Consider the following 174,429-nt stretch of genomic DNA (forward strand, 5'->3'; position numbering starts at 1 on the left):
AATTACAAATGTAAATTAGGCAATTTTTCTCAATGTTAAATAGGACAAAACCGATGAAATGGAATTCAGTAAAGTAATTCGTTATCCGAGAGGTTACAATTTTAGAATATAGATTTTGTTGCCCTGTCAGGATTCGAACCCGAAACAAAGGTTCCAGAGACCTCTGTGTTACCGTTACACCACAGGGCAATAATTTTTTATTGTTTGATTTAAATTACGGAATTTTTAAAAATTATTATAGGACAATTTCTTATAGGAATGAATAATTCTAATTTTCTCAAGATTTGAGGAAATTATTAAACGTAGAAAATGTTGTAAATTTTTATAAAAATAGTGTTATCGAAAAAAACAAAAGTGCCGCAAAATATACAAATCCAAGATAAATTTTAACTTGTTCAACATCAGCAGTTTTTAATCTTTCTATATAATTAGAAATAGATCTGGTTGGATTTTCAACTTCAAATTCATTTAAAATTAAACTGGAAGATTTTAATTCTTGAACAGTTGAATTTGATTCTACCATTTTCTCTCCATAAAGTTTTCTATAGATTATTCCATAATTATGCCAATATTAAAACTTTGAATTTAAGCTAATTTTTGTGATTTGTATCAAAATGAAATAGATTTTTTTAAAAAATGCGTATCAATTTGAAACAATATGAATGTAGGTTTTTGATTTGAAACACATTATTACGTGTAAGATTTTCTTTTCTGCAAACTTACTAAGATGAAATTTATTTTTACTTAATCTTGTTAATTTTTAACGAAACTTTTAAAGTCGATAAATAACTTCCTAAAAACCCTAAAATAATTCCGAGGACAATAATTAAAACAACAATATAATAAGTTTCATTTTTAATAAATTGTGCAGCATAAATTTGAGCTAAAAAATTCTCAATTACAAAATAAAATGCAATACAAATTATTGATGAAAAAATTCCCATAACAATTCCGTTTAAAATTATTGGAATTTTTATTGTAGCTAATTTTGCACCGACTAATTTCATTGTGTTATATTGAGTTAAACGAGAGGAAAGTAATAATCTATTATTTGAATAAACCAAATAAATTGACAACAAAACTAAAACTATTGAAACCGTATAAATTACTTTTTTTGATTCGTTAATATAATTTAGAACTTTTAAGGTCAGCGAATAATCATAAATAACATCATCAATTCCCTTAATTTTTTTTAAAGTTTTGATAATTGGTTCAATTGTGGAAGCGTTTATACTATCTGCTGTTAATTTTACTTGAAACATTGCGGGAAGCGGATTTGAATCTAAAACTGTAGAAAAATCTTGTCCGGTTTTTTCTTTCATAATTTTTAAAGCTTCTTTTTTGCTTACAAATTTTTGCGAAGCTACATATACATTTTTATTCAGTTCCTTTTCTATTCTATTTATAACGGCTGTATTTGAGCTGTCACTTACAAATAAACTTATTTGAATATTGTCTTTTAAGTGTGAATTTATAACTTTTGAAAAAACGACTAATCCAATTGAAAAAGTAACAAAAATAATTGCTATTGCAGTTGTTGAAATAATTAACAATGATGCCAGTTTTGATTTTAATAGCGAACTGAAAGTTTCTTTAAGATAGTAGAAAAACATAATTATTTTTACCGTAAAATTTTCTTGTAAAATTACTAAAAATTTGATTCATCAATCCAAGTAATTATTTGCCATTTATTTTCCTTAGATTTTTCAAGCTGCAAATTTACTTTTCCTTCAACATATTCAATATCGGTAGGATTAAAAGTAATTGTTAAATTGAAACTTCTTGTAACATTTGTAGAATCCGCAGTAATTGCAACAATTCTATTCCAAATTAAATCAAGCCGTTCTGCGTTATTGAATAATCCGTAAGTAACAATCATTTCCAATTCTCTTCCCCAAGCTTCGTCAATTCCGGTTTCATAATTTCTGTATGTAAAAGTAAAATTCGGATTTAATAATTCGCCGTAAATTGTTGTGTCTTTGAATGTATATGCATATTGAAGATTGTTAAAAACGCCGTCAATTGTTTTTAAATCACTAATTAAAGATGATTCATTTCCGATATTTTCATCAAGTTCCGGAGCAAATGGATTTATACAGCTAATTGCAAATAACTGCAAAGTAAGAATAAAAAAAATAATATTTGGGATTTTCAATTTCATAAATTAGAAAATGTAAAATCTGCCTTTCAGCTCGCTCCAGCTTGGATAATCTTCTGTTTTATTATCAATCCACTCAACAATTACCCACTGATTATTCTCATCTATTTGAATAGTAAATGTTGCATTTCCTTTATAAGTATTCGGAAAATCTTCACTTTCGATAGGTAAAATAATAGAATAATTATAGTTTCTTTTTTGCAAATTTGCTTCAACTGAAGTTTCAACCAAATTTAAACCAACAATAATTTGCTTATTCTCGCCAATATTATTTATCAAATTTCTAAAGTAAGATTTTTCAGCTTCCAAATCCCAATCGGAAAGAATATTATATTTTACTATTGCTTCCGATGAAGGTGTAAAAGTATAATCAATATTTAGAAAAGAACTATCAACAAAATTGCTGATGTAATCTTTTTCAATTTTTTCCGCAAATGAATTTTGAAGATTGATAAATAGCTGATCTGGCGTAGTTGCCGCAATATAACTTGATCTTCCGGATTCCGGATCTTCGGCATCTCTTGTTGTTAGCAGATCGCAAGTAGTAAAAATAAATATCAATATTATTGATAAAATTATTTTTGAAAAATTATTATGCATCTTTGAGATTCTTTTTCATTGAATTCTTGACCTAAATAATTTCCAAAAGTTTTGAAAACTTTAAATCCAATTTGAGAAAAATTTTGCACTAATTCACCATAAGAATATAGTCTCACAGATTCTGAAAAATTAATTTCTTCATTATTATTTTTAATTTTAATCTCTTTAATTACTCTGCCAAATTCAATTTTTCGATATTCATAAATTACTTTTCCATCAATATTTTTTTCTGAATACGGAACTAAATTTTTTATCAAAAATTCTTTATTTAAAAAGTCTAAAACATAATATCCATTTGAGTTTAGCATTTTATACGAATTTTCAACAAATTTAAAATTATCATCATCTGTTTCAAAATATCCAAAACTTGTAAATAAGTTTGCAACCAAATCAAATTTTTTATTGATGTAAAAATTTCTTAAATCACTGACTAAAAAATTAATATTTAGATTTTTTTCTTTTGCACAATTTATACCAATATTCAACAAGTTTGTGCTTAAATCGAATGCGGTTACGCTAAACTTTTTTTCGGCAAATTTTACAGCGTGTCTTCCAACTCCGCAAGCGGCATCAAGAATTTCTGAATTTTCTTTCAGATTAATTTGGGAGAGAATTAGATTAACAATTTCATCGGCATCTTTATCATTTCTGTGATTGTAAACATCAAGATAATATTTTGATGAAAACCAATCTTTAAACCATTCGTTCTGCATTTACATTTCAATTCTATTTAAAACTGCGCGACCAATTGTTGCTTCGTCTGTAAATTCCAAATCGCCGCCGATTGGTAAACCTCTTGCCAATCTTGTAATTTTTATGTTTAGCGGTTTTAATAATTTAGCCAAATAAAGTGAAGTGGTTTCACCTTCAGTATCGGGATTTAACGCAAGAATAATTTCTTTTACATGATCACTTTTTAATCGTTCAATCAGTTCTTTAATTTTTAAATTTTCAACGCCAATTCCGGAAAGCGGAGAAAGTACTCCGCCCAAAACATGGTAAATTCCGCTGAATTCATTAGTGTTTTCAATTGCAATAATATCGCTTGCATCTTCAACAATACAAATTGTACTTTTATCTCTTTTGGGATTTTGACAAACCGAGCAATATTCCTCGGCAGAAAGATTAAAACAATTTTTGCAAAATTTAATTTTATCTTTTAAATCAATTAGAGCTTTAATTAAATCTTCAATTTCTTTTTTGTCTTTTTTCACCAAATGAAGCGCAAGTCGTTGCGCACTTTTTTTCCCAATTGAAGGAAGTTTGTTTAATTCCTCAATAACAACTCTAAGTGGTTCTGCAATTTCCAAATTAGAAACCCGGAATATTTAAACCTGGAGGAATCATACCTTTTGTAACACTTGCCAAATCTTCTTCTGCCATTTTACCGGCAGATTCTAAAGCTTTATTTACTGCGGCAACAATTAAATCTTCCATCATTTCTTTATCACCGGATTTTGCAATTTCATCATCAATCTGCAACGAAATTAATTCTTTTTGTCCGTTTGCAGTTGCTTTAACCATTCCGCCGCCGCTTTCTGCAGTAACTGTTTTATTAGCTAAATTTTCTTGAGCTTTCTGCATTTCAGCTTGCATTTTCTGGATTTGCTTCATCATTCCAGCCATATTTCCCTTCATTTTTCCTCCAAAAATTTATTTTTCGTTTTCAAAGTTCTATTTTGTAAAATTAAATTTAATGAAATTATTGTATTAATATATTACTTTTGTTCTTTCAATAATATTCAATATTGTTATGCTTACTAAATACGGTTACTCAACAATTGGAATTGCAGCATTTATTTCTTTTCTGCTGATTTTATTTTCAATATTTATTGAAACCAGTTATATACGTTTTCCTTTTTTTATTTTAGGAGTTTTACTTCTCATTTTTACTCTAAACTTTTTTAGAGATCCGGAAAGAAATACTCCTAAAATTGAAAATATTGTTGTTTCGCCTGCTGATGGGAAAGTTTTAATTATTAAAAATGTATTTGAAGAAAGATTTTTAAATGAAGACGCAACTCAAATTTCTATTTTTATGTCGCCTTTAAATGTTCACGTTAATAGAATTCCGATTGATGGAAAAGTAGATTTTTTGAAATATATAAAAGGTGAATATTTAGTTGCATATCATGATAAAGCAGATAAACGAAATGAAAGATCTGAAATTGGAATAACATCAAAATTTGGGAAAGTTTTATTTACTCAAGTTGCGGGAATGGTTGCGCGTAGAATTGTTTATGATTTGAATTTAAGCGATAGCGTAAAAATTGGAGAAAGATTCGGAATGATAAAATTCGGCAGCAGAGTTGATGTAATTGTTCCAAAAAGTTGGAAAATTTTAGTTGAAGAAGGTGATTTAACAACCGCCGGTGAAACAATTTTGTTTGAGATAAATAAATAATGAAGAAATCTTATATTCCCAACACAATTACTTCGTTTAGTTTATTAAGCGGATTTTTATCAATAATTTTTACAAGCAAAGGTGATTTTCAACTTGCCGCTGTTATGATTTTTGCCGCAGCAATTTTTGATTTGATTGACGGAATTGTTGCCCGACTTTTAAAAACTTCAAGCCAATTTGGAGTTGAATTAGATTCGCTTGCAGATATTGTAAGTTTTGGCGCGGCTCCGGCATTTTTAATTTTCAGTTTTCACTTTTATAAATTAGATGGAATTGGAATTGGAATCAGCGCATTGTTATTAATTTTCGGAGCTTTAAGATTAGCGCGTTTTAATTCGCAAATAGAAGATTTGGAAACTAAAAGTGATTTTAAAGGATTGCCTATTCCCCTTTCTGCAATAACAGTTGCAATGTTTGTTTATTATGTTTACAATAACGGAGAATTTGTTCAGCCGTTATTTTTTGTATCAATTCCACTTGTAATTATTTTATCAATTTTAATGGTAAGCAGTATTAAATATTCCGCATTTCCAAAATTGAATAAAAGCACTTTGCGCGGAAAACCATATTATTTGGGGCTTACAATCATTGGATTAATCTTAACATTTTTAACAGACGGAACCGCATTGTTTTTCATAATTTTAGGTATTGTATTATTCGGTATAATTAGGCATTTTGTAAAAAAAATAATTGCATAAAATTTTAAAAAATTTTTATAAATAAATTTTGAGTGAAAATTGTACAAAGCAACAGTAATAATTAGAACAAGAAAAGATATTCTTGATCCTCAAGGAAAAGCCGCCGAACAAGGCGCAAAACTTTTGGGATTTTCAAATGTATCTAACACAAGAATTGGCAAATATGTAGAATTTTTTGTGAATGCAAATGATAAAAATTTTGCCGAAAAAGAGATCAAAGAATATTCAGAAAAATTATTAAGCAATCCTATTATGGAAGATTTTGAATTTAAAATTGAAGAAGTAAATGAAGCCTAAATTTGGAGTCGTAGAATTTCCCGGATCTAATTGTGATCACGATGCATATTTTGCAGTTAAAAAAGTTTTAGGTTATGATGCCGAATTTCTTTGGCATAAAGAAACAGATTTAAAAAATTGCGATGCTATAATTCTTCCCGGCGGATTTTCTTACGGAGATTATCTAAGAACCGGAGCTATTGCAAGATTTTCGCCAATTATGGAATACGTAATTTCGTTTGCAAATAAAGGCGGAATTGTAATCGGAATTTGTAACGGATTTCAAGTTTTGCTTGAAGCTGGTTTATTGCCCGGAGTTATGATAAAAAATGAATCGCTAAAATTTGTTTGTAAAGATGTTTTCTTAAAAGTTGCAAATAAGAATTCTACTTTTACAAATCAAATTGATAAAGATGTAATTAAAATTCCAATTGCACATGGTGAAGGAAATTATTTTGCAGATGATGAAACTTTAAATACACTGAAAGAAAATAATCAGATAATTTTTGAATATGTAAACGAAAATGGATTTGTAGATGAAAAATCAAATCCAAATGGTTCAAAACTTAATATTGCCGGAATATCAAATAAAAATGGAAATGTTCTTGGAATGATGCCGCATCCGGAAAGAGCTTGCGAATCAATTTTAAATAATACAGACGGACAATTAATTTTCAAATCAATAGTCAATAAATTAAAATAATAAATTGAGGTAATTATGTTTGGAAGTTTAGGCGCAACAGAAATAATTTTAATTATCGTTGCAATAATTCTTCTTTTCGGCGCAAAGAAAATTCCCGAACTTGCTCAAGGCGTTGGCAAAGGTATGAAGGAATTTAAAAAAGCCATCAAAGAAGTTGAAGAAGATATTACCGATGTTAAAGATGATATAAAATCTAAAAAATAATTCGGATTTCTGATATTGCTAACGTATAAAAATCACTCGGAAAAATTAGATTTAATCAAATCCGAAAAATTATCGCTTGTAGAAAATGTTCAAAACTTTTTAGAAAGAATTGAACAAAATAAAAGTTTAAATGCGTTCAATTTTGTTTTTGAAGATTCTTTAAATTCTGTTGAAATTATTCAAGAAAAAATTAAAAACAGAACTGCCGGAAAACTTGCGGGAATGGTAATTGCTGTTAAAGATGTTTTGGCAATTAAAAATAAACCGCTTACTTGCTCATCAAAAATTTTAGAAAATTTTGAATCATTATATACTGCAACAGCAATTCAAAAATTAATTGATGAAGATGCAATAATTATTGGCAAAACCAATTGCGATGAATTTGCAATGGGTTCATCAAATGAAAACTCATATTTTGGTCCGGTAAAAAATCCAATTAATCAAGAATATGTAACCGGCGGATCAAGCGGCGGTTCGGCAGCGGCAGTCGCAGCAGATTTATGCGATGCTGCAATCGGAACGGATACGGGTGGATCAATTCGCCAACCAGCAGCATTTTGCGGAATTTTTGGTATGAAACCAAGTTACGGCAGAGTTTCAAGATTTGGATTAAATGCTTTCGCTTCATCTTTTGATTCGATTGGAAGTTTCGCAAAAAATATATATGATATTTCTATAGTTCAAGAAGTACTTTCGGGTTTTGATCAAAATGATTCGACATCGGAAAATAAATCTGTTCCAAATTATTCATCTTTTTCCAATAAAATTGAAAAAGTAAAAATTGGAATTCCTAAAGAATATTTTGCAGAAGGTTTGGATTCAGAAATAAAATCTGCAATTGATAAACAGTTGGAATTAATCAAATCTAAAGGTTTTGAAATTGTAGAAATTAATTTACCAATGACTGAATTTTCGATCGCAACATATTACATTCTAACAACAGCTGAAGCTTCATCAAATTTAGCAAGATTTGACGGAGCTCGTTATGGTTACAGAACAAATCAAAAAGTTGGATTGCGTGAAATGTACACAAAATCCCGATCGGAAGGATTTGGCAAAGAAGTTAAACGCAGAATTATGCTTGGCACATATGTTTTATCTGCCGGATATTACGATGCTTATTACAGAAAAGCTCAAAAAGTTAGAAGATTAATAAAAGAAGATTTTGATAATGCATTCAAAAAAGTTGATATAATTTTAACTCCGACTTCTCCAACAACTGCGTTTAAAATTGGCGAGAAATCAAGCGATCCTCTTCAAATGTATTTGAGCGATATTTACACAACTTCGGCCAATTTAGCCGGAATTCCCGGTTTAAATATTCCAATCGGATTCGATAATAAAGGGCTTCCAATTGGAATGCAATTAATGGCAAATCAGTTTGAAGAAGATTTGTTATTGAGTTTTACAATCGAAATTCTGAAATAAAAAAAATCAAGTTTAAAGTAATTATTAGTAAAATTTTATATTATTTCCAACTATTTATTCAAAAATCAAAAAGGAAGTAAAATGTCTGAAATACATAAATGCATTAGCTGTGAAAGAGAAGAAATAATTGTTCCTTTGGTTTCAATAAGATTTTCACAAATCCCAACTTGGATTTGCACACAATGTTTGCCAACTTTAATTCACAATCCCGCAAAATTGGAATCTAAGTTTAGAGATATGGATGTTGAAAATCCGGTGAAACCAAAAATCAATTAATTTATAAATTTAGCTTTCGTCACTAAATTTTTTGGTGACGAAAATTTATTTTAAATCATCATAATAACACTTCCAAATTCTTCAAATATTTTACGCAAAATTTTATTAAGTTTTGAATCAAGTTTAATAATAAAAATATTCAAGGAATTTCTAATGAGCATTTTACTTGATAAGAAAACAAAAGTTGTTGTGCAAGGAATTACCGGAAGTGAAGGTTCGTTTCACGCCGGACAAATGATTGAATATGGAACAAACGTTGTTGCCGGAGTTACACCAGGTAAAGGCGGAACCGAACATCTTGGCTTACCGGTTTTTAACACTGTTGCCGATGCAGTTACAAAAACAAAAGCTGAAGCTTCTGTAATATTTGTACCGCCGGCTTTTGCAGCAGACGCAATTCTTGAAGCTGCCAATGCCGGAATAAAATTAGTTATTTGTATTACTGAAGGAATTCCCGCAAAAGATATGGTTCAAGTTTACAATGTAATTAAAAATAAAGATGTTAGATTAATTGGTCCAAATTGCCCCGGAATAATTTCTCCCGGAAAAGCAAAAATTGGAATTATGCCTGGATTTATTCATAAAAAAGGGAAAGTTGGTGTAGTTTCTAGAAGTGGAACTTTAACTTACGAAGCAGTAAAACAATTAAGCGATTTAAATATCGGTCAATCAACTTGCGTTGGAATTGGCGGTGATCCGGTTGTAGGTTCACAATTTATTGATATTATAAAATTATTTAATGATGATCCGAATACTGAAGGAATTGTAATGATCGGAGAAATTGGCGGAACTGCTGAAGAAACCGCTGCAGAATTCATTAAGAAAAATGTTAAGAAACCGGTTGTTGGATTTATTGCCGGACAAACAGCTCCTCCCGGAAGAAGAATGGGTCATGCGGGTGCAATAATTTCCGGTGGAAAAGGAACTGCTTCAGAAAAAATGAAAGTAATGAAGAAAGCCGGAATTCATGTTGTGGAAAGTCCCGCTGAAATTGGAATTAATATGCAAAAAGCATTGGCAATGAAAAAATAATTGTTGAACAATTTGTCATTTCGAATTCCAACATTTTTGTTGGGTGAGAAATCTTTTACAAAAATATTTTTTAGAGATTATCACGTCGTCTGTCATCAGTTAACAAACGGAGACGGACTCTTTAGAATGACATCACTTGAAGAATTTAGTATTTTTTAATTTATAATTACGGAGAACCATTTTGAGCAACAGAACTTTAGCAATTCTTAAACCGGATTGCGTTGAAAAAAAATTAATTGGACAAGTAATTCAAAAAATAAATGAGGCCGGATTTAAAATTTTAGCAATGAAAATGGTAAAATTAACAAATGATTCTGCCGGCGGATTTTATGCAATTCATAAAGAACGACCATTCTTTAATGATTTATTAGTTTATATGACTTCTGGTCCTTGTGTTCCAATTGCTTTAGAGAAAGAAAATGCAGTTGCAGATTTTAGAAAATTAATTGGAGCAACAAATCCGGCAAATGCAGAAGAAGGAACAATCAGAAAACTTTTCGCAGAAAGTATAGAAAAAAATATTGTTCACGGTTCGGATTCCGATGAAAATGCTGCAATAGAAATTTCTCATTTCTTCTCAAGAAAAGAATTATTAGAAAATAACGGATTTTAATGAGTCTGAAAAAATGGATGAAACTTTCCGAAAAAGTTTTATTCACAAATAAACATTGGACTTACAAATTAGATCAATTTGAAATTGAAGGAGTTACAAGGAGTGAATATCATTATGTTCACTCCCCCGGCTCCACAATGGTTATTCCAAAATTAAGTAATTCAAAAATTCTGCTCACAAATCAATTCAGATATTTAAATCAAAAAGAAAGTTTGGAATTTCCTTGCGGTTCAATTGATGGTAATTTATCAAAAGAAGTGAATGCTTTAAAAGAATTAAGAGAGGAAACCGGATTTACCGGAAATCTAAAATTCATTGGAGAGTTTTCTCCATACACCGGAGTTTCAAATGAAATGTGTTCCGTTTTTATTGCAACAGATTTAATCAAATCTCCGCTCCCTTCAGATTTGACCGAAGAATTCGAACTTTTAGAATTTACTATTCAAGATTTTGAAAATAAAATTTCGCAAAATATAATTTGGGATGGGTTAACTTTATCAGCATGGCAATTGGCAAAAAAATATTTTATCTAATTTTTTTCAGTTTTATTGTAATCAACTTTTCATGCAAAGAAAAAATTGAAAACAAAATTGAAGTTTATACCGGCGCTGATGTTTTGGTTTCCGAGAATTTAAATTTAATTGAAAATAAAAATCTCGGAATAATTACAAATCATACTGCAATTTTAAAAAGTGGAATTCATCTTGTTGATACTTTATCAAAATTAAATAACATTAATATTGCTTGCTTATTTGGACCAGAACATGGAATTCGCGGAAATGCTTCTGATGGCACAATTATAAATGATAGTGTCGATTCAAAAACCGGAATTCCAATTCGCTCACTTTACGGAAATATTCGAAAACCTACACAAGAATATTTGCAAAATATTGATCTGTTGATTTTTGATATTCAAGATGTTGGCGCAAGATTTTACACTTATATTTCAACAATGTATTATGCCATTCAAGCTGCTTCGGAAAATAATATTCCAATATTAATTTTGGATAGACCAAATCCGATAAATGGAATAAATGTAAATGGACCAATGCTGGATTCAAATTTTACATCATTTGTTGGAATTACGGAATTACCAATTCAACATGGAATGACAATTGGTGAATTGGCTAATTATTTTAATCAACCAAAAATTTTAAAGACAAAAATTCCGGCAGAATTAAAAATCATAAAAATGAAAAATTGGAAACGTGAATTTTATTTTGGTGATTGCAATTTAAAATGGATAAATCCAAGTCCGAATATTCCAATTTTAGAAACGGCAATTGTTTATCCCGGTTTATGTTTAATTGAAGGAATTAATATTTCGGAAGGACGAGGAACTAATTCACCTTTTACATTAATTGGAAGTCCATATATAAATTCTGAAAATGTAATTGATGAAATGAATAAATATAATTCGGCTGGAGTAAAATTAAAAGATTCAAATTTTACGCCGATTGAAATTCCCAACATGGCTTCTAATCCAAAATATAAAAATGAAAAGTGTAACGGAATTTTAATAAAAGTTACAAACAGAAATATATTCAATCCGATTGAATTTTCTGTAAAATTGATTCATACATTTCATAAATTGTATCCGGAAAATTTTTCTTTTAGGGAAAATTCTATTGATAGACTTTGGGGTAGTGATAATTTTAGGAAAGATATACTTTCCGGAAAAACACCGAATGAAATTATTGAATCATATCAATCAAAATTAAATGAGTTTAAAAAAATTAGAAAACAATTTTTATTGTATTAGAATTAAGGAATAAAATGAGCTTAAAAATTTTTATTTTTTCAATAGTAATTGCATTAGCGGCTTGCGGTGATAAAAAAGAAGAAAAAAGTGATTTGGGAAAAAAAGATGGAATTGAAAAATCCGAACAAATTGCCAAAGAAGAAGTTGTTGGACCAAAAATACAGCTTCAGTACAAATTTAAAAAAGGCGATAAATTCAGTTACATGTTAAATACATCTTCAGTAAATTCTGAATCAATTGCCGCCGATACAACACTTACAAATGTTATCAAGCAAAATGTAACATACGTTTTTAATTTTGTTGTTAACAACATTTCGGAAATTGAAGGAACAGAACTAACTGCATCAATTTCTTCAATTGTTGCTGAATCAAATTTTAATAAACAATCAATTAAATATGATTCAAAATATATTTACAGCACAAGAGAAAAAATTCAATTTGTTGATTATGAAGCTGTAAAAAAAGTTCCATTCAAGGTTTATGTAAATACAATTGGTCAAGTTACAAAAGTTGATAAAATTGAGAAAATTATAAATAACATTTTATCAATTCAGCAAGTTCCAGATACATTATCAAAGCAAACCAAAGAAAAAATGAAGTATAATATTGCAAACGGAACTTTGATGCCGTTAGTTCAACAAGTTTTTAAAGTAATTTCTGAGGATGAAGTTGGAGTAAATTCAACTTGGGAATTAAAATTTAATACTCCGCTTGCAGTTTTTGAGGTAGAAAATACGGCAATATTTAAAGTTAATAATTTGAATTTTGATGATGATACAATTGCAAATATTTCTTCAACATTATTAATGAGTGTTAATGGAAATAATGTGGTTACTGAAAATAAAATTAAATATACTTTTGATAATCCCAAATTAGATGGAAGCGGAAGAGTTAAATTTAATAACACAAAAGGTTTGGTTGAATTTTCCGAATCGAAAACAAACTTGCAAATGTCAATGTTAATGGAAGGAATGGATAATCAAAATAATTTAAAACAAAATAGAAAAACAGATAATTCAACAAATATTAATACCGTGAAATTACTGTAAATTTTGGTGTATTAATTTTTACATTTTTTTGAATTTTAATGTTAATCAATTTTACTAAGAAGTAATCTGTTCCTTAATTTGATTTGCAGTATTTGCGGAATTTCTTTTAATGAGTAATATCAAAAATTATTTCAATATTATTATTTTATTTCTTTTAATTTCTTCTCAAATAAAATTAGAAGCTCAGAATGTTGGAACAATAAGAGGACATGTTACAGATATTAATTCCGGCGAATCTCTTCTTTATGCAAATGTTTTAATCAAAGAATTGCAACTTGGAGCTTCAACAAATGAAAATGGGTATTTCATTTTCACTTCAATTCCTCCTAATAATAATTACACAATACTTGCAAGTTATGTTGGATATGAAAACAAAGAAATTCAATTTGTTGTTCAAGCTAACCGTGTAACTAAAGTAGATATATCATTAAAACCTACAAGTTTTGAATTACAGACAGTGGAAAAAGTAGGACAAAAAAAAATTGAAACAAATGCAACTGATGTTGGTCTTCAAGTAATTTCTATGAAGGAATTGGAATCCTTACCTCAAGGAGTTGAAACAGATTTATTTAGATCTTTGCAATACGTACCTGGTGTAAAAACTACCGGAGATATTTCATCAAGATATTATGTTAGAGGCGGTTCATCTGATCAAAATTTAGTTTTGCTGAATGGCTCACCGGTTTATAATCCCTTTCATGCGCTTGGCATTTTCAGCATTTTTGATCCTGAAATTGTAAATAGTATGGAATTATATAAGGGAGGATTTCCGGCAGAATTTGGAGGAAAGGTTTCTTCCGTTTTAAATATTATTACAAAAGATGGAAATAAAAATAATTTTAATGCTAACGGATCAATAAGTTTATTAACTGGTAAAGTTTTATTAGAAGGACCAATTCCTTCAGGCTCGTATATTATCTCCGCAAGAAAAACTTATTCAAACAGTATCTTTAAAAAATTTTTAAATAATCAAGATGTTCCTTTGGATTTTTATGATTTCTCTTTTAAAGTAAATTATTCCGATCAAGAAATAAGTGAAGGCACAAAAATAATTCTTCACGGATTTTCAAGTCAAGATAAAATCAATAGAGACAGTGAACTTTCGGAAGATTATTTATGGAAGAATAATTTGTTTGGAATAAAATGGATGCAAGTTGCAAATAATAGTCCTGTTTTTTGGGATATGGGTATTACACTTAGTACTTATCAAGGTGAAATTATTCCAAAACTCAGTAATGTAAAACCTCAATTAAATGATGTTAGAGATGTTTCATTCAAAGCAAATTTTAATTACGTTTTTGATAGCAGAGATGAAGCGATACTTGGATTTGATATAAAAGATATTCAAACGAAATTGAAGTTGGAAAATAGCAGAGGTGCAGTTTCGGATATTATTTCTAAAGGAAGTCAAATAGCGGCTTATGCTAAATATAAATTTTTGAGATTTGATAATCTGGGAATTGATCTTGGAGCTAGATTAAATATCGCACAATTATCAAATAACAATGGAAGCACAATTGATCCAAGAATTAATATTACATACAGTTTTATTCCGCAAGTATCTATAAAATTAGCTTGGGGAAAATATCAGCAGGATTTAATAACACTTACAAAAGAAGACCAAATTTTAACTTTATTTGAACCTTGGTTAATTACTCCGGATTATCTTCAACCGACAAGTTCAACACATTATATTGGTGGAATAACTTTACGATTAATTGAAAACTTATCCTTTAGTTTGGAAGGTTATTATAAATTAACTGAAAATCTTCCCGCAGTAAATGAAAATAAAATTTATGATTCCGACCGTGATTTCATTGCCGGAGAAGGCGAAGCTTATGGTTGGGAAACTTCTATAGGATATAATGATGAAGTTATAAATATTACCGCATCATATTCAAATTCATGGTCATATAAAACTGTTGATGGCTGGATTTATTATCCAAAGTATGATATAAGGCATAGTTTAAATACCGGCTTTGCATTAAATATTGGTGCCGGCTGGTTATTCTCTGCAATGTGGATTTATAATTCTGGTTTGCCGTTTACTCAGTTAACCGGCTATTATGATAAATATTATGTGAACGACATATATTTTAATGAAGATTATTTTGATTCAACTCTTCCATATACGCTTTTAGGCGATAAAAATATTGCAAGATTACCGGATTATCATAGACTTGATTTAACATTATCAAAAAAAATAAGTATCTCAAAATTGAATATGACATTTAACTTTAGTGTGCTAAATGTTTATGATAGAAAAAATATTTTGTACTTCAATCGCGAAACCGGAGAAAGAGTAAATATGCTTCCATTTTTACCAACAGCAACATTAAAGGTAGAATTGTGAAAATATTATTAAAATATTTTTCGTTGTTTATTTTTATAATTCTTAATATAAGCTGCGAAGATGATCTTAATCCTTTTGTAAAGGGAGAAGACGTTTTTATTTTAAATTGTGTTTTGAAAAATGATAGAGCTTTTCAATCAGCATATTTATCCAAAAATTATTTTGTAGAAAATTTTAATCCAAATTCTGACACAAATAATCATTCAATTGATAATGCTTATGTCAGAATTTTCTTTGATGATTCAGTAAAGATTTTTTCAGATACAGTTATGCAATCCAGTAATTCGGAAAATTCTTTAACATCATATTTCAATAATAATTTTATTACAAAACCTGATACGGAATACGAATTAGAAGCAATTTTGAATGATGGAAGAAAATTAAGAGCATTTACAAAAACACCAAAAAAAGTTTCTTTTAATGGAGACAGCGATAAAATAATTCCCCCTGAAGAAAAAAATAATGTGACAATTTTTTGGGATGATGAACAGCAATTATATACTGCTTCTAGATTTTTAATTATTTATTTTAAAAATGAAAATGGGAAATCAATTAGATATCAAAAGGAAGTACCAAGAAAATATGTTTTCGAAAATTCTGAATATGTTCCATATTATCCTGAACCATCCAATTCAGATAAAATTAATGTCGAAATGGATGCTTTTAACAGAGCTATGCAAGAAATTTCTTTAGGTGACGAAAATAAAGAAAATTATACTGTGTATTCTTTTATATTAGAAATTTTAATTTATGACCAAAATCTTACAGCATATTATGCTTCCAAAGCTGAATTAGATGAAGATTTTTCGGTAACTACGAGTGAAAGTGATTATACAAATATTATTGGCGGAAGAGGTATTTTTGGTTCGTTTATTAAGCAAAAATTTGCAATTAAGTTTACTCAAGATTATATAAAATCATTTGGTTACAAACCTGGTTTAACGGAGAATTTAAATTGAATAATTTTTTTAAAATCATAAGTTCTCTTATTGTTTTGTTACTTAGTATTTCTTGCGATAAAAAAGTTTCAGTAAGTGAACCTTATGATTATGAAATTTCAAATTTAAATTTTTATATTAAAACAATTCCTGCTGGCGCATCAATATTTGTTGATGACAGAAATATAAGTCAAACAGCGCCCGATACAATAAAATACCTAACAAAAGGCTCGCATAAGTTCACTCTTAAACTTGATAAATTTTTAGATTATACTTTTAACGCTTACGTTTCAGATAGTTTAGTGAAAACTTATGAATATAATTTTTACGAAGATTCAACAAATTTTGGCTCACTTAAATTTGAATCCTTTCCCCCAAATTGTGATATTTATTTAAATAATATTTTACAAGATTATAAAACTCCATATTTATTAAAATATCAAGTTCCTGATAAATACAAAGTTAAATATACATATGATGGGTATGCTTCGGATAGCACATATGTATTTGTTTATCCTGGCAGAGAAACCCTTGTTAATATAGCATTGGCTGATACATCATTATGGGTAAATTACAATTCTGAAAATTCTGTTTTATCCGATAATTATATAAAAGATATTTTAGTTGATAATTATAATAAAGTTTGGATTGCCACTTCCCATAATGGAATTTTTATTTTAAATGGCAATAGTTGGAAAAATATAACATCGGAAAATTCTGAACTTCCATCAAATGTTATTAATAAAATCAGCAAACAAAATCTAAACATTTGGATTGCGACTAATAATGGATTAGTAAACATCATCGGTGATATTATGACTGTTTACACTTCAGAAAATTCCGAACTTTTAAGCAATTATATTACCGATGTTGAATTTGATTCCAAAGGAAATATTTGGGTTGGGACACAAAATGGTTTATCAAAATTTAATGGTGAAAGTTGGCAAACTTATAGAACAAGTAATTCCTCAATCCCAGGTAATTTTATTACATGTGTAGAAGTTGATAAAACAAATAATATTTGGGTTGGAACAAATGCATTTAGTACTGGAAAGATGAATAATTCCGGAAATTGGCAAGTCTTTCAATCTGATACGAATAGCAAAGTTGGCGATAGTGTGAAAGATATAATTTCTGATTCAGAAGGTAATTTATGGATTGGATTAGCAACAATACTAATGGAAGGAAAACTTGGCGGAATATTTAAGATTAATGATAATATAATGGAAGAAGTAGATTTTTCCTTACCTGAAAAACATACTAATAATTTTTATCAAGATATAAACAACACACTTTGGATTGCAACAAAATCCGGATTATTGTTAGTAAATTCTCAAACCGATTTTAATTTATTTACAACAAATAACTCGGGTTTACCAACAAATGATATTAGTAGTATCGGCAAAGATTTAAACGGAAATATCTGGATCGGCACAAATGGCGGAGGTGTTGTAAAATATAAAAAACATTAATGAATTCTATATAATTTCTACAACAACCTTTGAACCTTCTTCGCTAATTACGGTAATTTTAGTATCCTTTGAAATGTAATTGCCGCTTGTAACTACATCCACCCTTTTATTTTCAATTAATGCAATTCCGCTGGGTCTTAAGTCAGTTAATGCAATTCCATTTTTACCAACTAAATCTTTTACTCTAATATCAGCAGCATATCCTGATTTTTCATCAATGTTTTTATTCAAAATTAAATTTCCCCACATTTCCGATTTTGGTAAAAATTTTAAAATTGAAAATATTACAAATATTGTTAGAAGCAGTGTTGCCGCAAATTGAATAATTGCTAATGAAATTATACCCCAATCTAATAAAGGGAAATCCGATATTAATCCCAAAAATAAACTACCAAACATTAATATTATTCCAATTATTCCCGTAATTCCAAAACCTGGAATTACAAAAATTTCAATAAGAAGTAAAACTAATCCTACAATAAAAATTATAATTTCAATTATTGATGCAAGTTCAAGAATATATCCTGAACCGAAAAATAATGCCAATGCAATAAGCGCGGCAGTTCCCGGCAAACCCCAGCCCGGAGTTTTAATTTCAGTAAACAAACCAACCATCGCAATCATTAAGAGTATTGAAGTCATAATTGGATTATTCAAAAATCTTATAAAATCTTCTGCCCAGTTACTTTTTAAATTTATTACTTCAGCATTTTCAAGATTCATTGATTCTAAAACTTCATCCATATCATCTAAAACAGAATCTGCAATTCCATATTTTAATGCTTCTTCGGAAGTAAGCGTTATTAATTTTGTACTATCATCATTTAATTCTTGAACTACAACTCTTTCATCAACCATTCCCTCTGCTATATCTGTTCTTCTGCCGGTTTTCTCTGCTGTTGAACGCATTTCCGCACGCATATAACTTTGTGCTTTTTCCGATTGTTTTGTTCCACCTTCGTCAACTACTGTTGTTGCGCCGATTGAAGCTCCCGGAACCATTATTATTTTTTCACATGATAATGAAATTAACGCACCAGCAGAAATTGCGCGTTTATCAATAAATGCAATTGTTTTAACTTTACTGTTTATAATTGCGTCTTTAATTTGCGTTGCTGCGTCAACTCTTCCGCCAAAAGTATTTATTTTAAATACAATTGCCGAAGCTGAATTTTTCTCCGCTTCATCAACTACCCGTTTAACAAACGGCGCCAAACCTAAATCAATAGTTCCATCAATTTCAGCTACATACACTTTTTTTTGAGCTTGATTTTCAATTGCTAAAACTGCTAAAACAAAAAGAATAAATAATATTCTCTTCAATTTATTATCTCCGGAAAAAATTTAATGAAATATATAAAAAAGTTTGGAATGAATTTCAATGAGTGAATAATGATATGAAACTAAACAAATGTTTGAAAAGAACCCCAACTCTTCAAAAAAGTTGGGATTCCAAAATTAATTTTAGCTTTCTTTGGAAGCAACTACTTGTCCTATTGCACTTCTTTCCATTTTAATTTTGATGTTATTTCCTACATCAACTAAAACTGTTGTATCTTCCAAACCGGCTACAGTTCCGTGAATTCCACTTCCGGTAATTATTTTATCACCTTTTTTCAAACTGTTTAATAACGCATCACGTTCTTTAGCTTTTTTCTGTTGAGGTCTTATAATCATAAAATAGAAAATTGCAAAGATTGCACCAAACATTATTAAAGTACTAATCATACTTCCGCCGCCGTCTGCACCTTGCGGAGCCATTGCTAAAAGTAAATTCATTTAATCCTCCAAATTAGAATTTATATTTGTTGTTAATTTACTAATTATTTTTTCTTTCCATTGTAAAAAAGTTCCGTCTATAATTTTTTCTCTTGCAGTATTTGTTAAATTTAAATAAAAAGTTAAGTTGTGAATTGAAGCAAGTTCCAAAGCAAGAATTTCTTTCGAAATAAATAAATGACGCAAATATGCTTTAGTAAAATTTTGGCAAGTATAACAATTGCATTCCGGATCAATAGATGAAAAATTATTTTTATGAGAAGCATTCCGCATACTTAAAATTCCTTGACTTGTAAAAAGATACGCATTCCGTGCATTTCTGGTTGGCATAACACAATCAAACATATCAATTCCCCGTTCAATAGATTCGAGAATATTTTCCGGTCGCCCAACTCCCATTAAATATCTTGGTTTGTTTTCCGGTAAAAAATCTGTTGTAAAATTTGTGATATCATACATTTGTTCTGCCGGTTCACCTACCGCTAATCCACCAATTGCATATCCGTCAAAATTTATGTTCACTAAATCTTTTGCAGATTTTTCTCGCAAATCTTTGTAAACACTTCCTTGAACAATTCCGAATAAAAATTGTTTATGACCATATTTTGAGATTGAATTTTCAAAAGCTTCTTTATTTTTTATTGCCCAATCAGAAGTAAGCTGGCAAGATTTTTTTGCATAATCATATTCGCAAGGATAAGGAGTGCATTCATCTAGAACCATCATAATATCTGAGCCTATTATTCTCTGAATTTCGATAACTTTTTGCGGAGTAAAAAAATGCTTTGATCCATCCAGATGAGATTTGAATTCAACTCCATCACTTTTTAATTTTCGTAATTCCGATAAACTGAAAATTTGAAATCCGCCGCTATCTGTAAGCAATGCGTTTTTCCAATTCATAAATTTATGAAGTCCCCCGGCATTTTCCAGAATTTCAGTTCCGGGTCTTAAATAAAGATGATAAGTATTTCCTAAAATTATTGAAGCTTTTATTTCGTCGCTTAAAATTCTTTGAGAAACAGCTTTCACGGTTCCTTGAGTTCCAACCGGCATAAATCGCGGAGTTTCAATAGTTCCATGATCAGTTTCAAAAAATCCGGCGCGGGCTTTGGAGTTTGAATCTTTCTTAACAATATTAAATTTCATTTATCACTTAAATTAAAGCTTCAAAAATACAGTTACTTACTGCTATTATCAAATTTTAGTTAAGATTATTAGGAAAGTTGTTTTTAATAAATTTTGTTGAAAACTAATTTTAAGCGAATTTTAAAATCTCAAATCTTATATCTATTTTTCTCATATCTAAAAAAGTAGCGCGTACGGGATTCGAACCCGTGATCTCCGCCTTGAGAGGGCGGCGTCCTAAGCCAACTAGACGAACGCGCCAAAATTTTACAGCTGAAAATAAATATAATTTCAACATTTAACAAAATACGAAAATATTTTTACGCATATTTATTTTTTGCTTAAAAATTTACATCCCATTTTACAAACTTATCGGTTATATTAAATTATGAATTCACTGCCTTTAAGTTGGACAATAAATAAATCAAACGAATTTTCTTCCAAGTCTATAAATAAAAATAATATTTGTTGGATTTATACTTCAAATATGAATGATGAAAATATTTTTAAAAAAGTAATTTCAGAATATTCATTTAACAAAGAATCAAATTTGTTAATTAGAGGTTGTAATTTTGAAATTAGAAATGAGCTTTCAAGACTAAACTTTTATTCGTTAAAAGTTGGAATGGAGGCAATTTTAGATACTTCTAAAAACTGCTTCAGAAAAAAATCATTAATTCATTTAGTTAAACGTGGATTAAGAAAAGGACAAATTTGCAAGTTAGATTATTCAATTGTGAATAGAAATAAGTTAAGGGATTTCTATAAAATTTCAACTCATGCTAAAGAGCCGAAATTAAAAAATTTATTTATCACCGATTTTTTGCCACATTGCAAATTATATGTCCTAAGTAACAAAAATGAATGGTTGGGGGCAATTTTAATTTCTCAAAATAGCAGAAATAAAATTCACACAGAATCTATAATTAGAACAAAATATTCACCAATTGGAACACTTGAAGCAATTATTCATCAAATTTATGAAGATGCTAAAGCAGAAAATATTAAATTCGTTAGTTTAGGAGAAGTTCCGTTTTCTGCCTCATTAAATATTTTTAAAGACGGTTTTTATTCAGCACTTATTAATTTTATTGGACAAATGTTAAATATTGCATATAAAAATAAAGGTTTATTTCAGTTTAAAAATAAGTTTAATCCCATGTGGGAACCAATATTTATTTGCAGTTCAAACAAAATATCAATAAAAGAATTATATTTTTTAATGATGCAAACTAATTTTTATAATTTGATTAAATATAAACTATTAAAATTATTGCAATTGAAATACTGTAATAAAAAAAGATTCTTTTCCCGAATTTTTATTTTTCCCAAACTTGACTTTAATAAGACCTAGTTGTAATTTTTACTTCAAAATTTCTAAGTGTTATGCTAACTGAATTTGGTAAAGTTTTTGTCTTTTTAATATTAGCTGGTGCATTTGTTGGTATTGCAATTTTTGCCGCAATGTTAATCCGTCCCAAAAGACCTTCATTTGAAAAAAGTCAAATTTATGAATGTGGTGAAAATCCGGAAGGTTCTCCTTGGGTTAAATTTAATATTCGTTTTTATGTTGTTGCTCTAATTTTTTTAATTTTTGATGTTGAAATTGTTCTGCTCTTCCCGTGGGCATTAACTTATAAAGAATTTGGATTTATTGGATTTTTAGTTGGCGCAATATTTTTACTGATTTTATTTTTGGGAATGGCTTATGAATGGCGAAAAGGTGATTTGGAATGGGCACGACCAAAAATTGAAAAACTTGAACTAAGTAAATTATTAGAAAAGAAAGTACAAAATCATTCTACTATAGAAAGTTAATTATGAGTTTTTTAGACCAAGAATTTACTGATAATAATATTGTAATTACAAAATCTGAAGATTTGTTAAATTGGGCAAGACTTTCATCCCTTTGGCAATTGAGTTTTGGCTTAGCTTGCTGCGCAATTGAAATGATGGCAACTTCAGCTTCCCACTACGATTTTGATAGATTTGGAGTAATTCCTCGACCTTCGCCAAGACAAGCCGATGTTATTTTAATTTCCGGAACAGTAACTTTAAAAATGGCAACAAGAATTAAAAGATTATATGAGCAAATGCCCGATCCAAAATATATAATTTCTATGGGAAGCTGTGCAAATTGCGGCGGACCATATTGGGAACACGGTTATCACGTTTTAAAAGGAATTGATAGAGTAATTCCAGTTGATGTTTATGTTCCGGGATGTCCTCCAAGACCGGAAGCACTTTTAGAAGGATTGCTAAAACTTCAAGAAAAAATTAGAAACGAAAGATTGAGAAAGACCGCATGAGTGTTGAAGAAATTCTTGAAATATTAAAAAATAAATTTCCAAATTTTTCTTTCAATTTTGATAATTCTCTTCCCGTAGACTCTTATATAATAATAGACCCAATTCAATTACCAGAAATTTGTACATTTTTACGAGATGACGAAAAACTTCAATTTGATAATTTGATGAATCTTTCCGGTGTTGATGATAATAATGCTAAAAAAGAAAAAGATGAAAATGGAAATGAAAAGTTAGTCGGAAGAACTCTAAGCGTTTATTATCATTTAGAATCAATGAAATTAAATCATAAATTGAATTTAAAAGTTTCTGCACCAATTGAAAAACCGGAAGTTGAATCGGTTGAATCAATTTGGAAATGTGCAGATTGGCACGAAAGAGAAGCTTTTGATATGTTTGGAATTAAATTTCTTAATCACCCTAATTTAATTAGAATATTAATGCCTTACGATTGGGAAGAAGGAAGTTATCCTTTAAGAAAAGATTTTGAAACTCCAGAATATTATAACGGAATGAAAATTCCTTATTAGATATGAGTATCAAGATAATAGATATGAGAAGAATCAGATTAGAAAAAAGGGTTGATGCATAATTTCAAAGAATTAATAGTTTGGCAAAAAGCTAGATTTTTAGTTAAAGATATTTACAATTTGGTTTCAAATTTTCCGATTGATGAAAAATTTGGTTTAACATCTCAAATTAAAAGAGCTGTAATTTCAATTTCATCAAATATTGCTGAAGGTGCTGGTAGGGATTCTGATAAAGATTTTATTAGATTTTTAGATATGGCTAATGGATCAGCATTTGAATTAGAAACTCAACTTTATTTAGCTTTTGATTTGAATTTTATAAATAAAACTGATTTAGAAAACATTTTAGGACAAGTTATTGAGATAGAAAAATTGATTTATGGATTTAGGAATAAATTAAAGCAATGTTAATTCTCATATCTAAAATCTAATATCTCAAATCTTCAAAAACATGGCGCTACGAACCGAAGAAATGGTATTAAATATGGGACCTCAACATCCATCTACACATGGAGTTTTGAGGTTAGAAGTTGAACTAGAAGGTGAACTTGTTAAAAATGTAAAACCTCACATTGGATATTTACATAGATGTTTTGAAAAACACTGCGAAGCAATGACTTATCCCCAAATAGTTCCTTATACAGACAGAATGGATTATCTTGCATCAATGTATAATAATTTTGGTTACGCTGTTGCAGTTGAAAGATTATTAGGAATAACTGTTCCGGAAAGAGTAGAATATATTAGAATAATTGTATCGGAACTTCAAAGAATTGCTTCTCATATGGTGGCTTTGGGAACTTACGGAGTTGACATAGGTGCTTTTACTCCCTTCTTATTTTTATTTGCCGAACGAGAAAAAGTTCTTACTATTTTTGAAGAAACTTGCGGCGCAAGACTTTTATACAATTATATTTGGGTCGGTGGACTTTCGCATGATATTCATCCAGATTTTGTAAGAAAGACAAAAGATTTTGTCCGTGATTTCAAACCTAGAATTACTGAATTAAACAATTTACTTTCTTACAATAAAATTTTTGTTGAAAGAACCGCAAATATTGGAATTCTTCCGGCTGATGTTGCAATTAATTATGGTGTAACCGGTCCAAATTTAAGAGCAAGCGGAGTAAAGTGGGATTTAAGAAGAAATGATCCATATTCAATTTATAATAGATTTGATTTTGAAATTCCGGTTGGCGAAGGCTTAAAAGGAACACTCGGAGATTGCTGGGATAGATATTATGTTAGAGTTTTGGAAATGGAACAAAGTATAAAAATTATTGAGCAAGCTATTGATAATATCCCGGAAGGTAATGTTCAAGAAGCAATTCCAAAAAGAATTAAACCTCCGAAAGGTACAATTTATTCAAGAGTGGAAAATCCAAAAGGTGAACTTGGTTATTTTATAATTAGTGATGGAAATGTAAATCCATTTAGAGTAAAAGTCCGCGCTCCATCTTTTGTAAATATGGAAGTTTTCGGCGAATTGTGTAAAGGTCATTTTGTTGCGGATGTAATTGCAATTCTTGGAAGTATTGATGTAGTTTTAGGAGAAATTGATAGATAATGTACGAATTTTTAATTGACGTATTCGGAAATCAAATTGTAGCATTTTTTGTTGCTGCTGCTCTTCCTTTATTTCTGTTTATTTTACCTTACGCGCTTTTTGCAGTTTTGGCAGAAAGAAAAGTTTCTGCTCATATGCAAGATAGACTTGGACCAATGCGTACCGGATATCACGGAATTTTTCAAACTGTTGCAGATATTTTAAAGTTAATTCAAAAAGAAGATATTGTTGCTAATTCTATCGATAAAAAATTATTCAACTTTGCACCTTTCTTAGTTTTTATGGGAAGTTTTGCGGCATTTGCAGTAATACCCTTTTCAAGCTTTTTTATGGGAAGTTCAATCGATATAGGATTATTTTTCTTTTTGGCAATTTCAAGTTTTATGGTTGCGGGAATTTTAATGGGTGGTTGGTCATCAAACAATAAATATTCTTTACTTGGTGCAATGCGTTCGGTATCTCAAATTATTAGTTATGAAATTCCTACTGCAATTGTTGTTATAACAATGGTTATGCTAACAAGTACTTTAAACTTAGATACAATCACAAATCAACAAACTGCATTCTTTTGGAATTGGAATATTCTTGGCGGAACCGCACCTGGTATTGCAAAATTTTTATTGATTCCTTTAATGATTGGCTCATTTATAATTATTTTCATTAGTACTTTGGCTGAAGTTAATAGAACACCATTTGATATTCCGGAAGCAGAATCAGAACTTGTATCCGGATTTTTCACAGAATATTCCGGAATGAAATTCGCAATGTTTTTCCTTGCAGAATATGCGAATATGCTTGCAGTTTCATTTTTAATTTCTGTTCTTTTCTTCGGAGGATATCATTCACCAATTGGTTATCTTGGAAATACTTTAGGAATTGAATGGTTGATTCCTATTGAACAAGCAATTTGGTTTGCATCAAAAGGCATAACATTTGTAATTGTTCAAATGTGGTTACGTTGGACTTTACCAAGATTAAGAGTTGATCAGCTTATGACAGTTTGCTGGAAATATTTAATTCCCTATTCAATTGCAATTTTATTACTCGTTGGTCTTATAACTTTAATTTGATTATGAAAGAATATTTCAAAAATACATACGAAGCACTTTACACTGTTTTAGTTGGAATGAAAATTACTTTTAAACATCTTTTCGTTCCTTCGGTAACAATCCAATATCCAGAAGTAAAACCAAAAATGCCGGAGCGCGCACGAAACAGACTATTTGTAAATATGGATGATTGTATCGGTTGCGACCAATGTTCAAGAGCTTGTCCTGTAAATTGCATATCAATTGAAACTTTAAAAGCAACTCCAGATGATAGTCCGGGTGAAACTTCGCAAGGTAAAAAGAAAGCTTTATGGGTTACAAAATTTGATATTGATATTGCGAAATGCTGCTTCTGCTCACTTTGTGTTTATCCTTGTCCGACCGAATGTATAAAAATGACTCAAGTTTATGAATTCTCAGAATTCGAAAGAGAAGATTTGCTTTATAGATTTGCAACATTAACACCTTCGGAAATTTCAGAAAAACAAAAGAAGTTTGAAGAATTTACAGCCGCAAAAGAAGCTGAAAAATTGGCTGCAGCAAAAGCAAAAGTAGAAAAACCAAAACCGGTTATTGAAAAAAAAGTTGATCCAAATACTGATAAAAAAGCAGAGTAATTTTTAATGGAATTGTACGATATCATATTTTATTTATTTGCAGCAATAACAATTGTTTCTGCGGTAATTGTGGTAAATGCAAGAAACATTGTTCATGCGGCATTTAGTCTTTTACTTACTTTTTTTGGTGTTTCCGGAATTTATGTTTTACTTGGTGCTGATTTTCTTGCAGTCGTTCAAATTATGGTTTACGTTGGTGGAATTTTAATTCTACTATTATTTGGTGTTATGTTAACAAATAAAATTACAGATGTTGAAATTCGTTCCGGTTCTTTTCAAGTTCTTCCGGCAATAATTGGATTGGCCGCATTTGCCGCAATTTTATTCGGTGTAATGACTTCAACAAATTGGAAATCGCAAAGTTTTGTAATTCCAAATACAACATCTTTTGAATTAGGTAAATTACTTATAAGTGAATATGTTCTGGTTTTTGAGCTCTTGGGAATTCTATTATTAATTGCTTTAATCGGTGCTGCATCAATTGCAAGAAGAGATAAGGAATAATTAAAGTGGAAGTTGGATTAAATCATTTTTTAGTTGTTAGCGTTGCACTTTTCTCACTTGGATTATATGGAGTTGTAACCAGAAAAAATGCTGTTATGGTTTTAATGGGAGTTGAATTAATTCTAAATTCGGCAAATATAAATTTTGTTGCATTTTCCAAATTCGGAAATTTTGGTATCGATGGACAGCTTTATGCTTTATTTGTTATAATTTTAGCAGCCGCAGAAGCCGCAATTGCTTTGGCTATTGTATTAAATATTTATAAAAGATTTGCAAATGTTAATGTTGATGAAATAAATAATCTCAAAGAATAGTTTATGACAGAATTTACAAATATCAATCTTTCATTAGTTGTACTTTTACTTCCGTTGTTTGGATTTTTCATTGTGCTATTCTTTGGAAAAAAATTCCCAAAATTATATTTGGCAGAAGTTGGAATTATAACTCTTGCATTTATTTTATCGCTTGTTATTGGTTACTCAAAATTAACTTCATTTTCGCATCAAGATATTTTATTTTCTTTCACTTGGATTGATTTTGGAAATGTTCCAAATCTTGGAAATCTTCATGTTGATTTGGGAATTAAAATAGATAATCTTACGGTAATAATGTTGTTTGTCGTAAATCTAATTAGCATGCTTGTTCATATTTATTCTATTGCTTATTTGAAAGGTGATAAAAGATATTCAAGATATTTTGCATACTTAGGAATTTTCACATTTTCGATGTTAGGAATTGTTCTTACAGATAATTTGTTGATGATGTATATTTTCTGGGAACTTGTTGGATTATCGTCATATTTATTGATTGGCTTCTGGTACGAAAAACAATCAGCTTCCGATGCCGGTAAAAAAGCATTCCTCACAAATAGAGTTGGTGATATTGGAATGTTTATCGGAATTCTAATTTTATTTACTAACTATAAATCTTTCTCATTCGATTTTATATATTCACAAATTGCAAGCGGAAATTTACCTTTTGGAAGTGAAGCTTGGTTAACCGCTACTGGAATATTGGTTTTTATGGGCGCAGTTGGAAAATCTGCTCAATTCCCTCTTCATGTTTGGCTGCCGGATGCAATGGAAGGTCCAACTCCGGTTAGCGCTTTAATTCATGCTGCAACTATGGTTGCCGCCGGTGTTTATTTAGTTGCAAGAATATTCGTAATGTTAACTGCAGATGCAATGCTCGTAATTGCTGTTGTTGGTGCAGTTACTTCATTATTTTCTGCAACAATTGCATTAACTCAAAATGATATTAAAAAAGTTTTAGCATACTCAACAGTTAGCCAGCTCGGTTATATGGTTATGGCTCTTGGTGTTGGCGCATATACTTTCGCATTTTTCCATTTAGTAACTCATGCATTTTTTAAAGCTTGTTTATTTTTGGGTTCCGGTTCTGTAATTCATGCAATGCATAATGAACAAGATATAAGAGAAATGGGCGGATTGAAGAAAAAAATGCCGATTACTTACTATACATTTTTAATTTCAACTTTAGCTATTTCCGGCGTCCCGTTATTTTCCGGATTTTTAAGTAAAGATGGAATTCTTGCCGGAACTTTGGCATTTGGCCATTTAACCGGTCATTGGTTAATTCCAATAATGGGATTTTTAGTTGCGTTCCTAACGGCTTTTTATATGTTCAGATTAGTAATTTTAACATTCCACGGTGAACCAAGAAATCATCATAAATATGATCACGCACATGAATCACCTTTTGTAATGGTTATGCCGTTAGTTGTGCTAAGTACTTTGTCAATATTTTTCTGGTACACTCCAAATCCAATTTCTCCGGATGCCGGATGGTTTACTACAAGTTGGGTAACTACTCCGCAAACTGTCGTTCCTAAAACTGCAGCATATGATTTTATGATAAATGATTTATCTGAACATTCTGTGCAAAATTCACACGGAGAAATAGTTCATTCAGAAAAATATACTCATGCTATGCATTGGGCACATTATCCGGCAATGATAATTTCATTAATTGTTGCGGGACTTGGAATTCTACTTGCTTTCACAATGTATCAGTGGAAGAAAATTTCTCCGGATAAAATTGCTGATAGTGTTAAAGGACTTTACAAAGGTTCACTTAATAAATGGTATGTTGATGAATTTTATGCAAAATCATTTATCGGCGGAACTTTAAAACTTGGTGATTTATTAGCTTGGTTTGATAAGTGGGTTGTTGACGGAATTGTAAATGGATCAGCTTATGTTACAAAAATAATTTCAAAAATAAGTGGATTGTTTGATACCTATATTGTTGATGGATTGGTTAATGGTACAGCTTTGTTCAGCGGATTTGTTGGATTTAATTTTAAGAAATTACAAACCGGAAAGGTTCAGACATATATTGTTTTAGTTGTTTTTTCCGTAATTATTTTATTTTTCATAATTGGACCTTTTTAGAAAAGTTTAAAAATATAAGGTAACACATTATAATGAATGGAATTCCTATTTTATCATTAATTACTTTTCTGCCAGTTATTGGTATGATTTTAATTCTTTTCATGCCAAGCAAAATGGCAAGAGAAATTAAGATTACATCGCTAATAATAACATTTCTGCAAATTATTCTTGCTGGTGTTTTATTAGCAAATTTTAATTTTTCCGCTGGTGGAATTTATGAAGCAAGTTCATTTCAATTTGTTGAAAAATTTCAATGGATAAAAATTGCCGGTCTTTCTTGGATTGGAACCGTAAAAGTTGATTACTTTTTAGGTGCTGATGGTCTTAGTTTACCTATGTTACTTTTAACAGCTTTGGTTTCGTTTATTGCAGTAATTTCATCATGGAGTATTAACAAATCCGTAAAAGGATTTTTTGCACTTTTCTTATTGTTAGATACCGGAATGATGGGTGTTTTTGTCTCTTTAGATTTCTTTTTATTCTACATTTTCTGGGAATTAATGTTACTTCCTATGTATTTCTTAATTGGAATTTGGGGCGGACCAAGAAAAGAATATGCAGCAATTAAGTTCTTTATTTATACTTTGTTCGGAAGCGTTTTTATGCTTTTAGTTATGATTGCATTATATTTTAGCGCTAGTGAAACTTTAGCAGATGGCACTACAGTTTTTACGTTTAATTTATTAGCATTGATGGATCCGACAAATTATACAACTAATGGTATTTTATCTCCTTTAAATCCTAATAATTATAGACTTGCAGCATATATTGCCTTGTTTGTTGGTTTTGCTATAAAAATTCCAATGTTCCCTTTCCATACATGGTTGCCGGATGCACACGTTGAAGCTCCAACTCCAATCAGCGTAATATTAGCTGGCGTTTTACTTAAAATGGGAACTTACGGAATTCTAAGAATCAGCTACCCAATTTTCCCAGAAATCACACAAGAGTTATCATTTTATATTGCTCTTTTTGGAGTAATAAATATTATTTACGGTGCATTAGTTGCGCTGGCTCAAAAAGATTTTAAAAAATTAATTGCTTATTCATCAGTTTCTCATATGGGCTACGTGTTGCTTGGAATGGCTTCAATGTCAACAACCGGAATTACCGGAGCGATTTTCCAAATGTTTAATCATGGAACAATTACCGCAATGTTATTCTTAATTGTTGGTGTAATTTACGATAGAGCTCATACTCGTGATATAAATAGTTTTGGCGGTTTAGCCAACAAAATGCCGGTTTATACATTTTTTGTAACCATTGCTTTTTTTGCCGCAATTGGTTTACCAAGTTTATCCGGATTTATTTCCGAAGCATTGGTTTTTGTCGGAGCTTTTGGTGTTGCCGAAATTAGAGTTTTAACAATGGTTGGTACTTTGGGAATTTTACTTGGCGCTGCTTATATGTTGTGGACTTTACAAAGAATTTTCTTCGGCGAATTTAATAAAAAGTGGGAAGATGTTTTAACTGATATCACATTTAGAGAATATGCAATGTTTATTCCTTTAACAATTATAATTGTGTTTTTAGGAATCTATCCATCGGCAATGTTGGATATAATGAATACATCTGTTAATACACTTGTACAATTTTTAAGCGATAAAGCTCAAGGTTTTTCCTTAAGCGGAATGTAATTTATAATAAATTTTTACTCAGAATTCTGATAATAAAATGTTTGAAAATCTTTTAACCGATATCTCTTTAATAATTCCGGAAGTAATAATTTCGGGAACATTGCTTCTATTAGTTTTGGTTGATTTAATTTATAACAAAGATAAATCAATAATTCCTTTTATTGGATTGATTGGATTATTTATTGCATTATATTTTGCGATAAATGGTTTGAGCATAAATTCAACTGCATTTGTTGTAAGTTCCACAAATAATGATTATGGATTATTAACTATTGATTCATTCGGTTCATATTTTAAGATTATAATTTTAATTACTTCTATTCTAATAATTTTATTCGCAAAAAATTCAGCGGAAATAAAAAATGTATCAGAGCGTTCCGGCGAATTTTATACTTTAATTTTCGGAATGATTTTGGGAATGCTTTTTATGGTTTCCGCTTCTGATTTGATAATGATTTATTTATCCGTAGAATTACTTTCACTTTCCTCTTACGTTTTAGCCGGATTTACAAAATTAAGAGATAGAGATACTGAGGCTTCGTTAAAATATTTAGTTTACGGCGCTGCTTCATCGGGAATTATGCTTTTCGGAATTTCAATAATTTATGGCTTAACTGGTAATACAAATTTATTTGTAATTAATGATGTTTTTAAATCGACAAGTCTAAATCTATTAGCATATTCCTTTTCAATAATTTTATTTTTTACCGGAATTGGATTTAAAATTTCAGCAGTTCCATTTCATTTCTGGACTCCGGATGTTTATGAAGGTGCTCCAATTTCTGTTACTGCATTTTTATCTGTCGCAAGTAAAGCCGCCGGTTTTGCTCTTCTAATCCGATTTATTAAAACAACATTTTTGTTGAAAGAAGTTAGCGGAAGCTGGATTCTTTTAGAAGGATTTGACTGGCAAAGTTTTATTATAGTTATTTCGATTTTAACAATGACACTTGGAAATTTTGCTGCATTGTGGCAAGATAATGTTAAAAGAATGCTTGCATATTCAAGTATTGCACACGCGGGATATATGCTTTTGGGAATTGCTGTTTTAAGCGATCAAGGTTTATTAGCGGTAATGATTTATTTCTTAGTTTATTTACTTATGAATATTGGCGCTTTCTATATTGTTATGATTATTGCTAATCAAATAAATTCCGAAAATTTAAATGATTATAATAAACTTGGATATGCTTCCCCATTTCTCGGCGTTTCACTTACAGTATTTTTAATTTCTTTAACCGGTTTACCGCCAACAGCCGGATTTATTTCAAAACTTTATATTTTCATTTCTTTAATTGATGCAAAAATGATTTTTGTTGCAGTTGTTGCAGTTTTAAACAGTGTTGTTTCACTATATTATTATATCAGAATTCTCAAACACATGTTTATTAGCGAAGCTGAGCAAGAAGTTCCGCAATTAAAACTTTCGGCTAACGAAATTGTTTTCATTCTTATTTTGTTAATTCCAACGTTACTTTTTGGAATTTACTTTTCACCGCTTGTTGATTTTGCCCAAAATTGTTTGGCAATTTTAATTAATTAATTTTAACTCTTGTAAATCTGTAAATACTTTTTTATTTTATATACGACAATTTTAGTCGTGTTTATGATAAAAATTTCTAAATCCGTTGAATATTCAATTCTTGCACTAAAATATATTTCTGATAATAAAGAAGTTAAATTAAGCAGCTCAACTATTTCCGGCGAGCTAAATATTCCTTACGATTTATTAGCCAAATTGCTGCAAAAATTAGTGCGAAAAGGAATTATAAAATCAGAGCAAGGAAAATATGGAGGTTATACTCTTATTGTTCCATCTGAAAAACTTACAATTCTGCAAATTATTAATGCCTTGGATGAAAATATTCAACTAACAAATTGTAGTTTTGAAAATGCTACAACGGAAAATTGCGGGCGGCTAAATAATTGTTTTATAAGAACTCCTTTTTTGAATTTACAAAATAAAATTAATGATATTTTTGAATCAATTACATTGCACGAAATTTCAAATTAATATATTAGAGACATTATGAATCAGCTTGAACATTTAAAATCAAACAAAAACATTTTTTTCAACTTTATGAAAGAAGATTATCCGTTATTTAGATATTCAAATTTATTTTTGCGCGATCTTCAATATGCAATTAAATCATATTTTGATATGAAAGAAAATCCAATTAGTTATTCTCAAGCAGAAATAATTGCAAGAAATTTTATTGATGAATTATTAAAATCAAATGATATTTTGCAAATTGATAAAAAATCTTGGAAAGTAAATTTTGATATTGGAATTAAACACAAAGTTTCAGAACCGGAAGGAGTTTCAAATGAACAGCTCAATTGATACAAGTTCAACAATTACAATTTCGGAAAAAGCTATAAAACAAGTTAAACAAATTATGAGTGAAAATAATATTCCAGAAAATTATTCGCTGCGAATAAGTGTAAAAGGCGGAGGATGTTCCGGTTTCACATATAATTTAGGCTTTGACGGTGACGAAAAAGACGGAGATACTTTTTTCGAAAATGATAATTTTAAAATCGTTGTTGATGGAAAAAGTTTATTTTATTTACTTGGAACCGAGCTTGATTTTAGTGATGGTTTAAATGGAAGAGGTTTTATTTTTAATAATCCAAACGCAACCAAAACTTGCGGCTGCGGTGAATCTTTCGGAGTTTAGATGAAAAGAAATCAATTTTTAATGTCGCTTGGAATTTTACCATTTGTAACATTTAGTTCAAAGATTAATTTATTATCGAATAAAAACAAAAGGAGTAATAATATGAGTAAGTTTGAATTGCCAGCTTTACCATATGATTTTAATGCACTTGAACCATACATTGACGCAAAAACAATGGAAATTCATCACGGAAAACATCATGCTGCATATGTAAATAATTTAAATACTGCAATTGCCGGAACCGAGATGGAAGGAAAAACTTTAGAAGAATTATTAGCTAATATTTCAAAATTTCCGGCAGCGGTTAGAAATAATGGCGGCGGACATTTTAATCATTCACTTTTCTGGACAATTATGGGAAAAGGAAAAGGTGGAGTTCCAACCGGTAAATTAGCTGAAGAAATTAATTCAACATTCGGATCATTTGAAAGTTTTAAAGAAACATTTTCTAAAGCTGGTGCAACAAGATTTGGATCGGGCTGGGCTTGGTTAGTTGTTTCCGGAAGAAAATTAGTTGTTTCATCCACACCAAATCAAGATAATCCTTTAATGGATGTTGCTGAAGTACAAGGAACTCCAATTTTAGGATTGGATGTTTGGGAACATGCTTATTATTTACATTACCAAAATAGAAGACCTGATTATATTACAGCTTTTTGGAATGTTATTGATTGGGATGCTGTTTCAAAACGTTTTAATGATGCAAAATAATTTGATGTAATTTAACAAAAGGGTTTAAATATATTTTTAAACCCTTTTTATTATAAATCCAAGTTTATAAAGAAGAATATTTGTGTACTGTCTTTAATCTATTTATAGCTCTTTTCAAAGCAAGTTCGGCACGCATTTCATCAACATTCTCATTTCGCTTATTTTTCAATCTATTTTCTGCGCGTATTTTTGCTTCTTCTGCTCTCTTTATATCGATAGAATCTGCTCGTTCAAAAGATTCAGCCAAAATAATAATTTTATTGTTTGATAATTCTAAAGTTCCGCCGCTTGTTGAATATATTAATTTAGAATTTTCAGTTTCTTCAATTTTAATTTCTCCAATTTCTAAAGAACTTATTATTGGCGCATGATTAAAAAGTATTTGAAAATTTCCGTTAGTTCCAGGAACAGTTACAGAAATTACTTTTCCTTCATATCCAATTTTACTTGGAGTAATTATTTCTAAGTCCAACTTTTTCATGTTAAGCCATTTTTTTAGCTTTTTCTACAGCTTCTTCAATTGTACCAACATACATAAAAGCCATTTCTGGTAAATTATCATGTTTGCCTTCAAGAATTTCCTTGAAGCTTCTTATAGTATCTTCTAATTTTACATACTTACCCGGAATTCCCGTAAATTGTTCAGCAACATGAAACGGCTGACTTAAAAATCTTTGAATTCTTCTAGCTCTTCTAACTACAACTTTATCATCTTCTGAAAGTTCATCCATGCCCAAAATATTAATAATGTCTTGTAAATCTTTATATGCTTGCAAAATTTCTTTAACTTGACTTGCAACTTTATAATGTTCTTGTCCTAAAATTCCCGGTTCAAGAATTCTAGATGTTGAATCTAAAGGATCAACAGCCGGATAAATTCCTAATTCAGAAATTTGTCTACTTAAAACCGTGGTAGCATCCAAATGAGAAAAAGCAGTTGCCGGTGCCGGATCAGTTAAGTCATCAGCCGGAACATAAATTGCTTGAACAGATGTAATTGAACCTTTATCAGTTGATGTAATTCTTTCTTGCAACTCACCCATTTCCGAAGCTAAGTTTGGCTGATATCCAACCGCAGAAGGCATTCTTCCTAACAAAGCACTTACTTCTGAACCAGCTTGCGTAAAACGGAAAATATTATCAATAAACAATAAAACATCTCTTTCTTCAACATCTCTAAAATATTCTGCCATTGTTAAACCGGTAAGACCAACTCTTAATCTTGCGCCTGGAGGTTCATTCATTTGTCCAAATACTAAAGCAGTTTTATCCAAAACTCCGGATTCTTTCATTTCTCGCCAAAGATCATTCCCTTCTCTTGTTCTTTCACCAACTCCGGTAAATACTGAGTAACCACCGTGCTGTGAAGCAATATTATGAATGAGTTCTTGAATAATTACAGTTTTACCAACTCCGGCCCCACCGAATAAACCAGTTTTACCGCCTTTAGAATATGGCTCTAACAAATCTATAACTTTAATTCCGGTTTCAAACATTTCCTGCGAAGTAGAAAGTTTATTAAATGCCGGTGCATGATGATGAATCGGAGCTTTTCGTTCAGTTTTAATTTCACCTAATTCATCAATTCCTTCGCCTAAAACATTTATTAAACGTCCTAAAGTTTCTGGTCCAACCGGAACAGAAATTGGTTCGCCGGTATCTATCGCTTTCATTCCTCTAACTAATCCATCAGTAATATCCATCGCAATAGATCTTATTCTGTTTTCGCCAAGATGCTGTTGAACTTCTAAAGTTAAAACTGATTTTACTCCATCATCTTCGCGTGGAATATGAATTGCGTTATAAATTTCCGGAAGTTTTCCACCTGAAAAATCAATATCCACAACTGGACCAATTACTCTGACAATTGTTCCTTCGTTAATAGCCATTTTTCTCCTTTATGTAATAAAACAATTTGTAAAGTTAGGGATTATTGAATTATTTTTCAATTTATTACTTTTAAACTATTTTAATAATGTCATTTTTTTTACAGAAATTTTGTTATTTATTTGCATAACGCAAAAATAAATCCCCGTTGTTAGATTTTCTGCATTAAAATTAATTTCATAATTTCCGGGCAATTGAATTTTATTGACTAAAGTTTTTATTTCCCTTCCAAGAACATCATAAACCCTTAGTTGTAGAGACGCAAAATTTTGGGTCTCTACGGTACCAATTGAATATTTAATTGTTGTACTCGCATTAAACGGATTTGGATAATTCTGAATTAACACAAATTGATTTACAATTTTAATATCAGATTTAATTGAAGTAAGAGGTTCAACTTTAAAATCGGCAAAAACCGGAAGATGATCCGATGAATAATAAAGTGCTGTGGCAATTTCATCTGAAACCGAGGCATTAGGCAATTCGCTGATTGCTTTGTTAAAATGATTTCCGTCATTTCCAAAAGATATGTAAGTGTTAGGAATGTATGTAATTCCCCCAGTATCAATAATTGATTGTGAAGCAAGAATCATATCAAATCTATCATCAATTCCACCGGTTGAGCCTTCATCTGAAAGATTTGCTAATCTTGTTGATTGCGTATGAATTCCTCTGTAAGTTGAATTATTATGCCAATAACCAATTTGATTTATCGGATCTAAAAAATATCCGGAATTTGTTTTTTCAATTAATTCTTGAAATGCTGGCTCTGTAGAATAATAAATATTCAAATCCCCGACTAACAAATAATTTTTACCTGGAGAAAATTTATCTGTAACTTCTCTTAAAATTTTCACTTCTTCCAATCGTTTTTGTCGATCTGTTTCCGAATCACTTGCTTTTAAGTGGGCAGAAAAAATAATTAATGTATCATTCGTATTTTTATGAACAAAAATAAGTTTGGAAATATTTCTTAAAGCGGTGGAAATTGGTTCATTATCAATAAAATTAAAAACTGAATCTTTATAAAAAAGTGCATTATCGGTATCGTAACCGTTGACAAATTCTCCGGCTGTATAATTCGAATCTAAAACTTCATTTAGAAATAATTCAACACCGGCAGCACTTTCCATTTCTTGTACGACTAAAATATCCGGCTTTATTTCATTAATAATTTTCTTGAAATACGGATTTCGTGTTGAAGAAATTTTGCTTGGATAATTTAAAATATTATATGTCATTACTCGGAAAGTATCTTGAGCGAAAATAATAGAATGCGAAAAAAATACAAAAAGTAAAATGTTAAATTTATTTTTTTTCATTTAATCAATTTCAGTTGAAAGAATAAATCGTAAAATTCTGTTATTACCCGTATCCAATATGTATAAAGTTCTATCATAATGTGCAACGGCATGCGGCGATGACATAATTTCAGTTCCGCCAAAAGATTCTAATTCATCACCAAATGTATTGAATTTGAAAACACTATCTTTTTCTGCATCAGCAACATAAATATTATTTGATTCATCCAAAGCAATATCTTCCGGTTTACCAAATTTATTTACACTCATTAAATCGCAAGAAAACGCACTCAGTTTTGAAAGATATCCTTCAAAATCTGAATTAGAAATAAATTCCAGCCACTGAACTTTAAAACTATTATTTCCGACTAAAGTTAGAATAACATCCGCACTTTTTGAATTAAATGAAGTAAGTGAACTAATTTGATTTGCAGATAAAATTCCGGTTCCTTCCGGTTCCAAGCCCGGAATTTTAAATAATGAAATTGTACCGTTATTTAGAAATCTTACTCTAATTATTGTATTGTCTCTATCAACTGGATTTGAATTTGACGGACCTTTCCTTGAAACATAAACTGAGTTATCATAAAAAGTGCAAACTCCGGTGTAAAATCTATCACTTCTGTTAAATGCAAAAGGATCAATACTTGGATTTTGAGGAAGAATTCTTTCCAATTTTGTGTTTGATAAAATATGACCGGTTTCAACCAAATCAATTTTATATAATGCGCTAAAAGTCAAATTTTGATTATTAATTAAAGTATCAAACTCTGCAACAACAAATAAATTAAGTTTGTAATCTTGCGCAATTGCAATTGGTTTTTTAATATTTATTTCACCCAAAATTTGTCCGGAAATATCAAGCATAACAATTTTATTATTATCAGTATCGGCGACATAAATGAATAAATCTTTTCCAATAATCATGTCTTGCGGATTATTAAAACCGATCCAATTTGGAAATTGCTGAATATAAAGTGTATCTCCAAAATTGCCGCCATTATCAGTTTTGGAAATATTTAAATCGTTAATATCAAATTTATCTGTGCAAGAAAATGCAAAGATTATCAATCCAATAATTGCAGAAAATTTTAATATCGATATGATTTTTTTATTTAACATTTTGTTTTACAAACCAAGAATAATTGAAAATCTGTGAGCTGAACCAAGTCGTTCAAAATTTACAAATGAATAATCCAGAGTAAAATCAGCAAAATCATTATTCATATTTACGCCCGCACCAAATGAAAGATCTTGTTCATCAACATTAATTTTATAACCACCACGTATAAAAAACATTTCATGCCACGAATACTCAATTCCGGTTGATACATTTTCACTATTGTCATTTGGATGATTAAGCTGAATTGAAGTTGTAATTCTATGATTTTCATTTTGATAAGGTTCTAAAGCAAAACCAATTCTAAACATTGTAGGAGGAGAAAACGACTGCCATTGCTCTTTTTTTCTTCCGCCGAATAAAATTACTTTTCCATCCGGAGCTAATTCATTTCCAAAATTTGTAATTGTAACTGCAAATCTTGTTGAACCTAAACCAGTGTAATAAAAAGTTCCTAAATCTACTAAAACTCCGCGCATTTTTAATTTATCTAAAGTTTCTTCAAAATACCTAATTGTTGCACCAAAGCTGAATTGTTCGGTCATCTTTCTTGAATAAGTTGCAGAAACTGCAAAGTCACCAAAAGAAAAATATTCGCCGGTTCCAAACGGATTAACTTCCGTTGTAACTTTCATATCTTCCATATGAAGAGATGTTAACGAAATTCCTACTGCATCATTTGTTGATAAATGATAATTTGCGCCAAGAAATTCATGTCCAATATCTACAATCCAATTATTGTGAGAAAACATTATTTCATTTTTTTCTGATAAAACCAATCCCGCTGGATTCCAATAAAGCGAAGAAACATCATTTGCAATTGCTACAAATGCATCGCCCATTGCCGTAGCTCTTCCGCCAACTCCAATTTTAAGAAATTGCGCTGTAGAAATTCCGGCTCGCTGTCCACCCAAAGTTGGGAAAAGTTGAGCATTCAATTCTACAACTGAGAGAAATATTAGTAAAAATATTGTAAATATTTTATTCATAAATTTTTTTATAAAACTCAAAAAACAAAAGTCAAATTACAAACAAACGACAAATAACAAATTTTAGAACTCAAATTTCAAATTCAAAAAAAAGCAAAAACCAAATTTCAAATAATTTTCAAACTCAAAAACACAAAATTTAAAATACATTTATTGAGACTTTTCAATAATTGCAGAAAATATTTTTGTTAATTCAACTGATTCTTGAATAAGTTTTTTAATTTCATTTTTATTTTCCAACTCATTTGTTTCATCAATTAAACGCAGCCAATAACCACTTTCTTTTGCTTCTTTTCTGCTTATTTGAACTTTCAGTAAAAAATCTTTCTTACCTAATGATTCATTTGCTTCAATATAATTTGCACCAACAGAACCGGAAGATCTAATAACTTGCTTAGAATCTTCGCCATTCGCAATTGTCTTTGGAAGAGTTTTAATTAAAATTCTTACAGATTTCGCAAACTCAAATGTTCTTTCTTCAAGATCATATTTTGGTTTTATATTTTGAATATTGTTCATTGAAATTTATTTGTTATTTGTCTTTTGTTTTTTGTTATTTAAAACTTTAGACTAACTCCAAACTTTATATTTCTTCTTGTTAAATATCTTGCCGGATTATACGGATATGGATTTAACGGTGCTTGCAAATCCGGATAATTGGGATCATTCCAAGTTGACGGAGTTGCATCACCAATTTCATAAGCTTTTCCGGTTACTGGATTTACAATTGCAGAATTTTCAATATCAAATAAATTATTTACTTCTGTAAATACTGAAAAATTTAATCCATAAAATTTAAAATATTTTTCTATATTCATATCGACCCAAAACCAATTATCACCTACTGATTCTAAAATATTTGTTCTGTCATAAGCATATTCCGGTCTGCTATCAGTATCATAATTTCCGGTAAAAATATATTCGGTATATCGTTTCCCGGATTGATAAAATAATCTGAAATAAATATTTATATCATCTAAAATTCCAGAAGCAAAACCAAATAACGGTTCATCCTTTTCTATGTAAAAATTCATACTTCCGTTGAAAGTAAAAGGTCTATCCCAAGACATAAATTGTTCTTTAATTGATTCATCCAAATCGCCGCGTAAAATTAAAACTCCTTCTTCAGCCGATGAACTTTTGCCGGTAATAATTGCGTAAGACAATGACAACATTCCGTTAAACCATTTCCCAATTCTTTTTTTATACTCTAATTCAACGCCGCGCGATTTTGCATAATCCAAATTTGCATAAGTTGTAAAGGATTGAGTTGCAAATCTAGGCGATGTAATTTTTGCAGTTCGCGTTCTCACATAATCAAAAATATCTTTGTAGTAAGCTGTAACTGTTAAAACGTCATCTGTAGAAAATTGATTTTTTAATCCAAGCTCATATGCAACAGTCGTTTCCGGATTTAAATTTGGATTTCCAAAAGTTTGAAATGATGACTGCGCATTTGTTGGACTAAGTTTTGCATAAATATATTTTGGATTCGGCCATTTGCTGAAATGTCCGTATGAAAAAAATAAAACTTGATTATCAGTTACCGGATGTGAAATTCCCAAGCGCGGACTTAGCCTTGCTTTGAATCTATTTCCGTTAAACCACTTAAAAGTATCTTCTTTATATTTTATTCTTGTTTCATCTGGAATTGTAATAACATCCGGATTTTCAATTGCATCATCAACATATTTTCCAGGGAACCAATAATCTAATCGCATTCCGAAATTTAAAATCATTCCGCTGAAATTTATATTATCTTGAGCATAGAATGATCCTTTTGCCGGATGAACTTTGTAAATATCATTGTTTAATCCAAGTTCGCCGATCCAAGGTTTGTAAATATCAATCACTTGCATTTCTTGAAAAATTAAATCGAAGCCGGCTTTAAATTTATTTTTCTCATCAAAAAAACTTGTAACATCACCTTTAAAAGAAAATTCATCAATGTAATGATCACGCCAAGTATAAGGATTTCCTACATCCCAAAATCCATCACCGGGAATTACGCCAATCGTATCAGTATCCAAATTATAATATTCAATCGGAAAAGTTACGATATCTTTCGGCTCAATATATACACTCCAATTCTTACCGTTTGCATCTGCTCTTAAGTTGGAGAAAAATTTATTAATCTTCATAGTATAGAAAGTACTTGAGTTTAATGTGTGAGTCCAAGTAACAGAGTTGAAAGTATTATTGTGAGTAAAAACATTTGCATTATCTAAATTATATTGAAACTCATATTGATAACCCGGGCTTGGTTCAACATACTCTAAATTGGATTGCAACGATTGAGAATTTTGATTTATACTTACCGATTGATTATACGAATAATCTAATTTCATAGTTGGCGAAATTGCATAAGTTAATTTGCCGAGCCAGAACCAATTATTTTCCGCACGCGGAGAAAATTTTGTTCCGTGAAATGTTGAAGAATAAATTTGTGATGCTGTTGGTTTATAATAACCTTGAGTAATTCCATCGCTAATTCCCATATAAAAATTTGCGAAGAAAGAAAGTTTTCCAGGAATTTGCAATCCTAATTGTGGAAGTAAAAAAGTTGTTATTGGTTCAGGTCCGCTAAAATTTGCTTCTGCTACATCCAAGTTAAAAACATGAGAAGATGATTTATTTCCAAAATTATCACGCTTATATGAAATTGTTCCAGAATATTTTTCTCCGCCTTCACGAGTCTTAACATTTATAACTCCGGAAGTCGCTTGACCAAATTCTGCATTAAATCCGCCGGTAATAACTTCAACTTCTTCAATTGCATTGGCGCTTAATTGCAAACCAAATCCGGTTCCAGCTAATGGGTCTTGAATGGAAACACCATCCAACAAAAATGCATTTTCATAAGATCTACCTCCGCGGATATGAATTGCATTATCAGATTGAACAACACCAGCTTGCTGAGTAACAATATCTTTAACATTTTCAATTACTGCAACTTCAATTTCATCTCTTCCTATTGATTTTACACTTTGTGTTTCTTCCGCATCAACCAAAGGTTTTTCTCCAACTACAACAACATCTTGTTCCATTGTTAAAACAGTTTCTTCCATATTGATATCAAGCAATGTTGTTTTATTTGATAGAACTTCAATTCCGGTAAAAACCATTTGCTTAAAACCAATTAATGTTGCTTTAACTGTATATTTTCCGGGAGTGATTTTTTCAATTACAAAATTTCCATTGTAATCAGTTGCTGCGCCGTAATATGTTCCTTCAATTATAATATTTACGCCGGGCAAAGCATCTTTTAAATTTTTATCAATTACTTTCCCTTGAATCTTTCCGGTGTTTTGAGCAGAAATTATTGATTGAAATAATAAAAATATTATTAAAATTTTCTTCATTAATTCAATCCAAACTCATTTACAAAAATATGATTGAGTAAATTTCCAACATTTCCATTTGCATCACATTGATGAAGTGGAAGTCCGATAAAAAATAAATTTTTGGTATGATTTATCAAACCAATACTTCCGTTAATTTGACTGCTTGTCAAATCATAAACTTTGGATGCAGTAATTTCACTTACTTTAAAAGTTCTTACAAAGCCAATTGTGGATTGGGTTTTTAAGGTTGGATAATTTTCAAATTCCGTTGAAGGTAAAATATTTGCACCAGCAAACATAAAAGATAAAGTTTTTTTACTATCAAAACTTTCTATTGGTAAAAACGTTTGAGCAATTTGTGTTGAAAATTCAAAATTATCCGATGAATCTTGAAACGTCATTGAGAAGGCAATTTTTCCACCATTCTGTAAATAATTTTGCGTTACTAAATTTGCTAAATCAATTCTCGGATTTGAACCGGAATACCAAAATATATATTTGAAAAGATTTAAAGTATTTTTGAATGTTATTGCTTCATAAGGAAACGAAATATTTTCCAAATCAAGTTCGTTAAATTTTCCATCTGCAAAAATGTTAAAATTGTTTCTATAGAATTCTGCAGCTTGAGTTCCGCCAATAAAATCATCAAGAATTAATAAATCCCCTTTTGGTTTTGAAACAAACCAAGTTCTGCTTGTATCTGGCAAAGGTAAAAATTTGGATTTTGATCCGCTTACATCAACACCGCGAATGTACAATCTATTAAAATTATCCAATTGCAAATTTTGAAGTTTTTGCGATTGCAATTTATTTTCATCGGCATTTATAAAAATATTCATTTTGGGAATTGTGGAATTTATATCATCAACAATTAGAGAGATTAATCGCGTTGAACCATTTAACGAAACAAAATTGTTTGTATCATTTAGTGCAAGATGAATTTCAGTAATTGTCTCATTTCCGTCAAGATCAAATGCGTTCCATCCAATTGTCATAGCTGGAAACGAAATTTCCGGAAGAACACTTAAATCATTCCATGTAATTTCCGGCGGTGAATTTTTAATTGGGAATTTTTGCGCTGCGGGAGTTTCATCAATTAATCCAAAATCAATAAACGGTTCGCCATTATCATAAATATTATTTCCATTTAAATCTGTAAAAGGTTCTGAGCCAATATTAGAATTGTTAAAAATAATTTCATTATCATAAATTCCATTGCCGGAATTATCAATTGCGGAAATATAAAATACATAAAATGTATCTACGGTACCGATTGGGAGCGCAAATGTAGAATCATTGGAAGTTGTAAAATTCCAAGTTTGATTTATTCCTTCCCATTTAAAAATATAACCAATTATTAATCCGTCTTTATCATCGCCCCACCAATGAACTTGGAGTTTACTTTTTTGCTGACTTATTTCTGAATTTGTGTAAATAAATAAATGAGTTTCCGGCGATTGATTTTCAACCGGATTATCATTTAGTGTTTCATTACAACTTGAAATTGCAACAATAAGAAACAATATAAAATATTTTAGTAATTTTTTTTTCAATTTCGTTTTTTTTGTAGAGACGCAAAATGTTACGTCTCTACATATTCAATTATTTTATTAACATCATTTTTTTTGTTTGATAAAAATCACCGGATTTTAAAGTATAGAAATAAATCCCGGTTGATAAATATCCGGCATCAAATTTAACTTCATAATTTCCGGGAGTATGAACTTTGTTAATTAACGTTTTTATTTCTCTGCCAAGCACATCGTAAATTTTCAAAGTTACCCTCGAGCTAAAACTCGAAGCAACATTTGGAATTGAATAATTAATTATGGTGCTAGGGTTAAACGGATTTGGATAATTTTGTGATAAACTATAAACTTCTGGTACAACTTTTTCTTGACTAATATTTGTTACGTGTCCTACGAAATCATCATTTTTCCTTGGAACAAGTTTATAATTGCTAAATGAATAAAATAAAATTCCGGTAATGCTTTCAAACGTATGTCCGGCTTCAATTTTAATTCCTTTTCCTTCCAATGCTGAATCCCACATATTATGATAGTCATGTGTTCCGTCTTGAAGCTCTAATCTCATTTGAACATTTGATGTATCTGTAATATAAATTTCGCCAAAATTTCTGCTGCCGCCGCTTCCTTCATCCGGTCCATCAGTAATGCCATCGGCGTTTGCATCAACAACAGTTACATTATTAATTTTCACCAAAACTCCTTCATAAGATTCTGCCGGTAGTGAACCATCACTTGATGAGCCAATATTCGCTGTTGAAATTAATTCTACTTCCGGATAAATTGGTGGAAACCAATCTGCTAATGAATATCCCACTTTTGCACCAATATCCAAAGTACCGATTCTTGTAACTCCGAAACTTTCATTTACAATTCCAGTTACAAATACATGTTCATTTCTTGGTGCTTCTTCAGCTTCAACTCCAAAAATTTGAATTCCGCTCCATGGTCCATTTTCATATCCTTGTATATAAACTTGCCGGCCTATATTTGCACCATCACCTTGAATATCAGTCGTGTCAGCAGATACTTGTCCGCTAACTGTAACTTCATATCCATTATAACCACTATATCCGCTTCCGAATGGTGAATACTGAATATCACTAACCGTAAGTGGTCTATCTAAAACCATATAAAAATAACTTCTATCAATATTAAATGGGTTAGTCGAAACTGCATTATCCATATCTGTTGCTTTTATATAAAACTTTACTAATGAAGAGTCATTCTGTGAAGGGATAGTTGCCTCCCAAATTGAATCAGTTGGACTAACAATATTCATTTCAAGAGAATCAAAAGGGGATTCATTTACACTGTAGAAAAGTTTAACTACTTTTACATCTGCTGTAAAGTCTGAATCAATAACTTTTGCTGAAATATTAACATTGTCACCATATTTGACTTCAACTTTATTTCGGATAATATCACTAATGTTAGGAGGACTAACATCACCATATTTAATATCATCTGAGTAAATTGGATTAATCATAAACCAACCTCCAGTAATATTATTTCTTGTTTCAATAAAACCTCGAATAAAATCTACTTTTGTTCCAGAAATTGGAGCCGGTGTGCGTCTAAAAAAATCTGAGTTATTTCCAACAACAATAATAGAGTTATGTTCATCAAAAATACCAAATGAATTATATCCAATACTTATAGCATCAGTTGTAAGAAGGTCTCTAAATTCAACGTATACACCCTCCCATTTTTCTGCAGCATATTTGGGATATCCAGTTCCAATTTGAACAAGAGAGTCTAGCGTTAATAATACTGGTTTTGGTCTTTCTACTTGTCCAACAATATTTGATGCTTCAAATCCAAAAATGTTTAACTGAGTTGTAGTATTAAATTCTCCAACAACACCTGTTAAATTAACTACTAAACCTGAATCTAATAATGCAAAACTTGATGAACCTTCAACATCTCTAACCAGAATTCCTCCCCATTCCGGATTACTTTCATCTTGAAAATAAAATGAAGGAGCACCTGAATGTAATGTAGCAATACTATCTGGATTTACACCTTCATAAGGAGGGTGCATCACTACTCCAGTAACTATAACTGTATCACCTATATATTGTGGTAAAGGTTCTCTATTTGAATCTCCATATAAATTAAGAGAGTCAATAGAGGCAAATTGAATATCTCTAATGGTCACATTTGGATAACTCTGCGAAAATAAATGCTGAGATATTAGTATTAGAAAAAAAAGTATGTTTCTAATTTTCATTTCGTTCCTCTATTTTATTATTAAAAATTTTCCGCGTTTTATATTTCCGTTTTTTTCATTTTTCACAGTAAAAATATATAATCCAGTTGCAATTGCTTGATCGTTTTCTGTTATTAAATCCCAAGCATGTTCCCCACCCGACATTTGCTGTTTTCCATCTTTTGAAAAAGTTTCAAACCATCTCAAATCCGAACCATTACATTGCTGATTATGATATATTTTTTTTACAATATCACCGGAAAGTGTATAAATAATTATTTCACATTCTTGAGGTAAATTATAAAAATAAATTTTTCTTAATCTTTCTGAATTTCCATCCCAGTAAGCTTCACCATAATATGGATTCGGGTAAACACCAATTTCAACATTTTCATCTTCTGTTGATGGTGTTCCCGGAATAACTTTCTGCATATTTGCCAAAGGTCCGCTTTCCAAACTTTCCAAATTATTTTCTTTATCACCTTGATCAAATGCCGTAACAGAATAAATATATTGCCAGCCGTTTAACTGATTTTCGATTTCAAATTTATACCAATATTCCGTATTATCACCTTCAAATGTAATTGGAGATTCTAATTCAATAAAATCAAATCCGGAGTTGAAACCGATTTCATTAATAGAACTATCAAATTCAGCAACCATAATTAACGAGGAATTAATATCTTGAGATTCGGTTAAATCATAACCAGGATTTGTTCTATAAATTCTGTATCCTTCAAAATCTTTTTTTGCAGAGATCGGATCAATTGATTGCTCTGATCTTTTATCCCAATAAATTGTTACAGATTGATTCTGCGGAATTACTTTTACTTTAGGTGGGGTTGGCGGAGCTGGTAAAATATATCTTGTGATTTTTCCATTGCCGTCTAAATCTTCATCGGGATCCAAAACTCCATTAGCATTTTTATCTTCACCGTTATAAGCACGCAAAGCCCAGCTTGCATTTAAATAAAAATCTGATTTCTGTTCATCGGTATCGAAAGAAGGCAAATCATTGCCGGTTTTTTTTGCCGCAACAATTGCAAAAGTTACGTTTACAGAATCTTTTGGAGCAAGTGAATTTTTAATTCCGGTTGCAATTAACATTGATCTATTACTTGCAGATTTTATAGCATCCGGTTTTATTGCTTCATTTTCGCCGAATCTATTTAAACCGCCGTAATAACCCAACATTTTTTGAAATCGTTGAACATCATTTTGTGGTGCAAAATAATTTGGATCTGTTGTATTTCTGAATTGCCAGTTTACAAAATTTACTCTATCAATTTCTTTATCAGCTCCAAGAAATTGTATTCCAACATAACTATCTGTAAATCCAACATCCCCGGTTGCGTCAAATTCGTAAGCAATTTTTAACGAATCACTATATCCGTTTCCGCCTTTATTAAAAAAAGCGCTTCCGGTTCTTGGCGAAGTGATATTTGTATTTCTTACAACTGTGTCTGTCCAAAGTCCAACATGTAAACTATCCAAATATTTATTTGATGTATTTTTTATCCAATAATTTAGAATTACAAAAAAATCTGCAAATGGGAAATTCCATGCATAAGTTTCTTGGTGAATGCTAATTCCCAACGGACGATGATCAACAATTAATTCTCCATTGCTTAAGTTTGTGTTTGTATCGACAAAATCCATAACAAAATCTTGATGAGAAATAGCTTTTGGATCGAAGAATTTTGAATCCAACAATGATGATCTTTCTCTTACAACACTTCCTTGATTGTTTGTAAATTCAAAACCGCCACCGCGTGCAGAAACTGATGACGCATCAACTGCACCGGTTGTAACAAAAGGACCTAATTTATTATTTCCATTTTCATCACTTAAAAATCCGCCGATCCAAAGCCCGCCGTCAAAAATATGTTCAATTCCGCTTCCTATTGGGTATTCGCAAGAAGGCTGTTCTGGCCAAAGACTAAAACCGTGACCGTAAGTTCCAAAGTTTGTTATAGTTAAGCCAATATTCCCAACATTTGTAAATTTGGAATTATCATCATCGGCAACTTTATTTAAGATTTGCTGATTTGATTGGGGATAAATAATCGACGTAAATAAAATAAATAACAATAGTAAAACTTTTTTCATAACAAATTTAAAGTAAGGGATTTTTTATCAGTAATTTAGAATTGATAATTTGATCGTGATTTAAATCTTCAGTGAAAAGTAAATTACATTCATTTTCAATAGCAGAAGCAATAATTAAAGAATCCCAATAAGAAAATTTATACTTATTCTTAATATTTAAAGCAACAACTATTGTACCTAAATCCAAAGATACAATTTCAAATAATTCATTTAGAAAATCTATTTTATCTAAAGCTTTTTTTTCCGTTAAAGAATTTTCAACATATTTAAGTGAAACATTTAAAAATTCGTTTACGACTTGAGTACTTATTATGAGTCTTGCTTTTCCAAAAAACTGATTTAATAAATCCTTTACTTTTTCTCTCTTTACAGATTCACTTTTATCAAACATATAAACAATAAGATTCGTATCAAAAAATATTTTATCTATCATGCAGATTTTCACGATAATTATATTTCTTTTCACCCATCTCCCAACTAAGTTTATCTATTTTTTTTAAAATGTATTTTTTTAATTCACTTTTAGATAAACTATTCTTCGATATTGTTTTTTTTATTTTTTTTTCTTTTTCCATTGTAAATATTATAAAGATTAAGTTATCAATTTCAGATTTCAAAATACAATCAAACTATTTGAATTTCAAATCAATAATAAAAAACCCGTACATTTTGTACGGGCTTAAATTTAAATTTTAGAAATATTTTTATATTGTTACCGAGCTTTCTTCCACCATTTCCATTCCTCTTCTAAGTGCTTGTTCATTGAGCGGAATTAAGTTATGATATCTTTCGGGAAGAACTTTTTTCAATCCTTCTAATATATTTGTAATTTCTATTATTGGTCTTTTTTTCAAAAAACCTCCAAGCATAATCATATTCATAATTTTAATATTTTTCATTTTCGCAGCTTCTTTCGTTGCATCAATTCCAATAATTTCAATATCGTTTCTTGTCGGAGGATGAATAACATTATTTGCTTCATAGAGCAATAAACCATTAGGTTTTACGGCTTTTTCAAATTTATCAACAGATGGTTGATTAAGCGCAATTACAGTATCATATTTTGAAACAATTGGCGAGCTGATTTTTGTATCACTAATTATTGCAATGCAATTTGCAGTTCCGCCGCGCATTTCCGGTCCGTAAGATGGCATCCAACTCACTTCTTTATTTTCAATCATTCCGGAATAACATAAAATCATTCCCATTGATAAAACACCTTGACCGCCAAATCCGGCAATAATAATTTCTTCAGTCATAATTAATTCCTCCCATTTGGTAACTTAATATCGCCGAGCGGATAATACGGAAGCATATTTTCTTCAAGCCAGTGATTTGATTCGATCGGCGTCATCTTCCAATTTGATGGGCAGTTTGAAACAATTTCTATAAAGCAAGTTCCCTTTTTGTCTTTTTGTAATTCAAATGCTTTCTGAATTGCTTTTTTCGTTTTGCGCACATTATTCGGTTTGTGAACTGATTGACGAGTTACGTAATAAGTTCCGGGCAGCATCGCAACTAACTCAGTAATTTTTAAAGGATTTCCCATTGTTGCAACGTCTCTTCCAAATGGAGAAGTTGTTGATTTCATTCCCGGCAAAGTGGTTGGAGCCATTTGTCCGCCGGTCATTCCGTAAATTCCATTATTGATAAATAGAATTAAAATATTTTCACCACGATTGCATGTGTGAATTGTTTCGCCGGTTCCGATTGCAGCTAAATCGCCATCGCCTTGATAGGAAAAAACATATTTTTCCGGAAGAACTCTTTTAATTCCGGTTGCTGCAGCAGAAGCTCTTCCATGAGCTGCTTCTGAAAAATCAATATTTAAATAATTATATGCCAGAACTGAACATCCCACTGGTGCAACACCAATTACCTCAGACTGTATTCCCATTTCATCAATAACTTCCGCTAAAATTCTATGAACTACACCATGACCGCAGCCCGGACAATAATGCATATCTACATCTAACAAAGTGCCCGGTTTTTCATAAACTATATTTTCCGGTGAAATAATTTCAGCGTGTTCACATCTTAATGTATGTTCAAAATGTTCATCATCAATTAATGCTTTTTCATTCATGCGGCACCTCCAACTAATTTTTCTTCAATTGCCTTTAAAATTTCTTCTGGACCCGGAACAACTCCGCCCATTCTTCCATAAAACTTAACCGGAATTTTTCCGTTTACGGCAAGCCTAACATCTTCAACCATTTGCCCAGCACTCATTTCAACATCTAAAATACCTTTTACTTGATCGGCAAGTTTGTTGATAATTTCATAAGGATAAGGGAATAATGAAATTGGTCGAAGTACACCGACTTTAATTCCTTTTTCTCTGGCAAGATGTGCAGCTTTTGTACAAATTCGGGCAACCAATCCATAAGCAACAATTAAATATTCAGCATCATCACAATCAATAGCTTCATATCTAATTTCATTCTTCTCAATTTCTTTATACTTTTTTTGAAGATGGATATTAATAATTTCCATTTCTTCTGCTTTAAGATTTAACGAAGTTATAATATTATGATTTCTTTCTTTTACTTTTCCGGTTAATGCCCAATCTAATATTTCAAATTTTCTTTCTTGCTGAGGAAATAATTCAACTTTTTCCATCATTTGACCAAGAGCGCCATCCGTTAAAATCAATACCGGATTTCGATATTGAAATGCTAACTCAAATCCTAATTTTACAAAATCTGCCATTTCTTGAACTGTTGCCGGAGCTAAAACAATTAATCTATAATCACCGTGTCCGCCGCCTTTTACACTTTGAAAATAATCACTTTGTCCCGGCTGGATTGTTCCTAATCCCGGTCCGCCGCGATTAACATTTACCAACAAACAAGGAAGTTCTGCGCAAGCAATGTAAGAAATTCCTTCTTGCATTAAACTCATCCCGGGACTTGAAGAAGAAGTCATAACTTTCTTTCCGGTTCCGGCGGCGCCATAAACCATATTTATTGAAGCAATTTCACTTTCTGCTTGAAGAACAACCATTCCAGTTCTACTTTCAGCTTCACGACTCAAATATTCCAAAACTTCTGATTGAGGAGTAATTGGATATCCAAAATATGCATCGCAGCCGGCACGAATTGCTGCTTCTGCCAATGCTTCATTACCTTTCATTAATTGTAAATCTTTCATTCGTTCACCTCAATTGAAATGTCGGAAGAAATATTTTTAACTTCTGCAATTTGTTTATTGCCGCTTTCGGTTTTTCTGTAAACCGTAATTGCACCTTCGGGACAAACCAATGCACAATTTGTGCAACCGGTACAATTATCAATAACTTTTACAATGTACAAATAACCTTTGTTGTTTACTTGGCGGGCTCTTTGAAGTGAATCTTGCGGACAAGCTTCAACGCAAAGTTCGCAGCCTTTGCATTTTTCGATATCGATAATAATATCGCCTTTAACTTTTGCCATAAAAAACTCCAATAATTTCTTTCAATGTTATTTAGAGTATAATATTTATGCCAAAATATTTATAAAAATTCATAAAAAGAAGTAAAACAAAAAATTTGTTTAAGTTGAATAGGCTCAATTTAGATTTAGACTTTAGGTCTGATTATTAAATAAAATATATATTTCTTTTCAAATTTGAGAATGATTGAATTTAAATGAGAAAGGGAAAACGTTAAAACGTATAAACGTTGAAATGTAAAGGCGAATAAACGTAGAAATAAAAAACGTTAAAAGTGAAATGTGAAAAGAAAAACGAAAGACAAATTTGTCATTCTGAGGAGTAGAGTAACGTGAGAATCTCTTAAAAAAAGAACACAGAACTCAGAATGAAAGACGATGAGAAGTTAAAAATATATGTTTTTATGCAGATATTTTTTGATTTTCAAAAGGTAATTTTGTTAAAATCAGTTCTTTCAAATCCATTTTTTTTGAGGCGTTATCAATATCTATTCCAACTAAATTTCCGTTGGCATCATAATCTAAAACAATTCCTTCAGCAATTTCATCACTTCTCTCGCTGGTTCTTGATGATAAATCTATGTAAAGTGAATCCGTTTCTTCATAATAATTTATTTTCATTCTTCAAATCTCCTATCTGGAAAAGCATTGTGTATTGTAGTTTTATCTTCTAATGTTACAACTCTTAAAAATTTACCGTTTAGTTCTTCAATTTTAGCCCAAAATCTATATCTATTATCTTCTTGTTTTTCTACTTTTACCGGATTTTCAATTACATAAATGCACCATTCAATTTTTATATAGGGTCTTTTTACAATAACCTCTTTTAGAAAATAATTTGTAAACGAATATTTATCCATGCAGTTAACATAAAAAAGTTATTGTTAAATAAACAATATTTTTGTAATTATTCAAGCCATTACCAAGATACGCAAAAATCTTTCTTGATTACCATAAACTTATTTAATTAGTTTAACAATATAATTTAATGGATTTTTATGAAATTCATTTACCGCAGAAGAAAAACCGAACTTGGCAATTACGCTAAACAAAACATTGAACACAAACTAATACCAATAACTTTCCAAGATTATTTAGTAGAGGTACTAAAACAAATAGGTAAGCGTGAAGATTCAAAAATACTGAGACAAATATTTAGTTTTCAGAAAGAGAGAAAAAAAGAACAGTGGAAAAAGTTCTTATCAGAAAAACAAACATTTGCACCATGGATGCTGGTATTAGATTCCGTTAATAGATCAACCGTTATTTCTGATACTTTTATTTCAAAAATCTTAAATTCTTTTATCTCAAATTTCACATCTAATATCTTCCGATTTGCCTTTTCATTTTTCACATTATTCTTTGCCAACAAAGCATTTTCTCAATCCGTTCCAGTTACTGGAAGAGTAGTAGATGAAACTACACAAACTCCATTATCTAATGTTACAGTTGAAGTCCACACTTCATATAATAATTCTGATCAAAGAGTTGAAACCGGAATTACAGATAACAATGGAAGATTTTCAATAAATGCATCGCTAACAGATATAAAAAATGAAAAAATAATATATGACAATTATTCAATATCAGAAGCATATCCCAATCCAACTTCGGGTATTTCAAATGTAGAATTTGGTGTTCCCAAACAATCAAATATTACACTAAAAGTTTTTAATGTTTTGGGTGAAGAGTGTTTTTCTGACGCTTTTGATGTTTCTCGTGGTGTTTGGCGTTCTGGTTTTGATTTGCGTAATTATGCTGCGGGTTTTTATGTTGTTGGATTGTTTTCTGAAGGTCGTCGTGTTAAGACTTCTAAATTGGTTGTTGATAAGCATGTGTCTTCTGGTGAGTTGTTTTCTTTGTCTCGTGTTTCTGATTATTCTTCTCTTGGTAAGTCTTCTGATGGTTCTAGGTTTATTGATTCTCTCGTGTTTTCTTTTCCTGATTATCGTTGTCTGGTTTTGCGTGATGTCGGTTTTTTAGATGGTCATTTGGATGTTTCTGATGTGTTTTTGCATAAGGTTTTGCGTGATGTTCCTGTGTTTGTTTATGATTTGTTGCGTTGGCGTGAGAAGGAACTTTATGGTGTTGCTAACGCTATGGTTCGTATTGGTAAGGATTCTGTCTTGACTGATTTGAGTGGTCGTGCAATAATGCAGTTAAAGGAGTCTGATATTCCTTATGATGTGCGTATTACTTCTCCGCTTATGCGTCAGCGTGATACTAAAATAAAAATTTTGGATGATCGTTTGCAGGAGTTTGATGTTTTGACTTATGATAGTTATCCTGATAGTATTTATAATTTTATGGTTAAGAATTTTGGTGTTAATGAAGGTATTTCCGGTTTGCCTTTTAGGAGTGCTAAGTGGGGTGTTGTTCCGGAGTTTGTTTTTGCTACTGACACTACTCTCTCCCCTCCTAATTCTCAGGTTGAGTCTTGGAGTCAGTTAATTGATTATAATTTGTTTAAGATTGATTCTGTTATGGTTCCTGCTTCGCAGATTCTTAAGTTTCCTGATGGTAGTCTTAAGGGTTATTCTTGGAATATTGATAGGGATGTATTATTTTATGATCCTGTTTCTGGTGTGTATAATAATGGTAAATATATTATTTATTGGGATGATTCTGTAAGAATTAACTATGGTGGTTTGGCTTTTACCGGTACTTATCTTGATTATTCTACTGGTGAGATTTTGGCTGCTGAGACTATGTATGATTCTTTTAAGGATGCTTCTCCTACTTATCCTGTTTGGCGTAATATTGATAGTGGTACTCTTCATGAGTTGGATACTGGTATTTATAAGACTGGTCGTATGACTGATATTCGTTCTGTTTCTAATCGTGGTCCTCCTTTTTCTACACGTAATTATACTTCTAATGATTATCCTATTAGATTATATCTTAATCAGCGTCCTATGGGTACTGTTGCTCCTGATAGGGATGATGGTGGTTTTGGTGGTTCTTTAAGTAAGTCTAATCCTAATATTGTTGCTTGTTATTCGTTCACGATGCTTGATGGTTCTACTAGGTATTTTGAGAAGAGGATTTCTGGTTTTGAAAAGATTGTTCCTTTGAATAAGATTCCACAAAAAGAGTTGTCTGATATGATAAAGAACTCAAAGGTAAATAAATGATTTTTAGAACTCTTTTCAGAATACTTAAGAATGTTGGTAGAGTTTTGTTATTTACTTCAGTAATGTTTTATGGTTCTGATATTCGTTTTTCTGGTCGTGTTGCTGATAAGGGTGGTGTTGGTTTGTCTGGTAAGTCTGTTGAAATTTTTATTAATGGTGAATATAGTCCTTCTTCTGTTGTTTCTGGAGTTAATGGTTCATTTGGCTTAACTATTACAGGAATTAGTAGCGGAGAGATAATACCTTCGAAATATTCATTAACGGAAGCGTATCCAAATCCAACAAGCGGAATATCAAATGTAGAATTAACAATTCCGATGGAGACGAAAATACGAGTTGGAGTATATGATATTTTAGGTCGTGAGTGTCTTTCTGTTGTTGATGATGTTTTTAGTTCTGGTGTTTGGAGGACTAGTTTTGATTTGGATAAGTTTGCTTCTGGTGTATATTTTGTTCGTATGTCTTCTGATGATGGTGTTTTTACTCGTAAGGTTTCTTTGGTTTCTGATGTTGGAAGTTCTGGTGTTTTGTTGTCTTCTCCTGTGCGTATTTCTGATGTTTCTCCTGTTTTTTCTAAGTCTTCTTCTTTTGGTGTTGTTGATTCTGTTAGGATTTTTGGTCGTTCTATTTTGCCTGTTACTTATGTTTTGAATCAGGAGATTGATGGTTCTTCTGTTGATTTGGGCGATTTAGTTGTTTCTCCTGCGTTAATGTTGATGGACAGGTTATCTCGACGATGAGGTATGATTCTTTGGATAATTTTGTTCCTAATGTTAATGTGTTAATTGATGGTTATAAAACTGTTGCTGATGATTTAGGTAAGTTTTCACTTCAAATTCCTGTTGGTGATTCTTTGCGTAAACTCGATATTTTTGGTGATGATATCTGGACTAGAAAGAAGCATTTATATGTTCGTAGTGATACTTCTAATGTTGTTGAAGACGTCTTGACTTTAGAAGAATTTCCAGACAGTGTAATGACATTTATGAATTATACTTCTGCTAGGGATGCGACTGTAGGTGAATATTCTATGCGTTTTATTAATCCTCCTACGTTTTATATTGTTGCTGATACACTTAATAATTCTTGGAATAAGGAATTTGCATCTACGTTGAAGACTTTTATTCGTGGAGAGTTGAATGATGTTACGAAGGGTAAGTTATTTCCTGAAGGTTTTTTGAAAGGTGTAAATATTGAAGTTGGTTTGATACCTCCTCCTGTCAGAACGTTGAACTATTATATAATTAAAACTAGTGCTGAATATGGAAATGCTGTTGCATTGACTAATCCTTATGCCGATCTTACTTTTAATCCTCCATCTATTGAGTATTGTGAAACAATTTTTGGTATGTATCCTGAGCCAGATATGTCTCAAATTAAAAGATTAATGGGACATGAATTAGCTTCTGGTCTTGTTTATATGCCTTTCCGTTCTAATGATTTACAGAGTTGGTATAATTGGGGTCCGCCAATAGAGGTCTCCCGCGCTACAGACACTGATAAGAAGATTCTTCGCGCAGTATTTTCTCGTGATACTGGTTGGAGAACTTATGATACAGATTATTATAGGTTTGACTAAAATAATTTATAATGCTCTCTTGCCAAAATTTCTTTCTTACTATCTTTTTTATACTTGGATAAATTTCGGCACATTTTTAAAGAAGCATACTTAAGATAACTTAATATTCAAACCTCCGAGGTTTCTGAAACCTCGGAGGTTTATTTTCTTCCAATCTCATATCTCAAATCTATGAATTATCACATTCCAAAAATTGGTTTATTGCTCATCCATCTTCCTCTTGTAAAATCCGGGAAATATTGTGGTGTACTATTATTTTGAATTGATGCTTCGGATAAAGGAGTTATCACACTCCATGCTGCTGCATCATATACATCAATCGGTGGATTTTTTTCTTCTTTCACTGAATCAACAAATTGTTTAATTGTGAAATAATCAATTCCACCATGACCAGCATTTGCCGCATTTTTTTCTTCTTCTGCCCAAAGTGGATGATCAAATTGTTTCATGTATTTATCAAAATTTTCATTTACTTCCCATTCATGCTGAGGAGATTTTCCTTCAAGATAAATTCGTCTTCCTTCAAAATCACCGCACCAAACTCCTTTTGATCCATGTAATGTAAATCCCCAAGAATATGGGCGCGGAAGGCTTGTATCATGATTTAAAATAATTGTTTCATCATTTGCAGTTTTAATTACGGAAGTTATTATATCTCCCATTTTCCATTTTAATTTTGCATTCGGATGATCTTCTCCGCCTTTTGGATGATTAACAATATAATCTTTTAATCCAACTGCTTTTGTGGCTGTAGATGTTAAAGTTACAAATCTATTTCCACGATTTATATCAAACCATGTAGCAACGGGACCAAGTCCGTGCGTAGGATAAACATCTGAGTTTTGATTTAAATAATATTGAGTTCGCCATCTTGCTTCTCCTAAAGCTTTTTCACCAAATTCAACACCGCCGCCGTAAGTTTGATTGCCGCCATTAAAAAGTACTTCTCTTAAATCATGTCGATATCCGCAAGTTGCATGAACTAATTCACCAAATATTACTTCTCTAATCATTTTTAAAACTGCCATTGATTCTCTTGCGTAGCATACATTTTCTAAAATCATTAATGGAATTCCGGTTTCTTCGTAAGTGTTTACCAAATCCCAGCATTCTTCTAAAGTATTTGCGGCGGAAACTTCAACGCCGGTAAACTTTCCGGCTTTCATTGATGCAACCGACATTCTTGAATGCCAAACCCAAGGAGTTGCAATAATTACACCATCAACATCATCCCTTTCTAAAAGTTTCATAAATGAATATTCATCACCGGTATAAACCGTAGCTTCTTTACGATTATTATCTCTTAGTAATTTTTGAGTTTTGGTAACTGCATCGGGATCAATATCACAAATTGCGGTAATTTCTGTATCTGTTCTTTGTGCAACTAATTCTACATGTGAACGACCTCTTCCTCCAACACCAATAAATGCAATATTTGTTTTACCTGATGTTTTAGATCTTTTAAATTTATTTTTCAATTCAGATTTAATTAATGATGGTGAAACCGCAATGCCCAAACCAGCTATTGCTGCAGTTTTAATAAAATCTCTTCTTTTGAAATTGTTCATATAATTTCCTTCAATCTATTAAGAAATAAAAAATCATATTTTGAAAAATATTTTTTTCATATATAACCAATAACATAAATATAACTCAATTGAAAAAACTACAAGCGAATTTATAATATTTGAAATCTCTTGATGTACGGATAAATATTGAGCGAAATCACCAACAAAAATATTTACAAATCCATTGAACCATTGTCCACCGAGAGTTTGGCTAAACATATAAATAAATATTGGATTCATTCCTACAACAACAAAAATTGTTAATCCTTTATTGAAGCCTTTCAAATCAACCAAATAATAAAATATTGCTAACGTTAATAAACTCCATCCGCCAGAAACAATTACAAATGAACTTGTGCAAATCCTTTTAATTATTGGAGTGATTCCAAGAAAATCTAAACTATAACCGGCAACAATTCCAATAAATCCGGCAATGGCAATAATTTTAAATTTATCAAAATTTTCTTTTTTGCTAAATAATATTTTTCCTGCAATTACTCCCCAAATTGTGTGAGCCGAAGTTGGAAGAAAATTAATTACAACCCAGCCACCATCATTGATTTTATTCATTAGAATTAAATCCATCCAAGAACCAAAATTCTTTCCTATTTCAAATGGTTGATTAAATCCATCAATATTTGTATATCGGTACAAAATTTCTGTAAGTACTAAAATTAAAATTGTAATTATAAATTGATAGCGAATTCTCAAATTAAAAATTGCATATGATATCAGAATTGTAAATCCCAATTGAGTTAAAACATTCCAAAGTTCCCAAACTAATTTATGGGAATAACCACAATGTAAAATTACACCAAATAAAAAAAGTAAAATGCTGCGAATAATTATATGTTTTGTAATTTCACTTTTGGCAACGCCTTTGCTTAATCTTTTATTGATTGAAAAGACCATTGCTACACCAACAATGAACATAAAGTACGGCTGAATTAAATCCCAAAATCTTAATCCATTCCAAGTATGATGATGAAATTGAAGAATTAGATTATTGAAAAAACTTCCTTCACTTGTTGCTTCCCTAACGTAACCATAAAATTCAGTTCCTTCCAAAACAAGAAAGAACATTGTAAGTCCGCGGAAAAGATCAAGTGACATAAGTCGATCATTATTTTGAAGATTATTAGTCGTCATATTCATCGAAGTATTTTAATTATTAAACATATGCAGATGGATTAAGGTGTTCAATCTCAAATAATTCTTTTGCCACAAGCATTGCAACTCCAAGAGCGCCGGCTTTAAATCCAAGATTGGAAACTACAAATTCTAAATTTCTATTTAACTGTGAATGAGAATATTTTTGTGTATTTGATTTTATGGTCTCAACAAAATTTTGCGGTGCCGTTGAAGCAATATTTCCGCCAAGAATAATACAAGAAGGATTAAAAATATTAACCAACATTGCTGATGCAAAACCTAAATATTTAGCAACATCTTCAATTATTTCAAGCGAAAATTGGTCGCCTTCAATAGCGGCTTTGATTATTGCACGCGCATCAATTGAGTCAATATCATTTTTATAGAGTTCACTTAAAAGCGATGTTTCACCTTTCTTTAATCTTTCGATTGTATTTATTATTATTGAACGACCGGAAGCAACTGTTTCTAAGCATCCTCTTTTTCCACAATAGCAGAGCGCACCATTTTTGGGAACAACTTGAATGTGTCCAAATTCACCGGCGAAGGAATCATTTCCGTAATAAACTTTTCCATCAATAATAATTCCTAAACCAACGCCCCAATCAACTTTAAGACATAATGCATTCTTTTGATTTTTTGCACTTCCAAACCAAAGTTCTCCCAAAGCAAGCGCTTTAACATCATGTTCAATATGCACGGGCTTTTTAAAATAATCTTGCAAAATATCACGTATTGGTTTTTCATTAAAATTTAAATATGTTTTTGTAGTTCCTTTAAATGTATCGACAAAACCTGGAATTGAAATTCCAATACCTAAAAGTGTTTCCCATTTAATTTTATTTTGTGTTAAAATATCATCAATTTCTTTTTTCAATTTTTCTAACACCGAAAAATCATTTGATAAAAAACTTTGCTTTTTATCAACATCGGCAATTATGTTATGTTCAAGATCAAGTAAAATAAATTTAGAATAAATTCTATCTAAATCAATTCCTAAAACATAACCGGCTTTTCCATTTAATTTTATTAGGGATGGCGGCCTTCCAACACCAACATTCCCTTCTTGAATTATATCAACAACTAAATCTTTTTTCTTAATAGATTTTACTAATGATGAAACTACCGGAAGTGTGATTCCGGTTTTTTCTTTTAATTCAGATAATGACATTGGTCCATTATCTAAAAGCGCACGCAAAATTAAATTTCTTCTTATTTTATTTTTCTTAAGTACTTTACTCATTTTCAAAATTCAATTTTTCAAATTCTTTCATTAAATATTTTTTTACTGGAATTATATCTTTTTTGCTTGTTAAATCCGGCACGTGCTCTTTCATTTTAAATGTTTTTAAACTTTGTGGAAATTTATCAATCATATTCTTAATTGCAGTTGGTAGTTCCTTCTCATTTCTTTCGGGATGAAATTTAACATTTTCTAAAAATGAATATATCATATTAAAATTTAATTTGAAAATATTCATACTAACACCGACAAATCCATCTTGTGTTTTTATTTGTTCAATTATTTCAGCGGAAGGTTTTTCAATAATATCGAGAAGAAATTCTTCATCATCAATTTTTGTGACAGCAAATTTTTCAACGCGCTCTTTTTCAAACTCAAAGCCATCTCTATCATAATTTATCATTGCATTCTTGAATTCTGTATTTAACATTAAATTTAAAGCTTTTACAGAATACAGATTATCACTATTACAAACTGTAAACTCATCATCTTTTAGCCAAGGAGAAACTTTTAAAGCAGAAAATAAAGCATCCGCGGTTCCCAAAGGTTTAATTCTGTTTGATGGAATAAATTGTGTAGCGTAAGATATTTTTAAACCGAGAAAATCATTAATATCGTTTGAACCGTAATACTGCTTTATGGAATTATCTTTTTCCCCGATTACAATTATCACATTTTCATAACCAGATTTTTTTACATTGAATAATAAATAATCAAGGAAAGGTCGATATCCATTTCCAACGCCAATCATAGCTTTAGATTTTTTATCTGCATCTTCCAACAATTTATTTTCAACCGATAAGTTTTCATCGGTGGGATTTTTCATTCGCGAACTAATTCCACCGGCGAGAATAATTACTGTTTTACTTTTCAAGAAACTTCCTCATAAATTTCTTCAACTGTTCCTTTATCTACTTCAACAATAAAAGTATCTGAGCTAATTTTTTTTACAGCTTCAAAAACTTGTTCAGTATTTTCCGGAGCGTAAGCAAACATACAACCGCCGCCACCGGAACCGTTTATTTTAGCGCCATAAGCTCCGGCTTCCAATGCAGCATAAATCATTTCTTCAATTTTGGGAGTTGAGATTTTTAAAACATCCCTTAAAATATTATGATGCTGAGTCATCAGTTTGCCTAAATGCTTATGATCAATATTATCAGATTGTAAAACCTTTTCGGCTTCAAAAGTGATATTTCTATTTTGTATTGTTCCTAAAAGAAGTTCATACTGATTACTGCTAAGCTCAGATTTGTATTTTTCAATTTCATTAATATTTACGTATTGTAATGAAAAATCCGGATGATTTGATTTCAGCAATTTTGTTAATTCCAAAACTCTATTTTTAACATTTGCTAAAATAAATTTTGTGTCTTTTGGTTCGTTAGAATTTCCTAAAACAAACGAGCCTAATTTTGCATTTACAATTTTCAAATCAATTTTTGGAAAAGAACTTAAATAAATTATTCCACCGACCGAAGTTGAATAATGATCCATCATTCCGCCCGGTTCAGAAAACTCAAGAACTTCGGCTTCGTATGCAAGACGAGCAATTTCGTTTGCAGATATAATTTTTGTTTGATCACTAAATCTTGCTAGAAAATTTATCCAGCTAACCATTAACGCTGAAGAGCTTGATGTCCCCGCATTTATTGGGATACTGCTATTTATTGTACAGTCAAAACCTTGAGAAAAAGTAAACCCTTTTCGCTGTAAAACATTTATTGCACTTTTAAAATAATCTCTTTCAACTTCATATCTAAGTTCGCCATTAAGTAAAAATTTTTCTTCCGAATTAATATCCGGCATTTGAATATTTATCAATTTGTCATTTCGATGTTTACCTTGAATTACAATTCTTCTTGAAATTGCGCTTGCAATAATCGGCAAATGTAAATAATCCTGATGCTCACCGAATAAACATACTCTGCCCGGAGTAGATATTTTAAGTATGTCATTTTCTAAATTCAATTTTAACCTCTATATTAATTCGTATATGTTCTTGCTAATCCACCGATAAAATAAATCACCATTCCGGCAATTGCAATATGTGAAGCATACTCGTATGCGCTGCTTCCCGAAATTACGCCAATTAAAAATATTAATAATCCAGCGAATAAAATTCCTAAACTAATTTTACCTTTAAATGTTTTGGGAAAAATATGATAAACATCATTTGCTTTAATTTCTTCATCACTTGTTGATCTAGCTTTCCAAATTGCCGACAAATTTGGATTTTCAACATTAGTTTTAAAAATAAAACTAAATAAAGGAGTTGCAATAATTGTAACGCCGGCGCTAATAAAAGTGGTTAAATTAAAATCGTAATTTAAAATAAATTGTCCAACAGCTCCAGAAATTGCACCGAAACTATATCCCAAAATTGCACCTTTCCAATGAATTTTTTTCCACAATAATCCATAGAAAACTGCAATGATAAAAAGCGGCATATCCATAATTGCTATAATTGTTAAATAAGCATTTACTGCTCCGCCCAACATCGGAACCAAATATGTGAACAGCATCATTGCAATTCCAGTAATTATTGTAACAACTCTTGCTACAAATAAAAAATCTTTTTCGGTTGCATTCCGCTTCAAAATATTTGCATAAATATCACTTGTAAAAATTGTTGCAACTCCGTTTAGATTTCCGGAAATTGTAGAAAGTTGTGATGATAATAATCCAACTACAATTACTCCTAAAACAATATTAGGAATATGATTTGCAATAAGTATTGGAACTGCCGAATCAGAATTTTCTAAAGCCGGATATAAAACCCTTGCTGCTAATCCCGGTAAATTCCACAAAAGTGCAAATGGCGTTGTAACAATTCCCGCAAGCACTAAACCTTTTGCAACTGATCTTGTACTTTCCGCACCGAATGCTCTTTGCAGTAAACCTTGATCAACGCTTGCCCATTGAATTCCAAGAAGAAATATTGCTAAAATAAATTTCCAATTATATGTTCCTTCTTGCTGAACAAATGTTAAAGATCCTTGTGGAAGTTTCTCAACTAAACCGGGCCACCAACCAACTAAGTTCATAACAATTGGTAATAGAATTAAAGCACCGGCAAGCATTAAAACAAATTGGATAACATCTGTTAAAGCAACAGACCACATTCCGCCCAACATTGTATAAAGAATTACCACAACCGAAAATATTAAAATCCAACCGGTAAAAGATTCAAATCCGGTAATGGTTTGAGCGGCTATAACCGCAGTATATAGAACTACACCAAGCCAAAATGATAATCTAAAAATCCATATAAACGCAACAAACGTTCTAACACCTTTGCTGTATCTCATTTCTAAAAATTCGGGAATAGTTCTAATTCGTAATCGTCTAAAAATTGGAATTATAAAAAGTCCGGAAATTACCATTGCCATGTTGCCGGTCCAAGTTTGCCATATTATTGAAATACCTTCTTTGTATGCAATACCGGCTTGACCAACAAAACTATAAAGATTAACATTTGTTGCGGCTAAAACTGCTGCAAGTATGAATGGAGTTAATTGTCTTCCGGCTAAATAGAAATCATCAGAATCTCCAACCCATTTATAAAAAATTGAGCCGACATAAAACATTGCGCCAAGAAATGTAAAAACAATAATGTAATCAATTGTATTCAAGAATTACTCCACACTTTTATTTTTAATTTCACTGCGTTTTTTTTGAATTAGTACTTTAAATTCTTTTACGGGTACCATAATCCAAATTACCAATATTATAAATCCGGTAAGCCAAATACTCCAAGTTACCCAATCAAAATACATTTTTGCTCCTTAAATATTTTTTACTTCATTATTAACATTTTACTACACTTCATTTCATCTCCAGTTGAAAGACTGAAAAGATAAATCCCGCTTGATAATTTATTTGCATCAAAATTTTTCTCATACCAACCAGCACTCAAATAATCATTTACAATTGTATCAATTTCTTCACCAATTGAATTGAATAATTTGAGATTTACATTCGCCGGTTCTTTAATAAAAAATTTTATCCTTGTCGATGAATTGAAAGGATTAGGATAATTCGTAATAAAATTTTCGGATTGCTTGCCATCTTCAAAAATATTTTCTATTGAAGTTGGATTATTAACCTCACTAAAAATAAAATCTCCATTGTAAATATTTCCACTAGATGTATCATTAATATTTACAATTGAATTAAGATTGTTATATCCGGTTGTTGATTCCCAAATATTTTGATTTGCAAATCTTATTGAATATTCAACTCTATCATGCAATTGGTCAATTGGATCGGGCATATTCAAATAAATTTTGTAATCACCCATTTCCATATTTTCCGGAACACCAATGATTTCTTCAATTGTAATTATTGAATCCGGCTGCCAAAATCTTGGATCAATAGGAAGCTTAGAAAAATATTTTTTTTGAGTTTGATTATTCTCAAGAACAATTTCAACATTTCTCGGATTATATAAAGATGCAAATCCAATATTTTGCAAAATTAATTTTAGCTCAAAAGTATTTCCTAATTTTACATTCTGCTTAAACTCACCTTGTAGTAATTGAAATCGATAACCCAATTTTAATTTAATTTCCGGCAAACATCCATCTGATTGCCATCCGCTAATTACAGAAGGATGATAACCATCATTCAAATAAGTCCAACGTAATCTTTTCAATTCTGAAAGAGAATTTCCGCATTCAGAAAATTCACTTGGATTACAAGTTTCGCCACCCATTGGTGTAAACAAACATTCATCATTTAAATATTTTTTTTCTTCAGTTGTATCTTGATAAGTACTATAATCATCATAGTTTGCTAAGAAGCAATCATTATGATGTCCGGTTCTTGAAAAATTAGATTCATTAAATGCTTCACTATATTCAATCGAAGTTTGTCTTTCAAATATTTCTCTTTTGAATAAAGGAGTTCTCAGCTGAATCATTCTTTCCGAAGGAAGAACAGAAAGTATTTTATTTACTATTTCTCTTCTTGAATTTACATTATCCAAATTATTTGTTGATGAATGCCACTCACCCCAAGCTCCTATAAATCCGGCTTGAAAGAAAGCAATTACATCATAATTATCTTCTAAAATTTCTTTTAGCTGATCTAAATGAGATAGAACGATATTTAATGGAGCATCTGTTTGTCCAATATCTTGACTATAAGCAAAACGCAGAATACATTTAATTCCGGCATCGCGCATAATTTTAAAATCATTTTTAATTAAGTTTAGCTGTTTATCACTTAGCAATTTATCTTTAAAATTTTTGAGATAATAAATTCTTAAAATTAGTGATTGCTTATCACTTCTAACATTTTGCAATTGACTAATTGATAATGAACTTCCTTCAGATTGAACTTCAAAATGCGAGTAAAATCCTCTTTCGGGATTTGCAAAATCTTCATTTGAATAATCATAATTAACTAAATTATATTGTGCAAATAAAATTTTATTTGAAATCAATAAAACAATTAAAATGAATTTTTTCACATTTACCTTTTAACATTATAGAATAATTACAAACTTCCCTTGAGCTGAGCCAATTGAAGAATCAACATAAAAGAAATATAATCCGGAAGCCACTAATTGCTGGTCTTCATTTTTTAAATCCCACTGAGCAATACTTTCCGCAATTGAATTATTTGCTTCATGATTTATAGTTTTAACTAATTCTCCAGCCGTATTGAAAATTTTTATTGTTGCATTGCTCGGTAATCCGGTAATTTGAATTTGATTTTCATTTCCGATCTCCCAGCCGCTTGCAACAAAATAAGGATTAGGAACAACTCTAACATTTTTTAATTCTGATAATGCAGCCGGAGCTGAAGGAACAACTTCAACTGTATTTGATCCAACTTTTGGAATGCTTGCGGCAGTATTTTCTAAAGGACCAGTAATAGCATTTCCGGTATCATATGCTGCGACATAATATCTGTACTTAGCGCCATTAACAACATTATCATCAACAAAATATCTTACAGAATCTCCGGAATTAAAAAAAGATAAATTTTCTATTAGCATTGTTTCATTTGGCAAACCCGATTCTTCACCTAAATTAAACCAAGCAAATTCCGGCAGTGTTTTATAATAGCCTTCAATTCCATCAATTTTATCAAATTGTGCTAAAGGAATATATTTTGTTGCTCCGTTAAAATCTTTAAACGATTCACTTCCCCAAGTTACGCCGCCATCTAAAGATCTGTAAATTTTATAACCTTCAAATTGTTCGTCTTGCTCACTAATTTTATTCCAATAAATTGTATTTTTTCCATCTCCGGCAACAACTTCAACTTGAGGTTCTTGCGGAGCTTTTACAACTTCCCATTTATTTTGATAAAGTGTAATTACATTTTTTGTGTTTTTAATTAATTCTTTTTCATTCATTGCAAATACAGTTGCAAAAATTAAAGTATCAGATTCACCCGGCGCTAAATCAAATGCACCAGAACCAATTACTTGCAATCCATCAGAACCAAATCCTAAAAAATATCCGGGTCCGCCGTCTAATTCATCTGGAACTCCATTTTCATCAAAGTCATCATCAATTCCATCATTATCACTATCATGCTGATCTTCTAAATTTGCAAGATTATATTTATAATATAATTCTTTACTTGCACCATTTCCTCTTGGAGTAACTGCTTCCATCCAAAAATGAAACGCATCATAAGTTTCAACTTTTTTAGAAGCCCCGGGCATTCTTAATGCAACTGTTCCGGAATGCGCTATTTCATTGGCAGCTAATGATCCGCCATTGGGATGATCTTCGTAACCATTATCATCAGTACCATAAGCCAATTGTAAATCTTTTCTATAGTAATGTCTATCGTCATCTCCGGTTGAAGTTGGTGAATTAAATAATGGTAAATATCCAAAATCAGAATGAATACCGGCACGCATATCTTTTATTGTTGCATCACCATTATTTCTTATAATAAAAATCCACACAATAAAATCTTGATACAATTCTCCGGTCCAAGCCAATCCTCGCATTTCCATACTGGTACGAAGCCATCTTCTATCCGTATCACCCAAATCAGTTCCTTGCCAAGAATACATTACTGAATAAGTTTCTTGATCTGCAAGTCTCTCACCATTTGAACCCATTCCCGGCCAGCCTTCACTTCCAACTAATAAGTTTTGATTTGTTCCGGGAATAATTGAAGGCCATCCATTTGTTGGCCAAGTAGTTGGATCTGAACTTAACGCCGCTTTATCATTTCCAGTTACTTCTGGATATGGAGCAAAATGTTCTTCATCCCAAAATGCAGCGGGACCTTCATCCAAAGTTGCATCAAGATAAGCTAAATTTTCCAGGTTAACTCCGCCAACAACTCCGGCATCTTGATTTCCAGGCGCTCCAATAACAATGCCTACAGCAGTTCCATAACTTATTCCGCTTCCATTTGGATATTCAAATGCCGGCGGTCTTGCAAGTGGAATGTTTTGTTCATTACCGTCACATAATAATCCGGTATTGTTAAAAATTGTTCTTACTCTATTTATATCCAATGTATTATATCTTTGATACAACATCGGATCGGATAAATTTGGTTGTCCGATTAAATTAAAAAATATAAGAAAATTTAGAAGTATTAGAATGATTTTAAATTGTTTCATTTTTATCTCATCAAAATTAATTTTTAACTGGGCTTGATATTATTGACTCAAGTCCGGAAACGCCCAAATCAATTACCTTTAAAATTGTAAATGTATTTAAATCTAAAATTACTACTGATGTTGTAAGCGTAATATATACAAGCTCCTTAGTCGGAATAACAGTTAAGGATTGAACATTATTTTCAAATTCAATATTATTTAAAATTTCTTTTGAAGATTTTGAAAGTTGGTAAACTTTGTTTCCAGCAGCCAAAATTAAATTTTCTTTAGAAATCACAATTTGACGAGGTTCTTTTCCATCTGACATAGAATAGAAATCATTTATGGAATTTCCATCCTTATCAACAACTTTTACTTTTTTACCTTTTGTATCACAAATAAATAATTGCTGGTCTTGATCATCAAAAGTAATTTCTCCCGCAACTAAATTTGCAATACTTTTATTTAGTCGTTTAATTACTTGTCCGTTTTCTGGATTTAACAAAACCAAATCTAATGTAACCTGATCAAAAGTATAAAGTGTTGAACCATCGGTTGACATTGCAAGTTTTCCGGGGAAAAAAGATAAATTATTTTGACTTAGAATACTTATTGAGTTTAGATCAATACTGGTAAGCTGCTTTCCATTAACACTAATTACATGTGCAATATTATTTTTGATTACAATATTTGCCGGAAAAGCATTTGTTGAAAACGTTGCAACATTTTGATTTGTAGAAATTTCGTAAACTACAACTTGATTTTTTGAAGTGTTTGAAATAACTGCATATTTTCCATCTTCAGAAATTGCAAAACCCTCGGGTGCGGAAAGTGAAGATATTTCATTTCCTAATTCATATAAGTTTTTGAAAGAATATATTTTCCCTTGTTTTCTATCGCGAAGAAAAATATTATAAAATCCTCCTTCAGAATAATCACCTTCTGTAAAAAACCAAGTATTAGCTATTTCAATTGTATCAGAAAAAATTCCCTCGCCGTTTACACCAATAGTATTATTATTAATATCTTTTACGCTTCCTTTTAAAGAAGCAAAATAAAGTGTTGATTTTTCTAATTGCGTTTTTGGAGTAAAAGTTACAATGCTATCATTTTGTGCAAATGCTCCACTAACAATATTATTATTTTTATCTTTTAGAGAAAATTTATTTTCAAAACTTCCGATATCCATTGGTTCATCGAAAATAAAATTAATTATGCCGTTTTTTGAATAAGCTAAATCTCCGGAGTTTGGAGAAATTGATAGATACATTGGTCTAGTAATTTCAACCGGAGCAGTTGGCTCACGATCTGAACAAGAACTAAATTGCAGCCAATAAATAATTGAAATTATAAAAATTATTTTTTCACGAAATAAAAATTTGAATTTCATATTTCATTCACTCTTATTAAAAATTAATTGCCAAAGATATTTGATGAATATCACTAAAACTTCCAAAGTCTGTATAGGCATAATCAAACTGAATTTGCCCGAGGTTTTCTAAATTAACTTTTGCACCGGCACCGGCAGAAAATGTAACCTCATCATAATTAAATCTATATCCGCCGCGGATTGTGAAATTATCTAGGAATTTTAGACTTGTTCCAATATTATGTCTTGGCTGAAAATCTCTTGCATCTGTTAATGTATAGCTGGACTGCATTGCAAAATTATCAACTTTAAATATTTCTGTCGATAAACCAATTTTAAAGAATAATGGTATATCCCAACTTTTTGTTTCAAGCACTGCCGGAATTTCTTTATTTGTTGGACTTCCGGGAACTACATGCGAAACAAGTAAATCTTGACCATTAAATTTCATCGAACCGCCAAAGTTTGATAAAGCAATTCCGATTTTCATATCGTTCAAAAAAGAAGTAACAAAAACGCTTCCTACATCGAATGCAATTGCACTTGCCGATACAGATGATAAATTTTCATTTATATATTTTATTTTCACACCAACAGAAAATCTATCCGTTAAATTTCTCGCAACTCCAAGTCCTATTGAAAAATCATTTGTACTAAAATATCTGCCAGTTCCTTTTTGTTCTAAAAGAGTTGTTTCTTCAATATCTCCGGAGCTGAAATAAGAAACTTCTAATCCGGCAGTTACATAATCTAAATCAATTGCAACTCCGGCATATGCAACGCTTGTTTCAACTAACCAATTGACATAAGAAATTGCAAGACTGTTTGAGCCAATTCGACTAATAGTTGCGGGGTTCCAATAAAACGATGAAGCATCTTCCGCTAAAGTTAAATCTGATTCGGCAATGCCAACTGTTTTTGCACCCAATCCAATTTTCAAAAAATTTGCTGATGATGTTCCAACGTAATTTACTCCTTGCCCGTATTTAAAATTAGCAGTTAGTAATCCCGCAATTAAAAAATAAATTCTAAAATTCTTAATCATTTATTTCTCCAAAGAATTAGCAATGAGAGCTAAAACAAATTTAAATTAAACCCAATTTGAATTCTTCTTCCCGGTCCCCACATTGATGGATTATTTGTATAATCATCTGAGGTTGCCGGATTTGTATCAACGCCGGGTTTACCGGAATCGGCATAAACCCACCAAACATTTTTTCGGTTTAGTAAGTTTGAAATCTGAACATATAATTTTGCATTCAATTTCCAAAAATCAAATTCCTTAGAAAGAATTGCATCTAACGAACTTATGAACGGAGCCCTTTCTGCATTGGGTTGAAAGACATTATAAGTATATGGTAATCCGCTGCTGATTCCTCCTAGAATTGAAAATCCCCATTTATCAAGAAATTCAAATGTTGCGCCAAAAGATAAAGTATGTGTTTGATCCCAATCAGCCGGAAAAGTTCTTGATAAATCTTGAGGTTTTGAAAAAAGCAATGAACTAGTAACTAATGCTTCTGAATATGAGTAATTTAAAAACCCGGAAAAATGATTTGTTAATTTTTTATATAGTGATAGCTCAAGCCCTTGAACAGTTGCAAAATTAATATTATCAAAGATTGGATATTTTTGAGTTTTTATAACATCTCCGGAAACAATTTTTCCTTCCGTAATTACAATTCCAATTAAGTTAGAAGTTTTTCTATAAAAACCGGTTACATCCAGAGAAATATCTTCAGAAACTTGAAGCTGTAAACCTACTTCATAATTTACTGTTTTCTCTTCCTCAATATCTCCGCTTGCAATTGCACCTTGAACTGAACTTACATTTGGCTGCGGGTACAAAGGATAAGTTTGATTCATCCCTTGAAATGCTTTGTAAAAATCCGGATATTGATAATAATGTCCATAGCCAAACCTAAACGCAGCTTTATCAGAAATTGGATAGCTTACTCCAACTCTTGGACTAATATATTGCGATTTTGGAACTTTGCCAATTTCACCATCGGGAGAATTAATATCTACAACAAATTCTCTATTTGGATCTGTATAATCATAACGCAATCCTAAATTTATCACCATGCCGATGTCATTGAATTCCATTTTATCGTTTACATAAAAATGAAATTTTCGTGGTTTGTAATCATAATCTTCTAATATTTGCCAGCCGTTTGGATTAAGCCTTTGAAGCTTTGTCTGCAATAACGAAAATGAAAAACCGGTATTTAAATAGTGTTGATTTGTAAGCTGACTTGAAAAACTTCCTTGAAATTCGTACTTATCAAAAAAACTATCGAAGTAAACAAAATTCTCTCCGGCAACAGAAAATTCTGCAATTAAAAGTTCCGGTCTAATTTCGTAAAATGCCGGATCTTCAAAAACTCTTGATAAAAATTTTCTCGAATATTTCGAAATTGTTAAATCATAAAATGTATTATTGCTGAGAACATGAGTAAATTTTGTATAAAATAAATTATCATCTAAATTTACATGCGGAGTTCCGTATGGATTATACTTAAAGAAATGATCATAAACTCCATAATCAGTTTTCGAATTATAATAACCAAATCTTAATTTCACATCGTTTGAAATTTGCCAAATAAGTTTTCCAAAAAGAAATTCATTATCACGATAATTTAATGGAACAACTTCCGGATCTCCGGTTTTGTCTGCACCTCTTGAGTCAACCCAATTCGGCGGAATATAGCCATTGATATAACCATCGGAAGTGTAATTTCTATAATTTGCAAAAAATGATAAATTGTTTAATCCGGGAACCGGACCCATTAATGATATTTCACCATTGTAAACATTTTGACTTCCGCTTTTCTTACCTAAATCATCGGAGTATCCGGTCAATCTAATTTTATAATCTTGCGCAACATTATCAAATGTATTCATTTGAATTACACCGGACATTGCTTCACCAAACTGCGGAACAAAAGTTCCGGTTAAAGTTTGAATTGATTGAAGCGTAAATTCACCAATTACATCTAAATTATAACCGCCCCACAAAGCATCATTTACATTTATTCCGTCGAACAAATAAAGAGTTTCGTTTGTTCTTCCGCCCCTAAAGTGGAAACCATCATTTGGAATTGTAGCAAATTGCCCAAACACCGGCTGCGAGTTTATTGGAATAGTTTGAATATCCGCGGTAATTCCGGCTTGAGTTGTAATTAAACTTTTTATAGTTCCTTTAACCGGTAAATTTTCTATTTGACTTGCATCAATACTTTGTACTTTTGCAGTTAAATCTTTTTGAACTCCAGTTCTACCTTGACTAACAACAACTTCTTCAAGTTCAACAGATGAAGTAGTTAACTTAAAATTTAACTCCGTAGTTAATCCGGCAATTACCTCAACATTTTCAATAGTTCTTGATGTGTAACCAACGGAACTAGCTCTAATTTTATATTTTCCCGAGTTGAGATTTATTATGTAATAAAAACCATCAGCACCAACTACGGCTCCGTTATTTGTGCCTAACACAAGAACATTAGCTCCAATAACCGGTTCGGAATTTTCATCTAAAATTTTACCAGAAATTTTTCCGGTATTTTGCGAAAATGTTATTGTAGCTGAAAATAAAATCATTGAAAAAATTATTAATGATTTCACCGTTTTTTCCTCTTTTTCGGTTATAAAAAATCCCCCAATAAATTATTGAGGGATTTATAAAACTATTACTTCATTACAAGCATTTTTTTAGAAATAACATTTGATCCAACTTCTAATGAATAAACATAAATTCCGCTTGCCAAATTTTCGGCTGAGAAATTTGTTGTATAATTTCCTGCTGAAAGATTTTGATTTACTAATGTTGCAATTTCTTGTCCTAACAAATTATAAACTTTTATTTTTACAAAATTTGAAGATGGAATAGAAAATTGAATATTCGTAGTTGGATTAAATGGATTCGGATAATTTTGCATCAAAGTATATTCAGTTGGAATTTGAGTTGCCTCATTTTCTTTAACATCTGTAGTATTATCAATTTTGACTTTATAACCGGCAACTCCGGTTTCTGAAGCATAATCTGCACGCCATGGACCTAAATTTTCGCCAGCATAAATCATTACGGCAATTTCCGTAGGTGTAACAAAATTTGTTAAATATTTTGGATTTAGCAAAATTGATTTTGGAATAGAAAATTCAACATCATTATTTGAAAAATTCCAAGCAACATTTGAACCTTGCGTATTACTTGCAACTTCATAATCCCAAGAATTTCCGGTTTGTTTATGTTCCCAAATTGCCTGAGCAAAACCTGTACTATCTTGAAATGTTGTATCAGCGGGATAAACTTGAACAAAATAATCATAACCATTTCCCCACCATCCCCAAGTTAAACCAGTTGTATCTCCTTCACCCGGATCAACTGAAATGTAAGCAGCAATTGCTGCTCCGCCATGATATGAAGTATCGCTTGCTATATTCATTACATTTGCAATTGAATTCATTTTTACTCTAACATATACATTGTTATCATCAGAAGTTGCAAAAACATCCTCAACATCTAAATCTGCAAAGTATGAAGTATTTGATGGATTTGGAGTATCCGGATCACCGTTTTCAAAAGTCATTTCTTCAACATTTGGAGCAACATCTAATTGTGTTGTCGTTTCCCAATCGAAGAATACACCGTCAACAGTAATCGGTCCAGGTTCAGTAAGAGTAAATTCATAACCAGCAACGCCCGGCATAGAAGCATAATCTGCACGCCAAGGTCCTAAATTTTCACCAGCATAAATCATAATTTCAATTTTTTCCGGAGTAGTAAAATTAGCCAAATGTTTAGGATTTAAAAGTAGTGATTTGGGAATTGCCATTTCAACATCATTGTTTGAACCATTCCAAGCTGCCTTAACTCCAACAAGAGAATCTTTTACTTCAAAATCCCAAGAAGTGCCAGTTTGTTTATGTTCCCAAATAAATTGTTCATAGCGAGTATTTGCTTCTGCAACAGTATCAACGGGATAAACTTGAACAAAATAATCATATCCGCTTCCCCACCATCCCCAAGTCAATCCCGTTGTATCCGCATCTCCGGGATCAACGGAAATGTAAGCTGCTATTGCGGCACCTCCATGATATGATGTATCATTCGCAATATTCATAATATTCGAAATGGAATTCATTTTAATTCTGATGTAAACAAAATCCGCATCATCAGTTGCATATAAGTCATCAACATCTAAATCAGCAAAGTATGAAGGATTAGATGGATTCGGAGTATCGGGATCACCATTTTCAAATGTTAATTCTGCAGTTGTATCAATATCCAATTGATGAGCAGTATCCCAATCAAAGAAAACCCCATCAATTTTTATTTGTGCATTTGTTGTAGCACTAAATGCTAAGAATAAAAGTATCACAAAAGTAAAAAATATTTTTTTCATATTACCTCTCTTTTGGTTTTTGATAATTATTTTTATCTACTTAAGATGAATAATTTTTTTAGAAATTGAGTTATTCTCAAAATCAAGTTTACAGAAATAAACTCCGGATGTTAAGTTTTCGGAATTTAGAAATTTGGAATAAATACCTTTCGCAAAAAATCCTTTCTCTATAACTTTAACTAATTCTCCAAGATTGTTAAATAGTCGTAATTCAACATTTCCATTTTGTGGAATTGAAAAAGTTATTTGTGTGCTTGAGTTAAAAGGATTAGGATAGTTTTGAAATAACTGAATTAATTTGGGAATTTCCGAAAATTGTTTTTCAATTTTTGTAATTCCGGACAAATCAAATTTGAAATACTCGCTTGCAAAATTATTTGGTGAAATATCTAATAAAGAATACGGCTCAACACTTTCATTATTTTGAAGCAATATGCGAATATTGTTTTTAACATTTTCCGGATCAATTAAATTTAAAGGAATACTTAACTCTAATTGATTTGGATTATTTTTTTTTATCATTCCCAAAGCTGCACTCCAGCTCCAAGCAGAACCACCTTGACCAGTATATTTCCATAATGTTTCATTTTCAATCATGTATTCAGCGCCGGTTAGAGATGAATCTTGGTATCTGTAACCAGTGTTTTCATTATCATCAATATCAATAAAAATATGATAGAAATAATTTGACCATTCTCCCAAAATTTTATAACTCAAATAAAAATTTTCTTCGTCAACAGTCGCCCATAAATCTTCAATGTCTGCATTGGGAAAATCGATATCGAGAATATTTTCTATTGGATTTGAATTTGTATCTAATTTTGAAATATTATTCCAATCACTGAAATTTCCATCAATAGTAATTGATGATGTTGAAAGATTTGGCGGTGTTGCCTTAATAATTTTAAAATTTTGATCTTCATTTCCAATATTATCAACAGCTCTAAGTAGAAAATAATAATCTTGATAGTTTTCTAAATTTTCTACAGAAAATGAATGATAATTTTGCTCTTGATTAAATACTGTGTTTACATTACTTATTTTAACTGAATTGTTAAAATTAAATTCTGAATTTTTCGTGTAGTAGACATTATAATTTATTGGTAAAGTCTGATCAGAAGCAATTCCCCATTGTAATTCAACTTTTTGATTTCCAGCAATTGCATTAGCTAAACCAATACCGGAATTCCAAGTCGGAGGATTTAAATCATTTGTATGTTTGTGAAAAACATCATATCTAATTTGATCTAATTCTCTTCTTGTTATATAACTTGCCCAATTGTATGCAGCAGTTTCATTTAATTGTTGTTGAATTTTAGTACTTTCAGAAGAATCAAAATAATCAAGAGCAATAATTTTAAAACCATCCGGTTTAGAACCTTCCGTGTTTAATTTATCAGCCCAGTATGCTCTATCTCCCTCAATAAAATATGATTCAAACATAATTCCATCAATGTAAGGACGAATATTATGTGAATATGCAGATGGAATTTCCGGATCGAAATAAAATAGACCTCTGTTTACAATTAAATATTTTTCCGGATATTGATTTCTCAACCACTCAATTAAATTTGACATTCCGCTAACCATCCATCGATATGGCCAAGGCGACCATGGAGAAGCTGAATCAACCGTATCAAGAAAAAGTCCATCACAATTTTTTATTACTAAAGTATTATCAGCCCCGGAAGGATTTGATTTAATATAATTCCACCATAAAGTATCTCCGGCATTAACATAGTAACTTCCCCAATTGGAATTTTGATCCGGCTCACCATTTTTGTCGGCATCGTCTAAATACCAAGAAGCAACACCTTTATTTGTATAAACTAAAGATTGAGTTCCCCAATCGTAATAACAAGGACCTCGTCCATCGCCAATAACAGAATTTGTATGATCTTCGCCGATTGATAAATAACCTATTACAACAACATCATCACTTGTTCCATAAATTTTATCGTGACCTTTTTTCAATTCGGTAATCTGTTCAGTAGTTATATTCGATGGTTCAAGAATTACCAAATTAAAATCCTTTGCACGAATTATTTTTTCATCATTCCAGCTTCCGTAATAACATAAATAATCTGTGGAACTATCAATTGGCAGTTGAACTAACTTTGAGGAATTATCTTCAGAATGCAAAATTGGCATATTTATAAAAAAAGATAAAACAAAAAGCGGCAAAATTAGTTTTAAAAATATTTTAGAAATTTTAATCATTTTTAACAATTCGGTTTTATGAAAACTTTTTCTAAAGTTAATTTCTAAAATATTTTAATAATAGGCAAGTAATTTTTTAAATTTTTTAATAATTATTTCAAAAAAAGGTTCTGAATTGTGAGGAAATTCTTTGATTTTTTTTTTGAATGAATTATTTTTTTTTAGGTAAGAACTGTAATAATTTATTTTACATGTTTTTCTGCGTGATAAGAGCTTCTAACTAACGGACCGGATTCAACTGCTTGAAAACCTAATTTTTTACCTTCTTCTTTATACATTGCAAATTCTTCTAATGTAACATATCTATCAACCGGTAAATGATTTTTTGTCGGTTGTAAATATTGTCCAATTGTCATTATATCACAATTATGATTCTTCAAATCCTTCATTATTTCTAAAACTTCTTCGGTTTTTTCACCAATTCCAACCATAATTCCGCTTTTGGTTTTTAACCCTTTTGATTTAAACCATTTTATCAAATTTAAACTTCGCTGGTAATTTGCTTGAGGTCTTACGGCGTGATATAATCTCTGCACAGTTTCTAAATTATGATTTAAAATATCCGGTGGATTTTGCATAATAATTTCAAACGCTTCTTCATCGCCTTGAAAATCCGGAATTAAAATTTCAACCGTACATTGAGAAGCTTTCTCTCTAATTAATTCAACTGTTTTAGAAAATATTGCTGCGCCGCCGTCTTTTAATTCATCACGATTTACGGAAGTAATTACAACGTGTTTTAAACCTAAATCTATTACAGATTGCACAACACGGTTTGGTTCATCCCAATCTAAAAAAGTTGGTCTTCCAGATTTTACATCACAAAATCCGCAAGTTCTTGTACACGTATCTCCCAAAATCATATATGTTGCGGTTCGACTGTTCCAACATTCAGCTAAATTCGGACATTTCGCTTCTTCGCAAACAGTGTTGAGTTTTGATCTTCGCATCATTGAAAGAACTTCACGATAATTATCACCGGAAGGCAATCTCACTTTTAACCAATCCGGCCTTCTTCCCAATTCAGCTTTTTCATGTTCAACATTATCTTTGTATTCTCTTTGATGCTTATTTAATTTCATTATCTAAACTTTCTAATTTTATGATGTATAAAATAATCAAAACATTTCTTTTATATTCATATTTACGAAAATTACATAATTACTTTTTATCTTAACTTACTTTAAATCTTTATGAACTTTAGGCACTTTCTTTTAATTATTTATTATATTTACTAATAGTTGAATTGAGAAAATTATGTTTTGCCCAAGCTGTAAAAATCCAATGATTGTTTTAGAATTTGAAGGAATTGAAACCGATTATTGCCCAAACTGTGAAGGCATTTGGTTAGATTCCGGCGAACTTGAATTATTTCTTGAAGATTCAAAAGATAAACAAGAACTGTTAAATTCTTTTAAACCAGCGAAAGAAGAAAAAGAAAATAAACGAAGATGCCCGATCTGCAACAGAAAAATGGGTAAAACAAGAGTTAGCGATGATAAAGATATTGTTCTCGATGAATGTAAAAATGGTCACGGATTATGGTTTGATAAGGGTGAAATCCTTGAAGTAATCAAAGAAGGTTCGATAAATAAAAACAATAAAATCATTAATGTTTTAGAAGATATGTATAAAATGAAAATTGAAAAAGTAGTTAGTAGTTAGAATTTAGAATAAAAAAAATGGAGGATAAATGAGTGCATTTTTAATTTTTGTAATAGCAATTGCTGTAATTGCAATGTATGCAGTTTCAATTTATAATGCATTAGTTCGCTTGCGAAATCAAGTAAAAAATGCTTGGTCGCAGATTGATGTGCAGTTAAAAAGAAGACATGATTTAATTCCTAATTTGATAGAAACTGTTAAAGGATATATGAATCATGAAAGAGCAACTTTAGAAAATATTACCAAAGCCAGAAGTGCCGCAGTTGACGCAACTTCAGTTGCAGATAAATCCAAAGCAGAATCTGAATTAAGCGGAGCTTTGCAGAAATTTAATTTAGTTGTTGAAAATTATCCCGATTTAAAAGCAAACCAGAATTTTCTTGCACTACAAGAAGAATTGACAGCAACGGAAAATAAAATTTCTTTTTCACGACAAAATTATAACGATCAAGTTTTATTCTATAATAATAAAATTGAAATGTTTCCATCTAATATTGTTGCCGGAATGTTCAAATTTATTAAAGAAGAATTTTTTGAAATTGAAGTTGCAGCAGAACGCGAAGTACCGAAAGTACAATTTTAAGAAAATAAATCTCAAATAATAAAAAACATATTACAAATAAATAACAAAGTGCAAATTCTAAATTGAAATTTTAGTTTAGTACATTTTATAAAGAATGATATCAATAAATTTCTTTTTGATATTTTAATTTGAATTTTGCTATTTGTTTTTTTTATTATTTGAATTTTGAGATTTTATATTTTTTGACTTTTCACTTTTTGACTAATAACTTTTAACTTATTTTATGTGGGAATTAATCCAAGCAAATAGACGAAAGTCAATTATACTTTTTTTTGCAATGGGAATTATCCTTCTGCTTCTAGGATATTTTGTTGGAGAAACTTTTCTTGGTTATGGAAGAGGTTCATTTGGAATTTTAATTGCATTTGTAATTTGGGTAGTACTTTCGGCAATAAGTTATTTTGCGGGGAGTTCAATAATTCTTTCAATTAGCAATGCAAAAGAAGTTACAAAGGAAGTACATCCGCAACTATTTAATATTGTGGAAGAAATGTCTATAGCCGCAAATCTTCCAAAAATTCCTAAAATATTTATTGTAAATGAGCAAGCCCCTAACGCTTTTGCGACGGGAAGAAAACCCGAAGACAGCGTTGTTGCAGTAACTGCGGGATTGCTAAGCCAATTAAATAGAAACGAACTTCAAGGAGTAATTGCTCATGAAATTTCGCACATTATAAATAGAGATGTTTTATTTATGACATTTGCCGGAATTATGCTGGGCATAATTGTTATTATTTCAGAAGTTTTTACTCGTGGTTATTTTTTCGGCGGCGGCTCATTAAATAGATACAAAAATAAATCATCCAATGGTGGAAACGAGCAAATTATTCTTTTACTATTTTCTATAATATTTATGATAACCGCTCCGTTCTTAGCTCAACTTTTATATTTTGCAATTTCAAGAAAACGTGAATACCTTGCAGACGCAAGCGCAGTAAGGTTAACTCGTTATCCGGAAGGATTGGCAAATGCATTGGAAAAATTATCTCTAAACAGATTTAATTTAAATTCTGCTAATAAGGCAACAGCGGGAATGTATATTGTAAATCCACTTAAAAAAACTGGAATGCAGATTGAAGATTTGTCTTCCACACATCCGCCGATTTCTGAACGAATAAAAATATTACGCGGAATGATGCATGGTGCTGATTTTGCTGACTATCAAACGGTTTACAATAAAATTAAAAATAATTCAGAACAAATAATTCCAGCTTCCGGACTTAAAACAAAAGTAGATATTCCAATATTATCGCAAATAAAAAATGTTACAAATATTGGGAAGAAAGAAGAACAAAGAAAACTTGGTGATATTGTAATGAATGTAAATGGATATAATTTTTACAATTGCAAATGCGGAGTTACAATTAAAGTTCCCCCAACTTTTAAAGGAAATTCTGTAAAATGTCCAAGATGCGGGGAAGTTAATATTACAAATTAAACTAAGTTCACGTCAAAATTTTCTAAAATATCTTCAAAAATATTCTGCTGACTATGTAATTAGCTTATAGAAAATCATGAGCAGGGTTTAGTCAAATTATTTGTTTTATTTCTACGTATTTACGTATCCAAACTGGAATTGAATATAAAATTTTATAATTGCTACTATACTTGTTTTTTATCATATTGCCATAAAAAGAGTTTCGATATGCCTCAATTATCTTTATACGTTGATGATGATACATTAAAAAAAGTTGCGAAAGCAGCAAAGCTTGAAAATAAATCTATTTCAAAGTGGGTTTCATCAAAAATAAAATCTTCTCTTAGTAATTCTTGGCCAGAAGATTGGTTTAGTTTATTCGGATCAATATATGATGAATCATTTGGTTCTATCATAAAATTAGAATTCAAAAATGATTCTGAAAGAGAATTCTTATGAAGTATTTTATAGATACGAATATCTGTATTAATTTTTAAAAGGAACATCAAGTAAGTTGCATGAAAATTTTCAAAAGATAAATCCAAGTGATATTAAAATTCCTTCAATTTTAAAAGCTGAACTTCTTTATGGTGTTAATAAAAGTAAAAAGAAGAAGGAAAATTTGGAAATAGTAAATAAATTCTTATTCCCTTTTGAAATTGTGCCATTTGATTCAGAAGCTGCTGAATTTTATTCACAAATAAGATATCAACTTGAGAGTTCTGGAAATGTTATAGGTCCAAACGATTTGATAATAGCATCAACCGTTCTCGCAAACAAAGCAATTTTAATCACGAATAATGAAAGAGAGTTTAAAAGAGTACAAAATCTAAAAGTTAAAAACTGGATTTAACTAAACACTGCTCACATCAAAATTTTCTAATGTATCTTTAACAAATTTTAAAAACTTTCCGCCCAACATTCCATCGACTAATCTATGATCATGACTTAAAGTTAAATACATCATTGGTCTTATTCCTATTGTATCATTTCCATCAATATCAATTATTACCGGTTTTTTAACAACCGCACCAACACCAAGAATTGCAACTTCCGGCTGATTTATAATCGGCGTGCCAAACAACGCACCAAAAACTCCGTAATTCGTAATTGAAAAAGTTCCGTCAATAACATCATCCGCTGAAAGCCCTTTATTTCTTGCTTTTGTACTGATTTCAGAAATTGCTTTTGCTAAACCAATAATATTTTTTTCTTCCGAATTTTTAATATTGGGTACAATTAATCCATTTGGCTCAAGTGCAACGGCAATTCCCAAATTAATATTTTTCTTAACAACAATATTTTCTCCTTCAATTGAAGCATTAACCAAAGGAAATTCTTTTAACGCTCTAATTGATGCATAAGATATAAAAGCCATATATGTTAGTTTTATATTTTCTTCTTTAAGAAAACGGTCTCTATTTTTTTCAATGAAGTTGTAAATTTTTGTCATATCAACTTCCATAATTTCGGATACATGAACGGAAGTATCACGACTTTTAATCATATGACCCATTATTTTTTTACGGATATTATCCATTGGAATTACTTCATCTTTTCCTTCCGAAAATTTAAATTCCTTTTCTGTGGCTTTTGTTAAACTTGATTTAGCTGCACCTTTAGTTTTAATATAATTCTGAATATCACTTTTTGTAACTCTTCCATTAATTCCGGTACCTTCAATAAATTCCAATTCAGATTGTGAAATTCCTTCCTTGCTTGCAATATTCATAACCAATGGCGAATAAAATTTGTTTGAATGAATTTTTGGAAGATTAGTTTTTTTTATCGGTTCAATTTTTTGCTTATCTATAATTTCTATTTCATTTGCCGGATCATTTTCTTTTACTTTTGTTATTCCGGTTTTTGTAGAAATTCGCGCAACAATTTTCCCAACTTCAACAACATCATTTACGTTAAATAAAATTTCGGAAATAATTCCATCAACCGGTGATGGAACTTCCGTGTCAACTTTATCTGTACTAATTTCATAAATTATTTCATCAACCTTTACAGAATCACCGACATTTTTATGCCATTTAATAATTGTACCTTCTGTAATTGATTCTCCCATTTTAGGCATTGGCAATTCAACAATTGAGCCTAATTGATTTGTTGAAGGAATTTCTTCATTCTTTTCTTCAACATGAGTTTCATTTTCACCGTTGGTTTCAATAATTGCAACAACTTCATTTATTGGAATTGTTTCATTTTCGTAAGCTTTAATTTCAATTAAAATTCCATCTGCCGGCGAAGGAATTTCGGTATCAACTTTATCAGTTGTAATTTCATAAATTATTTCATCTTTCTTAACAGCATCGCCAATTTTTTTATGCCATTTTATAATTGTACCTTCATTTATACTTTCACCCATTTTCGGCATAATAATATTTACTTTCATTTTTTCTCCAAAATCTGCAATTGTTAATTCAAATTACTTTGAAAAAATTTTAATCTTAATTTTGTGACTTTAAATTTCTAAAAATAATTAATTGATTCTTATGTCTCCCAAAACGGACTCCTCAGAATAATTAAATATTATAAATTAATATTCTAAAAGTTTTTTTAACTCATTATAAATTTTATTTCTGGATGGAAGAATTTCTCTTTCCAATTTTGGATGAAAAGCAATCGGCGTATCCAATGCTGCATAACGTTTAACCGGACCATCCAAATGTTCAAAACATTCATCAGAAATTCGAGAAGCAATTTCGGCTCCAAATCCACCGGTTAAAGTATCTTCATGAATTACCATTACTTTTCCGGTTTTCTTTACCGAGTTAAAAATTGTTTCATTATCCAAAGGGAAAATAGTTCTTATGTCAATTATTTCCACAGAATATCCTTCATCGGCTAAAATTCGTGAAGCAAATTCAGTTTCATGAACCATCGCTCCGTAAGTTACAACAGTTATATCATTTCCTTCTTTCACAATATTTGCTTTACCGAATGGAACAAGATAATCAGCATCGGGCTCCGGACGTGTTGCATAACTTTGTCTGTACAAACCTTTATGTTCAAGAAATAAAACCGGATCATTTAAACGAAGCGCAGTTTTTAGTAAACCTTTCGCATCAGCCGCATTTGATGGATAAGCAATTAGCAAGCCGGGCATGTGTGCAAAAAACGCTTCAATATTTTGGCTGTGATATAATCCGCCATTTATATATCCGCCAATTGCAACTCTAATTACAACGGGTGCTTCAAAAGTATTATTTGATCGATATCTAAGCATAACAAGTTCATCTCTAATCTGCATAAACGCGGGCCAAATATAATCACCAAATTGAATTTCGACACAAGGCTTTTTTCCATAAATTGCCATTCCGATTGCAACACCTAAAATACTTGCTTCTGCTAACGGCGAATTAAATACTCTTTCATTTCCAAATTTAGTTGATAAACCTTTTGTTGCTGTAAAAACTCCGCCTTTGCCATCGGCAACATCTTCACCAAAAACATAAATTTTATTGTTACGTTCCATCTCTTCACGCAATGCATGATTGATTGCATCAACCATTACAATTGGAATTCCCTCGGATTTGCATTCATTATATTTAAGTATGTTCTTTTTTCCGCTTTCATCCAAAACATATTTTTTTACATTTTTAACATCCGGTTCCGGTCTTGAATATGCCCAATCTGCCGCTGAATTTACTTGATCATTAATTTCTTTTTTCAATTGAACGAAAGAATTTTGTGTTATAATTTCTTCTTTGATTAAATACTCAGAAAATATATTTAGCGGATCTTTCTTCAAATCTTCTTCAAGTGAAATTTTTGATCTATATTTTGCTTGATCATCGGAAGTGGAATGCGAGAATAATCTTATTGTTTTTGCTTCAACTAAAACTGGTCCGTTACCTTTTCTCGCATATTCAAAAGCGTCTTGCGCAGTTTGTTGCATTGTAAAAAAATCAGTACCATCGACAGAAAATCTTAACAAATTTTCATATCCGCTCATCATTTCAGAAACGGATGCATTTTTTCCGGCAGTTTGATTTTCAACCGGAACGGAAATTGCCCACTTATTATTTTGTATAACAAAAATTACCGGAATTTTTTCTCTGCTCGCCCAATTTACAGCTTCATGAAATTCACCTTCGCTAGTTGTTCCTTCGCCACCGCTTACATAAGTTACAGATTTTTCTCCCGATTTTTTACTTGCAAGTGCGGTTCCAACAGCTTGTAAAAATTGCGTTCCAGTTGGACTTGATTGTGTTGGGACATTAAATTCTTTCGAAGCCCAGTGGCAAGACATTTGTCTTCCGCCGGTCATTGGGTCATCTTCTTTTGCTAATTGATGCAAAAATATATCTTCAATTTTGGTTCCAAGTCCAAGCATAAAACCCATATCTCTGTAATATGGATAAGCCCAATCAACACCTTTGTTCATTTGTAAACCAAATGCTAATTGAGTTGCTTCATGTCCGGCAGAGGGTAAATGAAAATAAGATTTACCTTGCTTCAGCATATTCATAATTTTTACATCCATTGTGCGCGATGTAATCATTAATCTTAAAACTTGAAGCAATTCATCTTTTTTCAAATTATTAAATTTATTTTTACCGGTTCCATTTCCATTATCATTTGAATGATCGCTTACAAGATTTTTTACTTTTGCCCCATTTTGCATTTTGTACCTTTCAATTTTTAATTGAAATTTCCAATTCACTAAATGATTTTTCTTCAACAGTAGAATAAGAAAATACTTCCTTAAAATTATTTACAATATTCATTTTTGCATCATAAAAATTTATTTCTCTACTTAATTCTTTACTTAAGGATGTTACTTCTTTATCTGTAATTCCGCATGGAATAATTCCATCAAACATTTTTAAATCTGTGTTAACATTAAACGCAAAGCCATGCATTGTAATCCATCTGCTTACTTTAACGCCAATCGCACATATTTTCCTATTGTCGATCCAAACACCGGTATATTTATCAATACGTTTCGAAGTTATTCCGTAATCAGCACAAGTATCAATTATAACTTCTTCCAACGATCTTAAATACAAATGTGTATCTTTTTTCCAATCAGATAAATTTAAAACTGCATAACCAACTATTTGTCCCGGTCCGTGATAAGTAATATCACCGCCTCTATCTATTTCAAAAACTTCAATACCATTTTCATCAAGTTTATTTTGGTCAAATAATAAATTAGATTTATCAGCAACTTTTCCTAAAGTATAAGTATGAGTATGTTCACAAAAAAATAGAATATCATTTACATTTCCTAAAGTTCTTTGATTAAAATATTTTTTTTGAATATCCCAAGCTTGCTGATATTTTATTTTACCTAAATCACAAACCAATAATTTTCTTTTTGTGTGTTGATTTTCCATTAACATTTACAGCGGTTTAAGATAGTTGTAATCAAAATATCAATAAATATAATGAAGAATATCTTCAAAACAAATTAGATGAAAAGACGTTTTAATCCCTTAAATATTGTCTAAAAGCATGAAATCTTTTTGTGTTGAATTTTCATTTTTGCTAAAATCCTTCTGATTAAATTCACAAAATTTTTCTATAGGACAAATAGAACACTTATAATTTTTCGGCTTACAAATTTCCCTTCCCAATCTTATTAAATTTGTGTGAAGTGAATGTGCGATGCCTTGCGGTAAATTTCTATTTATCTCAAAAAATGTTTTATCCGGCGAAGTAGTTTTTACAATTCCAATTCTATTTATAGTTCTGTGAACATGAGTATCAACCGGACAAATATTTTTATCAAGTGAAAAAAGCATTACGCAGCTTGCGGTTTTAACTCCAACTCCCTTAAAATTTGTTAAATATTTTATTGATTCATTTTCATCCAAATTTTCCAAAACTTCCAAATTAAAATTTCCGGTGTGATTAAAAAGTTCTTCAAGTAAATTTTTTATTGCTGTTGCTTTCTGAAATCCTAAGCCCGCAATTTTTATTTCATTTTCAATTTTTGAAATATCAGATTTTCTTACATCATCCCAGTTTTCAAAATTAAATTTTAGATTTTGAAATGCTTTATATGAATTTTTATCATTTGTATTTTGTGAAAGAATTGTTGCAATCAATAAATCAATTGGCTTAGGAAGCTTATCGGCTCTTGCTGGAATTCCAAATCTTTTAATTAAATTTTTATTTATTACAATAATTTTATTCATACTATTTGCGTTGATAAAAAAAATCCCCACTACATAAAAATGTAATGAGGAAAATTTTTCCGAAAAAATTTATTTTAGAAAATTAATCCAATATCAAAATATTGAATATTTTTTAATCGATTATAATCTGCGTAGGCATAATTAAAAGTAAATTCTAATTCGGGCGTTAGACTATAGTTTACGCCAAAACCTAATGTAAGACCTTGCTCGCTATTTGGTAAAAATAATGATTTATATCCGCCACGCAAAAACACCATACTGTTATACGAAAATTCCAAACCGGTATTTAGATATTCTTTATTATCATTTGGATGAACTGCATCAACTGCGGCTTTTACTCTAAAAAATCTTGTGTCCAAAACATTCATTGCTAAGCCGACTCTAAAATTCAATGGCAAATCATTTTTTTCCGCCGCATAATTTCCGGGAATATTATTTGGTCCAGATTCTGAAGTTTCATTCGGATCAATATTAATTTGCAAATCTCTACCAGCTAACTGCATTTTAGATCCAAAGTTTGAGAAGCTTGCGCCAATTACCAAATCATTAAACGGAGTTACATAATAAGTGCCAACGTCAATAGCAACGGCAGTTGCAGAAGAATTCCAAATTGATTCTTGAACATATTTAAGTTGAAACCCGATTGAAAATCTATCGGTTAAACTTTTTGCAAATCCTACTCCAAGAACTAAAGAATTTGCATCCCAAGTTCTACCATCGCCTTCGGGATATTCAATTGTTCTAACTTCATCTTTAGGAACTTGTAACGATGAAAAAGTTGCAAAGATTGTTCCGAGTCCATCAACATTTATTGATCCGGCGGCAAAATCATAATTAACATCAGCAAGCCATTCCGAATGATTAAATGCGACTTGGCTATTTCCTTTTGCTCTTGTAATTCCGGCAGGATTAAAATAAACAGAATAAATATCATCGCTAACGCCTACATAAGCGTTGCCCATACCAAGCGAGCGTGCACCGGGAGCAATTTTAAGTACAGCCGCAGCAGTAGTTCCAACTCTTGTAATTTCCTGATCAACTTGAGAAAATATTAAATTTGCGCTCATAAGTAATATTACAAGAATTAAAAATTTTTTATTTATTGTCATTGTTTTCTCCAACAATTCACCAATATTTATCAATTTAACCAACTTAAATTTTAAGTAATAATTTTATTTAATAACTCCAAATCTTCCAATTTTTTCGCCAACACCAGGTGCATCAACATGGAAAATATATACTCCGTAAGATATTCTCATTCCTTCCGAGCTTAACAAATCCCAATATGCAATGCTGCCATTATCATTCTTTTCTATTGTATCAACTAATTCACCGGTTAAAGTATATATTCTAATTGTGCAAACCGGCGGCAAATTACGGAATTGTAATTCTCTTTCTCCGCGTTTGGTTTGTGTTCTTCCGGGATTTTCAGAATCACTGAAAGCCACATACGGATTTGGAACTACATAAACTTCATTCAATAATTTATCAGATGTTGAAGCTACAAATTCAGCTTTCTTTGTATTGAAAGTATATTCATCTCCGGTTTCAAATGGTTTATCCGTTACGAGTTTATAAATATCCCCAGCTTTCGGAAGAATTTGTTCTGAAACCTCGGGATCTAATCTTAAGTCAATTTGATATGAGGTTGTAGCATCAGTCGCACCTTGAGGCTGCAAAGTTATTGCTTCTCCCCAATCCCATCTGCCATTAAAGTTTTCTTGATCTGTTACAAAAGTTGCCGGTTCTTCAAAATGATAATTTGGAGCTTTATCAATTATGTAGAATATTTTAAATGGAGCTAAAACTGGTCCTAATAAAGTTTGAATTGTATCTGCATTTGCCCAAGCACCGGTCTCTGTTGTATCCGTATTATTCCATCTAATTTCCCAATCAGCTTTTATTTTAACTTTATCACCGCCAATTAAAGGAGGATAAATTATTCTATCATTTACTGTAATTGCAGAATTTGTTGTAAACCTTGATTCAACACTATTTGCATTTAACTCATCTTCCTGAACAAAAACACGCATTCCATCAAAAACATCATTTCCATCTTCACTATCAATATACTTGCTTTGAAAAATCGGATAATATTTGTAACTAATATTATAAACGTTTCCTTCGGGTAAACTTTCGGCGGTGTTTCCCGCAATTTGTCCGCGCTCCGTATTTACTGCATAATTTGAAGCTGGAATAACAGTTCCACTTTGATCTTTTACAACAATTGATTCGCCAACAATATTTTTATGTCTAAGCGCAACTAAAACCGTACCTTTTGATGTAAACGAATAAGCTACTCCAGTTTCATCCAAAACATTATAAATATTTGTTGAATCAAAATTAATTTTATAAGTTTTATCTAAAACTGATAAATTATCTAAAGTTTCAATACTAATTTCACCTGTAGCGTTTCCAACTAATTGAGTTGGTTTTCCGCCGATTCCAACTTCCGAAGTTTTCACTCCACTAGCAATCGGACCCGGAATTACTGATAAAGTATTTACGTCAAAAATTAATTCTCCGGTTGTTGGATCCTGCTGAATTACAGATTGTGTTTCCGTCGGCGGAAGATCAATAGAACCTCTATCGTAAGCAACAACGGCATAATAATATTGAACTCCGTTTTGTACAGTTGAATCAACATATTCATGAACTAAGCCTGTGTTGCTTCCTAAATTGTATCTAATTCCTCTTCCAACGTATTCAATTCCGGCAAGACCGGAATATTCATTTACTAAATCAAATTGTGCAGGAAGTCCGGAATTTACATCAAATAATGCTTGTCCTAAAAATGGAATTCCATTTGCATCTGTAATTGTGTAAACATCAGAAAAATTAAAATCGCGGCTTCTATAAATTTTGTAACCTTCAAAATCTTGTTCGCCGGTTAAAGGATCAATTGAAACTTCTGATTTTGCGTCCCAATATAGAGTTACTTTTCCATCACCGGGAACTGCAGTAACAATCGGCTTATCCGGCGGTTGTGCAAATTGATAATCAGCTTCAAGAATTCTAACCGAAGTTGTTGCATTTAATAAAAGATCATTTAAATCTTCACCAAGTAAAATTACCATGGAAAATCTTTGCGATTCTCCTTTTTCTAAAATCATTGGTCCCGTAGAAAATGCGAAAATATTATCCCCAGCAGATTGTAAAAATTCTTGATTGGGATCAATTTCCGGCTTTGTTAACCAGCTCCAAATTATTTCATCATCTTTTGGATCAACAAGTCCCCATCCGTTTACCGTAAATCCGGTTAAACCTAATTGGTCAGATTCCGAAATATCTCTAAATCCGAAATTGGGTTCCGAACCAGCCCATTTTTTTCCAACACTCCAATCATCTGTTAAAGTTCCAATTTCATCGTCATCGAATAAACCATTATTATTTAAATCATTATACCAAGCTTGAGATGGAGCTCCGTCTCCTTCGCCGTAATCTTTTCCGGGATAATTTGTAGATTCCGGTCCAATTCCATCAATACCAACATCATTTTTTTCCGGATCCCAGTCTCCGTCTTCATCACCTGACCATCTAGCTTTTGGTGCACCGTAAGTTCTTGTATATTGTACAACATCTAAAATTCCAGTATTAAGCGGCACAATTGTTCCATCGATATATTCGCCTTTATTTAGAAAAGGTGATTCATCAGCAATACCATCGTCATCATTATCATTTTGGTCATCATCTAAAGATGGAGATTCAAGAAATTTCCATCCAAAATAACCGGGACGTTTTCCCCCTCTTCCTTTGAAATCCTGATCCCAGCCATAAACCATGCTTCTTTGTCTTTGTTCAAATTTCTCTGCTAATTCACCTTTAGGAGGAATAAAAAATGCCATATCATCACCAGTATCTCCAACACCTCCAATATGCGGGTCACCAAACATTCCCATATAAAAATTGCCAAGATCTTTATCACTCGCATTTGTTACTTGATATACACTAAAAATCAAATCTTCAGCAAGTGGATTATTAAATTGAAGGATTCTTACATCGGCGTCAATTCCCAATCCACCTTTTGTAACATCGGCTTCAAAGGGATGATATCTAGAAATAAATTCATGATTCGAATAATCGTCAATAGCAAAATAAACTTCTTCATCGGGAGAAGTAGATGCATCACCTAAAAACGCTGGCCATAAATATTTACCGGCTCCGGCAGAATACCAACTTTCTGGCCAAGAATCTGGTTTTCCGTCACCATCCAAATCTGATGCATTTAACGAAGCAACGGAATTTTGATTTGGATCACTGTATCCAGATTTCGGAAGATATCCCCATTTTTCTTTACCGGATTCATCATAATCACCTTCTGAAGGTGATACATGTGAATCGCTGATAATGCTTACAGAATCACCTTGAATTGTTGGAACTCTTGCTCCGGCAATTAATCCAAATTCATATCCGTAACCAAGTCCGTTCCAAACTAAATCTTCAATATCGGCAAGTCCACCGGGACGACAAACTGATCCATAATTAAAAAGTTGCGTCTGTATTTTATTCCCTTTTATAATTATTGATTTTATATCTACTTCTTCGCCGGTAATTTTATTTAACCTTGGACCAAACAAATTTCCATACAATCTTTCAAATTCTTCCGGTGAAGTTATTTTAGTTCTTTTTTCTTTTATTTTTTCATCAGACTGCGCAAATGAAATGCTCACCATTAAAAGTGTAAAAATGATAACTGAAATTCTTACTTTCATCATTGTTCCTAATTAAATTCTTTTGTTGAGTAATTCAATTTATTTCTAATTAAATATTATTGAAAATCCTAATCTAATTTCTCTCGGCAAACTAACTCTTTCTTCTCTGCTGTAATAATTATCTAAATATGAAACATTAAATAAACCCGGATCTTCCAAAAGTCTTCTTCTTAAATCAGCAAACTGACTTGCATTAATTTTTTCTTCGGCACTTTCCAAAGCTTCGCCGGAACTTGCCCAAACATATCTTTGATTCTGAACATCAAATACATTTTTAACTTGAATAAAAACAGAAAGATCAATTGGTTCAATTGTGAAAAATTTCTCCAATTTAAAATCCACATTCCATTGAAATGGTTTGTTTGCCGATGTTTGCTCATAAGTTATTGTTGATAAAGTCGGCGGAAGCGCAGGTGTATATGGAGTTCCGGTTTGCAAAGTATAAACAATTCCAGCCGACCAATCTCTTGGTTCCGAAATTGTAACAGTTCCGTTTATTAAATGTGAACGATCAAAACTTAATGGAACTAAAAAAGTTTCGGTTTGTTTTCCGGCAGATTCACTGAAGAAAAGATCTTCCGTTGGCTCAGTTCTATTTCCTTCGGCAACTTGATATGTATAGTCAAGTGTAGCTGAAAATAAACTTCCCGGGGCTTGTCTTTTTATAAAGGATAAAGTTAAACCCTTTACGTTTGCATAAGAAAGATTTGTTAAAACTTGATACTCTCTTGCATTTTGTGAATAAACTGTTTGAGTATAAATATAGTCCCTTACGTCTTTGTAGAAACCCGTTAAATCAAATTTGAAATCATCAGTTAATTGCTGCTGCAAACCTACTTCATATTGAATTGATCTTTCCGGATTTACATTTGCATTTCCAAATCTTGCAACTGTAGAAACATTTTCAACTTCCCAAATTAAATTTCTGTACAAACTTGATAATGAACCGATTTGATAAAAGTGTCCATATGAAAATCTAATTACTCCTCTATCGGTTATTGGATAAGAAACACTCAATCGCGGTGAAAACATATGTTTAACTTCTGCATCGGTTACGTATTGTGTTAAGTTCCCACTTTTTTCATCGTCAATTTCTTGTGATAAATTGTAATTATATTTTTCTGCGGGATCAAAATATTCATATCTCAATCCGGCATTAAGAATAAGTGTTTTTGCTAATTCAATTTTATCTTGAATATAAGCAGCAAATTGAGTTGGACTTACTTCAAAATTATCAACTTCCGGATCTAAAACATTTTTATATTGAACATTATCGCCGTATAATAAATCACTTGGACTTAACACACTGTTATCAGCTTTAACAAAATCCAAAGTATAAGCTTCTCTAACTAAATCATGTTTTCTAAACTCAAATCCGGCTTTAACTTCATGAATATTAAAAAGCTGTGAAACAATATCGCCTTTTAAACTGTAAGTTTTTGTTGTTCTATCTGATCTATAATTATCCGTTCCGCCGGAATAATAAAGTGTTGTACCAATTGTCTGGCTGAAAAAGTTTGGTAAATATCTTTTATCATTATAATCTTCATACAAATAATATTTTGCATTATTCCATGAAAACGAGCCTTTAATTGTATAGAATGTTGAGTTACTTATCGTATGAGTTAGATCAAGTGATTGAACAATACCAGTACTGTAATCTGTACCTAAACCATCCGGATTAAATAAATATTGTCTTCCTCTTGTTAAATCATATCCGGGTCCAAATGCACTTGACTGAGACTTATCATAAACAAATTCATATTTCAATTTAATTAAAGATCCAAAATTATGACTAATATTTGCTTGAATATTCCAATCTTGAGAAGGATCCATTGCAACTAAAGAATTATCTCCGGTCGGTAAACCATTACTTGTTTTTGAATAGGGATTAAAATAATACGGCTGACTTGCATCGCCGTTTCTTGGATCTGTGCTTTCAAAAGCTTCTGCAGTTAAATAAGAATCTGTTGTATTATATAATCTCTGTCCGTAATAAACTCCTTTATCATCTTCAAAAATTCCGGATATAAAAAATTTTGTATCATTTGAATAAGGAATTTTTCCGCCAAATGTAAATTCAACACGTTTTCTATTTAACGGATCAAAATCTTCTATGTTTTTAAATAATTCTTTATTTGATGAAAGATATTCACCAGTATAACCTCTTAAACTAAAACTATATTTATCTCCGCCTTCTTTTGTTACATAATTAACAACACCGCTTAGTGCATTGCCAAATTCAGCACCAAAAGTTCCGGTTGAAACAGAAACTTCTTGAACAGCATTTGTTGCAACGCCAACGGCTTTAGAATTTCCGTACGGATCATTTATTGAAAGTCCATTAATTTGATAAGCAACTTCATTATCTCTTCCGCCTCTAACGTGTAAAGTTCCATCATCATTTTGAACAACACCGGCTTGAAGTTTAATTACGTCTGCAATATTATCAACCGGTAGAATATCCAAAGTTTCGGAATTTATTGCAACAGTAGGATTTGTTAAATCCTGGCGAATTAAAGGATTTCGCTCACCTTGAACAATTACTGCATCCATTTCAATTGCACCGGAAGGAAGCGAAAAATCAATTGCGGTTGTAAATCCAACATTAACTCTTACATTGGTTCTTGTTACTTTTTGATAACCTATATAAGATGCCGTAACTGTGTAAACTGCCGGCGGAACATTTAGAATTACAAAATTTCCGTCAATATCTGTTGCGGATCCAATTGAAGCATCCTCGATAAAGACATTTGCAAACGGAATTCCTTCACCGGTTGCGGCATCAAGAACTTTGCCCATTATTTTTCCGGTGGATTGCGCAAAATTTACCGAATAAGTTAAAGTGAAAAGTGAAATTAAAAAAAGTAAAAATTTGTTTTTCATAAAATCTCCGGCTCAACTGTAGTTGAATTGAAGTTTGAGTCTTGAAGAAACATATACTCTAAAATATTTCACAACCAAGAATTATTTCCCGGTTGTGAAAATTGAAATTTATTTTAAAACCGTCATTTTAATTGATTTGGAAAAATTACCAAACTTCAATTCTGCTAAATAATTTCCGCTTGTAACTTTGCTTCCGTTGTTATTAGTTCCATCCCAAATAATTTGATGATTTCCGTTTTTGTAATTTTGAAAATCAATTAAAGATTTAATTTCTTGACCAAGCATATTATATATTTTTAACGAAATTTGTTTGTCAATTGGCAATGAAAAATTAATTGTCGTAGATGGATTAAACGGATTTGGATAATTTTGCTGCAATTTGTAATCATCCGGAGTAACTATTCCATAAAGATTTTCTTTCAATCCAACTGCCGTTCCGTCATATTCCAAAACTCTAATTGTTTGTCTATAATTATTAAAAATTTTATAACTTTCATCATTATTTAGAATCCACTGTCCAATACCTGTAGTATCAATCCAATCATAAATATTTATTTCTATTGAATCATAGACACTTTGTTCTGCTAAAACTATTTCTAAATTTCCGTCTTTATCAAGATCAACGTTATCCGCAAAAATATAGGATGTAAAAGGTGTTTCTTTTTTTATTGTATCAATAACGGTTGGATCAAATCCAATAGGAGTTTCAACAACTTCCATTGAGTCTGTTCCCGCATATAACGTATCAAGTCTATAAGTTACTTTTCCGTTATGAATATCCCAAGTTGCAAAAACATCTCCACCTTCACCATTATAAACCAAATTCAAATCATAAGAATTGCGTTCTAACAAACTTCCTTCACCTTTATATTGAATTGCAACTAAATTTAATCCTGTTCCGCCGCCAGTATAAAGTTCATCTTTCCCATCTTTATTTAAATCACCTTTAACAATAGGCCAAAGTTCAACTGCAGTTTTTTCCGCTAAAGCGGCAATTTCTGAACTTTTTATAATTTCTGCATAATTTTGAGTTTGAGAATCATTTGTCCAAATGTTTTCACCGGAAGCTGTACTTGGAAAACTTAAAACTGCAACTGCGTGAGCATTTCCGTATTGAGTACCATAAATTTCATCTTTACCATCGCCATCCACATCGGCAGCGCGAGCACCAAAATAACTAACGCCATCAACTGCACAATATTCATGATATACGCCTTTAGCTTTAGCATCAGCATTATCTGTTGCAGTTGGATAAGAATATGAATTTGGTCCATTTACTCCTATTGACCAAAAACCATAATTACTCCAGGTATGATTTAAAATTTCTAATTTTCCGTCTCCGTTTATATCACATGGTTCTGCATTCCAAAAAGAACCTCCTGCACCCCAATCACCGCCATTAGTTTGTTCCCCTGGCTTTCCACCTTCAATCTTAATAGTCGCAAATCCGGGGTTTCCTGGTGCATAAGTACCAGTAACAGATAAAATAAGAACATCTTGTCTTGGATCTTCACCGTGAGGAATAATCTCAGTTTTTCCATCACCATCAAAATCATAAACAGTTAATACTTCTCTATAAGATCTAAAACCTTCACGTCCTCCAGCACCAGCAATTTTGGCTGGTGTAATACCAAATGCTGGTTGGGTTCCCCAACTAGTTCCATCCCATTCAAAAATAACAATTCTTCCAATTGAACCATCATCATTTTTATAGTAAGCTTGTTCAAAAATTATTTCCTTTTTACCATCTCCGTCACAATCACCAACTTGAATAAACCGAGGTGTTGATTGAAATCTTGTATGCCCAACATCTGCAGGTTCTGCCATTTTATCTTTTGTAATTACAGGAGATGACCAAATTATCTCTAATAAAGAATCTTGAACAACCTTTAATACATGTACTCTCCCACCATTAGAATAATCAGTTGCCAAAATTTCTTGATCATCATCGCCATTTATATCAGCTACGATAACTCTTCTTACACCCAAATCTGCTGCATATGGGAATAGTGAATCTGCCGGATCTCCCGTACCTGGAACTGTAAAAACTGCCATATTTTTTGTAGCTATCGGAGTTGTTTGTGCTTGATAAGTTATTGTAGCGGTCAACAAAATAATGTTAAGTAGAAAAAATTTCTTCATAAAGCCCCCAAAATGACTTTGTTTATTATTATTTTTATAAAATAAGAAAATACAATCATTTATTTTCTTTTGCAATATTAAAAACCAGAATTGATTTACAACATAAAACATTTTGAATTTTATTCGATATTCTCTTAATTATTATTCAACTTAAATAAAATTTGTGGAGAAAGAATGTCAACATTGATGGTAAGTGTTTCCGGAATTCGCGGATTAGTTGGTGATGGTTTGGATCCGAACACAATTGTAAAATATGCATCAGCATATGCCGATTTTTGCGGTGCCGGAAAAATAGTAATTGGTTCAGATGGAAGAATTTCCGGTAATATGGTTAAACATACATTAATTGGAACTTTAATTGCAAAAGGCAATGATGTTATAGATATTGGAATTTGTCCAACACCAACAGTTTTATATAATGTTACAAAACTTGGCGCAGTCGGCGGAATTCAAATTTCCGCAAGTCACAATCCAAATGAATGGAATGCTTTAAAATTGTTGAATTCTAAAGGAGAATTTATGACTCCCGAAGAAAATAAAATTATGTTGGAAAATTTGGAATCTTCAAACAAGTTTAAGAGATGGAATGAACTTGGGATATTAACTCAATATGATGAAGGATTAAAAAATCATTATGAAAATGTTTTAAAATTAGTTGATGTTGATTTAATAAAATCCAAAAAGTTTAAAGTTGTTTTGGATTGTGTAAATGGTGCCGGAAGTTTTATTATGCCAAAATTTTTAAAAGATTTGGGATGTGAAGTAATAAATATAAATTGTGAGCAAACCGGAATTTTCCCTCGTTTGCCGGAACCAATTCCAGAAAATTTAACTGAAACAATGGAATTTGTAAAAGAACAAAATGCGGATTTGGCAATTGTTGTTGATCCGGATGTTGATAGATTAGTTTTAATTACAGATAAAGGCGAACCGTTTATTGAGGAAAATACAATTACACTTTCTGCAAAACACGTTCTATCAAAAACAAAAGGAAATGTTGTAGTAAATTTATCAACAACTAGAGCAATTGATGACGTTGCTTCTGTGCAAGGTTGCAAAGTTTTTAGATCTCCGGTCGGCGAAGCTAATGTTGTAAAACTTATGAAAGAAGTTAATGCAGTAATCGGCGGTGAAGGAAGCGGCGGAGTAATTTATCCCGAACTTCATTATGGAAGAGATGCTTTGGTTGGAACTGTTTTAACTCTTGAACATTTGGCGGAACAAAACAAAAAACTTTCTCAAATAAAAGATGAATTACCAAAATATTTTATTGCGAAGAAAAAAATAGAATTGGGAAATGTTAATCCGGATAAAGTTGTTGAGCAGATAAAAGAAAAATATAAAAACGAAAAAATAAATACGGATGACGGTTTGAGAATTGATTTTGAAAGTCACTGGGTTCATTTTAGAAAATCAAATACGGAACCGATTATTAGATGTATTGCGGAAGCAAAAACTGAGGAAGAAGCTAATTTATTTATCGATAAATATTTTAGTGAAATTAAAGAATTGATGAAATAAAACTTTGTGTTTTTTGTGAAGAATTTCTCTGTGATCTTTGTGGTAAATTTTCCTTTAACCACAAAGAACACTAAGTAAATACACAGAGGACACAAAACTAATTTAATCTTTGCCGCTTCTTAAAAAAACTCATTAATGAATTATCATACGAAGAAGTTGTATCAATCAAATTATAATCATAACCAAGTTTTGTACAACCGTTTTTTATTTCATTCAAATAATTCTGCATTGAATCATAATAAGATTTTTGAATTTGAATAGGCTGAGTTGTAAGTTCTTCTTTCGTTTCAATATCAACAAATATTGAATCATTCCTAAAATTAAAATTTATTTCAGTCGGATCTAAAACGTGAAAAATTATAACTTCATTTTTTTTGAAATAAAATTTCTTCAGCGAATTTAATATTTCTTTCGGATCATCTAAAAAATCCGAAATTAAAATTACTAATCCCCGTTTTGTAATTTTTTCCGCAATAGAATTTATTGAATCGGAAGTTTTAGTTTCACTATTCGGAGAAAATTTTTCAATCTCAGTTAAAAGTTGTGTTAAATAAGTTCTTTTAGATTTTGGAGATAAATAACTTTTCAACTCGCTTGAATATAAAGCCAATCCAACTGCATCTTGCTGTTTAAGAAGAAGATAAATAAAACTTGCGGCTAAAACTTTTGCATATTCAAATTTGGAAATCTCACTTTCATTTTTGTAATCCATTGATTTACTTGTATCAAGAATTACATGAGCTAAAAGATTTGTTTCTTCTTCATATTGTTTGATAAAATATTTTTCACTTTTTGCAAAAACTTTCCAATCTAAATTTTTGATTGAATCGCCTTGCATATAAGGTCGGTGCTGACTAAACTCAACACTAAAACCGTGGTAGGGACTTTTATGATAACCAACCATAAAACCTTCCACCACAGTTCGTGCTTTTAGTTCAAGAGTTTTTAATTTTGCAATTACGGAAGGATTTAAAAGTTTAGAAAAATCATTCTGCTTTTTCATTAATTTTTACAAAACATTATTATTTCTTAAAACATCTTCCGGCGATTTGCCTAAATTTTTTAATTCCATTTGTGCATCATCTGCTAAATCACCATTTGGATATTTTTCCAAATACATTTTGTAATTTTTTTCTGCTTTGGGAAAATTTTTAATTTCGTTGGCAAGAATAAACGCCGACATAAAAATTGAACTTTCCGCTAAAGGTGAATTGGGATACTTTTCAAAAATTATTTGATACGTGTCAACCGCTTTATTTAACGATTCCATAGGTTTTACATTTTTTATAACTTGACCTTGGTAAAGTTTTGCAATTTCAAATAATGAAGAATCTGCAACTCCGCTTTCCGGAAATTTATTTACAACTTCTTCAAATTTAACAACCGCTTCATCATACTTTGCGGAAGCAATTAAACTTTTCGCTTCGTTAAAAATTTGTTTTTCATTTTCACTGCTGCAAAATGTAAATGCAAATAATAAAAATAAAATAATTACACTTTTTATAGATTTCATAAATATTTCCCTAAATGAATTTGTTAACCAAAAAAAAATTATGGATTGAATGTTATTAAAGTTTTGAATTTTATAAAAGGAAAATCAATTTGCAATTTTATCTTTTGCTGAAGTGTTTTTAGAATTATGATTTAAATTATTTTTCAATTTTTCATCAGAATTTCCGGCAAATTCTATTAACAGCATATTTGCGCCGACTTCAAATAATTGTTTTTTTTCATTTCTATCAAAAAAATCGATTGAATCTGAAATTATAATTTCTGATTTTCTTAGAATAATTCTGGTAATTGCAATAAATTTTAACATCAAAGAAATTTCAACTTTAGAAATATTTTGAAATTTTGAATAATATTGCGGAACAAAAGGAGTGTTAAAAACCAATTCCGGCTCAATAGATTTAAGCAAAAGTAAATCGTTTACCAAATCTGCTTTTGTTTGATTTGGAAGCCCGACAATATTTCCCGTGCAAATTTTGTAGCCTAATCTTTTCAAATATTTTAAATGATTTAATCTATCTTCAAGCTTGTTGTTTTTGTTAAAGAAAGAAAAACTATTTGTGTTTGATGAATTAAATTTGAGCAAATAAAAATCGGCTCCGGCAAATTTCCAAGCTCTGTATTCATCAAAACATCTTTGCAATAAATGCAGCGTAATTTGAACATCGTGATCTTTTTTAATCTTATAAATTAAATACGAAATCATATCCGAATCGTAATAACTATCAGAACCGGATTGTAAAATTATATTTGTTACATCTTTGCTTATTATTTCTTTTATTTTTACAAGAATTTCATCTGGAGAAAGTCTAAATCGCGGAGTTGAAATATTGTCTTCCCTTAACTCGCAATAAAGACAATTATTTTCGCAATTGTTTGAAAACTGAATTGATGCAATTTTATTTTTGAATCTTCCTAAATAAAGTTCTTTTACTGCGCGAGATTTTTCAAAAAGAATGGAAAAATCTTCTTTTTCTTCCAAATTTAGGAGAAAGAAAATTTCTTCTTGCGAAATTTCATTTTTATTTAAGATTTCTAATAAATTCATTTTTATTTAGCAAATTTTATGCTTAGTAAAAACATCAAGAAATATACCACATAATTGATTTGTCTGATTTAGTTTATCAAACTTTTTAGATTATGAATTTTGTGCAAATTATTTTTCCGATGAAAATATTTCCAGAAACGTTTTTAAAAATTAAAAATTTAATTGATTTCTGTTTTTCGATAAGAATATTTCGTTTTCGGCTAAAAATAATATTCTTTTTCTGTGGATTAATGAATTGAAAATATTACTCTAAAGTTTTACAAAATTTTTATTAATTGAAATGAAAATAATTTTTGTGTGAAATTTGAGATTTGGCTTGTGAAAATTATTTGTTTATTTCCTAAAAGAGAGAATTTTAGATAGTTAATCTTTTTTAATTAAGAAAATTAGGACAAACTTATACTAAAACATTTTTTAAATAACTGCGTTTTCGGTTAATTCAACAAAACATTTTGTTGCATTTAAATTGCAATTTACGCCAAACGGAATTGTTAAATTTTCTTTAATATGTCCGTGATTAAAACTATAAATTACCGGAATTTTTAATTTTGCAAAATAATTTTCAATAACTTCGTTTAAAGAAATTGCGTTTTCTTCGGATTTTTTTTCATAACAATCAACAAATCTGCCTAAAATAATTCCTTTAACTTCTTTAAAAATATTTGCCAATTTGAGCTGATTTAACATTCTATCAACTCTGTAAGGTTCTTCGCCGATTTCTTCAATCAGCAAAATTGAATCTTTAAAACTTGGTAAATATTCGGTTCCCATTAACGAAATTAAAAGAGATAAATTTCCGCCGATAATTTTTCCTTCGCCTCTTCCGGAATTTAGAACAAAGAATTTTTCATCCCTTGGATTGTGAAGTTTACCAATTTTTTTTGTCGATGTTAAAACTTTCCAAAAATTTTCTTCGGCAAATTCATTTATTTCACCGGAAAAATCACTTGCAACCATTGGTCCGGCAAAAGTTACAAGTCCGGTTTTCTTAAAAATTGATAATTGCAAAGCTGTAATATCGCTGTAACCAACAAATATTTTGGGATTTTTTTTAATAATATCAAAATTGATTTTGTTAAGTAATCTTCCGGAACCATAACCTCCACGAACGGAAAAAATTGCCTTTACTTCTTTATCTTCAAACATTTCATGAAAATCACTCAATCTTTCTTCATCGGTTCCGGCTAAATATCCGTGTTTTTTACCAACATTTTTACCGATTTTAGTTCTGTAACCAATTTTTTCTAAATAATTTATTCCTCGATTTATTGCTTCAAGATCATTTGGAGTTGATGCGGGAGAAATTATTCCGATTAAGTCGTTTTTCTGTAATTTTTTTGGTTTTATAGTTTTCATACATTTCTTTTAAAAAATTTGTTGAATATATAAAAACTTAAACCTTTTTGCAAAATTTGATTTCAGTTATCAAATTAAAAAATATGAAAACCTCTAAAATTCCAAATGGCAAAAAACAAATTTTAAATAAACCTTAAATAACAAAATTCAAAGAAAATACATGAATTTTCATAGAATTTGGTTTTTGATTTTTAGAATTTATTTGTTATTTGGAACTTGTTGTTTGAGATTTTAGTGATGTCTAAATTTTGGTTTTTCACAAAATTAAATCTGTTCTTCCCCAATCCGTAAATTTCTGAGTAATAAAATTCAGAACAAATTCATGCTGTTCGTTTCCGTTTCCTTCAACATTAATTGGTTTTCCAAACTCAAAATGTACTTTTTTGGCGGGATCAATTTTACCGAATTCTTTAACCAATTTTCCATTTCCCCAAGCATCCGTAATTAAAGCCAAGGGAATAACGGGAACATTATTTTTCTTAGCCAATTTTACTCCGAGCGAGTTGAACGAAGATTTATCAAAATATGAAGTTCTTGTTTTTTGAGGGAAAATAATTACTGATCTTCCCTTTTGAAGATTTTCCGAGCCTTCATCCATTACAATTTTTAAATCTTCACGCGGATTTGTTCTTCCAACAATTATTGGATGTCGCGCAGCTGCAACCGGTCCGAATAATGGAAAATCTACAAGTTCTTTTTTTATTACGTAAACAACACTTTTTACCGGCTGAATAAATGAAGGCAAAAGTAAAGTTTCCAGCGTGCTCATATGATTTCCAATAATTACAGCCGGACCATCAAAACTTGTTATATTTTTCATCCCTTTTACACTTACTTTTATTCCGACACTTTCTGCGGCGCGCAAAACTGCTATAGAAGATGCAACCCAATTATATCTATCGTAAATTTTCTTTTTTGTCTGCCCGTTTGAAAATTTTACAACTTTTATAAGTCGGAAATAAAACAATAATGATGAAAACAACGGAATCTTGATTTGGGGATCAGTTTGATATATATCTGAATTTGGAAGAATTTCCGGATAATATGAATAGTTTTTCATTTTTTATTCCATCTAAAAATTGAAGTGTAATTTTATAAAAAATTTTGAAAATGAAAAGAATAAATGTTAGAGACTTCTGAAATATTCAAAATATCATTCTCGTGATCCGTTAGCTAACGGACGGGAATTTATTGAATTCTCTCTGGATTCCTACTTTCGTGGGAATGACAAGTACCTTTAATTTAATTTTTTAGAAGTTTCTGACAGTAAGAATTTTGGATTTGTAGAAAATAAAAAAGCCTTGAAAAATTCAAGGCTTTTAAGTGACCCCAAGGGGATTCGAACCCCTATTACCGCCGTGAAAGGGCGAGGTCCTAACCATTAGACGATGGGGCCAAAAAACTTTTTTTGGGTGAACGATGGGATTTGAACCCATGACCTTCTGGGCCACAACCAGACGCTCTAACCAGCTGAGCTACGCCCACCATGAAAATGCTCATTTAATTAGAACCAAAATACAAAATTAAATTTTGAATTCTAATTTTTTCATGTACGCCCGAGTGGAATCGAACCACTAACCTACAGCTTAGAAGGCTGTTGCTCTATCCGATTGAGCTACGGGCGCATACAGTAAACTAAGCATGTTGCTCGATTGTCGGGGCGGCGGGATTCGAACCTGCGACCTCCTGCTCCCAAAGCAGGCGCGCTAACCGGACTACGCTACGCCCCGATTATTGCCCATAAAAATTTTTTGCAATATTTAAAGAACACCAAAAAATTAAGAAGCTAAATTTATATGTTTATAACTTTAATGTCAATTCAAGAAATAAATTTTTACAATTATAATTTTATCTTCATATCTTTGATTTACTAATTATTCTGTAACTTTTTTTAGATTTTTACTAAACTCTATAATCTAAAATTAAAATCGAACAATTTTTCAGATAAATTTAATGAAATTTTCACTTCAAATTGCAAACAGATATATTAAATCCAAAAAGGGAGCAAAATTTCTATCATTAATTTCTGTAATTACAATTGCCGGAATTGCTCTTGGAATTACTGTTTTAATTATGGCAATTTCAATTTTAAACGGATTTGATAAAACCGTTAGCGAAAATATTATAAAATTTAACTCACATATAAATATCAGCGGATTTGGTTCAAAAAATCTTGAGAATTTCTCAGCAATTTCTGATAAAATAAAATCAGAATTGGGGAAAAAATATTCCACATTTTCTCCTTATATCTCACAAAAAGTTTTGATCTCAAAAAAAGAATTTACGGATGGAATTATTTTAACCGGAATTGATTCAATTTTTGCCGAGCAATCCTTAAGAAAAATTCTGATAAACGGAAATTTGAATTTATCCGAAAATGATTTCAACATAATTATTGGAAAAAAACTTGCCTCAAATTTTAAATTAAAAGTCGGAGATTTCATCAACATTATTGCTTTAAAAAATGATGAAATTCCTTCTTTAACAAATATGCCAACAATTGAGCAATTTAAAATTTCCGGAATTTACGAAAGCGGAATGGCAGAATATGATGATATTTACGCTTATATAAATTTCAGTACTTCAAAATCTTTGTTTGAGATTAAAGATGAAATCAGCGGCTACAATATTAATCTCAAAAACATTTCCGAAATTGATTCCGTAAAGGAAAAACTGCAAAGTGTTTTGCCTTATCCGCATTATGTTAGAACTTACAGAGATATTAATAAACATATTTTTACTTGGCTTGAGCTTCAGCAAAAACCAATTCCAATTGTGCTTGGATTGATAATTATTGTTGCTGTTTTTAATATTGTTGGAGCTTTGCTAATGCTGATAATTCAAAAAACCGAAGCAATCGGCGTGTTAAAATCAATGGGCGCAAAGAGAAAACAAATAATTCAAATTTTTGTTTTTCAAGGATTATTTTTAGCCGGAGTTGGAATTATTTTGGGAAATTTATTTGCTTTTGTTTTAAGCTGGCTGCAGAATAATTATAAAATAATTTCTCTGCCAGAACAGATTTATTATTTATCAAGCGTACCAATTTTTATAGATTTTAAAATTTACATTTTGATTTCTGTTCTTGGAATAATTTTAGCATTTTTTGCTTCGCTTATACCAAGTTTTATAGCATCAAGAATTCAACCAATTACAGCAATTAAATTTAATTAACATGATTGAATATTTTATAGCAAAAAAATATTTGCGATCGAAACACAACTTAAATTTTATTTCGGTTATATCATTAATTTCTACAATCGGAGTTACAATCGGCGTTGCGGCTTTAATAATCGTGCTTTCCGTATTTAACGGATTTGGTTCACTCGTTACAAAAATGCTCGTAAACTTTGATCCTCATTTACGAATTACTTCCCTTTCGGAAAATCAAAATAATTTAAATGAAGTACAAACTTTTCTTTCAAATTCAGAAATTGTTAAATCATTTGCGCCTTATGCAGAAGGCAAAGTTATTTTGATGAAAAAAAAATCCATGGAGATTTTAAATTTAAAAGGAATTGAAACTTCAGATTCCGGAAGCATTGAAAGAATAAATCAGCAGCTTTCACTCGGGCAATTCGATTTATCCAAAGAAAATAATTTTGATAAAATTATTATTAGCCTACCGATTGCACTTAGATTATCGGCGCAAATTGGCGATACAATTTTTGTAACTTCGGCAAACCAAATAAAAAAAACAATTACGCGAATGACAATTCCACAGACAAAAAGATTAATTGTAAGCGGAATTTATGAAATCAATAATAAGCAATATGCTCTGGAATATGCTTTTACAAATTTGGAATTTGCACAACAAATTTTAAATATGAAAAAAAATATTTCCGGAGTTGAAATTCTTCTTCATGATTTGGATAAATCGGAAAATCTGAAAGAAGAAATTCTAACAAAATTTAAAAATGATAAAATAGATATTTCCACTTGGTATGATTTGCACAAAGATTTGTATCGTGTAATGCTTTTGGAAAGATGGGCGGCGTATATTTTACTTTCATTAATAATTGCGGTTGCAGTTTTTAATATTTTAAGTACACTTACAATGTCTGTTTACGAAAAGAAAAAAGATATCGGAGTTTTGCGCTCAATGGGAGTTACAAGCAATTCAATAAAAAAAATATTTATGTTCGAGGGAATTTTAATCGGCGTTTTAGGAACAACACTTGGATTATTTTTAGGAATATTAGTTTGCTATCTTCAAATAAATTTTAATCTTTATTCACTTGATGCAAGCAAATTTATAATTGATACTTTACCGGTTGAAGTTAGAATAAGTGATTTTATTGCTGTTTCTATTATGTCTCTTGTACTTACATTTTTCGCGTCAAAATATCCGGCAAATAAAGCATTGAAAACTAAAATTATCGATGCGTTAAAATGGGAATAAAATTTAATGGAAATTTTAAAAGCTTCAAATCTTTTTAAAGTTTTTCAAAAAGGTAATGAAAAAATTACTGTGTTGAATGATGTTACATTAGCAATAAATCAAAATGAAATTACAATGATTGTTGGCGCTTCCGGAGCCGGCAAAAGTACTTTGCTTCATATTTTAAGCGGCTTGGATAATCCGGATAGCGGTGAAGTAATTATTGATTCAAAAAATATTTTTAAATTTTCCGAAAATGAAGTTTCGAATTTTAGAAATAAATCAATCGGATTTATTTATCAATTTCATCATCTTTTACCGGAATTTACAGCTGCTGAAAATGTTGCAATTGCACAAATGATAAACGGAACATCAAAAAAAGAAGCTTTAGAAAAAAGTTTAGAATTCTTAAAATTAGTCGGATTAGAAAATAGAAGTAATCATCAGCCGGCAGAATTAAGCGGCGGCGAACAGCAAAGAGTTGCAATTGCACGAGCTTTGGTAAATAATCCAAAAATAATTTTTGCAGATGAACCAACCGGAAATCTTGATTCAAAAAATAGCGAGATGATTCACCAACTTTTTCTTGAATTAAAAAATAAACTAAATATCACTTTGCTGATTGTAACTCATAATCCGGAATTAGTTAAACTTGCCGATCGAGTTTTGGAAATGAAAGACGGAAATGTAATTGGGTAATTTTTTAAAAGAAACCCAACTTTTCAGAAAAGTTAGGTTTCTTAAAATTCTAATTTTAAATTTTATTTAAGTAAAGTCATTTTCTTAATTTCAGAAAATTCACCAACTTGTAATTTGTAAAAATAAATTCCGCTTGGAAGATTTGCTGCATTAAAATTAACTTCATAATTTCCGGCTGATTTTTGTTCGTTTACCAATGTTGAAATTTCTTTTCCTAAAATATCATAAACCGAAATTTTAACAATTGACATTTCGCCTTTTGCATTTACCGGAATTGAATAATTTATTTTTGTATTCGGATTAAATGGATTTGGATAATTTTGTTCTAAAACATAATTATCAGAAATAACATTTTTAGGATTTTCAACTCCTACTACAACATCACTTTCAATTATCCACAAATATTTATCTTCAGCCCAAACTGAAAAATCTGCACTATAATTTGTAAATACATATTCATGTTTTCCATCTTTATCCATATCATTTGCCGGCATTCCATAAAACATTCTTGGCGTTAAAACTGCTGTGTCTGTTGGAGAAAGTCCACTTTCTTCCCAAATATCAAAGAGTATATTTAAACTCCAGCTTGATGAATCTGCGGGATCACCAGTTCCATTATATTCCAAATCAAAAATTTGTCCGTTTCTTTCGCCGCCAATCATTAAGTCCAAATTATTATCATTGTCGGGATCAGCAATATACATTGATTTTAATCCGCCTTCCGCAGTTACCGGAATACGGTAAAATGGTTTAATATCTTCCGGAGTAATTTGACTAACATCGGTAATTCCAGTAATGATAAACATTGTGTTTGTTGGTTCAGAACCAGCCCAATATAATTCGTTTACACCGTCACTATTTACATCGGCAACGCGTAATCCATCAACAGCACCGTAATCAGTTGTTGATATACTATCCAATGAAGTTACTAAATCGTATTGGCTATCACCGTTACATTCAAAAAATCTCAAAGTCATGTTTGCCCAAACCGAAGCATAAATTTCATTTTTTCCATCGTTATCTAAATCACCGGTTGTAACACTGTAAAGTGAGCCATCGAAAAATTCTTGATGATTAAATTCGATTTTAAAACTTCCGAATCCCGATAAAGCTCCGGTTGCAGAAACAACAAAAATTTCTCTTCCTCTATCGCCCATTCTTACACCGCAAATTAATTCATTCTTTCCATCTTTATCAATATCTTCAATCGTTAATCCAAAAGGACGAAAATCCAATCCATTATCTAAATTAAAATTCCAAGTTTTATGCGCAGTAACAGAACCCAAATCACCTTTTCCATATTTATTTTCACCTACAACTCCGCTCCATTCAAAAAACCAAAGTCTGGGCGGACTGTCATCAGCGGCAACGGTAGGCAACGTAATAACGATATCAACCTTGCCGGTATTATCCAAATCACCTACCGCAATTCCCGGAAAAGTATTTACGGAAACCGGAAATTCCCAATACCAAACTAAATCATAAGTATTATCAGCTGAAGCTTCATACATTAAAACAAAGTTTCGTTCAAGATCTGTCCAGCCGCACATAAATTCTCCCCAACCGTCTTGATCAGTATCAAACCCAGCTTTGATAATAGAGATTTCCGAAGCTGCACCGGAACCTAAAAATGGTTTTTCCGCAAGCGACCAAGCAACATCCCAATTGTTTTGAGCGCTCAAAGTTGCAGCGAATAAAATTATAAAAAGGGAAAAATATTTTTTCATGATTCCTCACTTTGTTAAATTGTTAAAATTAGTTCACCAAATTTATAAATGAAACTTTTTAGAATTATTGTAGAAGTTATAAAAAGAATTATACTAAATCAAAAACATAAACAGAAAGTATTGAACAAAAAATAAATGAATGTATAAAAATTACTTTTTTGTAATATCTTTTATATATTCATAAATCAACCGAACACCAAATCCGGTGCAGTAATCTTTTGTGTAGTTTGTCAAATCATTACTTAATGCCGGTCCGGCAATATCAATGTGGGCATAAGGAATTTTTTCATCTACAAATTTTTCTAAAAATTTTCCGGCTGTAATTGCTCCGCCCCAACGCGGACCAAGATTGCTTACATCCGCAATTTTACTTTCTATCAAATTGTTAAATTCATCCCAAAATGGTAAACGCCAAGTTTGTTCATAAGTTTCTTTGGATGCAATTTGAATGCGATTTGCAATTTCATCATTTTTTGTAAACACACCGGCGGTAAATAATCCAAGTGCAACAGCAACTGCTCCGGTTAATGTCGCAAAATCAATTATTTCATCTGGATTTAATTTTGAAGCATATTCTAAAGCATCAGCAAGAATTATTCTTCCTTCCGCATCTGTGTCTTTCACTTCAATAGTTTTACCAGAAGATGTAGAAATTATATCTCCGGGTTTGTATGAATTTCCCGAAATCGAATTTTCAACTGCTGGAACTATTCCAATAATTTCAATCGGTAAATTATTTTTTTCAGCGGCTTTAATAATACCAAATACAGTCGCACCGCCAGCCATATCTGCTTTCATTTGAAGCATTCCGGCTGTTGGTTTTATTGATAATCCGCCGGTATCGTAAGTTACACCTTTACCGACTAGACAAATTTTATACTTTGATTTTACTTTTGGTTTATACTCAGCAATTATCATTACCGGTTTATTTGCACTTCCTTTTCCAACGGATAGAATTGCATTCATCTTTTGTTTTTTGAGTTGAGCTTCGGTAAGAATTTTAACTTTCACCAAAGTTTTCTTAAACTCATTTTTAACTCTTTCTGCAAACTCAATTGGGGTAAGAATATTAGCGGGTTCGTTAACTAAATCTCTGGTAAAGTAAACCGATTGCGAAATGTTTGATGATAACTCAATAATATTTTTTGCGAATATTTTTTCTTTAATTTCTATAAAAACATTTAACTTTTTAAGCTTCTCGGTTTTAGAAAAATATTTTCTAAAATTATAATTGCCTAAATAAATTCCCTCTAAAATTGATTGATAAAAATATTGTTCGGATTTGAAAAATTCTTTGTAATTCTCAAATTCTATATTCGGAATAAATAAATTTTCCAAATTTTGATTTTCTAAAAATTGAATCAATCCGGCAAAATAATTTCTAAAAAAATCATTATTAAATTTTTTATCAATTTTAATTCTTTTTATGAATGTTAATTCCGGACTGCATGAATTCCAAATTTTTATTTCAGAAATTTTATGGTCAAGCAGTTGCAGCTTTTGAGCTTCACTAATTTCAATTTTTTGATTTGTTAAAATTTTATCAAGATTTTCATTTTCGCGGATAAAGAAAATTTTTGCGGAATTATATTTATAATTTTTAATTCTATCAAGAGCTTGTATTTTTAAATCAAATATCATTTTGCTGCCAAATATTTTTTTCATAAATCTTAATTATTTCTTCTGCTTCATAAATTACTTGAGGAATTATTTCATCTAAATTTACATTATGAAGTCTGGAGCCCGCCGCATTTAAGTGTCCGCCGCCTTTAAACTTTTCCGCCAAAATATTAACCGGAATTTTTTCTTTCGACCTATAGCTAATTTTAATTCCATTTCCCAATTCAAAAAATAAAATTCCAATTTTAACACCTTTTGTATTTAACGCAAAGTTTACAAATCCATCAACATCAGCTTCAATTCCATTTACTTCTTTAAGTATTTTCTGTGTGATAATCATATACGAAACTTTTCCGGAATCGGAAATTTTAATTGTTGATAAAGAATAACCCAACATTTTATTTCTGCTGAAATCATATTGCGAATAAATTTTATCGTAAACTTCTTCTGTACTAATTCCAAAGTCTAAAAGCTTAGCGATTTTGCGATGAAGTTCTGAACTTGTTTTGGAATATCTGAATGATCCGGTATCCGTCATTATTGCTGAATAAAGTGCAAGTGAAATTTTTTGATTCAATTTTAGTTTATCATTTGACTGAATAAAATCAAAAATTATTTCTCCGGTTGAAGATTTAAATTCATCAATAAAATTATATTCCGTAAAATTTTCCGGATTTGTATGATGATCAATACAAATAATTTTTCCTTTAAAATTTCTAAATGAATTTTCCATTATGGAAGTTCTATCGAGATGATTTAAATCCAAAATAATTGCGGCTTCAAATTCTTCAAATACTGATTTATGTTTTGTTTCATCGAAAACTTCAACAGAATTTTCTTCATCCAAAAATTTAATATTGTAAGGTGTTTCAGATTTATTTATAATTCGAAATTTTTTATTTAATTGTTTAAGAATTTCTGCAAAGGCAATCTCAGAACCAATAGCGTCCGGATCCGGATTAACATGAGTTGAAATTATAAATGAAGAAAATTTGTTGAGTAACTCAAATAAGTACGAATTATTTAACATATTTAAGCTGCCAAAGAATTGTATTTTTGCAAAGAAAAACTGGCGGGAAAAATTCCCGCCAAGAATATTTTAGTTTTCAGAAACTTCCCAAGTGTTAGTAGCAAAAAGTAATTTTTCCAAATCACCTTTTCCTTTTTTCTTCTGTACTTGTTCAATTTGTTCAACCATAGCTTCATCGTAAGTCGGTTTGAATACTTGTCTAAATACACCAATTGGAGTTGGTAAATTAGGATCATCAGTTAAGTGAGAAAGAATAAAAGCTCTGACCATTCCATGATCTTTTTCATCGTGTACAATTACATCATTAATTGAATGCTTTCCGTCGTTTAGATCAACAATAACCGGAGTAAATCCTTCAAGCTTAATTCCCTTATCTTTATTTTTACCAAATAGCATTGGTTTGCCATGTTCTAATACAACAACATGATCATCTTTGGTTTCTTTCTCGGTAAGAAGTTCAAATGCGCCGTCATTAAAAATATTACAGTTTTGATAAACTTCAACAAATGCCAAACCTTTATGAGCAGCTGCTCTATCAACCATTTCGGCAAGATGTTTTGGTTCGCGATCAATAGATCTTGCAACAAATGTTGCGTTTGAACCCAATGCAAGTGACAGTGCATTAAAAGGATAATCAACACTTCCGTAGGGAGAAGTTTTTGTAACTTTCCCTTTTTCTGATGTTGGAGAGTATTGACCTTTGGTTAATCCGTAAATTCTATTATTAAACAGAATCATTTTCAAATCAATATTTTTTCTGCATGCGTGAATAAAATGATTTCCGCCGATACTTAATAAATCTCCATCACCGGTTGCAACCCAAACAGTTAAATCGGGTCGTGCAATTTTTAATCCGGTTGCAATTGCAGGAGCTCTTCCGTGAATTCCATGAAATCCATAAGTTCCCATATAGTATGGAAATCTACTTGAACATCCAATTCCAGAAACCCAAACAACTTTTTCCTTTTCGATATTTTCTATATTTGGTAAAGTTCTTTGAACTTGCGCAAGTATTGAATAATCTCCGCAGCCCGGACACCATCTTACATCTTGCCCGCTTGAAAAATCTTTTGATGTATATTTTTGTGTCTTTATTTCTGTGTTACTCATTTTTTCCTCCTAAAACTTCTACTATCTTTGCTTCAATATCTCCAACCCTAAAAGGCAATCCGCGTACAACATTAAATTGTATTATAGGAATAAGAAATTCACTTTTTAAAACTTTTGCCATTTGCCCCATATTAATTTCTGGTAAAAAAACATATTTAAAACTTCGTAAAACTTCTTCCGTGTTTTTAGGCATCGGATTAATATACCTAAAATGAGCTTGAGCAACTTTATAACCTTTTTTGCGCGAATGCATTACTGCTTCTTTAATAGCGCCATAAGTTCCACCCCAGCCAATTACTAAAATATCGGCATCATTATCACCTTCTATTTCCAAATTTGGAATAGAATTGGCCATATTTCTTATTTTTTGGTCCCTAATTTTTATCATTTCAAAATGATTATCCGAATCATAACTAACATTTCCGGAAATATTTGCTTTTTCAAGTCCGCCGATTCTATGTTCTAATCCGGGAGTTCCGGGAATAGCCCAAGGTCTTACCAAATTTTCATCTCTTGAGTATGGTTGATAAGAATCTATATCTGTATGAAATTTAACCGGAATTTCAGGTATTGAATCCACACTTGGAATTTGCCACGGTTCTGTTCCGTTTGCTAGATATCCATCGGTTAATAAAATAACCGGACTCATATAAGTTAACGCTAATCTTGATGCTTCAATTGACATATCGAAACAATCACTTGGTGTAGCTGCAGCAACTACTGCAACAGGAGATTCACCATTTCTTCCATATAAAGCTTGAAGTAAATCAGCTTGTTCAGTTTTTGTTGGTAAACCGGTACTTGGTCCGCCGCGTTGAACATTTACAATTACTAAAGGCAATTCAGTCATAACAGCTAAACCGGTTGCTTCTGTTTTTAAAGCTAAACCGGGACCGCTTGTAGTTGTAATTGCTAAACTTCCGCCAAAAGCAGCACCAATTGCAGATGCAATTCCGGAGATTTCATCTTCAGCTTGAAATGTTTTAACTCCAAACTCTTTATATTTACTTAAATATTGTAAAATATCCGAAGCTGGAGTAATGGGATAAGAACCTAAGAATAATTGTAAGCCAGCTTTTTCGGCGGCAACTACAAATCCCAAAGCAGTGGCTTCGTTTCCGGAAATATTTCTATAAACTCCGGATTTTAATTTTGCAGGATCAATAGTATATCGAGTCGTAAATCTTTCCGTAATATCGCCAAAATTATAACCGGCTTTCAATGCTTTTTCATTTGCATCAATAATATCAGGTTTATTTTTAAATTTTGATTCAATCCAATTTACTGTTTGATCAATTGGTCTATTATATAACCAATACATTAAGCCTAAAGCAAAAAAGTTTTTACATCTTGATTTTTCCTTTTGACTTAGCGGACTTTCTTCCAATGCAGTAAAAGTTAAAGACGTTATTGGAATATCCATAATTTCATAACCATCTAAAGTTCCGTCTTCCAAAGGATTGCTTTCGTATTCAGCTAATTTCAGATTTTTTTTATCAAACGCATCTGAGTTTACAATTATTAAACCATTTCTTTTAAGTTCGGGTAAATTTTTCTTTAATGCTGCCGGATTCATTGCAACTAAAACATCCGGAACATCACCGGGAGTGTGAATATCTTCGCTGCTAAAATGTAATTGAAATCCGCTAACACCGTATAAAGTTCCGGCAGGAGCTCTAATTTCTGCTGGATAATCCGGTAAAGTACTTAAATCATTTCCAAGAACTGCTGTTGTATCACTAAATTGAGTTCCGGTCAACTGCATTCCATCACCGGAATCTCCGGCAAAACGAACTGTAACTTCATCAATATGCTTTTCTACTTTTTCTCTTACTTCTGACATTTGATTACCAATCAATTTATTTATAATATTTTATAAATTAAAAAATATGAAAGCTCTTAAGATTAACCAAGGGAATTATTATTATTTTACGGTCTCAATTATTTTAAGAAATTCTTTTGCATTTAGAAAGCCGGTAATTCTTTCCACTTCATTGCCTTTGGAATCAATAATTAAAACCGTGGGCATACCTCTAATTTCAAATTTCTTTCTTATAATTTCCGTTTCTTCAGAAAGTGTTTTGGTCATATCAACTTTGAAACTTTTGAAGTTTTGCGATGCTTTAATTACTTCTTCATTAGAAAAAGTTAGCGCATCTAATTCTTTACATGGAATACACCAATCAGCGTAAAAATCAATAATCATTTTTTCTTTGTTTGATAAAGCTGATTCATAATTTTGTTCAGAATAATATTCCCAATCCAAAGATTTCTTTTCTGTTGGATAAAGCAAATATACTGCACCGATGATAAGTAATGAGCTAAAAACTATTTTAAATATTTTGAATCCGAAAATTTTATTTGCCTCTTTATCCATAATGAATAAAAGAATTCCGGAAATTATCATAAAAATTGGAAGAATATATTTTGAAATTGATTTTGGTAAAAGCGGTTCCGCAAAATAAATTGCCATTCCAAGCAGTATAAATCCGAAAATATGTTTAACTGCATCCATCCAAAAACCGGCACGCGGGAGATTTTTAATTTTCCCGGAAAATAAAGCTAAAACCAAATACGGCAAACCTAAACCAATTGCCATCACAAAGAAAAGTAAAAACCCATAAAAGGGATCTCCCTTTGCCGCAACATAAGTTACCAATCCAATTACAAAAGGACCAATACAAGGAGCAGCGACAATGCCCATTGTTAATCCCATAAAAAATGCACCGAACATTCCCGATTTTGAACCTCCGGCTTTTGCCACAAGCGAATCCGGCAATTTAAATTCATAAACTCCAAACATGCTCAACGAAAGTGCAATAAAAATTAGCACAATAAATAAAATTATAATTGGATTTTGCAGAAGTGTTCCAAAGACTGCTCCGCTAAGTGCGGTAACAACACCAACAACAGAATAAGTTAGCGCCATTCCTAAAACATAAAAAAGTCCCATTAAAAATAATTTAGAACTTTTTCCTTCACTTTGTCCGCCGAAATAACCAATCGTAATAGGAATTAATGGATAAACGCAAGGTGTTAGATTTAATGCCAATCCGCCTAAAAATACAATTAGTAGAGTTAGAAATAATCCGCTTTTTTCAAGCTGATTAGTTAAGGAATCATCATCACTTTTTTCTGAAGAAGAATATTGCAAATTTAGATTGCTAAAAATTTCTGAATTAATTTCTTGAATCTGTTCTGATTTATCAACAACACTTAAATTTATTGTATCAATTATTGAACTTGGCGCCATACAAGTTGCGTTGTTACATCCTTGATATGAAAGCTCAACAACAATTTGTTTTTCACCCAAATGAATGTTTTGAGGAACTTTTAAAATTGTTCCGATAAAAATTTCTCCTTCAAAAACTGAAACTGGATTATCAGAAAAATCAAATTTAATTTCTTTGGATTTAGGATAAACAATTTTTCCAATTTCAAAATTATCGGAATTTGTAATTTTCAATTCGGTAGGAATTAAAAAATCTTCTTTTGGTTTATCTGAATTTATATGCCATTCTTTATCAACATTTATTTTTACGGCAAGTTTTACTTCGCCGCCTTGCTGAATTTTATTGAATGATGTATAAACTTCTGATTTAAGAATTTCAACTTTCTCAAATCCAAATTGTGAAAAAGTATTAATTGTAAAAGTTAGAAAAAGTAGAATTGTAAATAATTTTATTTGTTTCATAAATTTCCTTTTAAACTAAATTCGCCAGCCTTGAACAATCGGGAATCTTCTTCCGTAACCAAAAGATTTTTTTGTAACACGCAAAGCCGGAGCCGATTGATTTCGCTTAAATTCATTTCTATCAACTAAGTTTAAAATTTTCTTTACCAATTTTTCATCGCCGATAATTTCTGAAATTTCTTTGTACTCTTTGTATTCTTCCAAATATAATTCCAAAATTTTATCCAATAAATCATACGGTGGAAGTGAATCAACGTCTTTTTGATTGGGACTCAATTCTGCAGAAGGAGCTTTTTGAATTATTTCTTGCGGAATTATTTCTTCATTTCTATTTATAAAATTTGCAATTTCATAAACTTCGGTTTTGTAAATATCTGCAATTACACCAACTGCTCCGTTCATATCTCCGTAGAGAGTTGCGTAACCAACTGCCATTTCCGATTTATTTCCGGTTGTGCATAACAAATAACCAAATTTATTTGATAAAGCCATTAATAAAATTCCGCGAATTCTTGATTGAAGATTTTCTTCGGTAACATCCGGCTTTTTATTTTGAAACGATGGTTCAAGAACTTTTTTAAACTCATTAAATAAAGAACTGATAGAAATTTTTTCTGATGTGATGCCAAGATTTTGAATAAGTTTCTCTGAATCTTTAACACTTCCTTCACTGGAAAATTCAGAAGGCATCATAACAACATGAACATTTTCTTTGCCAAAAGCTTGAACAGCCAAATATGTTACAACTGCTGAATCGATTCCGCCGCTTAATCCAACTAAAGCTTTTTTAAATCCGGATTTTGATGCATAATCTTTTAATCCCAAAACCAAAGCGTTAATAACTTCTTCTCCGTAAGTTCCTTCAATATTTTTTATTTCGGAATAATTTTCATTCGTATCAAAAACAATAAAATCCTCTTCAAAAGTTTTACCGATTTTTACTAAACTTCCATCTTTATCCAAACATAAACTTGCGCCGTCAAATATTAAATCAGTTTGGGCTCCAACACAAGAAACATAAGCCAACGGAAGCTTATTTGTTTTTGTTAATACGGAAAGCATTTCGCGGCGTTCTTCTCTTCTTCCGTAATGATAAGGACTTGCAGAAATATTAACCAAAATTGTTGAACCTTTATCAACCAACCTTTGAACCGGATCTTTTTCATAAAGTCTGTGTTTCCAATAATCCGCATCATTCCAAATATCCTCGCAGATTGAGATTCCTAACTTTTCTTCTTTAAATTTGAAAACGTGAACATCTTTGGCAGATTCAAAATATCTAACTTCGTCAAAAACATCATAATTAGGAAGAAGAGTTTTATTCTGCACAAATTGAATTTTTCCATCAAAACATAAAACCGCTGAGTTATACAAACCGGTTCCCACAAAATCAAATTCTTCTGTAATTGCTCCAAAAATTAATCCAACTTCATTTGTCTGTTCGGCAATTTCATTTGCGGCTTTCATAACTGCATTTCTAAATTCAACTTTTTCAATCAAATCTTGCGGAGGATAACCGCACAAAGATAATTCGGGACAAATTACCAAATCAACGCCGGCTTCAATTCCTTTTTTGTATCCATCTAAAATTTTGGATTTGTTATAATCAATTTTTCCTATAATAGAATTTATTTGGCACAAACCAATTTTCATAAAATCGCATTTCCTAATTTGTGAAGTTGAAAAATATGCAACAAAGTTTTTTTATACAATCGGTTTTATAATAAGTTTTGATTTTCAAAAGAAAGTATTTTAGGAATGTTTCGGAAATTTCACACAATCCAAAATTACGTTTTATAAATTTTCATTCGGTAAAATTGATAAATTTCGGTGAACATACAATTTTAATCGGTGAACGACTTAAGATTTAAAGTATTTTATAAAACTTTTGATTAAATATTTCCGTCTAAAATTTTAGAAATTCAGAGAGACTAATATGGAAAAGAAATTATATCGTTCCCGAACAAAAAAAGTAATTGCCGGAATTGGCGGCGGATTAGGAGATTATATTGGCGTTGATCCAGTAATAATTAGAATTCTTCTTATTCTATTTACAATTTTAAGCGGATTTGGAATTTTAGTTTATATCATTTTGTGGGTTGTAATTCAAGAAGAACCTTATGATAATTCAATAATAAACGGCACACAAAATAATTCACAAAATATTTCTTCAAATAATCCGGAAATTAATTCAACCGGAATTTCGCAAGAAAATAATGCAAATCAGCAGAATAAAATTATTCCGGAATCTTCCAACAAAGGCAGAGTTATTTTTGGCGCAATTTTAATTGGCGTTGGATTAATGTTTTTATCAGATAGATTTATTCCATCTTTTGATTTTGAAGTTTTGTTTATGACAGCAATAATTTTGTTGGGACTATTTTTAATATTTAACTCTACAAATAAAACAGAGAAAAAATTATGAAATCATCAAATTTATTTTGGGGCTTCTTTTTTATAACATTCGGCTCACTTTATTTATTGGGCAGATACACATCAATAGACATTGATTGGTACGTTATTTGGGATTTGTGGCCGGTAGTTATTATTCTTATTGGAATTTCAATAATTCTAAAAGGAACATTTGTTAAGCCAATAATTAGTTTAATTATGGGAATCATTTTAGCGGTTTTTGTTTTCGGAATGGTGAATGATGCATTTGATTTTATTGATGATAGAGATTTTCACAGAAACCATTTTAGAGAATATTCCGAAAATACTTATCGATTAGATTATAATGACAGCATTTCTCAAGTAAATTTAAAAATTGCCGCCGGTGCCGGAAAGTTCAATATTGAACGGACTACCGAAGATTTGATAAAAGGTACTTCAGCCGGAAATGTCGGGAAATATATTTTTGATAAAAGTCAAAGTGATAGTGTTGTTAATGTAAATGTTTCAATGAATGAGGTTGGGACAAAATTTTTCAGCGGAAAATATACTAATGATTTTCAGATTAGTTTGAATGAAAATCCAATTTATAATCTGGATATACAAATTGGTGCGGCAAAATCCTATTTTAATTTAATTCCTTTTAAACTAAATAATATTTCCCTTAAAACCGGTGCAACTGAAACAAAAATAAAATTGGGAAATAAATCGCCATTAGTTGATCTTAACGTTGAGATGGGTGCTGCTTCGCTAGTAATTTATATTCCGCAAACTTCCGGATGTAGAATTACCGGCGAAATGGCATTAGTATCAAAAAATTTAGATGGATTTATTGTTAACGGTTCAGAATATGAAACTGATAATTTTCAAACTGCTTCGGAAAAGATTTTCATAAATGTGAACGGAGGATTAGCATCATTAGAAGTTAGTAAATATTAGGATTTTTTTTTAGCAGTGTTTTCACTTTTGATTTTTCACTTTTGATTTTTCACTTTTCACTTTTTTGGTTTCCACAAATGCTTTTCCATATTCACATTTCCGGATTTGGTAAATTCAATTCCCTCAAATTGTAACAACTCTTCCATTAAATTCGGATCACCAAAATGAAGTTTACCGGTTAACTCACCGTTTCTATTTACAACTCTATGACATGGCAATCCGGAATCTTTTGCCCCATTTATTGCCCAGCCAACTGTTCTTGCCGAGGATTTAATTCCGCAAACTTCTGCAATTGTACCATAAGTTGTAACTTTTCCAAAAGGTATTTTTGCTACAACTTTATACACTCTATCAAAAAAATCTAATTTTCTTTTACTTCTTTTTTGTTTATCTAATTTTGTTTTCTCAGCCATTTTTTTTCTTTTTTTATCTTTTTCTTACTCTTATTCTTAATCTTATTCTTAATCTATCTTTTAATCAGTTTCATAACAATATAGATAATTTATAAGCAGAGTAAGTTTAAGAGTATGATTAAGATTAAGAAATTTTTATTAAATATTCTGGGAAAATTCCAATAAAAATGCTTTCATAAACATATTGATATCACCATCCATTACAGCTTGCGTATTTGAAGTTTCAACATTTGTGCGATGATCTTTAACCATATTATAAGGATGAAAAACATAAGATCTAATTTGACTTCCCCACTCAATTTTCATTTTTGTTTTTTCTGTTTCGTCATTAGCGGCTTCCTGTTTTGCCAACTCCAATTGATAAAGTTTTGCTTTCAATAATTTAAAAGCATTGATTTTATTACTCGATTGAGATCTTTCCGATTGGCATGCCGCAACTGTATTAGTTGGAATATGAGTAATTCTTACTGCCGTTTCAACTTTGTTAACATTTTGTCCACCTTTGCCACCGGAACGATAAGTATCAATTCTTAAATCAGCTGGATTTATTTCAATTTCTATAGAATCATCAACTTCGGGGATTACAAAAACGGAGGCAAAAGATGTGTGTCTTCTTTTATTTGAATCAAACGGAGAAATTCTTACTAAACGATGAACTCCATTTTCTGCTTTTGCATAACCGTAAGCAAATTCTCCGGTAATTTCTAAGGTTGCACTTTTTATTCCGGCACCTTCACCTTCAAGAATATCAATTAGTTTAGTTTGAAAATTATTTTGCTCTGCCCAACGTAAATACATTCTAAATAACATCTCCGCCCAATCTTGAGATTCAGTGCCGCCGGCTCCGGAGTGAATCGTCATAATGCAATTTTTATCATCATCTTTTCCACTTAACATACTTTTAAATTCTAAGCTGGAAATATTTTCATCCAATTCCGAAATGTCTTTTTGAACTTCATCAAATAAAGATTCATCACTTTCTAACTCAGCAAGTTCAATAAATTCGAAAATATTTTTTTGCTTTTCAACAAGTTCATCAAATTGATCAATCCAAATTTCTAATTTTTTAATTTCCTGTAAAATATTTTGGGCATTCTTTTGATCGTTCCAAAATCCGTCTTTCTCTGATTCTTGTTTTAATTCAAGAATTCTATTTTCTTTGTTGGAAATGTCAAAGATAACCTCGTAGTTTTTCCAATTTTTGTTTTTGTTCATTAACTAATTTCAATTGTTCTTCGTACATAATTTCCTCAAAATAATATTTATAAATTATTCAATTTCTAATTCGATTTTTAATAAAGCTGCAGCAAGAGTCTTTCCTTGAGCATCATGTTTTAATGAAACAGTTCCGCCGCCGCCAAGTGTATTATGTAGTAAAAAATTTAATGCAAGAATATTCGGCAACTCGAATCTTTCAACTTCTCCAAGACAAATTCCTCTAAAATGTTCTTTTACTTTTTCTTTTGTTAAATATTTTTTAATAATTTCAAATCCATTTTCATCAAAAGCAATAATTCCAATATTTGCGGCATCACCTTTATCACCGCTTCTTCCGTGTGCAATATCAATTAATTTTACTTTCATTTATATCTCAAATATTTTTACTTCTGGTTTTATATTTTTTTTTGAAATTAATGCAGGCCAATAGGCAACTACTTCGCTTGGCTTTGGTCTTCCACCGGCAAAACCGGTAACACTTGGAGGTCCGGTTAAAATTAGCGGTGCAATTTCTTTTCCAAATCTATCAACTGAATTATAATCTTTTGAACGAACCGAAACTTTTAAAACAATTTCATTTATATCATCTTCATCTAGAATTTTCGCTAAAGGTCCGTGACAAGCATTATAACCTAAAAATTCCGTATTGATTTCTTCAAATTGCAAACCAAGATTTTGAAGTCTTTCTCTTAAGATTTTATCGGCTGCTTTAGCTTTGGTTAATGCTTGAGGCCAAGAATAAGTTAATGTTGCGTTTGATGAAAATCCATCGGCGTAAGAACATGAAACCTTATAAGTATCAGTTTCTTTTTCTCCTTTTACATCATAAACTTTTACTTGATCATTTCCTAAATCTGCTAATTTAATAGATGTAAAATCAGCTATGCAATCCGGAGTAATATATTTTTTTGGATCACCAATTTCATAAACTAATTGTTCAGCAACTGTTTCAAAGGAAACTTTCCCTCCGGTATTTTTATGTTTTGTGATTATTACTTCACCATTCGGATACGCTTCGGCAATTGGAAATCCAATATTAGCCAAATCTGGAATTGACTGCCAATCACCTAAAAAATTTCCCCCGGATGCTTGACCGCCGCATTCTAAAATATGTCCGGCAACAGTTCCGGCAGCCATCAAATTATAATTTTCTTTTTCCCATCCAAATTCGTAAATCATTGGAGCTAAAGTTAATCCGGTATCTGTTGTTCTCCCGGTAATTACAATATCTGCACCTTTCTGCAAAGCTTCTACAATTGGGAATGCACCAAGATAAACGTTTGCACTTAACAATTTATCTTTCACCAGATGAATATTTTCTCCGGTTTCCATATTTTTTAAATCTTCACCACTCGAAATTATTTCATCCATTTTATCAATAATATTATCACCAATTACGATTGCAACTTTTAAATTATTAATTCCTAATTCTTTTGCGACAATTAATACAGCTTCAGCACAGCTTTCCGGATTAACTCCGCCGCCGTTTGTAATAACTTTAATTCCTTTCGATTTACAAATTGGGAGAATTCTTTTCATTAATTCCGGAATATCTTTTGCATAACCAAAATTGGGATTTTTATTTTTTTGTTTTTGCAAAATTGACATTGTAACTTCGGCAAGATAATCCATAACTAAATAATCAATTTCGCCTTTTGTAACTTGATTAAACGGAGCTTCAATTAAATCGCCCCAAAAACCTTGACCGGAAGCAATTCTTATTTTCTCATTCATTTTATTCTTTATTTCAATTAGATAGTTTTGAATATATTCAAACTAAATTAATTCTACAAATTAGTTTAGTGATTTAATAATTTTTTCACTTAAATCTTCAATTTCATTTTCTGAATTAATCTTAACCCAATTTATTCTTTCATCTTTTCTAAACCAAGTAAGCTGACGTTTTGCATATCTTCGAGTATTTCTTTTTATCAATTCAATTGCTCTTTCTAAAGATTGTTTGTTTTCTAAATAATCAATAATTTCTTTATATCCAACTGTATTTAAGGAATTGAGACTTTTTCCAAATCCCAAATTTAAAATTGATTTTACTTCATTTACTAAACCGTTTTCGATCATTGAATCAACTCTTGCTTCAATATTTTTGTATAGAATTTCTCTTTCCCAATCCAATCCAAATTGTAGAAAATTTATATTTTTTACTCTATTCTGATTTTCGTGAAATTCCCAAATTGGTTTTCCGGTTAGATGAAAAACTTCCAGCGCGCGTATTATTCTTTTCCAATTTTGAGGCAACAAAGTTGAAGATGTTTTTGGATCAATTTTTTGTAGTAAATTATAAAGATATTCATTCCCAAAAATTTTGCGTTTTTCTAATAACTCCAACCTATAATTTTCATCAATATCAACTTCATCAAAGATTCCATCAATAATTGCTTTAATGTATAATCCGCTTCCTCCAACTACAATTGGAATTTTATTTTGTTTGTGCAAATTATTAATTACTTCAAAACTGTCTTTTTCAAATTTGCTAACGTTATAAATTTCATCCGGATTTAACTTATTTATTAAATGATGTTTAATCAAATTTAATTCAGTCTCTGTTGGCTTTGCTGTTCCGATATTTAATAATTTAAAAATTTGTCTGCTGTCCGCAGAAATAATTTCACTCTTTAATTTTTGAGCAAGATCAATTCCCAAATCAGTTTTTCCGCTGCAAGTTGGACCAACAATAACTAAAACTTTTAGTTCCAACCTTCTCTTCCAATTAAAGGAACAAAAGCAAAATTAGGAATTTCATCAGTTATAAAATTTTCATCTGAAATTTTTTGTAGAATTTTTAATGATTGAGAAGTTTTATCACCAATCGGAATTACTAATCTTCCGCCAATTGCTAATTGTTTTTTAAGATTTTCGGGAATTATCGGACTTCCGGCGGTAACAATAATTCCGTTAAACGGCGAATGTTCATTCCAGCCGATTGTTCCATCTCCGCATTTGCAATGAACACGGATTGATTTTTCATCAAATAATTTCTGAACTCTTTTATAAATTTGTTCATTTCGTTCAATACTGAAAACTTGCATACTCATTTGTTTTAAAATTGCAGCTTGATATCCGGAACCGGTTCCAATTTCCAAGACTTTATCGTTAGGTTTTAATTTTAAAGCTTCGGTCATTACGGCAACTGTGTATGGTTGAGAAATTGTTTGACCATAACCAATTGGTAAAGCAACATCTTTATATGAATGTGAAAGCATAAGCTGTTGAACAAATTCATGTCTCTGCACATTTAAAATTGCTGAAAGAACATTTTCATCCTTTACACCTTTTCGCCTTAAATTTTCAACAAGTTCATTTCGCTCAATTTCGAACATAACTTCCTAAATTTTTGAGTTCAAAATTACAAAAAAATAAGTTGCATTAATGTTTTTTCAAATTAAATCTATACATTTCAGAACACAAAAACTTACTTTTTAAAAATGGATTGAAATATGCTGGAAAATATTCTTGGCGCACTTTTTATCATGGTTTTACGAATGATGGATGTATCTTTTGGAACTTTTAGGACAATTACAGTTGTTCAAGGGAAAAAATATTTAGCTGGATTAGTGGGATTTTGCGAAGTGTTAATTTGGATTTTTGGAATGCGATATATTTTTCAGCATTTGGATAATACTTATAATATGCTGGGTTACGCATTAGGATTTGCTTTTGGAAATGTTATAGGAATTACACTTGAAGAAAAAGTTGCAATGGGTTATGTTCAAGTTAATATTATTTCAATGCATTTTGCAGAAAATATTGCTAACGAATTGAGAAAAGCAAAATTTGGAGTTACGATTCTTCCGGCTGAAGGCGGTTCCGGTGGAATGTCTTTACTAATAATTTTAATCAGAAGACGTGATTTAACAAAGGCTAGAAAAATTGTTGAAGAAATTGATAAAAATTGTTTTATTTCGGTTCAACCTTCAAGACCATATCGCGGATTTATTCATGGTTCAAGAAAGTGATTTTTCTATTGATTAAGAAAGTAAACAATATTATATTTTGACCTCAGTTTTTTGATATAATTTGCGGGAGTAGCTCAGTTGGTAGAGCGCAACCTTGCCAAGGTTGATGTCGCGAGTTCGAGTCTCGTCTCCCGCTCCAATCCACTTAGGTGGATTTTCTTTTTTGTAGATGTTCTTTTTTTTAGTTATTTTGATAAAAAATTATTGCTGGCGGCGTGGCCAAGTGGCTAAGGCGAAGGTCTGCAAAACCTTTATTCATCGGTTCGAATCCGATCGCCGCCTCTAAAAAGTGTGATTATTGTTTGTAATTACACTTTTTTGTTTTAAAGGATTTTGAAAAATCAATAAATTTGAGCTAATAGTCACCAATTTAGTCACTACTTTTTTTAAAATAATCTAAGTGTTTTATTAAATGAAAAAGCCCATCTGGAACAACTGGTTCACCACAAACCAATAAACCAAATAGGCTTAATCATTATTAAAAAAACTTATTTTATATATGGTGATTTAGTTGTTTTTGTACATTCAAAATAAAATTCTCTAATCAATAAATCAAGATTTAATAGCGGTATGTAATAAATAAATTATTTTAATTTCATGCAACGCTATTAACTTTCAATTCTTTATTAGATTTGTTTAACTCAACAATGGATTTTCAAAATAACTAGAGTAAGGAATATTAAGTGCTAATGATTAGAGTAAAAATGAGAATCAGGTTCGTAAGTTAGCAAATTAAATATTAACTACTATTCTACGATATAATAAATTATATCAAATAAAACTCTATACAATTAAAAACAAATGGTTGTTTAAATAAATCTATATTGAATCAATTTTTTAAGGAGATAAAATTATTATAAAGTGTGCAAACAAGAAATTAAAAAGATTTGGTTTCCCTTAAAATTCTTTCTGTTAATTCAGTTCGTATTTTTGGTTTTTCAAATTGAAAAATTATAACTCCATTTCTACTTTTATTTTTCTCAACATTTTCAGAAGTAAATTTAAAATTGAATTGATTTTTTTTATTTTCTTGTTGGACTTTATTTTGTTTTTTTTCCATTTAGATTAACCCATGTTCTTCTAATGAATGAACTGCTTGTTCTTCAAGTTTTGGTATTGCTTGTAGTGATAAACGTGTTTTGGGATAAATTTTGTCTAACTCATAATCGATCATAATTCCTTCTTTATTTTTTCTTTTTAAATTATTTACAGAATAGAAATCCAAAAATCTTCTAGGTGCAACACCATCATATAGCATTATTCTAATTTTTGAAAGTTCAGATTCATCCTCTGTTAATGCATCATTATGAAGATCAATACTCAGACTTTTTTTATAGGGTTCAATATAGTAAATATTTTTAATTCATGCTAAAATTATATGCCTTGCACAGTTATGTCGAATTGACTCACAATTAAAGTAACCGAAGTTAATTAGGAAAACAATACGTTGCCTCATAATATAAGTAACCGAAAAAAGCGGAAATATTATGAGCAAAAAGTCGAAACAAGAGTATATTGCAGCTATACGAGCAAGATATTTAAGTTCAAATAAGGCAGAAAAACAGAAACTTCTTTATGAAATATGCACTACTTGTGGATATAATAGAAAATATATAATAAGGGTATTGAATAAAAAAGAAATAAAAGGAACCCCAAAGAAAAAAGCCGGCAGAAAGAAAAAATTTGCTCACAATGAGATAATAGCAGCATTAAAGAATATTTGGAAATCAACTAATCTTATTTGCTCAAAAAGATTAAAATATGCAATACCACTATGGCTTCCATTTTATGAGGGAGAACTAACAGAAGAAAATAGAAAACTTCTTCTCAGAATTTCACCAGCAACAATAGACCGACTCTTAAAACCGATTAGGAATAAATTTAAGAAAAAGGATTATCAACAACCAAACCGGGTTCTTTAATCAAAAACAAATTCCAATAAAAACAAACCAGTGGGATGAGAGTTCCCCGGGATTTATTGAAGCAGATACCGTAGCTCATTGTGGAGACTCGATTACTGGTAGTTTTGTCTATACAGTTAACACTGTTGATATTGCCTCCGGATGGACTGAAGCACGTGCTATATGGGGCAAAGGACAACAAGGAACTTTTAAGGCTATTGAATCTATTGAGAATTCTCTCCCTTTCAAAGTTCTTGGTTTTGATTCTGATAACGGTGGTGAATTTCTTAACTGGCATCTATTGGCTTACTTCACGAAACGTAAACAACCGGTTGACTATACTCGTTCACGAGCTTATATGAAAAACGATAATGTACATATTGAAGGTAAAAATTGGACTCACATCAGGCAATATTTTGGTTATCATCGCTTCGATAATATTAAAATTGTTGAGCTGATGAATGATATTTTTACTAATGAATGGTCTTTGTTTTTAACTTCTTTATTCCTTCTTCTAAAATTATTTCCAAAGTTCGCGATGGCTCTCAAGTTATCAAAAAACACGATCAGCCTAAAACCCCTTTTCAAAGAATTTTAGACTCTACGGTTGTCTCTAAGAAAACTAAAATCCTCTTGACAAATAAACACACAAAATTAAATCCCTTTTTGCTACAAAACTCAATCTCTCGTAAAATAAATGAAATCTTGAAGTTGATTTGACGTTATCAACATATTAACAAAGAAAGAAAAAAGTAGCAAAAAAGAAAGAAACAATTATTATTACTTTTTATTATCTATTTGGAATTTTTATGAACTCTTTTTTCAACATTTTTTCTTTACCATAGTTACCTTTTATTTTGAGGCAACTGGTTATGACAAATAACCCGACGCCAATAACAACAATTTTATTAAATAACGAATGGTTTATTTTAAAGAGCAGTTTTTATTTTTTATTTACAAAAACTGCGACTCACTTTTCTGAATTGCACTTCACTTTTACAAATAACTAAAATTGAAAACTAAATTTTCTGTTTACAAACCAAACCGGAATTGAGCGAAGCGGTCGGGTTGATTTGTTTGTTAGGCAACTTTATTACTCAAAGTATTCTATCTGCCCATTTTTCGTTATTTTCAAACGTAGTATTTCTTTTACATTATATGTTTTATAAAAATAATTGACTTTTACTTTGTATCCCGCTTCCGTACTATTCATATCAATATTAAGTATCTCCTTACTATAATAATTAAATCTATGAACAGTATTTAAATAAAACTGAGTTAAAATCTCTATTTGAGAATCCTTTATTGGTATCCCAATATAATTTTTAATTAATTCATTAAAATTGTTTTCATCATCAAGGATATAAAATCTTCCAATATAATCTACTGCGAGATAGAAATTAGGAGAATTAGAGGATAATAATCTTTGTTCTTTAAATTCATTTGTTGAATCAGGTGGAATTACGATATTTCCTTCAAAACAATGAAAAAGAACAAATTTATTTTTTAATGGATTCAGTTCTTGATTTATGTGAATATTTACTTCTATTTTTGAATTTGAATACCCAATGTACTGCAATTTATTAATAACTAACTCTTTGTGTAAATCTTTCTCAATTTCTTCTTCAGCATACCTTGAAATATTTATCTTTGCCCATTCTAAATTTTCTCGAATGAACACAGCTTCACTAACATTTTTAGCTATTTTAATTAGTTCTTTTTCGCAAAAAAAATCTAATGAATCTTGTGTTTGCCCATAAGAAATATTTAAAATATTGCCTACTACGAAAAAGAGAAAAAGATATTTAAATGTTTTCATTTTTATGTTGCCTAACGGCGGTGTGCCTAAGCTGCTGCCAAGCACAACAATGATTTATAAAAACGATTAACTAAAAATTTTAGAAACATTTTATTAATAGAACAATGACAAATAAAAAACTAAACACGGGACGACAAACCCGAAAAGCCCAAAATGCCGAATGCGAAAACGCAGTCAGCTTGAGGCACGGGTTATATGCGTTTCCTAATTTCTACCAAACTAAGCGCCTTGCCATTTTCATCGGTTGCCTCAATTTCTTTCTCACATTTTGTGCAATAAAAAAGTGGGCTTTTATAACCCTTATATTCAGAATAAAACGTTACTGGAGATTTACAAGAATTACAATATGGATTCTTTTTCTTGTCCCAATACAAATTATAAAAAACTTTCAAGCGATGTTTATATTTTTCAAGGAAGAACAATGCCATCAATATTAGAATTAACCATAGCAACGCAAGTATTACTTGTGCAACCTCTGGCGGAGAAATTTTTAGCTGCTCTCCAAGAGACAACAATAGATTTGTTAAGCTGGTATATAAGATTCCCGTTAATAATGTTATTGTACTCAATGTTATCAATAATATATGATCTGACAAAATCTTTTTCACTGTTTTCATTTGGTTTTCCTCAGATATTAACTTGCATTTTAGCAATCACTATTGTAACAATGTATAGGGCTAAAGATAAAGCATATAACGGCGCACGCTGCTAAGCAGATTGGCTGCTTAATTCTGCTTGAGCAGTTAGTTATCCATAAGCCTCTGGCGATGGATAGTTTATAACTGCTGTACGGTTAGCAAAAGTATCGAAAATTTGAATGCGTAAAGTCGTTAATTATTTAGCTTCATATAAATTTTATAAAATAGATTATTTAAGTGGAAACAGAATAGTGGATATTAAAAAACTTTCAACAAATCAATTTAGGCAAAAAGCATTTAAATTTTTTAGCAGCGTGCGCCGTTATCCACAGGCTCAGACACGGTCAGCTTTATGCCTAAGCGTTATTTAAAAACCATAGGAGCAAAGCAATGAAAATCAATCAATCTTTGAAACAATTGGAAGAAATATTGTCCCCGATTAAACCGGAAAACCAAAATATAAAAATATCTTCAGTGAAAATTGAAGATGCCATGTTGGGAAAAATAAAAGTCAGTGTGGATTATATCGTTTCTCCACTCGAGACAGAATTTGAAAATAAAGATTATAAATAAAATCAACTCGTTCATTTAAAAGGGCAGAATTATTCTGATCCTTAATTTCAGAAAACGAGAATTCTTTTAATAATGATTCAAATGCAATAGCAGTTATTTCTTTGGCAATTAAATGTTCGTAATATTCATTCATAAAAATGTTCCAATAATGTTTATAAATAAAAATATTTTCATTGCTTTGCTCTGCCAATGCGTAACGATAACGGCAGAGGCTGTGGATAACGGCGGTGCAAATTACCCGTCCGACCAGAACAACAATATTTTTTTATTTATAAAAATGTTTAGAACTGTAGCCTTGTTTAACTTTCGTAATAAACAAGGCGGTACTAACTTTACAACATATACTAATTTAAAGAGCAACTTTTATAAAACACAAAACTTCAGAACAATACATAACCCGTTCGACCTCGCGGTCGGGTTGATTTGCTGGTTATATGCGTTTATTCATATAAGCCAATATCAACACTCTCTTTTATAACAGTATCAGCTAATTCCCATAAAGCTGGAGCGAATTCTTTTATATAGATTTTCTTAGCTATTACCTTTTCAACCGGAATCTTTAATTTTTCCGATTTCGTATCTCCCGTTAATAAATGATTTAATAACGGGTGAAGCCCATCAATAGCAGCTGCATATTTTGCTTCTTCTGTTTCTCTAGCTTCAAATTCATACCATAAACTCATGAACTCATTTGCTTGATCTTCTGGTAACATATTAAAAAGGCGTTGAGCACATAATTGTTCATCTCTAAATTTTGTTTTTTGATTCTCTAAATAAAGAAAAGTATCGCCTACATCTATTTCAACAAGGTCATGAATTAAAAGCATTTTTATAACTTTAAGTATATCTAAAAAATTAGATGAGGAATGCTCAATAAAAAGAATTGCCATAAGTGAAATATGCCAAGAATGTTCAGCAGAGTTTTCAGGTCTTTCTGGATCCAAAGTTCCATTAGAGCGTAAGACTAACTTTAACTTTTCTATTTCATTAATAAATTTAGCTTGTTTAATTAGCCTTTCCGATATCATCAAAACCCTCAGGATTTATTGTTAGCATATAACGGCGGCGCAAATAACTTGTCCGCCCAAATCCGTCAGCTGACGGAACAATTTTATTTAATAACGATTAATTCATTTTAAAGAGCAGTTTTTAATTTGCCTTTAGCAAAAACTGCGACTTACTTTTATAAATTGTACTTCACTGTTACAAAAACTAAAATTTACTTTCTAACTTTTATTTTGCACAAAACCCAAACGAGCGAAGCGGTCGGGTTGATTTGCGTGTTATACCGTTTTTTTCTTAAGTAGATTTTAATTCACCTTTATTGTATTTATGAATTAAACTTGAGATTAATGTTTGATATGGAATACCTTCTTCAATGGCTTTAATCTGAATATCGTTATAATCTTTAGTTGTTAAACGAATATTAATACGTTTATTTTTTGCTAAACTTGCTTTGGCTGATTCAACATAAGCTTTTTGATCTTTCTTTTTAATTGATTTCCATTCACCTTTTTCAAAAGATTCAACCAATTCTTTTTCTTCTTTATCTAAATATTTCATTTTATTCCTCATTACTTAAGTAAATTTTTGTTGCCTCTCTGCTTGGATAAATTGTTTTTAGAAAATATTTTTCATCATCTTCAACAAATGGAACGATATAGGCATAATTATTAATTTCAACAATAAAGATTTTTTGATTTGGATATTTCTCTTTATTAGGATGTTAAAAAATATCTAATATTTTTCATTTGAGATAGCAAAAACAATTTCTTCAAACGAAATATTTCTTTTCTCTTTTAAGATATTATTTTTATCTTCGTCCCAATCAAAGTATTTCATAAATATCCGAAATGTGTGCCTTATAGGTATACAATTTACAAAAGTGTGATTAATTTGTCAATATTATGTTTGATTTTTTTGAACGGTATAACGGCGTGGCAAATAACCCGTCCGCCCAAAACTACAATTTTACTAAATAACGATTGGTTTATTTTAATGAGCAGTTTTTATTTTTCTTTAGCAAAAACTGCGACTAACTTTTCTAAATTGCACTTCACTTTAAAAAAAACTTAAATTTACTTTCAAACTTTCTGTTTACAAACCAAACCGGAATTGAGCGAAGCAGTCGGGTTGATTTGTTTGTTATACTGTTTTAAACTTAAATTTATTTATCTAATTCTTTGACAATTTTTGCAAGTAATTTTTTTAAGGTAGGTAAATCTTTTTTAGCAGTTTTCCAAACAACATCAACGTTTACACCAAAATAATCGTGAATAAGTTTATCTCGCATTCCACTTATTTCTCGCCATGGAATTTCTGAAAAATTATTCTTTATTTCTTTCGGTACTTTTTTGCTTGCTTCCCCAACAATTTCAATTGCGCGAATTACTGCAAATTGTGTTTTTTCATCTTTCCTAAATTCGTTTATTGTTAATCCTTTTATAAATAGAATTCCTTTACTTGTTGATTCAAGCATATCATTTAGATATTGTATGAAATCTCTATCGATACTCATATTGGGATTGAATTATTAAGAATTGAATGTCTAAGTCTTGGTTTCAAAGAATTTTTCATAACCAAATCGACTTTGATTTCTAATTCATCTGAAAGATAATTTTCAAGTTCAATAAATTTTAATAAACTTGGCGTCTTTAAAAATGTCACCAAAATATCAACGTCGCTTTTTTGATTTTGTTTATTTCTTATATAAGAACCAAAAACTTCAATTTTATTAACATTGAATTTTTCTTTTATAATTGGTTCAACATTTTTTAAAATACTAAGTATATATTGAATGTCTTTTTTCATAGTTAGAAAAATGTATTAATTATCTCAATAATTCAACATTTATTTAACAGTATAACGGCGTAGCAAATAACCCGACGCCAAACACAACAATTTTATATAATAATGAATGATTTATTTTAAAGAGCAGTTTTTAATTTTCCATAACAAAAACAGCGACTCTCCGTTAGCTAACGGATTTCTAAATTGCACTTCACTTTAACAAAAAACTTAAATGAACTTTCCAAACTTTCTGTTTACAAACCAAACCGGAAATGAGCGAAGCAGTCGGGTTGATTTGTTTGTTATATAGCATTTACTTTTATCTTAACAACAACATTTTTTTTGTCTCTAAATATTTATCACATTGAATTCTATAAAAATAAATACCACTTGAATATCCATTCCCATCCCATATTACATTATAAATACCAGGCATTTCAATTTTATCAACAAGTGTTTTAATTTTATTTCCTAAAATATCATAAATTGTTAAAGTAACTTTTGATTGTTTAGGAATAGTATAACTTATTTTTGTTGTTGGATTGAACGGATTTGGATAATTCTGGTCAAGTCTATAAGTTAATGGAATTACTCCCGTAACTTCAACAACAGAGCTATATGTTATAGTGCCGTCAATATTAATTTCTTTTAAACGGTATGAAATTGTGTTTGACATTATTTTGCTAATATCATCAGTATATTCATATTGATTTCTGTTGTTTAAAATGTTATTTATTTTCTGCCATGCTCCTGCATTTAGCATCCTTTCAATTTCAAATTCCTTAATGTTATTTCCTACCTTAGTATACCAATTAAGTTTTATTATTTTATTCTGCTGATTTACCGTAAAAGTTGTAGTATAATCCACAGAGGTAACAACATTGCCAAAAATAAAAAATGGCGTTGCATTGTATTCGACTGTATTACCAGTTTTATCTATCGCAAATAGTTTTAAATTATATATACCCTCTTTTAAAGTATCTGGAATAACAAAACTACCCACAAAATTTTGACTATTTACATTCTTTTTAACTGAATAAAATGAAGAGTCTGAAATAAGTTCTATATTAATACTATCTATTTCATAATCATCATTTATATTCATTATAATTTTATTTTCAATACCTCTTTGCAAATGTGCATTTATTTGACCATCACTATATAAACCAAATGTCAAAAAATACGGTGGATTTTTATCTTCTTTTTGAGTGTCAAAAATGCTATTAACTGAAACATTTCCTTGAATATTATCAATCTGATAGTCAGTATTTTCAAAATTTATCATATGTTTTCCTGGTGAGATATTAATTGGATCATGGTAAAGATCAGAATTATTATAGGAACCATTTTTCACTAAAATATTATCTTTATAAAGTGAATAATTATAACTTTCTAGACAACCATCGCCATATTGTGATTTAAAAAAGAATCCGTCGAAACCAATGCCAGGAGTAGGATTATAAGCAGTAAGATAAATTTTGTTCGATTCATTAAAAAAGTTTCCAAGCCAAATATAGGCTTGGCCATTATGTATTACATCAATGTTTGTTTTATCTGTTTTATACGTACGGTATGTATCGAAAGGATTGCGGATATAAATAGAATCTTTATATGAATCACCTCCAGACAGATAAGTAAGCCATCCGTTTATACTTCTAAGATACCCATATTCATTAATTCTATATTTATCTGTTTCATTGAATAAATAAGAATACCATTCATTATTAAATTGTTTTAATTCCATAAATACACTGTTTGATGGTTGATCTGACACCCACTGCAACCTTAAATTAGCGAAAACAGGTTCTAATAAACTATTAGATTTAATTATATGATGTATCGTCTTTAAATTATTTGCAGTACTTGTAAAATTTAATTTATCATTTATAGGAATATCTGAATTGAATTTATAACAATAGTAATTAAGTTTGTTGTTTTTGCTTAATTGTGTTGACGCTGATACAATAATTTCATATCCATCCGGAAATGAACTTAGGTTAATACTGTTTGCTAAAGTCTCATATTCTAGTCCAAAGTCAGTAGATTTATTCTTAATAATAATCCCAGCATTTATTGAACTATTGTCAATAATGTTACTTTGAGTTTCATCATAACAAGTTAAATTAACTGGAAACAACGTTACATTTTTGTTGACCTCAATTTTTGCAAAATCAGAAAAGGAAAAATTATTATAGATAACTGAACCATCATTAAATTGAGTGATTAAATCATAATTACCATTTTCTAATGGCAATTGCGTTGGATTATTAACCGTCCATGTTTCGCTCCATGCCTTATCTTTCATGTTTGTGATAAGATAACTTCCTGGTGTTTCACTAAAATTTATTATTAAGAGTCTATCCTTAAAAAATGCAAAAGGAATATTAACAGTATCTGAGTAACTAGTAATATTAGCTTCCCAATCATAAGATGGTATTTTTGTACTTGGGTATGGAATAAGATTATTGTCTACTTTAATGCTAAAGGGTATTGTTATATACGAATTTGCATTTATGTTTGTACTAGAGCTTTCAAATGTTGAAGTAATACCATTTATCGAAGTTGGTTTAATTTTTACTGAAACATTTAGATTTTTTTTGTTATAAATTATTAAGGTGTCTCTATAAATCCATTCTTGTTTTGATGCATCATCATAACCAATACAATAACTTGCTTTTTCTAAGTACAAGTCTGCTTTTAAAGCTTTATAGGCGTCCACACGCCCACATCCTTGTGACCAAATATCATAACCAATATCTTTTGCTGAATTTAATAGCCGACTTCTAATTTCATTTACACTCATATTGGGGTTGTGTTCAATCATTAAAGCAATAATTCCTGCAAGAAATGGTGCAGAAATTGAGGTTCCGTCAGCTATATAAAAACTACTATCAGGGGATGCTACATAAACTCCCGCAGGTGCAACAATATCAGGTTTAATAAATTTAGAATAATAATTTGGACCACGAGAACTATAACTAGCAATTTCGTCATCTACTGTTGAGGCACCAACTGCAATTGCATCATTGAAAGCTGCTGGACTAACAATATTCATTTTTTCATTGTCTCCTTTATTGCCAGCTGAAGCAATTGTAATTACCCCAAGTTTAGCTAGATTCTCAACTGCTTTACTTAAAACTGACATAAAAGGATGAATAGTAGCGGCTGATGTTACAACAATTATTTTTGCACTGTCATTGTATGCTTTTTCCATTGCTTGTAATTCTATGTATTCCTCAACAAATCCACCAACATAAATATTATATGCTAAAAGTAATGCATCAGGAGCAACACCTTGATAATCTGCTGAATTACCTGCTAAAATACTGGCCACAGCAGTACCATGCCCTTCTTTATCCATTGGATCATCATCATTGTCATTAAAATCGTAACCTCCTATAACTTTATTACCAAATCCACCTCCTAAACAATCCAGATTATAATCAATTCCAGTATCTAAAACTGCCACTTTTACTTTTTTACCACTTAAACCATATAAATTTTTAATTTTTGTTATACCAGTTTTTGAATAAGCAGTTTGGTTAATATCAGAATTCTCAAGTTTAGCCCCTCTGTTAATTTCATTTATTCTATTTTTACTGAGATAGTAGATACTTTTTACGGCTGGTAAATTTCTAATTTGGTTTATTTGGGATTTAGGAATTGTTAAGGCAACACCGTTTATTATTATTTTGTTTACACCTAATATTGAAATTGAATTATCAAATTTTTCATTAATTAAAGTCTCCATAATTTTATTAACACTTTCAATAAAAATAGAATGCTCTGTATTAATATCTTGATAATTGAAATTAGAAATACTGTTTGGGACTAAGTTATTCTCTTTATTTAACTTGTTTTGTAATGCTAATGGAGGGGTTTTTAATTCAACAAAAATTTCAATGTTAGGATCTTCTTTGTTAAGTATATCATTAACCCTAGAATTATTGTTTCCTTGTCCAAATAAAATATTGATTGGAATCAATATCCAAAGTGCTATTATAGTAAAAATTTTCATAAGCTCTCCAAAGTTTAAAGTGGAACAAAAATTTATGTCTAGAATTTAAACTCAAAAATCTAATAAACTCATTTAATCCCAAAATAATATAAAATCATTTTTAAAATGTTTTGCTATATAACGGCGTGGCAAATAACCCGTCCGCCAAAAACTACAATTTTATTAAATAACGAATGGTTTATTTTAAAAGCAGTTTTTAATTTTGTTCTACAAAAAACTGCGACTCACTTTACTTAATTCCACTACACTTTTATAAAAAACTAAATTAAACTTTCAGACTTTAATTTTGCACAAACCCCAAACGAGCGAAGCGGTCGGGTTGATTTGTTGGTTAGCTGTATATTTAAAATATTATTTATAAAACTCTTTAAAGAAAGTTTTTTCCATGAAATCTACAAATTCTGGAAATGTAAGATAATCTTCGCGTATGCCCCATTTATCCCAAAATTCCCATAAACCCTTATTATCTGTAGTTACTTCACTAAGTTCTATACCTCCAACTTCATTTTGAATATTTTCTTCCAATTTAAAACTTCTGAAATATGTACCAATTATTATAGCTGAAAATGCCCTTCTTTTTAGAAAATCTATTAATGTATTCTTTTCTGAGAATTGTTTTTTAATATATGAAAAAGTTTCTGGTTCAATCCATAATTCACTCATTTCAGGATGTTGCAACATATACTCATCAATTTTTAACCAAATCATTGCGAAGTCATTTTTTGTTTTAATATTTCTTTCTTCTCTCATTAGCGTTATTTGTTTATTTACTTGTTTGATGCTTTTGTTTAAAAAATAAACAGTAATCACTATTAATACTAAATTTAAAGAAGTCATTATTATACTTATTAAGTCCATACTAACACCTTATATTATATTATTTTATATATTTATTTATAATGTTGTATACAGCTAACGGCGTGGCAAATAACCCGTCCGCCAAAAACTACAATTTTATTAAAAAACAAATGAATTATTTTAAAGAGCAAAGTTTAATTTTTCTTTAGCAAACTTTGCGACTTACTTTTCTAAATTGAACTTCACTTTAACAAAAAACTTATAATTACTTTCAAACTTAATTTTTACAAATTCAGCCCAAATTAGCGAAGCGGTCGGGTTGATTTGTTGGTTATGCAACTATCTTAAAACTCTTGGTGAGAAATCATCACAATCTCTATTTGAAATATTCTTCAAATTTGTACCATCAATATTTATAGAAAATATATTTGAAGAACCTTTACTTTCAGCTGTAAATATTATTTTTTCACCAGTTGAATTAAAAATAGGATTAGCTGCTTTTTCAAGCTCTACTAAATTTATTGAAGTATTTCCATCTATGGTGATAATTTTGATTATTCTTTTACCAGGCAAATTTGTATGCCCGGATAAGTCATATACAATCTTAGAATTATCTCTAGAAAATTTAGGATTACTTTGATAGTAAATATCATTTGTCAAATTTTTTATTTCTGACCCATCAGAATTCATAATATACAAATCCATTATTGATGAATAATTATCATATGCAATAAAAGCTATTTTTTTCCCATCTTCAGAAATTGTAAAGTCATCTTCAAAAATAGTAACGTCCAATGTGCTATCAGTTAACAATTTTTTATTTTTTCCATAAACATCAATCCTATTTAAATGGTTGGAACCAGAAATACGTGAAATGTAATATATATATTCACCTTTGAAGTCAATTTTTGGATTTTCATTGGGATAAATGTCATTTGTTAAATTAACTTGACTTCCTCCATCAATTGTCATTTTATAAATTTGCGGATTTTGCATAATTCCATTATTAAAATCAAATCTTTCAAAAACTATTAAATTATTAGATGATATTTGCGGTTCAAAATCAAATGAATAACTATTCGTTAAATTTTTTATTTCAGAACCATCTAAAGTCATTGAAAATATATTTGGATAATTTTCACGATTGCTTTCATAAATTATATATTTGTTATCAAAAGTTATGATTGGATTTGTTGAATAATAGCTATCACTATTTGTTAATTGTTTCAAATTGCTTCCATCACCATTTATTACAAATATATTAGAAGTCGAGCCAATATTATTTAAATTGTCAACTGATACAAATACAATTTTTTCAATAGGTTCATTCGGTCCATTTATGGTATCTTGACATTTAAAGACAAATAATAAAATGGTGAATGATAAAATTATTTTTAAGTATTTCATAATAATATTTCTTTGTTGCCTAACGGCGTGGCAAATAACCCGTCCGCCTAAAACTACAATTTTATTAAATAATGAATTTCTAATTTTAAAAAACAATGTTTAACTTTTTTTTTTACAAACATTGTTTTTAACTTTACTGAATTGCACTTCACTTTAACAAAAAACTTATAATTACTTTCAAACTTAATTTTTACAAATTCAGCCCAAATTAGCGAAGCGGTCGGGTTGATTTGTTGGTTATGCAATTTTTAATTATATAATCCGTTAGCTGCCGGTAATGATTTGTATTCTGGTTTTTTATATATTATTTCTTCAATGGTATTTGTTAACTCAATTATTTTATTATGTTCTTCTGGATAACTATTTACTAAATACCAATATATATTTTTCTCTTTGTTTTCATAATTTATTTTTAATATTTGTTTTCCAGGATCTGGATCAAATTCTAGTTTTGTTGAATCTGATTCAGTCCATGTTAATGAATCTGGCAAATTAAAAAAATTTATTTCTTCTACTTTTTGAATTATTTTTTCTTGTTCTTCCTTAGTAAGCCAAAAGTCTGTTGTGATTGTTCCATCTAAAACTAAATCTTTTGTATATTTGAGTTTATATGTATCAAGTTCATTTTTAAATGAATATTTATAAAATATTTGTATTTCTTGAACTGGAGCAATTTTATTTTGGGATTCATTTATTGATTCTGAACAAGAATTTATTAATGTTACAGTTATTATAAAAACTAATATCTGAAAATACTTTTTCATATTTACCTCCTTTTAAATTACATAACGGCGGCACAAATAACCCGTCCGCCCAAATCCGTCAGCTGACGGAACAATTTTATTTAATAACGAATGATTAATTTTACAAAGCAAAGTTTAACTTATCTTTAGCAAACTTTGCGACTCACTTTTCTAAATTGCACTTCACTTTAACAAATGACTAAAATTGAAAACTAAACTTTTTGCTTACAAATCAAACCAGTATTGAGCGAAGCGGTCGGGTTGATTTGCTTGTTATACCACTTTTTATTCTATGTCTTTTTCTGGTAGAAGTTGTTTGAAATTTCTAATTGTTAAAATGAAAATATTTTTTTCTTCTATTCGATAAATTATTCTATACTCACCTTCAAATAATTCTCGAATATTTTCTCTGCTTACTTCTGGAACTTTTCTTCCTCGTTCTGAATTTTCCAATAAAGTTTCAATTTTATTTAAAATATTTTCCATCAAATTTTGTGCAGCAGAAATATTTTCTTTTGCGATAAAATCATAAATACTTTCTAATCGTTCGACAGCTAATGGAGACCAAAATATTTTCATATTTATGCTCTCGAAGTAAATCTTTTTCTTACATCTTTATGCGAAATTGCTAAACCTTGATTGATTTGTGATTCAGCTAATCTTACATCTTCCAATACTTCTATTTTATCAAGCATTTGCTGATATTCAGAAACATCTAATAAAATTGCAGAGCTTTTCCCATTTTGTGTAATTACTAAAGGTCTTCTTGTTTTTTTTACTTGATCGAAATAAAAAGCAACTTTTGATCTAAACTTTGAAAGTGGTTGAATATCTTGATCAAATTGTATTTTGTGCATATTTTCTCCAAAACTTTTATTGTACATCTTAAAGTACAATATACTGCACATATTTACAAGAGAAGAATTTATCTTTTAAGTGGTATAACGGCGTGGCAAATAACCCGTCCGCCAAAAACTACAATTTTATTTAATAACGATTGATTTATTTTAAAGAGCAGTTTTTAATTTTGTTTTACAAAAAACTGCGACTTACTTTTCTGAATTGCACTTTACTTTAACAAAAAACTAAAATAAACTTTTAAACTTTTAATTTGCATAAAACCCAAACGAGCGAAGCGGTCAAGTTGATTTGCTGGTTATAAACTTTATTTACTAATTTTGGAGAAAACTGTAAAACTCTCCTTTCCTACTTATTAATGTTTTATAATCGCCTTGTTCCACTATTTTTCCATTTTTCAAAAAAGAAACATTATCGGCTAATTTCATTACACTTACCCTATGAGTAACAAATAGGATGGTAATACCTGTTTTAGAAAACTCTTTTAGAGCTGATATTACTTTTATTTCTGAATTACCATCCATTGCGGATGTAGTTTCATCTAATAAAATTATCTTTGGATTTTTATAAAATGCACGAAGTATTCCTATTTTTTGTTTTTCACCACCAGAAAAATTAACACCTTTTTCTTCTACATACGATTCAATACCATTGGGAAGTCCATAAATAAATTTATTAAATCCAAAAACATTTATATCTTCACTTATTTTATTAATGTTTGGTTCATAATCACCAAAAGCAATGTTTTCAATTAATGAACCTTTAAATAAATCTATTTGTTGTGGAACCGCAACAACATTTTTGCGTAAACTTTTTGTTTGAATATGATTTATATCAATTTGTCCAAATAATATTTGACCATTTTTAATTGAATAAATATTTTGCAGAATATTTAAAATAGTACTTTTACCAGTTCCACTTTCACCAGCAAGTACATTTAGTTTTCCCTTTTTAATAATAAAATCTAAGTTAGAAAATATCTCTTTTCGTGAACCATAGCTAAATGAAATATCTTTTAATATTATATCTTCAATTTCTGTACTAAATTGTTCTTTTTTAAATTGGTCATTTTTTTCATGTTCCAAATCCATAATTTCAAAAAGACGATCAGCTGCTATTAAAGCATTTTGAATCGTAGAATTCATTTTTATTAAACTACTTATTGGTTGATTAAAATAGCCTAATAACGCATAAAACAAAAAAAGAGTTCCAAGTGTAATTTCATTTTCTATTACATAATATGAACCAATCCAAAATAGTATTAATACAAATAATTTAGATATTGTCTCAGATGAATAATTTGAAAAGATTGAGTTTTTTCCAGATTTATAAATAGTTTTTAATAATTGAATGAAACTCATTTCTGTTTTGAAATTCGTATACTCTTCAACACCCATTGATTTAATTGTATTTATTGAACTAAGCGATTCAACAAAATTTGATTCTAGAAGAGCTGCATTCTCCATCATTTTTCTTTCAGTCTTTTTATTCAATTTGTTTATAATAAAATATAGAAACGAATAAATTGGAATTGCCAATAAAATGACTAATGCTAATTTGTAACTATATATGAACATTAATGAGAAAGAGAAGAAAACAATAAAAATATTTAGCATAAAATCTATTGATGCATCATTAATAAAATTCCTAATTTTTATAGCATCATTTATTCTGGAGATAATTTCTCCAACTCGCATTGTATCAAAGAATCTTTGAGGTAAGGTTAAAAGATGTTTATAATATCCGAGTATCAGCCTTGCATCAATGTGTTGTCCGGTTTTTAGTATAAATAAATTCTTTACTGTGCCAAGAAAAATTTGAAATACTATTAGAATTAGAAAAATGACACTTAATAAGTTAAGTAAATTTTTGTTTCCGTTTGGAATAACATAATCCGTAATCTTTTCAATATAAATTGATGTAAATAAACCAATTATTGTATAGAATAATGCACCTAATAATGCTTGTATCCAAACTTTTTTGTGTGGTTTAATTAAGAACCAAAATCTTTTATATATGGAAACTTTTTCATCTTTCTCAATAAAATTATCACTAGGTAAAAGCAAAACAAGAACACCTGTCCACTCTTTTTCAAAGCTTTCAATGTTTCGCTTACATGTTTTTCCTTCTGCTGGGTCCATTATCCAAACTGAATCTTTCCGCACTTTGTAAATTACTACATAATGCTGCAATACCTCTTTTACAATAACATGTGCAATGGCAGGTAATGGGATTTTAGATAAACTTTCTAAATTACCTTTAACTCCTTTTGCTTGGTATTTTAGCTTTTCAGCTGCTTCTATTAAACCTAGTACGTTTGTTCCTTTTTTATCTGTAGAGGCAAATTGTCTAATTTTCGAAATAGGGACAAACAATTTGTAATGTGCAGATATTGATGCAAGACAAGCAGCTCCACAATCAGTTATATCATGTTGTTTTATATTTACTGAAGCCATAATTTAGTTTTGATTATTAAGTTGTGGATTTACAAAATCGTCAATTTTATCAAAAAGTAAATTATAAAGGCTTCGTTTATTATGTAGAAAATTTGCTGTAAAAGTCATCCCTTTTTTTAAATTACCCTTTAAATTATAATTTAATTCTAAGAAATTTTGACTTGTTTTACATATAACTTTAAAGAAATATGAATTATTTAAAATGACTACATCATCGCTAACAACGATAACTTTACCTTTTAACAAACCCCATTCTCTATAATTATAAGCATCCATTTGGATATTAATATCTTGTCCTTGCCTAACAAATCCAATATCTTTAGGAGAAATATAGATTTCAGCAACCAAACTATCATTTGGAGAAATGTTGGCTATTAGTTGATTTTGAACTAAATAACTATTTGGTTGAATACCTTCCAATTCTTGAATTGTGCCATCTATTGGTGCAAGGACAAAGTATTTTCTTTTTAACTCAAATAACTTTTCTAATTCGATAGCTAATACTCTGTTCTCTTGCTCATAGTTGATAAGTTTTCCTTCCCATTCAGATTTTGAAGTTTTAAATAATTGTTCTTTTTGGGATACTGCTCTATCAAACTCATATTCACTATTTTCAAATTCTTTACTTGAAATAAGATCTTTTTGATATAGTACTTTATCTCTTTCTTTTTGTTTTTGTGCACGTTCTAAAAGAAAAGTTAACTCATTAATGCGTTCTAGAAAAAGGCTATAATCTTTTAAAAACATTGTAGACCTAAATTTAATTTGATTAGAAATATTGAAATCATTTGCCTCAATCAAAGTAATTAAATCTGAGATGTAGTTTTTATTTCTGTTTATATCAATTTTTTTCACTTCAATTTCTGCTTCAATTGTTGAGACATCAAAAACTAGCAAAGTATCTCCTTTTAATACTTTTTGATTATCATTTAATTTAAGAGAGATTAACTTTCCAGTAATTGGAGCAACAATCTGGAAATTTTCATTTTTTGTTTTTATAATACCCCTTGCTTGAGTAAATGTATCCACATAAATAAAAGGGAGGGAACTAAAACTGAAAATTAGAAATAACAAAATTGAAGAATATATGATTTGGCTTTTAAAAGATATTTCTTCTAAGTAAAATTCTTTACCTTTTTCAAAAAATATAGCTGGAAAGATTTTCATGAAAAATTAAAATTCTAAAACAGTCCCAATGCTAAAACCAAAATGCTCATCAAGCATAATTTCTTCCGGTAAAAAACCTTTGCTTTTGTACAATAAACCTAATTTTACACCAAAACCTTTTAACCATTTTTCTTTTTCCCTAAATAGATTGTAATTCAATGTTAAATCTATAGCTCCTCCAGTAAATGATTTATTAGTAAAAAAATCAAAAGATTTAGGTTGTGTCCAAAAGTGTGTAGCGATTGTGGTAGAAAATCTATTAGTAATATTATAATCATGTAAACTTAAACCATAACCATAAAACCAATTAGACTCATTTTGAAATTGCCTGCAATAAAAATGGATATTGTACTTTTCATCAATTTTTAACCAAATATTTTCATCGATAAAATCTCCAAATGGTGCCATTGTGAAACCTATACCAAAATTACCTTTTATATTCTCAGATAAATAAAAATTTCTTTTCCCAATTATATTTGAATTCAGTAAGTTTAATAATGAACGCCACCCAAATCTTTTTACTAAATTTCGTTCTTTTTCAGAAAGAGAATTATAATCAGTATATCGGTGAAACTCCATATTTGGTCTATAAATATGTCTTGCGAAACCGTAGATATCATGACCTACAATATCTCTTTCCAGTTCATCAATTTCCTCTTTACTCTCACCTTTATATTTGAATAAGCCCATCAAATAATATTGTAAAATGGCGAGCTTTCTATATGAATATTCCCACTCAATATTTTTATAAACATCTTCCTCAAATGCCATTATCGTTTCAATTCTTCTTGTAAGCATATAATCAGATTCTAACCCAGCGGAATGAAGCCGAATGTAATTTGGCAAATCTGTATCACGTAAAATTTTAAGATCAATATCTCTAACTCCAATTACAGTAGCAGCACCGTATGAATTTATAAAGGGTTTTGATATTGACCCCAAATTTTTTGCTGTTAGAATTGACCTGTGCCCTTCTTCATGTGTTAATGGAATAGTAAATAGCGACAACACTATTTGAAGAAAACTTAACATCTTTTTGTTTTCAACCAATTCATCTAATTCTTTATTGAGTATTCTCAGAGAACTTAGATAATTTTGGTTAGTTTGTTTCATTGTAAATAAAAGAGCGGGAGAATCTTTAATGATAAAATCATATTTATATATATTATTTGTTAAGGAATCTTGACAAAATATTTGAATAGATAAAAAGAAGAAAAAAAGAAATATTTTCATTGTTTTATTTTTTATGTTTGAAGTAATGCGTTGTTAACGATCATGAAATTACTTGACCTACCCTAAATAAATAATTTATTCACTTCATTATTCAATTCATGATAGGTCAAATATAAAATATTACCCAAATAACCAATCAATTAACGCTTCCATTCCTTTATAACCAAGATATACACCTATCATAAAAGTTGTAAATTCACCTCCATTAATTTCACTTATTTCAGTTGCGTTTAATTCTACTACTCCGTTAATTTCATTCATATTATGTTTCATTTTTTTCTCCGTCTTTTTAATATTTTTTTTAACCAAATAACCAATCACCAAGTGCATATAAACCAGCAGCTAAAGCTCCGATGGCTACACCCCATAAAAATTCTTCTAATGATCCACCTTCAATCTCTAAAAGTTCTTTTTTTGAAAGATTTTGAGTTCCATCAATAGCAAATAATTTGTCATTCATAAAACCTCCATTTTTTATTAAATTATAATAGCCTAAGTATTAGGCAATTCTAACTTAATTTTTTTAAGTGCAATATCATTGCACTTTAGCAAATAATCATAAAATACTTCCCCTCCATATATATTTTTTACTTTTTCATTAGTAATAATTTTTACAGAGTATTTTATTTCTAAATTAAAATCGTTGTCATAATAAAAAGTTTCCATCTTTTTATTATACTTGATGGGGGCACCAATTGCACGTAAATATTCTATAATATTGAATAATTGTCTTCTACAAATATTTAATTTCAAAGCAAAATCATTAGAATTACCTGTTTGTTGATTTTTTATTAATTTGTTAATTTTTTTAATACGTTCTAGATTTTCAATATTTTTGTGCATAATTTTTTATCTTATATGAGCTAAAAGTTTATAACGGCGTGGCAAATAACCCGTCCGCCCAAATCCGTCAGCTGACGGAACAATTTTATTTAATAACGAATAATTTATTTAAAGAGCAGTTTTTAATTTAACTTTAGTAAAAACTGCGACTTACTTTTCTGAATTGTACTTCACTTTAACAAAATACTTAAACTTACTTTCAAACTTTCTGTTTACAAACCAAACCGGAATTGAGCGAAGCGGTCGGGTTGATTTGTTTGTTATACCGATATTTTAATGTGTTAACTTATTAACTTTATTATTGAAATTATACTGAAAAAAATTGCCAAAAAAATACTCCCAATTACATAAGATTTAGAATTCATTCTAAGTTCATCCCATTTATCTAAATCTGAGCTAAAACCAATTGCCATTAAAATGAACATAATTGTAATAACATAAATAACGTCAATTCCCCAAATATTGTCGCTACTATTATTACTAATTTTTGTATCCCAAAATATTTTTACAAGTATAATTGATGCAAGGATAGAAGCTACTCTAGATATATAAGTTGTAAAATCTTTCTTAGTTCCTAAATTAAAATTTTCAAATTTTACGATATTTTTGTTAATCTTTTTGCTTGTTAAAAAATCATTGAAAATTAAAAATATTAATTCATTCTCAGAATAATTTGTATTAAATCTCAAATGTTCATTTTGTTCACTATTATGATATTCAATTAATTTTCCATCAATAGTTTTTGCACATTGTAAAAATTCTTTTTTTGATTTTTGAAGAATTATAAAATCTAATTTTAATTGATCTATTTGTTCCAATGAATTACGAATATCATTTTCAGAAGGATTATTAATTCTATCTTTATGTTCTAACAATAGTTTCATATTTTTTTAGCGGTATAACGGCGACGCAAATAACACGCCGCCAATAACTGCAAACTTAAGTTAATTTGTTTCCGCCAAATTTTATAAAAACAGTTTTAAATTGTTTTTACAAAAACTGTTTTTTGGTTATTTAAATTTACTTTCAATATTAAACAACAATTTTAAACAAACTTTCTAATTTAATTTTTACAACAAATGTCAGACTGCGACATGCAGTCGGGTTGATTTGCTTGTTATACCTTGTTTGATTTTGCTAAATTAAAACTAATTCTATTTCACTAACATCAATAAAATCTTTTTTATTTACAGTAGCTATTGTTTTAATATTATTTGAAAGTGAAATGCTTATAATTTCAAAATCATGAATTCTGAGTCCAATTGGTGAATACTTCTTTAATAAATCTATGAATATTGAATTGGATTTTTCGGTTGGATATAATATTGTGAATATTTTTTGAAAGTCTTTTACTACAACTAACGCTTCTTTTATTGAAATACTTGATTTAGGATTTCTAGTAACTACAGATAAAAATTCTGAAATGTTTTTAGAAGAAGTGAATAATTTATTTTCTTTATTATTTAATATTTGTTGCACTGAAATATAATATTTTGATTCTTCATCAATTGCATATATTAATAAATTAGTATCAAAAAATATTTCATTCATATGCACTTTCTCTAATATCAATATCGTCGAATTGCCCCTTAAGCTTAAAAGTATGAATTTTCTTTTTCTCAGTAATTTCAGAAATTACAGTGTCAATGTATTTGTCAACTTTATTTAATAGTTTTTCTGGTACACGATCAATTTTTCTTTTAACTTTTTCTTTGGTGATCACATTTCCCTCAATATTTCAATTTAGATGTGCTAAAATATAAGTCAAACATAGTTTACTTTCAATTCATTATTTTCAATGTATAACGGCGTTGCAAATAACTTGTCCGCCCTTAATTATAATTTTACAAAATAACGAGTGGCAAAATTACGGGAGCAATGTTTAATTTTCCTTGCAAACATTGCGACTTAACTTTTCTTTAATTACACTTCACTTTAACAAAAAACTTAAATTGGATTACTAAATTCTCTATTTACAAATTTCCACCGAACCGGAACGGCGGTCAAGTTGATTTGCTGGTTAGGCAGCATTTTACTTTATTTGAGTTATTATTCATTATCTTAAATCTATTTGTAAATAGTAATTATGGATATTAATTACTAACTAAAATTCAAACTCTTCAACTTTTCCCCATTAATAAAGATACTAATTCGATAATCTGTCTCTGTGCTTGTTGCATTATTGCCCGTATAAACTTCATAATTTTTTTTATATCCACTCATAACTATTTTTCTTTCTTGAAATACAGCACTTTTCTCAAAACTTTTACTGAATAATCCAAAAGACTCCTCTACTACTTCAATATCATTTATCTTACAGATAAAAGAATTTGTAATAGGCATTTTTACAACAGAAATTTTCCAAGGAGATGCTTCTTCAGTTGGTTTATAAAAAGCAAGTTGCGAAGAAGAACATGAAACTATAAAAAATACGACTAAAGCTATAATCAATAGAAAATAATTTTTCATACATTTGCCTAATAAAAATGATATACATAATAAATATATTTTGATGCCTAACGACGTTGCGCCTAACCCGCCGCCCATAACAAGGAAGCCGAGTAAAACACAACTGATAAATATTAAGCCGTAGGTTTGTAACTTGTTCAGTACAAACCGAAGGCAAGTTAATTAATTAGAACGAACACTTAGAACAACAAACTATAACTAAAACACAATTTCAAAAATCACAAATTCGCCGAACCAAAACGGCGGTCGGGTTGAGGCGCTGGTTAGGCATTAGAATATTTTAATTAGTAAAGCGAGTAAAACAATTAACAAGAATAAAACAGGTAACAAAGAACCAACAAAAAATAATATAGAATTAATAGGAGTATAAAATAAATTAAAAAATGGATGGATTGACTTTTCTTCTTTAGTTAAAGCTGAATTCCAGTATCTAAACTTCATACTGTTTATATAAGAAATTCCCGCAAGTCTATCATCATAAGGTTTGGCTATAATTATTTTTAATCTACTAAAAATTATGTATAAAAATAAAACTGCAAGTAAAATATAGAATACATAATGAACACGAAAATCAAGTATGAACTCAAATATTATAATAAGAATAAAGTACAACTCAGATATGAATAAGACTACTTTATTAAAAAATGAAATGGAATTTTTAGATTTATATAAATTAAACGTTTCTTCAATATTCATTTGAATAGATGCCTAACGGCGTGGCAAATAACCCGTCCGCCAATAACTACAATTTATTTTAATAACGATTGGTAAAATTACCAGAGCAAAGTTTAATTTTTCTTTAGCAAACTTTGCGACTTACCTTTTCCTTGAATTGCACTCACTTTAACAAAAAACTTAAATAAAACTTACAAACTAACTTTTTACAAATTCACCCGACTGAGTTCGGCGGTCAAGTTGATTTGCTTGTTATATAGAAATTATTTTGGTAAACGATTTAATTCATTCTCTAATCCGTCTACTGTTTTTACAGAATATTTTGTTTTAATTTTATCTCTAATAAACTTTTCAGCGGCTTGGAAATCTTTATTTAGACCATGACTGATTACTTGTGCACTTAGATAGTTTAGTCTATACTCTAATTCTGACATTTTAAAATTTGAATTTATCGTATCAAGTACGGTTGTCAGAACATCAGTATTATAATAGTATCTACTTATTTCCATTTTTGTTAAATATGTATAAATGTTTTCTGGAAACTCTTTAATCCCCTCATCAATTATTCTATAAGCCATTTCCTCATTATGATCAATATATGCAAAATATTCTGATTTTAATGAATAAAACATTTCATGTGCCTTTCTACTCGGAATTGTCTCCAATTGATCTAGTAAAAATTTAAGTTCTTTTTTTTGATCAGAAATATTATTTTTTTGCTTAATAAGACAACGAAAATAAGCATGAATATAATAAGGATTTGATTTTCGCTGATAGTAACTTTCTTTTGCTAATTCATATGCAGAATCATAATCTTCTAAATTTATATAAACAAGTACTAACTCTCTCTTTGCTTTTATATAATTTGGATATTCATGTAATAGACTAAAAAGTCTTTCTAATGCTACGTCATAACGTCTAGTAAGTCTATAATAAAATCCAAACAAAAAATTATGATCAGGTTGCCCAATAAATTGCACTTCTGTTGTAAATCTTTTGTCCCTATTTTTAGCTAATGCTGAACATAACCAATATCTTATTTCACTAATTATTCGACGATCAATATTTTTTTTATTTTGAAACAAATTGTCAGCTATATCAATTGCTGAATCATATAATCCATTTCTATATAGATCAGTAATTGCATTAAGATAATACGATGGAATAAGTAATTCTTTTGGAATTTCATTAATATTACCATTTTTTATTGCAGTTTGAAAAGCGATTGATAATTCTGACATATCTGTATCATCTTTATCAGTATAATCTTTTAAGATTAATAAGGAGTAATCTTTAATCGATTTGATATATTTATCTTCCATTCTTAGATTAAGACGTAAAATATAATCTCTTACACCGTCATTTAATTTCATATATTCTTTAATAGCTCCGACATATTCAATTATTGATCTCTTAGAAAATTCAACAATTAGTTCACGTAAATTTATTTCCTCCTCAGTTTCAAATATTTTTCTTAAAAGTTTTAAACTAATAATGTCATATTCTGCTAAAATTCTTAGTAAACTCATTGCAGCAACATTATCCTTATATTCTCGTATTGTCGAACTTATATGTTCAGAATTGTATTCGGCAATTACATGTAAATTATTTCTTAATTCATCAATACCAACTTTTTTTAGGTAATCAACTGTAAATATTATCTGTGTTGGAAATCCTGTAAATAATTCTGAAAAATTTTTTTTATCAACCAAAGAAATATCTAAATTCTCAATATCTAAGTGTGCTTGAAATAAATTTTTACATTCATTTTTATCTAATCCTGGTAGTGATATAGAATAAATATAATCTTTATTTTTAAGGCTAGTATAATTAGGAACAACACGAGAAATTATAAGAATAAATATTTTCCTTATTTCTTTGCTTAATCGATCAATTAGTTCTATATACCAGTCAACGATTTGACCATCTTTATAAACAATGCTAAAATTGTCAACTACATAAACAATATTATCTGAAGCATAAATTTCTAGTAGAATAATCTTAGCTAATTCAATTTTTTCTTCCATCGGGATATTTAAAAAATCAACTAAATCTTTTCTATCAATACTCGCTACATAACCAAGATCAAATAGAAATAGTATAAAATCTTCTATACTTGCACTTGAATGCATATTAATAGTTGGAGGGAAATAGTAATCTCTTATTTTATTAGCATTAATTAAGGAATGTTGAAGAAATCTTCTACGACCAACCTGTGGTAAACCAGAAACAATAATGGAAATTGGAGTTGGAATATCATAATTAAAAATTCTTTCATCAAACTCCTTTTTAAATTTATCACGACCAATAAACAGTTGTTGTTTTGCTTTTGTTTGTGGGAACATTTCCCATGCAACAATTCGAAGTTTTTGCAAAATTCGTTCTGCTGCTTTTGTAGGTTTAGAAACATTTCTTAGATTATATTCTTTAATCCATTCAGGAATTCTAGTATCTGAGTGTTTTGTATTATCAATAATAATAGGATAAAAACCTTTTATTTGATTTTCTTTTATTAATATTTCAGCATTAAATATTTCTTTTTTTACCCACTCACTTTCCAATGCTTCATTTGAAATAAATAAAACAAATACATCTGATTGCTCCAATCCAATAAATATTTCATCGATAGTTTTATTACCTTCTTCAAACGTAAATACATCATAAATAATTTTATCTTGACCAAGAATACTTGCAACTTTTTCAACATAAAATTTTTGTTTACTTGCATGAGATAGAAATGCTTTAGGCATATTTACTCCTATTAATTGGTCAAATAAATTCTATATAACGGCGTGGCAAATAACCCGTCCGCCCAAATCCGTCAGCTGACGGAACAATTTTATTAAATAACGATTAGTAAAATTACCGGAGCAAAGTTTAATTTTCTTTAGCAAACTTTGCGACTTACTTTTCTAAATTGTACTTCATTTTAACAAAAAACTAAAATTGAAAACTAAACTTTCTGTTTACAAACCAAACCCAATTTAGCGAAGCGGTCGGGTTGATTTGTTGGTTATGTTACTTTTTTACTTATTGAGTAAATTCGATTAATTTGAATTTCATCTATATATGGTTTTCTATTTAAGATTCTTTCATTTTTGAAACCAGAACTTTCCAAGGCCGATTGAATTTCTTCCATTGAAAAAAGTGAATAATAGATTTTTGATTTTATGTCTAATAATTCTTCTTCGTATCCTTCAGAATTACCTTCTTTTGTAACGATTAATAAATAACCATTTTTTTTTAATACTCTATTAAATTCTTTAAATACATTTTGCAAATATTTTTTAGGTGTATCTATTATTGAATAATATGATATTATTCCGTCAAAATAATTTTGTTTGAATTTTAATTTTGAAAAATCTCCAATTTCAAAATGTATTTTAGGGTTTTTATTCTTTGCTATTTTTATACATTTTTCTGAAATGTCAATTCCAACAATGTTGATTCCTTTTTGATAGATATAATTTTCAATATGCCCACAAGGTCCACAACCAACACTACACAATATTGATTTTTCGTTAAATAAACTCAAATATTCATCAATTATATTTTTGTCAAATTCTTTTTTCCCCAATTCGTCATAAAATAAATCATAATATTTTTGAGCGGCTTTATTGTAAGCTTTTCTTGTTAATTGATTTGTCTTTTCTAATGTTTCCATTTTTTAAGTAACATAACGGCGGCGCAAATAACCCGACGCCATAAACAATAATTTTATTAAATAACGAATGATTTATTTTAAAGAGCAGTTTTTAATTTTCCTTGGTAAAAACTGCGACTTACTTTTCTGAATTGTACTTCACTTTTACAAATAACTTAAATGAACTTCCAAATTATCTGTTTACAAACCAAACCAGAATTGAGCGAAGCGGTCGGGTTGATTTGTTGGTTATGCATTTTTAATTAATCCAATACATAAACTCTTTCACAATCAAATTATTCTTCTTCAAAATACATTCAATTTCTTCCCCATTTCCATCAAATCCATAATCTAAAAAGTATCGCTCATTATTCTTTTTAATACGAAATAAATTGCGAAGATTATTCTTTAAAGATTTTGGTTCTGAAAAATTTATAGAGATTGTGGAGTCCAATGAATATTTTATATTCTGATTATCTATTAAATCAATAATTCTATTTACTTCGTCAATTTTTATACTTCTATCTTGTAGAATATCAAGTTTACCTTTTGATGAATTTACAATCCATGTATTTGAAGTATCTAAAGAAGTAAGTAAATATTGTGTTTTATATTCAGTTTGATTAGAATCCGACGAATTCCAATAATTTGAATATGCGTGCAAATATCTTGATGTTTTAGAAACACCATTAATGATAGGAGATTCATATACTATAATTTCATTTGGTTCAAAATCTCCAGCATAATAGTCTATTCCAATTTGAATGGAATCAATATTTTGGAATGAATATTTTTGCGCAAAGTCAATAAGATTAAGACTGTCTGATTTTGTAAAATTATTTTTTGACAATTTTATTACCTTGATTGGTTTTTGGGCAGATAGATTAATCCCGAATAATAGAATACAAATAATAATTTTTATACTTTTCATTTTCTATTTTTCCAAATGCATAACGGCGTGGCAAATAACCCGTCCGCCCAACACAACAATTTTATTTAATAACGATTGGTAAAATTACCAAAGCAGTTTTTAATTTAGTTTTACAAAAATCTGCGACTCACTTTTCTGAATTGTACTTCACTTTTACAAAAAACTTAAATTTACTTCCCAATTTTTGATTTACAAATTCCCGCCAAATTAGCGAAGCGGTCGGGTTGATTTGTTTGTTATACATTTTTACTTTAAAACAGTTTGAATTTTCTTTTTTGATATTGTTGTTGCCAATTTACTCGATTTTATTGTGACGCCAATTACACTTACGTATATAAATATTGTAATAAATATGAAAGCATAAATATTTGGAATTATTTTTTGGAAATATAAAACCATACTTATAATTACAATGATAACGCCATTATTAAATAAGTATTTTCCACCTAATCTGTTAGTTTCAAACCAAACTTTTCATCTTTCATCGTTTCTGGTAATCTTATTCCGTACCAATGATTAATTTTTACTTTTTGCAATATTAATGGAATTGATAATGCAATCATTAAAATTCCAACAAAGCCAGAAATTAGAAATAATATTTCCATATTTCCTCCAAATGTATAACGGCGGCGCAAATAACCCGTCCGCCCATAACAACAATTTTATTAAATATCGATTGATTTATTTTAAAGAGCAGTTTTTAATTTAGTTTTACAAAAAACTGCGACTAACTTTTCTAAATTGCACTTCACTTTTACAAAAACTAAAATTGACTTCTAAACTTTCTGTTTACAAACCAAACTGGAATTGAGCGAAGCGGTCGGGTTGATTTGTTTGTTATATGGCATTTTTATATTAAGCAGAATTTCTTAATTCAAAATCTATTTTTTCTTTTAAGATTATTTTTATTAAAGATTGATATGGTACATCTCTTTTATTTGCAATTATTTTTAAGTCATTTAATAAAAATTCTGGTAGTCTTAATGAAATTGTTCTTGTGGATGGTTTAAGATTTGGAAAAGATGTCGATTTGGATTTCTCCCAATTAATATATTCTGTAGAGTCATTTTTGACCAAAACTCTCTTTCTTCTTCTTCTGTTTTAAATTTTGGAATATTTTTTAATTTCTTCATTGTATTTTCTTTTCTCTTTTTTATTCATATCTCTTGCTGAAATTATTCTAATTAAGTTTTTTCTTATTGTAAAAACAGTAAATATTTTTCTATCTGAATCTGTTCTTCCTAAAGCGAACCAACGATTTTCTTTTTCTGAATGATTAACATCATCTGCAACAATTAATGGTTCATTGAAAAATATTTGTTCACATTCAATATGTAAAACTTGATGTTTTAACCAATTTTTCTCAATGTTTCCATTATCCCATTGAAATCCTTCAATATTATCAAAAGTATTTTTCATACAGCTGTATATTATAAAAACATACTTAATTTTGCAATACCAATTTTCTTATTTGCCATATAACGGCGTGGCAAATAACCCGTCCGCCCAACACAACAATTTTATTAATTAACGAATTTATATTTTTACAAAACAATGTTTAACTTTTTTCCACAAACATTGTTTTTAAACTTTCTGAATTGCACAACACTTTAACAAAAAACAAATATTTACTTCCTAACTTTTTGTTTACAAACCAAACCCAAACTGAGCGAAGCGGTCGGGTTGATTTGTTGGTTATGTGCATTTTTATTCTTCTTTAAGTTCACCATATTCTCTTAGAAGTTTTTGTAATTCTGATGGGGGTAATTTTTTAATTGAAGAACGAACATCTCTTGAAATATTTGCTAATTCAATTTTTCGTTCTTCTTTTTTTTCTTTTTCTTCTTCATTATCTTCATCACTTTTTGGTAAAGCTAATAATTTAATATCATTACCTTTAATAATATGCGAAGTAATCAGGTTTGTAATTTGTTCAACTTTTTTGTCAATATTTTTGTCAATGTTTTTATCTTTTTTTATTGCAATTTTATGTTGTTCTTCAGCTTTACTAGAAATAGCAATTGAAATATTATTTAACAATTCTTCTTCTCTAGCCTTTTCACTTTTTAATAGTTTTTGATTACCAAAATAAGCCTCTGTTATTGGGGCAATAATTTTTTTATAAGAAAGATATGCTGCATAACATTTAAAACCAACAGTAAATAGTTCAATTAAATTTATAGCGACATCGACATTAAGGTTAATTACGAAGTCAACAGAACCATTTTGAACTTCAACAATTTTAATATCTTTTGGTGAACTACTATTTATGATTTGATGATAAATTGGGATTGTTCTATTCCATGCAGAAATATTTTTAACAAATTCATTTAGATTTGTAATAGTTTTTTGATCAATAAAAATAATAGATAAAATTGCTTCTTTTTCTTGGGATAAATCGGAATTACTAATTTTTATATATGGATCTATAAATTCCTCAATATTATCGATTTCGTTAATATTTTCTTGAAGCTTTTGATTTAATTGATTTAAAATTTGATTTAATTGACTATAAAATTGATTTAGTTCAATTTCACTGTCAGTAATTAAATTTGCAATTTTTTCATCAAAATTTGTTTCTGTAAATGGTCTTACTGTAGATTTGGGAAATAAACTATTTAACATATTAGGTAAATCGCCTTCGTAAATTGAATTTAATTTACTTGAAACTTTACTAGCAATGTCTCTAAGTGTTACAATATTATTTTGATTGTTAGGTAAACTATTTAAATAATCTTGAACATCTCGCTTAAAGCCCAAATCAATTATTTCATTGTTAAAAGTTTTAATGTAATCATAAATTGTTTCAATATTCATAATATTTCCTCAAAATTAAATAATATTTTTATGCACATAACGGCGTGGCAAATAACCCGACTCCCTAAACAACAATTTTACAAAATAACGAATGATTTATTTTAAAGAGCAGTTTTTAATTTGGTTTTACAAAAAACTGCGACTTACTTTTTTGAATTGTACTTCACTTTAACAAAAAACTAAAATTTACTTTCCAAAATTTGATTTACAAATTCAGCCCAAATTAGCGAAGCGGTCGGGTTGATTTGTTGGTTATGTTGCTTTTTTATTTTTTACTCACGAATTAACATAATTTCATTAGTTACATTCCCATCTTGTATTGCTTTTTGTACAATCATATCTGGTGTTTTAAATTCAAATCTAAATTTTAATGGGGAATTCTCTGGATTAGTAATTATAATTTCGCCTTTATTTTCTGATGTGAACCAAGCTTGGCAAAGTTCCATATTTGGTGAAGATTCTTTTAATTCTGCTATAATAAATTTATCAGCTTTTTTATCATAGCCATAAAGTTGAATTACTCTGTCAACTATTTTTCCGTTCTTTATTACTTTGCTATTACATACTAAACCATTTCCAAACTTCTCATTTTCAGAAATAAATTTTGTTTCATCATCAAATTCACATTTCCAAGTTCCAATAAATTGTTTCATCAATTCAACTTGATCAAGTTTTTCATTCATACTCTGTGCCTTATTTAAATTTACAACAATTAGAATAAATCCTAAAATCATTAAAGTTTTACGAATTACCATAATTTATAAGATCCCATTTATTATTGCTATTGCAACATAACGGCGTGGCAAATAACCCGACGCCTTAAACAACAATTTTACTAAATAACGATCGATTTATTTTAAAGAGCAGTTTTTAATTTTCCTTGGCAAAAACTGCGACTCGCTTTTCTAAATTGTACTTCACTTTAACAAAATATTTAAATGAACTTCCAATATTTCTGTTTACAAAATTCCGCCAAGTGAAACCGGCGGTCGGGTTGATTTGTTGGTTATGCAATTTATTTTATAATATTAATCAAACTGAAGAATTCCACAAATAAAGTTTTATAATAGAATTCCCAAATTTATTGCAAAGACCCCACCACTGTAACCTTTGTTCCCCAATTCTTTAAAATTACTAATAAAATGATATGATATTTTTGGCCCTATTTTTAACCAACTAGAAATAAAGAAATCTATTCCTAAATTTGGCTCAACTCCGAAAACTGTTTCATTAACTACATCGCTTCCAATACTAAATAAATTATCTAAACTTGTTTTTGTTTGTGTTCCACTGCCAATATAAATACCAGTATTTAATCCAAAATGTATTCTTCCAACATCTCCTATTGCTAATTTTTCCGGATAGTAACTGAACCCAAATAATAATGGAATGATTGTTACTGTTGATATATTGGAATAATTTACATTTGCAGATGCTCCAAATGTTCCTACTGAAGCATCAACAGACCATTGGTTATCAAACCAATATTGATAATTTAAATCAATTAAAATATTTGTCTCAGTATTTACCTCAGATAAAGTTGTACTTGCTGAAGTGGTAGAATTCATCTTAAATCCAAAACTTACATTAATTGAATTAGTCCCATTTAAATTCATATTACTTTGTGAATAAACCGTAGAAGTAATAACAAAAAGAATAACTACTATAATTAATATTTCGTTCTTCATTTTAATACTCCTTTTTTTTTAATTGCATAACGGCGTGGCAAATAACACGCTGCCCTAAACAGCAATTTTAAGTTTATTGTTTCCGCCAAAATTTATAAAAACAGTTTTTAACTTCGTTTTGCAAAAACTGTTTTTTGGTTATTAAAATTTACTTTCAATATTAAACAACAAGTTTATACGAACTTTCAAATTTAATTTTTACAATAAATGCCAGACTGCGCACGCAGTCGGGTTGATTTGCTTGTTATAAAGCATTATTTAATTTCTATGTTTGGATTAATTTTTAATAATTCAGAAATAAAAGTATTGAAATCTTTTGGAGCTATATAAAATCTGTTTTTAGATTTTTCAGTAATTTCTAATCTTTCTGATGATAGCGCATAAGAAGATAAAATATTATTTGTTTTTCTAACTTTTAATATATTTTCAATTTTTACATACTTTCTTAAAATCCAACTTTTTATAAATAATTCTCCTTTTTCAATTTTATAATTTGTGCTGTTCCAAATCCAAACTGAAAGTCCAATTGCACAAATAAAAATAATTAACATAGTTTTTGAATATAGGAAAACTAAAAATGGTAATATGAAAATTGGAATACTCCAAATTACAATTGTGTAGAGCAAATCTTTTTTAGGTTCAAAATTCATAATTATTTTTTCTCTTTTTATGCTTTATAACGGCGACGCAAATAACACGCCGCCCTAAACAACAATTTTATTAAATAACGAATGATTTATTTAAAGAGCAGTTTTTAATTTTATTTTACTAAAAACTGCGACTAACTTTTCTGAATTGACTTAACTTTAGCTAATAACTTAACTGAACTTTCCAAACTATCTGTTTACAAACCAAACCAGTATTGAGCGAAGCGGTCGGGTTGATATGTTGGTTATATAGCTTTTATTCAATTAGAAAGTCCACTGTCTCAATGTAAGTCCACTTATTTTCTTTCAATTCAAATAAATATTCAGTAAAAGTTGAACCATTGTTTGCTGAAATTAAAACTTTATTTAAGCTTTTATTAATTCTAAATTCAACGTAAGGTATTGAATAATATTTGAAACCCCATAAACTAGCTTTTAGTGTCGTTTTTGTTTCAATAAAATTTGCACGTGGCCATCCTCGCCATTTTAGGTTTAAATATTTGTTTTCATTTTTAGAACAACAATCACTTTTTATAAATTCATCAATCTGCTTTTTCTTTTTATTATTTACATAAACCACTTGGTTTTTAACTAAATCAGGCATTGGTCTAAAATTTAATAATGTATCAACAATATCATTCTTGTTTTTAGAGTAAATTGGATATAGTGTATCAGAATTAGTAATAATATATATAATTTCATTCTGAATCATTGTATAAGGTTTTTTCAAAAAATCACTATAATATTCTGATATATGAAAGTTTTGAAAATCTGTAAAAATACTGTAAACTGTTTTTTTATTAATATCTAATTCATTTAGAACATTTACTGAAATTGGTTTTATTTCATTTGACCATTTAATAAAATATTCTTCAAGTAATTTATTCGAATCTTCTTCATAAGCTTGACATAAAATAAAATTATTATTTTTTTCTACTTGGGCAAAAGTATAATCAATTACTATAATAATGAATAGTTTGAGTACAATTATTATTTTCAAATATTTATACATTATTTTTAGCTATATAACGGCGTGGCAAATAACCCGTCCGCCCAAAAAACAATTTTATTAAATAACGAATGATTTATTTTAAAGAGCAGTTTTTAATTTTCATCAGCAAAAACTGCGACTTACTTCTCTAAATTGTACTACACTTTAATAAAAAACTTGAATTTACTTTCTGACTTTTTGTTTACAAACCAAACCAGAATTGAGCGAAGCGGTCGGGTTGATTTGTTTGTTATGTGGCATTTTAAAATATTTTAGTTTTCAATTCTTTTTACAACTTCATTCATTGTATAATGAACAAATTGTTCACCAAGACCAGTTAATACATATGGTTTTGTTTCTTCAAAAGCAGATTCCATCGTTGGTGAAATAACTCCTTTTCTTCTTGGAACTTTTTTCTTTAAAAATTGACCATATTGATTCGTTGCTCTTTCTTGACGAATTACACCTCCCATGCTTAAATCTCTAAATAACATTCTGTATAAGTCAGCTTCAGCAGAATCTTCTCTTGGTAATTCACCATTGATAGAATCCCAAATCTCAAAACGTGTTATTCCAGGATTTTTATAAATTTCTCTTATTATAGCGAAATGAGCTTCATGATATAAATTTAACCAATCCATAAAAAGTCTAATAACATCATCTGAGGTTAGTTTTGTCCCAGCCGAATTTGATACAATATTTTTTACATATTTTCTCTTTTCTTCTGTGTCAGATTCATCCCAAATACGAAATGCTTTTCTGACAAGTGAGAGATATTGTTCGCTTTGTATTCGTTCTTCAATTTGTTCTCCGATACCTTCAAACCTATTAACAACTTCTTCCAAATCTTTCATTAATATGCTAATCTTTTTTGCATGCTCCTCGAGCCATTGACTTTGTAGATTATTTGTTTTAATGCCACTTTCTTCAGTTTTGTAACTTACTGCGGCGCTAATAAAACCACCAACCCAAGGAATACTGCCAAGTGCAGCTAATACAAATTTTTCTACCATTCTTTGCCAATTTTTAGGAGAAGTTTTGATTAATTCAGTTTTGATAAACTCAATTGCTTTTCCCTCGAAATCTTTAATATCAGAATTATTCATATTTCGTTCCTTTTCTATGACACATAACGGCGTGGCAAATAACCCGTCCGCCAAAAGCAACAATTTTGTTAAATAACGAATAATTTATTTAAAGAGCAAAGTTTAACTTTCTTTAGCAAACTTTGCGACTCACTTCTCTAAATTGTGCTACACTTTTACAAAAAACTAAAATTTACTTTCAAATTTTTTTTTTGCACAAAACCCAAACGAGCGAAGCGGTCGGGTTGATTTGTTGGTTAGCTTGTGAAAATTATCTACTCTACTTCATAAGATATAAGTTCATACTTAGAGGAAGTATACCATTTACCAGACAAACTTTTTATGCCTTCTTCCCATTTTATATAACCGATATTCGGACTAAAATAATAATCTTGTTGATATCCATTAGTATTGTCATATTTTAAGCGATAATGGTAACATTGAAATGTTTGTGAAGGAGTAGTAAAGCTTTCATTTATAGAGACAACTGTGATTGTCCCATTTGCACCCATGGGACGATAACTATAATTAGCTGATGAAGGATAAACATATTGGAGTGTAGAATATCCTATCCCATTGACATTTGATGAACTATCGTAGTATTGCCATAACCCATCATCTTTGTTCATTTCAAATCCCCAAAATGTTTTATACCATTTTTCATTAAGAATAGTAGTATCAGATTCAACTCTACAAACAATAGTACTAACATTTCTAATATTGCCGATTGAGTCAAAAGATGTTCTTTGATACTCCCACTGATTTCCTACATTAAGTGGAAACAAAACCTCTTTTTCGGTATTGCTTTCAGTAGGATTATCATCATTTCCCTTGCAGCCAAATAGCGATAACATAACTAAAAGCAAGATAAAAATTAATTTTTTCATATTATTATTACCTCAATTATTGTTATTTACAAGCTAACGGCGTGGCAAATAAGCCGCCGCCCAAAACTGATGGTTAAGTTAGAACGACTAATTAAATAATTATAAAAAAATTTTCATAGCAGTAGAAACTTGAACAAGAAACTAAAGACGGAACGACCAACATTAAAATTTGTAAAATGCCGAATGCGAAAAAAGCGGTCGGCTTGAGTTGCTTGTTAGCCAACTTTTTGAAGAATAAACTAAATATCATAAATATGACCGTGCGAAGATTCTCCTTTATCTTTACGAACAATTGTTGGTTTTATCCAAATAAGTTTATGCTGTAAAAAGTTTTCACCATAAACTTGATTTCGCCAATGACCTCTACGCCAATGAGTTGAAAGTTCTTTTCCGGAAGGAATGCTTTCACACTCTTTTTTTATTGAGTCACCACAAAACAATATTTTTGTATAACCTTGACTTTCAAGTTTTGACTGATTCCTTTGTATATCTTTTATGGATTTTGATTTACTTAATTTATCAATCAAACTATCGGGTGGATTTGAAGGATAACGACTATCAACTTCTTTATGTTCCGATGATAGATAGCATAATGCATTAATAATAAGTCTAAGCGATTCTTTAAAAATTGGGAAACCAGGGATAAACTTCTTCTCGATGACATTATCTAAATCAGCTTCCTCATAAATTTTAAACTCATTTTCAATTGAAGAGCCTACAGTTGCATTCTCATCAATCAATAAATCGAATTCATAAGATTTGTCTGGGTTCTCAATAATATTTAATTCGGGATTATATTCAAGATTTGGTTGAACAGTTGTCAGCAATATTTTTAAATATGGTTCTATTTCAGGTTCATATCTTATATAGGCTCCATCAACAAAATAGTCTTTATCGAAGATTAATAAATCTTTTTGAGTGCCGAGATAAATATAAAATTGCTTAAATGGGAAGTGAAGATATTTTAAATAAACATTATCAACATCTGTTTTGTTAAAAAGATTTAATAAAGCATTTGGAAAATGGAAAATATTCTGTCCATTCTTTAAATATTCTATATAATAAAAATATAATTTGTCTTCGTTTTCTATTATCTCATCTAAGTCATTTGAAGTTTTAACTGATGGATAAGATTCATAAAAATCTATTCTTTCATTATAATCTTCAGTAAGTCCATCATCTGAATCGACGTTTTTATATTTTTTAATTATATCCTTCAAAAAAGGACGACAATAAATAAAACGATTTGGGTGATATTTTAAATTTTCTTTTAACATATGATTGAATATTTAGTTGGCTAACGGCGTGGCAAATAACCCGTCCACACAAAACAACAATTTTATTAAATAACGATTGGTTTATTTTAAAGAGCAAAGTTTAATTTTTATTTAGCAAACTTTGCAACTTACTTTTTTGAATTGCACTTCACTTTTACAAAAAACTAAAATTGAAAACTAAGCTTTCTGTTTACAAACCAAACCAGAATTGAGCGAAGCGGTCGGGTTGATTTGCGTGTTATACACTTTTATTGATAATTTTTTTTTTAACTTTTTTGAAATATTTATTTAACAGATTTTTCTTAAATCTTATAAAAACTTTTATTTATTGAAATATTTAAAAAGCTCTAAATATTAAATACATTTTTTGATTAGAAAAACTTGAACAGTAATTTTACATTTTAGAAAAACTAAAACTTAGAAAAATGTTTAACAAAAATTATTAAAAGAACGAAAACTAATTTTAAGAAATATTTTACGAATTTATATTTTTACGAAAAACAAAAATATGATTTTGCGAAAGTTTGAAAACTTAAAACTTTACAAAACTTAAAAGACAATTTTAAATAGATTTTAAACCGTGTATAACGGCGTGGCAAATAACCCGCTGCCAAAAACAACAAACTTAAGTTAATTTGTTTCCGCCGAATTTTATAAAAACTGTTGTTAATTTTGTTTTAGCAACAACAGTTTTTGGTTAATTAAATGTACTTTCAAACTTTAACAAAAACGCTAAAAGAACTTTCAAACTATATTTTTACTCAAAACCCAAACCAGTACGGCAGTCGGGTTGATTTGCTGGTTATGCTTGTTCTATAAGTTTATATGATTCAATTCTATAATTAAGAATATTTGGATTTTCTTTGAGAAGTTCTAATAGAACTTTTGTTGAGCCAGTTGGAATTCTTTTCCCTTGTTCCCACTGTTTTACTGAAGAGGAGCTTACATTTAATACTTTTGCAAATACATTTTGACTTAATTTTGTCCGTTCTCTAATTTTTTGAATATCTTTTGCATTTATTTTGACTTTCGGAATTTTTACTTCAAGTGCTTTCAATTCTTTTTCTGTAAATGATATTTTTAAATTATTTGAAATTAAATCTTGGACTGTTTTCCCAATCGCTTCTTTTATTTTTGCTCTCATTTAATTTTATTCCTTTATACTAACAAATGTGCCTAACTTAACGAGTTCTGAATAATTATGTCTTTCAATTTCTAATAAATCTTTAGCTAATTTTTTAAAATATCTTAATTCATTTTCATCTAAATTATCTTTTTCATTTTTTGAAAATCCATAGACAAATATTGCAATATCAGATTTTTTATAAACTAAAATAGTTCTAAAACTTCCACTTTTACCACGTCCTTCTTTTGATATTCGAACTTTGTAAAGTCCATTAGCTAAATTACTTACTCCAAGATTGTTTGATAAATTTTCAACAGCATTTAATAAATATTTATCAGAAATAGAGTTCTTCTTTGCCCATTTATTAAACCATTTAGTTTTAAGATTTAGCATGAGTAAATATATCACATTGTGTTACATTTGTCAAATTGTTTTTACAAGCATAACGGCGTGGCAAATAACCCGTCCGCCCTAAACATTTAATTTTATTAATAACGAATTTAGAATTTTACAAAACAATGTTTAACTTTTTTCACAAACATTGTTTTTAAACTTTCTGAATTGTACTTCACTTTAGCATAAAGCTAAAATTGACTTTCAAAATTTCTATTTACAAACCAAACCCAAACGAGCGAAGCGGTCGGGTTGATTTGCGTGTTATACACTTTTATTGAAATTTTTTGTTTTAACTTTCTTAGAAAATTTAATTTAATAGATTTTTTTTAATCTTTTACGAAATAATAATTTATTTGAAAATATTAAACAGCTCTAATTTTTAATACATTTTTTGAATAGAAAAACTTGAACAGCAATTTTACATTTTAGATAAACGAAAACTTTGAAAAATGTTAAACAAAAATAATTAATAGAACGAAAACTAATTTTTAGAAATGATTTACAATTTATAATTTTTGAAAAAACCATAATTTGATTTTATAAAAGTTAGAAAACTTAAAACTTTACAAAACTTTTAAGACAATTTAAAATAGATTTTAAACCGTGTATAACGGCGTGGCAAATAACCCGTCCGCCAATAACAACAATTTTATTAAATAACGAATTGTTTATTTTAAAAGCAGTTTTTAATTTTGTTTACAAACCAAACTGAAATTAAGCGAAGCGGTCGGGTTGATTTGCGTGTTATACACTTTTATACAAATTTTTTGTTTTAACTATTTTTTGAATATTTATTTGACAGATTTTTTGCATATCTTTTTGAAAATATTTATTTATTGGAAATTTAAACAGCTCTAAATTTTAAATACATTTTTTGTATAGAAAAACCAAAACAGCAATTTTATATTTTACAAAAATGTAAAACTTGGAAAAATCTTTAACAAAATATTTGAAAGAACGAAAACTTTAATTTTGGAAGAAATAACTTTTTAAAAACTTTGCAACAAAACTTAATTTTGATTTTACAAAAGTTTGAAAACTTAAAACTTTACAAAACTATAAAGACAATTTTAAATAGTTTTTAAACCGTGTATAACGGCGGCGCAAATAACCCGTCCGCCCAAAACAACAATTTTATTAAATAACAAATGGTTTATTTAAAGAGCAGTTTTTAATTTTCCTTTGGCAAAAACTGCGACTTAATTTACTAAATTGTACTTCACTTTAACATAAAACAAAAATGAACTTTCAAACTATTTGTTTACAAACCAAACCAGTATTGAGCGAAGCGGTCGGGTTGATTTGTTTGTTAGGCATTATTTGTAGTTAGTATAATTTGGCACTATTTTAATAATAACATTTTCTTTATCTGAGTAAAATCACCGGCTTTAATTTGGTAAAAATAAGTACCAGAAGCCACTTTTGTTCCGATTTCATTTTGACCGTCCCACATAATTATATAATCCCCAGAGTTTTTTTCTTCATTGAGTAATTCTTTTACTAATTGGCCATTTATATTATATATCTTAATACTAATTCTACTTCTTTTGAGAACTGTAAATTCAATTTTAGTTGAGGGATTAAAAGGATTCGGGAAATTCTGATACAATGTAAAGGAGGAAAAGATATTAGATTTTCCATCATTTATGGCCGTTGGAGCATCATTAAATTTTGTAAGTCTTGCACTGGTTATATTTATTGTTCCTGAAGTGCTAGAAGAAGAGTCAACATCTACTTGAAATATTCCCGCAGTTGTTATCCATGAAATACTTAATTGATCATCTTCATTTTGAAATATACCATTCACATAGTTTTGGGTTTTCGTGTTTTCCAATATTCTTAATGCTGAATAAGTTCCGAAAGGAAATGTAAAATTCCCAAAAGCATCTACAGATTGAGTTGAAGTTGCAATAGATATTTTTCCAAATCCATCATCCGTTGTATCGGCTTCATGTTTTGATGCACCATAAATTAGCGGTAATGGAAAGATATTTGTATTATTTTTTATTGTAATTATTGTGTCAATAATTAAATACCTATTATTAATATGTTTATACAACGTTGTATCATGAACAAATCCTAAATAATAGAGTCCAGTGTTATCTAATTTGTAATAATTTTCGGATAGGGTACGATTATTTAAATCTTGACAATGAGTAGCTTCGGGAAAATCAGATGAATACCACGAATTTGTTAGAGAAATATTAACTGCTGTAATTGTATCAGAAAAGTCAATAATAGGTGTAGTCCAATTCTGAGATGATCCGCTAGCACTTCCGACATTCATAGTTGTTTGTACATTGCCGTTGCTTACTTGTAACCATTGTCTTCCTGGTTCTAAAATATTTAATAAATCAGAAAATGTTATTTGAATTTGAGCATTAAGTATAACAGTCGTTGATATTAATAAAATAAATAATGACAGTTTCCTCATGATTATCAGACTCCTTTATATAAATTAATTTTTGTTCATTTTTTTTATTCTATATTTATAATGCCTAACGACGTTGCGCTTAACCCGCCGCCCATAACAAGGAAGCCGAGTAAAACATAATTGATAAATATTTAACAAACTGCACTTAACTTGCGTCAGCAAAAGTGCAGTTTGTAAGTTAATTAATTAGACCGAACACTTAGAACAACAAACTATAACTAAAACACAATTTCAAAAATCACAAATCCGCCGAACTAAAATGGCGGTCGGGTTGAGGCGCTGGTTATAAGCAATAATTATTTAGTGAATGTGGCTTTAACACGTTTAGATTTTCTAAAATATGGTATCCAGATGATTGCACTTATAATATCTTTAGAAAACTGCTTTCCATTCTCAATAGCTAGACCATTAGCGCCAGTTAAAAGTTCAACTACTAAGAGAATAAAACTAAGCAGAATGCTCACTTTCAACCAAAAAATTACAATGCGTGGAGCATTTTTTCTTTTTTGGAAAAAATAAAAACCAGCATACAGCATTAATATTAATAAAATTATTTGTATGAAAATCTCCAACCCAAACTCAATCCCAAATCCGAATTCCAATGCAAGTGGAATTTGTCTAATAAATGTGACTAAACTAATTATGGAAACAATTGGTCCAACAATTAACCATAATAAAGGGACTAAAAGCCAACCTTCAAAACCAGATAATTTTTCTACTTCTTCATCGTTGAGCTCTGCCCCACAATTTGAACATTTTGTATCACTTTCTTTAACTGGGTTTCCACAATCAGAACAATAATACTCTGAATTTTCTTCCATATGATGTTTGCTTATAACGGCGTTGCAAATAACTTGTCCGCCCTAAATTACAATTTTACAAAATAACGATTGGTAAAATTACCAAAGCAGTTTTTAATTTATCTTTAGCAAAAACTGCGACTCACCTTTTTCTTGAATTGAATTCCACTTTAACAAAAAACTTAAATTGGATTTCTAAATTTTCTATTTACTAAATTTCGCCGAACCGGAACGGCGGTCAAGTTGATTTGCTGGTTATATTGCATATTTTTTTAAAAATATTATTTAGTCTACTAATGGCATTATTTTGAATTTTGATAATCCAAAATAGCCTACTCCATTTATATCATAAAATTCAATAACAAAATTTTCATTCTCATAATGTTCATATCGAAAATCAGTTCTGGCTTTCCCTTTGATTGATTCAATAGATATTTCAGTTAAATAAGTTAATATATTTGTGGATACATATTCATAATTATGTTGGTCATCTACATTCATAATTTTATTAAATAATGTATCACCATTTACAATAATGATAATATCTACATTCGGGATTTCATAACTTTGATTACTTATTGAAAAGAATAAGCTATCAGAAATAAATTTTTGTTCTTGACCGAAGGTACAATTAAGTAAAATCAATAATAATAATACAGTTAATCTTTTCATTTCTTTCCTTGCAATATAACGGCGTGGCAAATAACCCGCTGCCTAAAACTTAAATTTTACAAAATAACGATTGGTTAATTTTACAAAGCAGTTTTTATTTTGCCTTTAGCAAAAACTGCGACTTAACTTTTTGAACATTGTTCACTTTTAACAAAAATGCTAAAACAACTTTCAATTTATATTTTTATACAAAACCCAACCCGGTACGGCGGTCGGGTTGATTTGTTTGTTAGCTGTATATACTTAACTGCTCTTCTTCTCGCTCTTTATTTTTATCCTTTATAGTTTCTACAGCCTTGATTTTATCTATATAATACTCGGGAAGTTTATTTTCTATAGCTCCAACAATAACATGTTTCGTATACCAAGAAAATGGTTTTAATTCAGAATTAATTTTTTCTGTGCAATAAGTAATTGCACTACACTCTGTATTATCTGGATAAGTCTTAAGTAAAATAGATTTTCTTTTGTATCCATCACCAACACCTTCGTATTTGTCAAGTTTATTTAGCTCACTATCTTCAATTTCATAAATGACACCAAACATGATATCTGACACTTCACCAGTATAATATGCATCACATTTACCAGAACAACCATCAGAGCTAATTTTATGAAACATAAGTTTATACTTAAACAATTGACCAATTCCAATAGTTTTTTTTATTGAGACACGGGAAGATAATCGTTTTAATGACATATTTGAACCGTATGCGAAATAAATCATTATGATATCCTATTATTTAATTATTCGCCGCTAAAAAATCATTTAAAAATTCATCTAGAGAAGATTGTAATGTATTTACAATAAACTCTGATGAACCTCCTCCAAGAGACCCAGTTATGCTATTTGACCATGTCGTTGCAATAACAGTCTGATGTTGAGTTTTCTTTCCGCTTCCATAAAAATAAGCCACATACCGATTATAATTTAATTCAATAGTAAAGGCGTTACCGACGACATTTATGTTAACATATAAATAACCATCAAGAGCTTCCTTACTTTTGATAGGCCTAATTTTTGCAAGTCTTATTGATAATTCAAGTTTAGAAATAATTCTTTCTTTTGTTAGTCCAATAGCTTTTCCATCAGTTGAAACATCCTCAACAAGATATTCAATTACTCCTTGATTTGAAACCTTTAGACCATCTTTCCCAGTTTGAGAATAAGTGATACTGCTAACTAGTAAAGTGATAAATGCTATCATGTTTAATATTGATTTCAAGGGAACTCCTAAATTTACAGCTAACGGCGTGGCAAATAACCCGTCCGCCAATAACAATAATTTTATTAAATAACGAATGATTTATTTTTAGGAGCAGTTTTTAATTTATCTTTTGCAAAAACTGCGACTTACTTTTCTGAATTGCACTTCACTTTAACAAAAAACTAAAATAGATTTCCAAACTTTTTGTTTACAAACCAAACCAGAATTGAGCGAAGCGGTCGGGTTGATTTGTTGGTTATATAGCATTTTTAGTAATTGCTCTTTCTCATAATATTAATCCGGCATTAACATTACGAGAGTTTTTATAAACAATATGATTGAGAATATAAATGTTAATGAGCTAATTAACATTAAATATTTCTTTTTATGGGTAAATCCGATTAATAAATTTATTGCAGTTGAAATTCCTATTCCTAAAATCAAATAAGTAAAAAAACGAATTGATGATAAATTTTCAGAAGCAAATGTATGAAATTCAGATAACATTGATAATTTTTTGTAATCTAAATAAATCGGAATAAAGTAAATAATAAAAACTACGAAAAGAATGAATCCAACAAATGTTAAAAATGTTGCTAATGTTAACATTGAAAATATTCTTGAAATTACTGAATTTGAATGATTATCATCCAATGAGAAATGGATAGATTTAGAGTTACCGATCATTTGATCACCTCTTTTTATAAATATATATTTATTTAATCTTTCAATTCATATTTGCTATATAACGGCGGCGCAAATAACTTGCCGCCCAAAACAACAATTTTATTTAATAACGAATAGTAAAATTACCAAAGCAGTTTTTAATTTATCTTTAGTAAAAACTGCGACTCACTTTTCAGAATTACGTTCCCTTTTAACAAAAAACTTAAATTAAGCTTCTAATGCCACTTTTTACAAATTTCCACCGAACCAGAACGGCGGTCAAGTTGATTTGTTTGTTATATTGCTTTTATTTTTTTAATTACTTTAACGATATATTCCTTTTATTATTTTGTATCCAATAATATCTTTTATCATTAATTGTACCTTCTCTATAACATTTCTCTTTACCTTCAACAATTAAGGCAACTTTAATTTTTTGTTTATTTTCAAAATGATAAAAAGATTTTGGTAATTCAGATTTATCAATTTGTGATCCAGCTACCCAAGTACAATAACTAAAATGAGGGAAATGTAATGTGTAAACAAATTGACTATATATTATTGAATCTTTTTCGTTTTTAATTGCAACTAATACAGAATCTGATAATTCACAATAAAATGAAGATGAACCACAAAATAATCCTTTTGTATATTCATTAATTGTTGGAGGAGAAAAAGGATTGGGATAAATAGCCCAATAAACTTTTGATGAATCTTCAATATAAGCTTGTTTTGGATATCTATTTTCTTGTTTTATTTGAGATAATACAACTAATGAATTTCCAAAAATCAGCAAAAGAATTAATAATATTTGATTTCTTAAAATGTTCATATAAACTATTATTTTATTAGCAATATAACGGCGTGGCAAATAACCCGTCCGCCTAAATCCGTCAGCTGACGGAACAATTTTATTAAATAACGAATGATTTATTTTAAAGAGCAGTTTTTAATTTTCATCAGCAAAAACTGCGACTTAACATTATGAACTTTGTTCACTTTTAACAAAAATGCCAAAACAACTTTCAATTTATATTTTTACCCAAAACCCAAACGAGCGAAGCGGTCGGGTTGATTTGTTGGTTAGCAAGATATTAATTAAATTTTCTTTAATATTTCGATTCCCTCATACCAGTTGCCATAACCAGAATCAACATTTATATGTCCAGCATTTCCAATATTAATAAACTCACTCCCCCAACATTCCGCAAAATATTTTGCTCTTTCAATTTTTATCCACTTATCGTTATTGCTTGCTACAATTATAGTTTTAAAATTCATTTTTTCTCTTGGTATTGGGGAAAATCCTTTTGCAGGGAAAGTATAATTTTCCGCTTCCAAATCACTTGGTGCCACAAGTAGTGCACCTTTTATAATTCGCTTATATTTGATTGCCCAATGTACTATTGTTGCACAACCTAAACTATGTCCAATAATTACACAATCATTTAAATTATGTTGCATAATTTCTTTATCAATTGTTTGTATCCAATCTTCACATATTGGCGAATTCCACTCTAATTGATTAATTCTTTTGCAATTCAGTTCTGATTTTTCAAAAAATGTTTGCCAATGATTTGATCCAGAATTACCTAAACCCGGGACTATAAAATATTTGTTCAACTTCATCTCCATGTTCTTATCTTGCTAACGGCGTGGCAAATAACCCGTCCGCCGAAAACAACAATTTTATTAAATAACGAATGGTTTATTTTAAAGAGCAGTTTTTAATTTTGTCAACAAAAAAACTGCGACTAACTCTACAAAATTGTACTAAACTTTAACTAAAAACTTAAATTAACTTCCCAACTTTTTGTTTACAAACCAAACCAGAATTGAGCGAAGCGGTCGGGTTGATTTGCTGGTTATACACCTTTTAATTACTAAAATAATTTTTCAAATCCTCATTCCACACAAAAAACGATGATGCGACATTACTCCATTTTTCGACATCAACTTCAGAATCAACCTGGAAAACCTTAACTCGTTTACCAATTTTTCCAACGTCTTTTACGTGACAATTTATTCTTTTTTCAATCTCAGACTTATTATAAATTCTTATTGCACCATCAAAATGTTCAATTTTATTAGTTTCTTTATTAAAAATTGTATGAAAATATCTGCTTGCACGACAATCATAAAAATTAGTTTTGGGAACTTCTTCAAAAATAATATGTACTTCATTTTCTTTTGGAATCCACACAGCATCTGTAAATTGTGTTTGAGAAAAATCATAACGATCATCCATCCATCTAACATGGGTTATCTCTTTTAAAGAATTAAATGAATTTAACTCTGGAGGTTTTCCATAAATGAACATTCTATAGTTCATTGACTAAAGCTATCTTTATCAAAAACCAAAAACGGATCCAATCTGACTTTTACCTCACATGTTTTACTCAAAGTAAATAAATGCCCTGCACACCAATACATAGAATTTGGAACGGGTAATGTTAAAAGAATTTGAAATACTTTTTTACTTGATTTAAGAATTTCATGCATTTTTGAAATTGAGAT

Annotated in this window: 167 protein-coding genes, 8 tRNA genes and 4 pseudogenes; 52 read left to right on the forward strand and 127 right to left on the reverse strand. The window is 30.1% G+C overall.

Annotation, left to right across the window (positions count from 1 at the left end; genetic code table 11):
• Positions 1-118: 118 nt before the first annotated feature.
• The 8 genes from IPH62_18470 to IPH62_18505 all read right to left on the reverse strand — a co-directional run bounded on the left by IPH62_18470 (position 119) and on the right by IPH62_18505 (position 4,396).
• Positions 119-189: transfer RNA gene (locus IPH62_18470), tRNA-Gln, on the reverse strand.
• Between the two features lie 133 nt (positions 190-322).
• Positions 323-523, reverse strand: a complete 201-nt coding sequence (locus IPH62_18475; protein ID MBK7107264.1) for a hypothetical protein — start codon at positions 521-523, stop codon at positions 323-325.
• Positions 524-740: 217 nt separating this feature from the next.
• Positions 741-1,613, reverse strand: a complete 873-nt coding sequence (locus IPH62_18480) for a hypothetical protein (protein ID MBK7107265.1) — start codon at positions 1,611-1,613, stop codon at positions 741-743.
• Between the two features lie 35 nt (positions 1,614-1,648).
• Positions 1,649-2,104, reverse strand: a complete 456-nt coding sequence (locus tag IPH62_18485; protein MBK7107266.1) for a hypothetical protein — start codon at positions 2,102-2,104, stop codon at positions 1,649-1,651.
• A 60-nt stretch (positions 2,105-2,164) separates the two neighbouring features.
• Positions 2,165-2,758 carry a hypothetical protein gene (locus IPH62_18490; protein ID MBK7107267.1) on the reverse strand — a complete coding sequence of 198 codons (594 nt, stop codon included), beginning with the start codon at positions 2,756-2,758 and terminating at the stop codon, positions 2,165-2,167.
• Positions 2,734-3,471 carry a class I SAM-dependent methyltransferase gene (locus IPH62_18495; GenBank protein MBK7107268.1) on the reverse strand — a complete coding sequence of 246 codons (738 nt, stop codon included), beginning with the start codon at positions 3,469-3,471 and terminating at the stop codon, positions 2,734-2,736. Before IPH62_18495 ends, IPH62_18490 begins: the two co-directional genes overlap by 25 nt.
• Positions 3,472-4,068 (reverse strand): recombination protein RecR, encoded by a 597-nt coding sequence (gene recR, locus IPH62_18500; GenBank protein ID MBK7107269.1) that lies wholly within the window; start codon positions 4,066-4,068, stop codon positions 3,472-3,474.
• A 1-nt stretch (position 4,069) separates the two neighbouring features.
• Positions 4,070-4,396, reverse strand: coding sequence for a YbaB/EbfC family nucleoid-associated protein (locus IPH62_18505; GenBank protein ID MBK7107270.1), 327 nt, complete (start codon positions 4,394-4,396; stop codon positions 4,070-4,072).
• A 115-nt stretch (positions 4,397-4,511) separates the two neighbouring features.
• Here IPH62_18505 and IPH62_18510 point away from each other — a divergent pair, with 115 nt between their 5' ends.
• The 16 genes from IPH62_18510 to IPH62_18585 all read left to right on the forward strand — a co-directional run bounded on the left by IPH62_18510 (position 4,512) and on the right by IPH62_18585 (position 17,966).
• The gene (locus tag IPH62_18510; protein ID MBK7107271.1) at positions 4,512-5,162 is read left to right on the forward strand and encodes a phosphatidylserine decarboxylase family protein; all 651 of its coding nucleotides are present in this window, start codon (positions 4,512-4,514) and stop codon (positions 5,160-5,162) included.
• Positions 5,162-5,860: a CDP-diacylglycerol--serine O-phosphatidyltransferase gene (pssA, locus tag IPH62_18515; GenBank protein MBK7107272.1), complete on the forward strand. Its 699-nt coding sequence runs from the start codon at positions 5,162-5,164 to the stop codon at positions 5,858-5,860. The genes IPH62_18510 and pssA overlap by 1 nt, the downstream gene beginning before the upstream one ends.
• Before the next feature lie 39 nt (positions 5,861-5,899).
• Positions 5,900-6,157 (forward strand): phosphoribosylformylglycinamidine synthase subunit PurS, encoded by a 258-nt coding sequence (gene purS / locus IPH62_18520; protein ID MBK7107273.1) that lies wholly within the window; start codon positions 5,900-5,902, stop codon positions 6,155-6,157.
• On the forward strand, positions 6,147-6,839 hold the full coding sequence (purQ, locus tag IPH62_18525; protein ID MBK7107274.1) for a phosphoribosylformylglycinamidine synthase subunit PurQ: 693 nt from the start codon (positions 6,147-6,149) through the stop codon (positions 6,837-6,839). Before purS ends, purQ begins: the two co-directional genes overlap by 11 nt.
• Positions 6,840-6,854: 15 nt before the next feature.
• A complete protein-coding gene (gene tatA / locus IPH62_18530; protein MBK7107275.1) occupies positions 6,855-7,043 on the forward strand; it encodes a twin-arginine translocase TatA/TatE family subunit in 189 nt (62 codons plus the stop codon).
• Between the two features lie 15 nt (positions 7,044-7,058).
• A complete protein-coding gene (gene gatA, locus IPH62_18535; protein MBK7107276.1) occupies positions 7,059-8,471 on the forward strand; it encodes an Asp-tRNA(Asn)/Glu-tRNA(Gln) amidotransferase subunit GatA in 1,413 nt (470 codons plus the stop codon).
• Between the two features lie 81 nt (positions 8,472-8,552).
• Positions 8,553-8,747: a hypothetical protein gene (locus IPH62_18540; GenBank protein ID MBK7107277.1), complete on the forward strand. Its 195-nt coding sequence runs from the start codon at positions 8,553-8,555 to the stop codon at positions 8,745-8,747.
• A 153-nt stretch (positions 8,748-8,900) separates the two neighbouring features.
• Positions 8,901-9,779 (forward strand): succinate--CoA ligase subunit alpha, encoded by an 879-nt coding sequence (sucD, locus tag IPH62_18545; protein ID MBK7107278.1) that lies wholly within the window; start codon positions 8,901-8,903, stop codon positions 9,777-9,779.
• Positions 9,780-9,791: 12 nt separating this feature from the next.
• Positions 9,792-9,938 (forward strand): hypothetical protein, encoded by a 147-nt coding sequence (locus IPH62_18550; GenBank protein ID MBK7107279.1) that lies wholly within the window; start codon positions 9,792-9,794, stop codon positions 9,936-9,938.
• A gap of 22 nt (positions 9,939-9,960) precedes the next feature.
• Positions 9,961-10,392 carry a nucleoside-diphosphate kinase gene (gene ndk, locus IPH62_18555; GenBank protein MBK7107280.1) on the forward strand — a complete coding sequence of 144 codons (432 nt, stop codon included), beginning with the start codon at positions 9,961-9,963 and terminating at the stop codon, positions 10,390-10,392.
• Positions 10,392-10,925 carry an NUDIX hydrolase gene (locus tag IPH62_18560; GenBank protein ID MBK7107281.1) on the forward strand — a complete coding sequence of 178 codons (534 nt, stop codon included), beginning with the start codon at positions 10,392-10,394 and terminating at the stop codon, positions 10,923-10,925. The genes ndk and IPH62_18560 overlap by 1 nt, the downstream gene beginning before the upstream one ends.
• The gene (locus IPH62_18565) at positions 10,895-12,154 is read left to right on the forward strand and encodes a DUF1343 domain-containing protein (GenBank protein MBK7107282.1); all 1,260 of its coding nucleotides are present in this window, start codon (positions 10,895-10,897) and stop codon (positions 12,152-12,154) included. The genes IPH62_18560 and IPH62_18565 overlap by 31 nt, the downstream gene beginning before the upstream one ends.
• Positions 12,155-12,168: 14 nt before the next feature.
• The gene (locus IPH62_18570) at positions 12,169-13,203 is read left to right on the forward strand and encodes a hypothetical protein (GenBank protein MBK7107283.1); all 1,035 of its coding nucleotides are present in this window, start codon (positions 12,169-12,171) and stop codon (positions 13,201-13,203) included.
• A 109-nt stretch (positions 13,204-13,312) separates the two neighbouring features.
• Entirely contained in the window at positions 13,313-15,556 is a 2,244-nt protein-coding gene (locus tag IPH62_18575) for a TonB-dependent receptor (protein ID MBK7107284.1), read from the forward strand.
• Positions 15,553-16,515 carry a hypothetical protein gene (locus tag IPH62_18580; GenBank protein ID MBK7107285.1) on the forward strand — a complete coding sequence of 321 codons (963 nt, stop codon included), beginning with the start codon at positions 15,553-15,555 and terminating at the stop codon, positions 16,513-16,515. The genes IPH62_18575 and IPH62_18580 overlap by 4 nt, the downstream gene beginning before the upstream one ends.
• The gene (locus tag IPH62_18585) at positions 16,512-17,966 is read left to right on the forward strand and encodes a PEGA domain-containing protein (protein ID MBK7107286.1); all 1,455 of its coding nucleotides are present in this window, start codon (positions 16,512-16,514) and stop codon (positions 17,964-17,966) included. Before IPH62_18580 ends, IPH62_18585 begins: the two co-directional genes overlap by 4 nt.
• 6 nt (positions 17,967-17,972) lie before the next feature.
• Here IPH62_18585 and IPH62_18590 read toward each other — a convergent pair whose 3' ends face one another.
• The 4 genes from IPH62_18590 to IPH62_18605 form a co-directional block, all read right to left on the reverse strand.
• Positions 17,973-19,289, reverse strand: a complete 1,317-nt coding sequence (locus IPH62_18590; GenBank protein MBK7107287.1) for a nodulation protein NfeD — start codon at positions 19,287-19,289, stop codon at positions 17,973-17,975.
• Positions 19,290-19,430: 141 nt separating this feature from the next.
• Positions 19,431-19,745, reverse strand: coding sequence for a preprotein translocase subunit YajC (yajC, locus tag IPH62_18595; protein MBK7107288.1), 315 nt, complete (start codon positions 19,743-19,745; stop codon positions 19,431-19,433).
• Complete coding sequence (gene tgt, locus IPH62_18600; GenBank protein ID MBK7107289.1) at positions 19,746-20,894, reverse strand: tRNA guanosine(34) transglycosylase Tgt; 1,149 nt, start codon at positions 20,892-20,894, stop codon at positions 19,746-19,748.
• 165 nt (positions 20,895-21,059) lie between these two features.
• Positions 21,060-21,134, reverse strand: a tRNA-Glu gene (locus IPH62_18605).
• A gap of 127 nt (positions 21,135-21,261) precedes the next feature.
• On the opposite strand from IPH62_18605, the gene IPH62_18610 reads away from it, so the two are divergent.
• The 17 genes from IPH62_18610 (at position 21,262) to IPH62_18690 (ending at position 34,889) form a co-directional block, all read left to right on the forward strand.
• Positions 21,262-22,227 carry a DUF2156 domain-containing protein gene (locus IPH62_18610; GenBank protein ID MBK7107290.1) on the forward strand — a complete coding sequence of 322 codons (966 nt, stop codon included), beginning with the start codon at positions 21,262-21,264 and terminating at the stop codon, positions 22,225-22,227.
• Between the two features lie 32 nt (positions 22,228-22,259).
• Positions 22,260-22,691 carry an NADH-quinone oxidoreductase subunit A gene (locus IPH62_18615; GenBank protein MBK7107291.1) on the forward strand — a complete coding sequence of 144 codons (432 nt, stop codon included), beginning with the start codon at positions 22,260-22,262 and terminating at the stop codon, positions 22,689-22,691.
• Between the two features lie 2 nt (positions 22,692-22,693).
• Positions 22,694-23,182: an NADH-quinone oxidoreductase subunit B gene (locus IPH62_18620; GenBank protein MBK7107292.1), complete on the forward strand. Its 489-nt coding sequence runs from the start codon at positions 22,694-22,696 to the stop codon at positions 23,180-23,182.
• Positions 23,179-23,709 carry an NADH-quinone oxidoreductase subunit C gene (locus tag IPH62_18625; protein MBK7107293.1) on the forward strand — a complete coding sequence of 177 codons (531 nt, stop codon included), beginning with the start codon at positions 23,179-23,181 and terminating at the stop codon, positions 23,707-23,709. The genes IPH62_18620 and IPH62_18625 overlap by 4 nt, the downstream gene beginning before the upstream one ends.
• A gap of 54 nt (positions 23,710-23,763) precedes the next feature.
• Positions 23,764-24,120, forward strand: a complete 357-nt coding sequence (locus tag IPH62_18630; GenBank protein ID MBK7107294.1) for a four helix bundle protein — start codon at positions 23,764-23,766, stop codon at positions 24,118-24,120.
• Between the two features lie 40 nt (positions 24,121-24,160).
• Positions 24,161-25,276 carry an NADH-quinone oxidoreductase subunit D gene (locus IPH62_18635; GenBank protein ID MBK7107295.1) on the forward strand — a complete coding sequence of 372 codons (1,116 nt, stop codon included), beginning with the start codon at positions 24,161-24,163 and terminating at the stop codon, positions 25,274-25,276.
• Complete coding sequence (gene nuoH / locus IPH62_18640) at positions 25,276-26,346, forward strand: NADH-quinone oxidoreductase subunit NuoH (GenBank protein ID MBK7107296.1); 1,071 nt, start codon at positions 25,276-25,278, stop codon at positions 26,344-26,346. Before IPH62_18635 ends, nuoH begins: the two co-directional genes overlap by 1 nt.
• 2 nt (positions 26,347-26,348) lie before the next feature.
• The gene (locus IPH62_18645) at positions 26,349-26,942 is read left to right on the forward strand and encodes an NADH-quinone oxidoreductase subunit I (GenBank protein MBK7107297.1); all 594 of its coding nucleotides are present in this window, start codon (positions 26,349-26,351) and stop codon (positions 26,940-26,942) included.
• Between the two features lie 6 nt (positions 26,943-26,948).
• Entirely contained in the window at positions 26,949-27,446 is a 498-nt protein-coding gene (locus IPH62_18650) for an NADH-quinone oxidoreductase subunit J (GenBank protein MBK7107298.1), read from the forward strand.
• Complete coding sequence (gene nuoK, locus IPH62_18655; GenBank protein MBK7107299.1) at positions 27,443-27,760, forward strand: NADH-quinone oxidoreductase subunit NuoK; 318 nt, start codon at positions 27,443-27,445, stop codon at positions 27,758-27,760. Before IPH62_18650 ends, nuoK begins: the two co-directional genes overlap by 4 nt.
• Before the next feature lie 3 nt (positions 27,761-27,763).
• The gene (gene nuoL / locus IPH62_18660) at positions 27,764-29,860 is read left to right on the forward strand and encodes an NADH-quinone oxidoreductase subunit L (protein ID MBK7107300.1); all 2,097 of its coding nucleotides are present in this window, start codon (positions 27,764-27,766) and stop codon (positions 29,858-29,860) included.
• A gap of 32 nt (positions 29,861-29,892) precedes the next feature.
• Positions 29,893-31,497, forward strand: coding sequence for an NADH-quinone oxidoreductase subunit M (locus tag IPH62_18665; protein MBK7107301.1), 1,605 nt, complete (start codon positions 29,893-29,895; stop codon positions 31,495-31,497).
• 37 nt (positions 31,498-31,534) lie between these two features.
• A complete protein-coding gene (locus IPH62_18670; protein MBK7107302.1) occupies positions 31,535-33,040 on the forward strand; it encodes an NADH-quinone oxidoreductase subunit N in 1,506 nt (501 codons plus the stop codon).
• 63 nt (positions 33,041-33,103) lie between these two features.
• The gene (locus IPH62_18675) at positions 33,104-33,511 is read left to right on the forward strand and encodes an Rrf2 family transcriptional regulator (protein ID MBK7107303.1); all 408 of its coding nucleotides are present in this window, start codon (positions 33,104-33,106) and stop codon (positions 33,509-33,511) included.
• A 15-nt stretch (positions 33,512-33,526) separates the two neighbouring features.
• Positions 33,527-33,841 (forward strand): hypothetical protein, encoded by a 315-nt coding sequence (locus IPH62_18680; protein ID MBK7107304.1) that lies wholly within the window; start codon positions 33,527-33,529, stop codon positions 33,839-33,841.
• On the forward strand, positions 33,825-34,178 hold the full coding sequence (gene erpA / locus IPH62_18685) for an iron-sulfur cluster insertion protein ErpA (GenBank protein MBK7107305.1): 354 nt from the start codon (positions 33,825-33,827) through the stop codon (positions 34,176-34,178). The genes IPH62_18680 and erpA overlap by 17 nt, the downstream gene beginning before the upstream one ends.
• A gap of 102 nt (positions 34,179-34,280) precedes the next feature.
• A complete protein-coding gene (locus IPH62_18690; GenBank protein MBK7107306.1) occupies positions 34,281-34,889 on the forward strand; it encodes a superoxide dismutase in 609 nt (202 codons plus the stop codon).
• Between the two features lie 64 nt (positions 34,890-34,953).
• Here IPH62_18690 and atpC read toward each other — a convergent pair whose 3' ends face one another.
• From atpC to IPH62_18780, 18 genes are all read right to left on the reverse strand, one after another.
• Positions 34,954-35,370, reverse strand: a complete 417-nt coding sequence (gene atpC / locus IPH62_18695; GenBank protein ID MBK7107307.1) for an ATP synthase F1 subunit epsilon — start codon at positions 35,368-35,370, stop codon at positions 34,954-34,956.
• A gap of 1 nt (position 35,371) precedes the next feature.
• Positions 35,372-36,778 (reverse strand): F0F1 ATP synthase subunit beta, encoded by a 1,407-nt coding sequence (gene atpD, locus IPH62_18700; protein MBK7107308.1) that lies wholly within the window; start codon positions 36,776-36,778, stop codon positions 35,372-35,374.
• A gap of 75 nt (positions 36,779-36,853) precedes the next feature.
• On the reverse strand, positions 36,854-38,098 hold the full coding sequence (locus IPH62_18705; protein ID MBK7107309.1) for a T9SS type A sorting domain-containing protein: 1,245 nt from the start codon (positions 38,096-38,098) through the stop codon (positions 36,854-36,856).
• The gene (locus IPH62_18710; GenBank protein ID MBK7107310.1) at positions 38,099-39,199 is read right to left on the reverse strand and encodes a hypothetical protein; all 1,101 of its coding nucleotides are present in this window, start codon (positions 39,197-39,199) and stop codon (positions 38,099-38,101) included. It abuts the gene before it with no gap.
• A gap of 6 nt (positions 39,200-39,205) precedes the next feature.
• Positions 39,206-40,186, reverse strand: coding sequence for a PorV/PorQ family protein (locus IPH62_18715; protein ID MBK7107311.1), 981 nt, complete (start codon positions 40,184-40,186; stop codon positions 39,206-39,208).
• Between the two features lie 150 nt (positions 40,187-40,336).
• A complete protein-coding gene (locus tag IPH62_18720; GenBank protein MBK7107312.1) occupies positions 40,337-40,705 on the reverse strand; it encodes a four helix bundle protein in 369 nt (122 codons plus the stop codon).
• Between the two features lie 38 nt (positions 40,706-40,743).
• Positions 40,744-43,548: a TonB-dependent receptor gene (locus IPH62_18725; protein ID MBK7107313.1), complete on the reverse strand. Its 2,805-nt coding sequence runs from the start codon at positions 43,546-43,548 to the stop codon at positions 40,744-40,746.
• Complete coding sequence (locus IPH62_18730; GenBank protein ID MBK7107314.1) at positions 43,548-45,083, reverse strand: hypothetical protein; 1,536 nt, start codon at positions 45,081-45,083, stop codon at positions 43,548-43,550. The genes IPH62_18725 and IPH62_18730 overlap by 1 nt, the downstream gene beginning before the upstream one ends.
• A gap of 49 nt (positions 45,084-45,132) precedes the next feature.
• Positions 45,133-47,289 (reverse strand): T9SS type A sorting domain-containing protein, encoded by a 2,157-nt coding sequence (locus IPH62_18735; GenBank protein MBK7107315.1) that lies wholly within the window; start codon positions 47,287-47,289, stop codon positions 45,133-45,135.
• A gap of 9 nt (positions 47,290-47,298) precedes the next feature.
• Entirely contained in the window at positions 47,299-49,377 is a 2,079-nt protein-coding gene (locus IPH62_18740; protein ID MBK7107316.1) for a hypothetical protein, read from the reverse strand.
• A gap of 7 nt (positions 49,378-49,384) precedes the next feature.
• The gene (locus IPH62_18745; protein MBK7107317.1) at positions 49,385-49,810 is read right to left on the reverse strand and encodes a PIN domain-containing protein; all 426 of its coding nucleotides are present in this window, start codon (positions 49,808-49,810) and stop codon (positions 49,385-49,387) included.
• Positions 49,800-49,994, reverse strand: a complete 195-nt coding sequence (locus IPH62_18750; GenBank protein MBK7107318.1) for a hypothetical protein — start codon at positions 49,992-49,994, stop codon at positions 49,800-49,802. The genes IPH62_18745 and IPH62_18750 overlap by 11 nt, the downstream gene beginning before the upstream one ends.
• Before the next feature lie 87 nt (positions 49,995-50,081).
• Entirely contained in the window at positions 50,082-50,636 is a 555-nt protein-coding gene (locus IPH62_18755) for a 2-oxoacid:acceptor oxidoreductase family protein (protein MBK7107319.1), read from the reverse strand.
• 2 nt (positions 50,637-50,638) lie between these two features.
• Positions 50,639-51,463 (reverse strand): 2-oxoglutarate oxidoreductase, encoded by an 825-nt coding sequence (locus IPH62_18760; GenBank protein MBK7107320.1) that lies wholly within the window; start codon positions 51,461-51,463, stop codon positions 50,639-50,641.
• Positions 51,460-52,530, reverse strand: coding sequence for a 3-methyl-2-oxobutanoate dehydrogenase subunit VorB (locus IPH62_18765; GenBank protein MBK7107321.1), 1,071 nt, complete (start codon positions 52,528-52,530; stop codon positions 51,460-51,462). Before IPH62_18765 ends, IPH62_18760 begins: the two co-directional genes overlap by 4 nt.
• A complete protein-coding gene (locus IPH62_18770) occupies positions 52,527-52,814 on the reverse strand; it encodes a ferredoxin family protein (protein ID MBK7107322.1) in 288 nt (95 codons plus the stop codon). Before IPH62_18770 ends, IPH62_18765 begins: the two co-directional genes overlap by 4 nt.
• A gap of 399 nt (positions 52,815-53,213) precedes the next feature.
• Positions 53,214-53,432: a DUF2283 domain-containing protein gene (locus IPH62_18775; GenBank protein ID MBK7107323.1), complete on the reverse strand. Its 219-nt coding sequence runs from the start codon at positions 53,430-53,432 to the stop codon at positions 53,214-53,216.
• Positions 53,429-53,671: a hypothetical protein gene (locus IPH62_18780; GenBank protein MBK7107324.1), complete on the reverse strand. Its 243-nt coding sequence runs from the start codon at positions 53,669-53,671 to the stop codon at positions 53,429-53,431. The genes IPH62_18775 and IPH62_18780 overlap by 4 nt, the downstream gene beginning before the upstream one ends.
• A 138-nt stretch (positions 53,672-53,809) precedes the next feature.
• Between IPH62_18780 and IPH62_18785 the strand changes: the two genes are divergently transcribed.
• From IPH62_18785 to IPH62_18795, 3 genes are read left to right on the forward strand one after another with little or no spacing between them, the layout of a single operon-like run.
• On the forward strand, positions 53,810-55,945 hold the full coding sequence (locus IPH62_18785; GenBank protein MBK7107325.1) for a T9SS type A sorting domain-containing protein: 2,136 nt from the start codon (positions 53,810-53,812) through the stop codon (positions 55,943-55,945).
• Positions 55,942-56,685, forward strand: coding sequence for a T9SS type A sorting domain-containing protein (locus IPH62_18790; GenBank protein ID MBK7107326.1), 744 nt, complete (start codon positions 55,942-55,944; stop codon positions 56,683-56,685). Before IPH62_18785 ends, IPH62_18790 begins: the two co-directional genes overlap by 4 nt.
• A gap of 11 nt (positions 56,686-56,696) precedes the next feature.
• Entirely contained in the window at positions 56,697-57,524 is an 828-nt protein-coding gene (locus IPH62_18795; protein MBK7107327.1) for a hypothetical protein, read from the forward strand.
• A gap of 179 nt (positions 57,525-57,703) precedes the next feature.
• On the opposite strand, the gene IPH62_18800 is transcribed toward IPH62_18795, so the two are convergent.
• The 15 genes from IPH62_18800 to lipA all read right to left on the reverse strand — a co-directional run bounded on the left by IPH62_18800 (position 57,704) and on the right by lipA (position 79,148).
• A complete protein-coding gene (locus tag IPH62_18800; protein ID MBK7107328.1) occupies positions 57,704-59,092 on the reverse strand; it encodes a Gfo/Idh/MocA family oxidoreductase in 1,389 nt (462 codons plus the stop codon).
• 33 nt (positions 59,093-59,125) lie between these two features.
• Positions 59,126-60,241, reverse strand: coding sequence for a DUF5009 domain-containing protein (locus IPH62_18805; protein ID MBK7107329.1), 1,116 nt, complete (start codon positions 60,239-60,241; stop codon positions 59,126-59,128).
• A 22-nt stretch (positions 60,242-60,263) separates the two neighbouring features.
• Complete coding sequence (locus tag IPH62_18810) at positions 60,264-61,487, reverse strand: ROK family transcriptional regulator (GenBank protein MBK7107330.1); 1,224 nt, start codon at positions 61,485-61,487, stop codon at positions 60,264-60,266.
• The gene (locus IPH62_18815) at positions 61,480-62,313 is read right to left on the reverse strand and encodes a nucleotidyltransferase (protein MBK7107331.1); all 834 of its coding nucleotides are present in this window, start codon (positions 62,311-62,313) and stop codon (positions 61,480-61,482) included. The genes IPH62_18810 and IPH62_18815 overlap by 8 nt, the downstream gene beginning before the upstream one ends.
• A gap of 44 nt (positions 62,314-62,357) precedes the next feature.
• Positions 62,358-63,440, reverse strand: a complete 1,083-nt coding sequence (locus IPH62_18820) for a GHMP kinase (GenBank protein ID MBK7107332.1) — start codon at positions 63,438-63,440, stop codon at positions 62,358-62,360.
• A gap of 32 nt (positions 63,441-63,472) precedes the next feature.
• Entirely contained in the window at positions 63,473-65,122 is a 1,650-nt protein-coding gene (locus IPH62_18825) for a sodium:solute symporter family protein (GenBank protein MBK7107333.1), read from the reverse strand.
• A 3-nt stretch (positions 65,123-65,125) separates the two neighbouring features.
• Positions 65,126-65,266, reverse strand: a complete 141-nt coding sequence (locus IPH62_18830; GenBank protein MBK7107334.1) for a hypothetical protein — start codon at positions 65,264-65,266, stop codon at positions 65,126-65,128.
• 20 nt (positions 65,267-65,286) lie between these two features.
• A complete protein-coding gene (locus IPH62_18835; protein ID MBK7107335.1) occupies positions 65,287-66,963 on the reverse strand; it encodes a DUF4832 domain-containing protein in 1,677 nt (558 codons plus the stop codon).
• Positions 66,964-66,978: 15 nt separating this feature from the next.
• The gene (locus IPH62_18840) at positions 66,979-69,093 is read right to left on the reverse strand and encodes a T9SS type A sorting domain-containing protein (protein ID MBK7107336.1); all 2,115 of its coding nucleotides are present in this window, start codon (positions 69,091-69,093) and stop codon (positions 66,979-66,981) included.
• Between the two features lie 16 nt (positions 69,094-69,109).
• Positions 69,110-70,462 (reverse strand): Ig-like domain-containing protein, encoded by a 1,353-nt coding sequence (locus IPH62_18845; protein ID MBK7107337.1) that lies wholly within the window; start codon positions 70,460-70,462, stop codon positions 69,110-69,112.
• A gap of 16 nt (positions 70,463-70,478) precedes the next feature.
• Complete coding sequence (locus IPH62_18850; protein MBK7107338.1) at positions 70,479-71,486, reverse strand: PorV/PorQ family protein; 1,008 nt, start codon at positions 71,484-71,486, stop codon at positions 70,479-70,481.
• 29 nt (positions 71,487-71,515) lie between these two features.
• Positions 71,516-74,065 carry a TonB-dependent receptor gene (locus tag IPH62_18855; protein MBK7107339.1) on the reverse strand — a complete coding sequence of 850 codons (2,550 nt, stop codon included), beginning with the start codon at positions 74,063-74,065 and terminating at the stop codon, positions 71,516-71,518.
• 65 nt (positions 74,066-74,130) lie between these two features.
• Entirely contained in the window at positions 74,131-75,846 is a 1,716-nt protein-coding gene (locus IPH62_18860; GenBank protein ID MBK7107340.1) for a T9SS type A sorting domain-containing protein, read from the reverse strand.
• Between the two features lie 36 nt (positions 75,847-75,882).
• Positions 75,883-77,997: a T9SS type A sorting domain-containing protein gene (locus tag IPH62_18865; GenBank protein MBK7107341.1), complete on the reverse strand. Its 2,115-nt coding sequence runs from the start codon at positions 77,995-77,997 to the stop codon at positions 75,883-75,885.
• 251 nt (positions 77,998-78,248) lie between these two features.
• On the reverse strand, positions 78,249-79,148 hold the full coding sequence (lipA, locus tag IPH62_18870; protein ID MBK7107342.1) for a lipoyl synthase: 900 nt from the start codon (positions 79,146-79,148) through the stop codon (positions 78,249-78,251).
• Between the two features lie 175 nt (positions 79,149-79,323).
• Here lipA and IPH62_18875 point away from each other — a divergent pair, with 175 nt between their 5' ends.
• From IPH62_18875 to IPH62_18895, 5 genes and pseudogenes are all read left to right on the forward strand, one after another.
• A complete protein-coding gene (locus IPH62_18875; GenBank protein ID MBK7107343.1) occupies positions 79,324-79,731 on the forward strand; it encodes a zf-TFIIB domain-containing protein in 408 nt (135 codons plus the stop codon).
• A 28-nt stretch (positions 79,732-79,759) separates the two neighbouring features.
• Entirely contained in the window at positions 79,760-80,314 is a 555-nt protein-coding gene (locus tag IPH62_18880) for a LemA family protein (protein ID MBK7107344.1), read from the forward strand.
• 223 nt (positions 80,315-80,537) lie between these two features.
• On the forward strand, positions 80,538-81,752 hold the full coding sequence (locus IPH62_18885) for a M48 family metalloprotease (GenBank protein MBK7107345.1): 1,215 nt from the start codon (positions 80,538-80,540) through the stop codon (positions 81,750-81,752).
• A gap of 207 nt (positions 81,753-81,959) precedes the next feature.
• On the forward strand, positions 81,960-82,190 hold the full coding sequence (locus IPH62_18890) for a toxin-antitoxin system, antitoxin component (GenBank protein ID MBK7107346.1): 231 nt from the start codon (positions 81,960-81,962) through the stop codon (positions 82,188-82,190).
• A pseudogene (locus IPH62_18895) lies at positions 82,187-82,584 on the forward strand (type II toxin-antitoxin system VapC family toxin). The gene IPH62_18890 and the pseudogene IPH62_18895 overlap by 4 nt, the downstream one beginning before the upstream one ends.
• Here the strand turns inward: IPH62_18895 and IPH62_18900 are convergent.
• The 8 genes from IPH62_18900 to IPH62_18935 all read right to left on the reverse strand — a co-directional run bounded on the left by IPH62_18900 (position 82,585) and on the right by IPH62_18935 (position 97,626).
• Positions 82,585-84,132: a 2-oxo acid dehydrogenase subunit E2 gene (locus tag IPH62_18900; protein MBK7107347.1), complete on the reverse strand. Its 1,548-nt coding sequence runs from the start codon at positions 84,130-84,132 to the stop codon at positions 82,585-82,587.
• Between the two features lie 144 nt (positions 84,133-84,276).
• Entirely contained in the window at positions 84,277-86,367 is a 2,091-nt protein-coding gene (locus IPH62_18905) for a tungsten formylmethanofuran dehydrogenase (protein ID MBK7107348.1), read from the reverse strand.
• Between the two features lie 10 nt (positions 86,368-86,377).
• Complete coding sequence (lipB, locus tag IPH62_18910) at positions 86,378-87,082, reverse strand: lipoyl(octanoyl) transferase LipB (GenBank protein MBK7107349.1); 705 nt, start codon at positions 87,080-87,082, stop codon at positions 86,378-86,380.
• 99 nt (positions 87,083-87,181) lie between these two features.
• Positions 87,182-87,886, reverse strand: a complete 705-nt coding sequence (locus tag IPH62_18915) for an endonuclease III (GenBank protein ID MBK7107350.1) — start codon at positions 87,884-87,886, stop codon at positions 87,182-87,184.
• Positions 87,887-87,960: 74 nt separating this feature from the next.
• Complete coding sequence (locus IPH62_18920) at positions 87,961-88,995, reverse strand: PorV/PorQ family protein (GenBank protein MBK7107351.1); 1,035 nt, start codon at positions 88,993-88,995, stop codon at positions 87,961-87,963.
• Between the two features lie 63 nt (positions 88,996-89,058).
• On the reverse strand, positions 89,059-92,598 hold the full coding sequence (locus IPH62_18925; GenBank protein ID MBK7107352.1) for a hypothetical protein: 3,540 nt from the start codon (positions 92,596-92,598) through the stop codon (positions 89,059-89,061).
• A gap of 45 nt (positions 92,599-92,643) precedes the next feature.
• The gene (locus tag IPH62_18930) at positions 92,644-95,484 is read right to left on the reverse strand and encodes a TonB-dependent receptor (protein ID MBK7107353.1); all 2,841 of its coding nucleotides are present in this window, start codon (positions 95,482-95,484) and stop codon (positions 92,644-92,646) included.
• A 108-nt stretch (positions 95,485-95,592) separates the two neighbouring features.
• A complete protein-coding gene (locus tag IPH62_18935) occupies positions 95,593-97,626 on the reverse strand; it encodes a T9SS type A sorting domain-containing protein (GenBank protein ID MBK7107354.1) in 2,034 nt (677 codons plus the stop codon).
• A gap of 174 nt (positions 97,627-97,800) precedes the next feature.
• On the opposite strand from IPH62_18935, the gene glmM reads away from it, so the two are divergent.
• Positions 97,801-99,147, forward strand: a complete 1,347-nt coding sequence (gene glmM / locus IPH62_18940) for a phosphoglucosamine mutase (protein ID MBK7107355.1) — start codon at positions 97,801-97,803, stop codon at positions 99,145-99,147.
• Positions 99,148-99,244: 97 nt separating this feature from the next.
• Here glmM and IPH62_18945 read toward each other — a convergent pair whose 3' ends face one another.
• The 9 genes from IPH62_18945 to IPH62_18985 all read right to left on the reverse strand — a co-directional run bounded on the left by IPH62_18945 (position 99,245) and on the right by IPH62_18985 (position 104,790).
• Positions 99,245-100,150 carry a DUF58 domain-containing protein gene (locus IPH62_18945; GenBank protein ID MBK7107356.1) on the reverse strand — a complete coding sequence of 302 codons (906 nt, stop codon included), beginning with the start codon at positions 100,148-100,150 and terminating at the stop codon, positions 99,245-99,247.
• 6 nt (positions 100,151-100,156) lie between these two features.
• Positions 100,157-100,660 (reverse strand): tetratricopeptide repeat protein, encoded by a 504-nt coding sequence (locus IPH62_18950; GenBank protein ID MBK7107357.1) that lies wholly within the window; start codon positions 100,658-100,660, stop codon positions 100,157-100,159.
• Positions 100,661-100,744: 84 nt separating this feature from the next.
• On the reverse strand, positions 100,745-101,704 hold the full coding sequence (locus IPH62_18955) for a radical SAM protein (protein ID MBK7107358.1): 960 nt from the start codon (positions 101,702-101,704) through the stop codon (positions 100,745-100,747).
• 414 nt (positions 101,705-102,118) lie between these two features.
• Positions 102,119-103,060: an LD-carboxypeptidase gene (locus IPH62_18960; GenBank protein ID MBK7107359.1), complete on the reverse strand. Its 942-nt coding sequence runs from the start codon at positions 103,058-103,060 to the stop codon at positions 102,119-102,121.
• Between the two features lie 256 nt (positions 103,061-103,316).
• The gene (locus tag IPH62_18965) at positions 103,317-104,120 is read right to left on the reverse strand and encodes a 1-acyl-sn-glycerol-3-phosphate acyltransferase (GenBank protein MBK7107360.1); all 804 of its coding nucleotides are present in this window, start codon (positions 104,118-104,120) and stop codon (positions 103,317-103,319) included.
• Between the two features lie 264 nt (positions 104,121-104,384).
• A tRNA-Glu gene (locus IPH62_18970) sits at positions 104,385-104,456 on the reverse strand.
• Positions 104,457-104,471: 15 nt separating this feature from the next.
• Positions 104,472-104,545 (reverse strand) — tRNA-His (locus IPH62_18975).
• A gap of 66 nt (positions 104,546-104,611) precedes the next feature.
• Positions 104,612-104,685 (reverse strand) — tRNA-Arg (locus IPH62_18980).
• A 30-nt stretch (positions 104,686-104,715) separates the two neighbouring features.
• A tRNA-Pro gene (locus IPH62_18985) sits at positions 104,716-104,790 on the reverse strand.
• A 223-nt stretch (positions 104,791-105,013) separates the two neighbouring features.
• On the opposite strand from IPH62_18985, the gene IPH62_18990 reads away from it, so the two are divergent.
• From IPH62_18990 to IPH62_19000, 3 genes are read left to right on the forward strand one after another with little or no spacing between them, the layout of a single operon-like run.
• Positions 105,014-106,234 carry an ABC transporter permease gene (locus IPH62_18990; GenBank protein ID MBK7107361.1) on the forward strand — a complete coding sequence of 407 codons (1,221 nt, stop codon included), beginning with the start codon at positions 105,014-105,016 and terminating at the stop codon, positions 106,232-106,234.
• 1 nt (position 106,235) lies between these two features.
• Positions 106,236-107,462 (forward strand): ABC transporter permease, encoded by a 1,227-nt coding sequence (locus IPH62_18995; protein MBK7107362.1) that lies wholly within the window; start codon positions 106,236-106,238, stop codon positions 107,460-107,462.
• 6 nt (positions 107,463-107,468) lie between these two features.
• Positions 107,469-108,140 carry an ABC transporter ATP-binding protein gene (locus tag IPH62_19000; GenBank protein MBK7107363.1) on the forward strand — a complete coding sequence of 224 codons (672 nt, stop codon included), beginning with the start codon at positions 107,469-107,471 and terminating at the stop codon, positions 108,138-108,140.
• A gap of 62 nt (positions 108,141-108,202) precedes the next feature.
• Here the strand turns inward: IPH62_19000 and IPH62_19005 are convergent, their stop codons facing one another.
• From IPH62_19005 to IPH62_19035, 7 genes are all read right to left on the reverse strand, one after another.
• Positions 108,203-109,867 (reverse strand): T9SS type A sorting domain-containing protein, encoded by a 1,665-nt coding sequence (locus IPH62_19005; protein ID MBK7107364.1) that lies wholly within the window; start codon positions 109,865-109,867, stop codon positions 108,203-108,205.
• Between the two features lie 150 nt (positions 109,868-110,017).
• Positions 110,018-111,388, reverse strand: coding sequence for a leucyl aminopeptidase (locus IPH62_19010; protein MBK7107365.1), 1,371 nt, complete (start codon positions 111,386-111,388; stop codon positions 110,018-110,020).
• A gap of 109 nt (positions 111,389-111,497) precedes the next feature.
• Positions 111,498-112,517: a bifunctional oligoribonuclease/PAP phosphatase NrnA gene (locus IPH62_19015; protein ID MBK7107366.1), complete on the reverse strand. Its 1,020-nt coding sequence runs from the start codon at positions 112,515-112,517 to the stop codon at positions 111,498-111,500.
• A gap of 69 nt (positions 112,518-112,586) precedes the next feature.
• On the reverse strand, positions 112,587-113,627 hold the full coding sequence (locus tag IPH62_19020) for a 2-oxoacid:ferredoxin oxidoreductase subunit beta (protein MBK7107367.1): 1,041 nt from the start codon (positions 113,625-113,627) through the stop codon (positions 112,587-112,589).
• Entirely contained in the window at positions 113,620-115,470 is a 1,851-nt protein-coding gene (locus IPH62_19025) for a 2-oxoacid:acceptor oxidoreductase subunit alpha (protein ID MBK7107368.1), read from the reverse strand. Before IPH62_19025 ends, IPH62_19020 begins: the two co-directional genes overlap by 8 nt.
• 81 nt (positions 115,471-115,551) lie before the next feature.
• The gene (gene dsbD / locus IPH62_19030; GenBank protein MBK7107369.1) at positions 115,552-117,321 is read right to left on the reverse strand and encodes a protein-disulfide reductase DsbD; all 1,770 of its coding nucleotides are present in this window, start codon (positions 117,319-117,321) and stop codon (positions 115,552-115,554) included.
• Positions 117,322-117,336: 15 nt separating this feature from the next.
• The gene (locus IPH62_19035) at positions 117,337-118,974 is read right to left on the reverse strand and encodes an NAD+ synthase (protein MBK7107370.1); all 1,638 of its coding nucleotides are present in this window, start codon (positions 118,972-118,974) and stop codon (positions 117,337-117,339) included.
• Between the two features lie 283 nt (positions 118,975-119,257).
• Here IPH62_19035 and IPH62_19040 point away from each other — a divergent pair, with 283 nt between their 5' ends.
• Both IPH62_19040 and IPH62_19045 read left to right on the forward strand, forming a co-directional pair.
• Entirely contained in the window at positions 119,258-119,746 is a 489-nt protein-coding gene (locus IPH62_19040; GenBank protein ID MBK7107371.1) for a PspC domain-containing protein, read from the forward strand.
• The gene (locus IPH62_19045) at positions 119,743-120,651 is read left to right on the forward strand and encodes a hypothetical protein (GenBank protein MBK7107372.1); all 909 of its coding nucleotides are present in this window, start codon (positions 119,743-119,745) and stop codon (positions 120,649-120,651) included. The genes IPH62_19040 and IPH62_19045 overlap by 4 nt, the downstream gene beginning before the upstream one ends.
• A gap of 56 nt (positions 120,652-120,707) precedes the next feature.
• On the opposite strand, the gene IPH62_19050 is transcribed toward IPH62_19045, so the two are convergent.
• From IPH62_19050 to IPH62_19075, 6 genes are all read right to left on the reverse strand, one after another.
• Complete coding sequence (locus IPH62_19050) at positions 120,708-121,064, reverse strand: MGMT family protein (protein MBK7107373.1); 357 nt, start codon at positions 121,062-121,064, stop codon at positions 120,708-120,710.
• A gap of 138 nt (positions 121,065-121,202) precedes the next feature.
• Positions 121,203-122,307, reverse strand: a protein-coding gene (gene prfB / locus IPH62_19055) for a peptide chain release factor 2 (GenBank protein MBK7107374.1) whose coding sequence is annotated in 2 segments (ribosomal slippage) — positions 121,203-122,237 and positions 122,239-122,307 — 1,104 coding nt in all. Because the reading frame shifts where the segments join, the coding sequence is not laid out codon by codon here.
• Positions 122,308-122,333: 26 nt separating this feature from the next.
• A complete protein-coding gene (locus tag IPH62_19060) occupies positions 122,334-122,648 on the reverse strand; it encodes a hypothetical protein (protein ID MBK7107375.1) in 315 nt (104 codons plus the stop codon).
• The gene (locus tag IPH62_19065) at positions 122,649-124,016 is read right to left on the reverse strand and encodes a DUF1446 domain-containing protein (GenBank protein MBK7107376.1); all 1,368 of its coding nucleotides are present in this window, start codon (positions 124,014-124,016) and stop codon (positions 122,649-122,651) included.
• A 60-nt stretch (positions 124,017-124,076) separates the two neighbouring features.
• Positions 124,077-124,997: a tRNA (adenosine(37)-N6)-dimethylallyltransferase MiaA gene (miaA, locus tag IPH62_19070; GenBank protein ID MBK7107377.1), complete on the reverse strand. Its 921-nt coding sequence runs from the start codon at positions 124,995-124,997 to the stop codon at positions 124,077-124,079.
• Entirely contained in the window at positions 124,988-125,620 is a 633-nt protein-coding gene (locus IPH62_19075; protein ID MBK7107378.1) for a protein-L-isoaspartate(D-aspartate) O-methyltransferase, read from the reverse strand. The genes miaA and IPH62_19075 overlap by 10 nt, the downstream gene beginning before the upstream one ends.
• 117 nt (positions 125,621-125,737) lie before the next feature.
• Between IPH62_19075 and IPH62_19080 the strand changes: the two genes are divergently transcribed.
• The 3 genes from IPH62_19080 to IPH62_19090 all read left to right on the forward strand — a co-directional run bounded on the left by IPH62_19080 (position 125,738) and on the right by IPH62_19090 (position 126,538).
• Positions 125,738-126,256: a DUF2179 domain-containing protein gene (locus IPH62_19080; GenBank protein MBK7107379.1), complete on the forward strand. Its 519-nt coding sequence runs from the start codon at positions 125,738-125,740 to the stop codon at positions 126,254-126,256.
• Between the two features lie 63 nt (positions 126,257-126,319).
• Positions 126,320-126,395: transfer RNA gene (locus tag IPH62_19085), tRNA-Gly, on the forward strand.
• Positions 126,396-126,465: 70 nt separating this feature from the next.
• Positions 126,466-126,538 (forward strand) — tRNA-Cys (locus IPH62_19090).
• A gap of 595 nt (positions 126,539-127,133) precedes the next feature.
• Here the strand turns inward: IPH62_19090 and IPH62_19095 are convergent.
• On the reverse strand, positions 127,134-127,316 hold the full coding sequence (locus IPH62_19095) for a hypothetical protein (GenBank protein ID MBK7107380.1): 183 nt from the start codon (positions 127,314-127,316) through the stop codon (positions 127,134-127,136).
• Positions 127,317-127,514: a hypothetical protein gene (locus IPH62_19100; GenBank protein ID MBK7107381.1), complete on the reverse strand. Its 198-nt coding sequence runs from the start codon at positions 127,512-127,514 to the stop codon at positions 127,317-127,319.
• 229 nt (positions 127,515-127,743) lie between these two features.
• On the opposite strand from IPH62_19100, the pseudogene IPH62_19105 reads away from it, so the two are divergent.
• Positions 127,744-128,877: pseudogene (locus IPH62_19105) on the forward strand (integrase).
• Positions 128,878-129,250: 373 nt separating this feature from the next.
• On the opposite strand, the gene IPH62_19110 reads toward IPH62_19105, so the two are convergent.
• Together IPH62_19110 and IPH62_19115 are read right to left on the reverse strand one after the other, a co-directional pair.
• Positions 129,251-129,976, reverse strand: a complete 726-nt coding sequence (locus IPH62_19110) for a hypothetical protein (protein MBK7107382.1) — start codon at positions 129,974-129,976, stop codon at positions 129,251-129,253.
• Between the two features lie 191 nt (positions 129,977-130,167).
• The gene (locus IPH62_19115) at positions 130,168-130,593 is read right to left on the reverse strand and encodes a hypothetical protein (protein ID MBK7107383.1); all 426 of its coding nucleotides are present in this window, start codon (positions 130,591-130,593) and stop codon (positions 130,168-130,170) included.
• Positions 130,594-131,004: 411 nt separating this feature from the next.
• Between IPH62_19115 and IPH62_19120 the strand changes: the two genes are divergently transcribed.
• Positions 131,005-131,187 carry a hypothetical protein gene (locus IPH62_19120; GenBank protein ID MBK7107384.1) on the forward strand — a complete coding sequence of 61 codons (183 nt, stop codon included), beginning with the start codon at positions 131,005-131,007 and terminating at the stop codon, positions 131,185-131,187.
• A gap of 440 nt (positions 131,188-131,627) precedes the next feature.
• Here the strand turns inward: IPH62_19120 and IPH62_19125 are convergent, their stop codons facing one another.
• From IPH62_19125 to IPH62_19360, 48 genes and pseudogenes are all read right to left on the reverse strand, one after another.
• Positions 131,628-132,215 (reverse strand): HD domain-containing protein, encoded by a 588-nt coding sequence (locus IPH62_19125; GenBank protein ID MBK7107385.1) that lies wholly within the window; start codon positions 132,213-132,215, stop codon positions 131,628-131,630.
• Positions 132,216-132,486: 271 nt separating this feature from the next.
• Positions 132,487-132,750: an antitoxin gene (locus tag IPH62_19130; GenBank protein ID MBK7107386.1), complete on the reverse strand. Its 264-nt coding sequence runs from the start codon at positions 132,748-132,750 to the stop codon at positions 132,487-132,489.
• Between the two features lies 1 nt (position 132,751).
• Positions 132,752-133,029, reverse strand: a pseudogene (locus IPH62_19135) (DUF4258 domain-containing protein).
• A 325-nt stretch (positions 133,030-133,354) separates the two neighbouring features.
• On the reverse strand, positions 133,355-133,705 hold the full coding sequence (locus IPH62_19140) for a DUF86 domain-containing protein (protein ID MBK7107387.1): 351 nt from the start codon (positions 133,703-133,705) through the stop codon (positions 133,355-133,357).
• Positions 133,702-133,998 carry a nucleotidyltransferase family protein gene (locus IPH62_19145; protein ID MBK7107388.1) on the reverse strand — a complete coding sequence of 99 codons (297 nt, stop codon included), beginning with the start codon at positions 133,996-133,998 and terminating at the stop codon, positions 133,702-133,704. Before IPH62_19145 ends, IPH62_19140 begins: the two co-directional genes overlap by 4 nt.
• Positions 133,999-134,296: 298 nt before the next feature.
• Positions 134,297-137,962, reverse strand: a complete 3,666-nt coding sequence (locus IPH62_19150; protein MBK7107389.1) for a S8 family serine peptidase — start codon at positions 137,960-137,962, stop codon at positions 134,297-134,299.
• Between the two features lie 384 nt (positions 137,963-138,346).
• A complete protein-coding gene (locus IPH62_19155) occupies positions 138,347-138,853 on the reverse strand; it encodes a hypothetical protein (protein MBK7107390.1) in 507 nt (168 codons plus the stop codon).
• 279 nt (positions 138,854-139,132) lie between these two features.
• Positions 139,133-140,200 carry a DUF5050 domain-containing protein gene (locus tag IPH62_19160; protein MBK7107391.1) on the reverse strand — a complete coding sequence of 356 codons (1,068 nt, stop codon included), beginning with the start codon at positions 140,198-140,200 and terminating at the stop codon, positions 139,133-139,135.
• 248 nt (positions 140,201-140,448) lie between these two features.
• A complete protein-coding gene (locus tag IPH62_19165) occupies positions 140,449-140,964 on the reverse strand; it encodes a hypothetical protein (GenBank protein ID MBK7107392.1) in 516 nt (171 codons plus the stop codon).
• 264 nt (positions 140,965-141,228) lie between these two features.
• A complete protein-coding gene (locus IPH62_19170; GenBank protein MBK7107393.1) occupies positions 141,229-141,522 on the reverse strand; it encodes a type II toxin-antitoxin system RelE/ParE family toxin in 294 nt (97 codons plus the stop codon).
• A gap of 2 nt (positions 141,523-141,524) precedes the next feature.
• Positions 141,525-141,800, reverse strand: a complete 276-nt coding sequence (locus IPH62_19175) for a type II toxin-antitoxin system Phd/YefM family antitoxin (GenBank protein ID MBK7107394.1) — start codon at positions 141,798-141,800, stop codon at positions 141,525-141,527.
• A gap of 315 nt (positions 141,801-142,115) precedes the next feature.
• Entirely contained in the window at positions 142,116-144,257 is a 2,142-nt protein-coding gene (locus tag IPH62_19180; GenBank protein ID MBK7107395.1) for a peptidase domain-containing ABC transporter, read from the reverse strand.
• A 3-nt stretch (positions 144,258-144,260) separates the two neighbouring features.
• Positions 144,261-145,424 carry an HlyD family efflux transporter periplasmic adaptor subunit gene (locus IPH62_19185; GenBank protein MBK7107396.1) on the reverse strand — a complete coding sequence of 388 codons (1,164 nt, stop codon included), beginning with the start codon at positions 145,422-145,424 and terminating at the stop codon, positions 144,261-144,263.
• A gap of 6 nt (positions 145,425-145,430) precedes the next feature.
• The gene (locus tag IPH62_19190) at positions 145,431-146,657 is read right to left on the reverse strand and encodes a hypothetical protein (protein ID MBK7107397.1); all 1,227 of its coding nucleotides are present in this window, start codon (positions 146,655-146,657) and stop codon (positions 145,431-145,433) included.
• 120 nt (positions 146,658-146,777) lie between these two features.
• The gene (locus IPH62_19195) at positions 146,778-146,930 is read right to left on the reverse strand and encodes a hypothetical protein (GenBank protein ID MBK7107398.1); all 153 of its coding nucleotides are present in this window, start codon (positions 146,928-146,930) and stop codon (positions 146,778-146,780) included.
• A 28-nt stretch (positions 146,931-146,958) separates the two neighbouring features.
• Positions 146,959-147,117 carry a hypothetical protein gene (locus IPH62_19200; GenBank protein ID MBK7107399.1) on the reverse strand — a complete coding sequence of 53 codons (159 nt, stop codon included), beginning with the start codon at positions 147,115-147,117 and terminating at the stop codon, positions 146,959-146,961.
• Positions 147,118-147,149: 32 nt separating this feature from the next.
• Positions 147,150-147,500 (reverse strand): hypothetical protein, encoded by a 351-nt coding sequence (locus IPH62_19205; protein ID MBK7107400.1) that lies wholly within the window; start codon positions 147,498-147,500, stop codon positions 147,150-147,152.
• Between the two features lie 281 nt (positions 147,501-147,781).
• Complete coding sequence (locus tag IPH62_19210) at positions 147,782-148,384, reverse strand: hypothetical protein (protein MBK7107401.1); 603 nt, start codon at positions 148,382-148,384, stop codon at positions 147,782-147,784.
• A gap of 253 nt (positions 148,385-148,637) precedes the next feature.
• The gene (locus IPH62_19215) at positions 148,638-149,051 is read right to left on the reverse strand and encodes a PIN domain-containing protein (GenBank protein ID MBK7107402.1); all 414 of its coding nucleotides are present in this window, start codon (positions 149,049-149,051) and stop codon (positions 148,638-148,640) included.
• Positions 149,044-149,223, reverse strand: coding sequence for a hypothetical protein (locus IPH62_19220; protein ID MBK7107403.1), 180 nt, complete (start codon positions 149,221-149,223; stop codon positions 149,044-149,046). Before IPH62_19220 ends, IPH62_19215 begins: the two co-directional genes overlap by 8 nt.
• Before the next feature lie 377 nt (positions 149,224-149,600).
• Positions 149,601-149,969: a hypothetical protein gene (locus IPH62_19225; GenBank protein ID MBK7107404.1), complete on the reverse strand. Its 369-nt coding sequence runs from the start codon at positions 149,967-149,969 to the stop codon at positions 149,601-149,603.
• Positions 149,970-150,239: 270 nt separating this feature from the next.
• Complete coding sequence (locus IPH62_19230) at positions 150,240-150,665, reverse strand: hypothetical protein (protein MBK7107405.1); 426 nt, start codon at positions 150,663-150,665, stop codon at positions 150,240-150,242.
• A 242-nt stretch (positions 150,666-150,907) separates the two neighbouring features.
• A complete protein-coding gene (locus tag IPH62_19235) occupies positions 150,908-153,394 on the reverse strand; it encodes a toll/interleukin-1 receptor domain-containing protein (GenBank protein MBK7107406.1) in 2,487 nt (828 codons plus the stop codon).
• 263 nt (positions 153,395-153,657) lie between these two features.
• Positions 153,658-154,308, reverse strand: coding sequence for a class I SAM-dependent methyltransferase (locus tag IPH62_19240; GenBank protein MBK7107407.1), 651 nt, complete (start codon positions 154,306-154,308; stop codon positions 153,658-153,660).
• 238 nt (positions 154,309-154,546) lie between these two features.
• On the reverse strand, positions 154,547-155,137 hold the full coding sequence (locus tag IPH62_19245; protein MBK7107408.1) for a hypothetical protein: 591 nt from the start codon (positions 155,135-155,137) through the stop codon (positions 154,547-154,549).
• Between the two features lie 527 nt (positions 155,138-155,664).
• Entirely contained in the window at positions 155,665-155,823 is a 159-nt protein-coding gene (locus IPH62_19250) for an SdpI family protein (protein MBK7107409.1), read from the reverse strand.
• Between the two features lie 250 nt (positions 155,824-156,073).
• A pseudogene (locus IPH62_19255) lies at positions 156,074-156,351 on the reverse strand (BrnA antitoxin family protein).
• Positions 156,320-156,637 carry a BrnT family toxin gene (locus IPH62_19260; protein MBK7107410.1) on the reverse strand — a complete coding sequence of 106 codons (318 nt, stop codon included), beginning with the start codon at positions 156,635-156,637 and terminating at the stop codon, positions 156,320-156,322. The pseudogene IPH62_19255 and the gene IPH62_19260 overlap by 32 nt, the downstream one beginning before the upstream one ends.
• 139 nt (positions 156,638-156,776) lie before the next feature.
• Positions 156,777-156,923 carry a hypothetical protein gene (locus IPH62_19265; protein MBK7107411.1) on the reverse strand — a complete coding sequence of 49 codons (147 nt, stop codon included), beginning with the start codon at positions 156,921-156,923 and terminating at the stop codon, positions 156,777-156,779.
• Between the two features lie 2 nt (positions 156,924-156,925).
• Positions 156,926-158,035 (reverse strand): hypothetical protein, encoded by a 1,110-nt coding sequence (locus IPH62_19270; GenBank protein MBK7107412.1) that lies wholly within the window; start codon positions 158,033-158,035, stop codon positions 156,926-156,928.
• Between the two features lie 272 nt (positions 158,036-158,307).
• Positions 158,308-158,790 (reverse strand): hypothetical protein, encoded by a 483-nt coding sequence (locus tag IPH62_19275; protein MBK7107413.1) that lies wholly within the window; start codon positions 158,788-158,790, stop codon positions 158,308-158,310.
• Between the two features lie 306 nt (positions 158,791-159,096).
• Positions 159,097-159,723 (reverse strand): outer membrane beta-barrel protein, encoded by a 627-nt coding sequence (locus IPH62_19280; protein ID MBK7107414.1) that lies wholly within the window; start codon positions 159,721-159,723, stop codon positions 159,097-159,099.
• Positions 159,724-159,977: 254 nt separating this feature from the next.
• The gene (locus IPH62_19285) at positions 159,978-160,373 is read right to left on the reverse strand and encodes a PH domain-containing protein (protein ID MBK7107415.1); all 396 of its coding nucleotides are present in this window, start codon (positions 160,371-160,373) and stop codon (positions 159,978-159,980) included.
• Between the two features lie 253 nt (positions 160,374-160,626).
• Positions 160,627-161,370 carry a hypothetical protein gene (locus IPH62_19290; protein MBK7107416.1) on the reverse strand — a complete coding sequence of 248 codons (744 nt, stop codon included), beginning with the start codon at positions 161,368-161,370 and terminating at the stop codon, positions 160,627-160,629.
• A gap of 263 nt (positions 161,371-161,633) precedes the next feature.
• Positions 161,634-162,467, reverse strand: a complete 834-nt coding sequence (locus tag IPH62_19295) for a hypothetical protein (protein MBK7107417.1) — start codon at positions 162,465-162,467, stop codon at positions 161,634-161,636.
• 254 nt (positions 162,468-162,721) lie between these two features.
• Positions 162,722-163,333 carry a hypothetical protein gene (locus tag IPH62_19300; protein ID MBK7107418.1) on the reverse strand — a complete coding sequence of 204 codons (612 nt, stop codon included), beginning with the start codon at positions 163,331-163,333 and terminating at the stop codon, positions 162,722-162,724.
• Between the two features lie 239 nt (positions 163,334-163,572).
• Entirely contained in the window at positions 163,573-164,610 is a 1,038-nt protein-coding gene (locus IPH62_19305) for a hypothetical protein (protein MBK7107419.1), read from the reverse strand.
• A gap of 802 nt (positions 164,611-165,412) precedes the next feature.
• Complete coding sequence (locus IPH62_19310; GenBank protein ID MBK7107420.1) at positions 165,413-165,754, reverse strand: helix-turn-helix domain-containing protein; 342 nt, start codon at positions 165,752-165,754, stop codon at positions 165,413-165,415.
• 6 nt (positions 165,755-165,760) lie between these two features.
• Positions 165,761-166,129, reverse strand: coding sequence for a type II toxin-antitoxin system RelE/ParE family toxin (locus IPH62_19315; GenBank protein ID MBK7107421.1), 369 nt, complete (start codon positions 166,127-166,129; stop codon positions 165,761-165,763).
• Positions 166,130-167,474: 1,345 nt separating this feature from the next.
• The gene (locus IPH62_19320; GenBank protein MBK7107422.1) at positions 167,475-168,566 is read right to left on the reverse strand and encodes a T9SS type A sorting domain-containing protein; all 1,092 of its coding nucleotides are present in this window, start codon (positions 168,564-168,566) and stop codon (positions 167,475-167,477) included.
• Positions 168,567-168,862: 296 nt separating this feature from the next.
• Positions 168,863-169,387, reverse strand: a complete 525-nt coding sequence (locus IPH62_19325) for a DUF2569 family protein (GenBank protein MBK7107423.1) — start codon at positions 169,385-169,387, stop codon at positions 168,863-168,865.
• 264 nt (positions 169,388-169,651) lie between these two features.
• Positions 169,652-170,068, reverse strand: a complete 417-nt coding sequence (locus IPH62_19330; protein ID MBK7107424.1) for a hypothetical protein — start codon at positions 170,066-170,068, stop codon at positions 169,652-169,654.
• Positions 170,069-170,267: 199 nt separating this feature from the next.
• Positions 170,268-170,765 (reverse strand): gamma-glutamylcyclotransferase, encoded by a 498-nt coding sequence (locus IPH62_19335; GenBank protein MBK7107425.1) that lies wholly within the window; start codon positions 170,763-170,765, stop codon positions 170,268-170,270.
• A gap of 16 nt (positions 170,766-170,781) precedes the next feature.
• Entirely contained in the window at positions 170,782-171,264 is a 483-nt protein-coding gene (locus IPH62_19340) for a hypothetical protein (GenBank protein ID MBK7107426.1), read from the reverse strand.
• A gap of 276 nt (positions 171,265-171,540) precedes the next feature.
• A complete protein-coding gene (locus tag IPH62_19345) occupies positions 171,541-171,933 on the reverse strand; it encodes a hypothetical protein (protein MBK7107427.1) in 393 nt (130 codons plus the stop codon).
• Positions 171,934-172,231: 298 nt separating this feature from the next.
• The gene (locus tag IPH62_19350) at positions 172,232-172,744 is read right to left on the reverse strand and encodes a hypothetical protein (protein ID MBK7107428.1); all 513 of its coding nucleotides are present in this window, start codon (positions 172,742-172,744) and stop codon (positions 172,232-172,234) included.
• 266 nt (positions 172,745-173,010) lie between these two features.
• Positions 173,011-173,541 carry an alpha/beta hydrolase gene (locus tag IPH62_19355; GenBank protein ID MBK7107429.1) on the reverse strand — a complete coding sequence of 177 codons (531 nt, stop codon included), beginning with the start codon at positions 173,539-173,541 and terminating at the stop codon, positions 173,011-173,013.
• A gap of 247 nt (positions 173,542-173,788) precedes the next feature.
• Positions 173,789-174,244, reverse strand: coding sequence for a hypothetical protein (locus tag IPH62_19360; protein MBK7107430.1), 456 nt, complete (start codon positions 174,242-174,244; stop codon positions 173,789-173,791).
• Positions 174,245-174,429 lie beyond the last annotated feature (185 nt).

The sequence above is a fragment of the Ignavibacteriota bacterium genome, assembly GCA_016708125.1.
Lineage (GTDB): Bacteria > Bacteroidota > Ignavibacteria > Ignavibacteriales > Melioribacteraceae.

Bases quoted from the DNA above. Each gene is read 5' to 3' on its own strand.
- IPH62_18475 (MBK7107264.1), bottom strand. From the start codon at position 523: ATGGTAGAATCAAATTCAACTGTTCAAGAATTAAAATCTTCCAGTTTA.
- IPH62_18480 (MBK7107265.1), bottom strand. From the start codon at position 1,613: ATGTTTTTCTACTATCTTAAAGAAACTTTCAGTTCGCTATTAAAATCA.
- IPH62_18490 (MBK7107267.1), bottom strand. From the start codon at position 2,758: ATGCATAATAATTTTTCAAAAATAATTTTATCAATAATATTGATATTT.
- IPH62_18495 (MBK7107268.1), bottom strand. From the start codon at position 3,471: ATGCAGAACGAATGGTTTAAAGATTGGTTTTCATCAAAATATTATCTT.
- IPH62_18505 (MBK7107270.1), bottom strand. From the start codon at position 4,396: ATGAAGGGAAATATGGCTGGAATGATGAAGCAAATCCAGAAAATGCAA.
- IPH62_18510 (MBK7107271.1), top strand. From the start codon at position 4,512: ATGCTTACTAAATACGGTTACTCAACAATTGGAATTGCAGCATTTATT.
- pssA (MBK7107272.1), top strand. From the start codon at position 5,162: ATGAAGAAATCTTATATTCCCAACACAATTACTTCGTTTAGTTTATTA.
- purQ (MBK7107274.1), top strand. From the start codon at position 6,147: ATGAAGCCTAAATTTGGAGTCGTAGAATTTCCCGGATCTAATTGTGAT.
- tatA (MBK7107275.1), top strand. From the start codon at position 6,855: ATGTTTGGAAGTTTAGGCGCAACAGAAATAATTTTAATTATCGTTGCA.
- IPH62_18540 (MBK7107277.1), top strand. From the start codon at position 8,553: ATGTCTGAAATACATAAATGCATTAGCTGTGAAAGAGAAGAAATAATT.
- sucD (MBK7107278.1), top strand. From the start codon at position 8,901: ATGAGCATTTTACTTGATAAGAAAACAAAAGTTGTTGTGCAAGGAATT.
- IPH62_18560 (MBK7107281.1), top strand. From the start codon at position 10,392: ATGAGTCTGAAAAAATGGATGAAACTTTCCGAAAAAGTTTTATTCACA.
- IPH62_18565 (MBK7107282.1), top strand. From the start codon at position 10,895: ATGGCAATTGGCAAAAAAATATTTTATCTAATTTTTTTCAGTTTTATT.
- IPH62_18570 (MBK7107283.1), top strand. From the start codon at position 12,169: ATGAGCTTAAAAATTTTTATTTTTTCAATAGTAATTGCATTAGCGGCT.
- IPH62_18575 (MBK7107284.1), top strand. From the start codon at position 13,313: ATGAGTAATATCAAAAATTATTTCAATATTATTATTTTATTTCTTTTA.
- yajC (MBK7107288.1), bottom strand. From the start codon at position 19,745: ATGAATTTACTTTTAGCAATGGCTCCGCAAGGTGCAGACGGCGGCGGA.
- tgt (MBK7107289.1), bottom strand. From the start codon at position 20,894: ATGAAATTTAATATTGTTAAGAAAGATTCAAACTCCAAAGCCCGCGCC.
- IPH62_18610 (MBK7107290.1), top strand. From the start codon at position 21,262: ATGAATTCACTGCCTTTAAGTTGGACAATAAATAAATCAAACGAATTT.
- IPH62_18615 (MBK7107291.1), top strand. From the start codon at position 22,260: ATGCTAACTGAATTTGGTAAAGTTTTTGTCTTTTTAATATTAGCTGGT.
- IPH62_18620 (MBK7107292.1), top strand. From the start codon at position 22,694: ATGAGTTTTTTAGACCAAGAATTTACTGATAATAATATTGTAATTACA.
- IPH62_18625 (MBK7107293.1), top strand. From the start codon at position 23,179: ATGAGTGTTGAAGAAATTCTTGAAATATTAAAAAATAAATTTCCAAAT.
- IPH62_18630 (MBK7107294.1), top strand. From the start codon at position 23,764: ATGCATAATTTCAAAGAATTAATAGTTTGGCAAAAAGCTAGATTTTTA.
- IPH62_18635 (MBK7107295.1), top strand. From the start codon at position 24,161: ATGGCGCTACGAACCGAAGAAATGGTATTAAATATGGGACCTCAACAT.
- nuoH (MBK7107296.1), top strand. From the start codon at position 25,276: ATGTACGAATTTTTAATTGACGTATTCGGAAATCAAATTGTAGCATTT.
- IPH62_18645 (MBK7107297.1), top strand. From the start codon at position 26,349: ATGAAAGAATATTTCAAAAATACATACGAAGCACTTTACACTGTTTTA.
- IPH62_18650 (MBK7107298.1), top strand. From the start codon at position 26,949: ATGGAATTGTACGATATCATATTTTATTTATTTGCAGCAATAACAATT.
- nuoL (MBK7107300.1), top strand. From the start codon at position 27,764: ATGACAGAATTTACAAATATCAATCTTTCATTAGTTGTACTTTTACTT.
- IPH62_18665 (MBK7107301.1), top strand. From the start codon at position 29,893: ATGAATGGAATTCCTATTTTATCATTAATTACTTTTCTGCCAGTTATT.
- IPH62_18670 (MBK7107302.1), top strand. From the start codon at position 31,535: ATGTTTGAAAATCTTTTAACCGATATCTCTTTAATAATTCCGGAAGTA.
- IPH62_18675 (MBK7107303.1), top strand. From the start codon at position 33,104: ATGATAAAAATTTCTAAATCCGTTGAATATTCAATTCTTGCACTAAAA.
- IPH62_18680 (MBK7107304.1), top strand. From the start codon at position 33,527: ATGAATCAGCTTGAACATTTAAAATCAAACAAAAACATTTTTTTCAAC.
- erpA (MBK7107305.1), top strand. From the start codon at position 33,825: ATGAACAGCTCAATTGATACAAGTTCAACAATTACAATTTCGGAAAAA.
- IPH62_18690 (MBK7107306.1), top strand. From the start codon at position 34,281: ATGAGTAAGTTTGAATTGCCAGCTTTACCATATGATTTTAATGCACTT.
- atpC (MBK7107307.1), bottom strand. From the start codon at position 35,370: ATGAAAAAGTTGGACTTAGAAATAATTACTCCAAGTAAAATTGGATAT.
- atpD (MBK7107308.1), bottom strand. From the start codon at position 36,778: ATGGCTATTAACGAAGGAACAATTGTCAGAGTAATTGGTCCAGTTGTG.
- IPH62_18705 (MBK7107309.1), bottom strand. From the start codon at position 38,098: ATGAAAAAAAATAAATTTAACATTTTACTTTTTGTATTTTTTTCGCAT.
- IPH62_18710 (MBK7107310.1), bottom strand. From the start codon at position 39,199: ATGTTAAATAAAAAAATCATATCGATATTAAAATTTTCTGCAATTATT.
- IPH62_18715 (MBK7107311.1), bottom strand. From the start codon at position 40,186: ATGAATAAAATATTTACAATATTTTTACTAATATTTCTCTCAGTTGTA.
- IPH62_18720 (MBK7107312.1), bottom strand. From the start codon at position 40,705: ATGAACAATATTCAAAATATAAAACCAAAATATGATCTTGAAGAAAGA.
- IPH62_18725 (MBK7107313.1), bottom strand. From the start codon at position 43,548: ATGAAGAAAATTTTAATAATATTTTTATTATTTCAATCAATAATTTCT.
- IPH62_18735 (MBK7107315.1), bottom strand. From the start codon at position 47,289: ATGAAAATTAGAAACATACTTTTTTTTCTAATACTAATATCTCAGCAT.
- IPH62_18740 (MBK7107316.1), bottom strand. From the start codon at position 49,377: ATGAAAAAAGTTTTACTATTGTTATTTATTTTATTTACGTCGATTATT.
- IPH62_18745 (MBK7107317.1), bottom strand. From the start codon at position 49,810: ATGATAGATAAAATATTTTTTGATACGAATCTTATTGTTTATATGTTT.
- IPH62_18755 (MBK7107319.1), bottom strand. From the start codon at position 50,636: ATGACTGAAGAAATTATTATTGCCGGATTTGGCGGTCAAGGTGTTTTA.
- IPH62_18760 (MBK7107320.1), bottom strand. From the start codon at position 51,463: ATGAATGAAAAAGCATTAATTGATGATGAACATTTTGAACATACATTA.
- IPH62_18765 (MBK7107321.1), bottom strand. From the start codon at position 52,530: ATGAAAGATTTACAATTAATGAAAGGTAATGAAGCATTGGCAGAAGCA.
- IPH62_18770 (MBK7107322.1), bottom strand. From the start codon at position 52,814: ATGGCAAAAGTTAAAGGCGATATTATTATCGATATCGAAAAATGCAAA.
- IPH62_18775 (MBK7107323.1), bottom strand. From the start codon at position 53,432: ATGAAAATAAATTATTATGAAGAAACGGATTCACTTTACATAGATTTA.
- IPH62_18780 (MBK7107324.1), bottom strand. From the start codon at position 53,671: ATGGATAAATATTCGTTTACAAATTATTTTCTAAAAGAGGTTATTGTA.
- IPH62_18785 (MBK7107325.1), top strand. From the start codon at position 53,810: ATGAAATTCATTTACCGCAGAAGAAAAACCGAACTTGGCAATTACGCT.
- IPH62_18790 (MBK7107326.1), top strand. From the start codon at position 55,942: ATGATTTTTAGAACTCTTTTCAGAATACTTAAGAATGTTGGTAGAGTT.
- IPH62_18800 (MBK7107328.1), bottom strand. From the start codon at position 59,092: ATGAACAATTTCAAAAGAAGAGATTTTATTAAAACTGCAGCAATAGCT.
- IPH62_18805 (MBK7107329.1), bottom strand. From the start codon at position 60,241: ATGACGACTAATAATCTTCAAAATAATGATCGACTTATGTCACTTGAT.
- IPH62_18810 (MBK7107330.1), bottom strand. From the start codon at position 61,487: ATGAGTAAAGTACTTAAGAAAAATAAAATAAGAAGAAATTTAATTTTG.
- IPH62_18815 (MBK7107331.1), bottom strand. From the start codon at position 62,313: ATGAAAAATCCCACCGATGAAAACTTATCGGTTGAAAATAAATTGTTG.
- IPH62_18830 (MBK7107334.1), bottom strand. From the start codon at position 65,266: ATGTATTTTGATTGGGTAACTTGGAGTATTTGGCTTACCGGATTTATA.
- IPH62_18840 (MBK7107336.1), bottom strand. From the start codon at position 69,093: ATGAAACAATTTAAAATCATTCTAATACTTCTAAATTTTCTTATATTT.
- IPH62_18845 (MBK7107337.1), bottom strand. From the start codon at position 70,462: ATGAAATTCAAATTTTTATTTCGTGAAAAAATAATTTTTATAATTTCA.
- IPH62_18850 (MBK7107338.1), bottom strand. From the start codon at position 71,486: ATGATTAAGAATTTTAGAATTTATTTTTTAATTGCGGGATTACTAACT.
- IPH62_18860 (MBK7107340.1), bottom strand. From the start codon at position 75,846: ATGAAAAAAATATTTTTTACTTTTGTGATACTTTTATTCTTAGCATTT.
- IPH62_18865 (MBK7107341.1), bottom strand. From the start codon at position 77,997: ATGCCAATTTTGCATTCTGAAGATAATTCCTCAAAGTTAGTTCAACTG.
- lipA (MBK7107342.1), bottom strand. From the start codon at position 79,148: ATGAAATTAAATAAGCATCAAAGAGAATACAAAGATAATGTTGAACAT.
- IPH62_18875 (MBK7107343.1), top strand. From the start codon at position 79,324: ATGTTTTGCCCAAGCTGTAAAAATCCAATGATTGTTTTAGAATTTGAA.
- IPH62_18880 (MBK7107344.1), top strand. From the start codon at position 79,760: ATGAGTGCATTTTTAATTTTTGTAATAGCAATTGCTGTAATTGCAATG.
- IPH62_18885 (MBK7107345.1), top strand. From the start codon at position 80,538: ATGTGGGAATTAATCCAAGCAAATAGACGAAAGTCAATTATACTTTTT.
- IPH62_18890 (MBK7107346.1), top strand. From the start codon at position 81,960: ATGCCTCAATTATCTTTATACGTTGATGATGATACATTAAAAAAAGTT.
- IPH62_18900 (MBK7107347.1), bottom strand. From the start codon at position 84,132: ATGAAAGTAAATATTATTATGCCGAAAATGGGTGAAAGTATAAATGAA.
- IPH62_18905 (MBK7107348.1), bottom strand. From the start codon at position 86,367: ATGCAAAATGGGGCAAAAGTAAAAAATCTTGTAAGCGATCATTCAAAT.
- lipB (MBK7107349.1), bottom strand. From the start codon at position 87,082: ATGGAAAATCAACACACAAAAAGAAAATTATTGGTTTGTGATTTAGGT.
- IPH62_18915 (MBK7107350.1), bottom strand. From the start codon at position 87,886: ATGAATAAAATTATTGTAATAAATAAAAATTTAATTAAAAGATTTGGA.
- IPH62_18920 (MBK7107351.1), bottom strand. From the start codon at position 88,995: ATGACAATAAATAAAAAATTTTTAATTCTTGTAATATTACTTATGAGC.
- IPH62_18925 (MBK7107352.1), bottom strand. From the start codon at position 92,598: ATGAAAGTAAGAATTTCAGTTATCATTTTTACACTTTTAATGGTGAGC.
- IPH62_18930 (MBK7107353.1), bottom strand. From the start codon at position 95,484: ATGAAAAACAAATTTTTACTTTTTTTAATTTCACTTTTCACTTTAACT.
- IPH62_18935 (MBK7107354.1), bottom strand. From the start codon at position 97,626: ATGAAGAAATTTTTTCTACTTAACATTATTTTGTTGACCGCTACAATA.
- glmM (MBK7107355.1), top strand. From the start codon at position 97,801: ATGTCAACATTGATGGTAAGTGTTTCCGGAATTCGCGGATTAGTTGGT.
- IPH62_18945 (MBK7107356.1), bottom strand. From the start codon at position 100,150: ATGAAAAAGCAGAATGATTTTTCTAAACTTTTAAATCCTTCCGTAATT.
- IPH62_18950 (MBK7107357.1), bottom strand. From the start codon at position 100,660: ATGAAATCTATAAAAAGTGTAATTATTTTATTTTTATTATTTGCATTT.
- IPH62_18955 (MBK7107358.1), bottom strand. From the start codon at position 101,704: ATGAATTTATTAGAAATCTTAAATAAAAATGAAATTTCGCAAGAAGAA.
- IPH62_18960 (MBK7107359.1), bottom strand. From the start codon at position 103,060: ATGAAAACTATAAAACCAAAAAAATTACAGAAAAACGACTTAATCGGA.
- IPH62_18965 (MBK7107360.1), bottom strand. From the start codon at position 104,120: ATGAAAAACTATTCATATTATCCGGAAATTCTTCCAAATTCAGATATA.
- IPH62_18990 (MBK7107361.1), top strand. From the start codon at position 105,014: ATGAAATTTTCACTTCAAATTGCAAACAGATATATTAAATCCAAAAAG.
- IPH62_18995 (MBK7107362.1), top strand. From the start codon at position 106,236: ATGATTGAATATTTTATAGCAAAAAAATATTTGCGATCGAAACACAAC.
- IPH62_19000 (MBK7107363.1), top strand. From the start codon at position 107,469: ATGGAAATTTTAAAAGCTTCAAATCTTTTTAAAGTTTTTCAAAAAGGT.
- IPH62_19005 (MBK7107364.1), bottom strand. From the start codon at position 109,867: ATGAAAAAATATTTTTCCCTTTTTATAATTTTATTCGCTGCAACTTTG.
- IPH62_19015 (MBK7107366.1), bottom strand. From the start codon at position 112,517: ATGTTAAATAATTCGTACTTATTTGAGTTACTCAACAAATTTTCTTCA.
- IPH62_19020 (MBK7107367.1), bottom strand. From the start codon at position 113,627: ATGAGTAACACAGAAATAAAGACACAAAAATATACATCAAAAGATTTT.
- IPH62_19025 (MBK7107368.1), bottom strand. From the start codon at position 115,470: ATGTCAGAAGTAAGAGAAAAAGTAGAAAAGCATATTGATGAAGTTACA.
- dsbD (MBK7107369.1), bottom strand. From the start codon at position 117,321: ATGAAACAAATAAAATTATTTACAATTCTACTTTTTCTAACTTTTACA.
- IPH62_19035 (MBK7107370.1), bottom strand. From the start codon at position 118,974: ATGAAAATTGGTTTGTGCCAAATAAATTCTATTATAGGAAAAATTGAT.
- IPH62_19040 (MBK7107371.1), top strand. From the start codon at position 119,258: ATGGAAAAGAAATTATATCGTTCCCGAACAAAAAAAGTAATTGCCGGA.
- IPH62_19045 (MBK7107372.1), top strand. From the start codon at position 119,743: ATGAAATCATCAAATTTATTTTGGGGCTTCTTTTTTATAACATTCGGC.
- IPH62_19050 (MBK7107373.1), bottom strand. From the start codon at position 121,064: ATGGCTGAGAAAACAAAATTAGATAAACAAAAAAGAAGTAAAAGAAAA.
- IPH62_19060 (MBK7107375.1), bottom strand. From the start codon at position 122,648: ATGAAAGTAAAATTAATTGATATTGCACACGGAAGAAGCGGTGATAAA.
- IPH62_19065 (MBK7107376.1), bottom strand. From the start codon at position 124,016: ATGAATGAGAAAATAAGAATTGCTTCCGGTCAAGGTTTTTGGGGCGAT.
- IPH62_19075 (MBK7107378.1), bottom strand. From the start codon at position 125,620: ATGTTCGAAATTGAGCGAAATGAACTTGTTGAAAATTTAAGGCGAAAA.
- IPH62_19080 (MBK7107379.1), top strand. From the start codon at position 125,738: ATGCTGGAAAATATTCTTGGCGCACTTTTTATCATGGTTTTACGAATG.
- IPH62_19095 (MBK7107380.1), bottom strand. From the start codon at position 127,316: ATGGAAAAAAAACAAAATAAAGTCCAACAAGAAAATAAAAAAAATCAA.
- IPH62_19100 (MBK7107381.1), bottom strand. From the start codon at position 127,514: ATGCTATATGATGGTGTTGCACCTAGAAGATTTTTGGATTTCTATTCT.
- IPH62_19110 (MBK7107382.1), bottom strand. From the start codon at position 129,976: ATGAAAACATTTAAATATCTTTTTCTCTTTTTCGTAGTAGGCAATATT.
- IPH62_19115 (MBK7107383.1), bottom strand. From the start codon at position 130,593: ATGAAAACAGTGAAAAAGATTTTGTCAGATCATATATTATTGATAACA.
- IPH62_19120 (MBK7107384.1), top strand. From the start codon at position 131,005: ATGAAAATCAATCAATCTTTGAAACAATTGGAAGAAATATTGTCCCCG.
- IPH62_19125 (MBK7107385.1), bottom strand. From the start codon at position 132,215: ATGATATCGGAAAGGCTAATTAAACAAGCTAAATTTATTAATGAAATA.
- IPH62_19130 (MBK7107386.1), bottom strand. From the start codon at position 132,750: ATGAAATATTTAGATAAAGAAGAAAAAGAATTGGTTGAATCTTTTGAA.
- IPH62_19140 (MBK7107387.1), bottom strand. From the start codon at position 133,705: ATGAGTATCGATAGAGATTTCATACAATATCTAAATGATATGCTTGAA.
- IPH62_19145 (MBK7107388.1), bottom strand. From the start codon at position 133,998: ATGAAAAAAGACATTCAATATATACTTAGTATTTTAAAAAATGTTGAA.
- IPH62_19155 (MBK7107390.1), bottom strand. From the start codon at position 138,853: ATGGACTTAATAAGTATAATAATGACTTCTTTAAATTTAGTATTAATA.
- IPH62_19160 (MBK7107391.1), bottom strand. From the start codon at position 140,200: ATGAAATACTTAAAAATAATTTTATCATTCACCATTTTATTATTTGTC.
- IPH62_19165 (MBK7107392.1), bottom strand. From the start codon at position 140,964: ATGAAAAAGTATTTTCAGATATTAGTTTTTATAATAACTGTAACATTA.
- IPH62_19170 (MBK7107393.1), bottom strand. From the start codon at position 141,522: ATGAAAATATTTTGGTCTCCATTAGCTGTCGAACGATTAGAAAGTATT.
- IPH62_19175 (MBK7107394.1), bottom strand. From the start codon at position 141,800: ATGCACAAAATACAATTTGATCAAGATATTCAACCACTTTCAAAGTTT.
- IPH62_19180 (MBK7107395.1), bottom strand. From the start codon at position 144,257: ATGGCTTCAGTAAATATAAAACAACATGATATAACTGATTGTGGAGCT.
- IPH62_19185 (MBK7107396.1), bottom strand. From the start codon at position 145,424: ATGAAAATCTTTCCAGCTATATTTTTTGAAAAAGGTAAAGAATTTTAC.
- IPH62_19190 (MBK7107397.1), bottom strand. From the start codon at position 146,657: ATGAAAATATTTCTTTTTTTCTTCTTTTTATCTATTCAAATATTTTGT.
- IPH62_19195 (MBK7107398.1), bottom strand. From the start codon at position 146,930: ATGAAACATAATATGAATGAAATTAACGGAGTAGTAGAATTAAACGCA.
- IPH62_19200 (MBK7107399.1), bottom strand. From the start codon at position 147,117: ATGAATGACAAATTATTTGCTATTGATGGAACTCAAAATCTTTCAAAA.
- IPH62_19205 (MBK7107400.1), bottom strand. From the start codon at position 147,500: ATGCACAAAAATATTGAAAATCTAGAACGTATTAAAAAAATTAACAAA.
- IPH62_19210 (MBK7107401.1), bottom strand. From the start codon at position 148,384: ATGAAACTATTGTTAGAACATAAAGATAGAATTAATAATCCTTCTGAA.
- IPH62_19215 (MBK7107402.1), bottom strand. From the start codon at position 149,051: ATGAATGAAATATTTTTTGATACTAATTTATTAATATATGCAATTGAT.
- IPH62_19225 (MBK7107404.1), bottom strand. From the start codon at position 149,969: ATGAAAAATTATTTTCTATTGATTATAGCTTTAGTCGTATTTTTTATA.
- IPH62_19230 (MBK7107405.1), bottom strand. From the start codon at position 150,665: ATGAATATTGAAGAAACGTTTAATTTATATAAATCTAAAAATTCCATT.
- IPH62_19235 (MBK7107406.1), bottom strand. From the start codon at position 153,394: ATGCCTAAAGCATTTCTATCTCATGCAAGTAAACAAAAATTTTATGTT.
- IPH62_19240 (MBK7107407.1), bottom strand. From the start codon at position 154,308: ATGGAAACATTAGAAAAGACAAATCAATTAACAAGAAAAGCTTACAAT.
- IPH62_19250 (MBK7107409.1), bottom strand. From the start codon at position 155,823: ATGGAAATATTATTTCTAATTTCTGGCTTTGTTGGAATTTTAATGATT.
- IPH62_19260 (MBK7107410.1), bottom strand. From the start codon at position 156,637: ATGAAAAATACTTTTGATAATATTGAAGGATTTCAATGGGATAATGGA.
- IPH62_19265 (MBK7107411.1), bottom strand. From the start codon at position 156,923: ATGCACATAACCAACAAATCAACCCGACCGCTTCGCTCAGTTTGGGTT.
- IPH62_19270 (MBK7107412.1), bottom strand. From the start codon at position 158,035: ATGAATATTGAAACAATTTATGATTACATTAAAACTTTTAACAATGAA.
- IPH62_19275 (MBK7107413.1), bottom strand. From the start codon at position 158,790: ATGGTAATTCGTAAAACTTTAATGATTTTAGGATTTATTCTAATTGTT.
- IPH62_19280 (MBK7107414.1), bottom strand. From the start codon at position 159,723: ATGAAGAACGAAATATTAATTATAGTAGTTATTCTTTTTGTTATTACT.
- IPH62_19285 (MBK7107415.1), bottom strand. From the start codon at position 160,373: ATGAATTTTGAACCTAAAAAAGATTTGCTCTACACAATTGTAATTTGG.
- IPH62_19295 (MBK7107417.1), bottom strand. From the start codon at position 162,467: ATGAATAATTCTGATATTAAAGATTTCGAGGGAAAAGCAATTGAGTTT.
- IPH62_19300 (MBK7107418.1), bottom strand. From the start codon at position 163,333: ATGAAAAAATTAATTTTTATCTTGCTTTTAGTTATGTTATCGCTATTT.
- IPH62_19305 (MBK7107419.1), bottom strand. From the start codon at position 164,610: ATGTTAAAAGAAAATTTAAAATATCACCCAAATCGTTTTATTTATTGT.
- IPH62_19310 (MBK7107420.1), bottom strand. From the start codon at position 165,754: ATGAGAGCAAAAATAAAAGAAGCGATTGGGAAAACAGTCCAAGATTTA.
- IPH62_19315 (MBK7107421.1), bottom strand. From the start codon at position 166,129: ATGCTAAATCTTAAAACTAAATGGTTTAATAAATGGGCAAAGAAGAAC.
- IPH62_19320 (MBK7107422.1), bottom strand. From the start codon at position 168,566: ATGAGGAAACTGTCATTATTTATTTTATTAATATCAACGACTGTTATA.
- IPH62_19325 (MBK7107423.1), bottom strand. From the start codon at position 169,387: ATGGAAGAAAATTCAGAGTATTATTGTTCTGATTGTGGAAACCCAGTT.
- IPH62_19335 (MBK7107425.1), bottom strand. From the start codon at position 170,765: ATGATTTATTTCGCATACGGTTCAAATATGTCATTAAAACGATTATCT.
- IPH62_19345 (MBK7107427.1), bottom strand. From the start codon at position 171,933: ATGATCGGTAACTCTAAATCTATCCATTTCTCATTGGATGATAATCAT.
- IPH62_19350 (MBK7107428.1), bottom strand. From the start codon at position 172,744: ATGAACATTTTAAGAAATCAAATATTATTAATTCTTTTGCTGATTTTT.
- IPH62_19355 (MBK7107429.1), bottom strand. From the start codon at position 173,541: ATGAAGTTGAACAAATATTTTATAGTCCCGGGTTTAGGTAATTCTGGA.
- IPH62_19360 (MBK7107430.1), bottom strand. From the start codon at position 174,244: ATGAACTATAGAATGTTCATTTATGGAAAACCTCCAGAGTTAAATTCA.